Source organism: Azospirillum sp. UENF 211521, assembly GCF_058780535.1.
The window spans coordinates 627115-817500 of record NZ_JBSNCF010000003.1 but is presented as its reverse complement, the minus strand read 5'-3'; the positions used below and the strand labels follow the sequence as shown (position 1 = coordinate 817500).

Below are 190386 nucleotides of genomic sequence, written 5' to 3'. Positions count from 1 at the left end.
CGCACCCTGTCGAAGCCGCTGATCATCGCGCTGAACGGCGTCGCCGCCGGCTCCGCCTTCCAGGTCGCCCTGCTCGGCGACTTCCGCATCGGCCATGCCGGCGTGCGCATGGGCCAGCCGGAGATCAACTCGGGCATCGCCAGCACCACCGGCCCGTGGATCATGAAGGAGATGATCGGTCTGGCCCGCACCATGGACCTTACTCTGTCCGGCCGGCTGATGGACGCCGAGGAGAGCCACCGCATCGGCCTGATCAACCGCATCGTCCCGCAGGACCGCGTCATGGCCGAATCGCTGGCCCTGGCCGAGGAGCTGGCCGCCAAGCCGCCGGTCGCCATGCGGCTGGACAAGCAGCGCTTCCGCGAGATGACCGAGGCCGGCTTCCGCGACGCCCTGGCCGCCGGCGTGCGCATCCAGCGCGAGGCCTACGCGTCTGGCGAACCGGCCCGGATGATGGAGGAGTTCCTCGCCAAGCGCGCCGCGAAGCGCGCGTAACCAGGGCTCACGCCCCAAACACGACTCTTCCCTGGGCGCAACGATCCGCCCACCCGCGCCGCCACGGCGGCGCTCCTCCACCGGGGCCGCAGAGACGCCCCGACCGCAGAACAGGGAGTTTCACATGAGCAAGTCCACCTTCTCCATGGGCCGCCGCAGCCTGATGAAGGGAGCCGCCGGCGTCGCGCTGGGCGCCACCCTGCCCGCCGGGCTGCTCCGCCCGGCCTTCGCCGCCACGCAGCAGATCACCGTCGCCGATCCGGGCGGCCCCTACAGCCCGGCCTTCCGCAAGGCCTTCTACGACCCGTTCGAGAAGGCCACCGGCATCAAGGTGGTCAACGTCGCCCGCGAGGCGGAGCCGACCGCCCAGTTCAAGGCCATCGTGGAGACCAAGTCCTACACCTGGGACGTCTGCACTCTGACCCTGTCGGCCCGCGACATCCTGATGACGCAGAACCTGCTGGAGCCGCTGAACTTCACCGCGGCGGACGCGCCCGGCCTGATGCCGGAGTCGCTGACCAGCCATTGGATGGGCACCGACGTCTATTCGACCATCCTCGGCTACCGCGCCGACAAGTTCGCCTCCAACGCGCCGCAGAGCTGGGCCGACTTCTGGAACGTCGAGAAGTTCCCGGGCCGCCGCTCGCTGCGCAAGAACCCGATCGACACGCTGGAGCAGGCGCTGCTGGCCGACGGCGTGCCGCTCGACAAGCTCTATCCGCTCGACGTCGACCGCGCCTTCAAGGCGCTCGACCGCATTAAGCCGCACGTCGCCGTGTGGTGGACCGGCGGCGCCCAGTCCAGCCAGCTCATCCAGAGCGGCGAGGTCGACATGATCGCCCTGTGGAACGCCCGCGCCCAGGCGGTGATCGACGGCGGCGCCCCGGTGAAGATCAACTGGAACCAGGGGCTCTACTCGATCGAGGGCTGGGGCATCCCGCGCGGCAACCCCCGCGCCGACGCCGCCCGCCAGTTCATCAAGTTCTGCGCCGACCCGTCCCGTCAGGCCGTCTTCACCGAGGTGCTGGCCTACGGTCCGACCAACCTCGAGGCCTACAAGAACATCCCGAAGGAGCGCGCCCAGGCCCTGCCCACCTTTGACGACAACCTCAAGGTGATGACCATCGCCAAGGAGGATTGGTGGGGCGCCAACCGGGCGAAGATGAACGAGCGCTTCAACGCCTGGATCCTCGGCTAAGCCCGCCTTCGGAAAGGAGACCCGCCGCCATGCTCTCACCGCTCGCACAGACGCGGACAGCGCCGGTCCAGGCCGGGGCCGCCGCCACGCCGAAGCTGCTGGTCGACGGCCTGACCAAACGGTACGGCGCCATCACGGCGCTGGAACCCACCCGCCTCGAAGTCCCGGCGGGCGAGTTCCTGACGCTGCTCGGCCCGTCGGGGTCGGGCAAGACCACGCTTCTGCAGATGATCTGCGGGCTGGTGGAGCCCAGCGGCGGGCGCATCCTGATCGACGGGCAGGACGAGACCCGGACACCCGTGCACAAGCGGGACATCGGCCTCGTCTTCCAGCATTACGCCCTGTTCCCCCACCTGACGGTGGCGGAGAACATCGGCTTTCCCCTGCGCATGCGCGGCGTCGCCCCGGCGGACCTGACGCGGCGCGTGAAGGAGGCGCTGGAGATGGTCCATCTCGGCCATCTCGCCGGGCGCTTCCCCAAGGAGCTGTCCGGCGGGCAGCAGCAGCGCGTCGCGCTCGCGCGCTGCTTCGTCTACCAGCCCTCGGTCATCCTGATGGACGAGCCGCTGGGGGCGCTCGACAAGAAGCTGCGCGAGCACATGCAGTACGAGATCAAGCGCCTGCACCGCGAGACCGGCGCCACGATCATCTACGTCACCCATGACCAGGAGGAAGCCCTGGCCATGTCGGACCGCATCTGCCTGATGAACCACGCCCGGATCGAGCAGCTCGGCACCCCGCACGACATCTACGCCCGCCCGAAGACCGCCTTCGCCGCCGATTTCATCGGCGTGTCGAACATCTTCCGCGGGCAGGTCCGGCGCGACGGCAGCGGCACACCCATGCTGGTCACCGGCAACGGCAGCTTCCGCCTGTCCGCCGACACCCCGGACCGTCCGGACGGCACGCTGGTCGTCCGTCCCGAGCAGCTCGACATCGACGGCGACGGCGACAACGAGGTGCGCGGCGAGGTGGTGGACACCGTCTATGCCGGGTCCGAGACGCGGGTTCTGGTGTCGCTCGGCGGTGAGGAGACGATCACCGTCCGGCTGCGCCGCGGCACCGCCCCGCCGCGGCTGGGCGAGGTGGTCGCGGTGCGCTGGCGCGCCGACGCCGGGGTGCTGGTGTCATGAGCGCCGCCACCCTGAACCATGACGGCGCCTTCGCCGCGGCGCGGCGGCGGCTGCGCTTCGGCCCGCTGTGGCTGGCCGCCCCCGGCCTCGCCTTCCTGGCCATTTTCTTCCTGTTCCCGGTGTTGCGGCTGCTCGGCCTCAGCGTCCAGGACCTGGAGACCTCGGCCTGGACCGGCGACCATTACGCCCGCATCGTCGCCACGGACGTCTATTTCCGCGTCCTGATGAGCACCTTCCGCATCGCCGGGCTGACCGCCCTGCTGTCGCTCCTGTTCGGCTATCCGCTGGCCTACTGGCTGGCGCAACTGCCGGAGCGCCAGCGCGGGCTGGCGATCCTGGCGGTGATGGTGCCCTTCTGGACCAGCTATCTGGTGAAGACCTTCGCCTGGATGGTCATCCTGGGGCGCACCGGCGTCATCAACCAGATCCTCTCCGGCACCGGCATGTCGCCCCTGCCGCTGCTGCACAACGAGTTCGGCGTGATGGCCGGCATGGTCCACGCCATGCTGCCTCTGGCCGTGCTGACCATGCTGCCGGTGATGACCACCCTCGACCGCCGGCTGGTCCAGGCGGCGGAAACGCTGGGCGCGCCGCCGGCCAACGCCTTCTGGCTGGTCTATTTCCAGCTCTCGCTGCCCGGCGTGGCGGCGGCCGGGCTGCTCACCTTCATCTCCTCGCTGGGCTTCTTCATCGTGCCGGCGCTGCTCGGCGGGCCGCAGCAGACCATGCTGGCGCAGCTCATCATCTCGCAGATCCAGGAGATGCTGAACTGGGCCTTCGCCGGCGCGCTGGCCACCTTCATGCTGGTCGCGGCTCTGGTCACCTGCTGGGTCTACGACCGGCTGTTCGGCCTGTCCTCCCTGTCGGGCGAGACCTCCGGGCGCACCGGCGGCGGCCAGGGCCGCCTGCGTGGGGCCGGGATGAGCATCCTGTCGGGCCTCGCCAAGGCGTCAACGGCGCTGGGCGGACCGGTCGGGCGCGTGTTGGGGCCGAGGATGATAGACCGGCTGCTGCCGCTCTACTCCGCGGCGGTGATCGTCTTCCTGGTCGCCCCGGCGCTGGTCGTCGTGCCCATCGCCTTCACCACCTCGCCCTTCCTCGACTTCCCGCCGCCGGGCTACGGGCTGGAGTGGTTCCGCGTCTATTTCAACTCCGACCTCTGGGTGTCGGCGACGATCCGCTCCTTTGCGGTGGCCTTCGCCACGGCGATCCTTGCGACGCTGGTGGCCGGTCTGGCCGCGCTGGCGCTCGCCCGCTCCTCCTCGCGCTGGCGGGGGGCGATCTTCGCTTTCTTCCTGGCGCCGATGATCGTGCCGCGCATCGTCATCGCGGTCGGGCTGTTCTACCTGTTCGCCCAGATCGGGCTGGTCGCCACCGACCTCGGCCTGATCATCGGCCACACGGTGCTGGCTCTGCCCTTCGCCTTCGTCGCCATTTCCGCGGTGGTCAAGGGGCACGACTGGCGGCTGGATCAGGCGGCGGCGACGCTGGGGGCGAACCGCGTCAAGACGCTGATGCTGGTCACCGTCCCGCTGATCCGCGGCGGTCTGGTGGCGGCCTTCCTGTTCGCCTTCATCACCTCCTTCGACGAGCTGACCGTGGCGATCTTCGTCAGCGGCGGCGTCAAGACCACGCTGCCCAAGCAGATGTGGGACGACATGATCCTCCAGTTGAACCCGACGCTGGCCGCCGTGTCCGTCGTGGTCTTCGCGATCGTGATGGCCCTGCTGCTGATGGCGGAGTGGCTGCGCCGTCCGGCGCGCTGATCCGCAACCCCATTCGGCCGTAACCAACCGACCAAACGCATTCGAGATACGCATCATGTCCGATTTCGAAGAAGGGTTCGTCCGCCTGTTCACGCAGGCGGCCCGGACCGGACGCGCCCGCCTGTTCGCCCGCTTCAACGGCGAGGCGCTGAGCTTCGCCACGCTCGACCGCCAGTCCGACGGCGTCGCGGCGGAGCTGCGGCGGCTCGGGCTGAAGCCCGGCGACCGCGTGGCCTTGATGCTGCGCAACAGCCCGCTGGTGCTGTCCACCCTGTTCGGCCTCGCCAAGGCCGGGCTGGTCTGGGTGCCGATCAACGCCCAGCAGCGCGGCGAGGGGCTGCGCTACATCCTGGAGCATTCGGACCCCGGCGCCATCATCGCCGAGGCCGAGTTCCTGCCGGTGATCGCCGAGACGGGCGCTGTGCCCGCCGGCACGCCGCTGATCGTCCAGGGCGACCCGGCGGCGCCGCTGCGGCTGGAAGCCCTGCTGGAGTCCGACGCCGCCTTCGAGGAGGCGCCGCCCGCCCCCGACGACACCTTCGCCATCATGTACACCTCCGGCACCACCGGGCGGCCCAAGGGCGTGCTGGTGTCGCACCGCATGATGCGGCTGGCCGGCGAGGCGGTGGCCCGCGTCTCGGCCGCCCGCGACGGCGACGTGCTGTTCGTGTGGGAGCCGCTGTACCACATCGGCGGCGCCCAGATGATCATCATGCCGCTGATCCGCAGCGTGTCGCTCGCCATGGTCGACCGTTTCAGCGCCAGCCGCTTCTGGGATCAGGTTCGGGAGTATGGGGCGACCCACATCCATTACCTGGGCGGCATCCTGCAGATCCTGCTCAAGCAGCCGGTCTCGCCGCGCGACCACGACCACCCCGTGCGCATCGCCTGGGGCGGCGGCTGCCCCAAGGAGACCTGGACGCCCTTCGAGGAACGGTTCGGCGTGCAGATCCGCGAATGCTACGGCATGACCGAGGCGTCGAGCATCACCACCTGCAACGACGAGGGCGTCGTCGGCGCGGTCGGCCGCCCGATGCCCTGGTTCACGGTGGAATTGCTGGACGCCGCCGGCCAGCCGGTGCCGAAGGGCGAGCGGGGCGAGATCGTCGTCCGCACCGACCGTCCCGGCGCCATCTTCGCCGGTTACTTCCGCAACCCGGAGGCGACGGCCCGCGCGCTCAAGGACGGCGCCCTGCACACCGGCGACCTCGGCTCGCTCGATGAGGCCGGCACTCTGCTGTTCCACGGCCGGATGACCGACAGCGTGCGCTGCAGGGGCGAGAACGTGTCGGCCTGGGAGGTCGAGCATGTCGCGGCCACCCACCCCTCGGTCGAGGACTGCGCCATCATCGGAGTGGCCGCCGACGTCGGCGAGCAGGACATCAAGCTGTTCGTGAAGCCGAAGGCCGGGGCGACGCTCGACATCCCGTCGCTGTCCGGCTGGCTCGGAAAACAGCTCGCTCCCTATCAGAATCCGCGCTACATCGCGGTGGTCGAGGAGTTCGAGCGCACCCCCAGCCAGCGAATCATGAAGCACAAGCTGTCCCCGGCCTTAGACGGCTGCTGGGATCGGCTGGCCGGCTGACGGCGCGTCTCCCCTCCCCCGCATGCCGCAAGGCTGCGGGGGAATTTTTTAGACCCGGCTCCTGGCGCCGCCCGCGCCGTCCCTCCCCCGATCGAGCCCGATTTATTGGAAAGCCCTGGACATGCCGCTGCACCGCTGGTTCTCGAACCGCAAGTTACTGCACAAGATCCTCGTTCCGGTTCTCGTCCTGCTGATCGTGATCGCCAGCCTCGTCTGGACCGCCCGGAGCGCGATCTCCGACCTGACGCGGTCGACCGCCCGCATCACGGAGGTCGTCGCCGACCGGCTGGGCGCGGCGATCGCGGTGCAGTCGGCGCTGGGTGACGCCATGGACACCGAGTCGAACGCCATCGTCGCCTCCTCCCGCGAGGCCATCGACGCCGCCAACGTGCAGCTCACGGCCAACATCGCCAAGGCCCTGGCTGCCATCGACACGCTGGCCGAGGCCTACGACGACCCGGCGGAGCGCGAGAGCATCCAGGCCATCAAGTCGATCGTCGGGGAGTATGAGCGCGTCGCCCAGACAACCGTGCAGCTGGCCCGCGGCTTCGACACCGACGGCGCCATCCGCGTGTCCATCGACGTCGGCCGCCCCGTCCGGCAGAAGCTGACCGCCGCGCTGGGCGAGCGGGTGGAGCAGAGCATGGCCGAAACGCGGGAGGCCGAGCGGCGCGCCACCGCCCTCTCCCAGCAGGTGATGACGCGGCTCTACACGGTCGCGGGTGCCGGCCTGCTGTTCGCCTTCGGCCTGCTGGGGTCCATCCTGCTGTTCTTCGTCGTGCGTCCACTGCACCGCCTGACGTCGGAGATGACCTCCATTGCCGCCGGCGACCTGACCATGGCCATCCAGGGCACCGAACGCACGGACGAGGTGGGCCTGCTCGCCCGCGCGCTCCAGGTCTTCAAGAGCAACGGGCTGGAGATGCGGCGCCTCCAGGAGGAGAGCGACGCGCAGAAGCGCCAGATGGAGGCCGACCGCCGCGCCGCCATGCTGGCCCTGGCCGACCAGTTCGACGCCAACGTGCAGGGCGTGGTCCACGCCGTTTCGCAGGCCGCCCGCCAGCTCCAGAGCAACGCGCAGACGATGACCGGCGCCGCCGAGACGACAACGGAGCAGGCCTCCTCGGTCGCCGCCGCAACGGAGCAGGCGTCGGCCAACGTCGCGACGGTCGCCGCCGCGTCGGAGCAGCTCGGCAGTTCCATCGGGGAGATCGGCCGTCAGGTCAACGGCGCCGCGACGGTCGCCCGCGACGCCGTGGCCGAAGGGGAACGGACCAACGCGCTGGTCGAGCGGCTGGCCAGCGCCGCCCAGAAGATCGGCGACGTCGTCAACCTGATCCAGAACATCGCCTCGCAGACCAACCTGCTGGCGCTGAACGCCACAATCGAGGCGGCGCGCGCCGGCGAGGCCGGCAAGGGCTTCACCGTCGTCGCCCACGAGGTGAAGGCGCTGGCCACCCAGACCTCCCAGGCGACCGAGGAGATCGCCAGCCAAATCACTGAGATCCAGTCGATCACCGAAGGCACCGTGACGGCCATCCGCAACATCGCCCGGACCATCGCCGACGTGGACGCCATCGCCGGGGCCATCGCCGCCGCCGTCGAGGAGCAGACCGCCGCCACCCACGAGATCGGCCGCAACATCCAGCAGGCCGCCCAGGGCACCCGGCTGGTCTCGGGCAACATCGGCGGCGTCAGCCAGTCGGCCACCGACGTGCGCGAGGCCGCCGCGGAGGTGCTGGATGCGGCGAACAGCCTGTCCCGCGACTCCGACCTGCTGCGCGACGAGATCCAGGGCTTCATCGCCCGGGTCCGCGCCGGCTGACACCTTTGCACGAGCGTGACCCCCGCGTGACCATTTTCGCGTCGCGCGGGGGCGGCGCCCCCAACGGCCGAATTCGTGGTAGGATGGTGCTCCACAGTCGGAAGCCTTTGGAAACCATGCCGAGCCTGTCCAGCGGCCTCAACGCCCTCATCGACACGGTCCTGCGCAGCCACCCGTCGCTGCGGGTGCTGCCGGTGTCCCGCTACACCCGTGACCAGGCCGCCGCCTACGCCGCCGCCAACGGGCGGGCCATCGCCCACGCCGTCGACGAGCGGGGACGGCAGTCGCTCCTGGTCGCCCTGTCCGGGCTGGATTACGTCAGCGTCTGCGACCTCGACCACGACCTGACGGTGCCCGCCGAACAGCCGGTGTCGCTGATCGTGCCCGAGCTGCGCGGCGGGCTGCTCGCCCGCTTCACCCCACGCACCGCCGGGGACGTGTGCCGGATCGTCGAGGCCGTCTGCCCCTGATCCGTTGAAAGGACACTGGCGTCGAGCCCCCACCCAACCCTCCCCCGCGGCGCGGGGGAGGGCATCGGGACCTCAGGCCGGCTGCATGCTGCCCGTCTGCTGGTAGCGCAGGTGCCAGGAGAAGGCCTCCTCCAGCAGGTGCGGCGTGTGGCCGCCGCGCTGCAGCGCCCGGCGGTGATAGTCCAGCGCCAGCTCGCGGTAGCTGGGGTGGACGCAGTTGCGGATGATCGTCTCCGCCCGCTCGCGCGGGGCGAGGCCGCGCAGGTCGGCCAGACCGGTCTCGGTCACCAGGACATCGACGTCATGCTCGTTGTGGTCGGTGTGGGTGACCATCGGCACGACGCTGGAAATCCTCCCGTCCTTGGCCAGCGACTTGGTGACGAAGATGGCGAGATGGGCGTTGCGCGCGAAGTCGCCGGAGCCGCCGATGCCGTTCATCATCTGCGTGCCGTTGACGTGGGTCGAGTTCACGTTGCCGTAGATGTCGCACTCCAGCGCCGTGTTGATGCCGATCACGCCCAGCCGGCGAATGACCTCCGGGTGGTTGGAGATTTCCTGCGGGCGCAGCAGCAGCCGGCCCTTGTAGCTGCCGATCCTCGGCAGGACCTCCGCGTACTTTCCGGCGCTCAGCGTGATGGAGGAGCCCGAGGCGAAGGTCAGCTTGCCGGCGTCGAACAGGTCGAAGGTGCTGTCCTGCAGGACCTCGCTGTACATGGTCAGGTCGTGGAACGGGCTGTCGATCATGCCGTGCAGCACGGCGTTGGCGATGGTCCCGATGCCGGCCTGGAGCGGGTTCAGCGAGCGGCCCAGCCGGCCCTGCCGGACCTCGCGGTCGAGAAACTCGATCAGGTGCCCGGCGATGTCACGGGTCTCGGCGTCCGGCGGCAGGATGGTGGCGCTGCTGTCCTGCTTGCGGGTCACCACGATGGCCGCGATCTTCGACGGGTCGATGGGGATGCAGGGCAGGCCGGCGCGGCTCTCCGCCGTCACCACCGGGATCGGCTCGCGGAAGGGGCGGCGCGTCGGGATGTAGACGTCGTGCATCCCCTCCAGGTCGAGCGGCTGGGTCAGATTCAGCTCGACGATGATCTTCTCGGCCAGGATGGCGAAGGTCGCCGAGTTGCCGATCGAGGTGGTGGGGACGATCCCGCCCAACTCGGTAATCGCGCAGGCCTCGATCACCGCCACATCCACCGGCCCCATCTGGCGGGAGCGCAGAAGCTCCACCGTCTCCGACAGGTGCTGGTCGACGAACATCACCTCGCCGCGGTTGATCGCCTTGCGCAGCACCGGGTCGGCCTGGAACGGCAGGCGGCGGGCCAGAACCCCGGCCTCCGTCAGGATGCGGTCCACGTCATTGCCCAGCGAGGCGCCGGTCATCAGCGTGACCTTCAGCCGTTCCGTCGCGGCGCGCTCGGCCAGCGCCAGCGGCACCGCCTTGGCGTCACCGGCGCGGGTGAAGCCGCTCATGCCGATGGTCATGCCGTCGCGGATCAGCAGGGCCGCCTCTTCCGGCGTCACCACCTTCCCCCACAGGGACTTCAGGCGAATACGATCGCGGTACATGGTTATCCTTTGCACACTCTCGGGCGTTTGTTGCCGGTTGAAATTGTTCGGCAGACGATTCACTCATTCTTTTCTTTGAGGTCCGTCATAGGCCCGGCTTTCGCAGCGCTGCAATTGCCGGTCGGTCATATCAGGGTGTCCTAATAGGCATGAATGGCCGCGTTGCGCCGTCGCCCCTCAAACGCCCGGTTGTGCCCCGGCACTGCCCTGGGGCATATGGATGGGCTTCCGCCGTGACCCGTGTCCGGCCAATGGAAAAGCCTGCCAGGGAGCCCCGCCGATGCGCTTCTCTTCCCTCACCGACCGCATCCGCGGCGACCGCGTCGCGGCCTGGGACATCCATTTCGCCGCCTGGACCGCCAAGGGCCGCGGCGAGGACGTCATCGTGCTGAGCGTCGGCGACCCCGACTTCGACACGCCGGCCCCGGTGCGCGACGCCGCCATCGCCGCCCTGCACGCCGGCGACACCCATTACACCCCGATTCCCGGCCGTCCGGAGCTGCGCGCCGCGCTGGCCCGCGACATGGCCCGCCGCACCGGCCTGCCGGTCGAGCCGGAGAACGTCATCGTCTGCGCCGGGGCGCAGAACGGCCTGTTCAACGCCACCCTCTGCCTCGTCGAGGCGGGGGACGAGGTGCTGGTGCCCGAGCCGATGTACCTGACCTACGAGGCCTGCGTCCGCGCGTCGGGCGCCACGCTGGTTCCGGTGGCCCCGGACGCCGCCACGCTGCGGCTGGACCCGGCGGCGCTGGCCGCCGCGGTGACCCCGCGCACCCGCGCCATCTTCCTGGCGACCCCCGCCAACCCCACCGGCATCGTCATGTCGATGGAGGAACTGGAGGCCGTGGCCGACCTCGCCCGCCGCCACGACCTGTGGGTGGTCGCCGACGAGGTCTATGCCAGCCTGACCTTCGACCGGCCCCACGTCAGCATCGCCACCCTGCCCGGCATGGCGGAGCGCACGGTGACCATCAACAGCCTGTCCAAGTCGCACGCCATGACCGGCTGGCGCGCCGGCTGGGTGGTCGCCCCGGCGCCGCTGGTCGCCCATATGGGCACGCTGGCGCTGTGCATGCTCTACGGCCTGCCGGGCTTCGTGCAGCAGGCGGCTCTGGTCGCCGTCGAGCAGGGCGACGAGGCGGTGGCGGCGATGCGCGAGGGCTACCGCCGCCGCCGCGACATCGCGCTGGAGGCGCTCGGCTCGGTTCCCGGCCTGCGCTGCCTGAAGCCGGAGGCCGGCATGTTCATGCTGGTGGACGTGCGCGGCACCGGCCTGCCGACCATGGAGTTCGCGTGGCGGCTGTTCCGCGAGACCGGCGTGTCGGTCCTCGACGCCGGGGCCTTCGGCCCGGCGGCGGCGGGCTGCGTCCGCCTGTCCTTCGCGGTCGGCGAGGCGGAACTGGCGGAGGCCTGCCGCCGCATCGCCGCCTTCGTGACGGGGCTCGGACCGACGGCGTGACCCGAGCCCGCCGCGCTCACCCGCGCGGCAGGTAACCGAGCTGGTGCGAGATCGCGTCCGCCGTCTCCACCACCTTGGTGCGCAGATGGTCGAGCGTGGCAGGCTGGTCCATCACGGCGCTTGGGCCGGACAGGTTGATGGCGGCGATGACCTCGCCCCGGTGGTCGCGGATGGCCGCCGCGATGGCGACGATCCCCGACACGAAGGAGGAGCGGTTCATCGTCCAGCCGCGCTTGCGGTCCTCCGCCACCTCCTGGATCAGCGAGGTCAGGGTGACCGCCGTGGTGTCGCTGTAGCGGTCCAGCCGCACGCCGGTGTAGAGCTGCGCGATGGCTTCGTCGGAAAGGCCGCTCAGCAGCATCCGGCCCATCGCGGTGGCGTGGGCCGGCAGGCGGTAGCCGACCGCGATGTTGCTGGACAGCGTCATGTGCGAGTGCGCGCGGTAGACGTAGACGATCTCCGTCCCGTCGCGCACCGCCATGTGGGCGGAGATCTGCGTGCTGTCGCGCAGCCCGTCGATGTAGGGGATCGCCACCTCGATCCCGTCCAGCCCCGACAGGTAATGGTAGCCGAGTTGCATCGACCGCGGCGCCAAGCGGTAGGACTTGCCGTCCCCCATCCGCCCGATGTAGCCGAGATGCTCCAGCGTGAAGACCAGCCGGTAGGCCGAGGCCCGCCCGATCCCCAACGCCTTGGCGATGTCGGTCAGGGACAGGGTCCGGCGCTGCGGCGTGAACAGCTCCAGGATGGCCAGCCCGCGCTGCAGCGCCGGGGCGATGTAGGTGTTCGGATCGGTCTCGCTCATCTGTCCCGGCGCAACCCCTCGATGGCGCGCCGGTAGGCGGCCCGGATGGCGTCCTCCCGGACGTGGCGGCCCTCGCGCACCACGGTCCGCCCCGCCGCGACCACGTCGCGCACGGCGTGCCCGTCGCTGGCGAAGACATAGGCATCCAGAAGGCTGTCGTCGGTCCGAGAAAGCAGTTTCGGGTTGTCGGCGTCAAGCACCACGAGGTCGGCGGGCTGGCCCACCTGAATCCCGCCGCCGGCGACCGGCTGGCCCAGCGCCTGCGCGCCGCCGGCAACCGCCGCCCGGTAGAGGCCGCCGCCGATGGACGGGCAATCCCCGATGCGCAGCACGTTGCGCCGCCGCTGCACCAGCCGCTGGCCGTATTCCAGCAGGCGCAGTTCCTCCGCCGCCGACACGCTGATGTGGCTGTCCGACCCGACGCCGAACCGCCCGCCCTGCGCCAGAAAGGGGATGGCGGGGAACAGCCCGTCGCCCAGATTGGCCTCGGTCGTCAGGCAGAGTCCGGCCACCGCGCCGCTCGCCGCCATGCCGTCGACTTCGGCCGGGGTCACATGCGTGGCATGGACGAGGCACCAGCGCGGCCCGACCGGGGCGTTCTCCAGCAGCCATTCCACCGGGCGCTTGCCGCTCCAGGCGACGCAGTCGTCCACCTCCGCCGTCTGCTCGGCGATGTGGATGTGGATGGGCGCGCCGGGGTCGAGCGCGTCGAGGCCGGCCAGCGCGTCGCGCATCTCCTCCGGCGTCACCGCGCGCAGCGAATGCAGGGCGAGACCGGTGCGGCGGCCGGCCCGCTCCGTGCCCATGGCCTTCTGCATGGCGGAGACGATGGACAGCAGCCCGTCCACGTCGTTGATGAAGCGCTTCTGCCCGTCGGACGGCGGCTTGCCGCCGAAGCCGCTGTGGGCGTAGAGCACCGGCAGGTGGGTCAGGCCGATCCCGGCCGTGTCGGCGGCGGCCAGGATGCGGCGCGACATCTCCGCCCGGTCGGCGTAGGGGCGCCCGTCGGCACCGTGGTGCAGGTAGTGGAACTCCGCGACCGCCGTGTATCCCTGCTTCGCCATCTCCATGTAGAGCAGCGCCGCGACGGCCTCCGCCGCTTCCGGCGTCATGCGGCGGACGAAGCCGTACATGGCGTCGCGCCACGTCCAGAAGCTGTCCTCCGACGCACCGGCGTATTCGGTCAGCCCGGCCATGGCGCGCTGGAAGGCGTGGCTGTGCAGGTTGGGCATGCCGGGGATCACCGGCCCGGCGGCCTGCGGGAGGCCGTTCGCCTCCGCGTCCCGCTCGACCGCGATCAGCGTGCCCCGCGCGTCGAAACGCAGCGCCACGTTGGAGGCCCAACCCTCGGGCAGCAGCGCCCGTCCGCAGAAAAGCCCGTTCACGCTGTCCATCGCCGCCTCCGTCACGCCCGCTCCTCCGCCCAATCGGCCATCGCTCCGATGAAGTGCCGGAGATGCGGACGAATCCGCTCGGCGCGCGCCTCGTCGAAGGCGAAGGGCGCATCCTCCTCCATGTAGGTCACCTGCGCCATCTCGAGCTGCACGGCGTGCCAGCCCTCGGACGGGCGCCCGAAATGCCGGGTGATGTGGCCACCCTTGAAACGCCCGTTGAGAACGTGGGTGAAGCCATCGGCTCCGGCATCCGCGCCGACCGCGACCAGTCGCTCGCTCAGCACCGGATCGGCGCTGCGCCCGTCGTTGGTCCCGATGTTCAGGTCGGGCAAACGCCCCTCGAACAGCCGCGGCACGACGGAGCGGATGGAATGGGCGTCGAACAGCACCGCCCGCCCGAAGCGGTCGCGCAGCCGGGTCATCTCCGCGGTGATGGCGTCGTGGTAGGGCGTCCAGTAGCGGGTGACCCGCTCGGCCACCTCCGCCGCGTCCGGTTCGGCGCCCGGCTGGTAGAGCGGCGCCCCGTCGAACAGGGTGGTCGGGCACAGGCCCGTGGTGGCGCCGCTGTAGAGCGGCGTGTCGTTGCTGGGGCGGTTCAGATCGACGACGTAGCGCGAGAAGCGCGCCTGGATCACCCCGACTCCAAGATCCTCCAGGAAGTCGTAGAGACGCGGCAGGTGCCAGTCCGTGTCGGGCAGGCCCTGCGCCTCCGGCACCAGCCGGCCGATGAATCCGTCCGGCAGCGCCGTGCCGACATGGGGCAGGCTGACCAGCACCGGACGGCGCGCGGCGCGAAACCCGAAAACGTCCATATCCTCTCTCCCGTGCGACAAGTGTTTTGTCAGCAAAACTTTTCGCGTCCCTGTTCGGTCGCCCCCGGCTTCCGCGACGTTCGCGTTACGTGGCCGCAACACCAGCGTTGCCATGGGGCGTCCGTCATGCTCCAGTATGACAAACGGCGTTGACGCGGCTGTTTTCCCTGGGCAACATATGTTTTATAGGCAAAACACGGCGCTGCCAAGCCGCTCGCTGCGCAAGGGGGTTCCCCGGCGTCCGAAACTGGCAACGCAGGCGCAACGAACAGGGAAATTCCGACCCATGAAGTCCTTTGGCAAGTTTCTCGCCGCCGCCTCCTTCGCCGCCGCCGCGGTCGTCACGATGGTCGGCGCCGGGTCCGTCCCGGCGCGCGCCGAGGACGCGGTTATCGCCTCGATCAAGCAGAACGGCACCTTCCGCGTCGGCGTGGACGCCACCTTCGCGCCCTTCGAGTTCTCGCAGGACGGCAAGAAGACCGGCTTCGACATCGAGTTGGTCGAGGCCATCGCCAAGGAGCTGGGCGCCACCAAAGGCGTCGAGTGGGTGGACATCGACTTCAAGGGCCTGATCCCCGGCCTGATGGCCAACCGCTTCGACATGATCGCCTCGGCCATGTACATCACCGAGGAGCGCCGCAAGGTCGTCGCCTTCTCCGACACCTACTATCCGGGCGGCCTCGTCATCATGGTCAAGGCGAACAACACCGCCGTGAAGGGCCCGGCCGACCTCGAAGGCAAGACCGCCGCCGTGCAGATCGGCACCAAGTCGGTCGTCCATCTGAAGGAGCATTTCCCGAAGACGAAGATCGTCGAGGTCGAAACCAACGCCGAGATGTTCGGGCAGGTCGAGACCGGCCGCACCGACGTCGCGGTGACCGGCAAGCCCGCCGCCAAGCTCTACGCCCAGACGCATCCGACCGTGAAGGTGCTGGACGACCAGCTCACCACCGAGGATTACGGCTTCGCCATGCGCAAGGACAACACCGAGCTGGTGACCAAGGTGAACGCCGCCATCACCAAGCTGAAGGCTGACGGCACCTACCAGAAGCTCATCGACAAGTGGTTCGAAGCCAAGAAGTGATCGATATCCTTGTGAACGGAGGACCCCTCCCGTGACGCTCGACTTCGCCCCCGTCTGGGGAGGGTTGCCGGAGCTGCTGAAGGGCACCGTGGTCACCATCGAGGTGACCGCGGCGGCCTTCCTGCTCAGCGCCGTGCTCGGCCTGCTCGTCGGCATCATCCGCCTCAACCCGGCGCGGCGCGTGCTGTACGGCATCGCGTCGGCCTATGTCGCCTTCATCCGCGGCACGCCGCTGCTGGTGCAGCTGTTCCTGCTGTTCTTCGGCCTGCCGCAGTTCGGCATCCTGCTGCCGGCGATGCTGTGCGGCGTGATCGGGCTCGGCATCTACAGCGGCTCCTACGTGTCGGAGGTGGTGCGCGGCGCCATCCAGTCCATCGACCGCGGCCAGATGGAGGCCGCCCGCTCGCTCGGCATGTCCTACCGCGAGGCGATGTGGGAAGTGGTCCTGCCGCAGGCCTTCCGCCGCATGCTGCCGCCGCTGGGCAACGAGACCATCGCGCTCATCAAGAACTCGGCATTGGTGTCGCTGCTGACCATCGACGACGTGATGCGCGAGGGGCAGCGCATCATCTCCACCAGCTTCCGCGCGCTGGAGGTCTACATCGCGGTGGCGCTGATCTATTTCGTGCTGACCAACGCGGCCACCTGGATCCTGCGCCAGATCGAAAAGCGCATGACTGTGGAAAGAGGGTAAGCCGGTGATCGAGATCCGCAACGTCTACAAGAGCTTCGGCAGCACCGAGGTGCTGAAGGACGTCAGCCTGACCGTGCCGCCGTCGCGCACCACCGTGGTCATCGGCCCGTCCGGGTCGGGCAAGAGCACGCTGCTGCGCTGCTGCAACTGCCTGGAGACCGCCGACCGCGGCGAGATCCGCATCAACCACCGCACCATCATCGCCGACGGCAAGCCGCTCCCCGACAAGGAGCTGAACGCGCTGCGCGCCGAGACCGGCATGGTCTTCCAGTCCTTCAACCTGTTCCCGCACATGACCACGGTGGAGAACGTCATGCGCGCCCCCGTCGTGGTGCGCGGCATGGCCAAGGCCGAGGCGCGGGAGCTGGCCATGGAGCTGCTGCGCAAGGTGGGGCTGGGCGACAAGGCCGACGTCTATCCGTCCACCCTGTCGGGCGGGCAGAAGCAGCGCGCCGCCATCGCCCGCGCGCTCGCCATGAAGCCGAAGGTGATGCTGTTCGACGAGCCGACCTCCGCGCTCGACCCCGAGCTGGTCGGCGAGGTGCTGCAGGTCATGAAGACGTTGGCCGAGGAGGGCATGACCATGATGGTGGTGACCCACGAGATGGGCTTCGCCCGCGAGGTCGCCGACACCGTGGTCGTCATGGCCGACGGGCGCATCGTCGAGTCCGGTTCGCCGGAGCAGATCTTCACCAACCCGACCCAGGAGCGCACCCGCGGCTTCCTGCGCGCGCTGGTGGACGGCCATCTGGCCGGCGCCCGCCCGCAGCCGGCGGACGACGACCCGCTGGACACCCTGCCCGGAAACCACTGACGCCCCGTCCATCTTGCCCCACACCCAACGGGCGCCCGCCTCGCCGCTCACGGTGCTGGCCGCGCTGATCCTCGGCGTCTGCGTCATCCAGGTCGCCAACGGCATCCTGCAGATCCTGCTGCCGCTCCGCCTCGCCGAGGCGGCGGCCCCGCCGCTGGTCGTCGGGGCGGTGGCCTCGGCCTATTCGGTCGGCTTCGTGCTGGGCTGCTGGGCCGCCCCCTGGATGATCCGCCGGGTGGGCGGCGTTTGGTCCTTCGCCGCCTTCGGGCTGCTCGCCGCCGCCGCCACGCTGCTGCTGAACCTGCTGCCCGACGCCCAGGCCTGGGTCGGGCTGCGGCTGCTGATGGGGGTGTCCTACGTCGGGATGCTCACCGTCGCGGAAAGCGGTCTGGCCGCCCTATCGCCGCCGGGGTCGCGGGGCAGCGTCTTCTCCCTCTACATGATCGCCTGCAAGGTGGCGGTGATCGGCGGCCAGATGCTGCTCGCCAGCCCGAACCTGTCGGCCCTGTGGCTGACCGTCCTGGCGGCGGGCTGCTACGGCCTGTCGCTGGTTCCGGTGGCTGTGATCCGCCCGCCGGCCAGCGCCGCGCCGAAGGGGCCGGCGCCCTCGCCCTGGCAGTATGTGCGGCGGGCGCCGGTGGCCTTCGCCGGCTGCCTGATGGTCGGGCTGTGCAACACCGCGGTCACCGGGATCGGTCCGGCCTGGCTCGCCGGGCTGGCCCTGCCCGCCGCCGGGGTCGCGCTGATCATGTCGGGCATCCAGGTGGGCAGCGTCGTGCTGCAATGGCCGATCGGCCGGTTTTCCGACCGCCACGACCGGCGGCTGGTGATCTTCGCCGTGTCCGGGGTGGCGACGGTCGCCGCCTTCCTGATCGCCGTCTTCGCCAACCCGCCCGGCGGGGCGGCGCCGCAGGCCGTCCTGCTCGCCCTGTTCACCCTGTGGGGCAGCGCGGCGCTGTCGCTCTACGCGATCTGCGTGGCCCACGCCAACGACCATGTGACGGTGGAGGAGACGGTGCCGCTGGCCAGCGCGCTGCTGCTCGCCTGGGCGTTGGGCGCCGCCCTCGGCCCGCTGCTGGCGACGGCGGCCATGGAATGGTTCGGGCATGACGCGCTGTTCGTCTATGTCGGGGTGGTGTCGGGCGGCCTGACTCTGTTCGCTGGCCTGCGCCGGGTTATCAGCGGTCCCTTCCGGGCCGAGCCGTAAGGCTTGGCCGCGGGCAGCCGGGCGGGCTACTGTGTCCCGCCCAGCAGCCCCCTCCCCCGCGCTCCATGCCCAGCACAACCGACACCCCGACCGACGAGCAGTTCCGGGCGATCCAGGCCATCGACGCCTGGTACGCCGACCCCGCGGCCCCCCAGATGTTCTGGCTGGCCGGCGAGGCTGGGACCGGCAAGACCAAGACCACCGTCTTCGCGCTGGACCACCTCCAGGACCGCCGCAACCTGGAGAATTTCGTGGTCGGCGCGCCCACCGGCAAGGCCGCGCAGGTGCTGCGCCGCAAGGGCATCGACCGGGCGGCGACGCTGCATTCGCTGATCTACGCGCCGCGGCAGGACGACGACACCGGCGAGCTGTTCTTCGCCCGCAAGTCGGAGGGCAAGTTCGCCGAGGCCGACCTGATCGTCTGCGACGAGGGCTCGATGGTCGGGGACGACGTGGCAGGCGACCTGCTGCGCTCCGGCAAGAAGATCCTGATGATCGCCGACGACTACCAGCTCCCCCCGGTGACCGGCCAGGGCACCCTGACCAAGGGCGAGCCGGATTTCCGGCTGGTCGAGCCGCACCGCACGGCGCGGGAGAGCCCGGTGATCCGGCTCGCCCATCTGCTGCGCCGGCAGGAGCTGCCGCGCCGCTTCGGCACCGCCGGGAACGCCCATGTCCTGCCGCTGAACCGGGTGACCGAGCCGCTGGCCCTGCGGGTGGACACCCAGACCATCTGCGGCACCCACCATGTGCGCACCGACTTCACCCGGCGCATCCGCACCCGCCACGGCTTCGACACGGTGATGCCCCAGGCCGGCGAGCGGGTGATCTGCCGCCGCAACGACCGCGAGGAGGGGTTGTTCAACGGCATGATCGGCACGCTGACCCGCCCGGCAGCCGAGGGGCGGGGCCGCCAGGACGGGCTGTGGTCGCTCGGCGTCCATATGGAGGACGAGGTGAAGCCCCGCAGCAAGCTGATGGTCCATCCCTGGATGTTCCAGGCCCACTACAGCGGCGAGACCAAGGCGCCGCGGGTGGAGCGCGACGTGCAGCAGTTCGATTGGGCCTGGATGATCACCTGCCATTCCGCCCAGGGGTCGGAGTTCCCCTCGGTCACCGTGCTCGACGATTCCGCCGCCTTTCGCGAGCACAAGTGGCGCTGGCTCTACACCGCCGTCACCCGCTCGCAGGACGAGCTGTTCCTGCTGCTGCGCAACGCCGACCTCGGCGGGAACTGGCGGATGCCGGAACTCGACGGCGTTGCGGGGTGACAGCCCCTGGGGCGGGGAAGGGACATGGTGACGCGTCAGAGCAGATGGGCCTGGGTCAGCACCTCGTTGCCGCCGCGCCAGATCATGTCGAGCGCCACATAGGTGATGATGGCGAGGCCGATCCAGCCGATCCAGCGGTGCTTGTGCAGGATGTGGGCGATCACGTTGGCCGCGGCGCCCATCAGGATGACCGACAGCAGCAGGCCGAGGACCAGGACCGTCGGATGGTCCTTGGCCGCACCGGCCACCGCCAGCACATTGTCCAGTGACATCGACACGTCGGCCACCACGATATGCCAGACCGCCGCGCCGAAGGTGGTCGTCGCCACCGCCGCACCGACCGCGGCGTCCCCGGAGCCGGAGCCGGTTGCGGCCAGCGCCTCGTCGGGTGTTACCTCGTCCGCCCCTCCGGAGCGCAGCTCGCGGAACATCTTCCAGCAGACCCACAGCAGCAGCACGCCGCCGGCCAGGGTCAGCCCGATGATGGCAAGAAGCTGGGTGGTGATCAGGGCGAAGAAGATGCGCAGGATGATGGCGGCACCGATGCCCCAGACGATTACCTTGCGGCGCTGCTCCACGGGAACGGCGGCGGCGGCCATGCCGACCACGATGGCGTTGTCGCCGGCGAGAACGAGGTCGATGGCGACCACCTGCCCGAGGGCGGTGAGCTGCGACCAGAGATCGACGCTTTCCATATGAAAATCTCTTCGAAAGCTGCGGTTGGGTTCAATGGCGGTGTGCGGTCATCTTTTTTGTTGGGGCATTCGCCAGGAACAGCGGCCCTGGGGGTTCTGTCGCACGAATCCAACCACGGCGCAGCAGGTTTGGCGTGCAGCGGTGGGTTGCAATGGAGGTGAGGGCGGGATCAGTCCGGCGCGCGCAGCCGGTAGCCGACCCCGGTCTCGGTCAGGATGTGCGAGGGGCGCTCCGGCTCCGCCTCGATCTTCTGGCGGAGCTGGCGGATGTAGATGCGCAGATACTGCACGTCGGTGTCCGCCCCCCAGACCTCCTTCAGGATGAAGCGGTGGGTCAGCACCTTGCCGGCATGGGCGACCAGCAGGCGCAGCAGGTCGTATTCGCGCGGCGACAGCTTCACCTCCGCGCCGCGGACGGTCACGATCCGCCGCACCAGATCGACGGCGAGGTCGCCGCTGCGGAACAGCGGGCGCTCCCCCTGCTGCTGCAGGCGGTGGCGCAGCGCGGCGCGGATGCGGGCGAGAAGCTCGTCCATGCCGAAGGGCTTGGTCACATAGTCGTCGGCGCCGAGGTCCAGAGCCTCCACCTTTCCCGCCTCGTCGGCGCGGCTGGACAGCACGATGATCGGGGCGGCCACACCGTCGGCGCGCAGGCGGCGGATCACCTCCAGCCCGCCGATCCCCGGCAGGCCGAGGTCGAGCACCAGCAGGTCGGGCGGGCGCCGCCGCATCGCCTCCAGTGCGCCCGCCCCGTCCTCCGCCTCGGCGATGTCGTAGCCCTGGGCTGACAGGGTGGTGCGCAGGAAGCGGCGGATCGGCGGCTCGTCGTCCACCACCAGGACGCGCAGCGGCAGGGTGTCCGACCTCATGGCGCCCCCTCCTCCTCAAGGCCGGGCCCCTCAAGATCGGGCAGGGCGGCGGCGGCGGGCATGGTCAGGGTGAAGACAGCGCCGGAGCGGTCGTTGCGGTTGCCGGCGGCGATGGTGCCGCCCATCGCCTCGACGAAGCCGCGGCAGATCGCCAGCCCCAGCCCGGTCCCGGCGCGCTGCCGGTCCTGGGCCTGGACGCGGTAGAACTTGTCGAAGATGCGCTCGACATCCGCCGCCGGGATGCCGTCGCCCTCGTCCCGCACCTCGATGCGCACCCGACCGCCCTCCCGCGACGCTCCGACCTCGATCAGCGAGCCTGTTGGCGCGTATTTGGCCGCGTTGTCCAGCAGATTGAAGAGAACCTGTTCGAACAGCACGTCGTCCGCCTCCAGCATCGGCAGGTCGGCGGCCAGATCGACGTCCACCCGGTGCCCGGCCAGGATGCGCCCCGCCCGCCCCAGCGCGCTGCCCACCGTCTCGGCCAGATCGACCGGGCCGGTGCGCGGACGGATCGCTCCCGATTCCAGGCGCGTCATGTCCAGCAGGTTGGCGATGAAGCGGTTCAGCCGCTCCGCCTCCTCCTGGATGGTGGCGGCGAGGTCGCGGCGCGACGCCTCGTCCATCCCGGCGCCGTAGGCGGTCAGGCTGGTCGCCGATCCCAGGATGGAGGCCAGCGGCGTCCGCAGGTCGTGGGAGATCGAGGTGAGCAGGGCCGAGCGCAGCCGCTCCGTCTCGGCGGCCAGTCGGGCGCGGTCCACATCCTCCGCCAGGGTGACGCGCTCGATGGCGAGAGCGGCCTGATCGGTCAGCGCGTCGAGCAGGCGGCGCTGGTCGGGGGTCAGCAGGGCGCCGGGCTTGCCGGTGCGGGCGGTGTCGGTGTCGATGCCGACCACCCCGACCGGCCCGCGCCCGGTGCGCAGGGGAAGGAACAGCCACTTGGCGCCGGGCAGCGTGTCCGAGCCGCGCCCGGCCGGCCGGTTGTTCTCCCAGGCCCAGACGGCGGCGGCGAGGTCGGCCTCGCGCAGCTCGTCCTCCGGCGGGTAGCCGACGCGGACGGACACGGTGCCGCCGTCGGGCAGCAGCAGGACCACATGCACCTTCAGCATCGCCGCGATCTGGTGGGCGGTCGCCCACAGCAGATCGTCCATGGTGACCACGCCGGCCAGCTTGCGGCTGAAGCCGTAGAGGTCCTCGGTCGTCTTGGCGCGCAGCCGGGCGGTGACGGCCTGGGCGCGCACGCGGGCGGTCAGGTTGCTGGCGATCACCGCGACCACCGCGAAGAAGAACAGCGCGACGATGTTCTCCGGATCGGCGATGGAAAAGGTGTAGAGCGGGTTCAGGAAGAAGTAGTTGAAGGCCAGGATGCTGGCGACGCAGGCGTAGAGCGACGGCCCCAGCCCGCCGGCCACCGCGCTGGCCAGCACCGCCGTCAGGAAGACCAGCGCGACGTTGCTGACGTCGAGCACCTGCTGAAGCACCTCCCCGACGCCCAACGCCAGCGCGACGTAGCCGGTGGCGGCGGCATAGGGCCAGCCGGACAGCGCCGGGCGCCGGGGGGCCGCGGTGCGCACGGTCTTGGGCGGGATCGGCTCCTCGGCGTCGTCGGCGATGACGTGCACGCTGATGCCGCCGGCCTGCCGGATCAAGGTGAAGGCGATCGAGCTGCGCAGCAGCTCCGCCCAGGGGCCGCGGTGGGACTTGGCGATGACGATGTGGGCGACGTTGTTGGTCCGCGCATACTCGACCACCGTGCCGGCGACATCGCCGCCGGGGATGGTCACCGCCTCGCCGCCCAGCTTTTCGACCAGCCGCAGCGCGTCGGCGATGCGGTCGCGCTCGGCCTCGCTCAGGCGCAGGCTGCGCGGAGTCTCGACATGCAGCGCGGTCCAGTGGGCGCGCAGCCGCTCGGCCTGACGGCGGGCGTAACGGACGACGGCGGCGCAGGCCGGGTCCTCGTTCACGCAGACCAGCAGCCGCTCCCCCGCCGCCCAGGGACCGGCGATGGCGTGGGCCTGCATGTGGGTGAGAAGCTGGTCGTCCACCCGCTGGGCGGTGCGGCGCAACGCCAGCTCGCGCAGCGCCGTCAGGTTGCCGGGGGAGAAATAGTGGCGGATCGCCCGCTCGGCGGTGCGCGGGACATAGACCTTGCCGTCCTTCAACCGCTGGATCAGGTCGTCCGGCGTGATGTCGATGACCTCGATGTCGTCGGCGCGGTCGAGGATCGAGTCCGGCACCGTCTCGCGCACGCGGACGCGGGTGATCCGGGCGACGACGTCGTTCAGGCTCTCCACATGCTGGATGTTCATCGTCGTGTAGACGTCGATCCCGGCGGCGAGGATCTCCTCCACGTCGAGGTAGCGCTTGGCGTGCCGGCTGCCGGGGGCGTTCGTGTGGGCCAGCTCGTCCACCAGCACGATGGCCGGGCGGCGGGCGAGGATGGCGTCGAGGTCCATCTCGTCGAGCCGGCGGCCCTTGTACTCGACCTTGCGGCGGGGAATGACCTCCAGCCCGGCGATCAGCGCCTCGGTCTCGCGCCGGCCATGGGTCTCGACCACGCCGGCCACCACGTCCACCCCGTCGCGCCGCTTGGCCTGGGCGGTCAGCAGCATCTCGTAGGTCTTGCCGACGCCGGGGGCCGCACCCAGGAACAGCTTCAGCCGCCCGCGCCCCTCCCGCGCCGCCGCGCGCAGGAGCGCGTCAGGCGAAGGCCGGGCGGTAGCGGCGGTTCGGTCGTTCGGCATCGGGGCGGCTTTCAGAACGGATCGGCGGCCTCTCCTCCCCTCCCCCGCCGGCGCGGGAGACGGAGCGGGGCCGCCTGTTGACCTTCAGCTAATGCGTCGCCGTGGCGGCGTCGAGGGCGAGATTGAGCCGCAGCACGTTGACCACCGGTTCCGCCAGCGGTCCGAGCAATGAGGGCTCGGTGCTCAGGGCGACCAGGGCGCGGACCTGGGCCTCCGTAATGCCACGGGCGCGGGCGATCCGGGGAACCTGGAAGTCGGCGGCGGCGGGCGACAGATGCGGGTCGAGACCGCTGGCCGAGGCCGTCACCAGCTCGACCGGCACCGGGACGCCCGGATTCTCGGCCTTCAACCGCTCCGTCTCCTCCCGCACCCGGTCGGCCAGCGCCTGGGCGGTCGGGCCGAGGTTGGAGCCGCCGGAGGCCCCGGCGTTGTAGGGCGCCGGCACGCTCTTCGATGGGTCGGCCGGGTCCGGCCCCAGCGTGGCGGAGGGCCGCCCATGGACATAGCCCTCCCCGGCAAAGCCCTGGCCGATCAGGGCGGAGCCGACAACCGTCCCGTTCCGCTCGATCAGGCTGCCGTTGGCCTGATGGGGAAAGACGGCCTGGGCGATGCCGGTGACGGCCAGCGGGTAGATCAGCCCGGTCACCACGGTCAGCGCGGCGATCATGACGAGGGCGGGACGCAGTTCCTTGATCATGGCGGGGTCCTCACACGAGTCCGATGGCGGTGACGAGCAGGTCGATCAGCTTGATCCCGACGAAGGGCACGATCAGACCGCCCAGCCCGTAGATCAGCAGGTTCCGGCGCAGCAGCCGCGCCGCGCCCACCGCCCGGTAGGCGACGCCGCGCAGCGCCAGCGGGATCAGCGCCACGATGATCAGCGCGTTGAAGATGATCGCCGACAGGATGGCGCTCTCCGGGCTGGCCAGCCCCATCACGTTCAGGGCGCCCAGTTGCGGGTAGAAGGCCAGGAACATGGCGGGGATGATCGCGAAGTATTTCGCCACGTCGTTGGCGATGGAAAAGGTGGTCAGCGCGCCGCGGGTCATCAGCAGCTGCTTGCCGATCTCCACGATCTCGATCAGCTTGGTCGGGTCGCTGTCCAGGTCGACCATGTTGCCGGCCTCGCGGGCGGCGACGGTGCCGGTGTTCATCGCCACGCCGACGTCGGCCTGGGCCAGCGCCGGGGCGTCGTTGGTGCCGTCGCCGCACATGGCGACCAGCTTGCCCCGCGCCTGCTCGTCGCGGATGAGCTGCAGCTTCATCTCCGGCGTCGCCTGGGCGAGGAAGTCGTCCACCCCGGCCTCCGCCGCGATGGCGGCGGCGGTCATGGCGTTGTCGCCGGTGATCATCACCGTCTTGATGCCCATCTGGCGCAGCGCCGCGAAGCGCTCCCGGATGCCGCCCTTGACGATGTCCTTCAGGTGGATGACGCCGAGCAGCCGACCGTCGCGGGCGACGGCCAGAGGCGTGCCGCCGGACTTGGCGACGCGCTCCGCGATGGCCTGCACCTCGCGCACCGCCGCCTCCAGGGCGGGATCGGGGCGCAACGCGGTCACCGTGTTGCCTTGGCTGGCGGTGCCCGGACCGAGGGTCCGCACATGGGCCAGCACGGCGTCCACGGCACCCTTGCGGATCGTCACGCCGTCGCTGTCGATGCCGCTCAGCCGCGTCTGGGCGGTGAAGGGCACGAACTGGGCGTGCAGCCCGGCCATGTCGCGGGCGCGGATTCCGTACTTCTCCTTCGCCAGGACGGTGATGGAGCGGCCCTCCGGCGTCTCGTCGGCCAGCGAGGCGAGCTGGGCGGCGTCGGCAAGATCGCGGTCGGCCACGCCGGAGATCGGCAGGAACTCGGCCGCCTGCCGGTTGCCCAGCGTGATCGTGCCGGTCTTGTCGAGCAGAAGCGTGTCCACGTCGCCCGCCGCCTCCACCGCCCGGCCCGACATGGCCAGCACGTTGAAGCGGACCAGCCGGTCCATGCCGGCGATGCCGATGGCCGACAGCAGTGCGCCGATGGTGGTCGGGATCAGCGTGACGAACAGCGCCGCCAGCACCAGCACCCCGACCGACCCGCCGGCGTAGGCGGCGAAGCTGGGGATGGTCGCCACGGCGATGACGAAGATGACCGTCATGCCGGCCAGCAGGATGTTCAGCGCGATCTCGTTCGGCGTCTTCTGCCGCTGAGCGCCTTCGACCAGCCCGATCATGCGGTCGAGGAAGGTGTTGCCCTGGGCCGCGGTGATCCGCACCTTGATCCAGTCGGAAATCACCTGCGTGCCGCCGGTCACCGCGGAGCGGTCGCCGCCGGATTCGCGGACGACCGGGGCGGATTCGCCGGTGATCGCCGCCTCGTTGACGCTGGCCACGCCTTCCACCACCTCGCCGTCGGAGGGGATGAGGTCGCCGGCCTCCACCAGAACGAGGTCGCCGGGCTTGAGCGCGGTGGCCGGGACGCTCTCCCAGCCGGCGCCGGCCAGCCGCTTGGCGGTGGTCTCCGTGCGGGTGCGGCGCAGGCTGGCCGCCTGGGCCTTGCCGCGGCCTTCCGCCACCGCCTCCGCGAAGTTGGCGAAGAGCAGGGTGAACCACAGCCACAGCACGATCTGCAGGGAGAAGCCGATCCCCCCAGCGCCGCTAAGCAGGTCGCGCAGGAACAGCAGCGTGGTCAGCGCCGCCACCACCTCCACGCAGAACATCACCGGGTTGCGGGCCATCAGCCGCGGGTCGAGCTTGCGGACGGAGCCGGCGACGGCGGGCAGCAGGATGGCCGAGTCCAGCAGCGTGGAGGCCGGAGTCCGGGTGGCGGTTTTCGAATGGGTGTCCATGGAGGGTCCCCGGTCAGAAGAGGAGGCCGGCGCGCATCGCCAGATGCTCGGCCACCGGGCCGAGGGCGAGCGCCGGGAAGAAGGTCAGGCCGCCGACGATCAGGATGACTCCGGCCAGCAGCCCGACGAACAGGCCGCCGTGGGTCGGGAAGGTGCCGGCCGAGGCCGCGCTGCGCGTCTTGGCGGCGAGCGAGCCGGCAACCGCCAGCATCGGCACGATGACCAGGAAACGGCCCACCAGCATCCCGGCGGCCAGCGTCAGGTTGTACCAGAGCGTGTTGCCCGACAGCCCGCCGAAGGCGCTGCCGTTGTTGGCCGCCGCCGAGACGTAGGCGTAGAGCGCCTCCGAGAAGCCGTGCGGTCCGGCGTTGGCGAGCGCGGCGAGGCCGGTGTCCAGCACCACGGCGAAGGCGGTGCCGCCCAGCATCAACAGGGGCAGGCAGAGGACGGCAAGCATGGTCATCTTGACCTCCTTCGCCTCCAGCTTCTTGCCCAGATATTCCGGCGTGCGCCCGACCATCAGCCCGGCGACGAACATGGTAACGATGGCGAACAGCAGCATGCCGTAGAGGCCGGCCCCGACGCCGCCGACGATGACCTCGCCCAGCATCATGTTGACCATCGGCACCATGCCGCCCAGCGGCATGAAGCTGTCGTGCATGGCGTTGACCGCGCCGCAGGAGGCTGCCGTGGTCACCGCGGCGAACAGGGCGCTCATGGCGATGCCGAAGCGGGTCTCCTTGCCCTCCATGTTGCCGGCGGCGTTGTCCAGCCCGAGGGCGGCAAAGGCCGGGTTGCCCTGGGCCTCCGCCCAATAGACGGCGGCGGCGGCGATGAAAAACAGCAGGCCCATGGCGGCCAGGATGGCCCAGCCCTGCCGCTCGTCTCCGGCCATACGCCCGAACAGGTTGGTCAACCCGGCGCCGATGGCGAAGATCGACAGCATCTGCACCAGATTGGTCAGGGCGTTCGGATTCTCGAAGGGATGGGCGGAGTTGGCGTTGAAGAAGCCGCCGCCGTTGGTGCCCAGCATCTTGATCGCCTCCTGCGAGGCGACGGGGCCGAGCGCGATGGTCTGCCGGGCGCCCTCCAGCGTGGTGGCGTCCACCGTCCCGGCCAGCGTCTGCGGCACGCCCTGCCAGACCAGGAACAGCGCGTAGAGCAGGCTGAGCGGCAGCAGCAGGTAGAGCGTGCCGCGGGTCAGGTCGGTCCAGAAATTGCCGACCGTCCGCGCCCCGGTGCGGGTGAAGCCGCGGACCAGAGCCACGGCCAGCGCGATGCCGGTCGCCGCCGACACGAAGTTCTGCACGGTCAGCCCGGCCATCTGCACGAGATGGCTCATCGTGCTTTCGCCGCCGTAATTCTGCCAGTTCGTGTTGGTGACGAAGCTGGCGGCGGTGTTGAAGGCGAGATCGGCGGGCACCGCCGCCATGCCCGTAGGGTTCAGGGGCAGGACGCCCTGGAGGCGCTGCAGCGCGTAGAGCAGCAGCAGGCCGGCGGCGTTGAACAGCAGCATGGCGACGGCGTAGGTCACCCAATGCTGCTCCGCCTTCGCGTCCACCCCGGCCAAGCGGTAGAGCCCGCGCTCGACGGGGCCGAGCAGCGGCGACAGCAGCGTGCGCTCCCCGTTGAACAGCCGCGTCATGTAGCCGCCGAGCGGGCGCGCCACGGCGGCCACGAGGGCGGCGAAGAGCAGGATGTTGATCCAGCCGCTGACGGTCATGGGAGTCTCCTCAGAACCGTTCGGGGCGGATCAGGGCGTACACGAGGTAGCCCAGCAGCCCGGCGGCGACGAGGCCGCCGAGCGCGTAATCGACGATCATGGCCCGGCCCCCCTCACAAGCGGTCGCAGGCGTGCACATAGGCGATGGACGCGGCGAAGAAGGCCGCGGTGATCGCCAGCGCGATGATGTCCAGCATGGTTGCCTCCGGGGCGCGTCCGGACCGCCGGGCGCGCGTCAGCGTGGATCGGATGCCGGCACGGCTGTGTCCGGCACGATCAGGCTGCGCCCGAAGCGCGTATAGATTCGAGGGGGGCGGTGGGGGGCGTGAAATATACGACGCGTATATGGTGGGTTGGTAAGTGCATGAAATGGTGAGGTTCTTTCCCCCACCCCGCCCCCCCCCCCGCTGCGCGGGAGAGGGTGCCTTCTGCGAAGCGGCGGCAGTCCCCTCCACCTCGAAGAGGGGGAGGGTTAGGGAGGGGGCACCGTCAGCACGGCGACACGCTCCCTCACCCGCCCGGCGCTTCCTCCATCCGGCGGAGAAGCAAATCGCACGGCCCCTGGAGATGCTCCCGCATCAGGAACTCCACCCGCCCACTCTGGCGGCGGGCGATGGCGTCAAGGATGCGGCGGTGTTCCTCGTTGTACTGGCGCAGGGTGGGACCGTCCTTCTCCATCTCCAGGACGTCGTAGATCTTCGGGACCCGGTAGACGGTCTGGAAGGAGCGGTTGAACAGCCCGCTCGGCACCAGCCCCATCAGGGTGGTGTGGAAGCGCTGGTTCAGCAGGCGCCACTGCTCCAGCGCCTCCCCCTCCAGCGGGCTGTCGCCGGCGATCAGCGCCTCGGCGCGGTCGAGGCCGTTGCGCAGCGCCCGCTCCACATCGAGCGGCAGGCCGCGCTCCGCCACGATGCGGCAGCCATGCCCCTCCAGGAGGCTGCGCATCTCATAGCTTTCCAGCAGGTCGCGCCGGGTGAACTGGCGCACCGTGTAGCCGCGGTTGGTCTCGTAGGTGACCAGCCCTTCCCGCTCGGCCGCCACCAGCGCCTCGCGGATCGGGGTCCGCGACACGCCGAACTGGGCGGCCAGTTCCGCCTCCTTCAGCTTGGTGCCGGGGAGCAGCTTGCCCTCCAGCACCCGGTTGCGCAGGGCGGTCATGATGGAGCCGACCTGCTCGGACCGGACGGTCCCGGTCGCCTTCTCATCGCTGAACGGGGTCACGGTGTCCTCCGGCCGGGGCGTCGGGCGCCGGCGCTTGGAAAATGGCGGGGCAAGAGACCGCGTTCTATCGGCGGCGCAGGAATCGCACAAGCAGAACGCTCATCAGGATCGTCCCGAACAGCCGCAGAGTCTGCAGAGTGAGGATGAAGGGCACGTCGGCGGCGCTGCCCAGCGCCACCACCGTCACTGAATCCAACCCGCCGGGGCTGGTCGCCAGATAGGCGGTCAGCGCGTCCTTGCCGGTCAGCGTGACCAGCAGCCAGGCGGAGCCGAGCGACATCGCGACCAGACCGAAGGTGGACAGCAGCATCAGCGGCACCGACGCCACCAGATCGCGCAGCAGCTCCCGCCGGAAGCGCAGGCCGGTCGTCCAGCCGATGATCGTGAAGGCGACGGCGATCAGCCAGGACGGCGAGTCCAGCACCACCAGCCCGGTCATGTTGAGCGTGCCGCCGAGCAGGATCGGCCCCAGCAGCGGCCCCGCCGGAAGCCGCGTCACGGTCCCGGCCCAGCCGCCGGCCAGCGCGACCGCCACCAGCGCCAGCGTCGAGGCGACGGAGGCCGATGGCGAGGGAACGGCGCCAGGGACGGCGATCGGCACCGGGACGCTGCCCAGAAGGAAATGGCAGACGAGCGAGGCCAGGACGACGACCACGATCACCCGCAGATACTGCATGACGGCGACGAAGCGCGGGTCGCCGCCGAAATCGCCGGCCATGGCGATCATCGCCGGGGCGGCGCCCGGCATGGTCCCCCACAGGGCGGTGCCGCCGGGAAAGCGGCCCGACCGCTCCAGCAGCCAGCCGACCAGCACCGCGCCGGCCAGCATTGTGGACAGCGCCATCAGCATGGGGAACCAGTGCAGCGCCACGTCGTGCAGGATGGTCACGTCCATGGACCGGGCGACGACGCCCCCCGTCAGCGCCTGGGCCAGCCAGGAGAAGCGCTTGGGCAGCTCGATCGAAGCGCCGCGCACCCCCAGCAGAATCGCCGCCGCCATCGGGCCGAGCAGCGTCGCGCCGGGAAGGCCGGCCACCATGAACAGGGCGGTGAACAGGAGGGTCGCCCCCACCAGCAGGCACCACTGGAGGGGATGGGAAAGGGGCATCATGTCGGCAGATTGTTCAGGGGTGCGCCCGCCGGTCGGCCGCGGGCGCACCACCGCTCCATACAGTTCGGATGGGGTCAGAGGCGGTTGGGAGGGATCAGGCGGCCACGGCCTCGGCCTGCTTCTCGACGTAGGCCATCACCTCCGCCACCGGCAGCACGTCGCCGTACTTGGCGTTCATGTCGAACAGGGCGGAATCGTGCGGGGCTTGGTGGCGGTCGCCCACGCATTCGGCGGGGACGATGACGCGGAAGCCATGGGACACCGCGTCCACCGCCGTGGCCCGCACGCAGCCGCTGGTCGAGCAGCCGGTGAGGATCACCGTGTCGCACTCCATCACGCGCAGCATGGTGCTGAGCGGCGTGCCGAAGAAGGCGGAGGAATGGTGCTTGACCAGCACAACGTCCTGCGGCTCCGGCGTCACGCGGGCGTCGAACTCGGCCAGCGGGTTGTCGGCGGTGAAGGCGCGCAGCGCCGGGATCTTCTTGACGAACATGCCGCCCTCGGTCCCCGCCGTGTCATAGACGACCTTGGTGTAGATGACCGGCAGGCCGGCGCGGCGGGCAGCGGCGTAGAGCGGCACGCTGGCGATCGTCGCGTCCACCACACCCTGCCCGAAGAAGGGGGCGCCGGGCTGGGTGTAGAAGTCGATGAAGTCGATGGAGATGATGGCGGCCTTCCGCCCGAAGCCGATCCGGTTCTGGAAGACGCCGGAATAGTTGTTCTTGAGCTCGTCGGTGACACTGAACATGGGGGTTGATCCTCAGGCTGATTGCAGGGGGATGGGACGGATGGGCGGATAGCCGATGTCCTGAAGGGCCGCCGTGGCGACCTCGGACCGGGTTTCCGGTGTTTCGGGGAAGTGGCAGGCGACTTGATCGGTGCCGCCGCAGGCCTTCAACGCGGGCTGGTCGATCAGGCAGGCGCGCGGCAGCAGGGCGTCGCCGCTGCGCTCGGTGGGCACGCCGCCCGCCGCGGCGACCAGCCGCGCCCGATAGCAGCGCGGGTGGAAACGGCAGCCCGGCGGCACGTTGGTGGCCGAGCCGATCTCGCCCATCGTCACCGAGGTGCGGCGGCGGTTGCGCATCCGCACGTCGGCGATGGGCACCGCCGCCAGCAGCGAGACGGTGTAGGGGTGCAGCGGCCGGCGGTAGAGGTTGTCGCGCTCCGCCATCTCCACGACCTTGCCGAGATACATCACGGCGATGCGGTGGCTGACATGGCGGACCACCGCCAGATCATGGGCGATGAACAGGTAGGACAGCCCGCGCTCCCGCTGGATGCGCTGGAGCAGGTTGATGATCTGCGCCTGGATCGACACGTCGAGCGCCGACACCGGTTCGTCCAGCACCAGGATCTTGGGGTCGAGCGTCAAGGCGCGGGCGATGCCGATGCGCTGGCGCTGGCCGCCGGAGAACTGGTGCGGGTAGCGGTCGGCGTGCGAGGGGTCGAGCCCGACGAGGCTCATCACCCCGGCGACCTTCTGCGGCCCGTCGCTGTCCCACAGGCCATGGACCTTCAGCGGCTCGGCGATGCTCTGGCCAATGGTGACGCGGGGGTCGAGCGATCCGTAGGGGTCCTGGAAGACCATCTGGATGTCGCGCCGCATCGCCTGCATCTCGGCCTTCGACACGCCGGTCACGTCGCGCCCGTCGACCAGCAGCCGCCCGCTGGTCGGTTCGACCAGCCGCAGGGCGAGGCGGCCGAGCGTGCTCTTGCCGCTGCCGCTCTCACCGACCAGCCCCAGCGTCTCGCCGGCACGGATGGTCAGCGACACGCCGTCCACCGCCCGCACCGCCTTGCCGGCCTTCTTGAACAGGCCGCCGTGGCGGGTGAAGACGCGGGTGGCGTCGACGAGTTCCAGGGCCGGCGGCGGTGCGGAGAGGGTGTCGCTCATCGGATGGCCTCCTTCCGGTCGGGCAGGTCTTCGTGGAAACAGGCGCTGCGGTGGCCGGAGCGGTCGCCGGCCAGCGGCAGCGGGCGCCGGGTGCAGCAGTCCGCGCGCCCGCGGCCGACCGTGCAGCGCGGCTCAAAGGCGCAGCCGGGCGGCAGGCGGGCGACGTTGGGCGGCTGGCCCTCGATGGCCGGAAGCTCCTCGTCCACCGGGCCGTCGAGACGGGGGATGCTGCGGAACAGCGCGCGGGTGTAGGGGTGGCGGGGTTTGGTGAAGACCTCCTCCATGGAGCCGGTCTCGACCAGCCGCCCGGCGTACATCACCGCCACGTCGTCGGCGTATCTGGCGACCAGCCCCAGGTCGTGGGTGATGAGCACCAGCGCCATGCCGGTCTCCGCCTGGAGGTCGGCGAGCAGGTCGAGGATCTGCGCCTGCACCGTCACGTCGAGCGCCGTGGTCGGCTCGTCGGCGATCAGGATCTTCGGCGACAGGGCGATTGCCATGGCGATCAGCACGCGCTGGCGCTGCCCGCCGCTGAGCTGGTGCGGGTAGTCGTCCACCCGCCGCGCCGGGTCGGGGATCTGGACGCGGGCCAGCAGCTCGATGGCGCGGGCGCGGGCGGCGGCGCGGCTGATGCGCTGGTGGGCCCGCAGCACCTCGACGATCTGCTCGCCGATGGTGAAGACGGGGTTCAGCGCGGTCAGCGGGTCCTGGAAGATCATCGATATCACCGCCCCGCGCAGGCGGCGCAGCCGTTCCGCCGGCTGGTGCAGGATGTCGGCGCCGTCGATCCGCACCTCGCCGCGGCGGACGCGGCCCGGTGCGGCGACGAGGCCGAGCGCCGACAGGAAGGTCATCGACTTGCCCGATCCGGACTCGCCGACCACCGCCAGCGTGCCGCCGGCCCGCACGGCGAGCGACACGCCGTCGATGACGGTGACCGGCCCGTCGTCGCCGGGAAAGACCGTGGTCAGGTCGCGCAGCTCCAGCGCGACCGGGCGGGGGGCCGTGGCGGGGGCGACGGGAGCCGCCGGAGCCACGGGGTGAAGGTTGGGCATGGCCTTGTTTGGCATGGGGGGCGTCCTCACAGCACGCGTCCGGAGGAGCGGCGCATCTGCGGGTCGAGCGTGTCGCGCAGGCCGTCGCCCAGCAGGTTCAGGGCGACCACCATCACCGCGATGCAGATACCCGCCGACAGCGAGATCAACGGGTTGGAGGCCAGGAAGCTCTGCCCGTCGGCGATGACGTTGCCCCAGGTCGGGGCCGGCGGCTGAACGCCGAGGCCGAGGAAGCTCAGGCCGGCCTCGGCCAGGATGGCGGTGGCGGCGCTGACCGTGGCGACCACGATCACCGGCGGCAGGCTGTTCGGCACGACGTGCAGGAACAGCAGCCGCATCGTGCCCATGCCGATGGCCCTCGACGCCTCGACGTAGGTGCGCGGCTTGATGGTCAGGACGACCGCCCGCATCACCGCGGCGACCCGCGGCGTGAAGGCCAGAGCCACGGCGATGATGACGGATTCCAGCGAGGAGCCGCGGGCCGCCACCAGGGCGAGCGCCAGCAGGAAGCCGGGGAAGGCCAGCAGGATGTCGATGACCGAGACGGTCACCCGCTCGACCCAGCCGCCGAAGAAGCCGGCGACCGCGCCGATCACCATGCCCAGCGACAGCGACAGCGCCATCACCGCGACGGCGACCTGGAGGGAGATGCGCGTTCCCCAGATTAGGCGGGACAGCACGTCGCGCCCGAACTGGTCGGTGCCCAGGAGATGCGCGGCCGAGGGCGGGGCCAGCGTGTTGGCGAGGTCGGTCTCAAGCGGCGACATCGGGGCGATCCAGGGGGCCGCCACCGCCACGATCAGCAGCAGGGTCAGCAGGATCACGCCGATCAGGAAGCCCGGATGGCGGAAGTAGCGCATCAGGGACGACCGCCGCGCCGAAGCGGACGCGGAAAGGGTTGCTGTGGCTGCCATGGGTCACCGTGTGGACAGGCGCGGATCGACCAGCCCATAGGCGAGGTCGAGCAGGCTGTTGACGAGGACGACGGCGACGGCCAGGACCAGCACGCCCGCCTGGACGAGCTGGTAGTCGCGGGCCGAGACCGCCTTCAGGATCATCGAGCCGATGCCCGGCCGGCTGAACACCACCTCGATCAGGATGGCGCTGCCCAGCGACCAGGCGAAGGTCACCCCGACGATGGCGAGGATCGGCACCAGCGCGTTCTTCAGCGCCAGCCGCCACACCACCCGGCGCTCCGGCACCCCCATCGCGCGGGCGACGCGGATGCAGTCCTGGCCCAGCACCTCCAGCATTGCCGAGCGGGTCAGGCGGGTGATGTAGGCCGCGACCGAGATGCCCAGCACGCCGGCCGGAAGCACCAGATGGTGCAGGTGAGTGAGGAACCCGCCGCCCGAGCTGGCCCCCAGCGCCGGGAACCATTTCAGCTCCTGCGAGAACAGCAGGACCGAGGCGAGGCCGAGCCAGAAGACCGGGAAGGAGATGCCGAACAGCGCGACGATCATGATCAGCATGTCGCTCCACGATCCCTGGCGCTCCGCGGTGAGGATGCCGAGCGGGATGCCGATCGCCACCGCCACCGCGAGGCCGGCGAAGGCCAGGATCGCGGAGTCGGGAAGGCTGAACAGGATCTCCTCCAGCGCCGGGCGGCCGGTGACCACCGACGACCCGAAATCCCCGGTGACGGCGCGCAGCACGTAGAGCCCGTACTGCACGTAGACCGGCTGGTCTAGGCCGAGCTGGGCGCGCAGCGTCGCCAGCGCCTCCTCGGTGGCGTAGTCGCCCAGCATGTACTGGGCGGGGTCGCCGGGGATCATCCGGACCAGGAAGAAGGTCACGGTCACGATGCCGAACACCGTGATCGCGAGCTGCGAGAGTTGGCGAAGAAGCCGGTCCATCGTCACGCCTCCAGCAGCGAGACCGGATAGGCGCTCATCGTGAACAGGGAGTTCTGGACGAAGCCGGAGACCTTCTTGGTGTGGGCGATGTACAGGTGGTCGGCGTAGAGCGGGATCACCGGGACGTCGCCCATCACCTTGGCCTGGATCTTCCCGTAGACCTCCTTGCGGGCGGCGTCGCCCTGGGCGTTGCGGGCGGCGGCGATCAGGTCCTCGATGCCCTCGTAATGGGCGGTGTTGAGGCCCGGCGGGAAGGAGGACTTGGCGAACAGCGACAGGATCGGGCTGTCCGGGTCCGGCGCGCCGACGACGCCGGTGATGCAGGTCGGCACCGTGCCCTTGTTGCGGGCCTGGAGGTAGGCGCCGCGCTCCAGCACCTTGATCTTGGCGTCGATGCCCACGGCGGCGAGGTCGCTGGCGATCGGCACGACGATCTTGTCGTAGGGGTTGGCGCCCGGCGCCACGAGGTCGAGCGTGAAGGACCCCACCCCGGCCTCCTTGAGCAGCGCCTTGGCCTTGGCCGGGTCATAGGGGAACAGCGGGACCTGGTCGGTGAATTCCTGGAAGGAAGACGTCAGGAAGCCGCTCGCCTCCGACTTGGTGCCCTTGAAGAAGCCGTCGATCAGCGCCTTGCGGTTGATGGCGTGGTAGATCGCCTGCCGCACCCGCACATCGCCCAGCGGCTTGATCGAGGTGTTGAGGACGAGGTTGATCGTGTGGTTGGCGTCGCGGTCGTGCACGGTGACCAGACCGCCGCCCTTCAGACGCTGGATGACCTCCGGCTGCTGCAGGCCGAAGAAGATGTCGATCTCGCCGTTCTCCAGGGCGATGGCCGCCGCCGTCTCGTCCTTGATGACGCGGAACTGCACCTCCTCGACCTTGGGCGCGCCCGCGAAATAGTCCTTGTTGGCGGACAGCTTCACCTCGCGGCCCGGCGCCCAGTTCTGGAACACGAAGGGGCCGGTGCCGATGGGGTTCAGCGCGAAGGCCTTGTCGCCGATCTCGCCCAGCGCCTTGCGGCTGACGATCCAGCCCTGGTTGAAGGCCGACACCTTGTGCAGGAAGCCGGAGTTCGGCTCCTTCAGCGTGATGACCACCTTGTCGGGGGACGGCGTCTCGATGGACTTGATGGAGGCGAGCTGCCCGCTGTAGCTGCTGCCGGTCTGCGGGTCGAGCACGCGCTCGAACGAGAATTTCACGTCGTCGGAGGTGAAGGGGCCGAAACCCTTGTGCCAGGTGACGCCGCTGCGCAGGGCGAAGCTGTAGACGGTGCCGTCGCCGGAGATGTCCCAGCCGGTGGCGAGGTCGGGGACGATGGCGTTGCTCGCCTCGTCATACTTGACCAGCCCGTTGAAGATCTGGGTGGCGACCGTCTGGTTCTCGATCTGGAAGATGCGGGCGGGATCCAGGTTGCCGATGTCGCTGCCGATGCGCACCCGCAGGACCGGCGGCGCCGCCGACGCCGGCAGAGGCCAGCCGCTGCCCGCCACCAGGGCGCCGGCGACCAGCAGGGTGCCGAACTGGCGGCGGTTGACGCCGCTCCGCTCGATCCGGCCGGCCCGTTCCTTGCGATTGATCCCGTCCATAAGCCTGCTCCTCTATGTCAAAGATTTTACGGGCAGCGCCAAGATTTGTCCGGTCTATTTTTGCACACAATCTGCGCTGGACCCTTATGCCCGACCAAATTCGCAGGAATCGTGCCACCCTGCGACGGGCTGTCGCAGGCGGCCTATAAATCATTTTAAATCAGCTTGTTAACAAAAAATTTTGCGGTATTGCTTATGAATACAGCAATATGCATATCTGCGCAAAAGGCGGGCAGAGGCGGGTTTGAAATGGTGAAACTATGGACTTTGAATGCAAAAAAACCTCGTTGTATGCTGTCTGGGCGCCCGTGATGCGGCGCAGCAGCGGAAGAAGGAACCTCCTGAAATGAGCGATCTTTCCATCTACGAGCGCCAAGGCATCGGCAAGCCGCTCGGCTTCGGCCGCAAGTGCGCCCTCCTCATCATCGACTTCCAGATCGGCTTCACGCGCGAGGACGCCTTCGGCGGCTTCAACATCAACAGCGCCATCACCGCCACGGGAAAGTTGCTCGGACATGTTCGTCCCTTGGGCATGCCGATCGCCCATGCCTGCTTCATCGCGCCGGAGGCCCCGGGCGGCATCGGCCCGTTCGGCGAGAAGATCCCGTCGCTCCTGACCCTGACCGCCGACTCGCCCGACGTCGCCTTCGCTCCGGAGGTCGCGCCGCTGCCCAACGAGTTCATCGTGCGCAAGCAGCACGCCTCGGCCTTCTTCGGCACCGCCCTGTCGTCCTGGCTGCGCGCGAACGCGGTCGACACGCTGCTGGTCACCGGCTGCACGACCTCGGGCTGCGTGCGGGCCAGCGTGATCGACGCCTCCGCCCACGGGCTGCGCCCGATCATCGTGGAGGAGTGCGTCGGCGACCGGGCGGAGGAGCCGCACCGCGCCAACCTGTTCGACATGGGCAAGAAATACGCCGACGTGATGCCGCTGGACGCGGTCATCGCCCATCTGGCGTTGGCCGACGCCGCCTGATCCGGCGGTTTCGTCCCCAAGCGCAACCAAACGACGTCAACAGGCCGTCGCCGGAGCAGTTCGTCCGAAGCCGTCCGGCACGCGAGCGGAAAGCAGCAACGCATGTCCGATCTTTCGACAACGCATCCGGCCCGGTCCAGCGGCGGCAGCCCCTCCATGCCCGGCGCCAGCGAGGCGGAAACCCGCGCCCGCCTCGCCCGCATCGAGAGCCTGAACCCGATCGTCAACGCCCTGCTGGCAGTGGACGGCGACGGGGCGCTCCGCCGGGCGCGGGCGCAGGACGAGGCGCGGGCGGCGGGCGACTGGCCCGGCCTGCTGGACGGGGTGACCGTCACCGTCAAGGACTGCTTCGAACTGGCCGGCGAGACGACCAGCTACGGCTCGTCCGACCGCTTCGCCCGGATGGGGCAGCGGGACGCCCCGCTGATCCGCCGCCTGCGCGACGCCGGCGCCATCCTGGTCGGACGCAACAACCTGTCCGAATTCTGCCTGGGCTCGACGAACCAGAACGAGCATCACGGCCCCTGCCGGAATCCCTGGGACACCGGGCGGGTGCCCGGCGGGTCGAGCGGCGGCTCGGCGGCCTCGGTCGCCGCCGGGCTGTGCCGGGTCTCCATCGGCACCGACACCGGCGGCTCCATCCGCATCCCGGCGGCGCTCTGCGGGGTGGTCGGGCTGCGGCCCAGCGTCGGCCGGGTGTCCAACACCGGCGTGATCCCGTGCAGCGTCGATTTCGACACCGTCGGCCCGCTGGCCTACTCCGTCGCCGACGTGGCGCGCGCCTTCGCGGCCATCGCCGGCTATGACCCGGAGGACCCCAATTCGGTCGACGTGCTGCTCGGCAATTTCCTGCAGGACCTGAAGGCGGGCGTCGCCGGCACGCGCATCGGTCTGCCGCGCAACTTCTACTTCGACAACCTCCAGCCCGCGGTGGCGGAGCGGGTGCGCGCCGCGGCGGCGGTGCTGGAGAAAGCCGGCGCCGTCCTGGTCGACGTCACCATCGAGGACGCGGAGGTGGCGCAGGCCCGCACCGCCTTCTCCCTGCTCGTCGCCGACATGGCGCAATACCACCTCGACAAAATGGAAACCGCGCCGGAGTCCATCGGGCCGGAGGTGCTGCGCCGCCTGCAGCTCGGCCTGCCGGTGAGCGGCGTGCAGTACGCGGAATCGCGGCGCTGGCTGGCCTCCTGGAAGCTGCGGTTCCGCACGTTGTTCGAACGGGTGGACCTGATCCTCACCCCGACCACCCCCATCACGGCCCCGCGCATCTACGACAGCGCCGACATGATCGAGGCGACGCGGGCGGTCAGCCGCTTCACCTACGGCTTCGGCGCGCTCGGCCTGCCCGCCATGTCCGTGCCCTGCGGCTTCGACGGCGACGGGATGCCGGTGGGCATGCAGATCGTCGGGCGCTGGTTCGACGAGCCGCTGGTCTTCCGCGCCGGAGCGGCCTTCCAGGCGGCGACCGACCACCACCGCCAGCGCCCTGCCCTTCCCCTTTGAGTGTCCGGCCCGCCTGATTTACCGAAAGGACCCGCCATGGAACCGTTCGAACTCACGGCCAGCGAGGCCGCCCACGCCATCCGCGATGGCCGCCTGACCAGCGAGGCGCTGGTCCGCTCCTGCCTGGAGCGGATCGAAGACCGCGACCCGCAGGTGCGCGCCTGGATCACCGTCGACCCCGCCCTGGCGCTGGCCGCCGCGCGGGAGGCCGACAAACGCCCCGCCGCCGGCCCGCTGCACGGCCTGCCCTTCGGCGTGAAGGACGTGATCGACACCGCCGACCTGCCGACCACCCAGAACTCGCCGATCTTCCAGGGCCACCGACCGGCCCGCGACGCCGCCTGCGTGGCCATCGCGCGCAGCGCAGGCGGCATCCTGCTGGGCAAGACCGACACGGTGGAATTCGCCTCCGGCGGACGCAAGGCGGCGACGCGCAACCCGGTCAACCTCGCCCACACGCCGGGCGGCTCCTCCTCCGGGTCGGGGGCGGCGGTCGGCGACCGGCACGTGCCGCTGGCCTTCGGCACCCAGACCGGCGGCTCCCACATCCGTCCCGCCGCCTTCAACGGCATCTACGGCTTCAAGCCGACCTGGGGCGTGGTCAGCCGCGAAGGGATGAAGCACTACGCGGTGTCCCTCGACACGCTCGGCTGGTACGGGCGTTCGGTCGGCGACCTCGCGCTGATGGCCGAGGCGTTCCAACTGGAGGGCATGGGCAAGACGGCGCCGGTCACGCTGGCGGGATTGCGCGTCGGGCTCTGCCGCTCCCCCGTCTGGTCGCGCATCGAGCCGGCAGGCGAGGCGGCGCTGCTGCTCGCCGCCCGGCGGCTGGAGGAGGCCGGCGCGGTGGTCGTGCCCTTCGAACTGCCGGACGCCTTCTCAACCCTGGCCGAGGTGCAGGACGTGATCCGCCGCGGCGAGGGGCGGGCCTCCTTCCTCGACCTTTACCTCAGCGACCGCCATCGGCTGCATCCCGAGCTGGCCGACCATTGCGAGCACAACCACGGCATCACCACGCGCACCCTGACCGAGGCCTACGACGTCGCCGACAGCTGCCGGCCCCGCTTCGCCGCCCTGTTCGAGTCCATCGACGTGATCCTGACCCCGCCCGCGCCGGGCGAGGCGCCGGAGGGGCTGCACACCACGGGCGACCACATCTTCAACTCGATCTGGACGGTGCTGCACGTCCCCTGCCTCGCCATGCCCTGCGGCCGCGGGCCGCGCGGGCTTCCGGTGGGGGTGCAGCTGGTGGCGCCGCGCTTCCAGGACGCCGCCCTGCTGGCGATGGCCGAGGCGATGGCCCCGGTGGTCGACGTGTGAGGCCGGGCGAAATCCCCTCTCCCCCCTGGGGAGAGGGTTCATAGTGCGCGCATGCGATTGCCTGCCCTCCTGCCATCCGTGACTTGAAACGATACCGCATCCCCCGGAAACTTTCCCGGACCGGCCGGGTTGGACGGGTGCGGCGCCGCAGCCGGGCGCCCGAGGATCGGAGGAGAGGACGGATGAAGCTGGACGGGTCCTGCCACTGCGGCGCGGTGCGTTTCTCGGTGGACGCCTACGCGCCGGTCCCCTACCTGCGCTGCCACTGCTCGATCTGCCGCAAGACGGCGGGCGGGGGCGGCTACGCCATCAATCTGGGGGCCAAGGCCGACACGCTGGAAGTGACGGGGGCGGAGCACATCACCGTCTTCCACGCTCGCATCGACGGCGAGGAAAGCCCCGGCGAACGGCGTTTCTGCGCGCGCTGCGGCTCCGCCCTGTGGGTGAGCGACCCGCGCTGGCCGGAGCTGGTCCACCCCTTCGCCAGCGCCATCGACAGCCCCCTGCCGGAGGCGCCGGCCCACGTCCACATGATGCTGGGGTCGAAGGCCAACTGGGTCCCGGTCGAGGCCAAGCCGGGGGACGAGCGCAGCGACGACTACCCGCCGGAATCGCTGGAGGAGTGGCACCGCGCCCATGGGATGCTGGGCGGCGGAGTGTAACCTCCGCCGCCTGGACCGGTCAGTTCTTCAGCTTGTAGCCGGTGCGGAAGATCCACCAGACCGCCGTCAGGCAGAGCGCCAGGAACAGCGCGGTCATGGCGAGGCTGATCCCCACCGGCACGTCGGCCTGGCCGTAGAAGCTCCAGCGGAAGCCGCTGACCAGATAGACGACCGGGTTGAACAGGGTGATCTTCTGCCACAGCGGCGGCAGCATGCTGATCGAGTAGAAGCTGCCGCCGAGGAAGGCCAGCGGCGTGATGACCAGGATCGGCACGATCTGCAGCTTCTCCCAGCCGTCCGCCCAGACGCCCAGGATGAAGCCGAACAGGCTGAAGGTGACCGAGGTGAGCACCAGGAAGGCGACCATCCAGACCGGGTGCTGGATCGAGTAGTCGACGAACAGCCGGGCGGTCAGCAGGATCAGCACGCCGAGGATCATCGACTTGGTCGCCGCCGCCCCGACATAGCCGAGCACCGTCTCGAAGGCCGAAATCGGGGCCGACAGCACCTCGTAGATCGTGCCGGAATAGCGCGGCATGTAGATGCCGAAGGAGGCGTTGGACACGCTTTCCGTCAACACCGACATCATGACGAGGCCGGGCACCAGGAAGGCGCCGTAGCTCACCCCGTCCACCGCCGTGAAGCGCCCGCCGATGGCCGCGCCGAAGACGATGAAGTAGAGCGAGGTCGAGATCACCGGCGCCGCGATGCTCTGGAACAGCGTGCGCCAGGTGCGGGCCAGCTCGAACAGGTAGATGGCCTTGACCGCATGAAGGTTGATGGGGGAGGTCATGCCCGCTCCTTCACAAGGCTGACGAAGATCTCCTCGAGGGAGCTTTCCTCGGTGTGCAGGTTCGTGAAATCGATGCCGTGGTCGCCGAGCTTGCGGAGAAGCCGGGCGATGCCCGTCTGGTCGTCCTGCGTGTCGAAGCTGTAGACCAGCTCCCGCCCGTCGCCGGACAGGGTCAGGGGATAGCCGGCCAGCTCCGCCGGGATGGACTCCAGCGGGTTCTGGAGCTGAAGGGTCAGCAGCCGCTTGCCGAGCTTGCGCATCAGCGCGGCCTTGTCCTCGACCAGCACGATGCGGCCGTTGGAGATGACGCCGATGCTGTCGGCCATCTCCTCGGCCTCCTCGATGTAGTGGGTGGTCAGGATGATGGTCACGCCGCTGTCGCGCAGCCGCCCGATCATCTCCCACATGCCGCGGCGAAGCTCCACGTCCACCCCGGCGGTCGGCTCGTCGAGGAAGAGGATGCGCGGCTCGTGCGACAGGGCCTTGGCGATCATCACGCGGCGTTTCATGCCGCCGGACAGCGCCATGACCTTGCTGTCCTTTTTGTTCCAGAGGGACAGGTCCTTCAGCACCTTCTCGATGTGGGCGGGATCGGGCGGCTTGCCGAACAGCCCGCGGCTGAAGCTGACGGTGGCCCAGACGCTCTCGAACGCCTCGGTCGTCAGTTCCTGCGGAACGAGGCCGATCAGCGAGCGCGCGGCGCGCCAGTCGCGCACGATGTCGTGCCCGTCGACCGTCACGGTGCCCGCGGTGGCGTTGACGATGCCGCAGACGGTGCTGATGAGCGTCGTCTTGCCGGCCCCGTTCGGTCCCAGCAGGGCGAAGATCTCACCGCGGCGGATGTCGAGATCGACCCCTTTCAGCGCCTGGAAGCCGGTGGCGTAGGTCTTTTCCAGCCCACGCACCTGAATGATCGGCTGCATGTCCCCCCTCTGCCTGTCGGTCGGCCCGGTCCGGGCGGGCGTCACCTTAACGGCGGGACGGCCCGCGGTCATCGGGCATTCGGCGCGATGCAACCATTCCGGAGAGGGGGGTGCTGATTTGGGAGTCCCGATTCGGGGGAGGGGATGCCCGCCCACAAATGATTTCGGGACAACAGCCCTGCCCCTCCCCATATTATGTAAAAAGCACGTAAGAGGACGAGCGCTCATGCCAAAAGATGTTGTGCTCAGCGATGTCGATGTTTGGGAAAGCTCCATCACCACATGGCTGCGTTCCAACGCGGCCGAGGACCCGGCCCACGACATCGACCATCTTCTTCGCGTCTGGCGCACCGCCAAGGCCCTGGCCGCGGCGGAGGCCGAGCGGGACGTCGGGCCGCCTCCCGATAGGCCGGCCGACATGCTCGTCGTGCTGGCCGCGGCATTGCTCCACGACATCGTGAACGTGCCGAAGGACCATCCGGACCGCAGCCGCGCCTCCCGCCTGTCGGCGGACCGGGCGGAGGAGGTTCTGCGCGGCATGGGCTTCCCCGGCGCGCTGATCCCCGCCACCCGCCACGCCATCGAGGCGCACAGCTACTCCGCCGGCATCCCGCCGCTGACCATCGAGGCGAAGCTGGTCCAGGACGCCGACCGGCTGGAGAGTCTGGGCGCCATCGGCATCGCCCGCTGCTTCGCCACCTCCGGCCTGATGAAGCGGGCGTTGTTCCACGGCGAGGACCCGATGGCCGAGACCCGCCCGCTCGACGACCTGCAATACGCCCTGGACCATTTCAAGGCGAAGCTGCTGCTGCTGCCCAACACCATGCAGACCCCGGCCGGGCGGGCGCGGGCGCAGGAGCGGGCGGCCTTCCTGCTGTCCTTCCAGGTCCAGCTTCTGGCGGAGATCGCCGGGGACGCCTGACGGGTGATGCCTGACGGGTCCGGCACGGCCGGCGTGTAAAAGCAGACCCGACGACAATGCTCTCCTCACCGGGGTGCCAGCGCGTTAGCATGCCCTAATGGAGCGCATCGCAATGGCGGTGCGGCTCTCGTGAACCGGGCCGCGACAACCGCGGCGCGGCCCGGTTCGTTGTGCGAAACGACGCTCGTCAGGTTGCATCGATCATGAACAAGAACAGGCAGTCCCGCGGTCCGTCCGCGCCGGACCTGCGCAAACTGTCGGACGCTCTGGCCTTGGCCCAGAGGGGCGATCTGGGGCGCGCCGTCGCCCTGTTCGAGCAGGCGACCCGGAGCGCCGCCCTCACTCCGCAGATCGCCGGATTCGGGCGGGACCTCCACGCGGGGGTCGGCAACGCCGCCTTCGGAAACCAGCGTTACGACGACGCCTTGAGCGCTTTCGAACTGGCCCGCCGCTACGACCCGAACCATCCCGGAATCCTGCTCAACATCGGCAACACGCTGTTCCGGATGGGCGCCTACGACCGCGCCGCCGACGCGCTCGACCAGGCGCGGGCGCTGCACCCGGCCGGTCCGGACACGCTGCTCAGCCTCTCGGCGGTGCTTTTCCAACTGGGCCGCCTCGAGGAATCGGCGCGCCTCGCCCGCCAAGCGGCGGCGCTGGCGCCGAACGCCGCGGCGGTGTGGTTCAATCTGGGGACCGCCCTGAAGGGCCAGGACCGGCTGGCCGACGCCGCGGACGCCTACCGCCGCGCGCTGAACATAGCGCCCGGAAACCCGACCGCGACGGTCGGGCTGATCCAGACGAAGCAGCGGTCCTGCGACTGGTCCAGCTTCGACGACGACGCGGTCGCGCTGGAAGCCATCGCGTCGCAGGGCGTGCCGGTCCAGGCCTCCATGATGCTGTCCCACCGCGTTTCCGCCCGTTCGCTCCTGGCGGCGGCGCGGGCGCACGCCCAGACCATCCGGACAAAACCGGTGCGGCTGAAGGCGAAGCCCGGCAAGGCGGACCTCGCCACCATCGCCTACCTGTCGAACGATTTCCGCCAGCACCCGGTCGCGCAGCTGCTGGCCGAGGTTCTGGCGCTGCACGACCGGTCGCGCTTCCGCGTGCTCGCCTACAGCTACGGCCCGGACGACGGCAGCGTCGAGCGCCGCCGCATCCGCGAGGGTGTCGACCGCTTCATCGACATCGACTCCCTGGGCGCGGAGGCCGCCGCCGAGGCGATCCGGCGGGACGGCGTCGACATCCTGATCGACCTGAAGGGCTACACCGGACACCCACGGCCGCACATCCTCGCCGCCCGGCCCGCGCCGGTGCAGGCCCAGTTCCTGGGATATCCCGGCAGCCTGGGCGCGCCCTGGATCGACTACATCGTCGCCGATCCCGTCTCCCTGCCGCCGGAGCTGGAAAGCGGCTTCACCGAGGCGGTGGCGCGGCTGCCGCGCTGCTTCCTGCCGCGGGACCGGCGCCATCAGGTTCCACCGGCACCACCGCGGTCGGCCTGCGGTCTTCCGACGGATGGCTTCGTGCTGGCCTGCTTCAACAACGCCTACAAGATCACCCCGGACGTCTGGGCCGTCTGGATGGCGCTGCTGCACCGGATTCCCGACGGGATGCTGTGGCTCGCCGGGACGACCGCGGAGGCCGAGGGAAATCTGCGCGAGGCCGCCCGGTCGGCGGGCATCGCCGCGGACCGCATCGTCTTCGCGCCCTGGGCGCCGACCCTGGACGATCATCTGTCCCGCCTGCAGAACGCCGACCTGATGCTGGACACCCTGCATTACGGCGCCCACACGACGGCGAGCGACGCGCTGTGGGCCGGGCTCCCGCTGGTCACCCGCCTGGGCCACACGCTGCAATCGCGCGTGGCGGCCAGCCTGCTTCACACCGCCGGGCTATCCGACTTCGTGACGGAGTCCCTGGCCCAGTATGAAGACACCGTCCTGCGCTGGGCGAACGACCGCGCCGGCCTGAACGCCGTTCGGCACCGGCTGCGCGCCGAGCGCGACGGCGGGCCGCTGTTCGACATGAACGCCCACACGCGCCTGCTGGAGCGGGCGTTCCTGACGATGCTGGAGCGCCAGCGCCAAGGCAAGCCGCCGGCAACCTTCACCGTCGCCGGGTAAAACAACGCACAAAACGAAAAAGGACCGCCCCGGAGGAGTCGGTCCTTTTTTCCGGCCCGGATGGGCGGGCCGCCGCGTCATGGGGCCGGATGGCCCTGGCGCCGGTCATTCGCGCATCAGCGTCGGCAGGTCGAGCGTGGAGGTGCCGGCCGCCGGGGCGTAGGTGCCGGACGCCACCGCTTGGTATACGATATACAGCGGAGTGGCCGAGAACCAAGCGCTGGCGAACTCCGTAACACCCTTGGCGATGCTCGACAGAAGGCCGTCGTGATGGCTGTGATGGGCGGAAGCGTAAGCCATGATGTGTCTCCTCTTTGCTGGTGGGGTTATTGTGCCGTGGTATACCCGATACCAGAAGCGCTATGCCCGCAGACCAGCAAGACCGAAAAATTACAGCTTCCTCAAGCGTTTAAAGTCAAAACAGTCCGCTTATCGAACCGAAATTTCTGATACTCCGGTATGCCTCCCGCCCCATGATTGCGTATGTGTTTGTCGGGGAATCGCGTATTCTCTCATCATTACCCCTGGCGATAATCGGAGTGCCGTCTGTGCCGGCGCATGAGTGGCCGCAGATCGTCCGCGCCTTGCGAAGGCTGCACGGCCTGACCGAGGCGCAATTCGCCGTCATGCTGGGCACCACCGAGGAGGCTGTTGCGCGCTGGGAGTCCGGGACCATCCTGCCCGACCCGCGGGAGCAGGCGCTGTTGCGCGACGTGCTGACCGGTCATTTCCGCCACCACCCGACCTTCCTCGGCTTGAAGGCGATGGTGCGGAGCATGGGCGAGAAATGCACGCTCTACACCCCCGGCCTGATCGCCCAGGCCGTGTCCCCGCCGCTGGCCCGCTGGATCGAGCGGCACCGCTTCGACATCGTCGGTTCCTCCCTGCTGCCACGCATCGACGGACTGACCGCGGAAATGATGGAGCGCTACGCCCTGCCCATGCTGGAAGGGACGAACGACGTCCTGTCGGTCACCTACAACGACCGGGCCGTGGCCTTCCGCAACGCCGTCATCAGCCGGCGGCTGAGCGTCGTGCCGGTGGACGGGGTGCGCGTCCTGGTGCTGGTGGACCGGGTGCTCTATCTGGACGACGGCCGCGATCCGCCGGACCCGGACCTCCACATGCTCACCGCCGACGAGCTGGCCAACGACTGACCAATCCCTCCGAAGGTCCGGCTTGCCCCCGCCGGTGTTGTCTGCTCCATGGACGCCGGTACGGAGGGGAGCCAATACCTTGAGCACGGGACTGATCGCACTGTTGGATGATGTGGCCGGCTTGGCGAAGGTCGCCGCCGCCTCGCTGGACGACGCCGCGGGACAGGCGGCGCGGGCGGGGGCCAAGGCCGCCGGGGTGGTGGTGGACGACGCCGCGGTGACGCCGCGCTATGTGGTGGGTTTCACCGCCGACCGCGAACTGCCGATCATCGGCAAGATCGCTCTGGGTTCGCTGAAGAACAAGCTGGTGTTCCTGCTGCCCCTGGCGCTGGCGCTCAGCCTCGTGGCGCCTTGGGCGATCACGCCACTGCTGATGCTGGGCGGCGGCTTCCTCTGCTACGAGGGCGCGGAGAAGGTCTGGGAGGCGCTGCGCCCCCACCCGGCGCACCACGACGCCGAGGGAGCGGGCGCCGCGGGACAGGACGCCGCGCAGTTCGAGCGGGAGAAGGTCAACAGCGCCATCAAGACCGACCTGATCCTGTCGGCGGAGATCATGGCCATCGTCCTGTCGACGGTCGCCGCCGAGACCTCGTCCTTCTGGATGCAGGCCGCCGTCCTCGCGGTCGTCGGCGCGGGCATCACCGGTCTGGTCTACGGCGCGGTGGCGCTGATCGTGAAGGCGGACGACGTCGGCCTTTCGCTGGCGCAGAACGGGCGCCCGGTGGCCAGCCTGCTGGGGTTGCGCACCCCCTCTCCCGGCGCTCCGGGCGGCGCCGACCGGGCGCTCGCCCCGCTGACTCGGGCGATCGGGCGCGGGCTGGTCAAGGGGATGCCGGTCTTTCTGAAGCTGCTCGCCCTGGTCGGCACCGCCGCCATGCTGTGGGTCGGCGGCGGCATCGTCATCCATGGGTTGGAGGGCTTCGGCCTGACCGCGATCGGGCACGCGATCCACGGGGCCGCCGTGGCGGCGGGCGAGGCCGTGCCGGCGGCGAAGGCCGCGGTGGAATGGCTGGTGGGGGCGGCGGGGGCCGGGGTGTTCGGGCTGCTGCTGGGCGCCCTGCTGATCCCCCTGGTGCACAAGGTCGCCGAGCCGCTCTGGCGCATGGTGAGGGGCAAATAGAGCGTCGGGAAGCGCGAAGGGGCGGCCCTGCCCGGACCGCCCCTTGGCGTTTGCCCTTCACACGCGGCCCTGCCCCGTTTCCACAATGACAAGGACGCTCCATGGACGGGGCTTGGTGTGCCCGGACCGGCCGTGGGTCCGCCGAGAGATCGGAGCGCCATATACTAGTATATCAGCGCCCTATCCCTTGGCAAGTCCCCCTTTCCTTTACCTCAGGCCTCACATCAGCATGTTGGGCAGGAACAGCACCAGCCCCGGCCACAGAGTCAGCACGGCGACCAGCAGCACGATGGTGCCGACGAAGGGCAGCGATTCGACGATGTACTCTTCGATCGGACAATCGAGCAGGCTGCACACGGTGTACATCGCCACGCCCACCGGCGGCGTCATCGAGCCCAGCGTGACGATCGTCATCATCAGGATGCCGAAATGCACCGGATCGACGCCCAGCGGAGTCACGATGGGCAGGAAGATCGGCGTCAGCAGCAGGACCAGCACCGTGCTTTCAACGAACAGGCCGGCGATGAACAGGAAGATCAGGATCAGCGCGACCACCAGCAGCGGGTTGCTGGTCAGTTGGGTCATCGCCTCGGCGATGGTCTGGGGCGCCTGCTCGAAGATGATGGCGTAGCCGACCATGCCCGAGAACAGGATGATCAGCATGATCAGCCCGGTGTCCACCACCGCTTCCTGAAGCGCCTCGGCCACCGCGGCCCAGGTCAGCTCCTTGTGCAGCAGGAAGCCGACGACGGCGGCGTAGACAACAGCGAAGGCGCCGACCTCCGACGGGGTGAACAGGCCGCCGCGGATGGCGAACAGCAGGGCCACCGGGAACAGCAGCGCCCATTTGGCGTCGGCCACCGCCCGCCACACGGCGCGCAGGGTCGGGCGTTCGGCCATTTCCGGACGGTAGCCGCGGCGCCGGGCGATCAGCCAGACGGTCAGCATCAGCCCGGCCATCATCATGAAGCCCGGAATGACGCCGGCCAGGAACAGCCGCCCGATCGACACGTTGCCGACGAAGCCGTAGAGGATCAGCCCCAGGCTGGGCGGGATGGTCGCGGTGATCAGCGAGCCGACCGCGATGGCGGCGGCGGTGAAGCCCTTCGAATAGCCGCGGGCGATCAGGCTGGGGCCGAGGATGCGGGCCTCCATCGCCGCGTCGGCCACCGCCGAGCCGGAGACGCCGCCCATCAGCGTGGACAGCACGATGCAGACCTGGGCCAGCCCGCCGGACATCCAGGACACCAGCACGTTGGAACAGTTGATCAGGCGGCTGGTGATGCCCGTGCGGTTCATCATGTGCCCGGCGAGCACGAAGAAGGGCACGGCCAGCAGCGGAAAGCTCTGCGAGGCCGAGGCGACCTGCTGCACGCCGATGGACATCGGGATGATGTCGTTGGTGGCAAAGAAGGAGAAGCCGGCGATGCCGATGGCGAAGGCGATGGGAAGCCCGAAGGCCATCAGCGCGAAGAAGGTGACGGCAAGCAGGGTCACGGCACGACCTCCTCGATGTCGCCGGCCTTGGGGGCCGGCGCAAAGACCGGTTTGGGGTGGCTGCGCAGTTCGCGCAGCGTGTCCAGGATCTGCCCGGTGAGCGTGAGGGCCAGCAATAGGCAGCCCACCGGCACCGCGGCGGTCACGAAGGCGTAGCTGATGCCGCTGTCGCCGAACTGGCGTTCCAGGTTCAGCATGGTGAGCCGGTAGCCCATCACCGTCATGGTGAGGAGGAAGGCGACAACCAGCACGCCCAGCACGACGTCCAGCACGGCCCGGGTGGAGTTGGGCAGGCGCTTGACCAGATAGTCGATGCCGATGTGGGCGCGCTTGCGCAGCGCCATGTCGGCGCCGAGGAAGGCGACCCAGACGAACAGGAGCTGTGCCACGTCCACCGACCAGACCAGGGGATGGCCGAACCAGCGCATGACGCCGGCGGCGAAGACGAGCAGAACGATGGCGGCGAGGAGAAGCATCGCCAGGACGGCTTCCCCCTTGTGAAACAAGGACGACATGATGGCGGTCCCTTGATGGCGGCGGAAGGTGACGGCGGACGGCGGTGATTTTGAGAGGTGCTTGCCCCCACCCCGGCCCTCTCCCGCTATCGCAGGGGAGGGAGAATTGTCCTCTCCCCTGCGAAGCGGGGGAGGGTCAGGGAGGGGGCACGATCAACACGAACCGATCCCCGCGTCAGTTCTGCAGCAGCTTTTCCACTTCCTTGTGGAGTTCGGCGTAGCCCAGCTTCTCGTAGACCGGGGCCGTCGCCTTGCGGAAAGGGGCCACGTCGATCTCCTCGATCGTCACGCCCTTCTCCTTCATCTGCTTCTCGAAGTCGGCGAGCGACGCCTGGGTGGCGCGCGACGCGCTGTCGCCGGCCTTCAGCGCCTCTTCCTTGAGGATCGTCTGCTGCTCCGGCGGCAGCTTGTCGAACCAGGCGGCGCTGGTGACGATGCCGGTGATCAGGTTGATGTGGCCGGTCTTGGTGACGCGGTTGGTCACCTCGTAGAGGCGGGCGCCGAAGCTGGCCGGATGCTGCGCCTCGACGCCGTCGATCACCTTCTGCTGCAGGCCGGTGTAGACTTCCGACCAGCCCATCGGGGTCGGGGTGGCGCCCATGGCGCGGATCGTCTCCATCCACACCGGCGCGCCCGGCGTGCGCATGCGGATGCCGGCGAGGTCTTCCGGACCCTTCACCGGCTTGTTGGTCAGCAGGTGCCGTTCGCCCTGCCACCAGTTGAAGGACAGCACCTGATGGCCCGACGCCTTGCGCAGCTTGTCCGACCACTGGTCGAACATCGGCGAGGTGACCACCTTGCGGATGCCGTCGTAGCCCTGGGCGAGGTACGGGCCGCCCAGAACGCCGAACTCCTTCACGAAGACGGCGAGACGCCCGCCGTCGACGACGACCGCGACTCCGGCACCGGCGCGGGCCTGCTCCAGCACGTCCTCGTCCTTGCCGAGCTGCGAGCCGGGGAACAGGCGGACGGCCATCTTGCCGCCGGACCGCGCCTCGACGTTCTTCTTGAACTCCTCCAGCCCCCGGTAGAGCGGGTCCTGCTGAGCCAGCGCCGTGTTGACGCTGAGCGTGTAGTCGGCGGCCAGCGCACTGCCGGCGACGGTGGCCAGCGCAAAGCCGAGGGCGGCAACGCGCCAGGTGCGGGTGATGATGCTCATGTTTCCTCCCTTTGAGGACAACGCCTCTTGCACGGAGGCGATTGTTCGGTACGCGACTGGTATGGTAGTATACAAGAATGGTGTTGTCCATGGGGTTGCGAACGGTGCAGGATGAATTCCGCCGCCCAGGATCGTCCGGGCGGGCACCGGCGGGGCGGGCTTTTAAAAAAGAAGGGATGGGGGGAGCATGTTGAGGAGGATCGAACCGGATTCGACGGAGCCAGTGGCGCGCCGCGTCTTTCGGGAACTGCGCCACGCCATCGTGACGATGCAGTTCCAGCCTGGCCAGCCGCTGTCCGAGCAGGAGGTCGCCGGCCAACTGGGCGTCAGCCGCCAGCCGGTGCGCGAGGCCTTCATCAAACTGAGCGAATCCGGGCTGGTCGTCATCCGCCCGCAGCGCGGCACGTTCGTCGTGAAAATCTCGGCCAAGCAGGTGATGGACGCCCGCTTCGTCCGCGAGGCGGTGGAGTTGGCCGTGGCGCGCAAGGCCGGCGAGGGACTGCCCGCCCGCGCCGTCGCGGAGTTGGAGACCAACCTCAAGGCGCAGCGCGAAGCCGCCAAGAGCACCAACCCGGCGTCCTTCCTGGACCTGGACGAAGCGTTCCACCGCACCATCGCGCTGGGGGTCGACTGCGAATACGCGTGGCGGGTGGTGGAGGAAACCAAGGCCCAGATGGACCGCGTGCGCTACCTCAGCCTGCCGCAGGCGACCCCCCTGGACCGGCTGATCGCCCAGCACGAGCAGATCGTCGAGGGCATCCGGGCGCGCAGCCCCGACGCCGCCGAGGCCGCCATGCGCCTGCATCTGCGCGAGATCCTGACATCCCTGCCCGAACTGGCCCAGCGCTTCCCCGACCTGTTCGACAGCGAGCCCGCTCCGGCCGAACCGATCGCCGAATCCGCATGATCACTGGGATCATAGCGCTGCAAAAGACCAAATGCAGCGCTGTGAAGAGCGCTACGAATACTTCAGATCATCAGTGATAGACTTATAACAGCGCTATGTTGCGCTGCGATATCGATATGGAAGGCATGCGAATTGCGCGGTTTGTCTTTGACCGGCGCAATGCGAACATTGGCTCAACACGACAACGGGGCACGCCCCGCCGCCCGCAAATGCCAATCGGAGCCTTGCCATGAAGACCCACATCATCGCCCGCCTCGTCATCGTCAGCGGCTTCGCCCTCGCCTCCCTGCTCACCGCCGCCATCCAGTAAGCCCCTCGCCCGCATGAAAAAGGGCCGCGCGGCCCGGAACTTCCCGGATCGCGCGGCCCCACGGCGTGGGACGGAAGGAGGACGTGGTCAGTCGGCGTGGGCGCCGCTCGGCATCGCCGGGGGCGTGACCTTGTTCCGGCCCCACTGGCCGAGAACCACCAGCACCACGATGAAGGCCGTGATGTCGAAGACCGACAGGCAGACAAACAGCGGCTCGTAACCGATCGTGCTGGCGAGCTGGCCGATGATCAGCGAGAAGATCATGCCGCCCATGTAGCCGGCCATGCCGCCGAAGCCGGTCGCCGTGGCGACGTCCTGCTTCTCGAAGGTGTCGGTGACCAGGGCGTAGAGCAGGCTCGACAGCATCTGGTGCGCGAAGGCGCCGACCGAGAACAGGAAGATCGCGGTGATCGGGCTGCTGGTCAGGCCGATCAGGGCCGGGCCGATCATGCACACCGCGCCGATGCCGATGCCGGCGATGCGGGAGTTGACCAGCGACATGCGGAAGCGCTTGGCGAAGAAGGGCGACAGGTAGCCGCTGAGGACGCAGCCGATGTCGGCGAACAGGAAGGGCAGCCAGGCGAACAGCGCGAACTGCTTGATGTCCATGCCGCGCGTGCTGACCATGTAGAGCGGGATCCAGAAGCTGAAGGTCTGCCACGCCGGCTCGGTCAGGAAGCGGGCGGCGGCGATGCCCCAGAACTTGCGCATGGTGACGACGCGCTTCATCGACGGCTTGGGAAGCTGGACCTGCTCCTGGCCGTCCAGGATGTAGGCGTGCTCCTCCTTGGTCAGGCGCGGGTGGTTCTCCGGGTTGCGGTACAGCGCCAGCCACAGCATCGACAGGCCGATGCCCAGCAGTCCGGTGACGACGAAGGCGATCTGCCAGCTCCAGGTCACGGACAGCCAGATCACCAGCGGCGGGGCGATCATGGCGCCGACGGAGCTGCCGGTGTTGAACCAGCCCGTGGCGATGGAGCGCTCCTTGGCCGGGAACCACAGGGTGGCGGTCTTGGCGCCCGACGGCATGGCCGCCGCCTCGCTGATGCCGAGCAGGCCGCGGAAGAAAGCCATCGACTGCCAGCCGCCGGAGAAGGCGTGCAGGGCCGCGGCGCTGCCCCAGACGAAGGCGAACATCGCGTAGCCGAACTTCAGGCCGATGAGATCCGTCAAGTAACCGGCGATCGGCTGCATCAAGCTGTAGCAGAGCTGGAACACACTGACGATGTAGGAATACTGCTCCGTCGTGAAGTGCAGTTCTTCCTTGAGCATCGGCGCCAGGATACCCAGCGTGTTGCGGTCGATGTAGTTGATGATCGTCCCCAGCATGATGAGCGCCAGGACTTTCCACCTCAGGCCACGCACTATCTTCATGACTTCCTCACTTGCCTGTTCATCGGCAGGCATGGGCGCACGCCTTTCCCTTCCGGGACGTTCCTGGCGATTGCAATTTTTCGGATGGGGCCCAGGGCTTGAGCACAGACACGCGGTGGGCTCCGCATATGCGGCATATATTAATATATCAGTTTAACGCGCAAGCGCTAACTCGGGCAGCGCGCCACGCCCGACACTATGTCGCATGCCAAACGGCAGAAAAAGCAAAGGGCGCGGCCCTTTCCGGCGCCGCGCCCCTGTCCACCAACCCGTTGACCGGGAATTAGAATTGGCTTTCCGCCACTTTCCTGACCAGGAAGTCGCGGAAGACCGCGATGCGCTTGGAATGGCGCAACTCCTCCGGATAGACGAAGAAGGCGTCCACCTTCGACCCGGACTGGTCCGGCAGCACCCGCACAATGTCGCCCAGCCCGGCCACCAGATAATCGGGCAGAGCGCCGACGCCCAGCCCGCTCTCCACCGCGCGGAAAATCGCGTAAAGGTTGTTGACCTGAAGGACGGTCCGGTCGCGGGCGACCGGATCGGTCACCAGATCGCGAAGCCAGTGCGTGTTGGCGAAGGGAGCCCGCAACTCCTGCGGATAGGTCACCAGATCATGGGAGGCCAGATCGGCCACCGTCTGCGGCTCCCCCTTGCGGTCCAGGTACCGGCGGTGCGCGTAGAGGTGGGAACGGAAGGTCATCAGATGCCGCTGGATCAGGTCCGGCTGGCGCGGCGGGCTGACGCGAATCGCCACGTCGGCCTCGCGCATGCCCAGATCCAGCTCCGTGTCGGTGATCATCAGGGTGAGTTGGATCTCCGGGTAGAGCGCCAGGAATTCCCCGATGCGCGGGGTCAGCCAGGTCGAGCCGAAGGCGGCCGTGGCCGTCACCTTCAGCGGCCCCTTGGCGGCGTCCTTGCTCTCGCTCAGCATCGCCTGGGTCATCGACAGCTTCGCGAAAATGTCGCGCGCGGCGTGATTCAACAACTCGCCCTGCTCGGTCAGGATCAGGCCGCGGGCGTGCCGGTGGAACAGCGGAACGCCGAGGCTGTCCTCCAGCGCGCTGATCTGCCGGCTGACCGCCGATTGGCTGAGGTTGAGGGCCTCGCCCGCGTGGGTGAAGCTGCCGGCCTCGGCCACAGCGTGGAACACCCGCAACTTGTCCCAGTCCATCATCCCGTCCTGCTTCCCCTTGCCTTCGCCTGTCGGTCGGGGCCTGTCCGCGGGAGGATTCGCCGCGCGCCCCTGTTCCAATACTCTTTATGGCAAAAAGCGGCGCAGGTCTTCCATCGCGAACGTCATGAGCGGTCCGGACGATGGGATGTTGAACGTGTTGAAAGCGGGATTACGGTCGGCGGACCGCGGTTGTCACAGCGCACACACGCTCACATGGACGCGATGTCCTTTTCCGCCGTGTCCTTCAACAGCTGATCGAAGCTCTCGGACTTGAAGCCCAGAGCGCTGAGCTTGTCCCCCGCCGCGCGTTCCGAATCCGTCCGCGCCAACTTGTTCAAGGCGAATTCCGCCGTCAGCTTCACGGTGGTCGCGCCTTCGTCCGCTTAACTCATCAGCGAGCTGCGTTCCCGCATCGCGCCCCGCATCTCGTTCGAGATCGCGACCGCCTGGTCCAGGCGCAATCCCGAACTTGCTGTTTTATCGATGACGGACAGCCGTGCTTCGATGCTTTCCGAAAGCGTTCTGATCTTTTTCTGCCTTTCGGTTTCCTGTCCGACACCGGCTTCGACGGCGCTCTTCCAAAAGGTCTGGCTGCGCAATTCCTTCAGTTTCCCCGAAAGCGCATCGTTCATTTCGTCGGCCGACATCCGGCCGGACGAAACGAAGAGACCAAGTGCGCTTCGGTCGTCCGTCGACAACTTGCCGAACAGCGAAAGCGCGTCACCCTTCAAAGCCGATGCCAACGGGCTCAAAGCCACATGGTCGGCCTTCCCGCCGCTGTTGCTGGCGTCGTCCTCCTTGGTCCGACCCACCGGCGGCTTGGAGGGGATCGCCGAATACGCCGACGCAGACGGGGTCGCCCCGCTCAAGGTAACGTTTGACATCCTGCCCCCGTCAAGCCGCACGTCGGAAATCAAGGGAACGATAAAATCACTCATGCGATTTTTCAACAAAATAGAATATAGATTAGATATCCAACCGATATCCTTGATGCGAATACTTAGATTTCTATCGAACCATCGCCGTCCTGTTCACTCCACCAGATGCCCCAGCGGCAGCGCCGTGCGGTAGCGCACCTGCTTCAGCGCGAAGCTGGAGCGAATGTTGGCGACCCCGGAAATTCGCGTCAGGTGCTCCTTCAGAAAGCGCTCGTAGCTGGCGAGATCGGGGACCACAACGCGCAGCAGATAATCGGCGTCGCCGGTCATCAGATAGCATTCCATCACCTCCGGCAGCGCCATCACGGCGGTCTCGAAGGCATCGATCCGCTCCTCCACCTGCCGCTCCAGGCTGACGCTGACGAAGACGTTCACCGGCAGATCGACCGCGGCGGGATCGACCAGCGCAACGTGGCGGGTGATGACGCCCGATTCCTCCAGCGCCTTGACCCGGCGCAGGCAGGGGGACGGCGACAGGCCGACGCGCTCCGCCACCTCGTTGTTGGGCATCCGCCCGTCCTGCTGGAGCAGGGCCAGGATCTTCCGGTCGATGCGGTCGAGTTTGATTCTTGGCATTTTCTGCTGCCCAAGCGGGATTCGCGCAATCCAATGCTAAACCGGGCGGCTTTGCTGCGCCACTTTGCAAACGCCTGCCGCGGCACAAATGATAGGCTCCACCAATCATCGACCGCCGTTCCGTCAAGAGAGGCACCAACATGGACGCGACCGTTCCGAACCACTCCGACCTCGCCCGCCTGCGCGAGCTGGAGCGCAAGGTTCTCTGGCTCGCGTCCTGGACGATCCACAACGCCAACCACGTCCGCCCCAACCAGGACGGGCTGAAGATCGGCGGGCATCAGGCGTCGTCGGCCTCGCTGGCGACGATCATGACGGCGCTCTATTTCCAGGCCCTGCGCCCGGAGGACCGGGTGGCGGTGAAGCCGCACGCCAGCCCGATCTTCCACGCCATCCAGTATCTGCTGGGCAACCAGACGCGCGGGAATCTGGAGAATTTCCGCGGTTTCAAGGGCGCCCAGTCCTACCCGTCGCGGACCAAGGACGTGGACGACGTGGACTTCTCCACCGGCTCGGTCGGGCTTGGGGTGGCGCAGACGCTCTTCGCCTCGCTGGTCCAGGATTACGTGAAGGCCAAGGGCTGGGCGAAGGATCGGCCGGAGGGGCGCATGGTGTCGCTGGTCGGCGACGCCGAGATGGACGAGGGCAACATCTTCGAGGCGCTTCAGGAAGGTTGGAAGCACGGGCTGCGCAACACCTGGTGGATCGTCGACTACAACCGCCAGAGCCTGGACGCGGTGATCCGCGAGGGGCTGTGGGAGCGGCTGGAGAACATCTTCCGCGCCTTCGGTTGGGACGTGGTGATCCTGAAATACGGCGCCCTGATGCAGGCGGCCTTCCAAGAGGAGGGCGGCCAGCGCCTGCGCGCCTGGATCGACCAGTGCCCGAACCAGCTCTATTCCGCGCTGACCTACCAGGGCGGGGCGGCGTGGCGGAAGCGGCTGCTCGACGATCTGGGCGACCAGGGACCGGTGACCCGGCTGATCGAGCGCCGCACCGACGAGGAGCTGGCCCTTCTGATGGGCAATCTCGGCGGCCACGACCTGCCTTCGCTGCTCGACGCCTTCGCCCAGGCGCGCACGCACGACCGGCCGGTCTGCTTCATCGCCTACACCATCAAGGGCGCAGGCCTGCCGCTGGCCGGCCACAAGGACAACCATTCCGGTCTGATGACCCCGGCGCAGATGGAGGCGTTCCGCGCCGCCAACGCCGTCCGTCCGGGCCATGAGTGGGACCGCTTCGAAGGGCTGAACCTGCCGGAATCCGAGCTGGACGGCTTCCTGAAACGCGTGCCTTTCGCGGCCAAGGGACGGCGGCGCCATGGTGCCGCGGCGGTGCCGGTGCCCGCGGCCCTGGCCGCTCCGGCGCAAAAGGCGCTGTCCACCCAGGCGGCCTTCGGCCTGATCCTGAACGAGGTGGGGCGGGAGAAGACGGAGCTGGCGGAGCGCATCGTGACGACCGCGCCGGACGTGACGGTCTCCACCAACCTCGGCGCCTGGGTGAACCGCCGCGGCCTGTTCGCCAAGAGCGCGCTGGCCGACCTGTTCAAGAAGGAGCGCATTCCCTCCACCTACACATGGGACTTCTCCCCCGACGGGCAGCATTTCGAGCTGGGCATCGCCGAATCCAACCTGTTCATCCTGCTGTCGGCGCTGGGCCTGTCCCATTCCCTGTTCGGAGAGCGGCTGCTGCCCATCGGCACCGTCTACGACCCCTTCGTCATGCGGGCGGCGGACCAGATGAACTACGCCTGCTACCAGGACGCGCGATTCCTGCTGGTGGCGACCCCGTCCGGCGTGTCGCTGGCCCCGGAAGGCGGGGCGCACCAGTCCATCGCCACGCCGCTGGTCGGCATGGCTCAGGACGGGCTGGCCTGCTTCGAGCCGGCCTTCGCCGACGAGCTGGCCGTCACCATGCGCTGGGCCTTCGACTACATGCAGCGGGAGGGCGAGGGAGAGCCGGACGAGCGCAACTGGCTGCGCGACGAGACCGGCGGATCGGTCTATCTGCGCCTGTCCTCCCGCGTGCTGGAGCAGCCGGTCCGGACCATGGACGCGGAGCTGGAGAGCGGCATCGTCCAGGGCGCCTACTGGCTGCGCCGCCCCGGCCCGAACGCCCAGGTGGTGGTCGCCTACAGCGGCGTGGTGGCGCCGGAGGCCATCGAGGCGGTGGGCATGCTCGGCGAGGACCGCCGCGACGTCGGGCTTCTGGCCGTCACCTCCGCCGACCGGCTGCACGCTGGCTGGAGCGCCGCGCAGCGGGCGCGCGAGCGCGGCAAGCCCCACGCGCGTTCCCACGTCGAACGGCTGCTGGAGGGCGTGCCGCCCCATTGCGCGCTGGTGACGGTGCAGGATGGGCATCCGGCGGGGCTGGGCTGGCTCGGCTCGGTCCACGGCCACCGCACGCGGGCGCTGGGGGTCGAGCATTTCGGGCAGACCGGCACCATCGCCGACCTCTACCGCCATCACGGCATCGACGCCCAGGCCATCGTCCGCGCCGCGGAAGCCCTCTCCCCCGGCCGCCCGGTCCGCCATTTGAAGGCGGTGTAGCCTCGAATCGAGCGCCGGCGGCACCCGTGCCGTGAAAACCGTCGAGCGCAACGCCTGATGCGCCGGGCTTTACGCTCGACGATATGGAAGGCCGCGGCACGAGCCGGAGGCTTGCGCGATGACCTGAGCGCCCTTCGCGACCCACCGCGCCGGCGGCCTCGCGGTTGGCTGTGCGATTCCCAGGCGTTCGTTGCGGGATCTCCGCCGCGAACGGATTTGTCCGGCGTGCAAAAACAATCCCCATCATCAGAAACAAAGACGCCAGACAGACGCGTCAAATTGACGCTTTCCATTAGTTAGATAACTAATCGCGCTTCACGCAAGACATATCAACGGCTTCCATCGTTGATATATTGCTAATTTGCATTCCGCTGAATGCATTCGATATCTAATTTATACAAGAGTAACCAGTTTCAAAATTCGGTCAATTGACTTCAATTCACGCTGACGGCGAAAAAGATACGCCGTATACGGCCAATGATTTGGAGAAACTTACGATGACGACCTGGTACGGAACGTCCGGAAACGATATTTATGACGCTCCTTCGGGCCCGAACATGCTGTTCGGACAGGGGGGAAACGACGACATCCTCGGAAACACCGACGCCGACTATATTGATGGTGGCGACGGCAACGACACGCTGTACGGCAGCTTCGGAAACGACAGCCTGTACGGCGGCAATGGGGCCGACACGCTGTACGGCAACGACAACAACGATCTGCTGAGCGGCGAGGCAGGGAACGACTTCCTCTACGGCGGGAACAACAACGACACGCTGTACGGCGGGGCCGGCAACGACACGCTGTTCGGGGATTACGGGTCGGATGTCGGCCTGGACGTTCTGGCGGGTGGGGCCGGCAACGATGTCCTCTACGGCGGCTACGACAGCGACAACTACCTCTACACCTGCAATTCCGACGGCATCGATCTCATTTCGGATTCGCACGGGGATTACGACCGGCTCCGCATGAACGGCCCCACGGCGCCCAACCAGCTCGAATACTACCGGGCCAGCACCTTCGGCGGCGATTCCAACGACCTTCTGTTCTTCACCAAGGCCGACGCCGCCGATGGCACCATCAGCGAGTACATCATCATCGACGACTTCTGGAACGGCAGCGCCGCCGGCACCGGCCGGATCGAGTATCTGAACCTCAGCGGCACGGATTACTGGTTCAACGACGTCGTCTGGGGCCTGTAAGGCCGTCGGAGGGCTGGGCCGGCCCCAGCCCTCCGTCCAGCAGGACCATGACGCCGTACGCCGCGCGACACCACATAAGGAGTCTGTCGAACAACGGTCACAGCGCGAGGCGAGGTCGGGATGAGCTGGTCGATCCCCATCGGCACCGTGAAGGGCACGGTGATCCGCATCCACATCACCTTCTTCCTGTTCCTATTGTGGATCGGCGCCGCCTACCACGCCCAGGGCGGCTGGCCGGCGGCGCTGGAGGGGGTGGTTTTCCTCTCGCTGCTGTTCCTCTGCGTCCTGCTGCACGAGTTCGGACACGTCTTAGCCGCCCGGCGCTACGGCGTCCGCACGCCGGACATCACGCTGCTGCCCATCGGCGGGGTGGCCCGTCTGGAGCGTCTGCCGGAAAAGCCGTCGCAGGAGCTGGTGGTGGCCCTGGCCGGCCCGGCGGTCAATCTGGTGATCGCGGCGCTGCTCTACGCGGCGCTCGGCGGCTTCGTGCCGGCGGGGGCGGCGGAGGTGCAGAACGCCGGGATCGACGTGCTGTCACGGCTGGCCGTGGTCAACCTGTTCCTGGCCCTGTTCAACCTGATCCCGGCCTTCCCCATGGACGGCGGGCGTGTGCTGCGGGCGGTGCTGGCGAGCCGCATGGGCTATGTCCGCGGCACCCAGGTGGCGGCCTCGGTCGGGCAGGCGGTGGCCATCGGGCTGGGGCTGCTCGGGCTGTTCGGCAACCCGATGCTGCTGTTCATCGCGCTGTTCGTCTATCTGGGCGCCTCGTCCGAAGCCCACGCGGTGCAGATGCGCGAGATCACCCACGGCGTGGTGGTGTCCGACGCCATGGTCACCCGTTTCGAGACACTGCCGCCCTCCGGCGTGTTGGAGGACGCCGTGCAATGCCTGATCCGCACGACCCAGCACGAGTTTCCCGTTGTGGACGGGGCCGGGACGCTGCGCGGCGTGCTGACCCGCGACGACCTGATCCGCGCCCTGCGCGACCGCGGCCCGGACATGCCGGTGCTGGAGGTGATGCGCCCCGACATCCCCGTCATTCACCGGCACGGCAAGCTGGAGGAGGCGCTGCGGCTGATGCAGGAGAAGAGCCTGCCCGCGGTCGGCGTCGATGACGGGAACGGGCGGCTGGTCGGTCTGGTCACCCCGGAGAATGTGGGGGAGATGATGATGGTGCAGGCCGCCCGGCACGCGCTGCGCCGCTGACCGCCTCCCCCTTCCGTTGCGCGGCCTCTCCGTTCGGGAACAAGCGGCGGGCGGGGTCATTGTGCTAGGACAGCGGATGCCCCCACACGGGAAGGGAGGATGACATGGCGATGCGCTCCACGCGCCGGGCGGCGTTGGCTCTGGCCGGATTCGCCGGGATGACCGCCGCCATGGCTGGGCGGAAGGCCGGAGCGGACCAGCCCGGCGTTCACCGTGTCGCCATCCAGGTCAGCAGCAACGATCCGGCGCTGATGAACATGGCGCTGAACAACGTCAAGAACATCATCGAGTATTACAAGAACATCGGCGAGACGGTGGAGGTCGAACTGGTCACCTTCGGCCCCGGCCTGCACATGCTGCGCGCCGATCGCTCGCCCGTGAAGGACCGGCTGGCGTCGCTGAAGGGCAGCCTGCCGACCCTGACCTACTCCGCCTGCGAGAACACCCGCAATGGCATGATCCGCGTGGAACAGGGCGAGGTCCCCATGGTGCCGGAAGCCAAGCTGGTGCCCTCCGGCGTGGTCCGGCTGATGCAGCTTCAGGAAGAAGGCTGGTCCTACATCCGCCCGTAACCGGCCGCTCTATTCCGCCGCAATGTCCGTCAGCAGGGCCGCCGTCACCGGTCCCACGGTTCCGGCGCCGATGGCCAGCCCGTCCACGCGCAGCAACGGGCGCAGTCCAAGGCTGTTTGTCAGGAAGGCTTCCCCGGCTCCCAGCAGGTCGGCGACGGAAAGCGACGCCTCACTGGCATCGCCCCGCTCCAGGATCAGGGCGCGGCGGATGCCCGGCAGGGCCCCCTCGGCAACCGGCGGGGTCAGCAGGCGCCCGTCCCGGACGATGAACAGGTTCGCCACGCTGGACTCGGCCAGACGGCCCGCGCTGTTGAGCAGGAGCGCCTCTCCCGCGCCACGCGTCGCCGCCTCCTGCCGGGCGAGGATGGAATCCAGGTAATTCAGCGACTTCACGCGCGACAGCGGCGAATGCTCGTTGCGCCGGGTGCAAAGGGCGATGACCGCCTCCACCGGGCCGGCGGGCGGCGGAGCGGGCGCCAGCGTCATCAGCAGCGTCGGCACGGCGTCCGCCGGCGGCAGCACGCCGCGCGCTCCGGTCCCCCGCGTCAGCGTGATCCGCAGTACACCCTCCACGCAGCCCTGCGCCGCGATCAGCGCCTCGGTGGCGACGGCCATCGCCGCCGCGTCGTGGGGAAGCGGCAGGCCGAGCAGCGCCGCGCTGTCGGCCAGCCGGGCGAGATGCCGGTCGAGATGGCGTGCGGTGCCGCCGGCCACGCGGATCGTCTCGAACAACCCGTCGCCCAGCGTGAAGCCGCGGTCCGCCGGATCGATCCGTGCCTCCGCCGCCGGCAGCAGGCGGCCGTTCAGCCAGACGACGGTCATGGCCGGGCTCATGGTCAGGCCTCCCCCAGCGCGCGGAGCTGGGCGCGGATCTTGACCATCATCTCCTCATGCTCGTCCGCCGGGTCGGAATCGGCGACGATGCCGCCGCCGGCCTGGGCGATCACCGCATCCGGCGTGATCGACAGGGTGCGGATGACGATGCTGCTGTCCATCGCGCCGTCGAAGCCGAGCCAGGCGACGGAACCGCAATAGGCGCCGCGCCGCGCCACCTCCAGCTCGTCGATGATCTGCATGGCGCGGATCTTGGGCGCCCCGGTGATCGAGCCGCCGGGCAGCGCCGCCCGCAGCAGGTCGACCGCCCCCAGGCCGGGCCGCAGCCGCGCCGTGACCACCGAGACGAGGTGATGGACGCTGGCGAAGCTCTCCAGCCCGTAAAGCGTCGGCACCCGGACGCTGCCAACCCGCGACACCCGGCCGAGGTCGTTGCGCAGCAGGTCGGTGATCATCAGGTTTTCCGCCCGGTCCTTGACGCTGGCCACCAGCTCCGCGGCGGCGGCGGCGTCCGCGGCGGGGTCGGCGTAGCGCGGGCGGGTGCCCTTGATCGGGCGCGTCTCCACCTCCCCGGTGGCGCTGAGGCGGATGAAGCGCTCCGGCGAGGCGCTGGCGATGCACAGGCGCGGGCCGCAGTCGAGATAGGCGGCGAAGGGCGCCGGACTGATCGCGCGCAGCCGGCGGTACAGCGCGTAGGTGTCCAGCCCGGCGGGCCGGTCGGCCAGGAAGCGCTGCGTGAAGTTGGCCTGATAGATGTCGCCGGCCCGGATGTACTCCAGCACCCGCTCCACCCGCGCCAGATAGTCGTCGCGCTCCAGCTCGCTCCGCCAGGGGGCGGCCGGGATGGGGCCGAGGGGGGACGCTCCGCCGCCCTCCAGCCGGGCCGCCAGGGCGCGGGCGCGGCCCTCCGCTTCCGGGCGGGCGGCGATCACCCAGGCGCGGCGCTCCGCATGGTCGAAGGCGGCCACCGCGTCGTAGAAGCCGAAGGCCATCTCCGGCTGGCCGCCGGGGTTGGCGTGGCGCGAGCGGATGCGTTCCAGCCGCAGCCCCGCCTCGTAGCCGATGAAGCCGACCGCCCCGCCGCAGAAAGGCGCCGGTCCCGGCGGGCTGTCGGGCCGGGCGTGGCGCGCCAGCTCCTCCGCCAGCACGGCGAAGGGGTCGCCGTCCACCGGGCGGCCGTCGAGATGCGCCCGCCCGTCCAGCGACTCCAGGGTGCGGAACGGCTCCGCCGCGATGTAGCTGTAGCGGCCATGGGCCGGGTGCGGGGCGGCGCTGTCGAGCAGCATCGACCAGGGCTGTCCGGACAGCGCGCGGAAGGCCTCCGCCGGATCGGCGCATGACAAGGGGATCGCCAGCATGGCGGCGGAAATTCCTCTAAGACCGGCCTTACATGAGAATGGTGGCGCCGCCGTCCACCACCAACACATGCCCGTTGACGTAGGACGCGGCGGGCGAGGCCAGGAACACCGCGGCCCCGGCGATCTCCTCCGGGCGGCCCCAGCGGCCGATCGGGGTGCGCCCCTCGAAATAGGCGGACAGGGCCGGGTTGCCGGTGATGCCGGCGTTGGTCTCCGTCGCGAAGAAGCCCGGCGCGATGGCGTTGCTGGTCAGGCCCTTTGCGCCATACTCGGCGGCGAGCGCCCGCACCATGCCGGCCAGCCCGGCCTTGGCGGCGGCGTAGACCGCGTCGTTGGCGCGGGCGATCTGCCCGGAGATGGAGGTCACCGTGATCAGCCGCCCGAAGCCCTGGGGCAGCATCAGCCGCGCCGCCTCCCGCGCCAGGATCAGGCCGGCGGCCAGATCGACGTTGAGCAGGTCGCTGATCTCCTCGTCCGCAAAGTCGGTCAGCGGCTTGCGGTTGCGCTGCCCGACATTCTGCACCAGCACGTCCAGCCGTCCGTGGTCCCGGGCGATCCGCGCGTAGGCGTCCCGAACCGCGTCGCGGTCGGCCACGTCGAAGGCCAGCACCGAGGCCCGCCCGCCCGCCGCGGCGATGGCCTCGGCCTGCGGTTCCAGCCGCGCGGCGTCGCGCCCGTTCAGCAGCACATGGGCGCCCGACCCGGCCATGGCGCGGGCGATTTCCAGACCCAGCCCGCGCCCGGACCCGGTGACCAGCGCCACCCGGCCTTCCAGCGAGAACTGCGACAGATACGGGAGATGCGGAGCGGTCATGGTCACCGTTGGGGAGAAGGTGGACGGTCTTGCAGATTTAGCAGATGGCCAGCCGGATGACACCCCGTTCGGCATCAGACTTCGGGGCGACTGGATAGGAAGTTCCCTCTCCCCTCTGGAGAGAGGGTTAGGGTGAGGGGGGTGCGCTGTCACCGGACGTGCCGTCAAAGCACATCCCCCTCACCGGCCCTACGGGCCACCCTCTCCCCGGAGGGGCGAGGGTTATAAAGGCCAAATGCGATAGCCCAGCATCAGACTTCAGGCGCGGGGAAGCAACTCCACCGTTTCCGCGATGGTCCAGCCGTCCGCCCGCACCAGCCGCCCAAGGCGCCCATACAGCGTGGCTCTGGGGGACAGGCGCCCTTCCGCGGCGAAGACGTCGGCGGCGGGAGCGGTCAGCAGGCCCAGCACCTCCACCGAGAAGGCGACGCCGTTGCGCGTCAGCAGGCGCCCGAAGGGCTCCGTCCCCTCTTGAAGCTGTTCGGCGAAGGTCGCAGGAAAGCCGTCGAGCGCGATGCGGATGCTCGCCAGTTCAACCGGCAGCGCGTCCGGCCCGACGGTCAGCACGATGTCGCGCAGCAGCGCCGTCCCGTCCGGCTCCGTCCGCTGGCGCAGCACCCGCACGCCCACCGGCTCGCCCCACCGCTCCGACAGGACGGCGGTCATGCCGCGGTCGTGGTCGAGCAGCGTCCGATAGGGCACCGGGACCGCGGCGGCGGGCAGCGTGGACAGCGCCCGTGCCCCGGCGCCCCATCCCGCCGTCAGAGCCCGCGCGCGCGCCAAAACGGAACCGGACTCGTCCATGGAGGAACAACCGGCGGCGGAGGCGGACGAAAAGGAAGGCTTCATTCGAAATCGCGGTTCTGCGGAAAGGATGTGGGCGAAAGAACTTGGCCGCTCCTGGCGGGGACAGCGGCCACGGGCCGGCATTCTAGGAACAGCGCCCCGCCCACCGCAATGCCGAAGGCGCACATCCCTGCGTCGTGTCCTCCGCGTGCCACCACGCGGAAAAGGGTCGCCGCCCGCAGCCCTGTCCCGCGCCACCGGCCTCTTGCGCCCGCCGCGCGCTGCATTAGATCACGCTCATAAAGATGCCCGTCCCGGAGGGAAGCCGCGCCATGTCCGATCTTCTGCACGTCGCCTGCCCAAGCTGCGACACCCTGAACCGCATGCCGCGCGGACGCCTGGACCAGCCCGGCGCCGGCAAGTGCGGCCGCTGCGGCCAGCCGCTGTTCCAGGGCAAGCCGATCGCGCTCAGTGCCGCCCGCTTCACCGCCCAGGCGGAGCGCAGCGACCTGCCGCTGCTCATCGACTTCTGGGCGGAATGGTGCGGGCCGTGCCGGATGATGGCGCCGGTCTTCGAGCAGGCCGCCGGCCAGCTGGAACCCCACGTCCGCCTCGCCAAGGTCGACACCGAGGCCGCACCCGATCTGGCCGCCCGCTTCGGCGTGCGCAGCATCCCGACCCTCGTCCTGGTCCACCATGGGCGCGAGGTGGCGCGCACCGCCGGGGCGATGCCGCTGCCCGCCCTGCTCGGCTGGGTGCGGCAGGCGATGGCGGCTGTTTGACGGCTATTCAGCTTCGATCAGCAGCCGGGTCAGGTCGGAGACGGAGGCGACCTCCAGCTTGTCCATGACGTTGTGGCGGTGCACCTCCACCGTCTTCAGGCTGAGGTTGATCTCCGCGGCGATGACCTTGTTCGGCTTGCCCTGCACCACCAGATCGGCGACCTGCCGCTCCCGCGGGGTCAGGCGGGCCAGCAGGGCGCGAACCTGGGCCTTGCGCGCCTGCGCCTCCCACGCCCAGCGCGATTTCTCCAGCGCCTCGTGCACCCGGTCGAGGAGAAGCTGGTCGTTGAAGGGCTTCTCGATGACATCCACCGCCCCGGCGCGGAAGGCGCGGGCGGCCATCGGCACGTCGCCGTGGCCGGTGATGACCACGACGGCCAGGACGGAGCCGGCGCGGGCCAGCGTGTCCTGCAACTCCAGCCCGCTCATCCCCGGCATCCGCACGTCGGTGACGAGGCAGCCGGGCCGGTCGGCGCGGACGGCGCGCAGGAACTCCTCGCCGGACCCGAAGGACTCCACCGCCACCCCCAGCGAGCCGATCAGCCAGCCCAGGGAATGGCGCATCGCCGGATCGTCGTCCACCACGTAAACGGTGCGGGCCGCGTCAGCCTGCATTGTCCTTTTCCTCCGCTACGGGAAGGACGAAGCGCACGACGGTGCCCCCGCCCGGATGATCGGTGGCCCAGAGATGGCCGCCGTGGCTTTCCACGATGGTCCGGCAAATCGACAGACCAAGGCCCATGCCGCCCGGCTTGGTGGTGAAGAAGGGGTCGAACAGCCGCGCCCGCGCGTCCTCCGACAGCCCGTGCCCACGGTCGGCCACGGCGATCTCCACACGTCCTTCCCCGTCCAGGCCGGTGCGCACGGTGACGCCCCTGCTCTCCCCCGCCCCATCATCCATGGCGTCGAGCGCGTTCTTGACGAGGTTCAGGACGACCTGCTCGATCTGCACCCGGTCGGCCAGGACCGGCGGCAGGCCGGAGGCCAGCGCGCGGGTGACCGGTATGTTGCCGCTGCGCGCCCGCCCTTCGCAGAGCTGCAGCGCCGCCTCCACCGCGCCGTTGACGTCCGCCGGCTCCAGCTGCGCGGCGCGCTTGCGCACGAAATCGCGGATGCGCGCGATGATCTGCCCGGCGCGGTCGGCCTGGGCGGCGATGGCGCGGGAGGCCTCGGCGAACTCCGCGGCGCTGCCCACCCCGGCCTCCAGCCGCCGGGTGCAGCCGCGCGCGTAGTTGGCGATGGCGCCCAACGGCTGGTTCAGCTCATGAGCGATGTTGCTGGCCATCTCGCCGAGGATGGAGAGGCGGGCGACATGGTCCATCTCCTTCTGCCGTTCCCGCGCGGTGTCCTCGGCGCGGCGGCGTTCGGCCATCTCGCGGCGCAGCTCGCGGTTGGCGGCGCGCAGCTCGGCGGTGCGCACCTTGATGAGATGCTCCACCCGCAGCGAATGGACCGCCCACCACAGCAGGGCCAGAGCCGCCAGCGCCAGCCAGTGCCAGTGTTCGCGCGCGAGGTCGAGCAGGGTGACGTCGCGCAGATGCTCGTAGGGGCCGATGCGCAGGCTGCGGAACAGGCCGTGGACCGGCTGGTAGTCCATCGGCACCGTCCAGCCCTCATAGCCGCCGGCCAGCGCCGCCGGATGGCCGTCCGGCATCTGGAACAGAGCGACCACCACCGCCTTGGCCAGTTCCTCCGGCGTACCGGCCAGCCGGGCGAGCGGCCAGTCGGGGTAGAGGCCTGTGGACAGGGCGCAGCCGAACCCCGGCTCCGTCCGGGCGCCGACCACTTGGAATTGCGTGCGGTCGAGGCGGCCTTCCTCAGCCAGCTCCTCCAGCACGCAGGCGCGCAGAACGCCGGCGTCGACCGCGCCGTCGCGGACGGCGAAAGCCACGCGGTCCACCGGGAAGCCGGAGAAGCGCAGCTCCTTCAGGTCGGCGTAAGGATCGACCCCGACCGTCAGCATCGCCCCCCAGGCGACCTGAAAGCCGCCGAAGGCGTCGGGGTCCACCGCCATCACGGACTTGCCCTTGAGATCGGCGAGGCCGCGGATGTCGTCGCGCCCAGCGCGGACGATCAGGGCCGAGCCCACCGCCGCCCCCGACGCGCCGGAGCGGGAGGAATGGAGCGTGGCGATGCGGGTGACGCCGTGGCGGGCCTCCAGCTCCACGTAATTGCCGGTGTTGGTCAGGACGAAATCGACGCCGCCGGCGGCCACCGCCGCGTCCATGCCCGGCAGGTCGAGCGGCACCATCTCCGCCCCGCGCTGCGGAAAGCGCTCCGCCAGATAGCGGACGGTCGGTTCCCAGACGGCGTTGGCGTGGTCGCCGCCACGGTAGGCCAGCACGCCGACGCGGATCGGCGACTCCGCCGCCCGGGCAGGAAGCCCGGCGGAGAGCATCCCCAGCAGCGCCAGCATCAGGCAGACCGGGCGGACGGTGAACCGCATGGCATCCTTCGGACGGGTGAAGACGCGGGGGAACCGCCGGAACGGCCCCCGACGCGCCGCATACACCCTTACGCCGCCGCTTTCAATCCGCGCGGGCGCATGCGCTCAGGGGAAGGCGGCGCCGGGGCGCAGGCCGATCCGCTTCAGCACGATCGCCAGCGGACAGAAGCCGGTGAAGGCCGCCTGGAGCAGGTTGGCCCCGACGAAAGCGGTCAGCCACAACCACCCCGGACCGTGAATCTGGGACAGGGCGAGGCTCAGCAGGATCATGGTTCCGGCGAAAGCCATGACGACGCGGTCGATGCTCACGATGCGGTCTCCTCCGTGCCGGTTGGCGGGGTCATTTCATTCGTTGACACTAATTTAGCAATATCTAAAATATGGTGTCAAGACACCCTGAGTCCCGTTCCTCCCGTCCGAAGTGGCCCGCCATGCCCCGCTCCCTCCTCCCACACACGCCAGCCCGCAAGGCGCTGCTCGTCCTGCTGGCAGTCCTCCTGCCCCTGTCCGCGACGGCGGGCGAACCCGGCAGCCTGACCGTGCAGCCGCGCCCGGTGGAGGACCTGAAGGCCGTCTTCGCCACGGTGGAAAGCGTGCGCGAGACGCTGGCCCGCGCCCGCATCGGCGGCACGGTGGCCGACCTGACGGTGACGGAGGGTGACAAGGTGACCGTCGGTCAGGTTATCGCCACGGTGCGCGACCCCAAGCTGCCGCTCCAGCTTGCCGCACTCGACGCGCGCATCCGGGCGCTGACGGCGCAGCAGCGTCAGGCGGAGCTGGAGCTGGGCCGCGCCCGCCAGCTCCGCGCCAGCGGCACCGGCACGCAGCAGCGGCTGGACGACGCCCAGGCGGCGCTGGACGTCGCCCGCGCCCAGATCGCCGCCATGGAAGCCGAACGCTCCGTCGTCGCCCAGCAGGCGCGGGAGGGGGAGGTGCTGGCCCCCGCCGCGGGGCGCGTCCTTCAGGTCAAGGTGATCGCCGGCGCCGTGGTGATGCCGGGCGAGCCGGTCGCCAGCATCGCCACCGACACCTACATCCTGCGGTTCCACCTGCCGGAGCGGCACGCCCGCTTCCTGAAGGAGGGCGACCCGGTGCTGGTCGGTCGGCGCGGGCTGGCGCCGGTGATCGTCGCCGATCCCGGCGCCACGGCGCTGGCGCGCGGCACCGTCCGGCAGGTCTATCCCGAGATGGCCGGGGGGCAAGTGGTCGCCGACGCCACGGTCGATGGCTTGGGCGACTTCTTCGTCGGCGAGCGGGTGCGGGTCTACGTCGCCACCGGCACGCGCGATGCGGTGGTGATCCCACCGGACTGGCTGCTGCGCCGCTTCGGCACCGATTTCGTCCGGCTGGCCGACGGGACGGAGGTTCCGGTCCAGGCGGGCGGCGACATTCCCGCGCTGGACGGCCAACCCGGCGGGCTGGAGATCCTGTCCGGTCTGAAGCCCGGCGACGTGATCGTCCGCCCGGCGGGCTCGTGAGGGGGACACCATGAGGCTCGGCCTGTCCGGGGTGCTGACGCGGACCTTCATCCGCTCCCCCCTGACCCCGCTGCTGCTGCTCGCCTCGCTGGCGGTCGGCGCCATCGCCCTGCTGTCCCTCCCGCGCGAGGAGGAGCCGCAGATCAGCGTTCCTATGGTCGACATCCTCGTCCAGGCCGACGGGCTGAAGGCCGGCGACGCCGTGGAGCTGGTCACCCGGCCGCTGGAGGAGATTGTCAAAGGCATCGACGGGGTCGAGCACACCTACAGCCAGACCATGGACGACCGCGTGGTGGTCACCGCGCGCTTCCTCGTCGGGACCCCGTCCGACGACGCCATCCTGCGCGTGCACGAGAAGGTGCGCGCCAGCCTGGACCGCATCCCGCTGGGCATCCCGGAACCGCTGATCGTAGGGCGCGGCATCAACGACGTCGCCATCCTGACGCTCACCCTGTCGCCCCGGGCGGAGGCCGCGGGGCGCTGGACCGTCAACGCCCTGCACGGCGTGGCCGACGACCTGCTGGGCCAGCTCACCCAGGTCGAGGATGTCGGGCGCAGTGTCATCGTCGGGGGGAGCCCCGACCAGATCCGCGTGGAGCCCGACCCGGAACGGCTGGCGCTTTACGGCGTCACACTGAACCAGCTCGTCGACAAGGTGAGAAACGCCAACCGCTCCTTCCTCGCCGGGTCGCTGCGCAGCGCGGGCGGCAGCCTGCCGGTGGTCGCCGGCCGGACGCTCCAGGGCACGGCGGACATCGGGCTGCTCCTCGTCACCACCCGCGACGGACGGCCCGTCTATGTGAAGGACGTGGCCGACGTGGTTGCCGGGGCGCGTCCCGACGAGAGCAGCGCCTGGCATCTGGTGCCGGACGGCAAAGGCGGGCTGGTCCGCACCCCCGCCGTCACCATCGCCATCGCCAAGCGCGGCGGGGCCAACGCCGTCACCATCGCCGACCGCGTGCTGGCGCGCGTCCAGGCCATCCAGGCCGACGGGTTGCCGAAGGACCTGACGCTGACCGTCACCCGCGACTACGGCGAGACGGCCGACGAGAAGGTCAACGAGCTGCTCTTCCATCTGGCGCTCGCCACCGTCACCATCGTCGGGCTGATCGTCCTGGCCATCGGCTGGCGCGAAGGGCTGGTGACGCTGGTGGTCATCCCGACGACGATCCTGCTGACCCTGTTCGCGTCCTGGCTGATGGGCTACACCATCAACCGCGTCAGCCTGTTCGCCCTGATCTTCTCCATCGGCATCCTGGTCGACGACGCCATCGTCGTGGTGGAGAACATCGACCGCCACTGGTCGATGCGCGACGGGCGGAGCAAGGTCCAGGCCGCCGTCGAGGCGGTGGCCGAGGTCGGCAATCCGACCATCGTCGCCACCCTGACGGTCATCGCCGCGCTGCTGCCGATGATGTTCGTGTCCGGCCTGATGGGGCCCTACATGAGCCCGATCCCGGCCAACGCTTCCGCCGCCATGGTCTTCAGCTTCTTCGTCGCCATGGTGCTGACGCCCTGGCTGATGGTGACGCTGAGTCCCGGGGAAACCCCAGTGGATGGACATGGCGGGCAGGACGGCGGGCGGCTGGGGCGCCTCTACAGCGCCGTCGCCCGCCCGCTGGTGCGCAGCAAGCGCCGCGCCTGGGTCTTCCTGCTGGCGGTCGGGGTGGCGACGCTCGCCTCGACGGGGCTGTTCTACAGCCAGGACGTGGCGGTGAAGCTGCTGCCCTTCGACAACAAGTCGGAGCTTCAGGTGGTGCTCGACCTGCCGCGCGGCGCGGCGCCGGAGGACACCGAGCGCGCCCTGCTCGCCGCCGCCCGCGCCATCGCCGACCTGCCGGAGCTGGCCAGCGTCCAGGCCTACGCCGGGACCGCCTCCCCCTTCACCTTCAACGGTCTGGTCCGGCATTACTATCTGCGCGACCAGCCGGAGCAGGGCGACCTCCAGGTCAACCTCGCCCCCAAGGGCGAACGGAGCCGCAGCAGCCACGCGGTCGCGCTCGACATCCGGGCTCGGCTCTCCGCCCTCCCCCTGCCCGCCGGGACCGTGCTGAAGGTGGTCGAGGTGCCGCCCGGCCCGCCGGTGCTCTCCACCCTGCTCATGGAGGTCTACGGCCCCGACGCGGAGACCCGGCGCAGGGCGGCGCTGGCGGTGGAGGACGCCTTCCGCGGCGTGGACTTCATCGTCGATGTGGAAAACAGCATCCGCCCGACCGGCGACCGGCTGCGTTTCGCGCTGGACCGCGAAAGCCTGGAGTTCCACGGCGTGGAGGAGCAGGCCGTCTACGACACGCTGCGCGCGCTGACCGGCGGCGTTCCCGTCGGCTACTCGCACCGCGGCGCGGGGCGCACGCCCATCGAGATCGCCGTGCGGATGCCGCGCTCCGGCCTGTTCTTGTCCGAGCGCCTCCTTGCCACCCCGGTTCCGGGCGCGCGCGGCACGGTGGAACTGGGCGATCTGGTGACGATGACCCGCGAGCCTGCCTCCCACACGCTGTTCCGCCACAACGGGCGCTTCGCGGAGATGGTCATGGCCGATCTGGCCGGCCGGTTCGAGGCGCCGGTCTACGGCATGCTGGCGGTGCAGGAGCGGCTGAAGTCCGTCGACTGGGCCGCCGCCGGGCTGCCCGCCGCGCCGGAGATCCGCCTGCACGGCCGGCCCGACGACCAGAGCCGGCCCGTCCTGCTGTGGGACGGCGAGTGGGAGATCACCTACGTCACCTTCCGCGACATGGGGGCGGCCTTCGGGGTGGCGATCCTCGGCATCTATCTGCTGGTCGTCGCGCAGTTCGGCAGCTTCAAGCTGCCGCTGGTCATCCTGGTGCCGGTGCCGCTGACGCTGATCGGCATTGTGCTGGGCCACTGGCTGTTCGGGGCGCCCTTCACGGCCACCTCGATGATCGGCTTCATCGCGCTGGCCGGAATCATCGTGCGCAACTCCATTCTCCTGGTGGATTTCATCCGCCACCTGCGGGAGCGCGGGATGCCGCTGCGCGAGGCGGTTCTGGAGGCCGGGGTCATCCGCTTCAAGCCGATCCTGCTGACCGCCGTCGCCGCGATGATCGGCGCCGCCTTCATCCTGACCGACCCGATCTTCCAGGGTCTGGCGATCTCGCTGCTGTTCGGGCTGTTCAGCTCCACCCTTCTGACGGTGCTGGTGATCCCGGCAATTTACATCATCCTGCGCGGGGACGCCGCCGACCATCGTGAACCTTCCAACATCCAGGGATTACCATGCTCAAAACCCTATTCTCCTTCCTCGGCCTCAACCGGAGCGCAAACGCTATGAGCGACCGGATCAAGACCGTCGACGCGGCCACCGTCATGGGCTGGCTGAAGGACGGCTCGGCGGTGATCGTCGATGTCCGCGAACCCCACGAGCACCGCGCCGGCCGCATCCCCGGCGCCACGCTGGTGCCGCTGTCGCAGTTTAACCCGGCCCGCGTGCCGGACGCGACGGGCAAGCATCTGGTCTTCCATTGCCAGAGCGGGCGACGCTGCGGCCCGGCGTCGGCCCAGATGGCGGCCAGCGGATTTGCCGGGGATATTTACCGGCTGAACGGCGGCATGGCCGCCTGGATGGCCGCGTCCGGGCCGGTCGAGCGCTGAGAGAAGTGTTTCAGGGGCGGGGGTCCGCGTCGGCCACGCAGCGCGCGCCGACGCAGAACTGGCGGTACAGCTCCAGCAGGATCGGGCGCACCCGGTCCGATCCGATGCGGTAGTGGATCGAGGTGCCGTCCCGCCGGGTGGCGACGAGCCCCTCGTCCCGCAGCTTGGCGAGATGCTGGGACAGGTTCGACTGCGACAGGCCGAGCCGCCGCGCGAGGTCGCCCACCGGCATCTCCCCGTCGAGCAGGCTGCACAGGATCATCAGCCGGTGGCGGCTGGCGATGGAGCGCAGGAAGGCTTCCGCCTCGGCGGCCCGCGCTTCCAGCTCGGCGGGGTCGAGCGGCGGCTCGATGGATGGCTCGATGGATGGCTCGATGGATGGCATGGGCCACGTCCACCCTTTAAATGAGATATTTCTAATTTATAGGCTGCTCCCCGCCGATCAAGCGGATTGTGACCGGTCTTCCTGAACCGTGCTTGAACGCCCCGTTCAGGCGAGGCTCAGCCGCCCCTTGCCATGATCACTCCTGTTCGGGCGGACCTCCCGCCCCTTGCGATGGAGACAGGATCATGACTCGGTCGACCACCCTCCCACTCCTGCCTGCGGCCTTCGCCGCCCTTCTGCTCGCCGGTCCAGCCGACGCCGGCGAGCGGCAACATACGGTCCAGGCCACCTCGCCACAGCCGGTCGCCGAGGTGCTGCGGACCGGGGGCGGCACCGTCTCCGGGTCGGTCGCCGCGGTGGGCGTCAACTGGATGACCGTTCAGGACGACAGCGCACGGACGGATGTCAGGATGCGCGGCGCCCTGCCGCAAGGCATTGCCCAAGGCGCGCCCATCACCGTCACCGGACGTGCTCACAAGGGCGGGCTGCTGGCCAGCGAGATCATCCTCGCCGATGGCACGCTGCACCGGCCGTCCCGCGACCACGACGACGATTGACCGCGGAAAGCGTCCCGCCCCGGGATTAAAAGGCCCTCCCGAAACGAAAACGGAGCAGGAATTCGGGAAAATCCAGTCCACGGGGTGGAGACGTGACGTTCAGCCTGCGCGATCAACTGTCGAATCAACTGCGCTCCCTGCGCCGCTACGCCCTCGCGCTGGCGCGCAACCGCGACGATGCGGAGGATCTCGTGCAGGAGACGCTGGTGCGCGCCATTTCCGGATCCCGGACCTTCCGACCGAACGGCGACCTGCGGTCCTGGCTGTTCGGCATCCTGCACAACGTCCACGTCAACGGGGTGCGGCGGGAGCAGGTGCGGGCGCGCGGCGCCTCGGCCATCGAGGCGATGGCCTACGGGCAGTTGCCGCCCAACCAGCCCGACCATGTCGAGCTGATGCGGACCATCGAGGCCTTCTCCACCCTTCCCGACGAGCAGCGCCGCGTCCTGACCCTCGTCGCCGTTGAGGGGATGAGCTACCAGGAGGCCGCCCGCCAACTGGACATCCCGCTGGGCACGCTGATGTCGCGCCTGGCCCGCGGGCGGGAAGCGCTGCGCGTCGAGATGGGGCACCGGGATCGTGCCCAGCCCGCCCTGCGGGCGGTGAGGTGAGCCATGGGCGGTGATCCCATCAGCCTCAACCAGGACGCCGACCTGCATCTCTACATGGACGGCGAGATGGAGCCGGCCCGCCGCGCCGCCTTCGAGGCGCAGTTGGCCGCGAATCCGGCCCTGGCCGCCAAGCTGCACGAATACCGGCACCAGCAGGAGATGCTGAAGCTGGGCCTGGACATGATGGCCGCCGTTTCGGTGCAGGAGACCGAAACCTTGGCCGGGCGCCTGCGCTGGCGCCTGGACATGGACCGCTTCTCCCGGCGGGTCGCCCCGCTGGCCGCCGCCATGCTGCTGGTCATGGGGGGGTGGAGCCTGACCGTGTGGGTGCAGTCGGGCGCGGGCACCGGGCCTCAGTTGGCCGGCGAGATCGACGACGTCCCCGCCTTCGCCGACGAGGCGGCGGAGGCGCATTCCAAGGCGGTCGCGCTCAACACGCTGCAGCCGACCCCGCCACAGATGGACGCCACGCCGGTCCCGACGCAGACCGCCCAGGTGCCGCTGCCGGAGGGCCGCGGCATGACGGTGGCGCTTCCCGCCATCGGTCCGGAACTGACCCTGATCCGGGCCAGCATCGTGCCATGGAACCATGGCACCGCTCTCCAGTTTCTCTACAGGGAACCGGACGGCGAGTTGCTGACCCTGTTCGTCGCGTCAGGCGAGCCGGCGCAGGACGGCACCCTGCACACCGTGGTGCATGACAGCCTGCGGCTCGTCTATTGGCGGGCCGGGCTGGTCGCCTACACCGTCACCGGCAACAAGGCCGACGGCGATCTGCTGACCGTCGCCAAAAAGATGGCGGACAGCATCCGCCGATCCTGACACCGCACCGCCCTGAGACCCTGTCGGGCGGAGCCCCACCGAACCTGTGGAGCCCAGCCATGAGCCTGTACACCGATCCGGACGAGCGGAACGGCCATCCGCTGGACATGGTCGAAACCTTCGTCGCCCGCGAGCATTGGGAACCGATCCTGCGGCAGGCCGCCTTCAACGGCATGGTGCTGGGCGCGGTCACCCTGCTGCTGGGGCTGGACGCGCTGCCCGGCCTCGCGATCATCCACATCATCACCTTCGCGTCGGGCATGGCCCAGGGCTTCCTGGCGCTGCGCCTGGAGGAGAGCGGGCAGGACGAGGCCGCCGTCGCCGTGGGGCGCCGCTCCATGGCCGCCTTCACGCTGGCCTCCATCACGCTGCTGCTGATGCCCTTCGCGGCCTGACCCGCGCAGAAGTCACGCGCGGAACCGGCCGTTCCGTGTCATGGTCCCCGTCCCGCCGGGGACCGCCCCCGGGGTGGGGCGTTCAAAGCCAGGGAATGGGACAGCCGATGCGGGGCAGGCCGACACGCTCGGGGGGCCGGATGCAGATCCGTGCGCCCTATCTCGATCCGGTGCGTGTGGGGGAGACCTCGGGAAACCTGCGCTGCCGTTGCTGCGGGCGGCCCGATGGAGTCGTCGTGCGCTGCCTGCCCGACGGTCGTTGGTACGACGGGGCGGATGAGACGTGGCGCGACGGTCGCGGGCGCCGCGTGCCCTGGCCGGAAGCCACCGAGTACGCCGCCACCACCGACATCCTGGTCAGCGTCGAAGCGCTGCGCATCACCCGCTCGGCGGTCGAGCGGGTTCGCCTGCTGTGCAACCGCTGCCGCCGGCTGGAGGGCGCCGTCCATGGCCGCGCCCGCGCCCGCATCAGCATCCTGCTGCGCCGGGCCATCGGCGACCTGTTCCTCGGCCGCTACGACGACCCCGCCGTCCTCACGGCGCTGGTCGACCTGTACCGCAAGGACGGCTGAGCGACGATCGCGCCTCAGCCGGCGGTGTCTTCGGCCATCCCGCCATCGAGCCGTGCCGCCAGTTCCCGCCGCGCCAGCAGGTCCGGCGCCACCGACGCCGCAGGGGCTGCGGCGGGCAGGCGACCGTAGGCGCCGATGCCGAAGGCCCCGGCGTCACCGACGATCCATTCCTCGGCGGGTGGGGACGGAGGCGGGGGCGTTTCGATCTTCCGGAACAGCGCGGCGGCGGAGGCCAGCGCGGAGGAAGCGGTGAGCGGGATCGTGGAATTCGCGCGTTCGGTCCGGCCCTGCATGGCCAGGACTTCATCATGTGCATCGGACATCGGACTCTCCCTCACCGCGTGACGAAGGGCAACGCTGGAACTGTGGCATGGAAGTCACGCTCCGTCCAATTGCACGAACGGATGAACCGCCGCTTGGACAACAGTCCGCCCCCACCGCCGGTTCATAAGCAATTAGGGGGAATACGATCCGGGGAAGCCGCGCGGGCGTTCCCGCTGTTCAGCCGACGGTGCCGCAACGGGGAGATTGGGCAAACGCATGGGACGGTTCTTGCGCTGGACGTCGGCTGTGCTGCTTCTGGCCGCCATGGGCGGGGCGGGGCTGGTGGGAACGGGCGCGGTGACGGTTCCGCCCCGCTACGACCCCTGGGCGCCGCTGGACATCGGGGACGTGCCGAACCTGCTGACCCGCCTCAAGCTGTCCCGGCTGGACGGCGCGCCCCGGCAGTGCCACGCCGTCCTGGGCGCCGCGGGCCTGCGCTTCCGTCCGGTGACCGACCGGCAGAGCGGACCGGGCTGCGGCCTGACCGACGCGGTGCAGATCAGCCGCTCGGCGGTGGCCTTCAACAGCGGCTTCACGGTCACCTGCCCGCTCGCCGCCGCCTGGATGCTGTTCGAGACGCACACGCTCCAGCCCGCGGCGCAGCGCCATTTCGGCCAGCGCGTGACTCGCGTGCGCCATCTGGGAAGCTACGCCTGCCGCAACGTCTACGGCCGGGCGGAGGGGCGCCGCAGCGAGCACGCAACCGCCAACGCCCTCGACATCGCCGGTTTCACGCTGGCCGACGGCACCACCATCGCCCTGCCCGGCGACTGGAGTCCGGCCGACGGCCCTAAGGGTGCCTTCCTGCGCGAGGTGCGCGACGGCGCCTGCGAGGTTTTCCGCGCGGTGCTGGGCCCCGACTACAACGAGGCCCACCGCGACCACTTCCACCTCGACATGGGGGCCTACCGCGTCTGCCGCTGAGCCTGCGCCGCCGGGATCAGGCGCTGTGGTAGGCCAGCACCCCGTCGGCGCGCGTCTCGGTGCGCAGCTCGCCGCGCCCGACCATATGGTTGATGTGGGCCAGCGCCTCGCCGAAGGCGAAGCTGAGCTGGTGGGAATCCAGCGCCCGGCGGAACAGCACCGGCACCAGCTCCTTGCAGCTCAGCGGCTTGGCGCGGCAGGCCTCGGCGATCTGTGCGCAGCGGTCGGCGTGGTGGGCCTCCAGCGCGCGGGTGCGGTGGTCCAGCCCGTAGAAGGGCAGCCGGTGACCGGACAGGACGAGCGAGTCCGCCGCCACCTCCTCGCGGATCGCGGCCAGCGACGACAGGTAGAGCCCCAGCGGATCGGCCTTGGGCTGCATCGCCGAGACGCTGACATTGGGGGAGATGCGTGCGATCACCTGATCGGCGGCCAGGAACAGCCGGTCGGCGGCGCAATAGAGCATCGCCTGCTCCGGCGAGTGGCCGCCGCCGGTCAGGATGCGCCAGTCGCGCCCGCCCAGCCGCAGGGTCTGGCCGGGGATCATCCGCTCGAAGCTGGGGGCCAGCCCGGTCGTGCGGTTCAGGTAGCTGAGGCCGCGGCCGAGCATCTGCTGGATCTCGTCGGGCGACAGGCCGCCGGTCTGGTAGAACGTCTCCTGCGCCTCCAGCGTCTGGGGATCGCGGCCTTGCTGCAGAAGCTTGGCGTAGAAATATTCGCTCTGCGTCATGTGCAGCGGCGGGGCGAAACGCTCGTGCAGCCAGCCGGCCAGACCGACATGGTCGGGGTGGAAGTGGCTGACCACCAGCCGGACGATCGGCTTGCCGCCCAGCGGACCGCGCAGCAGGCGGTCCCAGCAGTCGCGGCTGACGTCGTCGCCCAGCCCGGTGTCGAACAGCGCCCAGCCGTCCCCCTCCTCGAACAGGTAGAGGTTGACGTGGTCCAGCGCGTAGGGCAGCGGCAGGCGCAGCCACAGCACACCCGGCGCCACCTCCCGGACCGTCCCATTGTCCGGAGCTTCGGAAAACGGATGGCGGATGAGTTCGGCGTCGTCTTTCACCCTGATGATCCTCCTCGCGCTGCGGAGCCTCCGCTCCTCTTGGCTACCCTTTGGTTCGCGCCCGGTCAACTATCCGCAGATAGAACATTCCGGTCATTGACACACCCGCTGTCCCGTCCGATGGCTGCGGCCCCGCGCGAGAATCGATGCCGGCGCGACGAATGAGCCGCGCGCCGGTTATCGAAAGGGCATTGCCAAAGGAGAATACCCGGATGACCACCGCAACGTTCCGGATCATCCGCCACGCCGACGGGTCGGTTTTCTTCGAAGACCGGACGATCACACTCGCGGAGGCGCAGATCCTCATCAACGACGCCATCGCACGTGGCGATCTGGAGGTCGGGTCCTTCCTGCGGATCGACGGCGAAGAGCTGGTGGTCGAACGGGAGATTGCGGGATAGGCGGCGCACCGCCCGAACCGCAACCTCACGTCCGAAGCCGTCAGCTCCCAGGTCAGCTCATCGCGACGAGGCTGGCGTTGCCGCCGGCCGCCGCGGTGTTGACGCTGACCGACCGCTCGTTGAGCAGCAGGTCAAGGTCGTAGCCCTCGCCCCGCCCCGCCGCCAGCGCCTCGGCCGTCGCCGCCTGCACCAGGAGGATCGGGCCGGGCAGCTCCGCGACGCGCCGGTTGACGGCGGTCACACGCTCGCGGTCGCCCTCCACCAGAACCGCGGCGAGCGGCCCCACGTCGCGCCAATCGGCCGTGGTCCGCACCTTGGCAGCCAGCGCCGGGGGCAGACCGCGCAGCAGCTCGGCCAAGTCCGGCGGAGCGTCCACCGCGGCGCTGTTGCCCGTCGCAAGGACCGCGCCGAGTTGGAGCAGCAGGCCCGTCCGCGTCTGCGGCAGCAGCAGGACGCGGCCCCGCCCATGCAGCTCATAGAGGTTGCGCTCGCCCACCGGACCGTTCAGCTCCGCGGCGCCGCCGATGGCGCTGCGCGCCACATAGCCGGCGCAGCGCGACGCCTCCGCCGTGAAGCCCTTGGCGCGCAGCCACTCGCCGTAGGCCAGCCCGGCCGCGCGCGCGGCGTCCGGCCCGCGGAACTCCAGCCAGCCCTTGGGACGACGGCTGAGCAGGCGGGAGAGGTAGAGCGGACCGCCCGCCTTGGGGCCGGTGCCCGACAGGCCGTGGCCGCCGAAGGGCTGCACCCCGACCACCGCGCCGATGGTGTTGCGGTTGACGTAGACGTTGCCCGCGCCGATCCGCCCGGTGACCCGCTCGATGGTCGCGTCGATGCGGGTGTGCAGGCCGAAGGTCAGGCCGTAGCCGGTGGCGTTGATGGAGTCGACCAGCGCGTCCAGATCGTCGCGGTGGAAGCGGACGACGTGCAGGACGGGGCCGAAGACCTCCCGCTCAAGCTCATGGATGCCGGCGATCTCGATCACCGTCGGGGCGACGAAGGTGCCATCCGCCGTGTCGGCGGGCAGCGGCAGGAACTCCACATTGCGGCCCTTGGCGCGCATCGCCTCGATGTGGGCGGCGATGGTGGCGCGAGCCTCCTCGCTGATGACCGGGCCGACATCGACCGCCAGCCGGTCCGGGTTGCCGATGCGCAGCTCCCGCATGGCGCCCTTCAGCATGGCGAGCGTGCGGTCGGCCACGTCCTCCTGCAGGCAGAGAATGCGCAGGGCGGAGCAGCGCTGGCCGGCGCTGTCGAAGGCGGACGCGATCACGTCGCCCACCACCTGCTCGGCCAGGGCGGAGCTGTCCACGATCATGGCGTTCTGGCCGCCGGTCTCGGCGATCAGCGGGATCGGCGCGCCGTCCGGCAGCAGGCGCCCGGCGAGCTGGCGCTGGATCAGCCGCGCCACCTCGGTGGAGCCGGTGAACATCACGCCGCGCACCGCCTCATGCCCGACCAGGGCCGCACCGACCTCCCCAGCACCGGGCAGAAGCTGGAGCACCCCGGCGGGGATGCCCGCCGCGTGCAGGATGCGCACGGCCTCGGCGGCGATCAGCGGAGTTTCCTCGGCCGGCTTCGCCAGCACCGGGTTGCCGGCGGCCAGCGCCGCGGCGATCTGGCCGGAGAAGATGGCCAGCGGGAAGTTCCACGGGCTGATGCAGACCACCGGCCCCAGCGGGCGGTGGGTGGCGTTGTCGAAACGGTCGCGCGCCTGCGCCCCGTAATAACGCAGGAAGTCGATGGCCTCCCGCACCTCGGCGATGGCGTTGGGCAGCGACTTGCCGGCCTCGCGGACGATCAGGCCGAGCAGGATCGGCATCCGCTCCTGCATGGCGTCGGCGGCGCGGAACAGGCTGGCGGCGCGCTCCTCCGGCGGGGTGGCGGCCCAGGCGGACGCCGCCGCGACGGCGTGGCCGAAGGCCTCCGCCACCAGGGCCTCGCTCGCCTCGGTCACCGAGCCGACCACATCGCGGCGGTCGGCCGGGTTGCGCACCGGCTGCGCCGTCCCCGCCCGCTCGCCGTCCGCCAGCAGCGGTGCCGCGGTCCAGGTCATCGCGGCGCTGGCCGACAGGGCGGCGGACAGGCGGGCCAGCTCCGTCTCGTCGGACAGGTCGATGCCGGCGGAATTCGCCCGCTCCGGCGCGTAGAGGTTCCGCGGCAGGGCGATCAGCGCGTGCGGCGCGCCCACCGGGGCGATGGCCTTGGCAACCGCCACCGGGTCGGCGACCAGCTCGTCCACCGGGACCGCCGGGTCGGCGATGCGGTTGACGAAGGAGCTGTTGGCCCCGTTCTCCAGCAGGCGGCGGACCAGATAGGCCAGCAGCGTCTCGTGCGTGCCGACCGGCGCGTAGATGCGGCAGGGCCGCTTCAGCGGACCGACGACCTCCTTGTAGAGCGGCTCGCCCATGCCGTGCAGGCACTGGAACTCGTACTTGCCGACCTGGAAGTCGCTGCCGGCCATCTCGTAGATGGTGGCGAGTGTCTGGGCGTTGTGGGTGGCGAACTGCGGGAACACCGCCTCCGGGGCGGCCAGCAGCTTGCGGGCGCAGGCGACGTAGGAGACGTCGGTGTAGACCTTGCGCGTGTAGACCGGGAAGTCGGGCAGCCCGTCGAGCTGGGCGCGCTTGATCTCGCTGTCCCAATAGGCGCCCTTGACCAGCCGGATCATCAGCCGGTGGCCACTGCGCCGCGCCAGATCGATCAGGAAGTCGATGACGTAGGGGCAGCGCTTGCCGTAGGCCTGGACGACGAAGCCGATGCCGTTCCAGCCCGCCAGATCCGGGTCGAAGCAGAGCGATTCCATGAGGTCGAGCGACAGCTCCAGCCGGTCGGCCTCCTCGGCGTCGATGTTCAGGCCTATGTCGTAGCCCTTGGCGAGCAGCGCCAGCGCCTTCACGCGCAGCAGCAGCTCGTCCATCACCCGGTCGGCCTGGGCGCGGGAATAGCGCGGGTGGATCGCCGACAGCTTGATGGAAATGCCCGGCCCCTCATAGACGCCGCGCCCCGCCGACGCCTTGCCGATGGCGTGGATGGCGTTCACGTAGTCGGCGTAATAGCGCGCGGCGTCCTCCGCCGTCAGCGCCGCCTCGCCCAGCATGTCGTAGGAATAGCGGAAGCCCTCGGCCTCCATCGGCCGGGCGTTGGTCAGCGCCTCCTGGATGGTCTGGCCGGTGACGAACTGCTCGCCCATCATGCGCATGGCGAAATCGACGCCGCGGCGGATCAGCGGCTCGCCGCCGCGCGCGATCAGCCGCGTCAGGGCGGAGGACAGCGCCGGCTCGCCGCCCGCCGAGGTCAGCTTGCCGGTGATCAGCAGGCCCCAGGTGGCGGCGTTGACGAACATCGAGCCGCCCTTGCCGAGATGGGCCTGCCAGTCGCCCCCGGCGATCTTGTCGCGGATCAGCGCGTCGCGCGTGGCGTGGTCGGGGATGCGCAGCAGCGCCTCCGCCAGACACATCAGCGCCATGCCTTCCTGGCTGGACAGGCTGTATTCGTGGATCAGCCCCTCGACGCCGCGGCCCCGCGGCTTGGCGCGCAGGGCGGTGATCAGCTTGCGGGCGGTGGCCGCGGCCGCGGTGACGACGCCGGGCGGCAGCGACGCCTGCTCGAACAGGAAGGGCAGGCAGTCCGGCTCGGGCCGGCGGTAGGCGGCGGTGATCGCGGCGCGCAGCTCGGTCGCCGGACGGATCGGCGGGGCGAAGTCCGCGAAGGGCGCCGCGCCGCCGGGGGCGGCGGTCCGGATGTCAATCGGGTTGGTCATGCTGTTCATCGGTGTCGTCCGCTCGAATCCGCAGGCCGGGGGCGAGCCGGTCCCTGATGGTGAAAAGGGGTGTGCTTCTCAGACTTCTGGGTCAGGCTTTCGGGCCGGTTCCGCCCAGTTCGGCGGCGCGCTGGGCCGCCGCGCGCAGGGTCGCGTTCAACAAACTCTGGAGGTGGTCATCGGCCATCAGCTTGGAAAGGCCGGCCGCCGTGGTCCCGCCGGGGGAGGTCACGCCGGCCCGCAGCTCGGCCGCCGGCTGGCCGGTGGCGCCCATCAGCGCCCCCGCCCCCTCGACCGTGGCGCGGGCCAGCCGTTCCGACACGTCGGCGGGCAGCCCCACCTCCACCCCGGCGCGGGTCAGGCATTCCACGAGGTAGAAGACATAGGCGGGGCCGGAGCCGGACAGCGCCGTGGCGGCGTCGACCAGCGCCTCGTCGGCCAGCCATTCCAGGCTCCCGACCGCGGTCAGCAGGGACTCGGCGCGCGCCTTTCGATCGGCCGGACAGCCCGCCTCGGCGACCGCGACGGTGGCGCCGCGCCCGACCGCCGCCGGCAGGTTCGGCATCGCCCGCACCACGCTGCCCGCCGCCGGGAACAGGCGGCGCAGGTCGGCCAGCGTCTTGCCCGCCATGATCGACAGCACCAGCGTGTGCGGCGCCAGCATCGCCTGCACGCCCGACGCGGCGCTCTCCACCATCTGCGGCTTGACCGCGACCACCAAGGTATCGACTGGGGCGGTATCAACCGCGCCGCCGTCCGCCGGGTTCAGGCGGACGGCGGTCCGTGCGGCCAGTTCGACCAGATCCGGCGCGGGGCTGGGGTCGGCGACCGCAATGGCGGAAGCTGGCACGCCCTGCGCCAGCCAGCCGCGCAGCATGGCGCCGCCCATGCGTCCGGCACCCAGCAGAAGGATCGTCCCGCCGCCCGGCGCCGATCCGGCGCCATCCGCAGCGTTGGGGCCAATGTCGATGGTCACGGTGTCTCTCACCCGATCCAATTCGTCTTTGCAAACCGCAGCGTCCGCTATGTTTTGCTTGTTCCACTGCGGCATCCGCAGACTATCGCGGAGATCGCCGTGCCTCCACGGTTGTTTTTGCCTCAGAAGCGCGATATCAACGGCCAAAGGCGGCATGAGGCGTGAAAATGACGGATCTCGACCGGACCGACCGGCGCATCCTGGCGATCCTGCAGACCGACGGGCGGATTTCCGCCGTGGAACTGGCGGAGCGGGTCGGCCTGTCGGCCACGACCGCCGGCGAGCGGATGCGGCGCTTGCTGAAGGATGGCTATGTCACGGGGTTCGCGGCGCGGCTCGATCCGCACCGGCTGGGCTTCGGGCTGATGGTGTTCGTCGAGGTGCTGCTCGACAAGACGACGCCCGACGTGTTCGACCGCTTCGCCCAGGCCATCCGCCACGCGCCGGAGGTTCTGGAATGCCACATGGTGGCCGGCGGGTTCGACTATCTGGTGAAGACGCGGGTGGCCGACATGGCGGCCTACCGGCGGTTCCTCGGGGATGTGCTGCTGTCGCTGCCCGGCGTCCGGGAGACGCGCACCTACGCGGTGATGGAGGAGGTCAAGAACGACGGCCCCCTCCCCCTCTGACTCCTATTTATATAGAGCGCCCGGTCACGACACCCGCACGGGAGCCACCGGACGGCGCGCCGGAAGAATGACCCGCACCGTGGCGTGCAGCGTGGCCATGCCCAGCACCGACAGCGCGGTCAGGAAGCCGGTCAGCAGAAGCGCCAGCACCAGAAAGACCATCGTCTCCATGTCACCTCTCCTTGCAATGCATGCAGGGAGGCTAAGCCCGGACCGGCTCCGGCGGATTGACCCGGGTCAATGGATGGCCTGATTCCGGAAGCGCCCTCCTTTTTGTCCAACGCCGCGCCATCCCTGGCTGCGCACCGCTCCGTTCAGTCCCGCCGCCGCGACGGGTGGCGAGAGCACTTTTCCCGCCGGTTGCAGCGCCGAACCGGCGCGCCACCAGTGCGGATAGGTCTCACTGTGGCCCAAATACAACGCATTTGAGATTTATTATCCTAAAATCGTCCCATTTAAGGCCACAGCGAAGCCGCTAGTCTTAAGGGGTAAGCCAAAAGGCTAGAGCGCTAACCGAAAGGAAGGGGACGCACCGACCGCGTGCCGGCCCCGCTGGCCACCCAACGCGGTGGCGTCCCACAAGCAAGCAAGAGAGTGCAGACCATGGACGATCTGGGCATCGACCTTCACCACCAGGATCTGACCGACCACACCAACTACGCCGGTGATCTCGGCGCCGACACGGCGCATCTGACCATCAGCGAGACCGCCGTGTCCACCGCCGATACCTTCGCGACGCCGGCCTCCCTCCTCCAGGCGCAGGCCCTGCAGACCGCGCAGCCGCTGGCCCTGGCCGACGCCGTCGCGACCGCCGACCACGCCACGAAGATCGTCATCAACGCGGCCGGCCATGTCGCGGGCGGCATCGCCCCGCACTTCAAGGTGATGGTGGACGGCAAGGTCATCGGCGAAGGCTCCGCCGGCACCGACGCCAAGGACTTCACCTTCAACGCCAACGTCCCGGCGGATCAGGCTCACAAGATCCAGATCCAGTACGACAACGACGGCGTGGCGAACGGTCAGGACCGCAACCTGATCGTCAACAAGATCACCATCAACGGCCACGCGCTCGACGCGACCGACCCGTCGGTCACCTACGACAAGGGCGCGCTGGACGGCAAGGACGTGGTCAAGGGCCAGTCCGGCATGTGGTGGAACGGCACGCTGGTCGTCGCCGCCCCCAAGGAATACTTCCCCGCCGCCACCGCCGAGGCGGTGACGGGCGGCACGAAGATCGTCGTCAACGCCGCCGGCAACGTGGCGGGCGGCGTCTCCCCCCACTTCAAGGTGATGGTGGACGGCAAGGTCATCGGCGAGGGTTCCGCCGGCACCACCGCCAAGGACTACAGCTTCACCGCCGACATCGCGCCCGGTCAGGCCCACAAGGTCCAGATCCAGTACGACAACGACGGCTTCGTGAACGGCCAGGACCGCAACCTGATCGTCAACAAGATCACCATCAACGGCAACGCGGTCAACCCGACCGACGCCTCGGTGACCTACGACAAGGGCGCGCTGGACGGCAAGGACGTGGTCAAGGGCCAGTCCGGCATGTGGTGGAACGGCACGCTGGTCGTCGCCGCCCCCAAGGAGTACTTCCCCTCCTCCACGACGCCGACCACGCCGACCACGCCCACCACCCCCACGACTCCGACCACGCCGACGGCACCGCCCGCCCCGTCGAACCCGAGCGGCGGCACGTCGGATTACCCGGCGACCCCGGCCTCGCAGGTCTTCTACATCGACGCCACGCACGGCAACGACAGCAACTCGGGCAACAACCCGAACCAGGCCTGGAAGTCGCTGGCCAAGGTGAACGCGACCACCTTCGCCGCCGGCTCGCTGGTCCTGTTCGAGCGTGGCGAGACCTGGACGGACAGCCTGCTGGTCTCGACCTCCGGCACCGCCGACAAGCCGATCATCTACGGCGCCTACGGCACCGGCGCCGATCCGATCATCAAGGCCAAGAGCGGGGCCAGCTTCGCGGTCAGCCTGAACAACAAGGACAACGTCACGTTCGACAACCTGACGATGACGGGTTCGAACGACACCGGCCTGCTGCTCAACGGCGGCGCCAACAACGTGAAGGTCACCAACTCCCAGATCATCGACAACCGCGGTTCGGGCGTGGTGATCAGCGGGACCTCCAACAACCTGCGCATCGATCACTCCACGATCGACGGCAACGGCGGCTATGGTCTCGTCCACTACTCCGCCGACAACGCCAACCAGTACTTCACCAACAACATCATCAGCGACAACGGCTGGCGCACCGACGCGGTGTATTCGGGCTGGAACGGCCGCATCCTGAGCGGCGAGATCGCCGGCAACACGATCTTCAACAACGGCAGCGGCGGCGGCGACGGCCGGTCGCACGGCCTGTACCACGACCACAGCCAGGCCAACAGCACGCTGAAGATCCACGACAACGTGATCTACTCGAACCCGCGCGGCGCCGGCATCCTCGCCAAGTCGAGCACCGAGATCTACAACAACACGATCTACGGCAACTCGAACGTCGGCATCTCCCTCGGCCAGAACCAGACCACCAACGTCACCTACAAGATCTACGGCAACGAGATCTACAACAACAACGGTGGCATCCTGGAGCACCTGAAGGGCAGCGGGTCGATCACGCTGAGCCTGTACGACAACACCTTCTACAACAACAACGGCCGCGCGGCGATCAACATCGCCGACAGCATCAAGCAGACGGTGACCAACAACACCATCTCCTCGGTCTCCAAGGCCAACCCGATCATCTGACGATCGGGGGTTTAGCCCCTTCGGCAACGTCCGCGCCCGGCCCCTTGTGGCCGGGCGTTGGCGTTTCCGCCGGTTGCTCATTGCCCATCGGGCTCGTCACAAAACCGAAAAGACCGGCTGGGAAGACCCTCCGCATGCCTTCCACAGCCCCGATCTTCTTGTGCATTGCACAATAAGCCGCCGGACTGCAGAATGATGGACGCAGGAATTCATCCGCGCTTCCTGACGGTTCATGGCGCTCAGCCGTTATTTCTTCAATAGACGCGCGGCATCCCCCACTTTCTCCCAAGTCCACCAAAGTGGCAGACGGCTTTCCCTTTGGGACGCTGCGAAGGGGATATTTAGCTTGCACTTTATGTAGGTTTACCCGCCATCCGCCCTTTGATAGCGTCCACAGACCTATTCCGTGCCTATGCGTGCATCGGCACCGGCTGATACGACGGCCAGGGGTGTCCTAATCCGGGATGCGGACCGGAGGGAGACCCCCACAGAACCGACGAGGAAAGGGACGAGACAGGGCAACAACGGCACTGGAAACGACGACAAGGACAGGACGGCGGGCGCCGCAAAGGCGCCGGACCGACGGTCACCGGGAAGGAACGCCGAAACCGCTAGCGCGCGCGTGCCGCGAAAGCGGGGCACAGGGCGGCACGCACACGCCTCCATTCCCAGGCCGCGGTGTCCGTGGTCATGGCCACCGGGTGTTGCCCTTCGCGGGGCGGCGCCCGGTGGCCGGACCGCCGCATGCCGTCCGCGTCGCCACGACAAGAGGGGTGGAGACCAGGTATGAATCACGTGAGCGGACCGAGGGACGGTCGGGACACTCAATCGATCAGCGTGCTTATGGCCACCTACGCCGGCGAGAAGGCGGACAACCTTCAGGCCGCGCTGGAGAGCGTCTATACCCAGACGCTCCTCCCGCGCGAATGCGTGCTGGTGGTCGACGGACGGATCGGAGAGGAACAGGAAAAGGTCATCGCCCGCTATCAGGCGTCCAACGCCTGCCGGCTTGTGGTGGTGCGGCGGCGCAACCAGGGGGGCTTGGCCCGCGCGCTGAACGACGGCCTGCAATATTGCACGGGCTATCTGGTGGCCCGCATGGACAGCGACGACATCTGCCTGCCCCACCGCTTCGAGACGCAGGCGCGCGCCTTCGCCGAGCAGGGGTCGCTGGACGCGTCCTTCTCCTGGCACGCGGAGTTCGAACAGGACCCCGGCGCCATCACCTGCGTGAAGCGCAGCCCGGAGACGCACGAGGAGATCAGCCAGGGCATGAAGTGGCACTGCGTGCTGTCGCACCCCACCATGATGGTGCGGCGGCGGGCGCTGACGGCCATCGGCGGCTACCGCTCCTGCTTCGGCAATCTGGAGGACTACGACCTCTATGTCCGCCTGCTCCAGGCCGGGGCGCGGATGGAGACGGTGCAGGAGGCGCTTCTCCTTTTCCGCACCAGCATGGCCCAGCGCGTGCGCCGCGGCGGGTTGCGCTACGCCGTCAACGAATGGGCTTTCCGGGTCTGGTGCTGGCGGTCGGGTTTCCTGACCAACTCGGAATTCCTGGCGACGGCCTCGCTTCAGATCGGCTTCCGGCTGACACCGCCGGGCCTGAAGAGGATGCTGTACCGCCTGGTCCGCACGCCGACCGAGGCGCAGGCCATGGCCCAGATCCACACCGCCATGATGCAGCCCAAGCGCCTCGCCCCCGATGGGGCGGACGCCCTCTGACCCTCGCCCTCTGACCCTCTGCGGGAGGACATGAATGAGCGTTGCCGACGTGATTTCCGGTGGTGGGCTGGGCCGGCGGCTCCGGTGGATGGACGCGCTGCGCAACCCGCTGGGGACCGCCTGCCATCACGCCTACGGCAGCCCGGTGCTGGCCGTCGTCTACCACGCCGTCTGCGACACGGTGCCGGACCATCTGAAGCACATCTACCGCCCCCGCACGCCCAAGGAGTTCACGGAGGACCTTGATTTCCTCCTGAAGCACTTCGAGCCGACGGACCTGCCCACGGTCACCGGATCGGCCATGGGTGGGCCGGAGATCCGCCGCCCGTCGCTGCTGGTCACCTTCGACGACGGCATGCGCGAGGTGGCGGAGGTCGCGATGCCCATCCTGCGCCGCAAGGGCATCCGGCCGGCGCTGTATCTCAACCTCAACTTCCTCGACAACGGGACGCTCTTCTACCGGCACAAGGCCAGCCTTCTGGCGGAGCGGCTGAGTCGGCTGGCCGAGGCCGATCCCCGCCGCGCGGTCTGCGCCGCCATCCTGGCGCGGGCGGGCGCCGTCGCCGCCGATCCGGCCGCAGGCGTCATGACGGTGAGCTGGCACAAGCGCGCCGTGCTGGACGAGATCGCCACCGTCCTGGAGTTCGACACCGCCGGATTCCTGGCGACGCAGAAGCCCTACCTGACCCGCGACGAGATCACGGACCTGATGGCGGAGGGCGTGTCGATCGGCGCCCACGGTTTCGACCACCCCAACCACCGCCTGCTGACGCCGGAGCAGCGCAAGGAGGAGGTGACGGGCAGCGTGGCCGGCATCCGGGCGCTGTTCGGCCCCGGCTGCGGCTCCTTCGCCTTCCCCTATTCGGACGAAGGGCTGCACGACTCGTTGTTCGGGGAGCTGTACGGCGAGGGCGTCGACCTCACCTTCGGCACCTCCTGGCCGCGCCGCGGCGGTCCGCAGCGGCGCATCCAGCGCATCTGCTTCGAGAACGGCCCGGCCGCCGCGAAACAGCAGCTGGTCAAGCGCCTGCTGCGTGGCGGCGCCGGCAACATCAAGCGCGCCTTGGCCGGTTAGGCGGTCAGGCCTATCAATGGCTCCCTCCCCCACCGCGGGGGAGGGAGTTCTTGCCGTTTTCATATGCATTACGGGCGATCACCACTCGGCGATTCCAAAGAGAAGTTCTATTCCTCCCTTTGGAATGCCCCGTTATCGTACCCTGATCGCTTAAGCGTGATCCCTTTTCATTTCCCTTTATTTGTCCGCGACGTAACACAAAATACCGTAATAGGGACACGCTGCGGTTTCAGTCGCCGGTTCCCCCGCTTAAACGGCCCCCCGCGAGGAGATCGCCATGATCGAGCAAGCCACGCCGGCCAGCCCGAACCTGCTGAGTGGGGTTGCGGACGTCCTTCCAGCGGACGCCACGCCGACGACGGAGCGCGCCTCGCCCCCGATGCTCGATCTTTCTCGGGCCGGCTGGGCCCTGCTGTGCACCGGCTGCGCGCTGGCGGCCTGGGGCCTTGCCTACGCGCTGTTCCGCGTCGCCGTGTAAGACCGCGCGAGCCGGAACCATGGATTATCTGCCCCCTCCTCCCCCCGCCATCGAGCGTCCCGCCCAGCCGTCGCTGCTCGTCAGCGCGCGCCGGAACGCTGAGGATGCGCCGGTCTTTTACGTCGACGCCACGGACGGCGACGACCGCCGGTCGGGCCGCGGCCCGAAGGAGGCGTGGAAGTCGCTGGACAAGGTAAACGCCACGACCTTTCCGCCGGGAAGCCGTGTGCTGTTCGAGCGTGGGGAGAGCTGGCGTGGCAGCCTTATGGCTTCCTCCTCCGGCACGACCGACCGGCCGATCACCTACGGCGCCTATGGCAAGGGCGACGCTCCGGTGATCGACGCGCGGGGCGCCTCCGTCGCGGTCAGCCTGAACGGGCGGACCAACGTCGCTTTCGACGGGCTGGCGATCACCGGCGCGGCCGACACCGGCCTGCTGCTCGGACCACGGGCGCGCAACGTGTCGGTGACGAACGTGACCGTCGCGGGCAACGGCGGCTCCGGAATCGTCGTACAAGGCACGTCGGATGGGCTGCGGGTCGACGGGTCGGCCATCACCGGCAACGGCGCCTACGGGATCGTGCATTACGCCGCGGACAACACCGACCAGATCATCACGCGCAACACCATCGCCGACAACGGCTGGCGCAAGGACGGCGGCGTCTATTCGGGCTGGAACGGGCGCATCCGGACCGGCGAGATCGCCCACAACCGGGTCTTCAACAACGGCATCAACGGCGGCGAGGGCCGCTCCCACGGCCTCTACCACGACCAGGGGCAGGCCGGCAGCGCGCTGAAGATTCACGACAACCTGATCCACGACAACCCGCGCGGCGCCGGCATCCTGGCGAAGTCCAGCACCGAGATCTACCGCAACGTCATCTTCCGCAACGCCGACGCCGGCATCTCGCTCGGCCAGAACCGCGGGATCGACGTGACGTACCGGGTCTACGACAACGAGTTCTACGACAACAACGGCGGCGTCCTGCAGCACCAGAAGGGCAACGGCTCGATCACGCTGGAGTTGCGCGACAACGTCTTCCACCGCAACGGCAAGCGGGCCGCCATCATCATCGCCGACAGCATCGATAAGGCCGTCACCGGCAACCGGGTCAGCAACGACGCCAAGGCCGAAAACAAGGCCGAATCCCGGAGCGGGACGACCGCGATTCAACAGCCAGGAGGAACCGTGCAGGAAGCGTCCGGAATGCGGCCGGAATCCGTGCGCTGACCTTGGCCCCGACGTCCGCGGGCGAGCCGCGGGCCGGGCAAGGGATGGCGCGTTCGAACAAGGGGGGGCATGTGAGCACCAGCAGCAGCACCGTCGGTCAGTCGATCACCGACCGGCTGAAGAAAACCGTTTTCCGTTTCGACACTTCCGACAAGGGGGAGTTGCGCGGCTTCCAGCGCAAGATGTTCGGGGAACGGGTCTGGCAGGTGGACGAAGCCTACAACCGCTGGCTCTTCGACGAGGTGCCCGACCGGGACGCGGACGGGCCGCAGGTCTGGGTGTGCAAGCGGCAGGGGCAGATCGTCGGCCAGCAATGCGGGATTCCCTTCCGCCTGAAGGCGCGGGATCGGGAAATCCCGGCCTCCTGGGCCAACAGCCTGATGGTCCTGCCGGAATGGCGGATGCGCGGCGCCTTCACGCCCCTGGCGGAAGCGCAGCTCGACAGCCGTCCGCTGGCCATGGCCATCCACATCTCGGACTCCGCGTACAAGGCCTACAGCAAGGCCGGCTGGATCGACATCGGCGCCCTGCCCGCCTACGTCTTCCCGCTGGACACGCGGCGCTGCCTGGAGGCGTCGTCGCTCCAGGGCCGCATGCGGACCATCGGCACGATCGCCGGGCCGGCCCTGCACGGGGCGCGGATCGGCGGCCATCTGCTGAGCCGGGCGACAGGCGCGCGGTTCGAGGAGATCGGGCGGTTCGACGGGCGGGCCGACGCCATCTGGCGGCGCGCCTCCCCGCATTACCCGCTGATCGCGTTGCGCGACCTGACGCATCTGCGCTGGCGCTACGACGCGATCCCCTGCGCCTCGGACTACCGCCGCTTCATCCTGACGCGCGGGGGAGAGCCGCTGGGCTACGTCGTTCTGCGCCGCGAGACCTGGCGCAAGGAGCCCTGCCTCGCCATCGTCGATTACCTGTGCGAGCCGAAGTGGCTGTGGGTCCTGCTGAGCCACACGCTGCGCATCGCCGCGACGGAACGGGCGACCGCCCTGATCTGCCGGACGCTGAACACGCGGGCGGAGCGGACCTTCCTCGCCATGGGCATGATGAAGGTGCCGGACCGCGTCGGCTTCCCGGTGCGGGTGATGGCGCACGCCGGACCGGACGCCGGCATCGACCGCGAGGCGTTCGCCGACCGCGGCAACTGGCTGCTGACCATGGGCGACGGCGACGCCAGCTTCCTGATGCACAACACGTTGCCCGAGACCGCCGGGCTGCAACCGGAGGGAGTCGCCGTCCAGAGATGACCGCGGTGCGAAGGAGCCGTCCGGCCGCTGTCGCGCCGGTCTGGCTCCTTTCGTCTATTCTGCCCGTGGTTACTCAAAAGGGATTAATAAAGCACCTTTCGGGATGGTCATCCCGAAAGTCTCACGAGAAAGGTCACCCGGTCAACTGACGGTAGTTCGGCCTTTTACGACGTTTACGGCTCCCCCTTTTTCTATCACGATTGCTGGGTGCTTAGACAAAGCAGCCTAATGTATTCGGTGAGAGGAAACGCCGATCGATCAGTCTTATGAACAGCAAAAGCCAAGGCCCGATGTCAGAACCGGACCTTGGCTTCGGTTTTGTGTCGGTAGAATTGATCTGAGAGATACAGCGCGAATAACGGTGAAACCTCTACGAACAAGAGAGTCGGAAAAGGAGACGTCTTATGTCGAGCAATGAGTTTGCCGACCTGTTGGTGAGCGGGGGTTCGGTCGGCACGTCCGGCATTCCGGAAGCTCTGGCGACGCTGGAGTCGAAGATCGCGGCGGGCACCGCCAGCGTCGGCGTCATCGGCCTGGGTTACGTCGGCCTGCCTCTGGCGCGGCTGTTCGCGCGGGCCGGCTTCTCGGTGACGGGCTTCGACATCGATCCGGAAAAGGTCGCCAGCCTGAACGGCGGCACCTCCTACATCGGCACCGTGTCGACCGACGAGGTCCGCGGCATGATCGAGGAGGGCCGCTTCACGGCCACGGCGAACTTCCAGTCGCTGGCCGACATGGACGCCATCGTCATCTGCGTGCCGACGCCGCTCACTCGCAACCGCGAGCCGGACATGAGCTGCATCGAGGTCACCACCCGGCAGATCGCCCAGGTGATGCGCCCCGGCCAGCTGATCGTCCTCGAATCGACCACCTACCCCGGCACGACGCGCGAAGTCGTGCGCCCGATCCTGGAGAAGACCGGCCTCGTCAGCGGCACGGACTTCCTGCTGGCCTTCTCGCCGGAGCGCGAGGACCCGGGCAACGAGACCTTCACCACCGCCCGCATCCCGAAGATCGTCGGCGGCGAGGACCCCAACGCCCTGCGCATCGCCTGCTCGATGTACGGCCGTGCGCTGGAGCGTGTGATCCCGGTCTCGTCGCTGGAAGCGGCCGAGGCGGTGAAGCTGACCGAGAACATCTTCCGCTGCGTCAACATCGCGCTCGTCAACGAGCTGAAGGTCGTCTACGACGCGATGGGCATCGACGTGTGGGAAGTGATCGAGGGCGCCAAGACGAAGCCCTTCGGCTACATGCCCTTCTACCCCGGCCCCGGCCTGGGCGGTCACTGCATCCCGATCGACCCCTTCTACCTGACCTGGAAGGCCCGCGAGTTCGACGTCGCCACCCGCTTCATCGAGCTGGCCGGCGAGATCAACACCCGCATGCCGCATTACGTGGTGGAGCGGCTGTCGCAGGCCATGGACTCCAAGCTCGGCCGCGCGCTGCGCGGGTCGCGCATCCTCGTCTTGGGCGTTGCCTACAAGAAGAACATCGAGGACATGCGCGAAAGCCCGGCGCTGAAGATCATCGATCTTCTGCAGGACCGCGGCTGCGAGGTCTTCTACTACGACCCGCACGTGCCGGAGCTTCCGGAGACGCGCCGTCTGGCCCGCATGGCCGGCACGCCGTCGGTCGCGCTGGAGGAAATCCAGGAAGGCGCCTTCGACGCCGCGATCCTGTGCACCGACCATGACTCCTTCGATCTGAAGGCCTTCCTGGACGGGCTGCCGCTGATCGTCGACACCCGCAACGCCTTCGGCAAGGCGGGCATCGTCGACGAGAAGATCGTGAAGGGCTGACCGCCGGCCTGGACCCTCACCGACCGATCCTCAGGAGAATGGGATGGCCGCGTACACTCATGTAGACGGAGCCCTGGGGTCCGAAGCCAGCACCCGGGAGGTCGCGCTCCGCGACCTCCTCCAGGTGCTGCGCCGGCGCCGGAGCACGATCATCGCCAGCGTCCTGTGCTGCACCGCGCTGGCCACCACCGGTGCCCTGCTCTATGAGCCGCGGTTCACCAGCCAGGCCGTGCTCATCATCGACCCGCGCACGACGGAGGTCACGGACATCAACGCCGTGATCTCCAACCTCCCGCGCGAGGCGGCGGCGATCCGGACCGAAATCGACATGATCACCTCGACCGCCACCGCCGCCAAGGTGGTGGACCGGTTGGGGCTGGTCCATGATCCGGAGTTCAACGGCGCCATCGAGCGGCCCTCGGCCATCGACCGCGCCATCGCCGGGATCAACGACACCGTCGGCTACGACCTGTCGCCGCTGCGCCAGCAGATCACCGGCTACCTGAATTCCGCCGGCATCGGCGTCAAGGAGCCGACGTCGCCGGAGAAGGAACGCGCGGCGGTCATCGCCGACGTCCGCCGCGGCCTGTCGGCGACCAGCGACGCGCAGTCCTACACCATCGTCGTCTCCTTCAAGGCGAAGGAGGCAGAGAAGGCCGCGCGCATCGCCAACGCCTTCGTGGACGAGTATCTGCTCGACCAGCTCCAGACCAAGCAGGAGGTCACCCAGCAGGCCAACAAGTGGCTGGAGGACCGCATCAACGAGCTGCGGGCCCAGGTCGAGGTGTCGGACAAGGCGGTGCAGGACTACCGCGCGCAGCAGGGCCTCGTCCTCGGCGGCACCGGCGGCGAGACCTTCCTGTCGCAGCAGCTCGCCGAGCTGAACCGCGCCCTGGTCGTCGCCCAGACGGAGCGCGGCCGGGCGGAGGCGCGGGCGCAGAACGCCCGGATCGTCGCGCGCAGCCCGACCGAGGGCAACGCGGCCGAGGTGCTTGGCTCGCCGCTGATCCAGCGGTTGGGCGAGGAGGAATCGGGCATCGCCCGGCGGCTGGCCGAATACCGCACCCGCTACGGCGACCAGCATCCGGCGGTTCAGGCCTACGTCAACCAGTTGACGAACCTGCGCCAGAAGATGCGCGAGGAAGCCACCAAGATCATGGCGGTCATCAACAACGAGGTCGAGATCGCCCGCGCCCGCGAGCGCGAGCTCGAGGCCGCGTTGAAGAAGCTGACCGCCGAGACCGCCGGCGAGCTGGGCGCCAACGTCCGCCTGGCCCAGTTGCAGCGCGAGGCCGACGCCAACCGCCGCGTCTATGAAGGGCTGCTCCAGCGTCTCGTCGAAACGCGCGAGCAGGACGACCTTCAGCAGCGCGACGCCCGCGTCGTGTCCAAGGCGGAACCGCCGCTGGAGCCGTCGACGCCGGGCAAGAAGCTGTTCGTCGGCGGCGGTCTGGCCGTGGGCTTGCTGATCGGCATGTTCCTGGCCTTCCTGCGCGACCATCTGAACAAGACCTTCCGCAACACACAGCATGTGGAGGAGACGATCGGCGTGCCGGCCATCGGGCTGGTGCCGTCCCTGCCGCATCACAAGAACGCCAAGCCGGAAGACTATGTCCTCGACCGTCCGCGGTCGGAGTACAGCGAGGCGGTGCGCGCCATCGGCGTGTCGCTCTACGCCCGCGGCGCCCTGAACACCGGTTCGGTGGTGATGGTCACCTCCGCCGTTCCCGGCGAGGGCAAGACCACCGTCTGCCTGACCCTGGCGCGCATGCTGGCGGCGTCCGGCCGGCGGGTCCTGCTTCTGGAATGCGACCTGCGCTGCCCGCGCATCGGGAACGTGCTGGGCGACAACGCCCCGGGCGACCTGAGCGACCTGATCGTCGGCAAGGCGGAATGGCAGGACGTGGTCCAGGTGGATGGCCGCAGCGGACTGCACTACGTCGTCGGCCGCCCGCATTGCGACCACCCGCAGGAGCTTCTGGGGTCTGAGAAGCTGGCGAACATCATCAAGTTCGCCTCGCTCGAATACGACTGCGTCATCCTCGACACCCCGCCGATGGCGGTCGTGGCGGACGCGGGCGTGCTGACCCGGTCGGCGACGGAATGCCTGTTCGTGGTGCGCTGGGAGCAGACGCCGCGCGCCGTCGTGCAGCGGGCCATCGAGCGGCTGACCGAGCTGGGCCGCGACGTCACCAGCGTCGTGCTGAGCCGGGTGGACCTGAAGAAGCTGGCCCGCACCGACGCGTCGGAAGAGGCCTACGGCATGAACGAGGCGCGCCGCTACTACACGCGCTGATGGGCAAATCCCCTCTCCCCTCTGGGGAGAGGGTTAGGGTGAGGGGGTTGCCCTTGTGCCGGACGTATCCGTCATGCGCAACCCCCTCACCCTCCCCACCGCTGATGCGGTGGGTCCCCTCCCTCTCCCCGGAGGGGAGAGGGTTTAAAGGGTTCATCGGGGGAACAGGATGAGTGCAACGCCATTTCCGCGAAACCGAGCCGCTCTGGCGGCGGCGCCCGCTGCGGACGCGCCGCCCGCCCGGCCACGGACGCCGCTCCTGCGCAGCGCGGCCGACCTCACGCCCAGCCTGTTCGATCAGGTGGTGTGCGCCATCGGCCTGATCCTGCTGTGGGACGCGCTGCTGTCGGTGATGATGTCCGCGCCCTCGCAGCGCTTCATCCTGCGTGCGGGCGGCGCGCCGGAATCCTCCGGCGACACCATCAAGCAGCTCATCTTCGCCGGCCTCTACGCTACGGCCCTGCTGCGGATCGTCATGCTCCACGGCGTGCGGGCCTTCCGCTATCTCAGCATTCCCATGGCGCTCATGGTGGTGCTGGCGATCGCGTCCAGCCAATGGTCGCATGACCCGTCGCTGACCATCCGCCGCAGCGTGGCCCTGGTCGGCACGACCATCTTCGGCCTCTATGTCGGCCTGTCCTACGGCGAGGTCGCACTCGCCCGGCTGATCCACCGCGCGGTCTTCGTGCTGGCGGTGCTGAGCGCGCTTCTGGCGATCGGCCTGCCGAGCTACGGCCTGATGCCGGCGGAGCAGGGGTCGCAGTGGCGCGGCGTCTTTTCCCACAAGAACGGCCTGGGCGACGCCATGGCCTTCGGCCTGACCGCCGGGCTGTTCGTCCTGCGCTCCCGTCCGGTGACCGACACCATGGCGCTGGTCTGGCGTCTGGGCACCTTCGCCATCATGGCCGGCTGTCTCGCCATGTCCGGTTCCGCGACGGCGCTGATCGTCGCCATGGCCGGCATGACCCTGGTGATGCTGGTCACCCACCGGCAGGACGCCGGGTCGCTGGCGCTGGAACTGTACGGCGGCACCATGGTCATCATGCTGGCCGCCATCTTCGCGCTGCTGAACCTGGAGAGCATCACCGGGCTTCTCGGCCGCGACATCACGCTGACCGGGCGCACGCTGATCTGGGACTTCGCCTTGCGGATGATCGGGCAGCAGCCGGTGCTGGGCTACGGCTTCAGCGCCTTCTGGTCGGGACTGGACGCGCCGGGCGCGCTGTTCTGGCGCACCTCGGGCCGCTTCGACATCCACGCCCACAACGGCTTCATCCAGACGACGCTGGACGTCGGCCTGCTCGGCCTCGGCCTCTTCCTGGTGGCCTATGTGATCTACCTGTCGCGCATCGCCCGGATCGTCCCGGTCGACCGCAGCGGAGCGGCGCGCTGGCACATCGTCTTCGCCATGATGCTCCTGCTCGGCAACGTCGCGGAAAGCAGCCTGCTGATCCAGAACGGCCTGCTGTGGTTCCTCTTCACCGCCTTCCAGACGCGGCTGGCCAAGACGGTCCACGCCCACGCCCTGACGCCGCGTCCGGCGGCGGGACGGCGGCCCAAGCTGCAGAACGGCATCCCGGTGGCGGAGTCGCGGTCATGATGTCGAGCGGCTTCGCCTTCTTCGCGACCCGGATCGCCGTCGGCATCCTGGGCTTCGCGGCGGTCGCGGTCTTCTCGCGCATCGTCACGCCGGAGGCCTACGGCCATTACGCGCTGGTGATGGCGGCGGCGGCGGCGATCAACGCCTGCGGCTTCTCCTGGATGGGCCTGTTCGTCCTGCGCAAATGCGGCGGCGACGCGGCGGAGCGGGACGCCTGGCTCTCCACCGTGGTCACCGCTTTCCTGGTGGTGGCCTGCGGGGTGCTCGCCATCCTGGGCGCGGTGGTCGCCTTCTATCCGGGCATGAACGGCATCGACTATGTGCTGTATCTGCCGGTGATCGCGATCCTGATCTCCTGGTTCGACCTGTCGATCCAGATGTCGCGGGCGCGGCTGAGGGGCTCGGTCTTCGCGGCCAAGTCCTTCGCCAAGGCGCTGTTCGGGCTGGCGCTCGGCTCCGCCTTCGTGCTGATCGGCTGGAAGGAGGAGGGGCTGCTGCTCGGCACCAGCATCGGCTTCCTGCTGGTCACCGCGATCTGGCTGCGCTCCGACCTGAAAGGCATCTCGCTGCGCTGGCCGGCGCGGGAGCGGGTCGGCCTGCTGCTGACCTTCGGCGGTCCGCTGATGCTGAGCCTGATGGTCGGCTGGGCGCTCGATTTCGCCGACCGCTTCCTGATCTATTGGTTCATCGGCGAGGCGGCGGCCGGCGCCTACGCCATGGCCTTCGACCTCGCCAAGCAGCCGATCATGCTGGTGGCCTCGGCGGCCTCGCTGGTCACGCTGCCGATGGCGTCGCGCGCCTTCGACAGCGCCGGCCCGCGCGCCGCGCGCCCGATCATGGCGCAGAACCTGACGATCCTGCTGCTGGTCTGCCTACCGCTGGTGCTGATGGAGGTGATCTCCGCCCAGGGCATCGTCGGGCTGCTGCTCGGCGAGGCGTACCGCGAGACCGGCGCGGCGATCATGCCGCTCGTCGCCCTGTCGGTCTTCATCAGCATCCTGCGCATCTATCACTTCGACCTGTCGCTGCACCTGACCAAGAAGACCGGATACATCCTGAAGCTGACCATGCTGACGGCGGTGCTGAACGTCGGCGCCAACCTGGTCCTGATCCCGCGCTTCGGGGTGATCGGGGCGGCCTACGGCTCGCTGGCGGCCCAGCTCGGCTGGGTGGTGGCCGCGGCCATCCTGATGCCGCGCGCCGGCGTCCTGGCGGTGCCGGTGAAGGATCTTCTCAAGGTGACCACCGCCGCCCTGCTCTTCGCCGCCGGGCTGAAGGTCGCGGCGATGGAAAGCGACCTGCTGCTCGTCCAGCTCGCCCCGGCGGGCAGCCTCTATCTGCTGGCCCTGGCCGTGCTCAACCCCGCCAACCTGATGGGTCAGGTGCGGATCGCGCTGGCCCGGCTGAAACGCACCCGATCCCCGGCATGAACCCCATGAACAGGCGTGAGGAAGGAACAGGCATCATGTCGAAAAAGCTGGTGGTTTGCGTGTGCACCTACCGCAGGCCGAAGGATCTTCACCGCACGCTGCTGTCGCTGGAGGGGCTGACCTTCAACCCCGACGCCCCGCTGGACGTCGAAGTGCTGGTGGTGGACAACGACCCGGCGCGCTCCGCCGAACCGCTGTGCCGGGAGATGGCGCAGGATTGGCGCTTCCCCATCCGCTACGCGGTGGAGCCGGTGCCGGGCATTCCCGCCGCCCGCAACCGCTGCCTGGACGAGACCACGGACGCCGACCTGATCGCCTTCATCGACGACGACGAGGTGGCGAGCCCCGGCTGGCTGGACTGGCTGGTCACCGCCATGGAGCGCACCGGCGCCGCCGTGGTCGCCGGCCCCGTCCTGCCGATTTACGAGAAGCGCCCGCCCGACTGGCTGACCAAGGGCCGCTTCCACGACCTGCAGCGCATGCCCACGGGCAGCGAGCCGGCCTATTGCGCGACCGGAAATGTGCTGTTCCGCCGTTCCATCTTGAAGGGCGGCGTGCGCTTCGACCCGGAGCTGAGCCTGTCCGGCGGCAGCGATGTGCTGTTCTTCGAGCAGATCCGTCGGCAGGGCCACCGCATCGTGTGGTGCGACGAGGCGACCATCGAGGAGCATGTGCCGGCCAGCCGCATGACCGCGCGCTGGATCCTGCGCCGCGCCTTCCGGCTCGGCACCTGCGTGTCGCTGACCGAGGCCAAGCTGAACGGCCAGCGCCGCACGCTGGTCAAGCGTTCCACGCTGGGCCTCGCGCACATCGCGCTGAACATCGCCGCCCTGCCGCTGGTGCCGATGGTGATGGCCTTCGACACGAGCTGGCCGATCCGCCGCCTCCAGAAGATCTGCGTCGGCAGCGGTTATCTCTACGGCCTGATGGGCTTCCAATATCTGGAGTACAAGCGATGAAGGACGTTGCGATGAACGGCGGTGAGGCGAAGAACGGGACGGCGGAGGCTCCACCCGTCACCGTCAGCGCGGTCATCCCGACGCGCAACCGCCCGCATCTCGTGCTGAACGCCGTCGCGAGCGTGCGCGCCCAGACGCTCAAGGACGTCGAGATCGTCGTCGTCGTCGACGGGCCGGACCCCGCCACCGTCGCGGCGCTGGAGGCGGTGGAGGACCGCCGCCTGCGCATCGTGCAGAACCCGGCGTCGCTCGGCCCCGCAGGCGCGCGCAACGCCGGTGTGCAGGCGGCGCTGGGCGAGTGGATCGCCTTCCTGGACGACGACGATTCCTGGGCGCCGGAGAAGCTGGAACGGCAGCTCGCCGCCGCCAAGGCGTCGGGCGCCAAGCTGCCGGTGGTCTCCTGCAGCACCAGCGTCAGCATCGGCGAGCGCCGCTACGTCTGGCCGCAGCGCCGGCCGGAGCCGGGCGAGCCGATCAGCGATTACCTGATCGACCGCCGCAGCCCGCTGTCCCGCCCCGGCTATCTCGCCACCCCGACCATCATGGTGCCGCGCTCGCTGGCGCTCGCCGTGCCGATGCCGGACTACCGCCATTTCGAGGATTGGGGCTGGCTGTTCCGCGCGCTGGATCAACCCGGCGCGGAGCTGGTCTTCGTCGACGAGCCGCTGTGCTTCGTGGAGATTGACGAGGGCCGCGCCTCGCTTCATTCGGTGGACGACTGGCGCCAGGCCTTCGAATGGGCGCGCACGCACCGTCCGCTGATGACCGGCAACGCCTACGCCGCCTTCCTGATGACCAAGGTCGTCGGCATGGCCCGCCGCGAGGGCGATTGGAACGCCGTCCGTCGCCTGCTGGCCGAGGCGACGCGGGCGGGCGACCCGAAGATGCGGCATTACCTGATGTTCTTCGGGACCTGCGTGGTGCCGCCGTCCTTCCACCGCCGGGTCCGCGCGGCGACCCATTCGGACGCCGCGACGGCATGAGGTGAGGGCGTTTGCCCCCTCCCCGGCCCTCCCCCGCTGCGCGGTGGAGGGAGATTATCCCCTCCCTCGCGCAGCGGGGGAGGGTTAGGGAGGGGGCAACAACACCCCCCTCCCCTCTTCACATCACCACGGCCAGCAGCAGCGGCAGCGTCAGGAACGACAGCGCCGTGGAGCCCAGCACCATCCCGGCGACCTCCTGCGGCGCGTTGTTGTAGCGCAGCGCCCAGAGGTAGTTGAACACCGCCACCGGCATGGTGCTTTCCAGCAGTACGACGCCGCGCATCGTGCCCTCCAGGTCCAGCAGTTCCACCACCGCCAGCCCGGCGGCGAAGCCGAGCAGCAGGCGCAGCGCCGACATGGCGAGCGACCGCAGCATGCCCTGCATCCGCAAGCCCGCCAGCGCCACCCCCAGCGAGAACAGCATCAGCGGCACCGCGCAGTTGCCGAGCAGCGTCGTCGTGTTGGTCACCCACTGCGGCGGCTGGACGCCGGTCATCAGGACCAGCACGGCCAGCGCGACCGCGTAGATCACCGGGGTGCGCAGCACCTGCTTGGCGTCCGTGCGCCCCGCCGCCAGGGCCGGGCCGATGGTGAACTGGAGGACGGCGAGCGTCGCGAAGAACAGCACCGCCAGCCCCATCCCGGTTTCCCCGAAGGCGAACAGGCAGACGGGAATGCCCATGTTGCCGCCGTTGGGGAAGCTGAGCGCCGGCAGATAGACGCGCAGCGGCAGGCGGCTGGCGAGCAGGATCGGCGTCGCCATCAGCCCGGCCAGCGCCATGCTGCCGACCGAGGCCGCCGCCATGGTCAGCAGATCGTCCCCGCCCAGCGTCAGCCGGGCCAGCGAGGAGAAGACCAGACAGGGGGTGGAGACGTTGATCGCGAAGGTGGTGATGAAGGCGCTGTCGTAGGGCAGCTTGGCGCGGCTCCAGCCGAAGCCGAGGGCGGCGATCAGGAACACCGGCACGACGACGGCGGCGATGCTGGACAGGGGGGCGAGCAGGTCCATGGTCAGCGCGCGGCCCGCGTGGCGGTGGCGTGGAACCAGCCCAACCCGTCCTCCGTCCGCCCGCGGGGCCGGTACTCGCAGCCGATGAAGCCGTGGTAGCCGGTGCCGGCCAGAACCTCGAACAGATAGGGATAGTTGACCTCGCCGCGGTCGGGTTCCTGGCGGTCCGGAATGCCGGCGATCTGCACATGGGCGGTGAGGTCGGCGTTGGCCCGGATGCGCATGGCGAGATCACCCTCGCTGATCTGGCAATGGTAGAGATCGAGCTGGAGCTTCAGGTTCGGTGCCCCCACCGTTTCGATCACCCGACGGGCCAGCGCGGTGCCGTTCATCAGATAGCCCGGCATGTCGCGGTTGTTGATCGGCTCCACCAGCAGCGTCAACCCGGCCTCCGCACAAGCCGCCGCGGCGTGGCGCAGATTGTCGGTGTAAGTCACCAGCGCCGCATCCCGCTCCAGCCCCTCCGGCGGGATGCCGGCCATGCAGTGCAGAAGCCGGTTGCCCAGAACCTTGGCGTAGGCGATGGCCGTCACCACGCCCTCGCGGAACTCCACCTCGCGGCCGGGCAGGCTGGCGATGCCGCGCTCCCCCACCGCCCAGTCGCCGGGCGGCAGATTGAACAGCGCCTGGGTCAGCCCATGGGCGTCCAGCGCCGCCTTGATCCGCTCGGCCGGGGTGTCGTAGGGGAACAGGAACTCCACCGCGTCGAAGCCGGCCGCCGCCGCGGCGCCGAACCGCTCCAGGAAGGGCCGCTCGGTGAACATCATGGACAGGTTGGCGGCGAACCTCATGGCGTCCGTCCCCTGGTTCTTATCGGCATCATCCCCTCCCGCATCGTCTGGGCCGCCGCGGCGGCCGGTTGTTCCGACAATGCAGCAGGCGGACGGTCCGGACAATCGCCGGCCTATGCCGCACACGCTTGTCAGGTGACCGCCCATACCGGTTGCGCGGGATTGCGGGTGACACGCACAGTGCACGACCCTTGCCGCAGCCGGACCCGACGGATGATGAAGCGACTCGCCGCCACCGCCCTGACCCTCCTTCTGGCCGCCCTGGGTGGCGGGCTGTTCGCCTTGGCGGGGCTGCCCGCGGCGTGGCTGATGGGGGCGATGACCGCGGTGGCCGGCGGGGCGCTCGGCGGGTTGAAACTCCGCCTGCCCTCCCCGCTCGGCACAGCCGCCTTCGTGCTGCTGGGCATCTCCATGGGCGCCGGGGTGACGCCGGACACGCTGCACCAGATGGCCTCCTGGCCGCTCAGCATGGCGCTGCTCGCCGGTTCGGTGATGGCCTGCCTCTACGCCTGCTCGGCGTGGCTGGAGCGGGTGCACCGCTGGGACCCGGCGACCGCGCGCTACGCCGCCGTCCCCGGCGCGCTGGGCGCGGTGCTGGTGTTGGCGGCGGAGAGCAGGGCCGATCTGCCGCGGGTGGCGCTGGCGCAGAGCCTGCGGCTGTTCGTCCTGGTCGCCGCCATGCCCTGGCTGTTGGACTTGGTGGCGTCCCCCCCCGGTCTGCCGCCCCGCCCGGCCCTATCCGACCCGGCGGGCGCATTGCCCGAACTGGCGCTTCTGGTCGGTGCCAGCGCCCTGGCCGGGCTGCTGTTCCAGAAACTGCGCGTGCCCGGCGGCGTGCTGCTCGGCGCCATGCTGGGAAGCGCAGTGTTGCACGGCAGCGGCCTCGTCGACCACCGCCTGCCGAACTGGTTGCTCAACGCGGGCTTCGTGGTGACGGGCGCGCTGATCGGGTCGCGCTTCGCCGGGGTCACGCTGGCCTCCCTGCGGGCGGCGCTGCGCCCGTCGCTGGAAAGCGTGGCGCTGGCGCTCGTCCTGTCCTCAATCTTCGCCTGGGCGGGAGGCTGGCTGCTCGGGCTGCCCTTCGGCCAGCTCTGGCTCGCCTACGCGCCGGGCGGGGTGGAGGCGATGACCATCGTGGCCTTCGTGCTCGGCCTCGACACCGCCTTCGTCGGCACGCATCACGTCGTGCGCTTCGCCGGGCTGGGCTTCCTGGCCCGCTGGTGGCAGCCCCGCCGCGGCTGAGCGGACGCCTTACAGCCCGTCGAAAAGCAACTGGGCCGGCGGTTCGGCCTTGCGCTTTTTCTTCTTCTCCTTCGGAGCCTGCTCCGCGTCCTTGGACACCTGTTCCGCCGCCGGTTTGTCCTGCGCCGCCTTATCCTCGGCCACCGCATCCTGGGCGTCCGGGTTCAGGGCCATCTCAACCCGCTCCAGAGGAGCCGGTTCGGGTATGGGCGCATCCGGAGCGGCCTCCACCGGCTCGGGCGCGTGGGCTGGTTCTTCCGCAACCGGCGTTGCGACGGGCGACACGTCCTCCGCCGCAGCCTCCTGGACCGACTTCCACGGCCGCGTCCTCGGCCGGCTTGGCCGCCTTTTTCTTCTTCGGACGGGCCGGGCGCGGCTCAATGCCCACCCCGTCCTTGACGCGGGCCTTGGCTTTGTCGCGGGCGACGGCCTCCGGAGCGTTCGGGTCGTCGTTCAGCCACTTGCCGCGCTTGATGACCTCATTCACGCGGCCCTGGTTGACGCTGAGCTGGAACGCGATCTCCTGCTGCGTCATGTCGGTGGTGCGGTGAAGCTCCAGAATCTGCGCGGCAAGTTCCGGGGTCATCTTCTTGCCGACGACGCGCCGCGCCGGACGGATCGACCGCTGGGCCTTGTCGCGTTCGCGCAGCTTGCCCAGGATCTCCAGGGCCTCCGTGTTGCCCGCCGTCTTCAAGGCTTCTTCGAATTCCTTGAGCGTCGCCACCCGTTCCTCCTGCCACCATCCACCCGCGGCGACACCATCGCATCGCCGGCCTACAAGACAGACTATACATGGAATCGCGCGGGCGGTTGAGAAGCCTCTTTCCCGGATATCCACAGAATGGCACGGGCGGGAAAGGGCGGCGATGCGACGCTATTAGACGTCTAATCGCCGGGGGCCGTCAGTCGCCCGGATACTGTTTCTCCTTCAAGAAGCGCGCGAGGTGGGCGGCGTTGCGCGCGGCCATCGCCGAGGTGGAAACCACTTTGTCGGGCACCCGGTCCAGATCCTGGAAGTCGGTCTTCTGCATCGCCTCCCCCACCCAGTAGCAGACGGCGTTGGCGGCGAGCGTGAAGCCGACGTCGTTCAGGGCCTGGAACAGCTCCGCCGAAACATGATGGGCACCATCCTCGTTGCCGACCACGGCCACCAGCGCGACCTTGCCGTAGGACACCATGCGGCCCTGGTCGTCCGTCTCGCCCAGAAAGGCGTCCATGCGCTCCAGCACCCGTTTGCACACGCTGGACGGCTGGCCCATCCAGATCGGCGTGCCGAGGATGAGGATGTCCGCCTCCAGCACTTGGCGGCGCAGGTCCGGCCAGGCATCGCCCAGCCCCTCGTCCGAGGTGACGCCGGGCTTCACGTCGTGGTCGGCGACGCGAACCGGCGCGCCCACCGCGACCCCCTGGGCCGCCAGATCCTTCTGGAGCAGGCCGATCATCGCGTCGGTCGAGGACGGCTTTCCCGATGGCTTCAGGGTGCAGTTCAGCGCGAAGGCTTTGATCGGCATGGTGCTCTCCGGACTTTATCCGCCGCGTTCCGGCGGTGACGTGAAGCAACATCCGCCCCTGACAAACGTTGCGGCTTCCGGAACACGGCCACCGAAACCATGACCACCGAATTGCCCCGGCACAGCCCATCCGCCATCGGATAGGATGCGCTGGACAGAACCACAACGGAGGAAGAGCAATGCCGATCATGACCGTCCGACCCCTGTGCCTTGCCGCGGCGCTGGCCGGGTCCCTGGCGCTGGCCGGATGCGCCGGAAACTCGACGGGGCTCGGCCTGAACCTCGTCTCGCAGGAACAACTCGTCGAACTCGGCCAGCAGGACTGGCAGCGCCTGATCCAGTCGACGCCGGCCACCGCCAACGCCAGCTACCAGCGCCGCGCCGAGCAGATTTCGGCCCGCCTGCTGCGCGCCGCCTCGCTCGACCCCGCCGGTTGGGAGGTTCGGGTGTTCCAGGGCAAGGAAGCCAACGCCTTCGCCCTGCCCGGCCAGAAGATCGGCGTCTATGAGGGGCTGTTCCAATACGCCAAGACCGACGCGCAGCTCGCCGCGGTCATCGGTCACGAGATTGCCCACAATCTGGAGGGCCACGCCGCCGAGCGGGTGAGCACCCAGATGGCCACCGATGCCGGCACCAGCATCCTGGGGGCCGTGGCTGGGGCGAGCGGGGTCGGCGGCAGCGAGATGATCGCCGCGGCGCTGGGCACCGGCGCGCAGTACGGCCTGCTGCTGCCCTATTCCCGGAACCAGGAGCTGGCGGCCGACCGCGCCGGTCTGCTGATGATGGCCCGCGCCGGCTACGACCCGCAGGCGGCCATCGAGCTGTGGCAGAACATGAAGCAGGCCGGGGCCGAGCAGCCGACCTTCATGTCCACCCACCCCGGCACGGCGGACCGCATCGCCGCGCTGCAGAAACTGATGCCCGAAGCGAAGGCGGCCTACAAGCCGAGCTGACCGGAGCGGCGGGTGGTGCCGCGGTCGCACCACCCGCCGGGCCTTGTCCCGCGAGAAAATTTTCTCGCCGAATGTTGACTCCTCTCCCCTGCCCCGGAGTCAACATTCCGGCTTGACCGCACTCCGGTGTCGCGCAAAAGTGGCCCCGGGGCAAGGCAGGGGAATGAACCATGCGCGGCGAGGACATCAAGGCGTTCCGAGAAGGCCGGACGCTGAACCAGCCGGATTTCGCGGCTTGGCTGAACGAAAAGCTCGGCCGGAAATACGACAAGGCGAAGATCTCGCGCTGGGAGAACGGCAGTGAGAAGATCCCGGCTCCGGTCATTTCCCTGCTGCTGCAGGAGAAGATCGGCACGGTGACGCGGCATGGCCCGGCGCTGATCTGTGCCGCAGCCAACCGCAAGGGCGGCGTCGGCAAGACGGCCTTCACCGTCAACACCGCCACCCTGCTCGCCCGGCACTTCAAGGTGCTGCTGATCGACGCCGACCCGCAGGCCAACGCCACCATCCATCTCGGCATCAACTCCATCGAGCGCGAGCGCGAGGAGAAAACCCTCTACTACGCGCTGAAGGCGTCGGTGGAGGCGCTGAAGGCGCGGGGGAAGGGGTTCGACCTCGGCGACTACATCGTCACCACCGACAGCGGGCTGGACGTGATCCCCAGCGGCATGCGGCTGGGCGACGCGGAGGCCGAACTGCAAAGCCAGTCCTCGGGGGATTGCGCGCTTCGCGAATGCCTGGATGGCGGGGCGCGGCAGAGCTACGATTTCATCTTCGTCGACACCCCACCGCATTTCGGCATGCTGGCGCGCAACGCGCTGACCGCCGCCAACACCGTCGCCATTCCCTGCCAGACCGAGATGCTGAGCGTCGCCGGCGTGGAGTTCCTGCTGGAGAACCTGGACATGATCCGTCGCCGGGCCAACCCCGGGGTCAGCGTCCTCGGCATCCTACCGACGATGTTCAACGCGCGGCTGACCCAGGATCAGGCATCGCTCGACGACATCCGCAACCTGTTCGGCGCGAAGCTGCGCGTCTTCGGCCCGATCCCGCGGGCGACCGTCTACGCCCAGTCGGTGGCCGCCGGGCGCGCCGCGCTGGAGGCAGTGCCGGACGCGCCGGGCTATGAAGTCTATCAGGCCGTCGCCGACGCGCTGATTCAGGAACGTGCCCGTATGCCGGAGGTGATGGCCCATGTCGCGTAAACTGGCCCGGACGAACACCGGGGTTCTGGCCACCGCCGCGGCCGAGCGGCAGGCCCGCGAGGACGGGCAGGGCTTCAACCGCCGCGGCCCGGTCGTCGTGGAGATCGACGTCGGCCGCATCGTCACCAACCCCGACCAGCCGCGCCGCCATTTCGACGAGGCGGACATGGAGGCGTTGAAATCCTCCATCGCGCAGCATGGGCTGGCCCAACCGGTCGGCGTGCAGCAGTTGGGCGACGGCCGCTTCCAGCTTGTCTTCGGGGAGCGGCGCTTCCGCGCCGTGCGGGCGCTCGGCCATCCGACCATCTACGCCGTCACCGTCACCGGCGCGTCGGACGAGTTGGCGTTGATCGAGAACGTCGTCCGCGCCGACCTGTCGCCCTTCGAGGAGGGCGACGCCTACGCCCGGCTGATGGAGCGTCACGGCTACCGGCAGGAGGATGTCGGGCGGATCGTCGGCAAGGACCGGGTGGACATTTCCCGCGCGCTGCTCATCAGCCGCCTGCCGCAACGCATCCGCGACGAGTACCCGCTGCACCGCCCGGCGCGCTACCGGCTGGTGGAGATCGCCCGGCTGAAAGGGGAGGGCGAGCAGCTGCGCGGCTGGGACGCGCTGGTCACGGAGATGACCCGGCGAGACGCCGACGAGGAAACTCCGGCGCCCGCGGCGGCGAAGCCCCGCACCAGCACCCTTCCCACCGGCAGCGCCCTGCCCAAGCCGCTGGCCAAGGCGGTGTTCGGGGCCCGCCAGACCGTCGCCAGCGTCCGCGAGAAGGGCTTGGCGCTGGCCGACATCGACCGCGAGACGCTTCGCGCCATCCGCGACGACATCGACGCGATCCTGAACGCCGGAGAGGGCAGGGGAGGGGAGTAGCGGAAGGCGAACTCCGCGAGAAAATTTTCTCGCGGAGCCAACCTCGCCAGCGCGTCGGCGGCGCCTTTAGGCCACCGCTCCGGCGGGCTTCCGGGCGCTGTCCAGTGATTGCAGCAGGTTCGTGCGGGCCATCACCAGCAGCAGGTCCGTCTGGGTCACCACCCCCAGCAGCCCACCGGTCCCATCCACGATGGCGACCTCGTGCGTGCCGCCGTCCGACAACGGGCCGAGCAGGCGGAAGGCCGGGGTTTCCGGCCCGGCGGTCACCGGCGGGGCCATCACGGCGGCCACCGTCGCGGCGTTCCCGACCAGATGCGTATGCCCGACCAGACCGACCACCACATTGCTCCGATCGACCACCGGCAGGGTGCGGAAGCTGTGCTCGACCAAGAGGGCGCGGGCCACCTCGGGATGGGCCTCCGCGCTCACCGTCACCACGTCGCGGGACATAATGTCGCCGCAGGTGATCCCGCCATGCATCCGCTCCATGGCGTGAAGCTCCGCCTTCTCCAGAAGGGCGCTCAGGTCGTCGCGGTTGACGTCCAGCGCCTCTCCCAGCTCGCGGATTGCCTCGTCCAGGTCGTCGGCCGTCAGGCCGGCGCGTGACCGGGCGGGCGGATCGGCGGTGCCGTGGCTGTTGGCCGGCTTGGGCGGCGCCCGGTGCGGATAGGAATGGCCGGAGAAGCGATGGAACGTCCAGCCGGCCAGCACCAGCAGGATGGAGTTGACGGCCACCGGGTAGAACACGAACTGCATCCCCGAGGCTGCGATCGCCGGGCCGCCGATCACCGCGGTCAGCGCGGCGGCGCCGCCCGGCGGGTGCAGGCAGCGCGTCATCGACATGGTCGCGATCGCCAGCGCCACCGCCACGCCACCGGCCAGCATCGGGTCGGGAATCAGCGCCGCCACCATCACCCCGACCAGCGCCGACAGGGTGTTGCCGCCGATGATCGACCAGGGCTGGGCGAGCGGGCTGGCCGGCACCGCGAACAGCAGGACCGCCGACGCCCCCATCGGCGCCACCAGGGCCGGCGCGCTGGTGATGTGGGTCAGCAGGTTGTGGCAGAGCAGCCCCGTCGCGGCGAGGCCGAGCATCGCTCCGCAGCAGGCGATCAACCGGTCCTTCAGGTTCGCGCCGGGCAGGATGGGCCTGAACAGGGCAAGGCGGCGGCGGTTTTCGCGTTTCTTCAGCAGAGTGATTTTCCAGCGGCGCAGCAGATGCCGTATCTCGCGATGCATTCGGCCCGGTCCCTCCCAAGGTTTCGGCGTGCGGCGGCAGGATAGAACCTCAAGCTAAGTTGAGGTCAAACGGAAAGTGCCGGACCGCCTCACCGCTTCCGCGCGGTGTTGCCGCCATCGGACAGGAATCCGGGAGCGGGCGCCTTGACCGGGGGCAAGGGAGCGATCCCGTCCAGCGCCTCCGCCAACCCCCGAACGCGCTCGACCGACGCCGTCCACTGGGCGACGGTCGCCAGATTGTCGATGGGCCAGGACAGCGCCGCGACGGCCTGCTGGAAGGCCTGCGCGGTCTGCATCATCACCCCCAGCGTGATCGCCCCCGCGGCGTAGCGTGGCGCCACCACCAGGATGGGGAAGACCGCGGACAACACCGAATAGGACGCACCGAAGGCCATCACGCGGACCAGCGCGCCGGTCTGCCCCTCCCAGCCGCGGCGCACCCCATCGAACAACAGGGATATGCGGTCGCGCTCCACGGCCTCGCCGCGCTGCCGGGCGATGACCGAAGCGTTCTCGCGAACCCGCGCCAGCCCGAAACGAAAATCGGCCTCCAGTCCCTGCCGCCGCTCCGCCGCGCGGACCAGCGGCCGGGCGACGGCGAGGGCGGCGGTGGTCCCGGCGGCGGCGAAGGCCAGGGCGAGGAGCAGCAGATGGCCGGGCACCGGAACGCTCACGCCGCCGATGGCGACGGGCACGACGCCGGACAGCCGCCACAGGATCCCGGCGAAGCTGACCAGAAGCAGCAGGCAGTAGGTCAGCGAATGCCCCAAATCGACGGCCAGTTCGGTGACGACGCGGACGTCCTCGGCGATGCGCCCATCCGGGTTGTCGTGATTGCCGGGGCGGGAGGGGAGGGCATGCTCGCGGCCGTCCGACACCCAGTCGCCGACCAGCCGCCGGGTCAGCCACGCCCGCCAGCCGAACTGGAGGCGCCGCTTCACCCACAGATGCGCCACGGTGACGGCGATGTTGTACAGCAGGATGCCGCCGGCCGCCGCGGCCATCATCGGCAGGCGGTCCATCGCCCGCTGCTCCAGCGCGTCGAACAGGCGCTGGCTCCACAGGTTCATCATCACCGGAACGGACACCTGCGCCACCGTCAGAATCAGCAGGCCCGCTGCCAGCAGCCGCACCGACCAGCGGTCCTGTCCCGACCAGTAGCCCCCGGCCAGCCCGGCGAAGCGCCGTGCGAAACCGGAGGCCGTCTTTGGAGAAATCCTTTTCGCCATGGCCGCCCATCCCGGCCGCTCAACCGAGACGCCCGACGTTCAGGCGCCCCGATTCAGCCTACCACCCATCCGGCGAATGGAAGCCGGAACAAGCGGCGATCCCTCCTCTTGCCGGATCAGGCGGCCCGGACGGTGGCGATGAAGCTGCGCACCTCGCTGCGCAGACGCTCCGCCTCGGCGGCCAGTTCCTCCGACGTGCCGTGGACATGGCTGGCGGCACTGCCGGTTTCCGACACCGCCGTGCTGACGCCGGCGATGTTGCGCGACACCTCCTCCGTCCCCTGTGCGGCCTGGGAGACGCTGCTGGCGATCTCGCGAGTGGCGGCGGCCTGCTCCTCGATGGCGGCGGCGATGGTGGTGGCGATCTCGCTCATCCGGCCGATGGTCTGGCCGATGCTGCCGATGGCCTTCTGCGCGCCGCCGGTGGTCTGCTGGATCTCCTGCACCTTCGACTGGATCTCGTCGGTCGCCTTGGCGGTCTGGTTGGCCAGCGCCTTCACCTCGCCCGCCACCACGGCGAACCCCTTGCCGGCCTCGCCGGCACGCGCCGCCTCGATGGTCGCGTTGAGCGCCAGCAGGTTGGTCTGAGCGGCGATGCCGCTGATGATTTCCACCACCTGCCCGATCTGCTCGGCGGCGGTGACCAGGGCCCTCATGGTGCGATCGGCGCCTTCCGCGTCGGTCACCGCCTGCCCGGCGATGCGGGTCGAGATTTCCACCTGCTGGCCGATCTCGGCGATGGAGGCCGACAGTTCCTCCGTCGCGCTGGCGACGGTCTGCACGTTGGCCGAGGCCTCCTCGGAGGCGGAGGCGACCAGCAGCGAGCGCTCGCTGGCGTCCGCGGCGGTGCCGGACAGGGTGCTGGCGGCGTTGTGCATGCCGCCGGCGGCGCTCGCCACCGCCTCGACGATGCCCTGGACGGTCGCCTCGAAGGTGTCGGCCATGCGGATCATCGTGGCGCGGCGCTGCTCGGCGGCCTGGCGCTCGGCCTCCTCCTGCGCCTTGCGCATGCGCTCCATCTCCTCGGCGTTCGACTTGAAGACCTGGAGGGCGCGGGCCAGGGCGCCGATCTCGTCCTTGCGCCACCCCTCGTCCACCTGCACCGTGCGGTCGCCCTCGGCCAGCCGGCCCATCGCCCCGGTGATGGCGCCGAGCGGACGGGTGATCGCCCGCGAGATCATCCAGGCCAGCAGCAGGCCCAGCGCCACGGCGGCGGCGGTCACCGCGGCGCCCTGCCGCTCGGCCGCGGTCACCGCGGCGGCAGCGCTGATTTCCAGCCCCTTCAGGACCTCGGTGGAATGCTGGCGGATCGACCCGATCCTCCCGTTGATCTGGGCGCCGGCGCGGGTCAGCGTGTCGGCGTTGACGCGGGTCATCTCATCGGCGATGGCGGCGATGCGCTCGATGCCCGCGGTGTAGCGAGGCAGCTTGGCAAGCAACTCGGTGCGCTTGGCGGCGCCCGGGGAGTCGGCCCAGCCCTTGGCCTCGCCCTCGACGTCGGCGGCCACCGCCGCCAGATCCTGGCGGATACGCACCAGATCCTCGGGCTTCGTCTCGGTCACGAAACGGGCGACGAGCACGCGCACCAGCAGAAACTGCTCGCTGACGCCCGCGGCCTGAACGGTGCGGTCCAGATTGCCGGTTTGCCGTTCGGCGGTCACCAGTTCGCTCAGCGTCCGGCGGATGTCGGCACCCAGCCTGTTCACGACCTCCGCGACGATGCCGTCCCGTTCGGTGCGCAGGGCGACCAGACGGTCGAAACCGGTCAGGAAATCCCGTTCCAGCCCGCGGATCTCCTCCACGGCCTGACGGTCGGCGCCGTCGCGGATGCCGGGGGCCGCCTTGTCCAGATGCCGGCGGAAGTCCCCGGCTGTCGCGCGGAAGCGGTTGGCAGCGCCGTCCGTGCCGGAAACGAGAAACTCCGCTGCCGCCCCCAGCGCGTCGGACAGCGCGGTATCGGCCTCTCCCAACGTCACCGTGATGTCGGACTGCGCCGCGTAGCTGCGCAGCGCCGTATCGTTGGACCGGAGGCCGCTCCAGGAAACCGCCCCCAACGTGACCAGCAGGGCCAGCGTGACCCCGAAGCCGGTGTAGACCTTGGTGGCGGTGCGCAAGTTGGCGAAAGCACGAAGGGAGGTGGTCATGATGGGATGTCCTGCCTGGGGGTTTCTTCCTTGGGGGTATTTTTTGTTCGGCGTCGGTCGCCCGCACCGGATCAAATCATTCTCAAATTCCGTACCAACTCCCAATCCCCGCGCAATTGCTGTTCCACCCAGCAAAATTCCCGAGTGGGCTGCGCGGTTGTTCCTTCCCAACCGTTGCAATTTGCCAACGCGCTCCCATCCGCGTCGCAAATTGCCACGCCCGCGTCGGCAGGTTGCGAATGGGAACGCCGTGACCCTCCCCGTGTTGAGGGCCGGTGTTGAGGGAAGCGCCGTCAGAGCGCACACTGTCCCCTCTCTGCACCCACGCATCAACGAGAGGTCGATCATGCCGGACCGCAAGCATTTCGCTCCGCCTGGGCCAATCGGGTTTGGTGGCGCCCCGCTCGGCAACATGTTCGAAGAGGTGCCGGATGACGTCGCGGAGGCCACGCTGGCCGCCGCCTGGGACGCCGGCATCCGCTATTTCGACACGGCGCCGGAGTACGGTCCCGGCATCTCGGAGCACCGGTTCGGCCATGTCCTGCGCAACCGCCCGCGCGACGACTTCGTCCTGTCCACCAAGGTCGGACGCCTGCTGCGCGCCGACGCCAGCAAGGGCGGCCAGCACGGCCCCTTCGTGAAGGGTTTGCCCTTCCGGGTGGACTACGACTACACCGCCGACGGGGTCCGCCGCTCCATCGAGGACAGCCTGCAGCGGCTGGGCATGGCGCGCATCGACATCGCCTACATCCACGACTGCGCGGAGGACGCCCACGGCGACCGCTGGCTGGAGGTGTTCGACACGGCCATGAAAGGCGCCGCCGTGGCGCTGACCCAGCTTCGCGAGGAGGGCGTCATCCGAGCCTGGGGGCTTGGCGTCAACCGGGTGGAGCCCTGCGTGATGGCCCTGGAACAGGCCGACCCGGACGTCTTCCTGCTGGCCGGGCGCTACAGCCTGCTGAACCAGCCGGCGCTGGACACGCTGTTCCCGCGCTGCCAGGAACGCGGCGTCCATGTGGTGGTCGGCGGCCCCTACAACTCCGGCCTGATCGCCGGGGGCAAGACCTTCGAGTACCAGGAGGCCCCGCCGGACAAGGTGGCGGCGCGCGACCGGCTGGCCGAGATCGCCAAACGGCACGGCGTGGACCTGCGGGCGGCGGCGCTGCAGTTCTGCGCGGCGCACCCGGTCGTCGCCTCGGTCATTCCGGGCACCAAGAATCCGCCGCGCGTGCAGGAGAACATGGCCCTGATGAAGCAGCCGATCCCGGCGGACTTCTGGCGGGAACTGAAGCAGTCCGGCGTCCTGCCGGAGCAGGCGCCGACACCGGCCTGAACCTCCGGCCTAATCGTCCGCCCGGACGGCGGCGGCGATCCAGTGGCGGAAGCTCTGCATCGCCGCCGTCTCGGGACGGGAGTGCAGGCGGGTCAGCCAGTAGCGGCCCGCCGGCACCTCGATGGTGAATGGACGGACCAGCCGGTCGGTGGCCAGATCGTGGCCGAACAGCCGCGCCGGCAGCAGCGCCACCCCGGCGCCCATCGCGGCGGCGGCGGCGATGGTGGGGGAGGAGTCGAAGACCGGACCGCGGATGGCCGGGCAGGGCACCCCGGCCAACGCGAACCAGCGCTGCCATTCCTCGATCCGGTAGGAGCGCAGCAGCACCTCCCGCGCGAGGTCCGCCGGGGCGGACAGCCGCTGCGCCAGCGCCGGGGCGCAGAGCGGGGTCAGCGGGGCGTCGAGCAGCGGCACCGCCTCCACGCCGTGCCAGGAGCCGTCGCCGAAGCGGATCGCGAAGTCCAGCCCCTCGCCGGCCAGATCGACCCGGTTGTTGTTGGTCAGGATGCGCAGGTCGACCGCCGGGTTCGCCGCGGTGAAGGCCGGCAGGCGCGGCAGCAGCCAGCCCGTGGCGAAGGTCCCCACCACCCCGACCGTCAGCACCTCGTGGTAGCGCCCGTCGGCGAAGCGGTCGAGCGTCGCGCCGATGCGCTCGAAGGCGTCCATCAGCACCGGCACCAGCGCCGCCCCCTCGTCGGTCAGGGCGAGGCCGCGCGGCAGGCGGCGGAACAGGGTGACGCCCAGCCGCGCCTCAAGCGTGCGGATCTGCTGGCTGACCGCCGCCTGGCTGACGCACAGCTCCAGCCCGGCGCGGGTGAAGCTGAGATGGCGGGCCGACGCCTCGAAGGCGCGCAGCGCGTTGAGCGGAAGCTGGGGACGGGCCATGGACAGCTATAAGTTTTTCTTGTGGCTTATGAAAACTATCATCGTTTGTTCGAAGGCCGGCAGCTTTTTATCGTCCGTCCATCGACACGCTATGACACGAGGCTACGATGATCGGACGGCGGGCTTTCCTGGCCGCGGCGGGCGGCATGACGCTGCTGGCGGCGACCGGCGTGAAGGCGGAGAAACTTAGGAAATTCGGGGACAAGCGGCTGGCCGACGCGATCGCCGCGCTGGAAAGGCGCAGCGGCGGCCGGCTCGGCGTGGCGGTGCTCGACACCGGCACCGGGCAACGCTTCGGGCATCGCGCGGACGAGCGCTTTCCGATGTGCAGCACCTTCAAATTTCTTTTGGCTGGCGCCGTCCTGAAGCGGGTGGACGAGGGCCGCGAGCGGCTGGATCGGACGATCCCGGTGACCAAGGCGGACATGGTCCCCTACGCCCCCTTCGCCGAAACCCGCCTCGACGGCCCGCCCCCCACGGTGGCCGAACTGTGCGAGGCGACGATGACGCTCAGCGACAACGTGGCGGCGAACCTGCTGCTGCCGGCGGTGGGCGATCCCGCCGGGCTGACCGCCTTCCTGCGCACGCTGGGCGACCGGAAGACCCGGCTGGACCGCAACGAGCCGTCGCTGAACAGCGCCATCCCCGGCGACCCGCGCGACACCACCACGCCCGCGGCGATGGTCCACAGCATGGAGCGGCTGATGCTGGGCGACGCGCTGACCCCGGCGTCGCGCGAGCAACTCATCGCCTGGATGATCGCCAACCGGACCGGCGACAAGCGCCTGCGCGCCGGCCTGCCGAAGGGCTGGCGCGTCGGCGACAAGACCGGCACCGGCGTGCGCGGGACGGCCAACGACATCGGCATCGTCTGGCCGGAGGGCAGGGCGCCCCTGCTGATCACCAGCTACCTGACCGGGACGCCCGACGCCTTCAAGGAGCGGGACGCTATCCACGCCGGCGTGGCGCGGGCGGTGGTTGACGTCCTCAAGGGCTGATCGCTGAGGACTGGCCGGTTCCTGCGGCATGTCGTCACTGGGGTTTACCCTAAGAGGTGTAGGGATGCCCCCAATAGGAGTGGGGGCAGGGCGCCGGTACCCTTCGCACCATAGGGCCGCGGTTCGTCGCGGCCCAAGGAATCAGGTGCGAAGAGGCCAGCCATGGACCGATCAAGGCGCAACTTCTGCCTCGGCGCCGGCGCCGCGACCATCGGCGCCGCAACGGTGGCGACGATGCCCGCCGCCGCAGCCCCTGGCGGTGCCTCGCTCCGCCGGGACGGCAATCCGGCGCACCGCTGGGCGATGGTGGTGGACGTGGGCAAATGCGTGGGCTGCCAAGCCTGCACGGTCGCCTGCATCATGGAGAACGATGTCCCGGAAAACAGCTTCCGCACCATCGTCTCCACCTACGAGGTGACCGAGCAGGGCAAGGCCGGCAGCTACATGCTGCCGCGCCTGTGCAACCATTGCGAGGACCCGCCCTGCATCCCCGTCTGTCCGACCGGTGCGACCTTCCAGCGCCGGGACGGCATCGTCGTGGTGGACAACACCGTCTGCGTCGGCTGCGCCTATTGCGTCCAGGCCTGCCCCTACGACGCGCGCTTCATCAACCACAAGACCCAGACCGCCGACAAATGCACCTTCTGCGTCCACCGCGTGGAGGCCGGGCTGCTGCCCGCCTGCGTGGAGACCTGCGTCGGCGGCGCCCGCATCTTCGGTGACCTGAACGACCCGGACAGCGCCGTCGCCACCCTGGTCCGCGAGGAGAACCCCAAGGTGCTGAAGCCGGAGCAGGGGACCCAGCCGCGCGTCTTCTACCTTGGCCTCGATCCCCGCTTCCAAGGGAAGGTCGACGGCACGCCGACGCTCTGGCGGCCCAGCGGCGAGACCCACGCCCGAAAGGAGCACGCGTGATGGACAACCACATCGTCGAGGTCATCAACGTGACCCGCGAGGTCGCGTGGCTTCCCTGGGCCGTGCAGTATTTCTTCCTGATCGGCCTGTCGGTCGGCGGACTTCTGCTCAGCCTGCCCGGCTACGCCTTCGCCCAGGAGGACTGGCGCGCGCTGGGGCGCGTCGCCCTGCTGGTGGCGCTGACCTGCGGGCTGGCCGCCCCGGTGGCGCTGCTGTCGGACCTCCACCAGCCCGGCCGCTTCTGGCACTTCTACGTCGTGCTGCGCCCGACGTCGTGGATGTGGTGGGGGTCGATCTTCATCCCCCTCTACGTCACCGGCCTGCTGGTCTATGGCTGGGCGTGCTTCCGCGAGGAGTTGCAGGCGCACGGCCGGGTGGACAGCCGCCTCGCCGCGCTCTATCGGCTGGCGTCGCTGGGCGGCGGGCGCAACGACGCGCTGATCCGCGCCGCCGGTCTGTTCGCCCTGGCCGGCGCGCTGCTGGTCGCTCTCTACACCGGGGCGGAGGTCGCGGTGGTCAAGGCGCGTCCGCTGTGGCACACGCCCTTCCTGCCCGTGCAGTTCCTGCTGACCGCGCTGGCCGGCGCCGCCGGTCTGGTGCTGGTGCTGAACCGCGTCGCCGCCGGCAACGACCGCGCGGTGGAGCTGCGGGCGAACCGGCTGCTCGCCGGCTTCCTGGGCGGGGTCATGCTGGTCGGCGGGCTGTGGCTGGCGCTCGGCCTGTTCGGGCTGGACGCCACCCACGCGGAGGCGCTGGGCAGCGTCGCCGGGTCGGAGGCGTGGCGCGTCACCGCCGTCTGGGCCGTCGCCGCCACCGCGCTGCCCTTCGCCATCGCCGTCGCCAAGCCCGCCGGAACGGGGCTGCTGACCGGGCTGATCGCCCTGCACGGCGCCTGGATGTTCCGCTGGACCGTGTTCATCGGCGGCCAGACCGTGCCGAAGACCGGCGCCGGCTTCTACGACTACGCGCTGCCCGCCGGTCCGGAGGGGCTGCTGGGGATCGTCGGCACGGCCGGACTCTGGCTGTTCCTGCTGATCGTCCTCATCGCCATCCTGCCTTCCCCGCGCCGCCCGGCGCCCGCTCCGGCCCGCGCCCCCCAGGCGCCTGCCGGAACCGTGGCCGCCGCCGAGTGAACGGAGCACCCATCATGTCGATTTCCCGTCGCCTTCTCCTGAAGACCAGCGCCGCCGGCGGCGCGCTCGCCGCCTTCGCGGGCGGCTTCTCCGACACCGGGCGCAAGCTCGTGAAGGGCGCCTGGGCCGGGGACAAGCCCGACCACGCCATCTCCGGCAACGCCCCGGCCCCGGAATTCCGCGTCGATCCGGCGACCGGCGACCTCACCCCGACGCCGGGCCAGATCGTCGCCAACGTCGCCTGCCTCGGCTGCACCACGCTGTGCGGCGTCCGCGTCCGGGTGGACGTGGAGAAGAACACGGTGCTGCGCGTCGCCGGCAACCCCTACAGCCCGCTGTCCACCGATCCCTTCCTGCCCTATGGCACGCCGATCAAGGAGAGCTTCAAGTCGCTGTCGCGGCTGGACGAACAGGGGCTGAAGGGCCGCTCGACCGCCTGCGGCCGGGGCAACGCGGCGCTGGAGATGCTGACCTCGCCCTTCCGCGTCGCCACGCCGATGAAGCGGGTCGGCCCGCGCGGCTCCGGCCAATGGGAACCCATCGCCTTCGACAAACTCGTGGAGGAGATCGCGGATGGCGGCGACCTGTTCGGCGAAGGCCCGGTGCCCGGCCTGCGGACGCTGCGCGACCTTAAGACGCCCATCGATCCAGCCGCACCCGAACTGGGGCCGAAGGTCAATCAGGTGGCCCTGCTGTCGTCGGTCAACGACGGGCGGGAGCCCTTCGTGCGGCGCTTCTTCAATCAGGCGCTGGGGACGATCAACTTCGTCGGCCACGGCTCCTACTGCGGCGGCGCCTACCGCTCCGGCTCCGGGGCGGTGTTCGGCGACGCCAAGAAGATGCCGCACGCCAAGCCGGACCTGCAAAACGCCGAGTTCGTGCTGTTCATCGGCACCGCCCCGTCGAACGCCGGCAACCCGTTCAAGCGGCAGGCCATGCTGCTCGCCAAGGGACGAACGGACGGCGTTCTGAACTACGTCGTCGTCGATCCGGTGCTGACCAACGCCGACAACCGCGCGGCGGCGGAGCGGTCCAACTGGATACCCATCCGGCCCGGCACCGACGGCGCCCTGGTCATGGGCATGATGCGCTGGATGTTCGAGAACGGGCGCATCGACAGCAACTATCTCGCCCAGCCCAACGGCAAGGCGGCGGAGGCCGCGGGCGAGGCCGGCTGGTGCAACGCCACCCATCTGGTGATCCAGCAGGCGGGCCACCCGCGCGACGGGCGGATGCTGCGCGCCTCCGACCTCGGCTGGGTCACGCTGGGCGAGACGGAGCGCTACAGCGCCAAGGACGCCTTCGTCGTGCTCGACCCCGCCGGTACGCCGGTGGCCCATGACGCCCTGACGGGACCGGCCATGCTGTTCCACGGCGGGACGGTGGCGACCCCGGCGGGCGACGTTGCGGTGAAGACCAGCCTGACTTTGCTGCGCGAGCAGGCGATGCGGCTCGACCTCGCCGGCTACGCCGACGCCTGCGGCATCCCCGCCGACGTCATCGCCGGTCTGGCGCGCGAGTTCACCAGCCACGGCAAGAAGGCCGCCGCCAACACCCACGGCGGCATGATGGCCGGCAACGGATTCTACAACGCCTTCGGCGTGGTGACGTTGAACACGCTGATCGGCAACCTCAACTGGAAGGGCGGCACCATCTTCGGCGGCGGGCGCTTCCCGGACGAGCAGGACGGCCCGCGCTACAAGCTGGCGAGCTTCCCCGGGCAGGTGAAGCCCACCGGCACGGCCATCAGCCGCCCCGTCCCCTATGAAAAATCCAGCGAGTTCAAGGCGAAGAAGGAGGCCGGCAAGCCCTATCCGGCCAAGGCGCCCTGGTACCCCAACGCCCCGCAGCTCACCACCGAGTATCTGACCAGCGGCGTGGTGGACGGCTACCCATACCCGCTGAAGGCCCTGTTCCTGTGGAACAGCAACCCGCTCTACGGCATCCCCGGCGTCCGCGCCCAGGTTGAGGCGACGCTGCGCGACCCCAAGGCGCTGCCGCTGATCGTCGCCATCGACCCCTTCATCAACGAAACCACGGCCTTCGCCGACTACATCATCCCCGACACCGTGCTGTACGAGACCTGGGGTTGGGCGGCGCCCTGGGCGGGCGTGCCGACCAAGACCTCGACGGCGCGCTGGCCGGTGGTGACGCCGCGAACCGAACCGCTGCCCGACGGCCGGCACGTCCAGATGGAGACCTTCCTGATCGCGCTGGCGAAGCGGCTGGGCCTGCCCGGCTTCGGCCCGGACGCCATCGCCGACATGGACGGGAAGACCCATCCGCTGGAGCGGCCGGAGGATTGGTATCTGCGCGGTGGCGCCAACATCGCGTGGCTGGGCAAGCAGCCGGTCCCCGACGCCACCGACGAGGACATTGCCTTGTCCGGCGTCGCCCGCGTTCTGCCGGCGCTCCAGGGGGTGCTGAAGGAGGAGGAGTGGCGCAAGGTCGCCTTCATCCTGGCGCGCGGCGGACGCTACCAGAACCAGGCGGAGGGCTTCGAGGGCGACAGGGCCACCCACCGCTTCAAGGACGGACTGCTGGTCTACAACGAGGCGGTCGGCGCGACGAAGAGCAGCGTCACCGGCAAGCGCTGGACCGGCACCGCTGCCTGGACGCCCCCGGCCTTCGCCGACGGCACGCCGATGCGGCAGGTCCACACGGCGGAGGACTGGCCCTTCCAGCTCATCAGTTCGAAGTCGGTGCTGGTCAGCGCCTACACCATCGCGGCGAGCCGCCTGCGCCACCTGCACCCGGAGAATCCGGTGGGCATCAACGCGGAGGACGCGCGGCGGCTGGGCATCGCCACTGGCGACCGCATCCGCATCGCCACGCCGGGCGGGTCGGAGCTGGCGACCGCCATCGTCCGCCACGGCGTGATGCCCGGCGTGCTCGCCGTCGAGCACGGCTTCGGCCACAAGGAGTTCGGCGCGCGCCCGCACGTCATCGGCGGCCACAGCCAGCCGGTGGTGCCGGAGATCGGGGCGGGGGTGAACATCAACGACCTCGGCCTGCACGACCCGACCCGTCCGGGTGCCTCGGTCTGGGTCGATCCCATCGCCGGAACGGCGGTGCGCCAGGGTCTTCCCGCCAAGCTGGAGCGGGTGGCCGCAGCGGCGTGATCCAGGGATGAGAGGGGAGGGGGAGAAGGGCGGGAGAGAAGGGAAGAACCCGCTGCTCCCCCGACACCCGCAGCGGTGGCCTCGTCCTAAGCGTCGCCCCAGGGGGGAGAGGGGACGGTGGTTCCACCCTCCAGCAGCGCCCGCAAATCCTCCTGGCGGCGGACGGTCCGCACCCCGAGCGTGCCGTCGCGGCCCCGGATCGCCACATCCCGGCGTTCCAGACGCTCCAGCCCCTGGAGCCCCGCCAGCTCGGCGGCCGCGTCGGAGAAGACTACGGTGGCGCCCAGCGTCTTGGTCATCTCCTCCAGCCTCGCGGCGACGTTGCCGGTGTCGCCGATGAACTGCAGCGACCCGTCCTCCGAACAGGCCACCGCCCCGACCACGGCGAGGCCGGAATGCACCCCGGCCCCGAAGGCCAGCGGCTGGTCCAGCTCCTCCGCGAGGTCGCGGCTCAGCAGCTCGATGTCGCGCCACAGGTCAGCGGTGGCGCGCAGCGCGCTGGCCGCCGCCGCCGCGGGGTCGTCCTCGTTGGCGAACATGCCCATCACCCCGTCCCCGGCGATGGCGATGACGTAGCCGCCGTGTTTGCGGATCGCATCCGTGACCACCTGGACGTAGCGGGTGACGATGAACAGCGCGTCGAAGGGCAGCCGCTCCGCCGCCAGCGAGGTCGACCCCCGCAAATCCACGAACAGCGCGGTGATCGCCAGCTCCCGCCCGCTGTCCATGGGCGCGGTGACGGCGAAGGTGCGGCCATTGTCCCGCGCCGAGATCAGCGGCGTCACCGACAGCGGCGCCACCGGGCGGAGCTGGCAGGCGAGGCGGACGGCGCGCGGCGCCTTCATCCGCTCCAGCACCGCCCGCTCCGTGGCGTTGGGCGGCGGCAGGGCGTCCACCCCCTCGGTCACGCGGATGCGGCAGGTGGAGCAGCGGCCCCGCCCGCCGCACAGCGCGGTGTGCGGGACGCCGTTGGCGCGGCTGGCCTCCAGCACCGAGGTGCCGCGCGGCACGGTGACGGTGCGCCCGCCGGGATAGGCGATGCGCACCGGGCTGGTCGCCCGCGCCCGCCAGTTGCGGTATTGCCGCATCCCCAGCGTGCCGACCAGCAGCAGGACGTAGGTGTTGAACACGCCGCCGCTGATCGCCGCCAGCGCGGCGCGGTTCTCCGCCTCCGGCGTGCCGGGGGCAGGCGCGCGGAACTGCTCCAGATAGGCGGGGTCGGCGGCGGCCCGGCGCTCGGCGTCCCAGCCGGCGTTGACGATCCCGGCCAGCGCCAGCAGGGGCAGCAGCATGGCGAAGGCGCCGAGCAGCGCGGCGCGGCTCCGGTACCAGGGCTTCGTCATCAGCCAGCCGCGCACCCCGATGCAGCCGTGGATCCACACGATGACCAGCAGCAGGAGCTGGCGCCACAGCAGGGTTTCCGGCGCGGTGATCCAGTAGAGGACGATCGCCCGCGGGTAAGTCAGCGGGTCGTTGTAGAGGTCGTCCGACAGCATCCCGGCCATGCCGTGGGAAATCAGCAGGAGGGGGATGCACAGGCCGAGCCCGAGCTGCCACGCCTCCCCGGCGGGCATGCGCAGGTGGCGGCGCCGGTACAGCGCCCACAGCCCCAGCCCGGCGTGGGTGACGAAGGAGCCGGCGAGCAGCGCCTGCCCCGGCGGCGTGTCCCACATCCACAACAGGGTGCGCCGCGCCACCTCCATCCCCGGCAGCAGCAGCAGCCCGGCGGCGTGGGCCAGGAAATGGGTGATGACGAAGGTGAACAGCGTCAGGCCGGTGAACAGGCGCAACGGGCGTTCGATCCGGCGTTTCATGAACGGGCCCCGGTCATGAACGGCGGCGGGCGGCGGATGGGACGGTCGTCATGTCGGTCGGCGGGCTCGGGCTGTGAAGGTCGGCTTCGGCGTGGCGTCCCCGGGCATCCTATGAGATCATCCCGCGCCATGCCACAGCCGGACATCCACACCCGTTCATGAGGCGCCGGAGCGAAACGCTGGCCGGGGCGGCGCTGTTCCGCTCCCTGTCCCCCGACGAGCTGCGGGCGCTGGAGGATCGTTGCCTCTGGCGCCGGGTGGAGGCCGGGCAATGGATCATCGATTTCGAGGATGAGGGCACCGACGTTTTCATCGTCGCCGCCGGTCTGGTCCGGGTGACGATCCGCGCGATCTCCGGGCGGACGGTGATCCTGCGCGACATCCCCGCCGGGGAGTTCTTCGGGGAGCTGGCGGCCATCGACGGCAAGGCCCGCTCCGCCGGCATCGTCGCCGTGACCAACGCCACGGTCGCCTGCATGCCCGCCCCGCTGTTCCGCGACTGCATCCACCGCCATCCCGACGTCTGCGATCAGGTGATGGTCCTGCTGGCCGGGGAGATCCGGAAGCTCGCCACGCGGGTGAACGAGTTCAACACGCTGGACGTGCGCCACCGCATCTATTCCGAGCTGCTGCGGCTGGCCCGGCCGGACGGGCGGGGAGAGCACAGCGCGACCATCTCCCCGCCGCCGCCCCACGCCGACCTCGCCGCCCGTGTCAGCACCCGGCGCGAAGCGGTCTCGCGGGAGCTGAGCGCGCTGGAGCGCGACGGGCTGCTGGAGAAGCGGCGGGGGGCGCTGCTGCTTCTCGACACCCGCCGCCTGCGGGACCGGGTCCGGCAGGCGGCGGAGGAGGATTGACGGCGCGCCTTACGCCTTCACCGCCTCGGACTCGATGATGATCTGGATGTCGTCGCCGATGTTCGGCACGCCGTACTTCATGCCGAAGTCGGAGCGCTTGATCGTGCCGCGGGCGGAGAAGCCGACCGTCTCCTGCTTGCTGGCCGGGCTGACGCCGTCCTTGTTGAAGGTCACGTCGAGGACCACCGGCTTGGTGACGCCCAGCAGGGTCAGGTCGCCGTGCAGCTTGCCGGTCTTATCGCCGGTCGTCTCGATCTTCGTGCTCTTGAAGGTCATCTTCGGGAACTCCTTCGCGTTGAAGAAGTCCGGCGACTTCAGGTGCTCGTCGCGCTTGGCGTGGTTGGTGTCGACGCTGGTGGTGTCGATGGTCACCGACAGGCTGCTCTTGTCGGCGGCGTCCTTGTCGAAGGACAGCTCGCCGGCGAACGTGTTGAAGCGGCCCATGGCCTTGGCGAAGCCCAGATGGTCGACGATGAAGACCACGGCGGTGTGGGCCGGGTCGAGCTTGTAGGCGACCGGGGCGGCCTGGGCGGTCAGCGGCAGGGCGACGAGGGCGGACAGGGCGGCGGCGGCGAGAAGACGGTTCATGATTCGGAGTCCTTTGTCGGATGGAACGGGATGACTGGGGTGGGTCAGTAGCCGGACACGTCGGAACCGGCGGAGAGAAGGAAGGCGACGCCCACGGCGGCGGCGGCCGGCACCAGGGCGATGGCGGTCAGCGCCACGGTGCCCATGGCCCGGCCCGCGGGGGTGCGCGGCAGGGGCAGGCGGTCGCGCAGCCGGTCGGCGAAGAAGGCCGGCAGGACGAGCAGCAGGGCTTCGGCGTGGGCGGAGGAGAAGAAGGTCAGGGTGGCGGCCAGCAGCACCAGGATGCCCAGCGCGGCCTGACCGGCGTTGCCCCAGGCGTGGCGCTCCACCGGCCAGTTCCACAGCAGCAGGCCGCCGGTGGCCGCGGCCAGCGCGAAGGCGAGCTGGGCGACGGAGGCCGAGGCGCCGACCAGCGCCACCCCGCCCACCGCCACCGCGGCGGCCAGCAGGGCGACGCTGGGCGTCGCCACCCCTTCGCCCTCGCCGGCGGTGCGCGTCAGGGCGATCCAGCCGCCGGCCAGCAGCAGCACCGCGGCGGTGATGGTGTCGAGGCTTCCCGGCAGCACCGGCAGGGCGATCCACAGCAAGGACGCCGTCACCCAGGCGCCGAGCAGCCATGTCCCCCGGCGGCGGTCGATCCCGGCGAGGTCGGCGCCGACGCCAATGACCAGACCAGCCACCGCGCTCCAGAACAGGCGGCCCATGCTGGAGGGCGGGGGCAGGGCGGGCAGGCCGACGATCAGCACGTAGGCCGCCAGGAAGGCGGCGGCAACACCCGCCGCCGCCAACCGGGGACCCCGCGTGCGCCCGCCGGCGAGACGGACCACACCGACGGCGGCGACGCCGACCACCAAGGGAAACAGGGCGGTCTGCACCACAAGATCATCGAGCAGAGCCATCGTCGGAACACTCCAAGCCGCAGGAAACGAGACGCGGGGCGGAGCCTGCCGGGATGGAACGGTCAGGCCAGCGCTTCGCGGCGCGGCTGGAGAGTGCCGTCACGGCCCGCCGCCGCCTGTGCGAAAACGCACATCGCGAACGCGGTGTGACCGGGTTTTTGAGCGTGAACGATCTCGTTAGCAGGACGCGGAAAAACGAACATATTCCGGCTTTTTGCCTCCGCTGAGGCTTGAAAATAGCGTTTCCGACGCCCGTTTTTGCCAGAATGGAGCGCCTTTTCGCGCTCCGAGATGCCCAGAGCCGCCGTTGAGGCGGATTTCGGGCGTGATTATGCCGCCAGCAGCTTGGGCAGGCGGATCAGGTTGTAGGCGGTAGCGGTCAGGGTGAACATCCAACCGACGCGGGCCGTGCCGCGATGACGCGTTTTGCGCAAGCCAGCTCCCTTGATCCAGCCGAACAGCTCCTCAATCCGTTTGCGGATGCGCAAGGACACGGCATAGCCACTGTGGCGGGTGGTCCGGCCGTCGATCGCCGAGCGGCGCTTGCTCGTGTTCTGCGCGACGTGCGCAGCGGCGCCCAACTCGCGCATGGTCGCCACGAAATCCCTGGTGTCGTAAGCCTTGTCGGCGCCCACGGTGATGCGGTGGCGGCCGGGGATGGCCTCGACCATGGAAACCGCCGCCTCGCGTTCGGCCAAGCCGGTGGCTGCCGTCAGCCGGACATCCACCACCAGGGCGTTCCGGTTCTCCATCAGGGCGTGGCCCATGAAGGCCAGCTTCGCCGGCTGCCCGTTGCCCTTGCGGTACAGCCGCGCCTCGGGATCGCTGGTCGAGGCATGGGTCTCGTTGGACCGCTTCTCGCCATGGAAGTCGCGCTCGCCGTTGCGCCCCGGCCCCGGCGGCTCGCCGCTGCCATCCTTGGGCCGGAAGCTCTTCACGCTGGCCCAGGCTTCGATCAGCGTCCCATCCACCGAGAAGTGCTCGTCCGACAGCAGCGCCTTGACCCGGGGTTGACCCAGCACGGCGGCCAGGAACTTGGCCGCCACATCGCCGGCCAGCAGGCGCTCACGGTTCTTGGTGAATACCGTAACGTCCCACACCGGGGCGTCCATCGACAAGCCGACGAACCAGCGGAACAGCAGGTTGTAATCGAGCTGTTCCATCAGCTGGCGTTCCGAGCGCACCGAGTAGAAGGCCTGAAGCAGCAGCGCCCGCAGCAGCTTCTCCGGCGGGATCGACGGTCGACCGATCGTCGAGTACAGCCCCTCGAACGTCGGCGACATCACCTCCAGCGCTTCATCAACAATAGCCCGGATCGGTCGTAGAGGATGGCTCGCCGGAACACGGGCCTCACAGCTCACATAGCTGAACAGGCCCTCGCTGTGGTCGTCCGATCCCCGCATCGTCCCCTCGCCAGCCGCTTTCTCTTCGACCGGAGAGAAGCACGACCGCCAAGCCGGGCATAGCCTTTTTCAGCGGCCTGTTAGAGCCGAACGTCGGCTCAGCTCCTTCGTGCCGTCCGTGTCGAGTTGGAAGATGGCTTCTACGTTGCATAGGTTGGGGGTGCTCCCCGCCCAAGCTCTTACGTATGTCGGTTCAGGGCTAGGAACAGCCATGCCTGGAAAGGCAGCTCATGACCGAGACAGTGTTGGCGAATTCCGAAGCAGTGATCCGGAACGCTCTGTTAGGCGAGAGCCCGCGCTCACAGCCTTCATTCCTTAGCTGGGGGGGAGGAGCCTTTGAAACCAGCCACTGATTTCGCGAACACTGTCATGAATCAGAGCGGTCAATTAGTTTGAGGCGAACTGGCCGATTGAGGCTTTGCCTTTGACGCGACCATACAATTGCTCGGTCATTACCCTCTCGAATGCATTCACAACTTTCGCTGGCGTATCCGGAAAACGGAACTCGAATAGAATCGCATCGTGCATAGGCAATATAATGGTTACGTCCTCTAAATCGCCAACTTCCAGAAGAGCCTTCTTAAAGATTAACGAAGCAGTACCTTGAACCACTTGACTAACTGTGGAGCGGCACTCCTTCGAAGATAGTTGCCCTGTGCCGATCCTCTTATAATGGTTTCCTTGTGCAGTGGCAATGCGGCCATCGCGCTGAAATTCGACCCAGATGGCCTTCTTCCACTCTTCATATTTGGAGAAGAGCCTGAAGGCAGCCTTCGCCCGTCCGCGGTCTGCACCGAGTGACACCGCTGCATCAACTAAGGCCTTCCGGCTCATCCCATAGGCGTATGAGAGAAACAGCTGCTTGGCGGCCTTCCGATTTCCTGCAAGCCCAAGGTGGGTTGTTGCAAACAGTTCGTACATATCGCCAGCACTATAGAGTATTATAAGTTCCGGATCCTCGGACAACGCTGCCATAATGCCAACCTCATACTGATCAAAGTCGACATAGCAGAGACTGGCCCCTTTCCGTGCAGCAATTATATTCCTGTATTTCTTAGGAAGATTTTGCAAAGGCGGGCTGCGCACATGTACGCGTGATGTCCGGGATCCAAAGATATCTATGATCGGCCGTGAATGTCCGCTCGATAAGGTAAGTGATGACAGTACCCGCTTAGCTGAATCAAATTCCTGGAGATCGAGCGTATCGCTGCCAAAGTCGTATTCATGCGGCAAGAACTCTAAAACATAATCGGTGGATACGCCAGTCAGATCAAATCCTTCAGAAATCAACTTGTCTTCAATCGCCTTCTGAGTAGGCATCTCCAATGGCATGTCATGTTTGGCTGAATAGTTCTTCAAGCATAAGTAGTAGTCATGTTCTGCATCCTTTCTCTTTTCTGACAGGATCGCAGAGTTGATGGCAATCCCGGCTGACATAGCCCTCTGAAGAAGCCGATATACGGGCACTTCCACCGTGAAGAAGCGTTCGAGTTCGCCATTTAAAGAAGCTTCCGCGCACAGGGAATTGTACATCTTGGCCATGATCTTCGCGGCTTCGCATGCGACGTTTGCGTCGAACTTTACCCCTCTGTAAAACATCCTTCTGTAGGCGGAGCAGAGCTCTGGGTTTGCTCCATATCGTTCCAATTCGCCGGTAATATCCACCTTCTCACGAGAGAGCCTGTCTTCGGGATTCCCGCTGATCGCAATTCGAAATTCGTCGAGATCAATGATGGATCTCGGCAAATCTTGTGTTTTATCGAAGAGGATATCACGGATCATCCAGAAATCGTGACATACAACCGCACCTCGAAACCCCACAACCTGTTCGGCGCTCGTCTCGCTCAGTTTATCATCTTCCAGCCAATAGAAGCAGTCTTCACCCCGCCCAGTGAAGTCACTTGTGAACAGAAGAAGCTTCCATGCGAAATCAATCATATTCGCTGACCTCATCCACAAGGTTCAGGAGATCGGGTCGCTCACGGACAGCGAACGGTAGGCCGTCGTCATTGGCGTGGCGCGCCACACGAGCGACCGTGCCCTTCAGTCCCGTTGGTACCAAGCCGTGCAACGGCCGCAGACTCTCCGTCGGGAGGATGGACGCCGATATCAGCAGATAACGTGCATTCAGATAGGGCAGCGACGGCTGGAAACGCTGGACCGCTCTCTCGATTAGGTGGGTCTCTCCCACGCATCGGAGCCAGATGAGAATGGCCGCAGCTTCTGCTGATCTCATATCCTCCTGGAGCTTGCGATCAGCCAGTTCAACGAGAGCATCGGACCGATACCGGCGCAGTGCAAGGAGTAGCCAGATAATATAATTTTGCCAGTCATGAATGGTGCCTTCCTCTGCCAAGAGAAACTTCTCCAATGCCGGCAGGCAGCGCCCATCTCTGTCCAAGATCGTGATCAATCGGCAATATTGATCGGTCGTTACGGCTTGATCCAACAATGTTCCAGACAGTGCGTCCAGCAGCGATGTTGATAAGGTGTCGCTCACGTCGAAGAGGCCTGATTCCACAATTTGCGCTACTCGATTCACTGCAAAACGGAATTGACGCGATTGAGTTTCTCCCCGCGCAATACAATCGACGAGTATGTTAAAGATATAGGTGACCGAACGCGTCACGATCCGGCGGCTGCGTGACTGCCACATATGATTAATTGCGGTTTTAGTATTATCCTGAGATGGGAAATCCTCGACAAGCACATCTTCGGGTATGTCAGGCGCCAGTATCTTAGTTTTGCTTGCATTGATATTCAAACCCACCGTGCGCAACTGCCGAATCAGGTCCTGGAGTGCGCGCTTGGCATGTATCTCGGAGTTTGCAATAATCCGGATATCGTCGACATATCGGTAATAGTCATAACCTTTATTAGCCATTTCATAGTCCACAGCGGACAGCAGTATATTAGACAGAAAGGAGGATGCATCCCGATTTTGCGGCAAGCCGTGACTACCGTTGAATGTCCACTGCTCAAGCAATCTGTCCAGTGTTCTAATGGCATTGCGAATATGCAGCTTTTCAGGCCCTGTCGCGTCAATGTTCGGGATGGTGCGCTCCATCTGCTCAATCAGCTGGGCGCGAGATATATTTTCAAAGAAGTTGCTTACGTCAGTGACCAATAGGTATTTTTTTGATCTGACGAAAGTAAGCGTCACCCCCTCAAAAGTAAACCATCTTGCTATCTTGGGCTTGAATAGATACTTTGGATTTTGGGGATTGGAATCATAGCGGTAACTAAGAACGCGATGACTAAGCAGCTTATCATAATATGGGATGAGAAAGCTACATATTGACTGGTAGATGAAGCGATCGAAAAAATCTGTTTCGAGGCCGTAACGTTCACCATAGCCACTCTTCGGGACATTCCGGACGGTGCTCCGTGTTCCGCAATAAGCACCATTCCACTCCTGAAGAAGCGATAAGATGATTTTCTTTGCCTCTCTCGGGTTATTGAAGAAATCATTGTATTGCAGGCAATCGGAATACCAGTCATCTCGCATGTCCTGCCGAAGATGAAGCAAAACTTTGTCAAACCGGACCGGAAAGCCGAGGGCTTGCCCTTGCTCCCAAAAAGATGTACTGAGCGAGTATTCCTCGCCATCATTCGATTGGCCAGCCGACATCACCGATAGCGCCTCGCCTTTGCCACAACCCACGAAGACCCGCCCAAACGCATACACTTTACCTCTTAGGCAATTTGATTTCTACTCCTTTCGATATGGTGTGATGCAAGGAACGCCGCAAAAATCTGGTACTTGTTGATCCGCACGCCTTGGTGTGGGAATGACCGAGAATGACGCTGTTATTCCGTAATCCGATTGTTTGGCAGCGTTGTCCGGCATTCTTATGAAAACTGTTGGGCAGCTCACAATTAACAGGCCGCTGAAAAAGGCTATGCCCGGCTTGGCGGTCGTGCTTCTCTCCGGTCGAAGAGAAAGCGGCTGGCGAGGGGACGATGCGGGGATCGGACGACCACAGCGAGGGCCTGTTCAGCTATGTGAGCTGTGAGGCCCGTGTTCCGGCGAGCCATCCTCTACGACCGATCCGGGCTATTGTTGATGAAGCGCTGGAGGTGATGTCGCCGACGTTCGAGGGGCTGTACTCGACGATCGGTCGACCGTCGATCCCGCCGGAGAAGCTGCTGCGGGCGCTGCTGCTTCAGGCCTTCTACTCGGTGCGCTCGGAACGCCAGCTGATGGAACAGCTCGATTACAACCTGCTGTTCCGCTGGTTCGTCGGCTTGTCGATGGACGCCCCGGTGTGGGACGTTACGGTATTCACCAAGAACCGTGAGCGCCTGCTGGCCGGCGATGTGGCGGCCAAGTTCCTGGCCGCCGTGCTGGGTCAACCCCGGGTCAAGGCGCTGCTGTCGGACGAGCACTTCTCGGTGGATGGGACGCTGATCGAAGCCTGGGCCAGCGTGAAGAGCTTCCGGCCCAAGGATGGCAGCGGCGAGCCGCCGGGGCCGGGGCGCAACGGCGAGCGCGACTTCCATGGCGAGAAGCGGTCCAACGAGACCCATGCCTCGACCAGCGATCCCGAGGCGCGGCTGTACCGCAAGGGCAACGGGCAGCCGGCGAAGCTGGCCTTCATGGGCCACGCCCTGATGGAGAACCGGAACGCCCTGGTGGTGGATGTCCGGCTGACGGCAGCCACCGGCTTGGCCGAACGCGAGGCGGCGGTTTCCATGGTCGAGGCCATCCCCGGCCCCCACCGCATCACCGTGGGCGCCGACAAGGCTTACGACACCAGGGATTTCGTGGCGAACATGCGCGAGTTGGGCGCCGCTGCGCACGTCGCGCAGAACACGAGCAAGCGCCGCTCGGCGATCGACGGCCGGACCACCCGCCACAGTGGCTATGCCGTGTCCTTGCGCATCCGCAAACGGATTGAGGAGCTGTTCGGCTGGATCAAGGGAGCTGGCTTGCGCAAAACGCGTCATCGCGGCACGGCCCGCGTCGGTTGGATGTTCACCCTGACCGCTACCGCCTACAACCTGATCCGCCTGCCCAAGCTGCTGGCGGCATAATCACGCCCGAAATCCGCCTCAACGGCGGCTCTGGGCATCTCGGAGCGCGAAAAGGCGCTCCATTCTGGCAAAAACGGGCGTCGGAAACGCTATTTTCAAGCCTCAGCGGAGGCAAAAAGCCGGAATATGTTCGTTTTTCCGCGTCCTGTTAAACACAGTCATTCATATCAGCGGTGCACATATCCGTTACTGTCTCTAAGCGGTCTTGAACAAAAGTCCGCTTAGAGACAAATTCAGAAGTTCAAGAGTGTTCCAAAAGCGAGAGCTGAACCGGTGGAACACTGCCTGAGGGCAGGCGCGGACGCTCTCCTGCACTGCGGTCAGCTTCGCCCGTGGCCCTTCCCCGCCGCCGGTTCATTGTGTTCAACATCAGTTGGCGGTGAGCGCCGACCGTCCGGGAGTCAATATGGACTGGCACCGTCACGCAAGGGGCCGTGCCCTTGGCACCCTTCTTCCCTCCGGGATTGGAAGAAGGCGTCAGAAGCCGTGGAAGCGGGTGAAGTCGGCGACGGGGGCGCGCTCGGTCTCCAGGCGGTTTTCCGGCGCGTCGGGGTCGGCGTGGCCCAGCGCCATGCCGCTCAGCAGGATGTCGGTGTCCGGGATGGCGAGATGGCGGCGGACGATGCGGTGGTACGTGATGAAGGCGGCCTGCGGGCAGGTGTCCAGCCCGAAGCCCCGCGCCGCCACCATCACATTCTCCATGAACATGCCGACGTCGAGCCAGCTTCCCTGCTCCATCCGCCGGTCCATCGTGAAGAACAGCCCGACCGGAGCGCCGAAGAAGTCGTAGTTGCGGGCGTGCTGGTGGGCCATCGCCTCGCGGTCGCCCTTGGCGATGCCGAGCAGGCCGTAGAGGTCCCAGCCGATCTTCCGGCGCCGCGCCAGATAGGGCTCGAACCACTGGGTCGGGTAATAGGTGTATTCCGCCCCGGCCTGATCGTCCGCCGGGTCGAAATGGGCGGCGCGCAGCTCCGCCGACAGCGCCTCGCGCGCCGCACCGGCCACCGCATGGACTTTCCAGGGCTGGATGTTCGACCCGCTGGGCGCCCGGCTGGCGGCCTCAAGGATTTGCTCCACCACGGCGCGTGGCACCGGCTCGGCGGTGAAGGCGCGGACGCTGCGGCGGCTGCGCACGGCGTCCAACGCGGACAAGGGGCGGGGGGTGGGGTCTTCGGACGCCATGGGCGCGCTCCGCTGCGGACGGTGTCTCACGAACCCTGTCCGGGGAACGGCGGCCCTCTCAGGACCGAGAAGGACGGTCAGGCTGGCAGCAGGCGCTGCACCGCGTCAAGGAGCTGGTCCTCTTCGAACGGCTTTTCCAGGAAGGCGGTCACGCCGGCTTCCCGTGCGCGGGCGAAGGTCGCGGGATCGCCGCGCCCCGACACCATGATGACGGGCAGGCCGTGCAGGGTCGCGCCGAAACGCTCGATGAACTCCAGCCCGCTCATCACCGGCAGGTGCAGGTCGAGGACGAGGCAGCCCGACGGCTTGCCGTTGTACTGGTCCATGAAACTCTGGCACGACGCGTAGTCGCGCACTTCGAAGGCACAGGCTTCGAGCAGCGCCTTCATCGAGTCCCGCACCGGCTCGTCGTCGTCGACGATGTAGACGATGCTATCGCCCGGTTCGGCCAAGACTGCCTCCAGCATCGGAAATCACGCGGAATGACGCCCGTCGTCCGGGCGTTACAGGGAAGATAGAAGCCGACCGGCGGTGCCGGAATACGGAGTTCCCCTTATCGGGCGTGGTTTTGATGTGGATCAGTCGCCGCCGGGGCCGCCCGGCGGCCCGAATCACTCCCCTTTGGGGGTGATTCCGGCGGCCAGGGCCATGCGGACCAGCGAGGGCAGGCTGTCGGCGCGCATCTTCTCCATCACGCGGGCGCGGTGGATCTCGACCGTGCGCGGGCTGATGGACAGCTCGAAGGCGATGACCTTGTTCGACTTGCCCTCGACCAGCCATTGCAGCACGTCGCGTTCCCGCGGCGTCAGGCTGGACAGCCGCTCCAGCACCTCCGGAGAGACGGCGGGGGCAGTGGGGGCGGGGGCCGTCGCCTGGGCGGCCGGCGCGGCCGGGGGCGGAACGGCGCGGGCCAGGGCGGCCTTCACGCTGCCGATCAGGGCCTGCTCGTCGAAGGGCTTCTCCACGAAGTCGATGGCGCCGGCCTTCATGGCCCGCACCGCCAGGGGCACGTCGGCGTGGCCGGTCATGACGATCACCGGCAGGCCGCGCCCCTCCTGCACCAGACGCTCCTGCACGTCGAGCCCGCTCATCTGCGGCATCCGCACATCGACCAGCAGGCAGCCGGGCCGCGACGGCGCGTCCGAGTCCAGGAAGGCGAGGGGGAACTCGAAGCTCTCGACCCGGAACCCCTCGCATTCCAGCAGGATCACCACGGAATCGCGCACCGCCTCGTCGTCGTCCAGGACGAAGACCGTCATGTCCGACGGCGGGATATCGGGCAACAAGGGGAACTCAGGGCGCATCATCCTCTCCGGCAACCGGCACGGTGAAGGCAAAGGTGGCCCCTCCGTCGCCCGGTTCCAACCACAGGCGGCCGCCATGGGCCTCGATGATCGACCGGCAGATCGACAGGCCGAGCCCCATCCCCTTCTCCTTGGTGGTGACGAAGGGCTGGAAAAGCTGGGCCAGGACGGTCTCGTTGAGGCCGGGGCCGGTGTCGCGCACGGTGACGCGCATCAGCGCCGCCGACTCCGGGTCGGGGCCGGTGGCGACGGTCAATTCCCGAATCTCCAACTCGGCCATCGCCTCGATGGCGTTGCGGACGAGGTTGAGGACGACCTGCTGGATCTGGATCTTGTCGATCAGCACCGGCCGCTCGTCGCCGCTCATCTCCAGCCGGACATGGACGCCGCGCTCCTTGGCGCCGACCAGGGCGAGGGCGCTGGCCTCCTCCACGACCTTGCCGATGCTCTCCACCGTGTGTTCGGTCTGGCCCTTCTCGATGAAGTTGCGCAGGCGGCGGATGATCTGGCCGGCGCGGGCGGCCTGGGCGGTGGCCTTGTCCATCGTCTCCCGCGCCTTGTCCGCCCCGTCCGGACGGTCGAGCAGGCGCTTGACCGCCTTGGCGTAGTTGATGACGGCGGTCAGCGGCTGATTCAGCTCGTGCGCCAGGGTGGAGGCCATCTGGCCCATGGCGCTGACCCGGCTGACGTGCAGAAGCTCCGCCTGAAGTTCCTGCAGGCGCTTCTCGGTGGCCTGCCGCTCGGTCAGGTCGCGGATGAAGCCGGTGAAACAGCGGTGCCCGGCCAACCGCACCTCGCCCACCGCCAGTTCCATGGGAAAGACCGATCCATCGCGGCGCAGGCCGGAGACCACCCGCCCGATGCCGATGATCCGGCGCTCCCCGGTGGTCAGGTAATGGTCCATGTAGCGGTCGTGCTGCTCCCGGTAGGGGGAGGGCATCAGCAGGCTGACGTTCCGCCCCGTCACCTCGGCGGCGCTGTAGCCGAACAGCCGCTCCGCCGCTGGGCTGAAGGATTCGATCAGGCCGCGCTCGCTGATGACGATGATCGCCTCGGGCACGGTCTCCAGGATGGAGGTGAGGCGGGCCTCGCGCTCGCGCAGGGCGGTTTCGGCCCGCTTGCGCTCGCTGATGTCGCGGATGATGCCGATGTAGACCCCGTCGCCGCCGGCCTCCCGGCAGGCCTCGCCGACCGACAGCTCCATCGGGAAGGTCGTGCCGTCGCGGCGCAGGCCGGTGACCTCGCGCCCGATGCCGATGATCCGGCGCTCCCCGGTCCGGTGGTAGCGCTCCAGATAGCCGTCATGCTCCTCCCGGTAGGGCGGCGGCATCAGCATCTTGACGTTGTGGCCGATCACCTCGGCGGCCGTCCAGCCGAACAGCCGCTCGCAGGCCGGGTTGAAGGTCTGGATGCGCCCTTCGGCGTCGATGATGACGACTCCATCCGGCACCGTGTCCAGCATGGCCTGAAAGCGCAGCATGAGGTCCGGATTTCCCGTCCCGATATCGTCCGCCATCCCCGTCCCCAACGCCTCTTGTCCCTCGAACCGTTCTTGACCCAAGAGTAGTTGAGTTGATTTCTCGGTCAACCAGGATTGAGGCGGGGACTGGGGGTTGCGGGCGGGAAGATCGCTCCCCGCCCTTGCCGGACCGGCTGTTCACGCCGCCTGCTGGCCCTCCAGCGTGACCGCGCGGTCGTGCTGAAGCTGGGCCGCCACCTCCTCGGCGAGGCGGAAGGCCAGCGCCACGAGGTTGATGGTCGGGTGGTCGCACCCCATGCTGGGGAAGACCGAGCTGCCGCCGATGTAGAGGTTGTGCATCCCGTGCACCTTGCAGCGCGCGTCCACCACGCCCTGCTTCGGGTCGTCGTGCATGCGGGTGGTGCCCATATGGTGCCAGCACCAGGAGATGCGCTCCGCCCAGGCGCGCTCGGCGGCCTCCTGCGGGTCGGCCTCGGTCACCGTGATCAGGCCGTTGCGGGTCAGCTCCGTCCGCACCAGTTCGTTGGTGCGCAGGAAGTTGTCGCGGTCCTGCTCGGTCAGGCGCCACACCGTGTCGGCCCGGTTGAGGCCCAGCGCGTCGCGCTCCGCCGCCAGGGTCACGCGGCTGTCGGGATTGGGCACCGGCTCGACGATGGTCTCCAGCAGGAAGCTGCGCGTCACCCAGGCCGGGTTCACCACATTGTCGAACATCGCGTAAGCGAGATTCGGCAGATGCAGCGCGATCTGCGGCACCGCCTCGCGCAGCAGGGCCTTGAGGTCGCCCTCGGCGTGGCCGAACTTGCGGCGGTCGGACATCAGCATGCGCAGGTCGTGCAGCGCCCGCACCCCGGCGGTCGCCTCGCCATGATACTGCGCCACCAGATAGCTGCGCGAGTTCATCAGCCCCAGCCGGCGCTGCGTCTCCACCGTCGGCGACAGGGAGGCGGAGACGGGAAGGTGCTTGGCGTTCAGCCGACGGCGCGACAGGGTCAGCGTCATGTCGTAGAGGCGGCGGTGCCGCGCCTGGTCGGTCAGGCGGACGGAGCCGGCCTTGATCCGCGGGTGGTCGGTGAAGTAGCGGCCGACCAGATCGTGGCCGTTGCCCAGACCGGCGCTCTGCACCCGGTTGGACAGCAGCAGCAGGCGGGCGTTCTCGATGCCGCCGCAGCACAGGACGAACTGCCGCGCGGTGACCGTGAAGCGGGCGCCGCTGAGCGCGGCGCAGCGCACCCGCTCGACCACCGTGGCGGAGTCGTTGGTCTCGAACTCGGTGACGTTGGCGTTCAGGTAGCAGGCGATGTTCGCGGCCTGGACGATCTCGTCGACGGAGGTCACGCCGACGCGCGGCTGGTCGCTGATCTGGGCGATCCGGTTCTCCAGGGCGCCGCCCTCGACCGGCATCAGCTCGATCCCGTCGGGCGCCAGGGTCTGTTCCCAATGGCCGTTGTCGTAGATGTTCGACGGCAGGTTCAGGTGGCTGTGGGCGCGGGCGTAGTAGGGAGCCAGGGTCTCCGGCCCGAAGGGCCAGCCGCTGTTCGGCACCCAGGGCCGCGCCTCCATGTCGATCGGCTCGAAGGGCCGGCAGAAGCCGCCCCAGCAGTTGGTGCTGCCGCCGAAATAGCGGCTGCGCGCGGTGGACAGCCGCTCGTAGGGCAGGCCGAGATTCTCCCCGGCGTAGAGCGACTGGGTGTGGCCGTCGGGGTCGAGCCCGCCGCTTTCCAGAAGGACGATCTTCCAGCGTGAGCCGGCCAAGGCACGGGCTATGGCGAGCCCGGCGGCGCCGGCGCCGACGATGCAGAGGTCCGCGTCAAGGTTGGTGCCCGAGGACACCGAGCGAGCATCGAGGATCATGCTGCGCCTGCTTTTCTTTGGGGTTGAACGCACGGGACTCAGATAAATCCCAAGTTCCCCATGCCGTTACTGAAATTGCGGGCTAGCCCGTCCAGCGGGATAGCCCCGGCGCCATCCCCATCCCCGGCAATCGCGCGGATTTTACCCCTTTTTTCAAAGGACTGGCCGCCTCCCTCCCGCACCACCTCCGATGCGGAGTCCAAAGAGGTAGCCCGGCCTTTCTCCGGATTAAAAATTCGGCGGAGTGCCCCCCAACGCCTGGAGCAGGGATACGGCGGCGAGCAGGCGGCTCTGCCGCACCGACAGGGCGCTTTCCTCGTCCGACAGGGCGGCGGTCTGGGCGGTCAGGACGCTGCTGTAGGGCAGGGTGCCGGCCCGGTACTGGTTCAGGGTCAGCCGCTCCGCCTCGCGCGCCAGCCGCACCGCGTCGTCCTGGACGGCGGCCTGCTGGGCCAGGATGCGCTGGGCGGCGAGCTGGTCCTCGACCTCCTGGAAGGCGGTCAGCACGGTCTGGCGGTACTGCGCCACGCTCTGGTCGAAGACGGCGCGGCGCAGCTCCACCTCGGTCGTCCGCGTGCCGCCGTCGAACAGGGTCTGGGCGACCTGCGCCCCGACCGCCCAGATTGCCGTCGGCGCCTGAAGGAGCTTGGGCAGGATCGTCGCGCTGTTGGTGAGGGAGCCGGACAGCACCACGTCCGGGTACCAAGCCGACTCCGCGATGCCGATCTGGGCGTTGGCCTGGGCCATCTGCCGTTCCGCCGCCGCGATGTCCGGCCGGCGCTCCAGAAGGGCGGAGGGCACGCCGGGCGGGATCGCCGGAACGGCGGCAGTCAGCGGCGCCGGGGCCAGCGTGAAGGCGGCCGGAGCCTGCCCGACCAGAACCGCCATGGCGTGCTCGAACTGGGCGCGCTGCACCCCCAGCGCCACGAGCTGCGACTCGGTGGAGCGGACTTGGGTCTCGGCCGTGAAGACGTCGGCCAGCGTCGCCGTGCCCACGGCGTGGCGGTTGCGGGCGATCTCCAGCGACTGGCGGTAGGCGGCGATGGCTCGCTCCAGCAGCGCCTTGCGCTCGTCCGCCACGCGGAACTGGACGTAGGCGGTGGCGAGCTGCGCCTGCGCCGACAGGCGGGCGGCGGCGAGGTCGGCGGCGCTGGCCTGGAGATTGGCGTCGTTGCTTTCCACCGACCGGCGGATGCGGCCCCAGAGGTCCGGCGCCCAGCTCGCCCCCAGCCCGGCGTCGTAGGTGGTCACCGGCGTGCCGCTCCGGCTGACGCCGGTGCCGGAAACACTGCGGTTGCCCGACCCGACGGTTCCCGCCCGATCGGCGCCGCCGCTGACCGACAGGATGGGGAAAAAGGAGGAGCGGGCCTGATCCGACAGCGCCTTCGCCTGCCGGTAGGCGGCCTCCGCCGCCTTCAGGCTCTGGTTGTCGACCTCCACCCGGCGCATCAGCCCGTCCAGCACCGGATCGTTGAAGACGGTCCACCAGGGCCCGGCCTCCGCCTGTCCGGGGGCGGCAGGGCGCCAGCCGTCGTCGCGCGGGACGGGAGGAGCTGCGAAGGCCACGGGGGTGATGCCGCCCTCTTTGTAGGCCGGCGGCACGGCGGCGGAGGGCCGCTCGTAATCCGGTCCCACCGCGCAGGCCGACAACAGCGTGAGGGCGCCGAGCGCCGTGCCCAGGAGACGGGCGCGCCGCCCGAAGATCGTCGTCATGTCAGGTCCATCCAGAGGACAAATCCCCTCTCCCCTCTGGGGAGAGGGTTAGGGTGAGGGGGCTGCGCTTTTGTCGGGCATACCGATATGCGAACCCCCCTCACCGCCCGCTTCGCGGGCATCCTCTCCCCAGAGGGGAGAGGGTTATTATGGCCGAAAGCGTCCATCATGCCGCGACACCCGCCTCGGGGCGCCGCCAGCGCCGGCGGCACCACAGCCGAAAGCGGTCGAGGTACAGGTAGGTGACCGGGGTCGTGTAGAGGGTCAGCATCTGGCTGACCACCAGACCGCCGACGATGGCGATGCCCAGCGGCTGGCGCAGCTCCGCCCCGTCGCCGGAGCCCAGCGCCAGCGGCAGGGCGCCCAGCAGGGCGGCGACCGTGGTCATCATGATCGGGCGGAAGCGCAGCAGGCAGGCGCGGTGGATCGCGGTGCGCGGGTCCAGCCCCTCGCTCCGTTCCGCCTCCAGCGCCACATCGATCATCATGATCGCGTTCTTCTTGACGATGCCGATCAGCAGGATCACGCCGATCAGCGCGATGATGCTCAGCTCCTTGTCCAGCGCCATCAGCGCGAGCAGCGCCCCCACCCCGGCGGAAGGCAGGGTGGACAGGATGGTCAGCGGGTGGATGTAGCTCTCGTAGAGCACGCCCAGCACGATGTAGACGGCCAGAAGCGCCGCCAGGATCAGCACCGGCTGGTCGCCGATCGACTGCTGGAACACCCGCGCGGTGCCCTGGAAGCTGCCCTGGATGGTGGTCGGCACGCCGATCCGGTCCATGGTGTGGCGGATGACGGCCAGCCCCTCGCCCAGCGAGACGCCGGGGGCGAGGTTGAAGGAGAGGGTGGTGGCGACGAACGGCCCCTGGTGGTTCACCGACAGCGGCGTGTTCTCCAGCGAGACGCGGGCGATGGCCGAGAGCGGCACCATCGTCTCCACGCCGGTGCTGAGCGCCGACCCGGTCGAGGCGGCGGTGCGGCCGGTGGCGGCGATCTGGTTGATGCGCTGGTTGCGCGCGGCCTCGGTGTCGGCGGTGGCGGCGCCGGCAATCGCGCTGGTCGCCTGCGTCCCGCTGACCGCCCCGCCGGATTTGCTGATGAGGATGTCCTTCATCATCTCCGGGTCCTCGCGATACTGGGGGGCGACCTCCATGATCACGCGGTACTGGTTCAGCGGGTTGTAGATGGTCGAGGCGGAGCGCTGGCCGAAGGCGTCGTAGAGCGTGTTGTTGATCTGGTTGAAGGACAGGCCCAGCCGCGCCGCGGCGTCGCGGTCCACCGTCACCTCCAGCGCCAGCCCGCGCTGCTGCTGGTCGGAGTTCACCTCCGTCAGCTCCGGCACCTGTTGAAGCGCCTGGGTCAGGCGGGGCGCCCAGGTCTGCAGCTCGTCCAGCGTGTCGCCCTGGAGCGTGAACTGGTAGTTGGCGTTGGACTGCCGCGCGCCCGCCCGCAAATCCTGCATGACCGACAGGTACAGGTTGGCGCCGGGGACCTGGGTGAGTTGGGTGCGCAGCCGGGCGATCACCGCGTCGGCGGTGACGTCGCGCTGCGCCAGCGGCTTCAGCGACACGGCCATGAAGCCGCTGTTGGTCCGGCTGCCGCCGGTGTAGCCGACCACCGTGTCCACCGCCGGGTCGGCCTGCACCAGCGCCACGAAGCGCTCCATCTTTTCCTTCATCAGCGTGAAGGAGGTGCTCTGGTCCGCCACGACGAAGCCGATCAGCCGACCGGTGTCCTGCTGCGGGAAGAAGCCCTTGGGGATGATCGTGAAGAGATGGACGCTGAGCGCCACCGTCGCCGCGAAGACCACCATGGTCAGCAGGCTGTTGTCGAGCGCCGCCGTCAGCGTGCGGTCGTAGAGGCGCAGTGTGCCGCCGCCGATCCAGGCACCAACCCGGCGCAGGGTGGCCACAATGCGGCCCGGCTCCCTGGCCTTGCGCGGCTCGCGCAGCAGGACGGCGCACATCATCGGCGTGGTGGTCAGGCTGATGACCATCGAGACCAGGATGGCGATGGATAGGGTCAGGGCGAATTCGCGGAACAGCCGTCCGACGATGCCGCCCATCAGCAGGATCGGGATGAAGACGGCGACCAGCGACACGCTCATCGACAGGACGGTGAAGCCGACCTCCCGCGCGCCGCGCAGCGCCGCCTGGGTGCGGGACATCCCGTTCTCGATGTGGCGGGCGATGTTCTCCAGCACGACGATGGCGTCGTCCACCACGAAGCCGGTGGCGATGGTCAGCGCCATCAGCGACAGGTTGTTCAGGCTGTAGCCGAGCAGATACATGGCGCCGAAGGTGGCGACCAGCGACACCGGCACCACCACGCTGGGGATCAGCGCCGCCCGCGCGTTGCGCAGGAACAGGAACACCACCATCACCACCAGCGCGACGGCGATGATCAGCGTGTGCTCCACCTCGGCCAGCGAGGCGCGGATGGTCGTGGTGCGGTCGCTGGAGACCGACAGGTCGATGTCGGCGGGGATGGAGGCGCGAAGCTCCGGCAGCATGGCCTTCACCCGGTCCACCGTCTCGATGATGTTGGCCGCCGGTTGGCGGTTCAGCATCAGCAGGACCGACGGCTTGCCGTTGGTGATGCCGGCGTTGCGCAGATCCTCCACGCTGTCCGACACCTCGGCCACGTCCGACAGGCGGACCGCCGCCCCGTTGCGGTAGGCGATGACCAGCGACCGGTATTCCTCCGCCTTGCGGGCCTGATCGTTGGTGTAGATCTGGAAGCGCAGCTCCCCGTCCTCGACGGCGCCCTTGGGGGCGTTGGCGTTGGCCGACGCGATGGCGGCGCGCACGTCCTCCAGCCCGATGCCGTACTGGAACAGGGCGTGCGGGTTCAGCTCCACCCGCACGGCGGGCAGCGAGCTGCCGCCGATGCTGACCTGCCCGATGCCCTCGACCTGCGACAGCTTCTGCTGGAGCACGGTCGCCGCGGAGTCGTAAAGCTGCCCCTGGCTGAGCGTCGCCGAGGTCATGGTCAGGATCATGATCGGGGCGTCGGCGGGGTTGACCTTGCGGTAGGTCGGGTTGCTGCGCAGGCTGGACGGCAGGTCGGCGCGGGCGGCGTTGATGGCGGCCTGCACCTCCCGCCCCGCGCCGTCGATGTCGCGGTTCAGCCCGAACTGCAGCGTGATGCGCGTCGATCCGGCGGAGCTGGAGGAGGTCATCTCCGTCACGTCGGCGATCTGCGCCAGATGCCGCTCCAGCGGTGTGGCGACGCTGGCCGCCATCGTCTCCGGGCTGGCGCCGGGCATCGAGGCGGTGACCGAGATGGTCGGGAAATCCACCTGCGGCAGCGGCGACACCGGCAACCCGACGAAGCCCAGCGCCCCGGCCAGCGCCAGCCCAAGCGTCAGCAGGGTCGTCGCCACCGGCCGCCGGATGAAGGGCGCCGACAGGTTGGCCGCCCAGCTCATCGCGCGGCCCCTTCCGCCTGCCCGCCGGGACGCCCGCGCAAGCGCGCGGCCAGCCGGTCAAAGGCCAGATAGATCACCGGCGTGGTGTAGAGGGTGAGAAGCTGGCTGAGGATCAGCCCGCCGACGATGGACACGCCCATCGGCTGGCGCAGCTCCGACCCCGTGCCGGTGCCGAGCATCAGCGGCAGGGCGCCGAGCAGCGCCGCCATGGTCGTCATCAGGATCGGGCGGAAGCGCAGCAGGCAGGCCTGATAGATCGCCTCGCGCGGCGGCTTGCCCTCCTCCCGCTCGGCGTCGAGCGCGAAGTCGATCATCATGATCGCGTTCTTCTTCACGATGCCGATCAGCAGGATGATGCCGATGATGGCGATGATGTCCAGATCGTGCCCGGCCAGCATCAGCGCGATCAGCGCCCCCACCCCCGCCGAGGGCAGGGTGGAGAGGATCGTGATCGGGTGGATGTAGCTCTCGTAGAGGACGCCCAGCACGATGTACATCGTGACGATGGCGGCCAGGATCAGCAGGAGCTGGTTGCCCAGCGACGCCTGGAAGGCCAGGGCCGCGCCCTGGAAGCGGGTCAGCACGCTGGCCGGCAGGCCGAGCTCCTGCTCCGCCGCCTCGATCGCCTTGACCGCGGCCCCCAGCGACACCCCCGGCGCCAGGTTGAAGGAGACGGTGACCGCCGGGAACTGCCCGAAATGGTTGATCTGGAGCGGCGCGTTGCGCACCTCCATCCGCGCGAAGGCGGCAAGCGGCACCTGCCCGCCGCCCGCCGAGGGCAGATGGATGGAGGTCAGCAGCTGGTCCACCGTCATGCGGTCGGGGTCGGCCTCCAGTATCACGCGGAACTGGTTGGCCTGGGTGAAGATGGTGGAGACGATGCGCTGGCCGAAGGAGTCGTAGAGCGCGTTGTCGATGGCCGCCGTGGTGACGCCGTAGCGCGCGGCGGTGTCGCGGTCGATGGTGATGGCGGCCGACAGTCCCTTCTCCTGAAGGTTGCTGGTGACGTCGGTGATCTCCGGCACCGCGGCCAGCCGGTCGATCAGTTTCGGCGCCCAGACGCGCAGCTCCTCGGGGTTGGCGTCCTCGAGGACGAACTGGTACTGGGTGCGGCTGACCGTGGCGTCGATGGTCAGGTCCTGCACCGGCTGCATGAACAGCTCGATTCCGGGGACGGCGGCGGTGTTCTGGCGGATGCGGCGGATGATGTCGGCCACAGGGTCCGTCCGCTGCTCCTTCGGCTTCAGGTTGATGAGGAGGCGCCCGCTGTTCATGGTGGTGTTGCTGCCGTCCACCCCGATGAAAGAGGACAGGCTGACCACGTCGGGGTCCTTCAGCACCTCCACCGCCAGCGCCCGCTGCCGCTCCGCCATGGCAGCGTAGGAGACGGACTGGGTGGCCTCCGTCACACCCTGGATCAGGCCGGTGTCCTGGGCCGGGAAGAACCCCTTGGGGATGGCGGTGTAGAGCACCACCGTCAGCGCCAGCGTGCCCACGGCGACCAGCAGCGTCGCCCCCTGGCGGTCCAGCACCCAGCGCAGCGTGCGGGCGTAGCCGGCGATCACCGCGTCGAACCACGCTTCGCTGCGCCGCGCGATGGCGGACATCGCGCGCGGCTCACGGTGGCGCAGCAGCTTGGCGCAGAGCATCGGCACCAGCGTCAGCGAGACGACGGCGGAGATCAGGATGGTGACGGCCAGCGTGATGGCGAACTCGCGGAACAGCCGGCCCACCACGTCGCCCATGAACAGCAGCGGGATCAGCACCGCGATCAGCGAGACGGTCAGCGACACGATGGTGAAGCCGATCTGCTTCGACCCCTTCAGCGCGGCCTGGAGCGGCGGCTCGCCGCGCTCCACATGGCGGGCGATGTTCTCGATCATCACGATGGCGTCGTCGACGACGAAGCCGGTCGCGACGGTCAGCGCCATCAAGGACAGGTTGTTCAGGCTGAAGCCCGCCAGATACATCACCGCGAAGGTGCCGACCAGCGACAGCGGCACCGACAGGCTGGGGATGATCGTCGCCGGGATGTTGCGCAGGAACAGGAAGATCACCAGGACGACCAGCCCCATGGCCACCATCATCTCCATCTGCACGTCCTCGACGGAGGCGCGGATGGTCACGGTGCGGTCGGTCAGCACGGCGACATCGACCGAGCCGGGCAGGGCGGCGGTCAGGTTGGGCAGCATCTCCTTCACCCGGTCCACCACCTCGATCACGTTGGCGCCGGGCTGGCGCTGGATGTTCAGGAGGATGGCCGGCGTGTCGTTCATCCAGGCGCCCAGCCGGGTGTTCTCGGCGCTGTCCAGCACCTCGGCCACGTCGGACAGGCGCACCGGGGCGCCGCTGCGGTAGGCGACGACGAGGTCCTTGTACTCGTCGGCCCGGCGGAGCTGGTCGTTGGCGTTGATGGTGTAGTTGCGGGTCGGCCCGTCGATGGTGCCCTTGGGCGAGTTGACGTTGGCCGTGTTGATGGTGCTGCGCAGGTCGTCGATGTTCAGGCCGTAGGCGGCCAGCGCCTGGACGTTGGCGCGGATGCGCACCGCCGGCCGATGCCCGCCGCTGAGGCTGACCAGACCGACGCCGGGAAGCTGCGACAGCTTCTGCGCGAAGCGGCTGTCGGCGAGGTCCTGAACCTGGGTCAGCGGCAGCGTCTTGGAGGTCAGGGCGAGCGTCAGGATCGGCGCGTCGGCCGGGTTGACCTTGGCGTAGATCGGCGGGGCGGGCAGGTCGGAGGGCAGCAGGTTCCCGGCGGCGTTGATGGCCGCCTGCACCTCCTGCTCCGCGATGTCGATGCTGAGGTCCAGCCCGAACTGGAGCGTGATGACCGACGCCCCGGCGGCGCTGACCGAGGACATCTGGACCAGCCCCGGCATCTGGCCGAGCTGGCGCTCCAGCGGGGCGGTGACCGAGGAGGTCATCACCTCCGGGCTGGCGCCGGGGAAGAAGGTCTGGACCTGGATCGTCGGGTATTCCACCGCCGGCAGCGCCGACAGCGGCAGGAAGCGATAGGACACCGCCCCCACCAGCAGGATCGCCAGCATCAGCAGCGAGGTGGCGACCGGGCGGACGACGAAGGGGTGGGAGATGTTCATGGCCGGAGTTCGCGGTGGCGCGCGTTACGACGCGTTGCGCTGGGGACGGCGCTGCGGGCGCGGCCCCTCGCTGGACGGGGCGGGGGCCGGCGGGGCCGCGCCGTCGGTCGCCGCGACCTTGGCGCCCTCGCGCAGCCGGTCGGCGCCCTGGACCACCACCGTCTCGCCGGGCTGCACGCCCTCTGTGATGACGGTCTTCGCCCCGTCGCTGGCGCCCAGCGTCACCGGCCGGACCGAGGCGGTGCTGTCGGCGCCGTTCACCACGTAGACGTAGGTGCCGGGCGCCCCGCGCTGCACCGCCGCCACCGGCACCATCGGAACGCCGGCCAGCGTGTCCACCAGAAGCTGGACGTTGACGAACTGGTTGGGGAACAGCGACTGGTCGGCGTTGTCGAACTGGGCGCGCAGCTTCACCGTGCCGGTGGTCACGTCGATCTGGTTGTCCACCGTCGTCAGCGTGCCGGTCGCCAGCACGCGGTCGCGCGTCCGGTCGTAGGCAGTGACCGGAAGCTGCGCCCCGTCGCGCAGCCGCGCCATGATCGCCGGGATGTTGTCCTCCGGCAGGGTGAACAGGACGGAGATCGGCTGCACCTGGGTGATGACGACGATGCCGCCGGCCTCGCCCGCGGTGACGTAGTTGCCGGGATCGACCAGCCGCAGCCCGGCGCGGCCGGAAACGGGGGCGGTGATGCGGGTGTAGGACAGGTTCAGCTTGGCGTTCTCCACCGCCACCTGATCGGCCTTCACCGTGCCCTCATACTGCTGGACCAGCGATTCCTGGGTGTCGCGCTGCTGCTTGGCGATGGAATCCTGCTTGACCAGCAGGCGGTAGCGCTCCAGGTCCAGCCGGGCGTTCTTCAGCAGCGCCTGGTCGCGCAGAAGCTGGGCCTCCGCCTGCTCGACGGCGAGCTGGAAGGGGCGCGGGTCGACCTCCGCCAGGAAATCGCCCTTCTGGACGGCCTGCCCCTCGGTGAAGGCGACCTGGGTGAGCTGGCCGCCGACCTGCGGGCGCACCGTGACGGTGGCGAGCGACGAGACGGTGCCCAGCCCGTTCAGCCGGATCGGCATGTCGCCCTTCTCGACCGTCGCGGTCACCACCGGCGCGGCGGTCGGCATGCCGGGCCGGAAGCCGCCGGGGCCGCCGCGCGCCGCCGTCTCCGGCGCCGGGCGGAAGGCGAACCACCAGACCCCGCCGCCGATCAGCGCCAGCACGACCAGCCACGCCAGCACCCGGCCCAGGATCGAGCGGCGCTTGGCCGTGTCGGTCCGCTGGACCTCGGGCTCCGTCCGGTCCCGGCGGGCTTCCGGCGCTGCCGTGGCGGAACGGTCCGACCCGGGCGCGGGCGGCGGTTTGAGGGGCGTGTCCAAATCCATCGGGTCCTTCATCGCCTGCGGGCGTCGTCGGGAAAGTCGCGTCGGGAGGGGTGCCGATGGCCCAGCCCCCATCCCGGCGGGACGCTATCACGGCGCCGCGCGCAGAATATGTCCAGAAGGGATTAGATTTGTAACGCTCGGTAACAGCGTCGAGGGGCGGCGAAAGCGTGTCTTCTGCCGGGGCACGGAACGCGGCATTCTGACCCGGCCCAGGGAAACGGAGAGAGAGAGAGGCCCGATGCCCGCGCGTCGCAATGGATTGCGGATTGTCCTCATGACGGCGGCATTGGTCGGCGGCACCGCCCTTGCCGCCGAACCCTCCGGCCCCTCCTTCTCCTGCGCCAGGGTGGAACCGGGCGGCATCGAGCGCATGATCTGCACGGACCCTGCCCTGTCAGCGCTCGACCGCAAGCTGGCGGGCGTCTATGGCGAGGCGGCGCGCAAGGTGAAGAACGAGCACCCCCCTTCCCTGAAGGCGGAGCAGCGCGGCTGGATCAAGGGCCGGAACGACTGTTGGAAGGCGGACGACCGCCGCGCCTGCGTGGAGGAACAGTACCGCCTGCGCATCGCCGAGCTTCAGGCGAAACACCGGCTGGTGCCCGCCATCGGTCCGGTCCGCTTCGCCTGCGACGGGCAGGCGGCCAACGCGCTGACCGCCACCTTCTTCGAGACCGACCCGCCGACGATGATCGCCGAGCGCGGCGACGCCGTGTCGCTGATGATCGGACAGCCGGCGGCCTCCGGCGCCCGCTACCAGGGCCGCAACGAGAGCTTTTGGGAGCATCAGGGAGAAGCGCGGGTGACCTGGGGCTACGGCGCTCCGGAGATGACCTGCCGGAAGGCGCCATAGCCCCGCGTACCGGAGTCCCTTACCCGCGCACCGCGATCCGGGCGAGGACGGCGCAGGCTCCCGGTCCGGTCTCCAGCGTGGCGGCGGCGTCCAGACGAGCACTCCAGCCCGGCGACACCCGCGCCACGCTGTCGCCGCTGCGCAGGATCACCTCGCCGTCCAGCGCGTGGACCAGCGCCACGCCGCCGGCGGGAATGTCGGCGACCGTGTCGGCCGGCAGGATGTCGAGCCGGGCGTCGGCCCGCTCGCGGTCGAAGATCAGGTTGAAGTCGCGGATCGGCCCGTCCAGCAGGGCGCAATCCACCACGGCGTCGCCGGAGAAACGGAAGGGGTCGGCGCGGTTGGTCACGGTCGCCGGCACGCCGTCCACGGTCAGCCGCATGCCGGCGCCCTCGACCACGGCGATCAGCCGCTCGTAGCCGGTGAAGGCCGAGAAGGGACCGGCCTCCGCCACGTCGGCGATGCTGACCCGCCAGAGGAAGCGGCCGGCGGCGCCGGGCAGCTCCTGGAGGGCGATTTCGGTGGTCGTGCCGCCGCCGTTCTTCCAGGGCATGCGGCGGTAGCGGGCGGGGTCGAGAAGAGAAACAGCCATAAGAATCCTCACGGAACGGGGGAGGGCGTCCGGCCCGGTCCCCCGTCCCTTGTCCTCGTCAGTGTGTCGGCGGCGCCGATGGGCGGTGCCGTCAGGCGTCCCCGAGCGACTGGGTCAGGCCCCGGTGCTTGAGAAGCGCCTCGATGCGCGGCTCGCGTCCGCGGAAGGCGGTGTAGAGCTCCATCGGGTCGCGGGTATCGCCCGACGAATAGATCGTCTTCAGCTTCGCCGCAAGGTCGGGATCGAAGGGGTTGCCCGCCTCCAGGAACGCCTCGAACCCGTCGGCGTCGAGCACCTCGGCCCACAGATAGGCGTAATAGCTGGCGGCGTAGCCGCTGCCGGCGAACAGATGCTGGAAATGGGTCGGGCGGTGGCGCACGGCGATCTCCGCCGGCATGCCGATCTTGTCCAGCACCGACCGCTCGAAGGCGGCGACATCCGTGTCGGCGGCGTCGCTGCGGGTGTGGAATTCCAGGTCGAGCAGCGCCGCCGCGGTGTATTCGACCGTGCCGAAGCCCTGGTTGAAGTTGCGGGCGGCGAGCAGGCGGCGCAGCAAGTCCTGCGGGATCGGCTCCCCGGTCTGGTGATGGCGGGCGTAGGTGGACAGCGTTTCCGGAACCGCCAGCCAGTGCTCGTAGATTTGCGAGGGCAGCTCCACGAAGTCGCGGCGGACCGAGGTGCCGGACTGGCTCGGGTAGCGGACGTTGCTGAGGCAGCCGTGCAGGAAATGGCCGAACTCGTGGAACAGCGTCTCGGCGTCGTCGAAGCTGAGCAGCGTCGGCTCACCCTTCGAGAAGTTGTTGTTGTTGACGATGATCGGCGACACCGCCCCGTCGAAACTCTCCTGGTCGCGGTAGCTGCTCATCCAGGCGCCGGAGCGCTTGGACGGTCGGGCGAAATTGTCGTGCAGGAAGATGCCGACATGCCGCCCGTCCTTTTCCGTCACCTCGTAGACGCGGACGTCCGGGTGGTAGACCGGCAGGTCGGGCCGCTCGGTGAAGGTCAGCCCGAACAAACGGCCCGCGGTGTCGAAGGCCGCGCGCACCATGTTCTCCAGCACGAAGTAGGGCTTCACTTCCGCTTCGTCGATGTCGTACTTGGCCTGCCGCACCTTCTCCGCGTAATAGCGCCAGTCCCAGGGGGCGATCGGCTCGTTCATGCCCTCCGCGCGGGCGCAGTCCTGAAGCTCCGCGCGCTCGGCGGCGGCCTTCTCCTTGGCCGGTCCCCAGACCTGCAGCAGCAGCCGTTCGACGGCGGAGGTGTCCTTCGCCATGCTGTCGTCCAGCTTGAAGTCGGCGTAGCTGGCGTAGCCCATCAGCTTGGCCTGCTCGGTGCGCAGCGCGACGATCTCCCGGATCAGCGGGCGGTTGTCGTGCTCGCCCTCATGCTCGCCGCGGCGGATCCAGGCCTCGTAGGCCACCTGACGCAGGTCGCGGCGGGCCGAGAAGGTCAGGAACGGCTCGACCGAGGAGCGGGCGAGCGTGATGACGTACTTGCCCTCCTGCCCGCGCTCCCTGGCGGCCTGGGCGGCGGCGTTGCGCGCGAAGTCGGGCAGGCCGGCGAGGTCGCTCTCCTCCAGGACGAGCTGCCAATCCTTCTCGTCGTGCAGCACGTTCTGGCCGAACAGCGTGTGCAGGGTCGCCAGCCGCTCGGTGATCGCGGTCATCCGCGCCTTGGCGTCCGGCGGCAGCAGCGCGCCGCTGCGCACGAATCCCAGATGCTGGCGTTCCAGCAGGCGAAGCTGGTCGGGGGCGAGGTCCAGCGTCGCACGGCGCTCGTACAGGTCGGCGACGCGGGCGAACAGCGCCGGGTCCAGCGCAATGCGCATGGAATGCTGGGCGAATTTCGGCGCGTAGTCGCGGGCGATGGTCTCCAGCGCGTCGGTGGTGTTGCTGGAGTTCAGGTTCCAGAACACGCCGCCGACCCGGTTCAGGAAGCGCCCGCCGCGCTCCATCGCTTCGATGGTGTTGGCGAAGGTGGGGGCGTCGGGGTTTCCGGTGATCGCCGCGATCTCCGCGATGCTCTCCGCCATGCCATGGTCGAAGGCGGGCGGAAAATGCTCGGCCTGGATGCGGTCGAAGGGCGGCAGGCCGAAGGGCGTGGTCCAGGTTTCGAAGAACGGGTTGCTCATCAAGGCCCCTTGCTGACCGGAAACGGAAGACATGCAAGGACATGGTGCCGCAACCGGCCCGCCGCCACAACACGCCGGTCGCCACGGGGCTTTTGATAATCCCTCTCCCGTCCCCGGAGAGGGGGGAAGCCCAAAAAATAGGACAATAAGCCTTTAAACCCACACCCAAACGACATTGATCCGGTACCATATCCAACCGAGACATAAAAAGGCTTCAAATCTCCCCTAAAGTTTGTTAGCCTCTTGTCAGTGGCGGCCAGGAATTGCTCTCTTGAACGCGCTTCAGGAGCGCCATTTCGTGTGCCAATTTCCCTACAACCCCAGTCTGTTTCAGAGGTGACATCGGTATGCATGCATAGATAAATCTGTTTTCTTGTTCATATGGCCTTCAATTTCATGAGTCTTCGCTGTTTTTGCGTTTTCTCATGTAGCTTTACTTTCCCTGTGGTTGGCGGGAGGCAGTCGCGACGCGGCTGTCGAAATTGCTGGCGTGCGGACGAAAGTCCTTGCCTTGCGTGCCTCTCCACCCCGGCACGCCCCTGCTTCCCCCTGCTTCCAATGAAGGCTGCAAGACGGACCGGTCCCGTTCGGGCTCCGGAACCACACGCATTTTGCCAAGAGCGGAGGCATCAGCGGATGACCGCGAAAATTGCCGTAAACGGCGTCACCCGGATTTTCGGGCGCCACCCACGTCAGGCGCTCGACCTGCTGAAGGCAGGTCTTTCCAAGGAAGAGATCTTTAAAAGAACCGGCCAGACCGTCGGCGTCCTCGACGCCAGCTTCGAGGTCGAGGCCGGTGAAATCTTCGTCATCATGGGCCTGTCGGGCTCCGGCAAATCGACGCTGGTGCGCATGCTCAACCGGCTGATCGACCCGACCGCGGGCGAGATCCGGATCGACGGGCGGGACATCACCAAGCTGTCGCGCGCCGAACTGACCGAGCTGCGGCGGCGCGACCTCGGCATGGTGTTCCAGTCCTTCGCCCTGCTGCCGCACCTGCGGGTGTGGGAGAACGCCGCCTTCGGGCTGGAGATCGCCGGGGAAAGCCTGAAGGCGCGGCGCGACAAGGCGCAGCAGGCGCTGGACGCGGTCGGCCTCGGCGCCTACGCGGAAAGCTACCCGCGGGAGCTGTCGGGCGGCATGCAGCAGCGCGTCGGCCTGGCCCGCGCGCTCGCCAACGAGCCGTCCGTCCTGCTGATGGACGAAGCCTTCTCGGCCCTCGATCCGTTGATCCGGACGGAGATGCAGGACGAGCTGCTGCGCCTTCAGGCCGAACGGCAGCGCACCATCGTCTTCATCAGCCACGACCTGGACGAGGCGATCCGCATCGGCGACCGGCTGGCCATCATGGAAGGCGGCCAGATCATCCAGGTCGGGCGCCCGGACGAGATCCTGAAGCAGCCGGCCAACGACTACGTCCGCTCCTTCTTCCGCAACATCGACGTCACCAAGATCCTGACGGCGGGCGACATCGCCCGGCGCGATCAGGTGACGCTGATCCGCCACACCGGCGAGGGCCCGCGCGCCGCCGTCCGCCAGCTGCGCGAGCGCGACCGCGAGTTCGGCTATGTCCAGGACGGGCGACGCCGCTTCCAGGGCGTGGTGTCGGTCGAGACCCTGGTCGCCGCCATCGAGCGGCACAACGGCTCCGCCACGCTGGACGAAGCGCTGCTTCCGGGCATCGAGCCGCTTCCCGTCGACCTGCCAATGGACGAGGTGCTGCCGCGCATCGCGTCCGCCCCGTGCCCGCTGCCGGTGGTGGACGGGCAGGGCGCCTATGTCGGGGCGATCTCCAAGACCGCCTATCTGGAAACCCTTGGACGGACGCGCTGACCATGGACTTCAAGCTTCCCATCGGCGATTGGGCCGACGCCGCGGTGATGTTCCTGCTGGACCACGCGCAATGGCTGTTCGACGGCATCGACCTCGTGGTCGGCGCGGTCGCCGACGGCGTCCAGTCCGCCCTGACCGCGCCGCCCGGGGTGGCGCTGGCCGCCATCGTGGTGCTGATCGGGCTGTGGCGGAACGGCTGGCGCTTCGCGCTGTTCGCCGCGGCCGCGCTGTTCGTCGTCGCCGGGCTGGGCATGTGGCACCAGACGGTGGACACGCTGGCGCTCGTGCTGACGGCGACTGCCATCGCCCTGACCATCGGCGTTCCGCTGGGCATCGTCGCCGCGCGCAACGACCGGGTGGAAACGGTGGTGCGCCCGGCGCTCGACCTGATGCAGACCATGCCGGCCTTCGTCTATCTGATCCCGGCGGCCATGCTGTTCGGGCTCGGCCGCGTACCGGGCATCATCGCGACGATCATCTTCGCCATGCCGCCGGTCGTCCGCCTGACCAGCCTGGGCATCCGGCAGGTCCCGCACGAGCTGGTCGAGGCCGGCCTCGCCTTCGGCTGCACGCCGCGCCAGCTCCTGTTCAAGGTGCAGATGCCGACCGCGCTGCCGTCGATCATGGCGGGCATCAACCAGACCATCATGCTGTCGCTGTCGATGGTCGTCATCGCCTCGATGATCGGGGCGGGCGGCGTCGGCAACGAGGTGCTGCGCGGCATCCAGCGGCTGGACATCGGCCTCGGCGTCGAGGGCGGGCTGGCCGTGGTGATCCTGGCGATCCTGCTCGACCGCATCACCCAGAGTTTCGGAACCCCGGACACGGGGGGTCGCTCCCCCCGGTCCGCCCTGCGCTCCCTGCTGACCCGCCGCCGCGCGGAGCAGCCCAAGGACGACACGCACACGTCTCCCACGCACGGAGTCACCGAAGCGGGATGAACCGCCATCCCCAAAACCATACAAGACAAAGGATTGTTCGCATGAGACGCACGTTTCTGAAGATGATGGCCCTCGGCGTCGCCGCCGTGATCGGCAGCACCGCCCTCTCCTCCGCCAGCTTGGCGGCTGAGGACAAGAAGCCGGTCCGCATCGGCTGGACCGCCTGGTCCGACGCCGAAGCGGTGACCAAGCTCGCGCAGCGCCTCATCCAGGAACGGCTGGATCAGCCGGTCGAGCTGGTGCTGGCCGACATCGGCCTGCAGTATCAGGGGCTCGCCAAGGGCGACCTCGACTTCATGATGATGTCCTGGCTGCCCACCACCCACGCCTCCTACCTGGACAAGGTGGGCAAGGACATCGTGCCGCTGGGCATGCTCTACACCCGCGCCCGCCTGGGCTGGGCCGTTCCGGACTATGTGCCGGAGGATCAGGTGAAGACCATCGCCGACCTCGCCAAGCCGGAGATCCGCGAGAAGCTGAAGGGCAAGATCCAGGGCATCGACCCCGGTTCGGGCCTAATGCAGGCGTCGGAGAAGGCGCTGAAGGACTACGGCCTCGACGGCTACGAGCTGGTGTCGGCCAGCGGTGCGGCGATGACCGCCGCGCTCGGCCGGGCCGATCGGCGCGAGGACTGGATCGCCGTCACCGCCTGGAGCCCGCACTGGATGTTCGCCAAGTGGAAGCTGCGCTACCTGGAAGACCCGAAGGGCTCGCTGGGCGGGCTGGAGCGCGTCCACGTCATGGCCCGCAAGAACTTCTACCAGGAGCACCCCAAGGTCGCCGAGTTCCTGACCCGGATGTACCTGCCGCTGGAGGATCTGGAGAAGATCATGCTGGAGGCCGACGCCACCTCCTATGACAAGGCGATCGACACCTACATCGCCAACAACAAGCAGCGCGTGGATTATTGGGTGACCGGCGAAATGCCGGCCTCCTGACCCAGCCCGAGGCCCTGTCCGGACCTTTACAAAGGTTCGGACAGGGCCTCGACGCTGTCCTTCAGCACGCCCTCCAGGCTTCCGGCCAGGGCCAGGGCCTCGTCCGGCGGGGCCTTCTCCAGGGCCAGCGCCAGGTCGCCCAGCCGCTTCGCCCCCACGTTCCAGGACAGTCCCTTCAGCGTGTGGGCGGCGCGGCGGTGTTCCTCGCCGCTGGCCAGGGCGGCGCTGATGCGCGCCACCTGCTCCCACGCGGTGCGGGAGAAGCCTTCCACGGCCTCGGACCAGCATTCCGGACCGAGCGCCTCGGCCACGCTGTCCATCTGTTCGCGGTCCAGCAGCTCCGCGGCCGGGAGGGCCTCCGGAGCCGCCTCGGCAACCGCCTTGGGAGCGGGGCCGCCGACCGCCGCGCCGACCACCGCGCCGACCACCGCACGGATCGCCGCGTCGAGCGCCGCCGGGCGCAAGGGCTTCGGCACGAACCCGTTCATCCCCGCCGCCATGCATTCGGGAAGCGAACTGCCCGAGGCGTGGGCGGTGAGCGCGATCACCGGAACGCCGTTGCGCGGCGCCGGCAGGGCGCGGATCAGGCGGGTGGCGGTCAGCCCGTCCATTCCCGGCATCTGGATGTCCATCAGCACCACGTCGAAGGGCTCCTCCGCCCGTTCCACGCTGCGCACCGCCTCGTCCCCATCGACGGCGGTGACGACGCTGTGCCCGCCGCGCACCAGCAACCCGCGCACGATGTCCCGGTTCACCGCGTTGTCGTCCACCGCCAGGACCCGCAAGGGGGGCAAGGGGGCGGCCGGCGGGGCCTCCGCGGCGTGGCGCAGCGCCGCCGGATCGCCCGGCGCGCAGGCGACCGAGAACTGGAACAGGCTGCCCTTGCCCGGCGCGCTGGTGACGGAAATCGTCCCGCCGAGCAGCCCGCACAACTCCTTGCAGATCGCCAACCCCAGACCGGTGCCGCCGTAACGGCGGGTGATCGAGCTGTCGGCCTGGGTGAATCGGTCGAACAGCGACGGAAGGGATTCCGCGGCGATGCCGATGCCGCTGTCCTCCACCTCGAACTCCAGCAGGAAACGCCCATCCGGCAGATCGGCGCCGCGGCGGGCGCGGACCGCCACATGCCCGGCGCTGGTGAACTTCACCGCGTTGCCGACCAGATTGAACAGGATCTGCCGCAGACGGGCCGGGTCGGTGACCACCGCCTCCGGCACGGTGGGCAGCATGCGGCAGGACAGGGACAGCCCCTTGTCCGCCGCCGAGGGTTGGAACACCGCCATCACCGCCTCCGCAAGGTCGGCGGGCGCGCAGGTCTCCTCCTCGATGGCGATGCGCCCGGCTTCGAGCTTGGAGAAGTCGAGGATGTCGTCGAGCAGCCGCAGCAGGCTTTCCGCCGAGCGGCGGGCGACGCCGGCCAGACGCCGCTCCTCGGCGTCCAGCCCCTCGCCGTCCAGTAGCGTCAGCGTGCCCAGCACGCCGTTCATCGGCGTGCGGATCTCGTGGCTGATGGTCGCCAGGAACTCGCTCTTCATCCGGTTGGCGTGTTCGGCGCTGTCGCGGGCGCGGCGCAGGTCGGCCTCGATCTGCTTGGCCTTGGACAGGTCGTGGAAGACGCCGATGAAATGCTCCCGCCCGCCGGCCCGCCAGCTCGACAGGGCGATCTCGGTGGGGACCAGCCGGCCGTCGGCGCGCTGCACCGGCACCTCGCGGATCATGCCGCTCGGGCTGTTCCGTCCGCTCGTCTGGTAATCCCGGAACAGGCGGTCGTGGTTGGCGGCATAGCCGTCCGGCATCAGGGCGCTGATGTTGCGCCCGATCATCTCCCCTTCGTGGAAGCCGAACAGGGCCTCCGCCGCCGGGTTGAAGCCGGTGATCACGGCGTTCTCGTCGGTCACCACGATGGGCTGGCCGACCGCGGCGAACATGGCGCGGTAGCGCCCCTCGCTGTCGGTCAGGGAGCGCTCCGCCCGCCGCCGCTCCGTCACGTCGGAGCCGGAGCCGCGGTAGCCGGCGAAGACGCCCTGGTCGTCGAAGACCGGCTTGCCGCTGAGCGACCAGATGCGGATGTCGCCGTCCGGTCCGCGAACCGCGAATTCGAAATCGCGGAAGGGTTGCCGGTCCTCCAGGGCGTGGCGGTGCTCCTCCCAATGGGCGCCGTCGCCGGCCTCGCGCAGGGCGATGTCCTCGCAGCGCCGGCCACGGTACAGCTCCGGATCGCGGATCGACCCGGCGTAAGCTCCCGACACGCCGGCGAAGCACAGGTCGGCGTCCATCTCCCAGAACCAGTCGGACGCCGTCTCCGCGATGTCGCGCAGCTTCGTCTTGCTGGCGCGCAGGTGCCGGGCGGCTTCATCCAGAGTGGCGTGGGCGCGTTCCTGGGCCCGGCTCTGCAGCGTCACCAGCGCGGCCATGAGGAACAGCAGGGCGGTGGTCAGGCCCGCCCCGACGGTGTAGGCCCGCTGCCGCGCCCAGGTTTCGGCCATGAACTCCGCCTCGCCGAAGCCCGCGCTGACGATCAGCGGGTAATTCTGAAGGCTCCGGAAACTGGTCAGGCGGGCCACCCCGTCGACGGGACTGACCGAACGGAGGAAACCTTGTGTTTTCTCCTCCGCCTCCTGCAGGATCGGCGATCTGCCAAGGTCCAATCCGATGATGCGGTCGTCCATGACGCTGCGCGCGCGCAGGATGCCGTCGCGGCCGATGATGGAGATGACGCCGTCATGGCCCACATTCAGGTTGTCGAAGGTGCGCCCGAAGTAGAAGGGGTCGAGCGAGGCGACGATCATCCCGCCGAACCCGCCGTCCGGGGCGGTGACCTTGCGGCTGAGCTGGATCGACCATTTGCCCGACGCCCGCCCGAAGACCGGCCGGCTGATGAACAGCCCGTCGACCGTGCCCTCCTTGTGCACGCGGAAATGCTCGCGGTCGGCCAGATTCACCCGGGCCGGGGCGTTGTCCACGCTGGTCTGGATCAGGTCGCCCTTGCCGTCCGCGTAGGCGAGCTGGAGCAGAAGGTCCGAATCCAGCGTCGCGTTGCGCATCACGTCGCGCAGCAGCGGGCTCTGGCTGCCCAGCCGGTACAGGTCGTAGCCGATGAAGGACAGGATGCGGTCGGTCCCGGCGATCGCCCGCGTGGTCTGTTCCGCGATGATGTGGGCCAGGTTGCCGGTGTCGCGCTCGGCCCGCTGGAGCGCATCGCGCCGATCGCGCTCCGTCAGGTAGAGGGCCGCGGTCCAGGCCGCCGCGGTCAGCAGGAGCGTCGCCATCCACACCCCGGAGACCAGCGCCCTGGATCGGAACGCGTAGGCGCGGTGGCCGTGTTCGGGCAGGGGTAGGGAAGCGGGGGTGTCCGGCATCGCGTCCTCCCGTCTAGCGGAACGCGGCGCCGTCCGTCCCGGTGTAATCCGGGTCGGGGTGGGCGTCGTGAATGGCGAGGATGGACGTCCAGGCGCGCAGGAAGGCGTCGACGCAGACCGGGTCGAAGTGGCTGCCGCTGTGCTCGACGATGTAGGCCTTCGCGGTGTCGAGCGGCCAAGGCTTCTTGTAGGGACGGGCGGTGGTCAGCGCGTCGAAGACGTCGGCGATGGCGACGATGCGGCAGGCCAGCGGGATCTCCTCCCCCCGCAGGCCCTTGGGATAGCCGGTGCCGTCGTACTTCTCGTGATGGCCGAGCGCGATCTCCGCGGCCTCGCAGATGAGGGGGTGTTCGCTTCCCTGGAGCACGGCGTGGCCGATCGCCGGATGCTCGCGCATCACCCGCATCTCGCTGTCGGTCAGCCGGCCGGGCTTCAGCAGGATGGCGTCGGGAATGCCGATCTTGCCGATGTCGTGCATAGGCGCGGCCTCGGCCAGCCGGGCGCAGTCGTCGGGGTCCATCCCCAGGCTCTCGGCGATGACGCGCGAGTAGCTCGCCATGCGCTCGATGTGCAGGCCGGTTTCCGGGTCGCGGTATTCGGCGGCGCGGGCGAGGCGGGCCACCAGCTCCTGCGCCTGCTGGCGGAGCTGGGCGGTCGCCTCCTCCACCCGGCTGCGCAGCACGGCGGCCTGGTCGCGCATCATCCGCTGGCCCAGCCGCAGGCGCAGGAGATTCTGCGCCCGGGCGAGCAGTTCCGGCACGACGATGGGCTTGGTCAGGAAGTCGGTGCAGCCGCTTTCAAGGGCGGCCACCCGCAGCTTCACCGACGTGTCGGCGGTGATCATCACCACCGGAACGTCGGCGAGATGCCGCTGGGCGCGGATGCGCTCCAGCACGACCATGCCGTCGAGATCGGGCATGACATGGTCGATCAGGATCAGGTCGGGCGTGTTGACGGCCAGCCAGTCCAGTGCGTCCAGCGGACTGCCCATGCCGATGGGCTCCGCGTCGTCGATCCGCCGGATGACCGCGCTGGTGATGAACAGCGTGGACGGATCGTCATCGACGATTACAACCTGCATTTTTGCGCCCGCCCCAGACCACCATTTCGGGTATCATTAGAAAATGATACACGGCAAAATCTTAAAGAATCTTGCTAAAATTGGTCATATGAGCGCGAAAAAGTCGCGGCCGGACTGTCCGGCCGCGTGCAGCGGGCCTGTGCCGTGGGGGCCGCGTCAGCGGGCGGCGGTCAGACCGCCGTTGGCCGGGGTGCCCGGACGGCTGAAGGCCGCGACCAGACGGCGGAACAGGCTGCGCAGATAGGCGGCCCGCAGGGCTTCCGCCTGGCGGCGGATGTTGCGCAGTTCCGTGGACGACAGGGGGTTGGCAAAGCTATCGGCGTTCATGGCTGTCCTCATGGCGGCATCGGGGGCCGCGGTTCGATGGGAATGTCTCTGGCGGAGCCGCTCGGGCGCCGGGGTCGGCGGCTGGCCGTGTAAGGGGCCTGCGCGATGCCGGCGGAGGGGCGGTGCTGCCTGCCTGGATATAATGGCACCGCCGCCGCGAAAGCCAACGCGCCGATAACGCATGGCTTCCATTACTATGATGCAGCGCACAACATGGAAGAAAACGGCGCATCATCTTTTAAGAACACAAGTCTTCGCAGCGCTGTTAAAAGAGTTGGTCGCAGCGCTGTGACGACGGAGACTTCCGCAGCGCTGCGAGGCGCGGATCTCCTGCTGCTCCGGCCCGGTGGAAAGACATCGGACCGGGCGATCCCCGGAGGACGGGTTGACCACGATCCGCCGCCACGGCAGAGTCGGGGTCCGACCGTCGACGGGGAAACCGCATGCTCCGACCAACGCTGCTCGCCCTTGGCCTTCTGGCTTTGCCGACCGCCGCCGGCGCGGCGGGCTTTCCCTGCTCCAAGGCCGCCACCCCCACGGAAAAGGCGATCTGCGCCGACCCGGCGCTCTCCGCGCTGGACGGGCGGCTGGCCGCGTCCTACCGCGCCGCACTGGAGCAACTGTCCGGCGCCAGCCCGGAGGAGGGCACGGCCGGGGCGGCGGTGAAGGCCGACCAGCGGGCGTGGCTGCGCGACCGCGATTCCTGCCGCGCCGACGCGGCCTGCCTGCGCCGCGCCTATGACGGGCGCGTGGCGGTCCTGTCCTTCCGCAACGATCCGGCCGCACCCGCGTCGCCCATCGGACGCTATGTGGGGCGCTTCGACCACGAGGGCTTCATCGGCATCGCCGCCATCGCCCTGCGCGACGGGACGGTCGCCGTCAGCGTCAGCGGCGCCGAGCCCTCGGCGGGGCGTTGGATCTGCAATTTCTCCGGCATCGGGCGGCTGGACGACCAGGGGCGGCTGATCGTCGGCACGCCCGACGCCGAGGGCGGCGGCCTGATCCTGGTCGCCGCGAAGGACGGCGGGGTCGTCATCCCCGACCTGGAGCCCAACCGCGCCGCCAGCGGCTATTGGTGCGGCCACAACGGCAGCGTCCTCTGGAGCTACCGGCGCAGTCCCTGACAGCGCCCTCCGGCCCGTCCCTGCGAAGCGCGTGCCTGGAGGCCATTCCAACGATGCATTGCGCGCAATGCGATTGCGCATAACCAATAACATTGCGCGCAATTCGATTTTGCACGATGGTCTTTCTCGACAACAAGCGGCAACCCGCTTCCCTGATCGAAACGATCCATCTGTTCAAGGAGTGCACGCAATGAAGACCCTCTACACGGCCAAGGCCACGGCGACCGGCGGGCGTGACGGCAAGGCGGAGAGCGACGACGGCCTGCTGTCGGTGGCGCTGGCCGCTCCGAAGGAGCTGGGCGGCAAGGGCGGCGCCACCAACCCCGAGCAGCTGTTCGCCGCCGGCTATTCGGCCTGCTTCATCGGCGCCATGAAGTTCGTCGGCGGACGCGACAAGATCGCCGTTCCGGCGGACGCCACCGTCACCGCCCAGGTCGGCATCGGCCCGCGCGACGACGGCGAGGGCTTCGGCCTCGCGGTGGACCTCACCGTGTCGCTGCCCGGCCTGGACAAGGCGGCGGCCGAGGATCTGGTGGCCCGCGCCCACAAGGTCTGCCCGTACAGCCACGCGACCAAGGGCAACATCGCGGTGAACACGGTCATCGCGTAACGGGCGCATAACAGGGTTTCTCGCTTGCGGGCGTGTTGCGAGCCATATCCCCATGCGCTATGGGGTCGCGCGCAACAGGCCCGCGACGCGTCCCTGGCTGGGAACCCCCGAACGATGAGCACCGAGAACGACAACCCGCTGCTTCTGGCCAACCAAGCCTGCTTCGCCCTCTACTCGGCGAATCTGGCGATGACGCGGGTGTACCGCCCGCTGCTGGAAGCGCTGGAACTGACCTACCCGCAGTATCTGGTCATGCTCCTCCTCTGGGAACAGGACGGCCAGACCATGAAGGCCCTGGGAGAGCGGCTGCTGCTCGACAGCGGCACGCTGACCCCGCTGCTGAAGCGGATGGAAGGGCAGGGGCTGGTCACCCGCGGGCGCGATCCGGCGGATGAGCGGTTGGTCCGCATCCATTTGACTCCGCAGGGCACCGACCTGCGCGAGCGGGCGATGGCGCTGCCCGAGCACATCGCGGCGGCGGCGAACTGCCCGCTGCCCGACCTCGCCGGACTGCGCGACGCCCTGCTGCGCCTGCGCAACTCGCTGAACGCCGCCGCCGACCGGGACTGAGCCCGGCCGCGACGGGCCCTTGTTAACCAGCTCTTTTCAGCCGGCCTCGGCCATCGGCAGGCGCGGCGGCTCCTCGGTCAGCCGCTTGGCACGGCGGGCGCGGGTCTCCACCGTCGCAGCGGGGGTGACCGGCACGAAGTCGGTCGGCCGACGGTCGTCGCCGGTGATCGCCCGCATGGCCGCGACGTTGGCGCTCTCCACCGCCTGCGCCTTGCGCACCTGGGCCAGGAACTTGGCGCTGGGCAGCATCACGTAGGTGATCCCCTCGATGCGGGCGCCCACCTTGTCGTAGAGCTTCTCCGCGCTGGTCAGGATGCCTTCCTCGACCAGGGCGTCCACCGCCGAGGTCACCGCGCGCAGCGTGTCGCGGCGGCGGCTCCACACATTCATGCCGCTGTTCTTGATGATCTCGTCCGCCGACAGGGTCATCGCCCTGGCGCCCAGATCGCCCGGCGCCTCCGCTCCCGAATAGTCGTACTCGGCGCTCAGACGGTTGTAGAGCCAGCGGGACACCGGGCTTTTCAGCCGCATCAGCCATTGGTAGCTGACCGGCTTGAACTCCAGGTTCCGGATGGCCGAAGAAACCAGCGGGTTGAACTGCAGGTGGGTCTCCTCGTCGCCCCCCTCGTCACCGATCAGGTCCGGGCGGGAGCGGATGGCCAGCACCGGGAAGGCCGTGGATTCCAGCAGGTTGGCCCCGCGCCCCTTCTTCACTCCCTCAGCCGGCTTGCCGATGATGATGCGCGAGCGCGCCAGGATGGTCAGCGATTCGCGGATGTCGCGGATCGACAGGGTGTGGCCGACCGCCTTCAGCTCGCGCTGGATCTCGTAGAGGGTGAAGCGCATCTGAACCTTGTCGCGGTTCTCGCCACCCAGCGACAGGCGCGAGCGGTCCATGGCGAGGCGACGCACCACATGCTCCACCACCTGCTCGCGCTCGGCGGGGAAGACCTCATACTCGATCTCGGTCTGGCCGTCGGCCTGGGCGGCTCCGTCATCGCGGCTGATCTGGTCGCGGTTGACCATCTTGGTCAGACGGGCGGGCTGGATGGTCAGGTGGAAGGTGCTGCCGTGATAGGTGAACTCGCGCTTGATCGACGCGACGAAGTTGCCCTTCGCCGGCGCGGTTTCCGCGGACCGCCCGCCGTCGCGCGAGGCGAAGACGTAGCGCGGCGCCAGATCGTACAGCGCGATCAGGTGCGACTGGGAGCGGTCCTCCAGCTCGAACAGAACCAGTTGCAGCGCGCCGGGTGTCGCGATCTTGCTCATCCAATCCCTCCTTGCCCGGCTATGACCATGCGGCGGGAGGCGCTCGCTGACAACCGCTTCGTGATGGGCGACCTCCTTCGGTATGGAGCCTTTGCCCGCGCCTATGGAGCGATAGCCCGCGGGTATGGAGCGACAGCCCGCGCTTTCCCGGCATGGCGTTGACATCCTTCGACTCTGTCCGCGACTCCGTCCCCCGGTGCGAATCGCTCAGCCCCGGCAGGGGCCATGGCGCGGAGCGAGGCGCGGGCTATCGCTCCAGGGCCGCGAGTCTCCCCGCGAGTCGGAACTCCAGGGGGAGGAGCGGCGAAGCGCGAGCAAAAGCTCCATCCCTTGCTCGCCGCCGGCTCCCCACCCAGGGGCGGGTGCAGAGGGCGGGGCGCGGGCTGTCGCTCCATACCCGCGGGCTATCGCTCCATAGCGGACGGAGGATCATCCGCCGAACCGCGGGCTGTTGCTCCATACTCCGGCGCTCCAGCCGCGGCCTGTCGCTCCATGCGTCCGACTCCAAGGGCGCGGGCTATCGCTCCAGGGCTGCGGGTTGCCGCTCCAGGATTCCGATTCGGCGATGAAGCGCGGGCTGTCGCTCCATAGCGGCGGGCAAAGGCTCCAGGAGCGCGGGCCAGGGCTTCAACGGCGCGGGTTACCGCTCCATGCCCGGCTATGGAGCGATTGCCCGCGGTTTGAAGAAGAGCGCGCCGCTGGGAATCCTGATCCGCAAAGCCACCGGCCCGCATTCCGTGCGGAGCCGGTCCCGTTTGCCTTGCGGAGACCGCATCATGACACCCCGTGACGACACGCCTTTGGACGACGCGCCGGACTCCGGCCCTCCCGCCGACAGCGGGCGATGGGGCCGGATTCCGGCCTGGTGGCTCGGCCATCCCGCCATCGACGCCGACGGACTGGCCGTCCTGGCGGCGCTGGCGACCTACGCCAACGCCCGCGGCGAATGCTGGCCGTCCCAGGCAACCCTCGCCACCGCGCTGAAGCGCAGCCGCAGCACGGTGAACCGCATCCTCGGCCATCTCGCCGAATCCGGGGTGATCGCGAGGGAGTCCCGCCGCTCCGCCTCGGGCGGACGGCTGTCATGCCTGTACCGGCTGCGGCTGGTCCCCGGCGACGGCGCGATTCCAACGACCGCCACAGCCGACGGCCGAACCGCGATTCCCGCCACAATGCCCCCTGTGCAGCCGTCGGCCAAGGATGTCGCTCCCGCCGACTCCCCATGTGCGGCGGTGCGACAGAAACAGCCGGAATCCGAACAGACTCCGGACTCGCACACCTCGCGCGGGCCTGCCCAGGCCGTACCGGACGGCTGGACCCCGGATGCGGGGGATCGCGCCTGGGCCGAACGCCGCTTCGCCGGGGTGGATCTCGACCGCCATGCCGAAGGGTTCCGCTTGCGCTGCCAAGCCCACGGCTACCGCTACCGCGACGCCGGGGCCGCCTGGAAAGCGTGGCTGACTCAGGACGCCGCCGCTGGCAAGGCGCCGATGCTCCGCCCGATGAGCCCCGCCACCCCCGCAAGGCCGGCATCGAACGTTCCCGTTCCCGAACAGAAGCTTGGTGCCTGGATGGCCGCGGCGGCGAAGCTGAACGCGGCCCAGGACCACGGTCCGCAAGCCAGCAAACCCGTCTGGAGGTAAGGACACACCATGGCCGCACAGCCGCGTTCCGCTCCGCCCAGGGGGCCAAGCCCCTCGGTCGTAACGCCCTTGCCAACCCGTCCGCCCCCGGCCTTCGACCCGTCCGCCCCCGCGGCCGAGCGCCGCGCCACGCTGGTTTCAGCCTTGCCAACACCCCTCCGGGACGTCCTTGCCTCCGGACGGCTGGAGCGCCGCCCGCGCTTCGGCGACCGCGGCTTCGACGGGGTGACCGAGGAGTGGAGCCCACCCGATGGCGTGACCGACCAACAGGCCCTGATGGCGCGGCGGGCGCTCGATGAGTTGACCGGCTCCATCCTGGCCCCGGCGTCGCCGGACCATCTGCTCGCCCGCATCCTGGCCCTGCTCAGCCACTACCCGGCCAAGGGAACCGCGCCGGAGGTGGAGCATCTGGTCGCGCTCGACTGGGCGGAGGACCTCGGCGAGTTCCCGGCCTGGGCGGTCGACGCGGCGGCACGAACCTGGCGCCGCACGCAGAAATGGCGCCCGTCCATCGCGGAGATGCGGGCGCTGTGCGAGGAGGCTTGCGCACCGGAATGGGCGCTGGCGCGGCGGCTGTCGGTGATCGCGGCAGCGGCGGCGAGCGCGTCTGGAGACGGCGTGGGCGAGGGGACGGGCCACGGCCGCGCCGGACGGTTGCGCGCGCTGGCCGGGGGAGCGGTCCGGCGGATGGGATGAACTGACCGCCCGGACGCACCGCCTACGGCGTCCGCTCCTCGCGGATCGCCCGTTCGAAGGCGGCCAGCATCTCGACTCCCTCGGCGCCGAACCGCCGTTCGATGGCCTGCCGCACCGCGGGCTGGGTCACCTTGCGGAACGCCTCCGCTTCGCGCGGGGTCAGCGTGTGGACCTCCATGCGCTGCGCCAGCGGCGGCAGGCCGCGGTCCGACGATTCGATCAGGCGGCTGAGGCCGCGGCTGGCGACGACGGCCAGCCGGGCGCCGTTCGTCACAGCCGCGCGGTCGCTGGGCGCGAGGTCGTCCAGAAACTTGGCGTTCATCACCCAGACATAGGGGAGGAACAGGTGGTTGCTCAGCGTCAGATGGCGCTGCACCTCGTCGAAGCGGGCGAAGCGGACGATCGGCACCGGGTTCATCTGGCCGTCCACCGCGCCGGTGCCGAGCGCGTTGTAGAGGTCCGACCAAGCGACGTTGACCGGCGTGCCGCCCAGGCTGCCGATCATGGTGCGGTGCGTCTCCAGATCCATGGTGCGGATCTTCAGCCCCTTCATGTCCTCGGGCTGGCGGATCGGGCGCTTGGAGTTGGTGATGGTGAACAACCCGCCGGGATCGCCGAAGCCCAGCACGGCGAGGCCCGCCTTGCGCCGGATCTCCTCGGCCAGCCGGTGGCCGAAGGGGCCGTCGAAGACGTCGTAGGCGTTGGCGACCGAGGAATAGGCGAAGGGCAAGTCGATGACCGCCAGCATCGGATAGAGCGGCGCCACCCCGCCGACCGAGGAGATGGCCGACTGGATGGTCCCCTGGCGGACCAGCTTCACCGCGTCGCCGTCGCGGCCCATCTGGCCTTCGGGAAAGATCTCCACGCGCACGCGCTTCTCGGTCGCCACCTCCACATGGTTCTTAAAGACGATCGCCATGGCCCCGGCGGTGTTGTCGAAGGCGTCGTTGCGGTTGGGGTGGGCCAGCTTGATGACCGTCTCGGCGGACACCCCGGCGGCGGCGAGCGCCAGCGCCAGTACCGTGCAGGCGGCCAACAGCCGCGCCGTCCATCTGCTTTTCATCGCGTCCTCTTCTGGCTACTTGGTCTTGAAATGCTCGGCGGGGTCCCAGCCGTCGCCGGGCGGGTCGGCGATCAGCCGCTCGCAGCGCGCGACGTAGAGCCGGGCCAGCGCCGCCACCTCCGGCTCGCCGGCCAGGGGCTGGAGAAGCTCCAGGGCGGCCGCCCAGCGCCGGCCGCGGTAGAGCGAGACGGCGACGTGCCATTGGCGGCACAGATCGTGGGTCTCCGGCGGGCGGGCGAAGGCCGAATGCGGGTCGAGCGAGCCGACCAGCTCGAACAGCTCGATCGGCGCCGACAGGCCCGAGGGCACCGCCAAATCGACGGGGCGGAACAGGAAGCGTCCGCGCACCGCGTGCTCCACCGCCCCGGTGACCAGGATGCTGGTGCCGTAGACCTTGTTCAGCCCCTCGATGCGCGAGGCGAGATTCACGTGGGAGCCGAGTGCCGTGTATTGCATGCGGTCGGACGAGCCGACGTTGCCCACCACCACCTCGCCCAGATGCAGGCCGAAGCGCGTCGGCATCGGCGGCATGCCGGCGGCGAGGCAGGCGTCGTTGATGGCGCGGTTGACCGACAGGCAGCCGAGCGCGGCGAGGCAGGCGTGCTCCGCATGGTCGGAGTCGGGGCGCGGCGCGTTCCAGAAGGCCATGATGGCGTCGCCGATGAACTTGTCCACCGTGCCGCCGTGGCCGTGGATGCAGGCGGTCATCCGCTCGAAATAGGTGGTCAGCCGGTCCAGCACCTGCTGCGGCGGCATGGCTTCGCTGGTCGCGGTGAAGCCGGCGATGTCGCTGAACAGGATGCTGAGGGGGCGCGTCTCGCCGCCCAGTTCGCCGCCGTCGCCGGTCACGATGATGTCGCGCACCAGCGCCTTGGGCACATAGGCGCCGAAGCGGCGCAGCCCGCCCTTCATGGCCTCCACGGCGCCGGCCAGCTCCGCCACCTCCTGCACGCGGGTGCGGACGGCGAAGCGGCCGGTCAGGTCGAAATGGCGGATGCGCTTGGTCTCCGACACGATGTCCTGCATCGGGCGGGTCAGCCGGTGCGACAGCCAGAGCAGCAGCAGCACCGACACCGCCAGCAGCCCGGCGCCGATCACGACGATGCGGTAGGTGGCGCGGCGCAGCGAACCGACGAACTCGTCCACCTCCACCGCCACGCCGACGGTCCAGCCGCTGCCGATCCCGTCGGCCAGCGTCGCGAACTCGACGATGTAGTCGCGGCCCTGCGGCCCCAGCGGCGCGATGAAGCGGTCGCCGGCCCCGCTGTTGCGGCGCTCCACCGCCTCGGCCAGCACCGGGTCGGGGAAGGTCGCGGTGGTGTGGAGCGCCGCCGCCGCCCCGTCGCCGCCGACCAGCAGGTCGGCCCGGTTGTGGCAGATCACCCGCCCGGTGCCGTCGATCACGAACACCGCCCCGGAGGGGCCGATGCGCAGGGCGTCCAGCCGGGCCGCCAGCCGGTCCAGCGAAACGTCGGCCCCGATGGTCCCGATGGGCACCCCGTCGTCGGTGGCCATCCGGTAGGAGACGGTGACCACTGGCCGCCGGGTCGCCGGCAGCACGAAGGCGTCGGACATCACCGCCGCTCCGGCCTTCTGCGCCGTCACGTACCAGGGAGCGGTGCGCGGGTCTTCCGTCGCCTCCGCCCGCTCCACGCCGGTGACCTGCCCCCAGGAGCGCAGATAGAAGTAGGAATCGGCGAACCGGCCCGAACTGGAATCCTGCATGCGCAGGGCGAGCGCGCTGCCCGGCGGCGGGGTGGCGGGTCCGAAGCGCCCGCCGTCGGGCGCCAGCCGCGCCATCTGGAAGAAGGCGCCGTCCCCGGCGAAGCCGACATAGAGCGAGGCGAGCTGCGGCAGGGTGGCCAGGGCGTCGGAGAAGTAGCGCAGCGATTCGATGCGGCGCAACCCGTTCCGGTCGATCCGCCCGAAGCCGGCCATCGCCTCGGCGACGCGGGCCACCGGGCTGACCAGACCGTTCAGGTCGTTGGTGACCGTCTGGGTGGTGCGCGCGATGGACTGCGACGCGACCTCCAGCGCGGTGCGGGAATTCTCATGATAGAGATAGCTGAGCATCACCGCGATCAGCGGCACCGTCGTCAGCAGGAAGACCAGCGCGATTCCCACGCGCAGGCGTATCCGGTACGGCGTTTGGGACATCGGGCGGTCTCCGGAGGGCCAGGGGAGCAGGGACAAGGGGCGCCTCAGCCGCCGGCCGGGGCGGACAGGTCGCGGACGAAGAGAAGGCGGTCGTGCCCGTCGTGCTTGGGCTTGCGGGCGAAGACGCGCATGCCGACCGACAGCATCCCGCGCACGCTCGCCGTGTTCTCGGGCCGGACGGTGGCGAACCAGTAGCGGTGCCGGTCCGGCGGCAGCGCTCCGTGGGCGGCGGCTTCGATCAGGCGCCGGTGCAGGCCCTGCCCGCGACGGTCCGGATGCACCAGGATGCCGGTGAAGTGCAGTGCCCGGTCGAGGTCCCCGTCCGGAAGACCATAGTCACGGCCCAGATTGTGGGCGGACCGGCCGGGGAACTGCACGGCGAGGAAACCGGCGAGCGCGCGGTCGGCCAGGGCGCCGAGCACCACGCCATGGCCCTCCGCCGGTCCGGCCAGCATCTCCGACAGCTCGGCCTCGGTGAGCGGGTGCATGAGGGGGCCGCAGGCCTGCCGCTGCAGCGCCAGGACGGCGCCCAGCGCGTCCGGCGGCAGAAGGGCGAAGCGCAGGCCGGTCATCGCCCGCCCTCCGTCCGCGCGTGTGGCGCACGCCCGGTGCGGTGCGGTGCGGCCCGCCGCCACGTCAGCAGGGCGAAGAGCAGCAGGCTGCCGGCCAGCAGTCCGCCGATCATCCCCACCCCCTCCGGTCCGGCGCCCAGCGGGACGGCGGCGGCCAGCGTGCCGAACAGCAGCGGTCCGGCGGCCTGCCCGAGCTTGCGGGTGTTGACGTGCAGGGCCAGCACGGAATCGCGCCTCCGCGCCTCGCGCGCCGCCAGAAGCTCGGCATGATGGACCTGGGCGGACAGCCCGAAGCTCTCCGCGAGCCCGATCAGGAACACCGTGGCGAAGGCCGTCCACAGCGACGCCTGGAGGCCGAACAGGGCCAGCGCCCCGGCGATCATCGCCGCGGACAGCAACGTCACCCCCGGGATCGGCAGGCGACGCGCTGCCATCCGGGTCAGCAGCGGCCCGGCCAGCACGACGCACAGGCCGTGCAGCAGGTAGGCGCGGCCCACCGTCGCCGACGACAGGCCGAGGTCCGCGATGAACAGCGGCAGATAGAAGGGCAGGAACATCGCCGCCACCGCGGTGGGCAGGGAGATCAGCGCCAGGAACAGCGGCACCTTGATGCGCCGGTGCCGGGGGTGGGCCATCCCGCACGGGGTGGGAACCGCCGCCGGCGCGCAATGCGCGCCCGGCGGGACGGTTCCGGGCAGGCGGGGAACGCCGAACGCGGTGTAAAGCAGCCCGGCGACCGGGATCACCGCCCCCCCGGCGAACACCGTCACCGGCCCGTAGGTGGTGGAGAGCAGGGCACCCGACACGGCCCCGCAATTCACGCCGGCGTACATGCCGGCGAACAGTCCGGATTGCAGAGCGGACGTGTCGGAAACCCCGCGCAGCCGCCCGATCAGGGCGTTCGCGGCGATCAGCCCGACCATGCTGCCGGCGCCGCTCAGCCCGCGGGCCAGCACGAACAGCATTGGGTCGGCGGCCACCGCCGCCACAGCGGCCAGCGCCATCCCCGCCGACGCCGCCGCAAAGCCGGCCAGCGAGACCGCCCGCCAGCCGAACCGGCCGGTCAGCCGTCCGGCGGCCAGCGCCGCGGCGACCCCGCAGAGCATTTCCGCGGTCAGCGGCGCCGCGGCCATCTGGGACGGCGAGAGCAGGGGAAAGGGGGCCCCGCCGAAGCTGGTCATCAGCAGCGGGACGAAGGACACCGGCAAGAAGGCGCCGAAATACATCAGAAAGGCCGAGAAGCGGATGGAGCCGGCGAAATCGCCGCTCGCGCCCGGCATGAGCCTGCCCGGTTCGGCCCTGCCGGTCTGGGAGCGACCGTCGCCCGAGCGGCGGGCCATCCGCGTCCTCCCGCCGAGCACGCGGTCCATCTCGAACATAAACAGGAGCGAGGTGACGAGGATGGTCGCCATGTCCAGCCCGAACTCGGTCAGCTGCGCGGCCACCCGGTCGCCATCCACCACAGCCACCAGCTCACGGGCCTCGCCGCCGCGGTCCTGGGCGAGCGGCCAGCGCAGCGTCACGTCCGGCATGTCCGACAGGAAGGGGACGCCGCTCACGATGTGGCGGGCGTCGTGGCTCGGCGGGGTGGCGCCGGGGAGGGCCAGCTCGATGGATTGCAGGGTCGGCATGCTGGCGCGGATGCGCTCGAAATAGCCGTCGACCCCGGCCAGCGACCCGTAGTCGAGCCCACGGCGGACCACCGACTCGACGTCGTTGCGGATCATCCGGGCGACGATCTGGGTCGCCTGTTCGGCGGCCTCCAGATGGGCGGTCGAGATCAGCGTGTAGCATTCCGCCGCCGCCGCGGTCTGGGCGGCCAGCATCGCGCCGAGCGCCAGCAGCCGGCGCAGGCGCTCCAGCCGGACCCGGCGCCCTTCCGGCGCACGGCGCAGGCCGAAGGCCATCACCAGACCGGTCAGGCCGAGAAAGCCGACCGTCCCCAGCCCCGTCCACAGCAGCTGCGGCAGGGTGCGGTCGCGGAACTCCTCGACCCGGTCGTCGACCCGGGCGCTGTCGGACTGGATGATCAGGAAGCCGGCGGGGGCGTCCGCTTTCCGGTCGTCCCGCTCCGCCTCGCCGGGGTTGCGGATCGGCAGATAGAGGACGTAGGTGCCGTTGTCGGCATCGTGCCGGAACCAGAGGGTGCGCCGCTCCAGCTCGGCGCGGGCGCGGCGCAGGATGGCCTCCGGCATCGGCTCCACGGGCCGACCCCTGGCGATGGCGACGACGCGCCCGTCCGCCACCGCCACCCCGATTCCCCGCGCCCAGGGCAGGTTGGCGGCGAGCTGGTCGAGGATCGCCTCCAGCCCGTAGAAGTCGTCGAGCGGCTTGCCGTAGCCCAGCGCGTCCTGGACGTTCTCGACGGTCTTGCCGCCGACCACCGCGAAGGCGGCCATCAGCGCGCCCGCGTAGTTCTGGCGGAAGGAGCCGAGATTGATGCTCAGGCTGAAGGCCAGAGTCACCCCGACCAGGAGCACCGACACCAGAAAGGCGCGGAGGAGGCCGGAGCGGCCGGACGGGGCGCCGGGTGAGGCCATGGCTAGAGCACTCCGTGCAGTGAATCCGCCGCCAGCAGCGCCGGAAAGGGGATGCGGTAGCCGATGGCCGCCGCCGTCGCGGCGTTCCAGGCGATGGAGGGCGTGTCGAAATAGACCTGCGGCAGGTGGCGCAGCGGCTCGCCGGTCATGACGCGGGCGAGGGTGGCGGCGCCGAAATGGCCGATGCCCGCCATGTCGGCGCGGGCGATGCTCATCAGCGCGCCGCGCTCCACCTCCTCGGGGCCGAGCTGCGAGAAGGTCGGGACGCGCCGTTTCAGGAAGGGCCGGACCAGTTGGGAGAAGCGGTCCAGCGGCCAGCGCCCGTAGGTGATGTAGACGGCCTCCGCCTCGCGCGACAGCGCCTCCCAGGCGTCGGTCAGCTCGACCTCGTAGCGGTACTGGTCGAGATGGTCGATCGGCGCGCGGACGTGCCGCCGCACCAGCGCGAAGCCGAGCCGTTCGGCCGACGCCTCGATGTCGGGCAGCGAGGCGATGGCCCGCCCCGTCGGGTTGTCGTCGTAGGCGATGCCCAGACGCTGGAACCGGAAGGTCCTGTGGAAGATGGACAGCTGGCGCTGGAATCGCCGCGGGTCGAGATGCGCCCACACATGGTCGCGCCCGGTGTCGGTTTCCGACTCGACGATCCCGGCGGCGATCGGGTTGGTGCAGGAGAAGGCGAGGACCGGCACCCGGTGGGCGTCGGTCGCCAGGGCGACGCCGGCGACCGTGCCCATGACGATCATCAGGTCGATGTCGCCCGGGTCATGCAGACGCCGCACCAGCGCGGCGGCGCCCTCGGCCGTCAGGTTGGTGGTGTGGGCGTCGGGGACGAAGTCGAGAACCGGGCTGCCGGCGCGGGCGGACAGCCAGGACCACAGGCCGGCGGTGTCGGTCTGCCCCGGCCGGTAGGGCAGGCCCGTCAGCGGGCCGGTCCAGCCCATCCGCTCCAGCTCGCCCAGGATGGCGGCGAGCGTCGCGGCGTAATTGCCGTAGGGCATCGATTCGGCGTAGCCGACACGCCAGCGCCGCGGCACGTCCCGGACGGACGGCAGGGGGCGGGGGGCGGCCAGGACCGCGGGCAACGGGCAGAGGGCACCGAAGCCGGCGGCTGCGATCCCGGCCATCCAGTCGCGGCGGGTCATCGCCATGGCTGGATGGCCGGTGAGGGTGGGTCGGCTGGTGCCGGATGGACCGTGCGGGCTCATTCCGTCTGGTCCTCCCTCGCGGCGTTCGATCGGTAGCGGCGGACGACCCGCGGTCCGAGAAGCGGGACCGCGCTGGGGCGCAGCCCGGACCGCGCCGCGAGGGTTTCCGCGGTGATCCGGTGATCGCCCTGCCGCCCGATCAGGACCGCCTCGTCACCCGGCTGGACGTCGGGGATGTCCGTCACGTCGGCCAGAAGGCTGCTCATGAAGGCGCGCCCCAGGACCGGCGCCGGGCGCCCCCGGATCAGCAGGACCCCGCCGGCCAGCCGGTGCAGGTGGTGGCCGTCGGCGAAGCCGAAGGGCAGGACCGCCACCGGCGTGCGCCGGGGCGCCGCGCCGGCGGCGGCGTAATCGGCGACGTCGCCCGGCTCCAGGGCTGTCACGCGGGAGACGCGGGTTTTCACGCTCATCACCGGGGCCAGGGGCAGGGGCGGGTCCCCGTCGGCCATGCGGATGCCGAACAGGGCCGCACCACAGCGCACCGCCGTGCAGCCGATGCGCGCCGCGGCCCCGGTCAGCAGGGGCCGGTCGAGGGCCGGGCTGCTGAGCGCATGGACCAGCGCCGGCAGCCGTCCGACGACCCGCGCCGCCTCGACCGCCTCGCCGAACCGTTCCAGCTCCGCCAGCCCGCCGTCCTCATAGGGGCCGTAGGCGCCGGACAGATGGGTGTAGAGCCCCTCGAGCCGCAGCGCCGGCGCGGCGGCGACCGCGGCCAGCAGGTCGGTCAGCTCCGCCCGCGGCACCCCGAAACCGGCGAAGCCGGTGTTCACCCGGACATGCACCTCCACCGTCCGCCCGGCGCGGTTGGCGGCGGTGGCGAGCGCCCGCGCCTCCGCCGCGCTGGTGACGGTGGCGCCCAGCCGGTGCAGGGCGGGCAGCCGGAGCTGGCTGGGCAACGGCGGGTCGATCACCAGGATGGGGGCGGTGATCCCGGCCCGCCGCAGGGTGATTCCCTCGCCCATGTCGGCGACCACCAGCCCGTCGATCCCGAACCGCTGAAGCGCCCGGCCGACCGGCCCGGCGCCGTGGCCATAGGCGTCCGCCTTGACCACGCCGAAGACCGCTTGGCCGGGAAGGCCGTGGCGCAGCCGTTCCAGGTTCCGGCCGAGGGCGTGCAGATCGATGTCCGCCCAGGCGGTGGTGCTGCCCCGCCGGCCTGTCCGCGTTCCCGTCATGCAAGGAACTTCGCGCTGATGTCGGTCGAGGATTCCCGGCCGATCTTGTCGAAGTGCTGGTCCAGGAACTCCTCGGCCTTGTGGCGGCCCGTTTCGAACATGTAGGTCAGGAAGTCCCAGTCGGCGTTCAGCTTGCTGGTGACGCCCAGCTTCTCCACCACCTCTTCGGCGTCGACGGTGTGGATGTGCATCTTCTTGTGCTTGTCCGGGCTCAGCTCGCCGGAGTCGATCAGCTTCGAGACGAAATCGACGACGCGCAGTTCGCGCATCATGCTGGAGTTGAAGCTGAGCGTGTTGACGCGGTCCATGATCTCGCGGGCGGTGCGCGGCGGCACCGGCACGCGGACCGGGTTGATCTGGACGATCAGGATGTCGCGGCTGTCGCACTGGTCGATCAGCGGGAACAGCGGCGGGTTGCCGGAATAGCCGCCATCCCAGTAGAAGGCGTTGCCGACCTGCACCGCCTGGAACAGGAAGGGCAGGCAGGCCGAGGCGAGCACCGCGTCCACCGAGATGTCCTTCGGGCCGAACACCTTCAGCCGGCCGGCGCAGACGTCGGTCGCCGCGATGAAGGTCTTGCAGGCCGGCGCCTTGCGCAGCCGCTTGAAGTCCACCACGTCCGACAGCACGTCGCGCAGCGGGTTCATGTTCATGGGGTTCAGCTCGTACGGCGACATCATGCGCGACAGCGCGTCGAACATCTGCCAGAGCGGGGAGAAATCCATGTTCCCCTTGCTGAACATCTTGTCGAGCGGGGTCGGCTGGAGCGGTCCCTTCTTCGCCTCGTCGGAGATGCGGCGCCAGAATTCGCGCAGCTTGCTCCGCGCCCCCTCGGGACCACCGATGGTCAGGCCATAGGCGGTGACGGCGCAGTTCATCGCGCCGGCGCTGGTGCCGACGATACCGTCGATGGTCAGGCGCCCGTCCTCCAGGATGCGGTCGAGCACGCCCCAGGTGAAGGAGCCGTGGGCGCCGCCCCCCTGGAGCGCGAGGTTGATCGGCTTGGCGCTCTTCCGGTTGGCGGGCTGGACGGCGGGGGCGGGCATGGTCTGGTCGGGCATGGATGACTCCGGTCGTTGGCGTCCCGGTGGCGGTCGCCAGGGTTGGGAATGGTCGTGGGATCGGTCGCGCTCAGGCGTGCGGCGTGCGTCGCAGGGCGTGCGGCGCGGCGGTTCAGGGCGCCGGTTTCATCGTCTTGGGGGGCCGCGTTCTGGTCAGCACACCGTGCTTGGTGGCGCGCCGCGCCTGGGCGGTGTCGGGCGGTGGTTTCGCCAGCAGGTCGCGGTGGTCGGGAACGGCGCTGCGCAGATAGCTGCGGATCTGCTGGATCCACTTGCGCGCCAGCTCTTCGGAAATGGACAGCTCCGCCGCGATGTCCGCGTAGGGCTGCTCCTCGATGAAGCGCATGCGGGCGGCTTGGCGCATCCGTTCGTCCCGGATGCCGTCAAGCGATTCCAGGACCTTGACCAGCAGCGCGCGGTCGGCGTTGGTGCGTTCCGGGTCCATGGCGTCCCGTCCGCTGGACACGTCGGCGATGGAGGCGATCTCGACGAGGGAGCCGACCAGAACGGGATGGCGCTGGTGGGCGCGGTGCCGGTCGATGAAATGGTTGATGGCGGTGCGCCGCAGCCAGGTGCGCGTCTTGATGATGGAACGCGCGTAGAGGGGAAGGGATTCCGACAGGTTGATGCAGAGCCCGCTCAGACAGTCGTGTATCTCCTGCCTGTTTCCTTTGCACAACCTGTGATATGTCCAGAACAGGTCGGTGTAATGGCGGCACCAGAAGACCCAGAAGGCGGTCTGATCGCCGGTCGCGATGCGTTCCAGAAGGCCGGAATCGTCCAGCTGGTGGAGGTCCTCGCCGCTGCGGGAGAGGAGCCGCGGCGATCCGGCCATGGATAGGGAAGGCCAGGGGCGTTTCGTTTCCCGCCGACGATCCGACGCCGTTCCGGTGGGGATATCCCCCAAAGGTTGCGCTCTTTGTTGCATATCACGTCCCTTGCGCGTTTTGCTCAAGGGACGCTCGCCAAGTTCTACGTGTGAACGAACTGGATATACTTTTTTTCGAAATACCTATGTATTTCGGACTGTCTTATCTAAAAAACGGCCTATATCGCCACAACCGCACTATGTCCTGATAATCAAGGCATGGCTATACGCGCGCGTCCGGGCACCTCGCGTCTATCGGTTGGCATCAAAGGAAGGGACGGCGGCTAGTAACGCCGCGGAGGATCAGCCCGTTCGGAAGAACAAGGGTGAAGATCTATTAACCAAGAATACAGGATCTTCGGCCCCGATGGCGAAGAGTGTTTCCGGATTTCTACAATTCAGGAAAGGTGCGCTGCCGTGCGCGGAGCCATTCGAAACCTGTGTCGAATGGCAGGAGTGGAGGGGCTCGAACCCCCAACCCCCGGTTTTGGAGACCGGTGCTCTACCAATTGAGCTACACTCCTGTCGCCGCCTTGCAGCGGGAAGCCGCTTGTAGGCGATTTCGGGGCGGGGCACCAGAAGAAAATCACCGCGGCCGCGTTTGAAACGCGCTTTCACATCAAGGCCAAGGGGGCGGGGTGGCGGAGCGGGCGGGCCCGGCCGTCAGCGGTCTCCGCTCGCGCAATTTGGAAAGAAAAAATTCACCAAGAAACGTTACGATTTGTCGGAAAGTGAGTAAAGAGGGTGCCGGAACAGCAGGTTTCATCCATATTTTAAAATACAGATGTCAATTTTAAAAAACAACGCCGCGACAGCATTGCTTGCTCCGGGACGCCGGGCGGTTGGCGACGGGGGCGGCGAGGATCTCGCCGCCGGCCGTTTCAGCGATGGGCGGCGCTTGCGCGTTCAATCCGGTATCGACACGACCCCGCCCGGGTTGTCGGTGACCGCGACGGTTTCGAAATACTCGATCTCCGGATCGGTGCCGTAGCGCGTCCGGATGCCGTCGAGCCAGGGCCCCTGGTAGAAGCGCTCGGCGTCCTCCCGCTTTTCCCACTGGTAAACGCCCCCGGCGGTGCCGGTCCCGCTCCAGATGAACTGCTTGCGGATCAGGCCGGGCACATCGCCGAAACCCGGCGCGATCGACAGGAAATGCGCCCGGCATTCCTCCCGTCCGATCGCGGCGGGCAGGCGGTAGCGGACGATGGCGGTGATCATGGGAGCCCTCCGTGGCGTAATTCTCTACTTCATAGGTTGACATTATAGAGCGAAGCCGTTGAATATAGTCCATGAAATTCATGTATTCACAATCATTAGAAGTGAATACGCCTTGATCGAAGGACGACGACCATGAGCACGCATCGGAACGGTTCGGGAATTTCGACGCTGGCGGCCTCGCGGCGCGGGCTGCTGAAGCTGGCGGCGGCAAGCGCGGTGGCGCTGCCCTTCGCGGGCGTGGCGTCCCGGCTGGTCGCCGCCCCGACGCCGGCCGCGCTGAAGCCGCTGAAGCTCGCCTGGAACACCGGCGCGGTGTGCGGTGCTCCGGTCGCCGTGGCCAAGCACAACGGCTTTTTCGAGAAGCACGGGCTGGATGTGGAGTTCGTCAACTTCGCCGGCACGACGGAGCAGCTTCTGGAGGCGCTCGCCACCGGCAAGGCGGACATCGGCCACGGCATGGCGTTGCGCTGGCTGAAGCCGTTGGAGCAGGGCTTCGACGTGCGCATCATCGCGGGCGTGCACGGCGGCTGCATGCGCCTGCTGGCCGCCAAGAACGGCGGCATCACCAGCCTTGCCGGGCTGAAGGGCAAGACGGTGGCGATCAGCGACCTGTCCAGCCCGGCCAAGCACCTGTTCTCCATCCAGCTCGCCAAGCAGGGGATCGACCCGAACAAGGACGTGGAATGGCGCGTCTTCCCCGGCGACCTGCTGGCCATCGCGGTCGACAAGGGCGAGGCGCAGGCCGTCGCCCATTGGGACCCGGTGACCTACAACTTCCTGAAGTCCGGCACTCTGGTCGAGATTTCCACCAACCTGTCGGGCGAATTCGCCAACCGCGTCTGCTGCGTGCTCGGCGCGCGCGGCAGCCTGCTGCGCGAGGACAAGGCCGCCGCCGCCGCGGTGACCCGCGCCGTGTTCGAGGCGCAGCACTACGCCGCCGCCAACCCGGTGGAGGCCGCCAAGGTTTACCAGCAATATTCGCCCAAGAGCAGCATCGAGGACCTCGCCGCCCAGCTTTCCAGCCAGACGCACGACCACAACCCGGTGGGCGCCGACATCAAGCGCGAGATCGCGCTCTACGCGGAGGAACTGAAGAGCGTCCAGGTCTTCAAGCAAAGCACGGACACGGCAAAGTTCGCCGACCGCGTCTACGCCGACGTGCTGGGCTGAGATGAGCAGCCTCGATGACGCCGCGGTGCTGACGGGGGAGCGCAACCGTTCCCCCACGGCCCCGCGCCTCTGGCTGGGCGGGCTGGCGGCCAGCGCCGCCTGGCTGGCCGCCGCCGCTCTGACCGCCCTGTGGCCGGAAGGCGAGGAATGGGTGCGCACCGGCGAGTTCGCCAGCCTGCTCGCGGTCGTCGGCGGTGCGCTGGCCTTCGCCGTGCCGATGCTGCGCCTGTTCGGCGCGGCGGGGGAACGGCTGCGCGCCGCCGCCCCCTGGCTGGTCGTGCTGGCGCTCGGCGTGATCGGCTGGGAGCTGGTCACCGCCAAGCTCGACCTGCTGCCGCGCCCCTTCTTCGCGCCGCCGCAGGCGCTGCTGGAGGTGTATCTGGACGAGTGGCCCCGGCTGCTGGAATGCACCGTGGCGTCGCTGCAACTGCTGCTGCTCGGCTACGGGATCGGCGCCTTCGTCGGCTTCGTCACGGGGGTGTCCATCGGCTGGTCGCGGGCGGTGGGCTATTGGGTGCATCCGGTGCTGCGACTGATCGGGCCGCTGCCGGCCACGGCGTGGCTGCCCATCGCTTTCTTCGCCTTCCCGTCGAGCTGGAGCGCCAGCGTCTTCCTGATCGCGCTGGCGACCGGCGTGCCGGTGACCATCCTGACCTGGTCGGGCGTCGCCGGCGTCAACCCGGCCTATTACGACATCGCCCGCACGCTGGGCGCGTCCTCGCGCTTCCTGGTGCTGAAGGTGGCGGTGCCGGCGGCGATGCCCCACGTCTTCGTCGGCCTGTTCATGGGGCTCGGCGCCTCCTTCGCGGTGCTGGTGGTGGCGGAGATGATGGGGGTCAAGGCCGGGCTCGGCTGGTACCTGCAATGGGCGCAGGGCTGGGCGGCCTACGCCAACATGTACGCGGCGCTGCTGGTGATGGCGCTGGTGTGCTCCAGCCTCGTCACGCTGCTGTTCAAGGCGCGCGACCGGCTGCTCGCCTGGCAGAAGGGATTGCTGAAATGGTAGCGCTGGAACAGGAGTTGCCGGCCGGTCTGGAGCTTGAGGTCCAGGGCGTCAGCCACGCCTTCGACCTGCACGGTGCGCCGCTGCCCGTGCTGGATACGGTCGGCCTGCACGCCAAGCCGGGCGAGTTCGTGGCGCTGCTCGGCCCGTCGGGCTGCGGCAAGTCCACGCTGCTGCGGCTGGTCGCCGGGCTGGAGCCGCCGCGCTCGGGCCGGATTCTGGCCGACGGGCTGCCGATCACCGGGCCGCACCCGTCGCGGGTGGTGGTCTTCCAAGACCCGACGCTCTACCCCTGGCGCACCGTCTGGGACAATGTGGCGCTGGGGCTGGAGGCGCAGGGCGTGCTTCGCCAGCGGCGCAACCGCGTGGACGAGGCGCTGCGGCTGGTCGGGCTGGAGGGCTTCGCCAAGGCCTACCCGCACCAGCTCTCCGGCGGCATGGCGCAGCGCGCGGCGCTGGCCCGCGCGCTGGTCAACGACCCGCGCCTGCTGGTGCTGGACGAGCCGCTGGGCAAGCTGGACAGCCTGACCCGCATCCAGATGCAGGGCGAGATCGTCGCGCTGTGGCGGCGCGCCGGCTTCACCGCCCTGCTGGTGACCCACGACGTGGAGGAGGCGCTGTTGATGGCCACCCGCGTCATCGTGTTCAGCGAGCGCCCGGCCCGCATCAAGGCGGAGATCGCCGTCGACCGCCCCTATCCCCGCCACCGCGACGACCCGGTGCTGGTGGAGTTGCGCCACCGGGCGCTGGAACTGCTGGGCCTTGCCGGGAGCTGGTAGGTGGGAGGCGTGTTGCCCCCACCCTAACCCTCCCCCGCTGGGCGGGGGAGGGGACTAATCTCCCTCCCCTGCGTGAGCGGGGGAGGGCCGGGGTGGGGGCAACCTTGACGGAACTCGCGCTCAGGAGTGGCGGAGGAGCGTGCGCTCGACGGCGTTCGCCCCCCAGACCGACAGCGGGATCAGCACCGCCGCCGCGACCAGCAGACCGACCGTCAGGTTGCTGCCGAGAACCCAACTGGCGGCGCGATGGAACGTCTGCCAGGACGGGTCGGCGCGGCACGCCTCCACCCAGGCCAGATCGAGGCCCAGACGTTCCAGCCCATAGCCGACGTTGAACCAGGCCAGCGGCTCGCCATGGCGGGTCCAATGCGGCCATTGCGCCATGACGCTCCACAGCAGCAACGTGGACAGCGTGCCAATGGACAGGGTGGTCAGGCCGAAGCTCACGGCGGGGGCGATGCGGGACATCGGGGCGCGCATGGGTCGCTCATATAAAATCTACTTGCATAGTATAGTTTGCGGCTTTTCTATGCGACTCAAAACTGTTTTTTGCAGAATTCCACATATTTGGGGTCGGGCGTACCGTCAGCGCTCCTTTCTAGAGAATGCGAGTCATTCGCATTTCTATGGACGCTCCGCCGTGTTTCCGCGATGATGACCAGCGAGCGTGACGCGGGAGCCGGGTCGGTCCTCCCGCTTGCCGCCGGAGCAACCCCGGCGCCGCGCGGCGGACCGTCCTGAACGCTTGGGTGATTCCTTTGATGACCACTCTCCCTTCCCGGCTCAGGTTCGGGCCGGACGGGCTGCGCCGCCTGGACGTGGCGTCCCGCAGCCTTGCCGGGATCGTCGGCGGCTACGCGCTGGCGGCGGTGGCGGCGATGTTCCTGGCCCTGGCGCTTCCGATGCCGCGGGCGGAGGCGGTCTACACCGCCACCATGATGTCCTTCGCCATCCACGCCGGGGCCTTCGTCTGGGCCTTCTCCGTCGGGACGCGGCGGGTGTGGCCCGGCCTGCTGGCGCCGACGCTGCTGCTGGGCGGCGGAACCTGGCTGCTGCACGGCCTGCAATCGGGGGCGCCGTCATGAAGGACGGATTCCGTCAGTCCATGGCGTGGCTGCACAGCTGGTCGGGGCTTCTGCTCGGCTGGCTGCTGTTCGCCGTCTTCCTGACCGGCACCATCGCCTATTTCCGGCAGGAGGTGACGGTCTGGATGCAGCCGGAACTTCACGGTTCCATCCCCGATGCCGGGACCGCCGAGCGGGCGGTCGAGCGCATGAGCCAACTCGCTCCCGACGCGGCGCAGTGGACCATCGCGCTGCCCGGCGAGCGGTCGCCCGCGGTGTCGGTCTCCTGGCGCCCGGCGGACGCCAAGCCGAACGACCGCGCGGCGCTGAAGCGCGCCACGCTCGACGCCGGGACCGGCGCGGTGTTGGAGCCGCGCGAGACGGCGGGCGGCAACTTCCTCTACCGCTTCCATTTCGAGCTGTACGGGATGCCGCGCGAGATCGCCCGTTGGATCGTCGGCATCGCCACCATGGCGATGCTGGTCGCCATCGTCAGCGGCATCATCACCCACCGCCGTATCTTCAAGGACCTCTTCACCTTCCGGCCGGAGAAGTCGGCGCTGCGCTCCTGGATGGACGGGCATGTGGCGGCGGCGGTGCTGGCGCTGCCCTTCCACCTGATGATCACCTATTCCGGCCTGTTGCTGTTCATGACCATGCTGATGCCCTGGGCGGTCGATCTCGCCTATGACGGCAATCGGCAGGCCTATTTCGCCGAAAGCGGCTTCCGCCGCGCGCCGCCCCCGCCGCGTCCGGCGCCGCAGGCCGCCCCACTGACTCCGGTGGCGCCGCTGCTCGCCGAGGCGGACCGGCGCTGGGCAGACCGCGGCGGCGTGGGAAGCCTGACCGTCACCAACCCCGGTCGCGCCAACGCCACCATCGAGCTGCGGCCGGCGGAGTCCGACTCCATCGGGCGCGGCGCCGCGACGGAACGGCTGCTGTTCGACGGGGTGACCGGGCGGGCGCTGGAGGTCCCGGCAGCGGACCCGCAGCCGGCGGCCATGGCGACCGGCAATTACCTGATGGGGCTGCATCTGGCGCGCTTCGCCGGGCCGGGCATGCGCTGGCTGTTCTTCGTCTCCGGCGTCGCCGGGACGGTGATGGTGGGCAGCGGACTGATCCTCTGGGTGGTCAAGCGGCGGTCGCAGCGCGGCTGGGCGGACACTTGGGGGAACGGTCCCGAGCCGTTCGGGCACCGGCTGGCCGACCGGCTGAACATCGGCGTGGTGGCGGGCCTGCCGCTGGCCGTCGCCGCCTACTTCTGGGCCAACCGCCTGCTGCCGGCGGGGCTGGGGGAGCGCGCGGGCTGGGAGATCGGGGTGTTCTTCCTGGCTTGGGCCGCCGCCCTGCTGCACGCCCCCCTGCGCCCGTCGCGGCGCGGCTGGGCGGAGCAGCTGGGGGCCGGTGCGGCGCTGTTCGCCCTGCTGCCCGTGCTGAACCTCGCCACCGCCCCCGGCCATCTGGGCAACAGCCTGCCGGCGGGGAACTGGCTGCTGGCCGGCTTCGACCTGACGGCGCTGGCGGTCGGTCTGCTGCTGGGCTTGGCCGCGCGCAAGGTCGGGCGGAACGCCTTCGCCGGCAAGACGGTGCCTGCCCCCGTCCTGCCCGCCGGGGCGGTTGTCGAGGAACTGACATGATTCTGTCGTCGCTGTGCGTCGCCTACGCGGGGCTGCTCGCCCTGGCGCTCGCCATGGACCGCCATCACGAGCAGGTTTTCGCCCGCCGTCCCTCCGCACGGACCAGCCGCCTGCTGGGGTGGGCGGGATGGCTGGGGCTCGCGCTGTCGCTGCCGCCCACGGTGACGGCATGGGGGTGGGCGATTGGGATTCCGGCTTGGCTGGGGCTGCTGACGGTGGCCGCTGCGGCGCTGGTCCTGCTGCTGCCCCACGCGCCGCGGGCGGCGTTGCGGCTCGGTCCTGCGGCGCTGCTCTGCGCTCCGTTCCCTGCACTTCTTGGGTGAGGACGCGGTTTTTCCGCAACGCCGCCTTGCGTCTGGCGCCTGTGCATGAAGCCGAGGAAATGTTTCACCATTGTGAATTTATGGATATTCTGCGCAACCATGGAATGCCCCCGGCCGTGTGGGCGGACCGCGGCTGACGCAGGAGAACGGGCAATGACCGGACGGACCTCTCCCATCGCATCGGCGGTGCCCGGGCGCATCCGCGTCCGCCACCCGCTGCTGCGCCGGACGGACCGTTTCCAGGAGGCGCTGGGCCGCCTGGAGTCCCTGGATGCCGTCCGGGTGACCGAGAGCAACCCGGCGGTGGGCAGCGTCCTGCTGAGCTACGACCCTGCCGTGTTGACGCCGGATGACGCCCGGTCCCGGGTGGAGGAACTGCTGTCGGCAGTTCTGCACCCCGCTGAGGCCGTACCGCCGCCGGACGCCCCGGCCCCCGTCGCGGACAGCAAGCCGGCCGCTCCGGAGCTGAAATGGCGGATCAACCGCGCAGCCAAGATCGGGATGATGGGCAGCATGGCGGCGACCCTGGCGGCACTGGGGGTGGGCAAGCGCGTCCACGCCGGATTCGGCACGCTGTTCGTCGCCTTCATGCTCGTCCACATGACCGTGCAGCGCAAACGCCTCTTCCAATGACTGTCCGCCTCCAATGACCGATCGAAAACCGAGCATGCCCGATGAATTCCTGAGCCGGCTGGCCGCCGCCCTGACCATCGCGCACCACATTCCGGGCCGGGTGCGGCTGAAGCTCGACGGCGCTGCGGAGCGCGGTCTGGCGGCGCTGGCCGACGACGCCAGGGCGCTGCACCGGGCGCTCACCGGGGCGGAGGGCATCCGCTCCGTCGCGCTGAACCCGCTCGCCCGCTCCTGCACCATCGAATACGACCCCACGGTGATCCCGCCCTCGGCGTGGCCGGATCTGCTGCGCGGGGAAGCCAGCGCGGCGGCCGGGACGCTGCTGCGCATCGCCACCGCCGGCCTTGCGGGCGGTGCGCCGGAAAGGAGACCATGATGCTGCCGCTTCTGACATTCGCGTCCGGCGTGATCGCCGGGGCCATCGGCGTCCGGATGATGAAATCCGCCAAGGCCAAGGCCGATCCCAAGATCGCCGACCTCACGTCGGTCGATGTGAAGGCCGCCGCCCGCGAGGGCGCCGGCAAGGCCCAGACCGCGGTGCGCGAGGCCGCGGTCACCGGCCTGCTGGCCATCGAGCGGACCTCCGCCGGTCTGCGCTCCCGCCTCGCCACGCCGGTGGACGCGGCGGCGGCGCCGGTCGAGGAAGCCCCGGTGGATGCGGCGCCCGCCGAGGCGGAGCCCGCAAAGGACGATGTGGCGGAGCCGGCAAAGTCTGAGGCGCCGCCCTCCGCCGCACCGGGGGCCGCGTGAAGCGCGCGAAGTGGCGCGGCAAGGCGCCGGGCTCCGGCACGCTCGCCGCCGACTTCACGCGCGGCATGGTGGCGACCGGCCTGCTGACCGCCGTCCAGGACCGCTGGGTGTCGGGCGCCGAGCCCCCCGCGCCGCGCACCATCCTGCGCCACGGCCTGCAGGGCGGTGCGGCGCTGGCCGCGGCCAGCGTCGCCGCCGACGCCCTGCGCACCCGCGACTACGCGCGCCTCGCCCTGGCGGTCGCCGCCGGGGCGGCGGGCGTGGTCATGATCGAACATCTGCTGAATCCGGCGGACGAGTCGCCGCAAGAACGGCCGAAACACGAGGACCCCCATGGCTAAGAAGACCAAGAAGGCGTTGAAGAAGCTGAAGAAGCAGCAGCGCCAGTACAAAGCCGCCATGGCCGCCGGCGGTACGCCGATGGGCGCCAACGCGGCGCGGGGGCAGGGGCTTCTCGGCGGGCTGACCGGCCTGCTGCCGTCGCGCCGGTCCGAACAGTTCCTGGTCGGGCTGCTGGTCGGGGCGGCGGCGGCCTATGTGCTGTCCGACGAGGAACTGCGCGGCAAGATCGTGAAGTCCGGCCTGAAGCTGTACGGCAACCTCGCCGGCGGCCTTGCCGAGATGAAGGAGCAGATGGCCGACCTCCAGGCCGAGCTGGAGGCGGAACAGGCCGGAGCGTTATGAGCGGCCTGCCCTGGTTCCTGCGGCTGGAGCCGGTCCATCGGGTTCCGGGGCGCATCCGGCTGCGCTACGCCTGCCGTCCCGGCGCCCCCAACGACGCGGTGACCCTGCACCGGGTGGTGGAGGCGGTCGCCGGCGTGACGTCGGTTCGGGCCAGCCGCGCCGCGCGGTCGCTGGCCGTCCGCTACGATCCGGCGGTGACCGACGCCACGGCGCTGTGCCTCGCGCTGGCCGCCCTGCCGATTCCCGAACCGGCGCCGCCCGCCCCGGCGGCGGAGGGCGGGGACAATCACGGTGCGACGCTGGTCCGCAGCCTCGCCACGCTGGCCGGCGGCTTCCTGCTGCCCATGCCGTTGCGCCTGCCGCTGTCGCTGGCCGTCGCCCTGCCGATGCTGCGCGAAGGCATGGCGATCTACGGGCGGGAGGGCGTCAACTCGCACGTGCTGGAAGCGGCGGCGGTGGCGATCTCCCTGGCGCGGCGGGATTTCACCGCGGCCAACACCACCGTCTTCATGCTGGCGCTCGGCGAGTATATGGAGGACTCCATCGCCCGCCGGTCGGACGCGCTGCTGAAGCGGCTGCTGCGCCCGTCGAGCGATCAGGTGTGGCTGCTGCGCGACGGCGTGGAAATCCAGGTGCCCGCCGACACCGTCCTGGTCGGCGACAGCGTGGTCATCGGCGCCGGGACGGTGATCCCGGTGGACGGTACGGTGCTGAGCGGAGAGGCGACCGTCAACGAGGCCGCCATGACCGGCGAGAGCGCCCCGGTGGTCAAGCAGCGCGGCTCCACCGTCCTGTCCGGCACGCTGATGGAGGAGGGACGGCTGGTCGTCTACGCCGAGCATGTCGGCAGCCACACCGCCGCCGCCCGCATCGCCGATTACGTCGAACAGTCGCTGACCGCCAAGAGCGAAGCGCAGCTCGACGCGGCGCGGCTGGCCGACCGGCTGGTTCCCACGGTGCTGAAGCTGGCCGGCGGCTCCTTCCTGATGACCGGCGACTGGCGCAGCGCGGCGTCGGTGCTGCAGGCCGACTACTCCTGCGCGCTGAAGCTGGCGACCCCGGTGGCCTTCAAGTCGGCCATGTATGGCGCGGGGCAGGCGGGCATCCTGATCAAGGGCGCCAACGCCCTGGAACGGCTGGCCCAGGCCGACACGGTGATCTTCGACAAGACCGGCACGCTGACCACCGGCGACCTGCAGGTGACCGATTCCATCGCCTTCGACCCGACCTTCAGCCCCGACGACCTGATCTGCCTCGCCGCCTCGGTGGAGGAGCATTACTTCCACCCGCTGGCGATGGCCGTGGTCAACGCCGCCAAGGAGACGCACAACCGCCATTTCGACCACCAGGAGGTGAAGTTCATCGTCGCCCACGGGGTGGCCAGCGTCATCGACGGCAAGCGCATCGTCGTCGGGTCCCGCCATTTCATCGAGGACGACGAGGGCATCGACACCACGGCCCACCGCGAGGCCATCGACGCGCTGCACCGCGACGGCAAGACGCTGCTGTTCATCGGCTTCGGCGGGGTGCTGGTCGGCGTGCTGGCCTTGAAGGACAGCGTGCGCGCGGCCAGTGCCGCGACCATCGCGCGGTTGCGGCGGGCCGGGGTGAAGCGGGTGCTGATGCTGACCGGCGACCACCGCGACCGCGCCGCCGAGCTGGCCGCGGAGCTGCACCTCGACGGCTTCCACGCCGACCTGCTGCCCACCGACAAGGCCCGCATCATCGAGGATCTCAGCCGCGGCGGCGCGCGCATCGCTTTCGTCGGCGACGGCATCAACGACGCCCCGGCGCTGGCCGGCGCCCATGTCGGCATCGCCATGCAAAAGGGGGCCGACATCGCCCGCCTGACCGCCGACGTGGCGCTTCTGGAGGACCGGATCGAGCGGGTGGCCGACGCCAAGGAAACGGCGAACGCCGCCCTGGCGCTGATCGCCCGCAACTACCGCCTGACCGTCGGGCTGAACAGCGCGATCCTCGGCGCCGCCGCGCTGGGCCTGCTGTCCCCGGTGGGCACCGCCGTGCTGCACAACGGGACCACGATCGGGATATTGTTGAACGCCTTGCGCCGGGAGGCGGTCCCCGTTTCCCGGACCGTCGGATAAGCCTGGCTCGCCCGGGAAAACGGTGATGAGGCGGCGGCAGGCACCGGCAGACGGT

The 190386-nt window shown here is 69.2% G+C and carries 166 protein-coding genes and 1 tRNA gene (2 of these 167 cut by a window edge); 82 read left to right on the top strand and 85 right to left on the bottom strand.

Annotated elements, in window-relative coordinates; all coding sequences use genetic code 11:
- The 7 genes from ACWPN5_RS28370 to ACWPN5_RS28340 form a co-directional block, all read left to right on the top strand.
- A protein-coding gene (locus ACWPN5_RS28370; RefSeq protein ID WP_035680235.1) for an enoyl-CoA hydratase/isomerase family protein crosses the window boundary here: on the top strand, positions 1–495 show its 3' portion. It extends 276 nt beyond the left edge of the window; the window shows 495 of its 771 coding nt (coding positions 277–771); its start codon lies beyond the left edge, outside the window; the stop codon is at positions 493–495.
- Between the two features lie 124 nt (positions 496–619).
- Positions 620–1693 carry a polyamine ABC transporter substrate-binding protein gene (locus ACWPN5_RS28365; RefSeq protein WP_145682122.1) on the top strand — a complete coding sequence of 358 codons (1074 nt, stop codon included), beginning with the start codon at positions 620–622 and terminating at the stop codon, positions 1691–1693.
- Between the two features lie 29 nt (positions 1694–1722).
- A complete protein-coding gene (locus tag ACWPN5_RS28360; protein WP_145682121.1) occupies positions 1723–2826 on the top strand; it encodes an ABC transporter ATP-binding protein in 1104 nt (367 codons plus the stop codon).
- Positions 2823–4592: an ABC transporter permease subunit gene (locus tag ACWPN5_RS28355; protein ID WP_492298712.1), complete on the top strand. Its 1770-nt coding sequence runs from the start codon at positions 2823–2825 to the stop codon at positions 4590–4592. Before ACWPN5_RS28360 ends, ACWPN5_RS28355 begins: the two co-directional genes overlap by 4 nt.
- A 55-nt stretch (positions 4593–4647) precedes the next feature.
- A complete protein-coding gene (locus tag ACWPN5_RS28350; protein WP_145682119.1) occupies positions 4648–6177 on the top strand; it encodes an AMP-binding protein in 1530 nt (509 codons plus the stop codon).
- A 121-nt stretch (positions 6178–6298) separates the two neighbouring features.
- A complete protein-coding gene (locus ACWPN5_RS28345) occupies positions 6299–8002 on the top strand; it encodes a methyl-accepting chemotaxis protein (RefSeq protein WP_492298711.1) in 1704 nt (567 codons plus the stop codon).
- Positions 8003–8118: 116 nt separating this feature from the next.
- Complete coding sequence (locus ACWPN5_RS28340; RefSeq protein ID WP_145674226.1) at positions 8119–8472, top strand: hypothetical protein; 354 nt, start codon at positions 8119–8121, stop codon at positions 8470–8472.
- A 72-nt stretch (positions 8473–8544) separates the two neighbouring features.
- On the opposite strand, the gene scpC is transcribed toward ACWPN5_RS28340, so the two are convergent.
- Positions 8545–10038 (bottom strand): succinyl-CoA:acetate CoA-transferase ScpC, encoded by a 1494-nt coding sequence (gene scpC / locus ACWPN5_RS28335; protein WP_492298709.1) that lies wholly within the window; start codon positions 10036–10038, stop codon positions 8545–8547.
- Positions 10039–10318: 280 nt separating this feature from the next.
- On the opposite strand from scpC, the gene ACWPN5_RS28330 reads away from it, so the two are divergent.
- Positions 10319–11497: a pyridoxal phosphate-dependent aminotransferase gene (locus ACWPN5_RS28330; RefSeq protein WP_492298707.1), complete on the top strand. Its 1179-nt coding sequence runs from the start codon at positions 10319–10321 to the stop codon at positions 11495–11497.
- A gap of 16 nt (positions 11498–11513) precedes the next feature.
- Here the strand turns inward: ACWPN5_RS28330 and ACWPN5_RS28325 are convergent, their stop codons facing one another.
- From ACWPN5_RS28325 to hutG, 3 genes are read right to left on the bottom strand one after another with little or no spacing between them, the layout of a single operon-like run.
- On the bottom strand, positions 11514–12302 hold the full coding sequence (locus ACWPN5_RS28325; RefSeq protein ID WP_145682114.1) for an IclR family transcriptional regulator: 789 nt from the start codon (positions 12300–12302) through the stop codon (positions 11514–11516).
- Positions 12299–13696 carry a formimidoylglutamate deiminase gene (locus ACWPN5_RS28320; protein WP_247888224.1) on the bottom strand — a complete coding sequence of 466 codons (1398 nt, stop codon included), beginning with the start codon at positions 13694–13696 and terminating at the stop codon, positions 12299–12301. The genes ACWPN5_RS28325 and ACWPN5_RS28320 overlap by 4 nt, the downstream gene beginning before the upstream one ends.
- Positions 13697–13707: 11 nt before the next feature.
- Positions 13708–14508: an N-formylglutamate deformylase gene (gene hutG, locus ACWPN5_RS28315; protein WP_200478453.1), complete on the bottom strand. Its 801-nt coding sequence runs from the start codon at positions 14506–14508 to the stop codon at positions 13708–13710.
- Positions 14509–14794: 286 nt separating this feature from the next.
- Here hutG and ACWPN5_RS28310 point away from each other — a divergent pair, with 286 nt between their 5' ends.
- The 5 genes from ACWPN5_RS28310 to ACWPN5_RS28290 all read left to right on the top strand — a co-directional run bounded on the left by ACWPN5_RS28310 (position 14795) and on the right by ACWPN5_RS28290 (position 19578).
- Complete coding sequence (locus ACWPN5_RS28310; RefSeq protein ID WP_145682111.1) at positions 14795–15592, top strand: glutamine ABC transporter substrate-binding protein; 798 nt, start codon at positions 14795–14797, stop codon at positions 15590–15592.
- A gap of 31 nt (positions 15593–15623) precedes the next feature.
- Positions 15624–16286, top strand: a complete 663-nt coding sequence (locus ACWPN5_RS28305) for an amino acid ABC transporter permease (protein WP_014241975.1) — start codon at positions 15624–15626, stop codon at positions 16284–16286.
- Positions 16287–16290: 4 nt separating this feature from the next.
- A complete protein-coding gene (locus ACWPN5_RS28300) occupies positions 16291–17100 on the top strand; it encodes an amino acid ABC transporter ATP-binding protein (RefSeq protein WP_492298704.1) in 810 nt (269 codons plus the stop codon).
- Positions 17101–17113: 13 nt separating this feature from the next.
- The gene (locus tag ACWPN5_RS28295; RefSeq protein ID WP_492298703.1) at positions 17114–18307 is read left to right on the top strand and encodes an MFS transporter; all 1194 of its coding nucleotides are present in this window, start codon (positions 17114–17116) and stop codon (positions 18305–18307) included.
- A 65-nt stretch (positions 18308–18372) separates the two neighbouring features.
- On the top strand, positions 18373–19578 hold the full coding sequence (locus ACWPN5_RS28290) for an ATP-dependent DNA helicase (RefSeq protein ID WP_492298701.1): 1206 nt from the start codon (positions 18373–18375) through the stop codon (positions 19576–19578).
- A 35-nt stretch (positions 19579–19613) separates the two neighbouring features.
- Here ACWPN5_RS28290 and ACWPN5_RS28285 read toward each other — a convergent pair whose 3' ends face one another.
- The 15 genes from ACWPN5_RS28285 to ACWPN5_RS28215 all read right to left on the bottom strand — a co-directional run bounded on the left by ACWPN5_RS28285 (position 19614) and on the right by ACWPN5_RS28215 (position 37151).
- Entirely contained in the window at positions 19614–20273 is a 660-nt protein-coding gene (locus ACWPN5_RS28285; protein WP_145682107.1) for a TerC family protein, read from the bottom strand.
- Between the two features lie 170 nt (positions 20274–20443).
- Positions 20444–21142: a response regulator gene (locus tag ACWPN5_RS28280; RefSeq protein ID WP_145682106.1), complete on the bottom strand. Its 699-nt coding sequence runs from the start codon at positions 21140–21142 to the stop codon at positions 20444–20446.
- Positions 21139–23883 carry a DUF4118 domain-containing protein gene (locus ACWPN5_RS28275; RefSeq protein ID WP_492298698.1) on the bottom strand — a complete coding sequence of 915 codons (2745 nt, stop codon included), beginning with the start codon at positions 23881–23883 and terminating at the stop codon, positions 21139–21141. Before ACWPN5_RS28275 ends, ACWPN5_RS28280 begins: the two co-directional genes overlap by 4 nt.
- A gap of 88 nt (positions 23884–23971) precedes the next feature.
- Positions 23972–24580: a potassium-transporting ATPase subunit KdpC gene (gene kdpC / locus ACWPN5_RS28270; protein ID WP_145682104.1), complete on the bottom strand. Its 609-nt coding sequence runs from the start codon at positions 24578–24580 to the stop codon at positions 23972–23974.
- 10 nt (positions 24581–24590) lie between these two features.
- Positions 24591–26705 (bottom strand): potassium-transporting ATPase subunit KdpB, encoded by a 2115-nt coding sequence (gene kdpB, locus ACWPN5_RS28265; protein WP_145682103.1) that lies wholly within the window; start codon positions 26703–26705, stop codon positions 24591–24593.
- A gap of 13 nt (positions 26706–26718) precedes the next feature.
- Complete coding sequence (gene kdpA, locus ACWPN5_RS28260; protein ID WP_492298697.1) at positions 26719–28428, bottom strand: potassium-transporting ATPase subunit KdpA; 1710 nt, start codon at positions 28426–28428, stop codon at positions 26719–26721.
- 10 nt (positions 28429–28438) lie between these two features.
- A complete protein-coding gene (locus tag ACWPN5_RS28255) occupies positions 28439–28528 on the bottom strand; it encodes a K(+)-transporting ATPase subunit F (protein ID WP_035680142.1) in 90 nt (29 codons plus the stop codon).
- Positions 28529–28938: 410 nt separating this feature from the next.
- Positions 28939–29649: a GntR family transcriptional regulator gene (locus ACWPN5_RS28250; protein ID WP_244947872.1), complete on the bottom strand. Its 711-nt coding sequence runs from the start codon at positions 29647–29649 to the stop codon at positions 28939–28941.
- Positions 29650–29713: 64 nt separating this feature from the next.
- The gene (locus ACWPN5_RS28245; protein ID WP_492298695.1) at positions 29714–30760 is read right to left on the bottom strand and encodes an AbrB family transcriptional regulator; all 1047 of its coding nucleotides are present in this window, start codon (positions 30758–30760) and stop codon (positions 29714–29716) included.
- Positions 30761–30854: 94 nt separating this feature from the next.
- Entirely contained in the window at positions 30855–31508 is a 654-nt protein-coding gene (locus ACWPN5_RS28240; protein ID WP_200478495.1) for an isochorismatase family protein, read from the bottom strand.
- 12 nt (positions 31509–31520) lie between these two features.
- On the bottom strand, positions 31521–32654 hold the full coding sequence (locus tag ACWPN5_RS28235) for an ABC transporter ATP-binding protein (protein WP_492298693.1): 1134 nt from the start codon (positions 32652–32654) through the stop codon (positions 31521–31523).
- A complete protein-coding gene (locus ACWPN5_RS28230; protein ID WP_492298692.1) occupies positions 32651–33724 on the bottom strand; it encodes an ABC transporter ATP-binding protein in 1074 nt (357 codons plus the stop codon). The genes ACWPN5_RS28235 and ACWPN5_RS28230 overlap by 4 nt, the downstream gene beginning before the upstream one ends.
- Positions 33725–33735: 11 nt before the next feature.
- Positions 33736–34623, bottom strand: a complete 888-nt coding sequence (locus tag ACWPN5_RS28225; protein WP_145682097.1) for an ABC transporter permease — start codon at positions 34621–34623, stop codon at positions 33736–33738.
- Positions 34624–34626: 3 nt separating this feature from the next.
- Positions 34627–35565 (bottom strand): ABC transporter permease, encoded by a 939-nt coding sequence (locus ACWPN5_RS28220; RefSeq protein ID WP_014242069.1) that lies wholly within the window; start codon positions 35563–35565, stop codon positions 34627–34629.
- A 2-nt stretch (positions 35566–35567) separates the two neighbouring features.
- Positions 35568–37151, bottom strand: coding sequence for an ABC transporter substrate-binding protein (locus tag ACWPN5_RS28215; RefSeq protein WP_492298690.1), 1584 nt, complete (start codon positions 37149–37151; stop codon positions 35568–35570).
- Between the two features lie 346 nt (positions 37152–37497).
- On the opposite strand from ACWPN5_RS28215, the gene ACWPN5_RS28210 reads away from it, so the two are divergent.
- The 4 genes from ACWPN5_RS28210 to ACWPN5_RS28195 all read left to right on the top strand — a co-directional run bounded on the left by ACWPN5_RS28210 (position 37498) and on the right by ACWPN5_RS28195 (position 41612).
- Positions 37498–38127: an isochorismatase family protein gene (locus tag ACWPN5_RS28210; protein ID WP_145674188.1), complete on the top strand. Its 630-nt coding sequence runs from the start codon at positions 37498–37500 to the stop codon at positions 38125–38127.
- A 102-nt stretch (positions 38128–38229) separates the two neighbouring features.
- A complete protein-coding gene (locus ACWPN5_RS28205; protein WP_492298688.1) occupies positions 38230–39630 on the top strand; it encodes an amidase in 1401 nt (466 codons plus the stop codon).
- A 36-nt stretch (positions 39631–39666) separates the two neighbouring features.
- Positions 39667–40950 (top strand): amidase, encoded by a 1284-nt coding sequence (locus tag ACWPN5_RS28200; protein WP_145682094.1) that lies wholly within the window; start codon positions 39667–39669, stop codon positions 40948–40950.
- Between the two features lie 182 nt (positions 40951–41132).
- Complete coding sequence (locus tag ACWPN5_RS28195; RefSeq protein ID WP_200478492.1) at positions 41133–41612, top strand: GFA family protein; 480 nt, start codon at positions 41133–41135, stop codon at positions 41610–41612.
- Between the two features lie 19 nt (positions 41613–41631).
- Here ACWPN5_RS28195 and ACWPN5_RS28190 read toward each other — a convergent pair whose 3' ends face one another.
- Together ACWPN5_RS28190 and ACWPN5_RS28185 are read right to left on the bottom strand one after the other, a co-directional pair.
- Positions 41632–42405 (bottom strand): ABC transporter permease, encoded by a 774-nt coding sequence (locus ACWPN5_RS28190; protein WP_200478491.1) that lies wholly within the window; start codon positions 42403–42405, stop codon positions 41632–41634.
- A complete protein-coding gene (locus ACWPN5_RS28185; protein WP_035680117.1) occupies positions 42402–43328 on the bottom strand; it encodes an ABC transporter ATP-binding protein in 927 nt (308 codons plus the stop codon). Before ACWPN5_RS28185 ends, ACWPN5_RS28190 begins: the two co-directional genes overlap by 4 nt.
- A gap of 226 nt (positions 43329–43554) precedes the next feature.
- Here ACWPN5_RS28185 and ACWPN5_RS28180 point away from each other — a divergent pair, with 226 nt between their 5' ends.
- A complete protein-coding gene (locus ACWPN5_RS28180) occupies positions 43555–44250 on the top strand; it encodes an HD domain-containing protein (RefSeq protein WP_145682092.1) in 696 nt (231 codons plus the stop codon).
- Positions 44251–44453: 203 nt separating this feature from the next.
- Positions 44454–46376: an O-linked N-acetylglucosamine transferase, SPINDLY family protein gene (locus tag ACWPN5_RS28175; protein ID WP_492298685.1), complete on the top strand. Its 1923-nt coding sequence runs from the start codon at positions 44454–44456 to the stop codon at positions 46374–46376.
- Positions 46377–46481: 105 nt separating this feature from the next.
- On the opposite strand, the gene ACWPN5_RS28170 is transcribed toward ACWPN5_RS28175, so the two are convergent.
- Positions 46482–46676: a hypothetical protein gene (locus tag ACWPN5_RS28170; RefSeq protein WP_145682090.1), complete on the bottom strand. Its 195-nt coding sequence runs from the start codon at positions 46674–46676 to the stop codon at positions 46482–46484.
- Positions 46677–46924: 248 nt separating this feature from the next.
- On the opposite strand from ACWPN5_RS28170, the gene ACWPN5_RS28165 reads away from it, so the two are divergent.
- Together ACWPN5_RS28165 and ACWPN5_RS28160 are read left to right on the top strand one after the other, a co-directional pair.
- Positions 46925–47533, top strand: a complete 609-nt coding sequence (locus ACWPN5_RS28165) for a helix-turn-helix domain-containing protein (RefSeq protein ID WP_145682089.1) — start codon at positions 46925–46927, stop codon at positions 47531–47533.
- Between the two features lie 79 nt (positions 47534–47612).
- Positions 47613–48653 (top strand): DUF808 domain-containing protein, encoded by a 1041-nt coding sequence (locus ACWPN5_RS28160; protein WP_492298683.1) that lies wholly within the window; start codon positions 47613–47615, stop codon positions 48651–48653.
- 219 nt (positions 48654–48872) lie between these two features.
- On the opposite strand, the gene ACWPN5_RS28155 is transcribed toward ACWPN5_RS28160, so the two are convergent.
- From ACWPN5_RS28155 to ACWPN5_RS28145, 3 genes are all read right to left on the bottom strand, one after another.
- Entirely contained in the window at positions 48873–50150 is a 1278-nt protein-coding gene (locus tag ACWPN5_RS28155) for a TRAP transporter large permease (RefSeq protein WP_145682087.1), read from the bottom strand.
- Complete coding sequence (locus tag ACWPN5_RS28150) at positions 50147–50665, bottom strand: TRAP transporter small permease (protein ID WP_200476907.1); 519 nt, start codon at positions 50663–50665, stop codon at positions 50147–50149. The genes ACWPN5_RS28155 and ACWPN5_RS28150 overlap by 4 nt, the downstream gene beginning before the upstream one ends.
- Positions 50666–50840: 175 nt before the next feature.
- Positions 50841–51776 (bottom strand): C4-dicarboxylate TRAP transporter substrate-binding protein, encoded by a 936-nt coding sequence (locus ACWPN5_RS28145; RefSeq protein WP_492298727.1) that lies wholly within the window; start codon positions 51774–51776, stop codon positions 50841–50843.
- 235 nt (positions 51777–52011) lie between these two features.
- Between ACWPN5_RS28145 and ACWPN5_RS28140 the strand changes: the two genes are divergently transcribed.
- Positions 52012–52731, top strand: a complete 720-nt coding sequence (locus ACWPN5_RS28140; RefSeq protein WP_145682084.1) for a GntR family transcriptional regulator — start codon at positions 52012–52014, stop codon at positions 52729–52731.
- Between the two features lie 397 nt (positions 52732–53128).
- Here the strand turns inward: ACWPN5_RS28140 and ACWPN5_RS28135 are convergent, their stop codons facing one another.
- The 5 genes from ACWPN5_RS28135 to ACWPN5_RS28115 all read right to left on the bottom strand — a co-directional run bounded on the left by ACWPN5_RS28135 (position 53129) and on the right by ACWPN5_RS28115 (position 57106).
- Entirely contained in the window at positions 53129–54415 is a 1287-nt protein-coding gene (locus ACWPN5_RS28135; RefSeq protein ID WP_145682083.1) for an MFS transporter, read from the bottom strand.
- Positions 54416–54698: 283 nt separating this feature from the next.
- Entirely contained in the window at positions 54699–55589 is an 891-nt protein-coding gene (locus tag ACWPN5_RS28130; protein ID WP_186466012.1) for a LysR family transcriptional regulator, read from the bottom strand.
- A gap of 212 nt (positions 55590–55801) precedes the next feature.
- Positions 55802–55954: a hypothetical protein gene (locus ACWPN5_RS28125; protein ID WP_492298680.1), complete on the bottom strand. Its 153-nt coding sequence runs from the start codon at positions 55952–55954 to the stop codon at positions 55802–55804.
- A gap of 21 nt (positions 55955–55975) precedes the next feature.
- Complete coding sequence (locus ACWPN5_RS28120) at positions 55976–56530, bottom strand: hypothetical protein (protein ID WP_492298678.1); 555 nt, start codon at positions 56528–56530, stop codon at positions 55976–55978.
- 93 nt (positions 56531–56623) lie between these two features.
- Complete coding sequence (locus ACWPN5_RS28115) at positions 56624–57106, bottom strand: Lrp/AsnC family transcriptional regulator (RefSeq protein ID WP_492298677.1); 483 nt, start codon at positions 57104–57106, stop codon at positions 56624–56626.
- Positions 57107–57246: 140 nt separating this feature from the next.
- On the opposite strand from ACWPN5_RS28115, the gene ACWPN5_RS28110 reads away from it, so the two are divergent.
- The 4 genes from ACWPN5_RS28110 (at position 57247) to ACWPN5_RS28095 (ending at position 62635) form a co-directional block, all read left to right on the top strand.
- A complete protein-coding gene (locus ACWPN5_RS28110) occupies positions 57247–59655 on the top strand; it encodes a thiamine pyrophosphate-binding protein (protein ID WP_492298675.1) in 2409 nt (802 codons plus the stop codon).
- A 497-nt stretch (positions 59656–60152) separates the two neighbouring features.
- Complete coding sequence (locus tag ACWPN5_RS28105; RefSeq protein WP_145682078.1) at positions 60153–60857, top strand: calcium-binding protein; 705 nt, start codon at positions 60153–60155, stop codon at positions 60855–60857.
- Positions 60858–60977: 120 nt separating this feature from the next.
- A complete protein-coding gene (locus tag ACWPN5_RS28100) occupies positions 60978–62063 on the top strand; it encodes a site-2 protease family protein (RefSeq protein WP_492298672.1) in 1086 nt (361 codons plus the stop codon).
- A gap of 104 nt (positions 62064–62167) precedes the next feature.
- Positions 62168–62635 carry a DsrE family protein gene (locus ACWPN5_RS28095; protein ID WP_014242042.1) on the top strand — a complete coding sequence of 156 codons (468 nt, stop codon included), beginning with the start codon at positions 62168–62170 and terminating at the stop codon, positions 62633–62635.
- A gap of 9 nt (positions 62636–62644) precedes the next feature.
- Here ACWPN5_RS28095 and ACWPN5_RS28090 read toward each other — a convergent pair whose 3' ends face one another.
- The 4 genes from ACWPN5_RS28090 to ACWPN5_RS28075 form a co-directional block, all read right to left on the bottom strand.
- Positions 62645–63469 carry an aminotransferase class IV gene (locus tag ACWPN5_RS28090; protein ID WP_247888222.1) on the bottom strand — a complete coding sequence of 275 codons (825 nt, stop codon included), beginning with the start codon at positions 63467–63469 and terminating at the stop codon, positions 62645–62647.
- A 2-nt stretch (positions 63470–63471) separates the two neighbouring features.
- Positions 63472–64827, bottom strand: coding sequence for an aminodeoxychorismate synthase component I (gene pabB, locus ACWPN5_RS28085; protein WP_492298670.1), 1356 nt, complete (start codon positions 64825–64827; stop codon positions 63472–63474).
- Positions 64828–64855: 28 nt separating this feature from the next.
- Complete coding sequence (locus ACWPN5_RS28080) at positions 64856–65641, bottom strand: SDR family oxidoreductase (RefSeq protein ID WP_145682075.1); 786 nt, start codon at positions 65639–65641, stop codon at positions 64856–64858.
- A 258-nt stretch (positions 65642–65899) separates the two neighbouring features.
- A complete protein-coding gene (locus ACWPN5_RS28075) occupies positions 65900–66445 on the bottom strand; it encodes a hypothetical protein (protein ID WP_492298668.1) in 546 nt (181 codons plus the stop codon).
- 314 nt (positions 66446–66759) lie between these two features.
- Between ACWPN5_RS28075 and trxC the strand changes: the two genes are divergently transcribed.
- Positions 66760–67209, top strand: a complete 450-nt coding sequence (gene trxC, locus ACWPN5_RS28070) for a thioredoxin TrxC (RefSeq protein WP_200476915.1) — start codon at positions 66760–66762, stop codon at positions 67207–67209.
- A gap of 3 nt (positions 67210–67212) precedes the next feature.
- Here trxC and ACWPN5_RS28065 read toward each other — a convergent pair whose 3' ends face one another.
- The 3 genes from ACWPN5_RS28065 to ACWPN5_RS28055 form a co-directional block, all read right to left on the bottom strand.
- Positions 67213–67824: a response regulator transcription factor gene (locus ACWPN5_RS28065; RefSeq protein WP_200476916.1), complete on the bottom strand. Its 612-nt coding sequence runs from the start codon at positions 67822–67824 to the stop codon at positions 67213–67215.
- On the bottom strand, positions 67814–69655 hold the full coding sequence (locus tag ACWPN5_RS28060) for a sensor histidine kinase (RefSeq protein WP_492298665.1): 1842 nt from the start codon (positions 69653–69655) through the stop codon (positions 67814–67816). Before ACWPN5_RS28060 ends, ACWPN5_RS28065 begins: the two co-directional genes overlap by 11 nt.
- 105 nt (positions 69656–69760) lie before the next feature.
- Positions 69761–69964 (bottom strand): YgaP family membrane protein, encoded by a 204-nt coding sequence (locus tag ACWPN5_RS28055; protein WP_492298663.1) that lies wholly within the window; start codon positions 69962–69964, stop codon positions 69761–69763.
- A gap of 122 nt (positions 69965–70086) precedes the next feature.
- Between ACWPN5_RS28055 and ACWPN5_RS28050 the strand changes: the two genes are divergently transcribed.
- The 3 genes from ACWPN5_RS28050 to ACWPN5_RS28040 are packed head-to-tail and all read left to right on the top strand — an operon-like array spanning position 70087 to position 74742.
- A complete protein-coding gene (locus ACWPN5_RS28050) occupies positions 70087–71133 on the top strand; it encodes an efflux RND transporter periplasmic adaptor subunit (RefSeq protein ID WP_492298661.1) in 1047 nt (348 codons plus the stop codon).
- A 10-nt stretch (positions 71134–71143) separates the two neighbouring features.
- Complete coding sequence (locus ACWPN5_RS28045) at positions 71144–74422, top strand: efflux RND transporter permease subunit (RefSeq protein WP_492298659.1); 3279 nt, start codon at positions 71144–71146, stop codon at positions 74420–74422.
- Positions 74419–74742 (top strand): rhodanese-like domain-containing protein, encoded by a 324-nt coding sequence (locus ACWPN5_RS28040; protein ID WP_492298657.1) that lies wholly within the window; start codon positions 74419–74421, stop codon positions 74740–74742. The genes ACWPN5_RS28045 and ACWPN5_RS28040 overlap by 4 nt, the downstream gene beginning before the upstream one ends.
- A gap of 10 nt (positions 74743–74752) precedes the next feature.
- Here the strand turns inward: ACWPN5_RS28040 and ACWPN5_RS28035 are convergent, their stop codons facing one another.
- Positions 74753–75127 (bottom strand): ArsR/SmtB family transcription factor, encoded by a 375-nt coding sequence (locus tag ACWPN5_RS28035; protein ID WP_492298656.1) that lies wholly within the window; start codon positions 75125–75127, stop codon positions 74753–74755.
- Between the two features lie 185 nt (positions 75128–75312).
- Between ACWPN5_RS28035 and ACWPN5_RS28030 the strand changes: the two genes are divergently transcribed.
- The 5 genes from ACWPN5_RS28030 to ACWPN5_RS28010 all read left to right on the top strand — a co-directional run bounded on the left by ACWPN5_RS28030 (position 75313) and on the right by ACWPN5_RS28010 (position 78084).
- Positions 75313–75684 (top strand): cytochrome c maturation protein CcmE, encoded by a 372-nt coding sequence (locus ACWPN5_RS28030; protein WP_492298655.1) that lies wholly within the window; start codon positions 75313–75315, stop codon positions 75682–75684.
- A 92-nt stretch (positions 75685–75776) separates the two neighbouring features.
- Positions 75777–76295, top strand: coding sequence for a sigma-70 family RNA polymerase sigma factor (locus ACWPN5_RS28025; protein ID WP_200476923.1), 519 nt, complete (start codon positions 75777–75779; stop codon positions 76293–76295).
- 3 nt (positions 76296–76298) lie between these two features.
- The gene (locus tag ACWPN5_RS28020; RefSeq protein ID WP_492298653.1) at positions 76299–77117 is read left to right on the top strand and encodes an anti-sigma factor family protein; all 819 of its coding nucleotides are present in this window, start codon (positions 76299–76301) and stop codon (positions 77115–77117) included.
- Positions 77118–77176: 59 nt separating this feature from the next.
- Positions 77177–77512 carry a hypothetical protein gene (locus tag ACWPN5_RS28015; protein WP_114859641.1) on the top strand — a complete coding sequence of 112 codons (336 nt, stop codon included), beginning with the start codon at positions 77177–77179 and terminating at the stop codon, positions 77510–77512.
- Between the two features lie 140 nt (positions 77513–77652).
- On the top strand, positions 77653–78084 hold the full coding sequence (locus ACWPN5_RS28010; protein WP_145682063.1) for a hypothetical protein: 432 nt from the start codon (positions 77653–77655) through the stop codon (positions 78082–78084).
- A gap of 14 nt (positions 78085–78098) precedes the next feature.
- Here the strand turns inward: ACWPN5_RS28010 and ACWPN5_RS28005 are convergent, their stop codons facing one another.
- Complete coding sequence (locus ACWPN5_RS28005) at positions 78099–78407, bottom strand: hypothetical protein (protein WP_145682062.1); 309 nt, start codon at positions 78405–78407, stop codon at positions 78099–78101.
- 217 nt (positions 78408–78624) lie between these two features.
- Here ACWPN5_RS28005 and ACWPN5_RS28000 point away from each other — a divergent pair, with 217 nt between their 5' ends.
- Entirely contained in the window at positions 78625–79332 is a 708-nt protein-coding gene (locus ACWPN5_RS28000) for an extensin-like domain-containing protein (protein WP_492298651.1), read from the top strand.
- Positions 79333–79348: 16 nt separating this feature from the next.
- Here the strand turns inward: ACWPN5_RS28000 and ACWPN5_RS27995 are convergent, their stop codons facing one another.
- Positions 79349–80389 (bottom strand): MBL fold metallo-hydrolase, encoded by a 1041-nt coding sequence (locus ACWPN5_RS27995; protein WP_145682060.1) that lies wholly within the window; start codon positions 80387–80389, stop codon positions 79349–79351.
- Positions 80390–80601: 212 nt separating this feature from the next.
- Between ACWPN5_RS27995 and ACWPN5_RS27990 the strand changes: the two genes are divergently transcribed.
- Positions 80602–80790 (top strand): hypothetical protein, encoded by a 189-nt coding sequence (locus ACWPN5_RS27990; RefSeq protein WP_492298649.1) that lies wholly within the window; start codon positions 80602–80604, stop codon positions 80788–80790.
- A gap of 52 nt (positions 80791–80842) precedes the next feature.
- Here the strand turns inward: ACWPN5_RS27990 and putA are convergent, their stop codons facing one another.
- On the bottom strand, positions 80843–84550 hold the full coding sequence (putA, locus tag ACWPN5_RS27985) for a trifunctional transcriptional regulator/proline dehydrogenase/L-glutamate gamma-semialdehyde dehydrogenase (protein ID WP_492298647.1): 3708 nt from the start codon (positions 84548–84550) through the stop codon (positions 80843–80845).
- Positions 84551–84641: 91 nt separating this feature from the next.
- Entirely contained in the window at positions 84642–85526 is an 885-nt protein-coding gene (gene proC / locus ACWPN5_RS27980; protein WP_492298645.1) for a pyrroline-5-carboxylate reductase, read from the bottom strand.
- 167 nt (positions 85527–85693) lie between these two features.
- Between proC and ACWPN5_RS27975 the strand changes: the two genes are divergently transcribed.
- Positions 85694–86155 carry an Lrp/AsnC ligand binding domain-containing protein gene (locus ACWPN5_RS27975; protein WP_200476928.1) on the top strand — a complete coding sequence of 154 codons (462 nt, stop codon included), beginning with the start codon at positions 85694–85696 and terminating at the stop codon, positions 86153–86155.
- A 24-nt stretch (positions 86156–86179) separates the two neighbouring features.
- On the opposite strand, the gene ACWPN5_RS27970 is transcribed toward ACWPN5_RS27975, so the two are convergent.
- On the bottom strand, positions 86180–86326 hold the full coding sequence (locus ACWPN5_RS27970) for a hypothetical protein (protein WP_014242013.1): 147 nt from the start codon (positions 86324–86326) through the stop codon (positions 86180–86182).
- Between the two features lie 432 nt (positions 86327–86758).
- Here ACWPN5_RS27970 and ACWPN5_RS27965 point away from each other — a divergent pair, with 432 nt between their 5' ends.
- The 12 genes from ACWPN5_RS27965 to ACWPN5_RS27910 all read left to right on the top strand — a co-directional run bounded on the left by ACWPN5_RS27965 (position 86759) and on the right by ACWPN5_RS27910 (position 103747).
- The gene (locus ACWPN5_RS27965; RefSeq protein WP_492298643.1) at positions 86759–88921 is read left to right on the top strand and encodes a carbohydrate-binding domain-containing protein; all 2163 of its coding nucleotides are present in this window, start codon (positions 86759–86761) and stop codon (positions 88919–88921) included.
- A gap of 843 nt (positions 88922–89764) precedes the next feature.
- Positions 89765–90646: a glycosyltransferase gene (locus ACWPN5_RS27960; RefSeq protein ID WP_145674114.1), complete on the top strand. Its 882-nt coding sequence runs from the start codon at positions 89765–89767 to the stop codon at positions 90644–90646.
- 34 nt (positions 90647–90680) lie between these two features.
- Positions 90681–91721 (top strand): polysaccharide deacetylase family protein, encoded by a 1041-nt coding sequence (locus tag ACWPN5_RS27955; protein ID WP_145682055.1) that lies wholly within the window; start codon positions 90681–90683, stop codon positions 91719–91721.
- Positions 91722–91998: 277 nt separating this feature from the next.
- Positions 91999–92199, top strand: coding sequence for a hypothetical protein (locus tag ACWPN5_RS27950; protein WP_145682054.1), 201 nt, complete (start codon positions 91999–92001; stop codon positions 92197–92199).
- A gap of 19 nt (positions 92200–92218) precedes the next feature.
- A complete protein-coding gene (locus ACWPN5_RS27945) occupies positions 92219–93430 on the top strand; it encodes a right-handed parallel beta-helix repeat-containing protein (protein ID WP_145682053.1) in 1212 nt (403 codons plus the stop codon).
- A 71-nt stretch (positions 93431–93501) separates the two neighbouring features.
- The gene (locus ACWPN5_RS27940; protein WP_492298641.1) at positions 93502–94680 is read left to right on the top strand and encodes a GNAT family N-acetyltransferase; all 1179 of its coding nucleotides are present in this window, start codon (positions 93502–93504) and stop codon (positions 94678–94680) included.
- Positions 94681–95084: 404 nt separating this feature from the next.
- Positions 95085–96479, top strand: coding sequence for a nucleotide sugar dehydrogenase (locus tag ACWPN5_RS27935; protein ID WP_145682051.1), 1395 nt, complete (start codon positions 95085–95087; stop codon positions 96477–96479).
- 43 nt (positions 96480–96522) lie between these two features.
- Positions 96523–98775 carry a GumC family protein gene (locus tag ACWPN5_RS27930; protein WP_200476931.1) on the top strand — a complete coding sequence of 751 codons (2253 nt, stop codon included), beginning with the start codon at positions 96523–96525 and terminating at the stop codon, positions 98773–98775.
- A 169-nt stretch (positions 98776–98944) separates the two neighbouring features.
- The gene (locus ACWPN5_RS27925) at positions 98945–100375 is read left to right on the top strand and encodes an O-antigen ligase family protein (protein WP_145674102.1); all 1431 of its coding nucleotides are present in this window, start codon (positions 98945–98947) and stop codon (positions 100373–100375) included.
- On the top strand, positions 100372–101805 hold the full coding sequence (locus ACWPN5_RS27920; protein WP_492298639.1) for a lipopolysaccharide biosynthesis protein: 1434 nt from the start codon (positions 100372–100374) through the stop codon (positions 101803–101805). Before ACWPN5_RS27925 ends, ACWPN5_RS27920 begins: the two co-directional genes overlap by 4 nt.
- A gap of 35 nt (positions 101806–101840) precedes the next feature.
- Positions 101841–102764 (top strand): glycosyltransferase family 2 protein, encoded by a 924-nt coding sequence (locus ACWPN5_RS27915; RefSeq protein ID WP_145682047.1) that lies wholly within the window; start codon positions 101841–101843, stop codon positions 102762–102764.
- Positions 102761–103747: a glycosyltransferase family 2 protein gene (locus ACWPN5_RS27910; RefSeq protein WP_145674096.1), complete on the top strand. Its 987-nt coding sequence runs from the start codon at positions 102761–102763 to the stop codon at positions 103745–103747. The genes ACWPN5_RS27915 and ACWPN5_RS27910 overlap by 4 nt, the downstream gene beginning before the upstream one ends.
- A 118-nt stretch (positions 103748–103865) precedes the next feature.
- Here the strand turns inward: ACWPN5_RS27910 and ACWPN5_RS27905 are convergent, their stop codons facing one another.
- The gene (locus ACWPN5_RS27905) at positions 103866–104756 is read right to left on the bottom strand and encodes an AEC family transporter (protein WP_200477764.1); all 891 of its coding nucleotides are present in this window, start codon (positions 104754–104756) and stop codon (positions 103866–103868) included.
- 2 nt (positions 104757–104758) lie between these two features.
- Entirely contained in the window at positions 104759–105547 is a 789-nt protein-coding gene (gene otnI / locus ACWPN5_RS27900; RefSeq protein ID WP_492298637.1) for a 2-oxo-tetronate isomerase, read from the bottom strand.
- Between the two features lie 213 nt (positions 105548–105760).
- Between otnI and ACWPN5_RS27895 the strand changes: the two genes are divergently transcribed.
- Positions 105761–106789, top strand: a complete 1029-nt coding sequence (locus tag ACWPN5_RS27895; protein WP_492298636.1) for an AbrB family transcriptional regulator — start codon at positions 105761–105763, stop codon at positions 106787–106789.
- A gap of 9 nt (positions 106790–106798) precedes the next feature.
- Here the strand turns inward: ACWPN5_RS27895 and ACWPN5_RS27890 are convergent, their stop codons facing one another.
- The 3 genes from ACWPN5_RS27890 to ACWPN5_RS27880 all read right to left on the bottom strand — a co-directional run bounded on the left by ACWPN5_RS27890 (position 106799) and on the right by ACWPN5_RS27880 (position 108300).
- Entirely contained in the window at positions 106799–106963 is a 165-nt protein-coding gene (locus tag ACWPN5_RS27890; protein ID WP_492298634.1) for a hypothetical protein, read from the bottom strand.
- Position 106964: 1 nt separating this feature from the next.
- A complete protein-coding gene (locus tag ACWPN5_RS27885; RefSeq protein ID WP_492298632.1) occupies positions 106965–107513 on the bottom strand; it encodes a hypothetical protein in 549 nt (182 codons plus the stop codon).
- Between the two features lie 178 nt (positions 107514–107691).
- Entirely contained in the window at positions 107692–108300 is a 609-nt protein-coding gene (locus tag ACWPN5_RS27880; RefSeq protein ID WP_492298631.1) for a flavodoxin family protein, read from the bottom strand.
- Between the two features lie 188 nt (positions 108301–108488).
- On the opposite strand from ACWPN5_RS27880, the gene ACWPN5_RS27875 reads away from it, so the two are divergent.
- The 3 genes from ACWPN5_RS27875 to ACWPN5_RS27865 all read left to right on the top strand — a co-directional run bounded on the left by ACWPN5_RS27875 (position 108489) and on the right by ACWPN5_RS27865 (position 111332).
- Entirely contained in the window at positions 108489–109253 is a 765-nt protein-coding gene (locus tag ACWPN5_RS27875; protein ID WP_041813439.1) for a M48 family metallopeptidase, read from the top strand.
- Positions 109254–109423: 170 nt separating this feature from the next.
- Positions 109424–110458, top strand: coding sequence for an AAA family ATPase (locus ACWPN5_RS27870; protein WP_200477768.1), 1035 nt, complete (start codon positions 109424–109426; stop codon positions 110456–110458).
- The gene (locus ACWPN5_RS27865) at positions 110448–111332 is read left to right on the top strand and encodes a ParB/RepB/Spo0J family partition protein (protein WP_492298629.1); all 885 of its coding nucleotides are present in this window, start codon (positions 110448–110450) and stop codon (positions 111330–111332) included. Before ACWPN5_RS27870 ends, ACWPN5_RS27865 begins: the two co-directional genes overlap by 11 nt.
- 66 nt (positions 111333–111398) lie before the next feature.
- Here the strand turns inward: ACWPN5_RS27865 and ACWPN5_RS27860 are convergent, their stop codons facing one another.
- The 3 genes from ACWPN5_RS27860 to ACWPN5_RS27850 all read right to left on the bottom strand — a co-directional run bounded on the left by ACWPN5_RS27860 (position 111399) and on the right by ACWPN5_RS27850 (position 115944).
- A complete protein-coding gene (locus tag ACWPN5_RS27860; RefSeq protein WP_145682038.1) occupies positions 111399–112571 on the bottom strand; it encodes an HPP family protein in 1173 nt (390 codons plus the stop codon).
- 89 nt (positions 112572–112660) lie between these two features.
- Entirely contained in the window at positions 112661–113800 is a 1140-nt protein-coding gene (locus ACWPN5_RS27855) for an SbmA/BacA-like family transporter (protein WP_492298628.1), read from the bottom strand.
- A gap of 116 nt (positions 113801–113916) precedes the next feature.
- Positions 113917–115944: a methyl-accepting chemotaxis protein gene (locus ACWPN5_RS27850; protein ID WP_492298627.1), complete on the bottom strand. Its 2028-nt coding sequence runs from the start codon at positions 115942–115944 to the stop codon at positions 113917–113919.
- Between the two features lie 346 nt (positions 115945–116290).
- On the opposite strand from ACWPN5_RS27850, the gene ACWPN5_RS27845 reads away from it, so the two are divergent.
- Positions 116291–117277, top strand: a complete 987-nt coding sequence (locus tag ACWPN5_RS27845; RefSeq protein WP_492298626.1) for an aldo/keto reductase — start codon at positions 116291–116293, stop codon at positions 117275–117277.
- Positions 117278–117286: 9 nt separating this feature from the next.
- Here the strand turns inward: ACWPN5_RS27845 and ACWPN5_RS27840 are convergent, their stop codons facing one another.
- Entirely contained in the window at positions 117287–118162 is an 876-nt protein-coding gene (locus tag ACWPN5_RS27840) for a LysR family transcriptional regulator (RefSeq protein ID WP_200477773.1), read from the bottom strand.
- A 107-nt stretch (positions 118163–118269) separates the two neighbouring features.
- Between ACWPN5_RS27840 and bla the strand changes: the two genes are divergently transcribed.
- The 4 genes from bla (at position 118270) to ACWPN5_RS27820 (ending at position 124330) form a co-directional block, all read left to right on the top strand.
- Positions 118270–119160 carry a class A beta-lactamase gene (bla, locus tag ACWPN5_RS27835; RefSeq protein WP_492298625.1) on the top strand — a complete coding sequence of 297 codons (891 nt, stop codon included), beginning with the start codon at positions 118270–118272 and terminating at the stop codon, positions 119158–119160.
- A gap of 162 nt (positions 119161–119322) precedes the next feature.
- Positions 119323–120075, top strand: a complete 753-nt coding sequence (gene dsrO / locus ACWPN5_RS27830; RefSeq protein ID WP_492298623.1) for a sulfate reduction electron transfer complex DsrMKJOP subunit DsrO — start codon at positions 119323–119325, stop codon at positions 120073–120075.
- Positions 120075–121208 carry an NrfD/PsrC family molybdoenzyme membrane anchor subunit gene (gene nrfD / locus ACWPN5_RS27825; RefSeq protein ID WP_145682031.1) on the top strand — a complete coding sequence of 378 codons (1134 nt, stop codon included), beginning with the start codon at positions 120075–120077 and terminating at the stop codon, positions 121206–121208. Before dsrO ends, nrfD begins: the two co-directional genes overlap by 1 nt.
- Positions 121209–121222: 14 nt before the next feature.
- The gene (locus ACWPN5_RS27820) at positions 121223–124330 is read left to right on the top strand and encodes a molybdopterin dinucleotide binding domain-containing protein (RefSeq protein ID WP_492298621.1); all 3108 of its coding nucleotides are present in this window, start codon (positions 121223–121225) and stop codon (positions 124328–124330) included.
- An 86-nt stretch (positions 124331–124416) separates the two neighbouring features.
- Here the strand turns inward: ACWPN5_RS27820 and ACWPN5_RS27815 are convergent, their stop codons facing one another.
- Entirely contained in the window at positions 124417–126144 is a 1728-nt protein-coding gene (locus tag ACWPN5_RS27815) for an adenylate/guanylate cyclase domain-containing protein (protein ID WP_492298619.1), read from the bottom strand.
- A 158-nt stretch (positions 126145–126302) separates the two neighbouring features.
- Between ACWPN5_RS27815 and ACWPN5_RS27810 the strand changes: the two genes are divergently transcribed.
- Positions 126303–127001 (top strand): Crp/Fnr family transcriptional regulator, encoded by a 699-nt coding sequence (locus ACWPN5_RS27810; protein WP_492298618.1) that lies wholly within the window; start codon positions 126303–126305, stop codon positions 126999–127001.
- Positions 127002–127010: 9 nt separating this feature from the next.
- Here ACWPN5_RS27810 and ACWPN5_RS27805 read toward each other — a convergent pair whose 3' ends face one another.
- The 5 genes from ACWPN5_RS27805 to ACWPN5_RS27785 form a co-directional block, all read right to left on the bottom strand.
- Entirely contained in the window at positions 127011–127589 is a 579-nt protein-coding gene (locus tag ACWPN5_RS27805; protein ID WP_492298617.1) for a YceI family protein, read from the bottom strand.
- Positions 127590–127633: 44 nt separating this feature from the next.
- Positions 127634–128488: a hypothetical protein gene (locus tag ACWPN5_RS27800; protein WP_492298615.1), complete on the bottom strand. Its 855-nt coding sequence runs from the start codon at positions 128486–128488 to the stop codon at positions 127634–127636.
- A gap of 329 nt (positions 128489–128817) precedes the next feature.
- Entirely contained in the window at positions 128818–129891 is a 1074-nt protein-coding gene (locus ACWPN5_RS27795) for an IS5 family transposase (protein WP_492298613.1), read from the bottom strand.
- Positions 129892–130278: 387 nt separating this feature from the next.
- Positions 130279–131829, bottom strand: a complete 1551-nt coding sequence (locus ACWPN5_RS27790) for a DNA polymerase (RefSeq protein ID WP_492298612.1) — start codon at positions 131827–131829, stop codon at positions 130279–130281.
- The gene (locus ACWPN5_RS27785; protein WP_492298610.1) at positions 131822–133522 is read right to left on the bottom strand and encodes an RNA-directed DNA polymerase; all 1701 of its coding nucleotides are present in this window, start codon (positions 133520–133522) and stop codon (positions 131822–131824) included. Before ACWPN5_RS27785 ends, ACWPN5_RS27790 begins: the two co-directional genes overlap by 8 nt.
- A 332-nt stretch (positions 133523–133854) precedes the next feature.
- On the opposite strand from ACWPN5_RS27785, the gene ACWPN5_RS27780 reads away from it, so the two are divergent.
- The gene (locus ACWPN5_RS27780) at positions 133855–134928 is read left to right on the top strand and encodes an IS5 family transposase (protein ID WP_492298609.1); all 1074 of its coding nucleotides are present in this window, start codon (positions 133855–133857) and stop codon (positions 134926–134928) included.
- Positions 134929–135405: 477 nt separating this feature from the next.
- On the opposite strand, the gene ACWPN5_RS27775 is transcribed toward ACWPN5_RS27780, so the two are convergent.
- From ACWPN5_RS27775 to ACWPN5_RS27735, 9 genes are all read right to left on the bottom strand, one after another.
- Positions 135406–136110, bottom strand: a complete 705-nt coding sequence (locus ACWPN5_RS27775) for a nitroreductase (RefSeq protein ID WP_492298607.1) — start codon at positions 136108–136110, stop codon at positions 135406–135408.
- 77 nt (positions 136111–136187) lie between these two features.
- On the bottom strand, positions 136188–136577 hold the full coding sequence (locus ACWPN5_RS27770) for a response regulator transcription factor (protein ID WP_247877433.1): 390 nt from the start codon (positions 136575–136577) through the stop codon (positions 136188–136190).
- A 144-nt stretch (positions 136578–136721) separates the two neighbouring features.
- On the bottom strand, positions 136722–137396 hold the full coding sequence (locus tag ACWPN5_RS27765; protein ID WP_492298605.1) for a response regulator transcription factor: 675 nt from the start codon (positions 137394–137396) through the stop codon (positions 136722–136724).
- A 7-nt stretch (positions 137397–137403) separates the two neighbouring features.
- Positions 137404–138894, bottom strand: a complete 1491-nt coding sequence (locus ACWPN5_RS27760) for a PAS domain-containing sensor histidine kinase (RefSeq protein ID WP_492298603.1) — start codon at positions 138892–138894, stop codon at positions 137404–137406.
- A 177-nt stretch (positions 138895–139071) separates the two neighbouring features.
- Positions 139072–140745, bottom strand: a complete 1674-nt coding sequence (locus ACWPN5_RS27755) for an FAD-dependent oxidoreductase (protein ID WP_200477412.1) — start codon at positions 140743–140745, stop codon at positions 139072–139074.
- A gap of 228 nt (positions 140746–140973) precedes the next feature.
- Positions 140974–142458, bottom strand: coding sequence for an efflux transporter outer membrane subunit (locus ACWPN5_RS27750; protein WP_492298601.1), 1485 nt, complete (start codon positions 142456–142458; stop codon positions 140974–140976).
- 166 nt (positions 142459–142624) lie between these two features.
- Positions 142625–145888 (bottom strand): efflux RND transporter permease subunit, encoded by a 3264-nt coding sequence (locus ACWPN5_RS27745; protein ID WP_492298600.1) that lies wholly within the window; start codon positions 145886–145888, stop codon positions 142625–142627.
- Positions 145885–148986: an MdtB/MuxB family multidrug efflux RND transporter permease subunit gene (locus ACWPN5_RS27740; RefSeq protein WP_492298598.1), complete on the bottom strand. Its 3102-nt coding sequence runs from the start codon at positions 148984–148986 to the stop codon at positions 145885–145887. The genes ACWPN5_RS27745 and ACWPN5_RS27740 overlap by 4 nt, the downstream gene beginning before the upstream one ends.
- Before the next feature lie 24 nt (positions 148987–149010).
- Positions 149011–150360: an MdtA/MuxA family multidrug efflux RND transporter periplasmic adaptor subunit gene (locus ACWPN5_RS27735; RefSeq protein WP_492298596.1), complete on the bottom strand. Its 1350-nt coding sequence runs from the start codon at positions 150358–150360 to the stop codon at positions 149011–149013.
- A 274-nt stretch (positions 150361–150634) separates the two neighbouring features.
- Between ACWPN5_RS27735 and ACWPN5_RS27730 the strand changes: the two genes are divergently transcribed.
- On the top strand, positions 150635–151210 hold the full coding sequence (locus tag ACWPN5_RS27730) for an MliC family protein (RefSeq protein ID WP_492298594.1): 576 nt from the start codon (positions 150635–150637) through the stop codon (positions 151208–151210).
- Between the two features lie 19 nt (positions 151211–151229).
- Here the strand turns inward: ACWPN5_RS27730 and ACWPN5_RS27725 are convergent, their stop codons facing one another.
- Both ACWPN5_RS27725 and ACWPN5_RS27720 read right to left on the bottom strand, forming a co-directional pair.
- A complete protein-coding gene (locus ACWPN5_RS27725) occupies positions 151230–151802 on the bottom strand; it encodes a HutD/Ves family protein (protein WP_211101632.1) in 573 nt (190 codons plus the stop codon).
- A 91-nt stretch (positions 151803–151893) separates the two neighbouring features.
- Positions 151894–153933 (bottom strand): M3 family metallopeptidase, encoded by a 2040-nt coding sequence (locus ACWPN5_RS27720; RefSeq protein ID WP_492298592.1) that lies wholly within the window; start codon positions 153931–153933, stop codon positions 151894–151896.
- A 636-nt stretch (positions 153934–154569) separates the two neighbouring features.
- Between ACWPN5_RS27720 and proV the strand changes: the two genes are divergently transcribed.
- The 3 genes from proV to ACWPN5_RS27705 are packed head-to-tail and all read left to right on the top strand — an operon-like array spanning position 154570 to position 157645.
- A complete protein-coding gene (gene proV / locus ACWPN5_RS27715; RefSeq protein WP_145682013.1) occupies positions 154570–155766 on the top strand; it encodes a glycine betaine/L-proline ABC transporter ATP-binding protein ProV in 1197 nt (398 codons plus the stop codon).
- Between the two features lie 2 nt (positions 155767–155768).
- A complete protein-coding gene (locus tag ACWPN5_RS27710; protein ID WP_492298591.1) occupies positions 155769–156707 on the top strand; it encodes an ABC transporter permease in 939 nt (312 codons plus the stop codon).
- 41 nt (positions 156708–156748) lie between these two features.
- Positions 156749–157645, top strand: coding sequence for a glycine betaine ABC transporter substrate-binding protein (locus ACWPN5_RS27705; protein WP_247888218.1), 897 nt, complete (start codon positions 156749–156751; stop codon positions 157643–157645).
- Positions 157646–157671: 26 nt separating this feature from the next.
- On the opposite strand, the gene ACWPN5_RS27700 is transcribed toward ACWPN5_RS27705, so the two are convergent.
- The 3 genes from ACWPN5_RS27700 to ACWPN5_RS27690 form a co-directional block, all read right to left on the bottom strand.
- The gene (locus ACWPN5_RS27700) at positions 157672–161004 is read right to left on the bottom strand and encodes a PAS domain S-box protein (RefSeq protein WP_492298589.1); all 3333 of its coding nucleotides are present in this window, start codon (positions 161002–161004) and stop codon (positions 157672–157674) included.
- Positions 161005–161017: 13 nt separating this feature from the next.
- Positions 161018–162085 carry an HD domain-containing phosphohydrolase gene (locus tag ACWPN5_RS27695; RefSeq protein ID WP_145682010.1) on the bottom strand — a complete coding sequence of 356 codons (1068 nt, stop codon included), beginning with the start codon at positions 162083–162085 and terminating at the stop codon, positions 161018–161020.
- A 156-nt stretch (positions 162086–162241) separates the two neighbouring features.
- On the bottom strand, positions 162242–162412 hold the full coding sequence (locus ACWPN5_RS27690) for an RSP_7527 family protein (RefSeq protein ID WP_186466010.1): 171 nt from the start codon (positions 162410–162412) through the stop codon (positions 162242–162244).
- 443 nt (positions 162413–162855) lie between these two features.
- On the opposite strand from ACWPN5_RS27690, the gene ACWPN5_RS27685 reads away from it, so the two are divergent.
- The 3 genes from ACWPN5_RS27685 to ACWPN5_RS27675 all read left to right on the top strand — a co-directional run bounded on the left by ACWPN5_RS27685 (position 162856) and on the right by ACWPN5_RS27675 (position 164716).
- The gene (locus ACWPN5_RS27685; RefSeq protein ID WP_145682009.1) at positions 162856–163536 is read left to right on the top strand and encodes a lysozyme inhibitor LprI family protein; all 681 of its coding nucleotides are present in this window, start codon (positions 162856–162858) and stop codon (positions 163534–163536) included.
- 190 nt (positions 163537–163726) lie between these two features.
- On the top strand, positions 163727–164146 hold the full coding sequence (locus tag ACWPN5_RS27680) for an organic hydroperoxide resistance protein (RefSeq protein ID WP_109068709.1): 420 nt from the start codon (positions 163727–163729) through the stop codon (positions 164144–164146).
- Between the two features lie 114 nt (positions 164147–164260).
- Positions 164261–164716 carry a MarR family winged helix-turn-helix transcriptional regulator gene (locus ACWPN5_RS27675; protein ID WP_492298586.1) on the top strand — a complete coding sequence of 152 codons (456 nt, stop codon included), beginning with the start codon at positions 164261–164263 and terminating at the stop codon, positions 164714–164716.
- A 36-nt stretch (positions 164717–164752) separates the two neighbouring features.
- On the opposite strand, the gene ACWPN5_RS27670 is transcribed toward ACWPN5_RS27675, so the two are convergent.
- Positions 164753–165985, bottom strand: coding sequence for a plasmid replication protein (locus tag ACWPN5_RS27670; RefSeq protein ID WP_200477401.1), 1233 nt, complete (start codon positions 165983–165985; stop codon positions 164753–164755).
- Positions 165986–166761: 776 nt separating this feature from the next.
- Here ACWPN5_RS27670 and ACWPN5_RS27665 point away from each other — a divergent pair.
- Together ACWPN5_RS27665 and ACWPN5_RS27660 are read left to right on the top strand one after the other, a co-directional pair.
- Positions 166762–167628, top strand: coding sequence for a helix-turn-helix domain-containing protein (locus ACWPN5_RS27665; RefSeq protein WP_492298584.1), 867 nt, complete (start codon positions 166762–166764; stop codon positions 167626–167628).
- A 144-nt stretch (positions 167629–167772) separates the two neighbouring features.
- Positions 167773–168324 (top strand): hypothetical protein, encoded by a 552-nt coding sequence (locus tag ACWPN5_RS27660; RefSeq protein WP_247888722.1) that lies wholly within the window; start codon positions 167773–167775, stop codon positions 168322–168324.
- 22 nt (positions 168325–168346) lie between these two features.
- On the opposite strand, the gene ACWPN5_RS27655 is transcribed toward ACWPN5_RS27660, so the two are convergent.
- From ACWPN5_RS27655 to ACWPN5_RS27610, 10 genes are all read right to left on the bottom strand, one after another.
- Positions 168347–169387, bottom strand: coding sequence for a TRAP transporter substrate-binding protein (locus tag ACWPN5_RS27655; protein WP_145682004.1), 1041 nt, complete (start codon positions 169385–169387; stop codon positions 168347–168349).
- 15 nt (positions 169388–169402) lie between these two features.
- The gene (locus ACWPN5_RS27650; protein ID WP_492298582.1) at positions 169403–171544 is read right to left on the bottom strand and encodes an adenylate/guanylate cyclase domain-containing protein; all 2142 of its coding nucleotides are present in this window, start codon (positions 171542–171544) and stop codon (positions 169403–169405) included.
- 44 nt (positions 171545–171588) lie between these two features.
- On the bottom strand, positions 171589–172116 hold the full coding sequence (locus ACWPN5_RS27645; RefSeq protein ID WP_145682002.1) for a GNAT family N-acetyltransferase: 528 nt from the start codon (positions 172114–172116) through the stop codon (positions 171589–171591).
- Positions 172113–174656 carry an MFS transporter gene (locus ACWPN5_RS27640; protein WP_492298580.1) on the bottom strand — a complete coding sequence of 848 codons (2544 nt, stop codon included), beginning with the start codon at positions 174654–174656 and terminating at the stop codon, positions 172113–172115. Before ACWPN5_RS27640 ends, ACWPN5_RS27645 begins: the two co-directional genes overlap by 4 nt.
- Positions 174657–174658: 2 nt before the next feature.
- On the bottom strand, positions 174659–175861 hold the full coding sequence (locus ACWPN5_RS27635) for an ABC transporter substrate binding protein (RefSeq protein ID WP_492298579.1): 1203 nt from the start codon (positions 175859–175861) through the stop codon (positions 174659–174661).
- The gene (gene alr, locus ACWPN5_RS27630) at positions 175858–177036 is read right to left on the bottom strand and encodes an alanine racemase (RefSeq protein ID WP_492298578.1); all 1179 of its coding nucleotides are present in this window, start codon (positions 177034–177036) and stop codon (positions 175858–175860) included. The genes ACWPN5_RS27635 and alr overlap by 4 nt, the downstream gene beginning before the upstream one ends.
- Positions 177033–178097, bottom strand: a complete 1065-nt coding sequence (locus ACWPN5_RS27625) for a patatin-like phospholipase family protein (RefSeq protein ID WP_145673995.1) — start codon at positions 178095–178097, stop codon at positions 177033–177035. Before ACWPN5_RS27625 ends, alr begins: the two co-directional genes overlap by 4 nt.
- A gap of 112 nt (positions 178098–178209) precedes the next feature.
- Positions 178210–178932, bottom strand: coding sequence for an RNA polymerase sigma factor (locus ACWPN5_RS27620; protein ID WP_145681999.1), 723 nt, complete (start codon positions 178930–178932; stop codon positions 178210–178212).
- Positions 178933–179413: 481 nt separating this feature from the next.
- Positions 179414–179489, bottom strand: a tRNA-Trp gene (locus ACWPN5_RS27615).
- Between the two features lie 382 nt (positions 179490–179871).
- The gene (locus ACWPN5_RS27610; protein WP_492298575.1) at positions 179872–180183 is read right to left on the bottom strand and encodes a hypothetical protein; all 312 of its coding nucleotides are present in this window, start codon (positions 180181–180183) and stop codon (positions 179872–179874) included.
- Between the two features lie 132 nt (positions 180184–180315).
- Here ACWPN5_RS27610 and ACWPN5_RS27605 point away from each other — a divergent pair, with 132 nt between their 5' ends.
- The 3 genes from ACWPN5_RS27605 to ACWPN5_RS27595 are packed head-to-tail and all read left to right on the top strand — an operon-like array spanning position 180316 to position 183135.
- The gene (locus ACWPN5_RS27605) at positions 180316–181353 is read left to right on the top strand and encodes an ABC transporter substrate-binding protein (RefSeq protein WP_492298573.1); all 1038 of its coding nucleotides are present in this window, start codon (positions 180316–180318) and stop codon (positions 181351–181353) included.
- A gap of 1 nt (position 181354) precedes the next feature.
- Complete coding sequence (locus ACWPN5_RS27600; RefSeq protein WP_492298572.1) at positions 181355–182359, top strand: ABC transporter permease; 1005 nt, start codon at positions 181355–181357, stop codon at positions 182357–182359.
- Positions 182353–183135 (top strand): ABC transporter ATP-binding protein, encoded by a 783-nt coding sequence (locus tag ACWPN5_RS27595; RefSeq protein ID WP_492298570.1) that lies wholly within the window; start codon positions 182353–182355, stop codon positions 183133–183135. The genes ACWPN5_RS27600 and ACWPN5_RS27595 overlap by 7 nt, the downstream gene beginning before the upstream one ends.
- Positions 183136–183255: 120 nt before the next feature.
- On the opposite strand, the gene ACWPN5_RS27590 is transcribed toward ACWPN5_RS27595, so the two are convergent.
- Complete coding sequence (locus ACWPN5_RS27590) at positions 183256–183615, bottom strand: hypothetical protein (protein WP_145681994.1); 360 nt, start codon at positions 183613–183615, stop codon at positions 183256–183258.
- Between the two features lie 281 nt (positions 183616–183896).
- On the opposite strand from ACWPN5_RS27590, the gene ACWPN5_RS27585 reads away from it, so the two are divergent.
- The 9 genes from ACWPN5_RS27585 to ACWPN5_RS27545 all read left to right on the top strand — a co-directional run bounded on the left by ACWPN5_RS27585 (position 183897) and on the right by ACWPN5_RS27545 (position 190331).
- Entirely contained in the window at positions 183897–184220 is a 324-nt protein-coding gene (locus ACWPN5_RS27585) for an iron transporter (RefSeq protein ID WP_492298569.1), read from the top strand.
- The gene (locus tag ACWPN5_RS27580; protein WP_492298568.1) at positions 184217–185836 is read left to right on the top strand and encodes a PepSY-associated TM helix domain-containing protein; all 1620 of its coding nucleotides are present in this window, start codon (positions 184217–184219) and stop codon (positions 185834–185836) included. Before ACWPN5_RS27585 ends, ACWPN5_RS27580 begins: the two co-directional genes overlap by 4 nt.
- Positions 185833–186159, top strand: a complete 327-nt coding sequence (locus tag ACWPN5_RS27575) for a DUF3325 domain-containing protein (RefSeq protein ID WP_492298566.1) — start codon at positions 185833–185835, stop codon at positions 186157–186159. Before ACWPN5_RS27580 ends, ACWPN5_RS27575 begins: the two co-directional genes overlap by 4 nt.
- Before the next feature lie 153 nt (positions 186160–186312).
- Positions 186313–186792, top strand: coding sequence for an HMA2 domain-containing protein (locus tag ACWPN5_RS27570; protein WP_492298564.1), 480 nt, complete (start codon positions 186313–186315; stop codon positions 186790–186792).
- Between the two features lie 34 nt (positions 186793–186826).
- Entirely contained in the window at positions 186827–187168 is a 342-nt protein-coding gene (locus ACWPN5_RS27565) for a cation transporter (protein ID WP_200476583.1), read from the top strand.
- The gene (locus ACWPN5_RS27560) at positions 187165–187542 is read left to right on the top strand and encodes a hypothetical protein (protein ID WP_492298562.1); all 378 of its coding nucleotides are present in this window, start codon (positions 187165–187167) and stop codon (positions 187540–187542) included. Before ACWPN5_RS27565 ends, ACWPN5_RS27560 begins: the two co-directional genes overlap by 4 nt.
- Positions 187539–187883 carry a hypothetical protein gene (locus ACWPN5_RS27555; protein WP_492298560.1) on the top strand — a complete coding sequence of 115 codons (345 nt, stop codon included), beginning with the start codon at positions 187539–187541 and terminating at the stop codon, positions 187881–187883. Before ACWPN5_RS27560 ends, ACWPN5_RS27555 begins: the two co-directional genes overlap by 4 nt.
- The gene (locus tag ACWPN5_RS27550) at positions 187876–188226 is read left to right on the top strand and encodes a YtxH domain-containing protein (protein ID WP_492298559.1); all 351 of its coding nucleotides are present in this window, start codon (positions 187876–187878) and stop codon (positions 188224–188226) included. Before ACWPN5_RS27555 ends, ACWPN5_RS27550 begins: the two co-directional genes overlap by 8 nt.
- On the top strand, positions 188223–190331 hold the full coding sequence (locus ACWPN5_RS27545; RefSeq protein ID WP_492298557.1) for a heavy metal translocating P-type ATPase: 2109 nt from the start codon (positions 188223–188225) through the stop codon (positions 190329–190331). The genes ACWPN5_RS27550 and ACWPN5_RS27545 overlap by 4 nt, the downstream gene beginning before the upstream one ends.
- A 54-nt stretch (positions 190332–190385) precedes the next feature.
- Here the strand turns inward: ACWPN5_RS27545 and ACWPN5_RS27540 are convergent, their stop codons facing one another.
- A protein-coding gene (locus ACWPN5_RS27540; RefSeq protein ID WP_492298555.1) for a DUF4862 family protein crosses the window boundary here: on the bottom strand, position 190386 shows a 1-nt sliver of it. It continues 962 nt past the right edge of the window; a 1-nt sliver of its 963-nt coding sequence is all that appears in the window; its start codon lies off the right edge, out of view; its stop codon straddles the right edge of the window (only 1 of its three bases is visible, at position 190386).

What these genes read in the sequence shown, in the direction of transcription:
- ACWPN5_RS28115 (WP_492298677.1), bottom strand. Translation starts at nt 57,106, where the DNA reads ATGCCAAGAATCAAACTCGACCGCATCGACCGGAAGATCCTGGCCCTG.
- ACWPN5_RS27745 (WP_492298600.1), bottom strand. Translation starts at nt 145,888, where the DNA reads ATGAGCTGGGCGGCCAACCTGTCGGCGCCCTTCATCCGGCGGCCGGTG.
- ACWPN5_RS28015 (WP_114859641.1), top strand. Translation starts at nt 77,177, where the DNA reads ATGAGCCTGTACACCGATCCGGACGAGCGGAACGGCCATCCGCTGGAC.
- ACWPN5_RS28000 (WP_492298651.1), top strand. Translation starts at nt 78,625, where the DNA reads ATGGGACGGTTCTTGCGCTGGACGTCGGCTGTGCTGCTTCTGGCCGCC.
- ACWPN5_RS28170 (WP_145682090.1), bottom strand. Translation starts at nt 46,676, where the DNA reads ATGGCTTACGCTTCCGCCCATCACAGCCATCACGACGGCCTTCTGTCG.
- ACWPN5_RS28285 (WP_145682107.1), bottom strand. Translation starts at nt 20,273, where the DNA reads ATGGAAAGCGTCGATCTCTGGTCGCAGCTCACCGCCCTCGGGCAGGTG.
- ACWPN5_RS27795 (WP_492298613.1), bottom strand. Translation starts at nt 129,891, where the DNA reads ATGCGGGGATCGGACGACCACAGCGAGGGCCTGTTCAGCTATGTGAGC.
- ACWPN5_RS28010 (WP_145682063.1), top strand. Translation starts at nt 77,653, where the DNA reads ATGCAGATCCGTGCGCCCTATCTCGATCCGGTGCGTGTGGGGGAGACC.
- ACWPN5_RS28045 (WP_492298659.1), top strand. Translation starts at nt 71,144, where the DNA reads ATGAGGCTCGGCCTGTCCGGGGTGCTGACGCGGACCTTCATCCGCTCC.
- ACWPN5_RS28350 (WP_145682119.1), top strand. Translation starts at nt 4,648, where the DNA reads ATGTCCGATTTCGAAGAAGGGTTCGTCCGCCTGTTCACGCAGGCGGCC.
- ACWPN5_RS28245 (WP_492298695.1), bottom strand. Translation starts at nt 30,760, where the DNA reads ATGATGCCCCTTTCCCATCCCCTCCAGTGGTGCCTGCTGGTGGGGGCG.
- ACWPN5_RS27610 (WP_492298575.1), bottom strand. Translation starts at nt 180,183, where the DNA reads ATGATCACCGCCATCGTCCGCTACCGCCTGCCCGCCGCGATCGGACGG.
- ACWPN5_RS27770 (WP_247877433.1), bottom strand. Translation starts at nt 136,577, where the DNA reads ATGCTGGAGGCAGTCTTGGCCGAACCGGGCGATAGCATCGTCTACATC.
- ACWPN5_RS27675 (WP_492298586.1), top strand. Translation starts at nt 164,261, where the DNA reads ATGAGCACCGAGAACGACAACCCGCTGCTTCTGGCCAACCAAGCCTGC.
- ACWPN5_RS28090 (WP_247888222.1), bottom strand. Translation starts at nt 63,469, where the DNA reads ATGAGCCCGGCCATGACCGTCGTCTGGCTGAACGGCCGCCTGCTGCCG.
- ACWPN5_RS27625 (WP_145673995.1), bottom strand. Translation starts at nt 178,097, where the DNA reads ATGCCCGACCAGACCATGCCCGCCCCCGCCGTCCAGCCCGCCAACCGG.
- ACWPN5_RS28190 (WP_200478491.1), bottom strand. Translation starts at nt 42,405, where the DNA reads ATGACCTCCCCCATCAACCTTCATGCGGTCAAGGCCATCTACCTGTTC.
- ACWPN5_RS27960 (WP_145674114.1), top strand. Translation starts at nt 89,765, where the DNA reads ATGGCCACCTACGCCGGCGAGAAGGCGGACAACCTTCAGGCCGCGCTG.
- ACWPN5_RS27545 (WP_492298557.1), top strand. Translation starts at nt 188,223, where the DNA reads ATGAGCGGCCTGCCCTGGTTCCTGCGGCTGGAGCCGGTCCATCGGGTT.
- ACWPN5_RS28230 (WP_492298692.1), bottom strand. Translation starts at nt 33,724, where the DNA reads ATGCCAAACAAGGCCATGCCCAACCTTCACCCCGTGGCTCCGGCGGCT.
- ACWPN5_RS27680 (WP_109068709.1), top strand. Translation starts at nt 163,727, where the DNA reads ATGAAGACCCTCTACACGGCCAAGGCCACGGCGACCGGCGGGCGTGAC.
- ACWPN5_RS27865 (WP_492298629.1), top strand. Translation starts at nt 110,448, where the DNA reads ATGTCGCGTAAACTGGCCCGGACGAACACCGGGGTTCTGGCCACCGCC.
- ACWPN5_RS28200 (WP_145682094.1), top strand. Translation starts at nt 39,667, where the DNA reads ATGGAACCGTTCGAACTCACGGCCAGCGAGGCCGCCCACGCCATCCGC.
- ACWPN5_RS27550 (WP_492298559.1), top strand. Translation starts at nt 187,876, where the DNA reads ATGGCTAAGAAGACCAAGAAGGCGTTGAAGAAGCTGAAGAAGCAGCAG.
- ACWPN5_RS27815 (WP_492298619.1), bottom strand. Translation starts at nt 126,144, where the DNA reads ATGAAACGCCGGATCGAACGCCCGTTGCGCCTGTTCACCGGCCTGACG.
- ACWPN5_RS27950 (WP_145682054.1), top strand. Translation starts at nt 91,999, where the DNA reads ATGATCGAGCAAGCCACGCCGGCCAGCCCGAACCTGCTGAGTGGGGTT.
- ACWPN5_RS28180 (WP_145682092.1), top strand. Translation starts at nt 43,555, where the DNA reads ATGCCAAAAGATGTTGTGCTCAGCGATGTCGATGTTTGGGAAAGCTCC.
- ACWPN5_RS27720 (WP_492298592.1), bottom strand. Translation starts at nt 153,933, where the DNA reads ATGAGCAACCCGTTCTTCGAAACCTGGACCACGCCCTTCGGCCTGCCG.
- ACWPN5_RS27705 (WP_247888218.1), top strand. Translation starts at nt 156,749, where the DNA reads ATGAGACGCACGTTTCTGAAGATGATGGCCCTCGGCGTCGCCGCCGTG.
- ACWPN5_RS27905 (WP_200477764.1), bottom strand. Translation starts at nt 104,756, where the DNA reads ATGGACCTGCTCGCCCCCCTGTCCAGCATCGCCGCCGTCGTCGTGCCG.
- ACWPN5_RS28150 (WP_200476907.1), bottom strand. Translation starts at nt 50,665, where the DNA reads ATGTCGTCCTTGTTTCACAAGGGGGAAGCCGTCCTGGCGATGCTTCTC.
- ACWPN5_RS28360 (WP_145682121.1), top strand. Translation starts at nt 1,723, where the DNA reads ATGCTCTCACCGCTCGCACAGACGCGGACAGCGCCGGTCCAGGCCGGG.
- ACWPN5_RS27595 (WP_492298570.1), top strand. Translation starts at nt 182,353, where the DNA reads ATGGTAGCGCTGGAACAGGAGTTGCCGGCCGGTCTGGAGCTTGAGGTC.
- ACWPN5_RS27700 (WP_492298589.1), bottom strand. Translation starts at nt 161,004, where the DNA reads ATGCCGGACACCCCCGCTTCCCTACCCCTGCCCGAACACGGCCACCGC.
- ACWPN5_RS28325 (WP_145682114.1), bottom strand. Translation starts at nt 12,302, where the DNA reads ATGAGCGAGACCGATCCGAACACCTACATCGCCCCGGCGCTGCAGCGC.
- kdpB (WP_145682103.1), bottom strand. Translation starts at nt 26,705, where the DNA reads ATGGACACCCATTCGAAAACCGCCACCCGGACTCCGGCCTCCACGCTG.
- ACWPN5_RS27590 (WP_145681994.1), bottom strand. Translation starts at nt 183,615, where the DNA reads ATGCGCGCCCCGATGTCCCGCATCGCCCCCGCCGTGAGCTTCGGCCTG.
- ACWPN5_RS28205 (WP_492298688.1), top strand. Translation starts at nt 38,230, where the DNA reads ATGTCCGATCTTTCGACAACGCATCCGGCCCGGTCCAGCGGCGGCAGC.
- ACWPN5_RS28215 (WP_492298690.1), bottom strand. Translation starts at nt 37,151, where the DNA reads ATGGACGGGATCAATCGCAAGGAACGGGCCGGCCGGATCGAGCGGAGC.
- ACWPN5_RS27820 (WP_492298621.1), top strand. Translation starts at nt 121,223, where the DNA reads ATGTCGATTTCCCGTCGCCTTCTCCTGAAGACCAGCGCCGCCGGCGGC.
- ACWPN5_RS28105 (WP_145682078.1), top strand. Translation starts at nt 60,153, where the DNA reads ATGACGACCTGGTACGGAACGTCCGGAAACGATATTTATGACGCTCCT.
- ACWPN5_RS27890 (WP_492298634.1), bottom strand. Translation starts at nt 106,963, where the DNA reads ATGGCCCTGAACCCGGACGCCCAGGATGCGGTGGCCGAGGATAAGGCG.
- ACWPN5_RS27785 (WP_492298610.1), bottom strand. Translation starts at nt 133,522, where the DNA reads ATGTCGGCTGGCCAATCGAATGATGGCGAGGAATACTCGCTCAGTACA.
- putA (WP_492298647.1), bottom strand. Translation starts at nt 84,550, where the DNA reads ATGACCAACCCGATTGACATCCGGACCGCCGCCCCCGGCGGCGCGGCG.
- ACWPN5_RS27910 (WP_145674096.1), top strand. Translation starts at nt 102,761, where the DNA reads ATGAAGGACGTTGCGATGAACGGCGGTGAGGCGAAGAACGGGACGGCG.
- ACWPN5_RS28225 (WP_145682097.1), bottom strand. Translation starts at nt 34,623, where the DNA reads ATGGCAGCCACAGCAACCCTTTCCGCGTCCGCTTCGGCGCGGCGGTCG.
- ACWPN5_RS27725 (WP_211101632.1), bottom strand. Translation starts at nt 151,802, where the DNA reads ATGGCTGTTTCTCTTCTCGACCCCGCCCGCTACCGCCGCATGCCCTGG.
- ACWPN5_RS27560 (WP_492298562.1), top strand. Translation starts at nt 187,165, where the DNA reads ATGATGCTGCCGCTTCTGACATTCGCGTCCGGCGTGATCGCCGGGGCC.
- ACWPN5_RS28030 (WP_492298655.1), top strand. Translation starts at nt 75,313, where the DNA reads ATGACTCGGTCGACCACCCTCCCACTCCTGCCTGCGGCCTTCGCCGCC.
- ACWPN5_RS27565 (WP_200476583.1), top strand. Translation starts at nt 186,827, where the DNA reads ATGCCCGATGAATTCCTGAGCCGGCTGGCCGCCGCCCTGACCATCGCG.
- ACWPN5_RS28345 (WP_492298711.1), top strand. Translation starts at nt 6,299, where the DNA reads ATGCCGCTGCACCGCTGGTTCTCGAACCGCAAGTTACTGCACAAGATC.
- ACWPN5_RS27655 (WP_145682004.1), bottom strand. Translation starts at nt 169,387, where the DNA reads ATGAAAAGCAGATGGACGGCGCGGCTGTTGGCCGCCTGCACGGTACTG.
- ACWPN5_RS27635 (WP_492298579.1), bottom strand. Translation starts at nt 175,861, where the DNA reads ATGAGCCCGCACGGTCCATCCGGCACCAGCCGACCCACCCTCACCGGC.
- ACWPN5_RS27580 (WP_492298568.1), top strand. Translation starts at nt 184,217, where the DNA reads ATGAAGGACGGATTCCGTCAGTCCATGGCGTGGCTGCACAGCTGGTCG.
- ACWPN5_RS27665 (WP_492298584.1), top strand. Translation starts at nt 166,762, where the DNA reads ATGACACCCCGTGACGACACGCCTTTGGACGACGCGCCGGACTCCGGC.
- ACWPN5_RS28280 (WP_145682106.1), bottom strand. Translation starts at nt 21,142, where the DNA reads ATGAGGTCGGACACCCTGCCGCTGCGCGTCCTGGTGGTGGACGACGAG.
- ACWPN5_RS28340 (WP_145674226.1), top strand. Translation starts at nt 8,119, where the DNA reads ATGCCGAGCCTGTCCAGCGGCCTCAACGCCCTCATCGACACGGTCCTG.
- ACWPN5_RS27855 (WP_492298628.1), bottom strand. Translation starts at nt 113,800, where the DNA reads ATGGCGAAAAGGATTTCTCCAAAGACGGCCTCCGGTTTCGCACGGCGC.
- scpC (WP_492298709.1), bottom strand. Translation starts at nt 10,038, where the DNA reads ATGTACCGCGATCGTATTCGCCTGAAGTCCCTGTGGGGGAAGGTGGTG.
- ACWPN5_RS27880 (WP_492298631.1), bottom strand. Translation starts at nt 108,300, where the DNA reads ATGCCGATCAAAGCCTTCGCGCTGAACTGCACCCTGAAGCCATCGGGA.
- ACWPN5_RS27730 (WP_492298594.1), top strand. Translation starts at nt 150,635, where the DNA reads ATGACGGCGGCATTGGTCGGCGGCACCGCCCTTGCCGCCGAACCCTCC.
- ACWPN5_RS27750 (WP_492298601.1), bottom strand. Translation starts at nt 142,458, where the DNA reads ATGACGACGATCTTCGGGCGGCGCGCCCGTCTCCTGGGCACGGCGCTC.
- ACWPN5_RS27860 (WP_145682038.1), bottom strand. Translation starts at nt 112,571, where the DNA reads ATGCATCGCGAGATACGGCATCTGCTGCGCCGCTGGAAAATCACTCTG.
- ACWPN5_RS27895 (WP_492298636.1), top strand. Translation starts at nt 105,761, where the DNA reads ATGATGAAGCGACTCGCCGCCACCGCCCTGACCCTCCTTCTGGCCGCC.
- ACWPN5_RS28065 (WP_200476916.1), bottom strand. Translation starts at nt 67,824, where the DNA reads ATGCAGGCTGACGCGGCCCGCACCGTTTACGTGGTGGACGACGATCCG.
- ACWPN5_RS27645 (WP_145682002.1), bottom strand. Translation starts at nt 172,116, where the DNA reads ATGACCGGCCTGCGCTTCGCCCTTCTGCCGCCGGACGCGCTGGGCGCC.
- ACWPN5_RS28310 (WP_145682111.1), top strand. Translation starts at nt 14,795, where the DNA reads ATGAAGTCCTTTGGCAAGTTTCTCGCCGCCGCCTCCTTCGCCGCCGCC.
- ACWPN5_RS28135 (WP_145682083.1), bottom strand. Translation starts at nt 54,415, where the DNA reads ATGAAGATAGTGCGTGGCCTGAGGTGGAAAGTCCTGGCGCTCATCATG.
- ACWPN5_RS27605 (WP_492298573.1), top strand. Translation starts at nt 180,316, where the DNA reads ATGAGCACGCATCGGAACGGTTCGGGAATTTCGACGCTGGCGGCCTCG.
- trxC (WP_200476915.1), top strand. Translation starts at nt 66,760, where the DNA reads ATGTCCGATCTTCTGCACGTCGCCTGCCCAAGCTGCGACACCCTGAAC.
- ACWPN5_RS27920 (WP_492298639.1), top strand. Translation starts at nt 100,372, where the DNA reads ATGATGTCGAGCGGCTTCGCCTTCTTCGCGACCCGGATCGCCGTCGGC.
- ACWPN5_RS27840 (WP_200477773.1), bottom strand. Translation starts at nt 118,162, where the DNA reads ATGGCCCGTCCCCAGCTTCCGCTCAACGCGCTGCGCGCCTTCGAGGCG.
- alr (WP_492298578.1), bottom strand. Translation starts at nt 177,036, where the DNA reads ATGACGGGAACGCGGACAGGCCGGCGGGGCAGCACCACCGCCTGGGCG.
- ACWPN5_RS28290 (WP_492298701.1), top strand. Translation starts at nt 18,373, where the DNA reads ATGCCCAGCACAACCGACACCCCGACCGACGAGCAGTTCCGGGCGATC.
- hutG (WP_200478453.1), bottom strand. Translation starts at nt 14,508, where the DNA reads ATGGACGTTTTCGGGTTTCGCGCCGCGCGCCGTCCGGTGCTGGTCAGC.
- dsrO (WP_492298623.1), top strand. Translation starts at nt 119,323, where the DNA reads ATGGACCGATCAAGGCGCAACTTCTGCCTCGGCGCCGGCGCCGCGACC.
- ACWPN5_RS27930 (WP_200476931.1), top strand. Translation starts at nt 96,523, where the DNA reads ATGGCCGCGTACACTCATGTAGACGGAGCCCTGGGGTCCGAAGCCAGC.
- ACWPN5_RS27735 (WP_492298596.1), bottom strand. Translation starts at nt 150,360, where the DNA reads ATGGATTTGGACACGCCCCTCAAACCGCCGCCCGCGCCCGGGTCGGAC.
- otnI (WP_492298637.1), bottom strand. Translation starts at nt 105,547, where the DNA reads ATGAGGTTCGCCGCCAACCTGTCCATGATGTTCACCGAGCGGCCCTTC.
- ACWPN5_RS28220 (WP_014242069.1), bottom strand. Translation starts at nt 35,565, where the DNA reads ATGGACCGGCTTCTTCGCCAACTCTCGCAGCTCGCGATCACGGTGTTC.
- ACWPN5_RS27945 (WP_145682053.1), top strand. Translation starts at nt 92,219, where the DNA reads ATGGATTATCTGCCCCCTCCTCCCCCCGCCATCGAGCGTCCCGCCCAG.
- ACWPN5_RS28330 (WP_492298707.1), top strand. Translation starts at nt 10,319, where the DNA reads ATGCGCTTCTCTTCCCTCACCGACCGCATCCGCGGCGACCGCGTCGCG.
- ACWPN5_RS28050 (WP_492298661.1), top strand. Translation starts at nt 70,087, where the DNA reads ATGCCCCGCTCCCTCCTCCCACACACGCCAGCCCGCAAGGCGCTGCTC.
- ACWPN5_RS27775 (WP_492298607.1), bottom strand. Translation starts at nt 136,110, where the DNA reads ATGGCGTCCGAAGACCCCACCCCCCGCCCCTTGTCCGCGTTGGACGCC.
- ACWPN5_RS27870 (WP_200477768.1), top strand. Translation starts at nt 109,424, where the DNA reads ATGCGCGGCGAGGACATCAAGGCGTTCCGAGAAGGCCGGACGCTGAAC.
- ACWPN5_RS27970 (WP_014242013.1), bottom strand. Translation starts at nt 86,326, where the DNA reads ATGGAGACGATGGTCTTTCTGGTGCTGGCGCTTCTGCTGACCGGCTTC.
- ACWPN5_RS28005 (WP_145682062.1), bottom strand. Translation starts at nt 78,407, where the DNA reads ATGTCCGATGCACATGATGAAGTCCTGGCCATGCAGGGCCGGACCGAA.
- ACWPN5_RS27875 (WP_041813439.1), top strand. Translation starts at nt 108,489, where the DNA reads ATGACCGTCCGACCCCTGTGCCTTGCCGCGGCGCTGGCCGGGTCCCTG.
- ACWPN5_RS28275 (WP_492298698.1), bottom strand. Translation starts at nt 23,883, where the DNA reads ATGCCGAACGACCGAACCGCCGCTACCGCCCGGCCTTCGCCTGACGCG.
- ACWPN5_RS28120 (WP_492298678.1), bottom strand. Translation starts at nt 56,530, where the DNA reads ATGAGTGATTTTATCGTTCCCTTGATTTCCGACGTGCGGCTTGACGGG.
- ACWPN5_RS28110 (WP_492298675.1), top strand. Translation starts at nt 57,247, where the DNA reads ATGGACGCGACCGTTCCGAACCACTCCGACCTCGCCCGCCTGCGCGAG.
- ACWPN5_RS27740 (WP_492298598.1), bottom strand. Translation starts at nt 148,986, where the DNA reads ATGAACATCTCCCACCCCTTCGTCGTCCGCCCGGTCGCCACCTCGCTG.
- ACWPN5_RS27620 (WP_145681999.1), bottom strand. Translation starts at nt 178,932, where the DNA reads ATGGCCGGATCGCCGCGGCTCCTCTCCCGCAGCGGCGAGGACCTCCAC.
- ACWPN5_RS27990 (WP_492298649.1), top strand. Translation starts at nt 80,602, where the DNA reads ATGACCACCGCAACGTTCCGGATCATCCGCCACGCCGACGGGTCGGTT.
- ACWPN5_RS27690 (WP_186466010.1), bottom strand. Translation starts at nt 162,412, where the DNA reads ATGAACGCCGATAGCTTTGCCAACCCCCTGTCGTCCACGGAACTGCGC.
- ACWPN5_RS27810 (WP_492298618.1), top strand. Translation starts at nt 126,303, where the DNA reads ATGAGGCGCCGGAGCGAAACGCTGGCCGGGGCGGCGCTGTTCCGCTCC.
- ACWPN5_RS28140 (WP_145682084.1), top strand. Translation starts at nt 52,012, where the DNA reads ATGTTGAGGAGGATCGAACCGGATTCGACGGAGCCAGTGGCGCGCCGC.
- ACWPN5_RS28060 (WP_492298665.1), bottom strand. Translation starts at nt 69,655, where the DNA reads ATGCGGTTCACCGTCCGCCCGGTCTGCCTGATGCTGGCGCTGCTGGGG.
- ACWPN5_RS28255 (WP_035680142.1), bottom strand. Translation starts at nt 28,528, where the DNA reads ATGATCGTCGATTACGCGCTCGGCGGCCTCGTCGCCGCCGGGCTGCTG.
- ACWPN5_RS28040 (WP_492298657.1), top strand. Translation starts at nt 74,419, where the DNA reads ATGAGCGACCGGATCAAGACCGTCGACGCGGCCACCGTCATGGGCTGG.
- ACWPN5_RS28210 (WP_145674188.1), top strand. Translation starts at nt 37,498, where the DNA reads ATGAGCGATCTTTCCATCTACGAGCGCCAAGGCATCGGCAAGCCGCTC.
- ACWPN5_RS28020 (WP_492298653.1), top strand. Translation starts at nt 76,299, where the DNA reads ATGGGCGGTGATCCCATCAGCCTCAACCAGGACGCCGACCTGCATCTC.
- ACWPN5_RS27915 (WP_145682047.1), top strand. Translation starts at nt 101,841, where the DNA reads ATGTCGAAAAAGCTGGTGGTTTGCGTGTGCACCTACCGCAGGCCGAAG.
- ACWPN5_RS28355 (WP_492298712.1), top strand. Translation starts at nt 2,823, where the DNA reads ATGAGCGCCGCCACCCTGAACCATGACGGCGCCTTCGCCGCGGCGCGG.
- ACWPN5_RS27570 (WP_492298564.1), top strand. Translation starts at nt 186,313, where the DNA reads ATGACCGGACGGACCTCTCCCATCGCATCGGCGGTGCCCGGGCGCATC.
- ACWPN5_RS28080 (WP_145682075.1), bottom strand. Translation starts at nt 65,641, where the DNA reads ATGACCGCTCCGCATCTCCCGTATCTGTCGCAGTTCTCGCTGGAAGGC.
- ACWPN5_RS27955 (WP_145682055.1), top strand. Translation starts at nt 90,681, where the DNA reads ATGAGCGTTGCCGACGTGATTTCCGGTGGTGGGCTGGGCCGGCGGCTC.
- ACWPN5_RS27800 (WP_492298615.1), bottom strand. Translation starts at nt 128,488, where the DNA reads ATGGCTCTGCTCGATGATCTTGTGGTGCAGACCGCCCTGTTTCCCTTG.
- ACWPN5_RS27670 (WP_200477401.1), bottom strand. Translation starts at nt 165,985, where the DNA reads ATGAGCAAGATCGCGACACCCGGCGCGCTGCAACTGGTTCTGTTCGAG.
- ACWPN5_RS27695 (WP_145682010.1), bottom strand. Translation starts at nt 162,085, where the DNA reads ATGCAGGTTGTAATCGTCGATGACGATCCGTCCACGCTGTTCATCACC.
- ACWPN5_RS28195 (WP_200478492.1), top strand. Translation starts at nt 41,133, where the DNA reads ATGAAGCTGGACGGGTCCTGCCACTGCGGCGCGGTGCGTTTCTCGGTG.
- ACWPN5_RS28100 (WP_492298672.1), top strand. Translation starts at nt 60,978, where the DNA reads ATGAGCTGGTCGATCCCCATCGGCACCGTGAAGGGCACGGTGATCCGC.
- ACWPN5_RS27780 (WP_492298609.1), top strand. Translation starts at nt 133,855, where the DNA reads ATGCGGGGATCGGACGACCACAGCGAGGGCCTGTTCAGCTATGTGAGC.
- ACWPN5_RS27760 (WP_492298603.1), bottom strand. Translation starts at nt 138,894, where the DNA reads ATGCTGCGCTTTCAGGCCATGCTGGACACGGTGCCGGATGGAGTCGTC.
- ACWPN5_RS27935 (WP_145682051.1), top strand. Translation starts at nt 95,085, where the DNA reads ATGTCGAGCAATGAGTTTGCCGACCTGTTGGTGAGCGGGGGTTCGGTC.
- ACWPN5_RS28185 (WP_035680117.1), bottom strand. Translation starts at nt 43,328, where the DNA reads ATGCAGCCGATCATTCAGGTGCGTGGGCTGGAAAAGACCTACGCCACC.
- ACWPN5_RS27710 (WP_492298591.1), top strand. Translation starts at nt 155,769, where the DNA reads ATGGACTTCAAGCTTCCCATCGGCGATTGGGCCGACGCCGCGGTGATG.
- ACWPN5_RS28235 (WP_492298693.1), bottom strand. Translation starts at nt 32,654, where the DNA reads ATGAGCGACACCCTCTCCGCACCGCCGCCGGCCCTGGAACTCGTCGAC.
- ACWPN5_RS27975 (WP_200476928.1), top strand. Translation starts at nt 85,694, where the DNA reads ATGACGGATCTCGACCGGACCGACCGGCGCATCCTGGCGATCCTGCAG.
- kdpA (WP_492298697.1), bottom strand. Translation starts at nt 28,428, where the DNA reads ATGACCGTCAGCGGCTGGATCAACATCCTGCTCTTCGCCGCCCTCGTG.
- pabB (WP_492298670.1), bottom strand. Translation starts at nt 64,827, where the DNA reads ATGCTGGCGATCCCCTTGTCATGCGCCGATCCGGCGGAGGCCTTCCGC.
- ACWPN5_RS27845 (WP_492298626.1), top strand. Translation starts at nt 116,291, where the DNA reads ATGCCGGACCGCAAGCATTTCGCTCCGCCTGGGCCAATCGGGTTTGGT.
- ACWPN5_RS27965 (WP_492298643.1), top strand. Translation starts at nt 86,759, where the DNA reads ATGGACGATCTGGGCATCGACCTTCACCACCAGGATCTGACCGACCAC.
- ACWPN5_RS28130 (WP_186466012.1), bottom strand. Translation starts at nt 55,589, where the DNA reads ATGGACTGGGACAAGTTGCGGGTGTTCCACGCTGTGGCCGAGGCCGGC.
- ACWPN5_RS28365 (WP_145682122.1), top strand. Translation starts at nt 620, where the DNA reads ATGAGCAAGTCCACCTTCTCCATGGGCCGCCGCAGCCTGATGAAGGGA.
- ACWPN5_RS27685 (WP_145682009.1), top strand. Translation starts at nt 162,856, where the DNA reads ATGCTCCGACCAACGCTGCTCGCCCTTGGCCTTCTGGCTTTGCCGACC.
- ACWPN5_RS27640 (WP_492298580.1), bottom strand. Translation starts at nt 174,656, where the DNA reads ATGGCCTCACCCGGCGCCCCGTCCGGCCGCTCCGGCCTCCTCCGCGCC.
- ACWPN5_RS28175 (WP_492298685.1), top strand. Translation starts at nt 44,454, where the DNA reads ATGAACAAGAACAGGCAGTCCCGCGGTCCGTCCGCGCCGGACCTGCGC.
- ACWPN5_RS27755 (WP_200477412.1), bottom strand. Translation starts at nt 140,745, where the DNA reads ATGATCCTCGATGCTCGCTCGGTGTCCTCGGGCACCAACCTTGACGCG.
- ACWPN5_RS28075 (WP_492298668.1), bottom strand. Translation starts at nt 66,445, where the DNA reads ATGGACGAGTCCGGTTCCGTTTTGGCGCGCGCGCGGGCTCTGACGGCG.
- ACWPN5_RS28240 (WP_200478495.1), bottom strand. Translation starts at nt 31,508, where the DNA reads ATGTTCAGTGTCACCGACGAGCTCAAGAACAACTATTCCGGCGTCTTC.
- ACWPN5_RS27850 (WP_492298627.1), bottom strand. Translation starts at nt 115,944, where the DNA reads ATGACCACCTCCCTTCGTGCTTTCGCCAACTTGCGCACCGCCACCAAG.
- ACWPN5_RS28320 (WP_247888224.1), bottom strand. Translation starts at nt 13,696, where the DNA reads ATGGACAGCGTGAACGGGCTTTTCTGCGGACGGGCGCTGCTGCCCGAG.
- ACWPN5_RS27585 (WP_492298569.1), top strand. Translation starts at nt 183,897, where the DNA reads ATGACCACTCTCCCTTCCCGGCTCAGGTTCGGGCCGGACGGGCTGCGC.
- ACWPN5_RS27805 (WP_492298617.1), bottom strand. Translation starts at nt 127,589, where the DNA reads ATGAACCGTCTTCTCGCCGCCGCCGCCCTGTCCGCCCTCGTCGCCCTG.
- nrfD (WP_145682031.1), top strand. Translation starts at nt 120,075, where the DNA reads ATGGACAACCACATCGTCGAGGTCATCAACGTGACCCGCGAGGTCGCG.
- ACWPN5_RS28035 (WP_492298656.1), bottom strand. Translation starts at nt 75,127, where the DNA reads ATGCCATCCATCGAGCCATCCATCGAGCCATCCATCGAGCCGCCGCTC.
- proV (WP_145682013.1), top strand. Translation starts at nt 154,570, where the DNA reads ATGACCGCGAAAATTGCCGTAAACGGCGTCACCCGGATTTTCGGGCGC.
- ACWPN5_RS27600 (WP_492298572.1), top strand. Translation starts at nt 181,355, where the DNA reads ATGAGCAGCCTCGATGACGCCGCGGTGCTGACGGGGGAGCGCAACCGT.
- ACWPN5_RS27925 (WP_145674102.1), top strand. Translation starts at nt 98,945, where the DNA reads ATGAGTGCAACGCCATTTCCGCGAAACCGAGCCGCTCTGGCGGCGGCG.
- bla (WP_492298625.1), top strand. Translation starts at nt 118,270, where the DNA reads ATGATCGGACGGCGGGCTTTCCTGGCCGCGGCGGGCGGCATGACGCTG.
- ACWPN5_RS27575 (WP_492298566.1), top strand. Translation starts at nt 185,833, where the DNA reads ATGATTCTGTCGTCGCTGTGCGTCGCCTACGCGGGGCTGCTCGCCCTG.
- kdpC (WP_145682104.1), bottom strand. Translation starts at nt 24,580, where the DNA reads ATGATCAAGGAACTGCGTCCCGCCCTCGTCATGATCGCCGCGCTGACC.
- ACWPN5_RS28095 (WP_014242042.1), top strand. Translation starts at nt 62,168, where the DNA reads ATGGCGATGCGCTCCACGCGCCGGGCGGCGTTGGCTCTGGCCGGATTC.
- ACWPN5_RS27650 (WP_492298582.1), bottom strand. Translation starts at nt 171,544, where the DNA reads ATGTCCCAAACGCCGTACCGGATACGCCTGCGCGTGGGAATCGCGCTG.
- ACWPN5_RS27790 (WP_492298612.1), bottom strand. Translation starts at nt 131,829, where the DNA reads ATGATTGATTTCGCATGGAAGCTTCTTCTGTTCACAAGTGACTTCACT.